The 209,525-nt window shown below is 41.7% G+C and carries 202 protein-coding genes, 4 pseudogenes and 2 riboswitches (1 of these 208 only partly in view); of the genes and pseudogenes, 16 read left to right on the top strand and 190 right to left on the bottom strand.

Annotated elements, in window-relative coordinates:
- Together WMO37_RS06900 and WMO37_RS06895 are read right to left on the bottom strand one after the other, a co-directional pair.
- The coding region (locus tag WMO37_RS06900; RefSeq protein ID WP_346992437.1) for a recombinase family protein at positions 1-389 on the bottom strand (389 nt) is incomplete at its 3' end.
- Positions 390-587, bottom strand: coding sequence for a hypothetical protein (locus WMO37_RS06895; RefSeq protein ID WP_003020324.1), 198 nt, complete (start codon positions 585-587; stop codon positions 390-392).
- Here WMO37_RS06895 and WMO37_RS06890 point away from each other — a divergent pair.
- Complete coding sequence (locus WMO37_RS06890) at positions 561-800, top strand: hypothetical protein (RefSeq protein ID WP_004612762.1); 240 nt, start codon at positions 561-563, stop codon at positions 798-800. The two genes, WMO37_RS06895 and WMO37_RS06890, sit on opposite strands and share 27 nt — an antisense overlap.
- Positions 801-828: 28 nt before the next feature.
- On the opposite strand, the gene WMO37_RS06885 is transcribed toward WMO37_RS06890, so the two are convergent.
- The 9 genes from WMO37_RS06885 to WMO37_RS06845 form a co-directional block, all read right to left on the bottom strand.
- A complete protein-coding gene (locus WMO37_RS06885) occupies positions 829-2,166 on the bottom strand; it encodes a virulence-associated E family protein (protein WP_227621877.1) in 1,338 nt (445 codons plus the stop codon).
- Positions 2,135-2,779 carry a CHC2 zinc finger domain-containing protein gene (locus WMO37_RS06880; RefSeq protein ID WP_227621879.1) on the bottom strand — a complete coding sequence of 215 codons (645 nt, stop codon included), beginning with the start codon at positions 2,777-2,779 and terminating at the stop codon, positions 2,135-2,137. Before WMO37_RS06880 ends, WMO37_RS06885 begins: the two co-directional genes overlap by 32 nt.
- Positions 2,780-2,843: 64 nt before the next feature.
- Positions 2,844-4,424, bottom strand: coding sequence for a MobQ family relaxase (mobQ, locus tag WMO37_RS06875; RefSeq protein ID WP_173900606.1), 1,581 nt, complete (start codon positions 4,422-4,424; stop codon positions 2,844-2,846).
- A gap of 182 nt (positions 4,425-4,606) precedes the next feature.
- A complete protein-coding gene (locus tag WMO37_RS06870) occupies positions 4,607-5,515 on the bottom strand; it encodes a radical SAM mobile pair protein B (protein WP_118285038.1) in 909 nt (302 codons plus the stop codon).
- Positions 5,503-6,192: a radical SAM mobile pair protein A gene (locus WMO37_RS06865; protein WP_118285037.1), complete on the bottom strand. Its 690-nt coding sequence runs from the start codon at positions 6,190-6,192 to the stop codon at positions 5,503-5,505. Before WMO37_RS06865 ends, WMO37_RS06870 begins: the two co-directional genes overlap by 13 nt.
- Positions 6,189-6,626 carry a radical SAM mobile pair system MarR family transcriptional regulator gene (locus tag WMO37_RS06860; protein ID WP_118285036.1) on the bottom strand — a complete coding sequence of 146 codons (438 nt, stop codon included), beginning with the start codon at positions 6,624-6,626 and terminating at the stop codon, positions 6,189-6,191. The genes WMO37_RS06865 and WMO37_RS06860 overlap by 4 nt, the downstream gene beginning before the upstream one ends.
- A 364-nt stretch (positions 6,627-6,990) precedes the next feature.
- Complete coding sequence (locus WMO37_RS06855; RefSeq protein ID WP_002594808.1) at positions 6,991-7,287, bottom strand: DUF3847 domain-containing protein; 297 nt, start codon at positions 7,285-7,287, stop codon at positions 6,991-6,993.
- A complete protein-coding gene (locus WMO37_RS06850; protein ID WP_118728686.1) occupies positions 7,280-7,621 on the bottom strand; it encodes a replication initiator protein A in 342 nt (113 codons plus the stop codon). The genes WMO37_RS06855 and WMO37_RS06850 overlap by 8 nt, the downstream gene beginning before the upstream one ends.
- Positions 7,618-7,806 (bottom strand): hypothetical protein, encoded by a 189-nt coding sequence (locus WMO37_RS06845; protein WP_002304353.1) that lies wholly within the window; start codon positions 7,804-7,806, stop codon positions 7,618-7,620. Before WMO37_RS06845 ends, WMO37_RS06850 begins: the two co-directional genes overlap by 4 nt.
- 483 nt (positions 7,807-8,289) lie before the next feature.
- Between WMO37_RS06845 and WMO37_RS06840 the strand changes: the two genes are divergently transcribed.
- The gene (locus tag WMO37_RS06840; protein WP_006873172.1) at positions 8,290-9,096 is read left to right on the top strand and encodes a helix-turn-helix domain-containing protein; all 807 of its coding nucleotides are present in this window, start codon (positions 8,290-8,292) and stop codon (positions 9,094-9,096) included.
- 61 nt (positions 9,097-9,157) lie between these two features.
- Here WMO37_RS06840 and WMO37_RS06835 read toward each other — a convergent pair whose 3' ends face one another.
- From WMO37_RS06835 to WMO37_RS06780, 12 genes are all read right to left on the bottom strand, one after another.
- On the bottom strand, positions 9,158-10,120 hold the full coding sequence (locus tag WMO37_RS06835; RefSeq protein ID WP_014078537.1) for a DUF3658 domain-containing protein: 963 nt from the start codon (positions 10,118-10,120) through the stop codon (positions 9,158-9,160).
- Positions 10,121-10,136: 16 nt separating this feature from the next.
- Complete coding sequence (locus WMO37_RS06830; RefSeq protein WP_009296082.1) at positions 10,137-10,526, bottom strand: TnpV protein; 390 nt, start codon at positions 10,524-10,526, stop codon at positions 10,137-10,139.
- Positions 10,486-10,758 (bottom strand): helix-turn-helix domain-containing protein, encoded by a 273-nt coding sequence (locus WMO37_RS06825; RefSeq protein WP_002593556.1) that lies wholly within the window; start codon positions 10,756-10,758, stop codon positions 10,486-10,488. The genes WMO37_RS06830 and WMO37_RS06825 overlap by 41 nt, the downstream gene beginning before the upstream one ends.
- Before the next feature lie 154 nt (positions 10,759-10,912).
- Positions 10,913-11,071 carry a Maff2 family mobile element protein gene (locus WMO37_RS06820; protein WP_369426208.1) on the bottom strand — a complete coding sequence of 53 codons (159 nt, stop codon included), beginning with the start codon at positions 11,069-11,071 and terminating at the stop codon, positions 10,913-10,915.
- Between the two features lie 241 nt (positions 11,072-11,312).
- Positions 11,313-11,480, bottom strand: a complete 168-nt coding sequence (locus WMO37_RS06815) for a hypothetical protein (RefSeq protein WP_162858247.1) — start codon at positions 11,478-11,480, stop codon at positions 11,313-11,315.
- A 19-nt stretch (positions 11,481-11,499) separates the two neighbouring features.
- Positions 11,500-11,667, bottom strand: coding sequence for a hypothetical protein (locus WMO37_RS06810; RefSeq protein WP_018112834.1), 168 nt, complete (start codon positions 11,665-11,667; stop codon positions 11,500-11,502).
- A complete protein-coding gene (locus tag WMO37_RS06805; RefSeq protein ID WP_072848542.1) occupies positions 11,660-13,447 on the bottom strand; it encodes a VirD4-like conjugal transfer protein, CD1115 family in 1,788 nt (595 codons plus the stop codon). Before WMO37_RS06805 ends, WMO37_RS06810 begins: the two co-directional genes overlap by 8 nt.
- Complete coding sequence (locus WMO37_RS06800) at positions 13,444-13,926, bottom strand: PcfB family protein (RefSeq protein WP_069432335.1); 483 nt, start codon at positions 13,924-13,926, stop codon at positions 13,444-13,446. Before WMO37_RS06800 ends, WMO37_RS06805 begins: the two co-directional genes overlap by 4 nt.
- A 93-nt stretch (positions 13,927-14,019) precedes the next feature.
- Positions 14,020-14,238 (bottom strand): DUF5348 domain-containing protein, encoded by a 219-nt coding sequence (locus WMO37_RS06795; protein WP_004611927.1) that lies wholly within the window; start codon positions 14,236-14,238, stop codon positions 14,020-14,022.
- 24 nt (positions 14,239-14,262) lie between these two features.
- Entirely contained in the window at positions 14,263-15,237 is a 975-nt protein-coding gene (locus WMO37_RS06790) for a DUF6017 domain-containing protein (protein WP_018112837.1), read from the bottom strand.
- Between the two features lie 388 nt (positions 15,238-15,625).
- On the bottom strand, positions 15,626-16,207 hold the full coding sequence (locus WMO37_RS06785) for a LytR/AlgR family response regulator transcription factor (RefSeq protein ID WP_349154636.1): 582 nt from the start codon (positions 16,205-16,207) through the stop codon (positions 15,626-15,628).
- A 158-nt stretch (positions 16,208-16,365) separates the two neighbouring features.
- Entirely contained in the window at positions 16,366-17,220 is an 855-nt protein-coding gene (locus WMO37_RS06780) for a carbon-nitrogen hydrolase family protein (RefSeq protein WP_349154635.1), read from the bottom strand.
- A gap of 1,196 nt (positions 17,221-18,416) precedes the next feature.
- Between WMO37_RS06780 and WMO37_RS06775 the strand changes: the two genes are divergently transcribed.
- Both WMO37_RS06775 and WMO37_RS06770 read left to right on the top strand, forming a co-directional pair.
- A complete protein-coding gene (locus WMO37_RS06775; protein ID WP_349154634.1) occupies positions 18,417-19,253 on the top strand; it encodes a ParA family protein in 837 nt (278 codons plus the stop codon).
- A gap of 2 nt (positions 19,254-19,255) precedes the next feature.
- Positions 19,256-20,458, top strand: a complete 1,203-nt coding sequence (locus WMO37_RS06770) for a ParB/RepB/Spo0J family partition protein (RefSeq protein ID WP_349154633.1) — start codon at positions 19,256-19,258, stop codon at positions 20,456-20,458.
- Between the two features lie 499 nt (positions 20,459-20,957).
- Here WMO37_RS06770 and WMO37_RS06765 read toward each other — a convergent pair whose 3' ends face one another.
- On the bottom strand, positions 20,958-22,145 hold the full coding sequence (locus WMO37_RS06765) for a hypothetical protein (protein ID WP_436970266.1): 1,188 nt from the start codon (positions 22,143-22,145) through the stop codon (positions 20,958-20,960).
- A 736-nt stretch (positions 22,146-22,881) separates the two neighbouring features.
- Positions 22,882-24,276, bottom strand: coding sequence for a hypothetical protein (locus WMO37_RS06760; RefSeq protein ID WP_227090337.1), 1,395 nt, complete (start codon positions 24,274-24,276; stop codon positions 22,882-22,884).
- Between the two features lie 284 nt (positions 24,277-24,560).
- Here WMO37_RS06760 and WMO37_RS06755 point away from each other — a divergent pair, with 284 nt between their 5' ends.
- A complete protein-coding gene (locus WMO37_RS06755) occupies positions 24,561-25,586 on the top strand; it encodes a VanZ family protein (RefSeq protein ID WP_349154631.1) in 1,026 nt (341 codons plus the stop codon).
- A 138-nt stretch (positions 25,587-25,724) separates the two neighbouring features.
- Here the strand turns inward: WMO37_RS06755 and WMO37_RS06750 are convergent, their stop codons facing one another.
- The 10 genes from WMO37_RS06750 to WMO37_RS06705 form a co-directional block, all read right to left on the bottom strand.
- Positions 25,725-27,320: an amidohydrolase gene (locus WMO37_RS06750; RefSeq protein ID WP_349154630.1), complete on the bottom strand. Its 1,596-nt coding sequence runs from the start codon at positions 27,318-27,320 to the stop codon at positions 25,725-25,727.
- Between the two features lie 40 nt (positions 27,321-27,360).
- Positions 27,361-27,582: a P-II family nitrogen regulator gene (locus tag WMO37_RS06745; protein ID WP_349154629.1), complete on the bottom strand. Its 222-nt coding sequence runs from the start codon at positions 27,580-27,582 to the stop codon at positions 27,361-27,363.
- 28 nt (positions 27,583-27,610) lie between these two features.
- Positions 27,611-29,119 carry a sodium/glutamate symporter gene (locus WMO37_RS06740; protein WP_022431323.1) on the bottom strand — a complete coding sequence of 503 codons (1,509 nt, stop codon included), beginning with the start codon at positions 29,117-29,119 and terminating at the stop codon, positions 27,611-27,613.
- 30 nt (positions 29,120-29,149) lie between these two features.
- Positions 29,150-30,271 (bottom strand): iron-containing alcohol dehydrogenase family protein, encoded by a 1,122-nt coding sequence (locus WMO37_RS06735; RefSeq protein ID WP_022431324.1) that lies wholly within the window; start codon positions 30,269-30,271, stop codon positions 29,150-29,152.
- 38 nt (positions 30,272-30,309) lie between these two features.
- Positions 30,310-31,650: an aminotransferase class III-fold pyridoxal phosphate-dependent enzyme gene (locus WMO37_RS06730; RefSeq protein WP_349154628.1), complete on the bottom strand. Its 1,341-nt coding sequence runs from the start codon at positions 31,648-31,650 to the stop codon at positions 30,310-30,312.
- Positions 31,651-31,850: 200 nt separating this feature from the next.
- Positions 31,851-33,056: a PucR family transcriptional regulator gene (locus tag WMO37_RS06725; RefSeq protein WP_349154627.1), complete on the bottom strand. Its 1,206-nt coding sequence runs from the start codon at positions 33,054-33,056 to the stop codon at positions 31,851-31,853.
- Positions 33,057-33,073: 17 nt separating this feature from the next.
- The gene (locus WMO37_RS06720; protein ID WP_349154626.1) at positions 33,074-33,787 is read right to left on the bottom strand and encodes a sulfite exporter TauE/SafE family protein; all 714 of its coding nucleotides are present in this window, start codon (positions 33,785-33,787) and stop codon (positions 33,074-33,076) included.
- 133 nt (positions 33,788-33,920) lie between these two features.
- Positions 33,921-35,318: an NCS2 family permease gene (locus tag WMO37_RS06715; RefSeq protein ID WP_349154625.1), complete on the bottom strand. Its 1,398-nt coding sequence runs from the start codon at positions 35,316-35,318 to the stop codon at positions 33,921-33,923.
- Between the two features lie 107 nt (positions 35,319-35,425).
- Positions 35,426-36,421, bottom strand: coding sequence for a calcium/sodium antiporter (locus WMO37_RS06710; protein WP_349154624.1), 996 nt, complete (start codon positions 36,419-36,421; stop codon positions 35,426-35,428).
- Positions 36,418-37,566, bottom strand: coding sequence for an AI-2E family transporter (locus tag WMO37_RS06705; RefSeq protein ID WP_022431330.1), 1,149 nt, complete (start codon positions 37,564-37,566; stop codon positions 36,418-36,420). The genes WMO37_RS06710 and WMO37_RS06705 overlap by 4 nt, the downstream gene beginning before the upstream one ends.
- Before the next feature lie 324 nt (positions 37,567-37,890).
- On the opposite strand from WMO37_RS06705, the gene WMO37_RS06700 reads away from it, so the two are divergent.
- Positions 37,891-39,186 carry an MATE family efflux transporter gene (locus tag WMO37_RS06700; protein ID WP_349154640.1) on the top strand — a complete coding sequence of 432 codons (1,296 nt, stop codon included), beginning with the start codon at positions 37,891-37,893 and terminating at the stop codon, positions 39,184-39,186.
- A gap of 15 nt (positions 39,187-39,201) precedes the next feature.
- Here the strand turns inward: WMO37_RS06700 and WMO37_RS06695 are convergent, their stop codons facing one another.
- The 23 genes from WMO37_RS06695 to add form a co-directional block, all read right to left on the bottom strand.
- Positions 39,202-42,114 carry an AAA family ATPase gene (locus tag WMO37_RS06695; protein WP_349154623.1) on the bottom strand — a complete coding sequence of 971 codons (2,913 nt, stop codon included), beginning with the start codon at positions 42,112-42,114 and terminating at the stop codon, positions 39,202-39,204.
- Positions 42,115-42,267: 153 nt separating this feature from the next.
- Positions 42,268-43,395 (bottom strand): exonuclease SbcCD subunit D, encoded by a 1,128-nt coding sequence (locus WMO37_RS06690; RefSeq protein ID WP_349154622.1) that lies wholly within the window; start codon positions 43,393-43,395, stop codon positions 42,268-42,270.
- A gap of 199 nt (positions 43,396-43,594) precedes the next feature.
- Positions 43,595-44,038, bottom strand: a complete 444-nt coding sequence (gene nifU, locus WMO37_RS06685; RefSeq protein WP_022431334.1) for a Fe-S cluster assembly scaffold protein NifU — start codon at positions 44,036-44,038, stop codon at positions 43,595-43,597.
- Between the two features lie 28 nt (positions 44,039-44,066).
- On the bottom strand, positions 44,067-45,257 hold the full coding sequence (gene nifS, locus WMO37_RS06680) for a cysteine desulfurase NifS (protein WP_022431335.1): 1,191 nt from the start codon (positions 45,255-45,257) through the stop codon (positions 44,067-44,069).
- A gap of 148 nt (positions 45,258-45,405) precedes the next feature.
- Positions 45,406-45,840 carry an RrF2 family transcriptional regulator gene (locus WMO37_RS06675; protein ID WP_022431336.1) on the bottom strand — a complete coding sequence of 145 codons (435 nt, stop codon included), beginning with the start codon at positions 45,838-45,840 and terminating at the stop codon, positions 45,406-45,408.
- Positions 45,841-45,856: 16 nt separating this feature from the next.
- A complete protein-coding gene (gene mnmA / locus WMO37_RS06670; protein ID WP_349154621.1) occupies positions 45,857-46,945 on the bottom strand; it encodes a tRNA 2-thiouridine(34) synthase MnmA in 1,089 nt (362 codons plus the stop codon).
- 162 nt (positions 46,946-47,107) lie between these two features.
- A complete protein-coding gene (thiE, locus tag WMO37_RS06665; RefSeq protein WP_320055237.1) occupies positions 47,108-48,364 on the bottom strand; it encodes a thiamine phosphate synthase in 1,257 nt (418 codons plus the stop codon).
- Positions 48,365-48,567: 203 nt separating this feature from the next.
- Complete coding sequence (locus WMO37_RS06660) at positions 48,568-49,134, bottom strand: cytidylate kinase-like family protein (protein ID WP_349154620.1); 567 nt, start codon at positions 49,132-49,134, stop codon at positions 48,568-48,570.
- Positions 49,135-49,190: 56 nt separating this feature from the next.
- Complete coding sequence (locus WMO37_RS06655; protein WP_349154619.1) at positions 49,191-49,883, bottom strand: LrgB family protein; 693 nt, start codon at positions 49,881-49,883, stop codon at positions 49,191-49,193.
- 35 nt (positions 49,884-49,918) lie between these two features.
- Positions 49,919-50,353, bottom strand: a complete 435-nt coding sequence (locus WMO37_RS06650; RefSeq protein WP_022431341.1) for a CidA/LrgA family protein — start codon at positions 50,351-50,353, stop codon at positions 49,919-49,921.
- Positions 50,354-50,539: 186 nt separating this feature from the next.
- Complete coding sequence (locus WMO37_RS06645; RefSeq protein ID WP_349154618.1) at positions 50,540-51,214, bottom strand: hypothetical protein; 675 nt, start codon at positions 51,212-51,214, stop codon at positions 50,540-50,542.
- A 59-nt stretch (positions 51,215-51,273) separates the two neighbouring features.
- Positions 51,274-52,146, bottom strand: a complete 873-nt coding sequence (locus WMO37_RS06640) for an NUDIX domain-containing protein (RefSeq protein ID WP_022431343.1) — start codon at positions 52,144-52,146, stop codon at positions 51,274-51,276.
- 13 nt (positions 52,147-52,159) lie between these two features.
- Complete coding sequence (locus WMO37_RS06635; RefSeq protein WP_022431344.1) at positions 52,160-53,536, bottom strand: NAD(P)/FAD-dependent oxidoreductase; 1,377 nt, start codon at positions 53,534-53,536, stop codon at positions 52,160-52,162.
- Positions 53,537-53,677: 141 nt separating this feature from the next.
- Complete coding sequence (locus tag WMO37_RS06630; RefSeq protein WP_022431345.1) at positions 53,678-54,310, bottom strand: hypothetical protein; 633 nt, start codon at positions 54,308-54,310, stop codon at positions 53,678-53,680.
- A gap of 30 nt (positions 54,311-54,340) precedes the next feature.
- The gene (locus tag WMO37_RS06625; RefSeq protein ID WP_349154617.1) at positions 54,341-57,052 is read right to left on the bottom strand and encodes a PAS domain-containing protein; all 2,712 of its coding nucleotides are present in this window, start codon (positions 57,050-57,052) and stop codon (positions 54,341-54,343) included.
- A 25-nt stretch (positions 57,053-57,077) separates the two neighbouring features.
- Positions 57,078-57,758, bottom strand: a complete 681-nt coding sequence (tsaA, locus tag WMO37_RS06620) for a tRNA (N6-threonylcarbamoyladenosine(37)-N6)-methyltransferase TrmO (protein ID WP_349154616.1) — start codon at positions 57,756-57,758, stop codon at positions 57,078-57,080.
- On the bottom strand, positions 57,758-58,519 hold the full coding sequence (locus tag WMO37_RS06615) for a formate/nitrite transporter family protein (protein ID WP_022431349.1): 762 nt from the start codon (positions 58,517-58,519) through the stop codon (positions 57,758-57,760). The genes tsaA and WMO37_RS06615 overlap by 1 nt, the downstream gene beginning before the upstream one ends.
- Before the next feature lie 27 nt (positions 58,520-58,546).
- Positions 58,547-60,202 carry a glutamate--tRNA ligase gene (gltX, locus tag WMO37_RS06610; RefSeq protein WP_349154615.1) on the bottom strand — a complete coding sequence of 552 codons (1,656 nt, stop codon included), beginning with the start codon at positions 60,200-60,202 and terminating at the stop codon, positions 58,547-58,549.
- A gap of 76 nt (positions 60,203-60,278) precedes the next feature.
- Positions 60,279-61,064, bottom strand: coding sequence for a GTP pyrophosphokinase (locus WMO37_RS06605; protein WP_227090282.1), 786 nt, complete (start codon positions 61,062-61,064; stop codon positions 60,279-60,281).
- A 333-nt stretch (positions 61,065-61,397) separates the two neighbouring features.
- On the bottom strand, positions 61,398-62,615 hold the full coding sequence (locus WMO37_RS06600; RefSeq protein ID WP_349154614.1) for an NlpC/P60 family protein: 1,218 nt from the start codon (positions 62,613-62,615) through the stop codon (positions 61,398-61,400).
- 76 nt (positions 62,616-62,691) lie between these two features.
- Entirely contained in the window at positions 62,692-64,545 is a 1,854-nt protein-coding gene (locus WMO37_RS06595; protein WP_022431353.1) for a RelA/SpoT-related domain-containing protein, read from the bottom strand.
- Positions 64,546-64,691: 146 nt separating this feature from the next.
- The gene (locus tag WMO37_RS06590; RefSeq protein WP_022431354.1) at positions 64,692-65,714 is read right to left on the bottom strand and encodes an HD-GYP domain-containing protein; all 1,023 of its coding nucleotides are present in this window, start codon (positions 65,712-65,714) and stop codon (positions 64,692-64,694) included.
- Between the two features lie 27 nt (positions 65,715-65,741).
- Positions 65,742-66,752 (bottom strand): adenosine deaminase, encoded by a 1,011-nt coding sequence (gene add / locus WMO37_RS06585; RefSeq protein WP_349154613.1) that lies wholly within the window; start codon positions 66,750-66,752, stop codon positions 65,742-65,744.
- A 143-nt stretch (positions 66,753-66,895) separates the two neighbouring features.
- Between add and WMO37_RS06580 the strand changes: the two genes are divergently transcribed.
- A complete protein-coding gene (locus WMO37_RS06580) occupies positions 66,896-67,261 on the top strand; it encodes a metal-dependent transcriptional regulator (protein ID WP_349154612.1) in 366 nt (121 codons plus the stop codon).
- 133 nt (positions 67,262-67,394) lie between these two features.
- Here WMO37_RS06580 and pflA read toward each other — a convergent pair whose 3' ends face one another.
- From pflA to pstB, 38 genes and pseudogenes are all read right to left on the bottom strand, one after another.
- Entirely contained in the window at positions 67,395-68,159 is a 765-nt protein-coding gene (gene pflA / locus WMO37_RS06575) for a pyruvate formate-lyase-activating protein (protein WP_022431357.1), read from the bottom strand.
- Between the two features lie 111 nt (positions 68,160-68,270).
- Entirely contained in the window at positions 68,271-69,638 is a 1,368-nt protein-coding gene (locus WMO37_RS06570) for an MATE family efflux transporter (RefSeq protein ID WP_022431358.1), read from the bottom strand.
- Complete coding sequence (locus WMO37_RS06565) at positions 69,631-70,704, bottom strand: GGDEF domain-containing protein (protein ID WP_022431359.1); 1,074 nt, start codon at positions 70,702-70,704, stop codon at positions 69,631-69,633. The genes WMO37_RS06570 and WMO37_RS06565 overlap by 8 nt, the downstream gene beginning before the upstream one ends.
- Before the next feature lie 294 nt (positions 70,705-70,998).
- Positions 70,999-72,105 (bottom strand): iron-containing alcohol dehydrogenase family protein, encoded by a 1,107-nt coding sequence (locus WMO37_RS06560; RefSeq protein WP_022431360.1) that lies wholly within the window; start codon positions 72,103-72,105, stop codon positions 70,999-71,001.
- 262 nt (positions 72,106-72,367) lie between these two features.
- Positions 72,368-73,489 (bottom strand): iron-containing alcohol dehydrogenase, encoded by a 1,122-nt coding sequence (locus WMO37_RS06555; RefSeq protein ID WP_227090279.1) that lies wholly within the window; start codon positions 73,487-73,489, stop codon positions 72,368-72,370.
- A 182-nt stretch (positions 73,490-73,671) separates the two neighbouring features.
- Positions 73,672-74,259, bottom strand: coding sequence for a hypothetical protein (locus WMO37_RS06550; protein WP_227090278.1), 588 nt, complete (start codon positions 74,257-74,259; stop codon positions 73,672-73,674).
- Positions 74,260-74,308: 49 nt separating this feature from the next.
- Positions 74,309-74,482: a hypothetical protein gene (locus WMO37_RS06545; RefSeq protein WP_227090277.1), complete on the bottom strand. Its 174-nt coding sequence runs from the start codon at positions 74,480-74,482 to the stop codon at positions 74,309-74,311.
- Positions 74,479-74,664 (bottom strand): hypothetical protein, encoded by a 186-nt coding sequence (locus tag WMO37_RS06540; RefSeq protein ID WP_227090276.1) that lies wholly within the window; start codon positions 74,662-74,664, stop codon positions 74,479-74,481. Before WMO37_RS06540 ends, WMO37_RS06545 begins: the two co-directional genes overlap by 4 nt.
- Positions 74,665-74,678: 14 nt before the next feature.
- Entirely contained in the window at positions 74,679-74,807 is a 129-nt protein-coding gene (locus WMO37_RS14930) for a DUF4879 domain-containing protein (protein WP_496111646.1), read from the bottom strand.
- On the bottom strand, positions 74,804-75,472 hold the full coding sequence (locus tag WMO37_RS06535) for a DUF3879 family protein (RefSeq protein WP_227090275.1): 669 nt from the start codon (positions 75,470-75,472) through the stop codon (positions 74,804-74,806). Before WMO37_RS06535 ends, WMO37_RS14930 begins: the two co-directional genes overlap by 4 nt.
- Positions 75,473-75,741: 269 nt before the next feature.
- Positions 75,742-75,951, bottom strand: a complete 210-nt coding sequence (locus tag WMO37_RS06530) for a relaxase family protein (RefSeq protein ID WP_227090274.1) — start codon at positions 75,949-75,951, stop codon at positions 75,742-75,744.
- Positions 75,952-76,116: 165 nt separating this feature from the next.
- Complete coding sequence (locus WMO37_RS06520) at positions 76,117-76,365, bottom strand: hypothetical protein (RefSeq protein WP_227090273.1); 249 nt, start codon at positions 76,363-76,365, stop codon at positions 76,117-76,119.
- Between the two features lie 62 nt (positions 76,366-76,427).
- Positions 76,428-76,610 carry a hypothetical protein gene (locus WMO37_RS06515; RefSeq protein ID WP_349154611.1) on the bottom strand — a complete coding sequence of 61 codons (183 nt, stop codon included), beginning with the start codon at positions 76,608-76,610 and terminating at the stop codon, positions 76,428-76,430.
- Between the two features lie 129 nt (positions 76,611-76,739).
- Positions 76,740-77,162: a hypothetical protein gene (locus WMO37_RS06510; RefSeq protein WP_349154610.1), complete on the bottom strand. Its 423-nt coding sequence runs from the start codon at positions 77,160-77,162 to the stop codon at positions 76,740-76,742.
- Positions 77,155-77,742, bottom strand: coding sequence for a hydrolase (locus tag WMO37_RS06505; protein WP_227090270.1), 588 nt, complete (start codon positions 77,740-77,742; stop codon positions 77,155-77,157). Before WMO37_RS06505 ends, WMO37_RS06510 begins: the two co-directional genes overlap by 8 nt.
- An 81-nt stretch (positions 77,743-77,823) precedes the next feature.
- Entirely contained in the window at positions 77,824-78,420 is a 597-nt protein-coding gene (locus WMO37_RS06500) for a class I SAM-dependent methyltransferase (RefSeq protein WP_227090269.1), read from the bottom strand.
- A gap of 267 nt (positions 78,421-78,687) precedes the next feature.
- Positions 78,688-78,975, bottom strand: a complete 288-nt coding sequence (locus WMO37_RS06495; RefSeq protein WP_349154609.1) for a pseudouridine synthase — start codon at positions 78,973-78,975, stop codon at positions 78,688-78,690.
- Positions 78,959-79,912 (bottom strand): alpha/beta hydrolase, encoded by a 954-nt coding sequence (locus WMO37_RS06490; protein ID WP_349154608.1) that lies wholly within the window; start codon positions 79,910-79,912, stop codon positions 78,959-78,961. The genes WMO37_RS06495 and WMO37_RS06490 overlap by 17 nt, the downstream gene beginning before the upstream one ends.
- A 2-nt stretch (positions 79,913-79,914) precedes the next feature.
- A complete protein-coding gene (locus WMO37_RS06485) occupies positions 79,915-80,310 on the bottom strand; it encodes a hypothetical protein (RefSeq protein ID WP_022432600.1) in 396 nt (131 codons plus the stop codon).
- A 346-nt stretch (positions 80,311-80,656) separates the two neighbouring features.
- Positions 80,657-80,776: pseudogene (locus tag WMO37_RS14890) on the bottom strand (DUF5688 family protein); the annotation flags it as partial.
- Between the two features lie 59 nt (positions 80,777-80,835).
- Positions 80,836-81,168, bottom strand: coding sequence for a hypothetical protein (locus WMO37_RS06480; RefSeq protein WP_349154607.1), 333 nt, complete (start codon positions 81,166-81,168; stop codon positions 80,836-80,838).
- 389 nt (positions 81,169-81,557) lie between these two features.
- Entirely contained in the window at positions 81,558-83,813 is a 2,256-nt protein-coding gene (pflB, locus tag WMO37_RS06475; RefSeq protein WP_022432487.1) for a formate C-acetyltransferase, read from the bottom strand.
- A 235-nt stretch (positions 83,814-84,048) separates the two neighbouring features.
- The gene (locus WMO37_RS06470) at positions 84,049-85,350 is read right to left on the bottom strand and encodes a response regulator (protein ID WP_227090266.1); all 1,302 of its coding nucleotides are present in this window, start codon (positions 85,348-85,350) and stop codon (positions 84,049-84,051) included.
- A 17-nt stretch (positions 85,351-85,367) separates the two neighbouring features.
- On the bottom strand, positions 85,368-87,446 hold the full coding sequence (locus WMO37_RS06465; protein ID WP_349154606.1) for a DUF8509 domain-containing protein: 2,079 nt from the start codon (positions 87,444-87,446) through the stop codon (positions 85,368-85,370).
- Between the two features lie 228 nt (positions 87,447-87,674).
- Complete coding sequence (locus WMO37_RS06460) at positions 87,675-89,411, bottom strand: carbon starvation CstA family protein (protein ID WP_022432484.1); 1,737 nt, start codon at positions 89,409-89,411, stop codon at positions 87,675-87,677.
- Positions 89,412-89,882: 471 nt separating this feature from the next.
- Positions 89,883-90,200, bottom strand: a complete 318-nt coding sequence (gene trxA / locus WMO37_RS06455) for a thioredoxin (protein ID WP_022432483.1) — start codon at positions 90,198-90,200, stop codon at positions 89,883-89,885.
- 14 nt (positions 90,201-90,214) lie between these two features.
- Positions 90,215-90,829, bottom strand: a complete 615-nt coding sequence (locus WMO37_RS06450) for a hypothetical protein (protein ID WP_022432482.1) — start codon at positions 90,827-90,829, stop codon at positions 90,215-90,217.
- A gap of 57 nt (positions 90,830-90,886) precedes the next feature.
- Positions 90,887-91,975, bottom strand: a complete 1,089-nt coding sequence (locus WMO37_RS06445; RefSeq protein ID WP_022432481.1) for an NAD(P)H-dependent flavin oxidoreductase — start codon at positions 91,973-91,975, stop codon at positions 90,887-90,889.
- A 339-nt stretch (positions 91,976-92,314) separates the two neighbouring features.
- Positions 92,315-93,490 (bottom strand): hypothetical protein, encoded by a 1,176-nt coding sequence (locus WMO37_RS06440; RefSeq protein ID WP_349154605.1) that lies wholly within the window; start codon positions 93,488-93,490, stop codon positions 92,315-92,317.
- Positions 93,491-93,518: 28 nt separating this feature from the next.
- Positions 93,519-95,246 carry a sensor domain-containing diguanylate cyclase gene (locus WMO37_RS06435; RefSeq protein WP_349154604.1) on the bottom strand — a complete coding sequence of 576 codons (1,728 nt, stop codon included), beginning with the start codon at positions 95,244-95,246 and terminating at the stop codon, positions 93,519-93,521.
- A gap of 196 nt (positions 95,247-95,442) precedes the next feature.
- Positions 95,443-97,302 (bottom strand): ABC transporter ATP-binding protein, encoded by a 1,860-nt coding sequence (locus tag WMO37_RS06430; protein ID WP_022432478.1) that lies wholly within the window; start codon positions 97,300-97,302, stop codon positions 95,443-95,445.
- A 3-nt stretch (positions 97,303-97,305) separates the two neighbouring features.
- Positions 97,306-99,627 (bottom strand): ABC transporter ATP-binding protein, encoded by a 2,322-nt coding sequence (locus tag WMO37_RS06425; RefSeq protein ID WP_022432477.1) that lies wholly within the window; start codon positions 99,625-99,627, stop codon positions 97,306-97,308.
- Positions 99,624-100,091, bottom strand: a complete 468-nt coding sequence (locus WMO37_RS06420; RefSeq protein WP_022432476.1) for a MarR family winged helix-turn-helix transcriptional regulator — start codon at positions 100,089-100,091, stop codon at positions 99,624-99,626. The genes WMO37_RS06425 and WMO37_RS06420 overlap by 4 nt, the downstream gene beginning before the upstream one ends.
- Positions 100,092-100,377: 286 nt before the next feature.
- Positions 100,378-101,751 (bottom strand): sensor histidine kinase, encoded by a 1,374-nt coding sequence (locus WMO37_RS06415; RefSeq protein ID WP_349154603.1) that lies wholly within the window; start codon positions 101,749-101,751, stop codon positions 100,378-100,380.
- A gap of 39 nt (positions 101,752-101,790) precedes the next feature.
- Positions 101,791-102,477 (bottom strand): response regulator transcription factor, encoded by a 687-nt coding sequence (locus tag WMO37_RS06410; RefSeq protein ID WP_227090258.1) that lies wholly within the window; start codon positions 102,475-102,477, stop codon positions 101,791-101,793.
- 83 nt (positions 102,478-102,560) lie between these two features.
- Positions 102,561-104,327, bottom strand: a complete 1,767-nt coding sequence (locus WMO37_RS06405) for a Na/Pi cotransporter family protein (protein WP_349154602.1) — start codon at positions 104,325-104,327, stop codon at positions 102,561-102,563.
- A 147-nt stretch (positions 104,328-104,474) separates the two neighbouring features.
- A complete protein-coding gene (gene phoU / locus WMO37_RS06400; RefSeq protein ID WP_022432472.1) occupies positions 104,475-105,125 on the bottom strand; it encodes a phosphate signaling complex protein PhoU in 651 nt (216 codons plus the stop codon).
- A gap of 73 nt (positions 105,126-105,198) precedes the next feature.
- Positions 105,199-105,966: a phosphate ABC transporter ATP-binding protein PstB gene (pstB, locus tag WMO37_RS06395; RefSeq protein WP_227090256.1), complete on the bottom strand. Its 768-nt coding sequence runs from the start codon at positions 105,964-105,966 to the stop codon at positions 105,199-105,201.
- 433 nt (positions 105,967-106,399) lie between these two features.
- On the opposite strand from pstB, the gene WMO37_RS06390 reads away from it, so the two are divergent.
- Entirely contained in the window at positions 106,400-106,975 is a 576-nt protein-coding gene (locus WMO37_RS06390) for an accessory gene regulator B family protein (protein WP_349154601.1), read from the top strand.
- Positions 106,972-107,124, top strand: coding sequence for a hypothetical protein (locus WMO37_RS06385; RefSeq protein WP_349154600.1), 153 nt, complete (start codon positions 106,972-106,974; stop codon positions 107,122-107,124). The genes WMO37_RS06390 and WMO37_RS06385 overlap by 4 nt, the downstream gene beginning before the upstream one ends.
- Before the next feature lie 138 nt (positions 107,125-107,262).
- On the opposite strand, the gene WMO37_RS06380 is transcribed toward WMO37_RS06385, so the two are convergent.
- The 39 genes and pseudogenes from WMO37_RS06380 to WMO37_RS06190 form a co-directional block, all read right to left on the bottom strand.
- Positions 107,263-107,595 carry a type II toxin-antitoxin system RelE/ParE family toxin gene (locus WMO37_RS06380; protein WP_022432490.1) on the bottom strand — a complete coding sequence of 111 codons (333 nt, stop codon included), beginning with the start codon at positions 107,593-107,595 and terminating at the stop codon, positions 107,263-107,265.
- Complete coding sequence (locus WMO37_RS06375; protein WP_022432489.1) at positions 107,585-107,842, bottom strand: type II toxin-antitoxin system prevent-host-death family antitoxin; 258 nt, start codon at positions 107,840-107,842, stop codon at positions 107,585-107,587. The genes WMO37_RS06380 and WMO37_RS06375 overlap by 11 nt, the downstream gene beginning before the upstream one ends.
- A gap of 79 nt (positions 107,843-107,921) precedes the next feature.
- Complete coding sequence (locus WMO37_RS06370) at positions 107,922-108,647, bottom strand: sensor histidine kinase (RefSeq protein WP_349154599.1); 726 nt, start codon at positions 108,645-108,647, stop codon at positions 107,922-107,924.
- Positions 108,648-109,231: 584 nt separating this feature from the next.
- A complete protein-coding gene (locus tag WMO37_RS06365) occupies positions 109,232-109,954 on the bottom strand; it encodes a LytR/AlgR family response regulator transcription factor (RefSeq protein ID WP_349154598.1) in 723 nt (240 codons plus the stop codon).
- Positions 109,951-110,661 carry a helix-turn-helix domain-containing protein gene (locus WMO37_RS06360; RefSeq protein ID WP_349154597.1) on the bottom strand — a complete coding sequence of 237 codons (711 nt, stop codon included), beginning with the start codon at positions 110,659-110,661 and terminating at the stop codon, positions 109,951-109,953. Before WMO37_RS06360 ends, WMO37_RS06365 begins: the two co-directional genes overlap by 4 nt.
- Before the next feature lie 228 nt (positions 110,662-110,889).
- Entirely contained in the window at positions 110,890-111,357 is a 468-nt protein-coding gene (ribH, locus tag WMO37_RS06355) for a 6,7-dimethyl-8-ribityllumazine synthase (RefSeq protein WP_349154596.1), read from the bottom strand.
- Between the two features lie 143 nt (positions 111,358-111,500).
- Positions 111,501-112,700, bottom strand: a complete 1,200-nt coding sequence (locus WMO37_RS06350) for a bifunctional 3,4-dihydroxy-2-butanone-4-phosphate synthase/GTP cyclohydrolase II (protein ID WP_022431490.1) — start codon at positions 112,698-112,700, stop codon at positions 111,501-111,503.
- Positions 112,701-112,715: 15 nt separating this feature from the next.
- Entirely contained in the window at positions 112,716-113,351 is a 636-nt protein-coding gene (locus tag WMO37_RS06345) for a riboflavin synthase (RefSeq protein WP_349154595.1), read from the bottom strand.
- A gap of 5 nt (positions 113,352-113,356) precedes the next feature.
- A complete protein-coding gene (gene ribD / locus WMO37_RS06340) occupies positions 113,357-114,493 on the bottom strand; it encodes a bifunctional diaminohydroxyphosphoribosylaminopyrimidine deaminase/5-amino-6-(5-phosphoribosylamino)uracil reductase RibD (protein ID WP_436970263.1) in 1,137 nt (378 codons plus the stop codon).
- Between the two features lie 227 nt (positions 114,494-114,720).
- Positions 114,721-114,835, bottom strand: a riboswitch (FMN riboswitch).
- Positions 114,836-114,966: 131 nt separating this feature from the next.
- A complete protein-coding gene (locus WMO37_RS06335) occupies positions 114,967-115,407 on the bottom strand; it encodes a DUF3783 domain-containing protein (protein ID WP_227090245.1) in 441 nt (146 codons plus the stop codon).
- A 4-nt stretch (positions 115,408-115,411) separates the two neighbouring features.
- Positions 115,412-115,849, bottom strand: coding sequence for an ImmA/IrrE family metallo-endopeptidase (locus tag WMO37_RS06330; protein ID WP_227090244.1), 438 nt, complete (start codon positions 115,847-115,849; stop codon positions 115,412-115,414).
- Positions 115,850-115,866: 17 nt separating this feature from the next.
- A complete protein-coding gene (locus tag WMO37_RS06325) occupies positions 115,867-116,268 on the bottom strand; it encodes a helix-turn-helix domain-containing protein (protein ID WP_349154593.1) in 402 nt (133 codons plus the stop codon).
- A 63-nt stretch (positions 116,269-116,331) separates the two neighbouring features.
- Positions 116,332-117,252 carry a phosphate ABC transporter permease PstA gene (pstA, locus tag WMO37_RS06320; protein WP_022431495.1) on the bottom strand — a complete coding sequence of 307 codons (921 nt, stop codon included), beginning with the start codon at positions 117,250-117,252 and terminating at the stop codon, positions 116,332-116,334.
- 2 nt (positions 117,253-117,254) lie between these two features.
- Positions 117,255-118,115: a phosphate ABC transporter permease subunit PstC gene (gene pstC, locus WMO37_RS06315; RefSeq protein WP_022431496.1), complete on the bottom strand. Its 861-nt coding sequence runs from the start codon at positions 118,113-118,115 to the stop codon at positions 117,255-117,257.
- Between the two features lie 122 nt (positions 118,116-118,237).
- Positions 118,238-119,146: a substrate-binding domain-containing protein gene (locus WMO37_RS06310; protein ID WP_349154639.1), complete on the bottom strand. Its 909-nt coding sequence runs from the start codon at positions 119,144-119,146 to the stop codon at positions 118,238-118,240.
- 220 nt (positions 119,147-119,366) lie between these two features.
- Positions 119,367-120,515: a YibE/F family protein gene (locus WMO37_RS06305; protein WP_227090242.1), complete on the bottom strand. Its 1,149-nt coding sequence runs from the start codon at positions 120,513-120,515 to the stop codon at positions 119,367-119,369.
- Positions 120,516-120,557: 42 nt separating this feature from the next.
- Positions 120,558-122,678: a purple acid phosphatase family protein gene (locus WMO37_RS06300; RefSeq protein WP_349154592.1), complete on the bottom strand. Its 2,121-nt coding sequence runs from the start codon at positions 122,676-122,678 to the stop codon at positions 120,558-120,560.
- 264 nt (positions 122,679-122,942) lie between these two features.
- Positions 122,943-123,824, bottom strand: a complete 882-nt coding sequence (locus WMO37_RS06295; protein ID WP_227090241.1) for an undecaprenyl-diphosphate phosphatase — start codon at positions 123,822-123,824, stop codon at positions 122,943-122,945.
- A gap of 149 nt (positions 123,825-123,973) precedes the next feature.
- Positions 123,974-126,064 (bottom strand): polyphosphate kinase 1, encoded by a 2,091-nt coding sequence (ppk1, locus tag WMO37_RS06290; protein ID WP_349154591.1) that lies wholly within the window; start codon positions 126,062-126,064, stop codon positions 123,974-123,976.
- 41 nt (positions 126,065-126,105) lie between these two features.
- Positions 126,106-127,194, bottom strand: a complete 1,089-nt coding sequence (locus WMO37_RS06285; RefSeq protein ID WP_349154590.1) for a 6-phosphofructokinase — start codon at positions 127,192-127,194, stop codon at positions 126,106-126,108.
- A 420-nt stretch (positions 127,195-127,614) separates the two neighbouring features.
- Positions 127,615-127,832: pseudogene (locus tag WMO37_RS06280) on the bottom strand (arsenate reductase family protein); the annotation flags it as partial.
- A gap of 56 nt (positions 127,833-127,888) precedes the next feature.
- Positions 127,889-128,371, bottom strand: coding sequence for a GNAT family N-acetyltransferase (locus WMO37_RS06275; protein ID WP_022431504.1), 483 nt, complete (start codon positions 128,369-128,371; stop codon positions 127,889-127,891).
- A 366-nt stretch (positions 128,372-128,737) separates the two neighbouring features.
- Positions 128,738-129,481: an AI-2E family transporter gene (locus tag WMO37_RS06270; protein WP_496111645.1), complete on the bottom strand. Its 744-nt coding sequence runs from the start codon at positions 129,479-129,481 to the stop codon at positions 128,738-128,740.
- 29 nt (positions 129,482-129,510) lie between these two features.
- The gene (locus tag WMO37_RS06265; protein ID WP_227090237.1) at positions 129,511-129,729 is read right to left on the bottom strand and encodes a hypothetical protein; all 219 of its coding nucleotides are present in this window, start codon (positions 129,727-129,729) and stop codon (positions 129,511-129,513) included.
- 219 nt (positions 129,730-129,948) lie between these two features.
- Positions 129,949-131,310, bottom strand: a complete 1,362-nt coding sequence (locus WMO37_RS06260) for an MATE family efflux transporter (RefSeq protein WP_022431509.1) — start codon at positions 131,308-131,310, stop codon at positions 129,949-129,951.
- A 12-nt stretch (positions 131,311-131,322) separates the two neighbouring features.
- On the bottom strand, positions 131,323-131,769 hold the full coding sequence (locus WMO37_RS06255) for a MarR family winged helix-turn-helix transcriptional regulator (RefSeq protein WP_227090236.1): 447 nt from the start codon (positions 131,767-131,769) through the stop codon (positions 131,323-131,325).
- A 587-nt stretch (positions 131,770-132,356) separates the two neighbouring features.
- On the bottom strand, positions 132,357-132,737 hold the full coding sequence (locus WMO37_RS06250) for an arsenate reductase ArsC (protein WP_022431511.1): 381 nt from the start codon (positions 132,735-132,737) through the stop codon (positions 132,357-132,359).
- Positions 132,737-133,090, bottom strand: coding sequence for a thioredoxin family protein (locus WMO37_RS06245; protein WP_022431512.1), 354 nt, complete (start codon positions 133,088-133,090; stop codon positions 132,737-132,739). Before WMO37_RS06245 ends, WMO37_RS06250 begins: the two co-directional genes overlap by 1 nt.
- A 13-nt stretch (positions 133,091-133,103) precedes the next feature.
- Entirely contained in the window at positions 133,104-134,102 is a 999-nt protein-coding gene (locus WMO37_RS06240) for a permease (RefSeq protein WP_022431513.1), read from the bottom strand.
- Positions 134,099-134,398, bottom strand: coding sequence for an ArsR/SmtB family transcription factor (locus WMO37_RS06235; protein WP_022431514.1), 300 nt, complete (start codon positions 134,396-134,398; stop codon positions 134,099-134,101). Before WMO37_RS06235 ends, WMO37_RS06240 begins: the two co-directional genes overlap by 4 nt.
- Before the next feature lie 144 nt (positions 134,399-134,542).
- Positions 134,543-134,692, bottom strand: coding sequence for a hypothetical protein (locus WMO37_RS06230; protein WP_227090235.1), 150 nt, complete (start codon positions 134,690-134,692; stop codon positions 134,543-134,545).
- Positions 134,693-134,892: 200 nt separating this feature from the next.
- Positions 134,893-135,732: a metal ABC transporter permease gene (locus WMO37_RS06225; RefSeq protein WP_436970269.1), complete on the bottom strand. Its 840-nt coding sequence runs from the start codon at positions 135,730-135,732 to the stop codon at positions 134,893-134,895.
- Between the two features lies 1 nt (position 135,733).
- Positions 135,734-136,447 carry a metal ABC transporter ATP-binding protein gene (locus WMO37_RS06220; RefSeq protein WP_022431516.1) on the bottom strand — a complete coding sequence of 238 codons (714 nt, stop codon included), beginning with the start codon at positions 136,445-136,447 and terminating at the stop codon, positions 135,734-135,736.
- A 61-nt stretch (positions 136,448-136,508) separates the two neighbouring features.
- The gene (locus WMO37_RS06215) at positions 136,509-137,591 is read right to left on the bottom strand and encodes a metal ABC transporter substrate-binding protein (RefSeq protein WP_349154588.1); all 1,083 of its coding nucleotides are present in this window, start codon (positions 137,589-137,591) and stop codon (positions 136,509-136,511) included.
- Complete coding sequence (locus WMO37_RS06210; RefSeq protein ID WP_227090231.1) at positions 137,572-138,009, bottom strand: Fur family transcriptional regulator; 438 nt, start codon at positions 138,007-138,009, stop codon at positions 137,572-137,574. The genes WMO37_RS06215 and WMO37_RS06210 overlap by 20 nt, the downstream gene beginning before the upstream one ends.
- 275 nt (positions 138,010-138,284) lie before the next feature.
- Positions 138,285-139,160 carry a carbohydrate ABC transporter permease gene (locus WMO37_RS06205; protein WP_227090230.1) on the bottom strand — a complete coding sequence of 292 codons (876 nt, stop codon included), beginning with the start codon at positions 139,158-139,160 and terminating at the stop codon, positions 138,285-138,287.
- A gap of 3 nt (positions 139,161-139,163) precedes the next feature.
- On the bottom strand, positions 139,164-140,108 hold the full coding sequence (locus WMO37_RS06200) for a carbohydrate ABC transporter permease (RefSeq protein WP_227090229.1): 945 nt from the start codon (positions 140,106-140,108) through the stop codon (positions 139,164-139,166).
- Positions 140,109-140,228: 120 nt separating this feature from the next.
- Positions 140,229-141,599 (bottom strand): ABC transporter substrate-binding protein, encoded by a 1,371-nt coding sequence (locus WMO37_RS06195; protein WP_227090228.1) that lies wholly within the window; start codon positions 141,597-141,599, stop codon positions 140,229-140,231.
- Between the two features lie 24 nt (positions 141,600-141,623).
- Positions 141,624-142,631, bottom strand: a complete 1,008-nt coding sequence (locus WMO37_RS06190) for a LacI family DNA-binding transcriptional regulator (RefSeq protein ID WP_022431522.1) — start codon at positions 142,629-142,631, stop codon at positions 141,624-141,626.
- Positions 142,632-143,001: 370 nt separating this feature from the next.
- On the opposite strand from WMO37_RS06190, the gene WMO37_RS06185 reads away from it, so the two are divergent.
- The gene (locus WMO37_RS06185; protein WP_349154587.1) at positions 143,002-145,446 is read left to right on the top strand and encodes a glycoside hydrolase family 94 protein; all 2,445 of its coding nucleotides are present in this window, start codon (positions 143,002-143,004) and stop codon (positions 145,444-145,446) included.
- 14 nt (positions 145,447-145,460) lie between these two features.
- On the top strand, positions 145,461-146,849 hold the full coding sequence (locus WMO37_RS06180) for a glycoside hydrolase family 1 protein (protein ID WP_349154586.1): 1,389 nt from the start codon (positions 145,461-145,463) through the stop codon (positions 146,847-146,849).
- 9 nt (positions 146,850-146,858) lie between these two features.
- On the opposite strand, the gene WMO37_RS06175 is transcribed toward WMO37_RS06180, so the two are convergent.
- The 6 genes and pseudogenes from WMO37_RS06175 to WMO37_RS06150 form a co-directional block, all read right to left on the bottom strand.
- Positions 146,859-147,290: a hypothetical protein gene (locus tag WMO37_RS06175; protein WP_349154585.1), complete on the bottom strand. Its 432-nt coding sequence runs from the start codon at positions 147,288-147,290 to the stop codon at positions 146,859-146,861.
- The gene (locus tag WMO37_RS06170) at positions 147,280-148,026 is read right to left on the bottom strand and encodes a zinc-ribbon domain-containing protein (protein WP_022431526.1); all 747 of its coding nucleotides are present in this window, start codon (positions 148,024-148,026) and stop codon (positions 147,280-147,282) included. Before WMO37_RS06170 ends, WMO37_RS06175 begins: the two co-directional genes overlap by 11 nt.
- 15 nt (positions 148,027-148,041) lie before the next feature.
- Positions 148,042-148,824, bottom strand: coding sequence for a zinc ribbon domain-containing protein (locus tag WMO37_RS06165; protein ID WP_349154584.1), 783 nt, complete (start codon positions 148,822-148,824; stop codon positions 148,042-148,044).
- Positions 148,825-148,961: 137 nt separating this feature from the next.
- Positions 148,962-150,614: an ABC transporter ATP-binding protein gene (locus WMO37_RS06160; RefSeq protein WP_349154583.1), complete on the bottom strand. Its 1,653-nt coding sequence runs from the start codon at positions 150,612-150,614 to the stop codon at positions 148,962-148,964.
- The gene (locus WMO37_RS06155) at positions 150,604-152,340 is read right to left on the bottom strand and encodes an ABC transporter ATP-binding protein (RefSeq protein ID WP_349154582.1); all 1,737 of its coding nucleotides are present in this window, start codon (positions 152,338-152,340) and stop codon (positions 150,604-150,606) included. Before WMO37_RS06155 ends, WMO37_RS06160 begins: the two co-directional genes overlap by 11 nt.
- Before the next feature lie 50 nt (positions 152,341-152,390).
- Positions 152,391-152,507: pseudogene (locus WMO37_RS06150) on the bottom strand (winged helix-turn-helix transcriptional regulator); the annotation flags it as partial.
- Positions 152,508-152,631: 124 nt separating this feature from the next.
- On the opposite strand from WMO37_RS06150, the gene WMO37_RS06145 reads away from it, so the two are divergent.
- Complete coding sequence (locus WMO37_RS06145; RefSeq protein WP_349154581.1) at positions 152,632-153,279, top strand: cupin domain-containing protein; 648 nt, start codon at positions 152,632-152,634, stop codon at positions 153,277-153,279.
- Positions 153,280-153,347: 68 nt separating this feature from the next.
- Here WMO37_RS06145 and WMO37_RS06140 read toward each other — a convergent pair whose 3' ends face one another.
- Positions 153,348-154,868 (bottom strand): cobyric acid synthase, encoded by a 1,521-nt coding sequence (locus WMO37_RS06140; RefSeq protein WP_022431531.1) that lies wholly within the window; start codon positions 154,866-154,868, stop codon positions 153,348-153,350.
- Positions 154,869-154,904: 36 nt separating this feature from the next.
- Complete coding sequence (locus WMO37_RS06135; RefSeq protein ID WP_022431532.1) at positions 154,905-155,963, bottom strand: pyridoxal phosphate-dependent aminotransferase; 1,059 nt, start codon at positions 155,961-155,963, stop codon at positions 154,905-154,907.
- 247 nt (positions 155,964-156,210) lie between these two features.
- On the opposite strand from WMO37_RS06135, the gene WMO37_RS06130 reads away from it, so the two are divergent.
- Entirely contained in the window at positions 156,211-157,290 is a 1,080-nt protein-coding gene (locus WMO37_RS06130) for an alpha/beta hydrolase (RefSeq protein WP_349154580.1), read from the top strand.
- A 56-nt stretch (positions 157,291-157,346) separates the two neighbouring features.
- Here the strand turns inward: WMO37_RS06130 and WMO37_RS06125 are convergent, their stop codons facing one another.
- The 40 genes and pseudogenes from WMO37_RS06125 to WMO37_RS05930 form a co-directional block, all read right to left on the bottom strand.
- Positions 157,347-157,778, bottom strand: a complete 432-nt coding sequence (locus tag WMO37_RS06125; RefSeq protein WP_022431534.1) for a PIN domain-containing protein — start codon at positions 157,776-157,778, stop codon at positions 157,347-157,349.
- Positions 157,775-157,990, bottom strand: coding sequence for a type II toxin-antitoxin system Phd/YefM family antitoxin (locus tag WMO37_RS06120; RefSeq protein WP_022431535.1), 216 nt, complete (start codon positions 157,988-157,990; stop codon positions 157,775-157,777). The genes WMO37_RS06125 and WMO37_RS06120 overlap by 4 nt, the downstream gene beginning before the upstream one ends.
- A gap of 179 nt (positions 157,991-158,169) precedes the next feature.
- On the bottom strand, positions 158,170-159,168 hold the full coding sequence (gene cbiB, locus WMO37_RS06115) for an adenosylcobinamide-phosphate synthase CbiB (RefSeq protein WP_349154579.1): 999 nt from the start codon (positions 159,166-159,168) through the stop codon (positions 158,170-158,172).
- 11 nt (positions 159,169-159,179) lie between these two features.
- On the bottom strand, positions 159,180-159,482 hold the full coding sequence (locus tag WMO37_RS06110) for a Dabb family protein (protein ID WP_022431537.1): 303 nt from the start codon (positions 159,480-159,482) through the stop codon (positions 159,180-159,182).
- Between the two features lie 94 nt (positions 159,483-159,576).
- The gene (locus tag WMO37_RS06105) at positions 159,577-160,224 is read right to left on the bottom strand and encodes a histidine phosphatase family protein (RefSeq protein ID WP_227090215.1); all 648 of its coding nucleotides are present in this window, start codon (positions 160,222-160,224) and stop codon (positions 159,577-159,579) included.
- 33 nt (positions 160,225-160,257) lie between these two features.
- Positions 160,258-160,656 carry a bifunctional adenosylcobinamide kinase/adenosylcobinamide-phosphate guanylyltransferase gene (locus tag WMO37_RS06100; protein WP_227090214.1) on the bottom strand — a complete coding sequence of 133 codons (399 nt, stop codon included), beginning with the start codon at positions 160,654-160,656 and terminating at the stop codon, positions 160,258-160,260.
- 186 nt (positions 160,657-160,842) lie between these two features.
- Positions 160,843-161,613, bottom strand: coding sequence for an adenosylcobinamide-GDP ribazoletransferase (locus WMO37_RS06095; protein WP_349154578.1), 771 nt, complete (start codon positions 161,611-161,613; stop codon positions 160,843-160,845).
- Between the two features lie 83 nt (positions 161,614-161,696).
- Positions 161,697-162,272: a bifunctional adenosylcobinamide kinase/adenosylcobinamide-phosphate guanylyltransferase gene (locus tag WMO37_RS06090; RefSeq protein ID WP_349154577.1), complete on the bottom strand. Its 576-nt coding sequence runs from the start codon at positions 162,270-162,272 to the stop codon at positions 161,697-161,699.
- Positions 162,266-164,821, bottom strand: a complete 2,556-nt coding sequence (locus WMO37_RS06085; protein WP_349154576.1) for a cobyrinic acid a,c-diamide synthase CobB — start codon at positions 164,819-164,821, stop codon at positions 162,266-162,268. The genes WMO37_RS06090 and WMO37_RS06085 overlap by 7 nt, the downstream gene beginning before the upstream one ends.
- Positions 164,818-166,008: a precorrin-6y C5,15-methyltransferase (decarboxylating) subunit CbiE gene (gene cbiE / locus WMO37_RS06080; protein WP_349154575.1), complete on the bottom strand. Its 1,191-nt coding sequence runs from the start codon at positions 166,006-166,008 to the stop codon at positions 164,818-164,820. Before cbiE ends, WMO37_RS06085 begins: the two co-directional genes overlap by 4 nt.
- 48 nt (positions 166,009-166,056) lie before the next feature.
- Complete coding sequence (gene cobK / locus WMO37_RS06075) at positions 166,057-166,851, bottom strand: precorrin-6A reductase (RefSeq protein ID WP_349154574.1); 795 nt, start codon at positions 166,849-166,851, stop codon at positions 166,057-166,059.
- A complete protein-coding gene (cobJ, locus tag WMO37_RS06070; RefSeq protein ID WP_022431544.1) occupies positions 166,848-167,567 on the bottom strand; it encodes a precorrin-3B C(17)-methyltransferase in 720 nt (239 codons plus the stop codon). Before cobJ ends, cobK begins: the two co-directional genes overlap by 4 nt.
- 1 nt (position 167,568) lies before the next feature.
- On the bottom strand, positions 167,569-168,687 hold the full coding sequence (locus WMO37_RS06065) for a cobalt-precorrin 5A hydrolase (protein WP_349154573.1): 1,119 nt from the start codon (positions 168,685-168,687) through the stop codon (positions 167,569-167,571).
- Positions 168,684-169,430: a precorrin-4 C(11)-methyltransferase gene (gene cobM / locus WMO37_RS06060; protein WP_349154572.1), complete on the bottom strand. Its 747-nt coding sequence runs from the start codon at positions 169,428-169,430 to the stop codon at positions 168,684-168,686. Before cobM ends, WMO37_RS06065 begins: the two co-directional genes overlap by 4 nt.
- A 38-nt stretch (positions 169,431-169,468) precedes the next feature.
- Positions 169,469-170,701, bottom strand: a complete 1,233-nt coding sequence (cbiD, locus tag WMO37_RS06055; RefSeq protein ID WP_436970268.1) for a cobalt-precorrin-5B (C(1))-methyltransferase CbiD — start codon at positions 170,699-170,701, stop codon at positions 169,469-169,471.
- Positions 170,695-171,327 (bottom strand): precorrin-8X methylmutase, encoded by a 633-nt coding sequence (locus WMO37_RS06050; RefSeq protein ID WP_349154570.1) that lies wholly within the window; start codon positions 171,325-171,327, stop codon positions 170,695-170,697. Before WMO37_RS06050 ends, cbiD begins: the two co-directional genes overlap by 7 nt.
- A gap of 30 nt (positions 171,328-171,357) precedes the next feature.
- On the bottom strand, positions 171,358-172,497 hold the full coding sequence (locus tag WMO37_RS06045; RefSeq protein WP_349154569.1) for an ABC transporter ATP-binding protein: 1,140 nt from the start codon (positions 172,495-172,497) through the stop codon (positions 171,358-171,360).
- 12 nt (positions 172,498-172,509) lie between these two features.
- Positions 172,510-173,523 (bottom strand): FecCD family ABC transporter permease, encoded by a 1,014-nt coding sequence (locus tag WMO37_RS06040; RefSeq protein WP_349154568.1) that lies wholly within the window; start codon positions 173,521-173,523, stop codon positions 172,510-172,512.
- An 87-nt stretch (positions 173,524-173,610) separates the two neighbouring features.
- Positions 173,611-174,798: an ABC transporter substrate-binding protein gene (locus WMO37_RS06035; protein WP_227090202.1), complete on the bottom strand. Its 1,188-nt coding sequence runs from the start codon at positions 174,796-174,798 to the stop codon at positions 173,611-173,613.
- A gap of 118 nt (positions 174,799-174,916) precedes the next feature.
- Positions 174,917-175,115, bottom strand: a riboswitch (cobalamin riboswitch).
- A gap of 238 nt (positions 175,116-175,353) precedes the next feature.
- Positions 175,354-175,485, bottom strand: a complete 132-nt coding sequence (locus tag WMO37_RS06030; RefSeq protein WP_349154567.1) for a hypothetical protein — start codon at positions 175,483-175,485, stop codon at positions 175,354-175,356.
- A 17-nt stretch (positions 175,486-175,502) separates the two neighbouring features.
- Positions 175,503-175,757: a cysteine-rich small domain-containing protein gene (locus tag WMO37_RS06025; RefSeq protein WP_349154566.1), complete on the bottom strand. Its 255-nt coding sequence runs from the start codon at positions 175,755-175,757 to the stop codon at positions 175,503-175,505.
- Between the two features lie 189 nt (positions 175,758-175,946).
- Positions 175,947-177,281 (bottom strand): ATP-binding protein, encoded by a 1,335-nt coding sequence (locus WMO37_RS06020; RefSeq protein ID WP_349154565.1) that lies wholly within the window; start codon positions 177,279-177,281, stop codon positions 175,947-175,949.
- A gap of 230 nt (positions 177,282-177,511) precedes the next feature.
- Positions 177,512-178,675, bottom strand: coding sequence for a MalY/PatB family protein (locus tag WMO37_RS06015; RefSeq protein WP_349154564.1), 1,164 nt, complete (start codon positions 178,673-178,675; stop codon positions 177,512-177,514).
- Complete coding sequence (locus WMO37_RS06010; protein WP_349154563.1) at positions 178,676-179,548, bottom strand: DUF3737 family protein; 873 nt, start codon at positions 179,546-179,548, stop codon at positions 178,676-178,678.
- A gap of 174 nt (positions 179,549-179,722) precedes the next feature.
- Entirely contained in the window at positions 179,723-181,474 is a 1,752-nt protein-coding gene (gene ilvD, locus WMO37_RS06005; protein ID WP_022431443.1) for a dihydroxy-acid dehydratase, read from the bottom strand.
- 305 nt (positions 181,475-181,779) lie between these two features.
- Positions 181,780-183,120, bottom strand: coding sequence for a GntP family permease (locus tag WMO37_RS06000; RefSeq protein WP_227090183.1), 1,341 nt, complete (start codon positions 183,118-183,120; stop codon positions 181,780-181,782).
- 383 nt (positions 183,121-183,503) lie between these two features.
- On the bottom strand, positions 183,504-184,235 hold the full coding sequence (locus WMO37_RS05995; RefSeq protein ID WP_022431441.1) for a FadR/GntR family transcriptional regulator: 732 nt from the start codon (positions 184,233-184,235) through the stop codon (positions 183,504-183,506).
- Between the two features lie 140 nt (positions 184,236-184,375).
- Positions 184,376-185,665: an HD-GYP domain-containing protein gene (locus tag WMO37_RS05990; RefSeq protein WP_349154562.1), complete on the bottom strand. Its 1,290-nt coding sequence runs from the start codon at positions 185,663-185,665 to the stop codon at positions 184,376-184,378.
- 5 nt (positions 185,666-185,670) lie between these two features.
- Complete coding sequence (gene mcrC / locus WMO37_RS05985; RefSeq protein ID WP_349154561.1) at positions 185,671-186,756, bottom strand: 5-methylcytosine-specific restriction endonuclease system specificity protein McrC; 1,086 nt, start codon at positions 186,754-186,756, stop codon at positions 185,671-185,673.
- Entirely contained in the window at positions 186,746-189,151 is a 2,406-nt protein-coding gene (locus tag WMO37_RS05980; protein ID WP_349154560.1) for an AAA family ATPase, read from the bottom strand. The genes mcrC and WMO37_RS05980 overlap by 11 nt, the downstream gene beginning before the upstream one ends.
- Before the next feature lie 212 nt (positions 189,152-189,363).
- Complete coding sequence (locus WMO37_RS05975; protein WP_022431434.1) at positions 189,364-190,674, bottom strand: TRAP transporter large permease; 1,311 nt, start codon at positions 190,672-190,674, stop codon at positions 189,364-189,366.
- Positions 190,671-191,156 (bottom strand): TRAP transporter small permease, encoded by a 486-nt coding sequence (locus tag WMO37_RS05970; protein ID WP_022431433.1) that lies wholly within the window; start codon positions 191,154-191,156, stop codon positions 190,671-190,673. Before WMO37_RS05970 ends, WMO37_RS05975 begins: the two co-directional genes overlap by 4 nt.
- On the bottom strand, positions 191,156-192,184 hold the full coding sequence (locus WMO37_RS05965) for a TRAP transporter substrate-binding protein (RefSeq protein ID WP_349154559.1): 1,029 nt from the start codon (positions 192,182-192,184) through the stop codon (positions 191,156-191,158). Before WMO37_RS05965 ends, WMO37_RS05970 begins: the two co-directional genes overlap by 1 nt.
- A 273-nt stretch (positions 192,185-192,457) precedes the next feature.
- A complete protein-coding gene (locus WMO37_RS05960) occupies positions 192,458-193,291 on the bottom strand; it encodes a response regulator transcription factor (RefSeq protein ID WP_349154558.1) in 834 nt (277 codons plus the stop codon).
- A gap of 20 nt (positions 193,292-193,311) precedes the next feature.
- Positions 193,312-194,793 (bottom strand): sensor histidine kinase, encoded by a 1,482-nt coding sequence (locus WMO37_RS05955; RefSeq protein WP_349154557.1) that lies wholly within the window; start codon positions 194,791-194,793, stop codon positions 193,312-193,314.
- A gap of 2 nt (positions 194,794-194,795) precedes the next feature.
- Positions 194,796-195,812, bottom strand: coding sequence for a TRAP transporter substrate-binding protein (locus WMO37_RS05950; protein WP_349154556.1), 1,017 nt, complete (start codon positions 195,810-195,812; stop codon positions 194,796-194,798).
- A gap of 278 nt (positions 195,813-196,090) precedes the next feature.
- Positions 196,091-196,783: an ABC transporter permease gene (locus WMO37_RS05945; protein ID WP_022431428.1), complete on the bottom strand. Its 693-nt coding sequence runs from the start codon at positions 196,781-196,783 to the stop codon at positions 196,091-196,093.
- A complete protein-coding gene (locus WMO37_RS05940) occupies positions 196,784-197,620 on the bottom strand; it encodes an ABC transporter ATP-binding protein (RefSeq protein ID WP_349154555.1) in 837 nt (278 codons plus the stop codon).
- 404 nt (positions 197,621-198,024) lie between these two features.
- A pseudogene (locus tag WMO37_RS05935) lies at positions 198,025-198,528 on the bottom strand (PhoH family protein); the annotation flags it as partial.
- 27 nt (positions 198,529-198,555) lie between these two features.
- Positions 198,556-199,239: an HD domain-containing protein gene (locus WMO37_RS05930; protein WP_334301375.1), complete on the bottom strand. Its 684-nt coding sequence runs from the start codon at positions 199,237-199,239 to the stop codon at positions 198,556-198,558.
- Positions 199,240-199,564: 325 nt separating this feature from the next.
- Between WMO37_RS05930 and WMO37_RS05925 the strand changes: the two genes are divergently transcribed.
- Positions 199,565-200,014, top strand: coding sequence for a MerR family transcriptional regulator (locus tag WMO37_RS05925; RefSeq protein WP_022431424.1), 450 nt, complete (start codon positions 199,565-199,567; stop codon positions 200,012-200,014).
- A 43-nt stretch (positions 200,015-200,057) separates the two neighbouring features.
- Here the strand turns inward: WMO37_RS05925 and WMO37_RS05920 are convergent, their stop codons facing one another.
- Together WMO37_RS05920 and WMO37_RS05915 are read right to left on the bottom strand one after the other, a co-directional pair.
- On the bottom strand, positions 200,058-201,125 hold the full coding sequence (locus WMO37_RS05920) for a Fic family protein (RefSeq protein ID WP_022431423.1): 1,068 nt from the start codon (positions 201,123-201,125) through the stop codon (positions 200,058-200,060).
- A gap of 167 nt (positions 201,126-201,292) precedes the next feature.
- Complete coding sequence (locus WMO37_RS05915) at positions 201,293-201,838, bottom strand: hypothetical protein (protein ID WP_349154554.1); 546 nt, start codon at positions 201,836-201,838, stop codon at positions 201,293-201,295.
- 5 nt (positions 201,839-201,843) lie between these two features.
- On the opposite strand from WMO37_RS05915, the gene WMO37_RS05910 reads away from it, so the two are divergent.
- On the top strand, positions 201,844-202,278 hold the full coding sequence (locus tag WMO37_RS05910; RefSeq protein WP_349154553.1) for a response regulator transcription factor: 435 nt from the start codon (positions 201,844-201,846) through the stop codon (positions 202,276-202,278).
- Positions 202,279-202,287: 9 nt separating this feature from the next.
- Here WMO37_RS05910 and WMO37_RS05905 read toward each other — a convergent pair whose 3' ends face one another.
- From WMO37_RS05905 to glgB, 5 genes are all read right to left on the bottom strand, one after another.
- The gene (locus WMO37_RS05905; RefSeq protein WP_022431420.1) at positions 202,288-203,106 is read right to left on the bottom strand and encodes a PhoU domain-containing protein; all 819 of its coding nucleotides are present in this window, start codon (positions 203,104-203,106) and stop codon (positions 202,288-202,290) included.
- 80 nt (positions 203,107-203,186) lie between these two features.
- Positions 203,187-203,513 (bottom strand): hypothetical protein, encoded by a 327-nt coding sequence (locus WMO37_RS05900; protein ID WP_349154552.1) that lies wholly within the window; start codon positions 203,511-203,513, stop codon positions 203,187-203,189.
- Positions 203,506-204,345, bottom strand: a complete 840-nt coding sequence (locus tag WMO37_RS05895; RefSeq protein ID WP_022431418.1) for a DegV family protein — start codon at positions 204,343-204,345, stop codon at positions 203,506-203,508. The genes WMO37_RS05900 and WMO37_RS05895 overlap by 8 nt, the downstream gene beginning before the upstream one ends.
- 92 nt (positions 204,346-204,437) lie before the next feature.
- Positions 204,438-204,839 (bottom strand): response regulator, encoded by a 402-nt coding sequence (locus WMO37_RS05890; RefSeq protein ID WP_022431417.1) that lies wholly within the window; start codon positions 204,837-204,839, stop codon positions 204,438-204,440.
- A 12-nt stretch (positions 204,840-204,851) separates the two neighbouring features.
- Positions 204,852-208,058, bottom strand: coding sequence for a 1,4-alpha-glucan branching protein GlgB (glgB, locus tag WMO37_RS05885; RefSeq protein ID WP_022431416.1), 3,207 nt, complete (start codon positions 208,056-208,058; stop codon positions 204,852-204,854).
- Between the two features lie 170 nt (positions 208,059-208,228).
- Here glgB and adhE point away from each other — a divergent pair, with 170 nt between their 5' ends.
- Positions 208,229-209,525: the 5' portion of a bifunctional acetaldehyde-CoA/alcohol dehydrogenase gene (gene adhE, locus WMO37_RS05880; RefSeq protein ID WP_436970267.1), read on the top strand. Its footprint extends 1,292 nt past the window's final position; 1,297 of the gene's 2,589 nt are visible here — the first part of the coding sequence; its start codon is at positions 208,229-208,231; the stop codon falls past the right edge of the window.

Genomic DNA, 209,525 nt, shown 5'->3' with positions numbered 1-209,525 from the left:
ATACCGTCATTCATGGCGATATAGCGGACACCGTTTCTTGGGAAAAAGTCCTCAATCAAATGCCCGGTTTGCAGATAATTACGCCCCAGACGGCTAAGGTCTTTCGTGATAACAAGGTTGATTTGCCTGCGCTCAATGGCTCTCAACATTCTCTGTAAATCAGGACGCTCCATATTAAGACCTGTGAAGCCATCGTCCTGATAGACTGCCACAACCTCCCATCCCTGCTTTTCGCAGTATTTTTCCAGCATATCACGCTGGTTTGCGATACTGGCACTTTCGCCTTGCAGGTCATCGTCCTTTGACAGCCTGCAATAGACCGCTGCACGATAGCCCCCGGCAAGTGCCTTTCCGATTGTTCTGTATTCCATTTCGTTCATCATAGCCATTTACCCACACAATCCAGACGGTATCTGGCTCTTTTGAACCTCATCTTCATTATAGCTCATATCTTTCCTTTTAGCAAGATATTCTTTCGTATTTGTCTTACCGTATTTCTGGGAAATCAGGCTGACGAACACATCGGTTGCGTCCAGTTCCCCGTCAAATACCGTTGTAACATGAATCTCTGTTTTGTTTTTTGCCATAGGCAGTTATCCTCCATACATGAAAATAGCCAGACAGAAGGTGTCGGCAACGAAGTCCGGCAACGGGCTTCAAAAGACCTTGCAAACAATCTCAATCTGGCGATGATTACTATTTATACTTTTCTTTTATTTTTCTGTTGTTTTGGTTGTTATAAGGGAGAAAAGCCCGGAAATAAGGGGTTTTCCCCGGCAACCGGCTCGGCAACGGGATAGCAACAGGGGGGGCAACGGGCTGTCATTTTCAGAATGGAAGCTCCATCTGTTCTGTGACCTCCACAAAACCGTCCATCGTTTTTTCAGACGGGTTGCCGGAGTCCGTTGCCGGGTTTTCACGCTCCCAGCCCTTTTGTCTGCCATATTCGGAAAACATTCTTGGGTTCGGGAAGTACCGCCAGCCGGAAATGCACTGGTTCATAATCTCGTTGATTTCCCGGATTTCCCATTGCTTCGGCTCGTCAAAGGCATGGTTCAAGGCTTCCTTGTAGAGTTGCTTGGAACAGACCATACTCCCGGTGTACTTATCAAGATACGCCTGTATCATCCCGGCTTTGGTGTCCTCCGGCATAAAATCCCGCTGGTGTTCTTTGAGATACCGCTGCATGGCGGGGCTGAAAGCCAGCTTGAACCTGCCGCTTCGGTAAATCTCCATCGCTTCCGCCCACATCTGCTCGATATAGGCTCTGGAAGCAGCTTCGTCCTCCAAAATGTGAACCTCGGCTTGCTCCGGGTACACCATGACGGGGATAAAGCGGCGGTTGCCGGAACGGTCAAGGGGCAGGAAGTCAAGGGCATTGGAAGTGCCGCCAAACACGCACTGACGGGGGCGGTCTGCCGGGTGGGTTTCATAGGGTATCTTGTAAACTTCTTTCTGCCGGCTTAAAAATGACTTGATTTCCTCAATGCTCTTGGCGTTGGCGGTTGCCATCATTTCCGACATTTCGATAATCCAGTGACCTTGCAGCTTGCGGTACACATTGTCATCGTCCAGCTTCCGCAAATCATCGGAGAACCACTCGTCTCGGACTGCCAGCAGACGGAAGAAGGTGGACTTGCCAGCCCCCTGACCGCCTACCAGACAGAGCATGATTTCAAACTTACACCCCGGCTGAAAGGCTCGTGAGATTGCACCCAGCAGGAACAGCTTCAACGCTTCATAGGTGTAATCGTCTGCGTCAGCGCCCAGAAAGTGCCGCAGACAGAAACGGATTCGTTCTGTCCCGTCCCACACAAGGTCACTTAGGTAGTCCCGGATGGGATGGTACTTGTTTTCATTCGCCACAATCCCGATGGCGTTATCAATCTTTTTCTCATTGGTAAGCCCGTAGGTTTCTTCCAGATAGAGAAGCAGATACTTCATGTCCGTATCGTTCAGGGCGGTGCTTTCTCTGTGGAAGCCGATGGGCTTTATGATGTCCTTGCGGTCAGTTAGGATGTTGTATGCGATAGCCCCGGAAAGCAGCGGGTCACGCTGGAATACGGTCAGGCAGTTCCGTATGCTCTGACGGACACCGCCTTTCTCGGTAGTTTCCAGCCCCGCCTTGATTTCCTCAATGCTCTGGGGCGGCTGCATGGCGTTCATGGTGTTTTTTAGTTCTTGCTGCGTTTGCGGCGGCAAGCTCTGCCATTCGCTGTTCAAGCTGTATCACATCCTTTCCGTAGTCCGTAATCAAAGCCGCTTTTTCCTCCGTTTCCCCAAAGAGCAGCACATCCAGCAGATATTCCACTTGGTCTTGCTTCTGTAAGGCTTCCACAAACCGGGGATGAAAGGCTTCCTCCGGGGAGTGCGGGGCATATTCCTTTCTCCATGCCCGGAGCAGGTGGAGATAATCGGCAAGGATACGGAAGCAACGGTTTTTTGCTTCCTGAAACTGTTCCTCCGGGGATTTCTGCCGGGGCTTGGGCTTTTTTGCCTTTCCCGGCGGTTTCCAGTCCTCATAGGAAAGCCCGAAGTCCTGTGCCAGTTGTACGGCGGCTTCTTTCTTTCCCAGACCATACAGGGCGGCGGTAAAATCAATCACATCCCCATCAGCACCGCAGCCGAAGCAGTGGTAACGCCGATCCAGCTTCATGCTTGGGGTTTTATCGTTATGGAACGGGCAGCAAGCCATCCCGTTCCGACCTACATGGATTCCATAATGCTCCGCAGCCTGTCTTGTTGTGACGGACTGCTTCACAGCTTCAAATACATTCAAATCTATCCCTCCTTGAAAACAAAAAAGCACCTGACATTCTCTGATTGAAAATGGCAAGTGCCTGTTAAAGTTCCATATCCTGTTGTTTGTGTTTCGTCTGTGCCGGGACAGTTCTTTGTGCTTTTTTCTCGTCAGCCTTATCCTGCAAGACTTCCTTGATAGGCTGCTTCTTGGGCGGCTCTTTGCTTTCTTCTGTGCCGGGTGTAGCTTTCCGTACCCAGTAGCGGATGTCCCGCAACTTCTTCAAATCAGCCTGTACCTCGGTCAAAGGTTCTTTCAGCTCTGCGATTTCGCTGAGAAGTTTTTCCTGCTCCTCTTGCAGCTCATTTTGGGTACTGTCCTTATCGTCCGGGTGCTTGGCAAGGTAGGCGGCGGCTTTCTCATACCGGGCAACCTCCGGGTGTTCCTGTTTGAATTTCTCCTTTGTTTTCTTAAAAAACATCTTCTGGTACTTCTCATAGACAGGCTTACATTCCTTGCAGTCTGTCCGGCTGGCAAGAATCCCGTCAATCACTTTGCTGCGGGCTTCCTTTGGCTTCATCTGATTGCGGTAATCTGCGGCTGATTTCCCGGAAGATTCCAGAAATGCTTCTAAGTCCTCCACAGTGGAAAGCCCCTTTTGCCGGAGATAGGATAGGGCTTCGCTGACTGCCTTTAAGTCCTGTGAAGTCCCCCGGTTCTGTCCAGCCCTTGTCCAGTCCTTCCGTTCTTCCTTTCGTATCTCCATATACTTCATCAGCAGATTGGGAAGAAGTGTCGCTTCCTCCGCCGCTTTTTGTGCAAGCAGCTCCTTCCGTTTTTCTCCCAGCTCGGTAATCCAGCCTTTGAGGTTTTGGATAAGCTGCCGGATGGACTTCATTAGGCGGTTGGCAGCTTTGATTTCCCGGTTCAGGTTGCCGATATTTGTCTGGATACCACGCTTTTCCATCTGCTGGACAGCAGCCCCCTCATGGACAGTAGGGATAATATCAAGCCCCTGTCTGGCATAGGAACGCAAGTCCACACGCTCCGGGCGGTCATTGGCTTCCAGATAGCGGTTCTGGATTACTTCCCATTCATGCCGCCAGATTTCACAATATTTCTGGTCGTTCCAGTCAACCGTATCCTCCTTGTGGCTTTTCCACCTGCCGGACGGAAGTTTTATCCGTTCTCCGCTTTCATCAAGGTCATAAACCTTGCGGCTCTTGGGAAGCCATTTCCCATGTTCGTCTATTGCCCTCATAGTGAGCAAGACATGGGCGTGGGGATTGTGTCCCGGCGGATGGGGGTCGTGGATGGCAAAGTCAACGATCATGCCTTTGGAAACAAACTGCTGCTGGCAAAACTCTCGGACAAGGACAGCGTACTGGTCAGGCGGTATCTCTCTGGGGATGGTAAGCACCCACCGCCTTGCAAGCTGGGAGTTCCATTGCTTCTCCACCGCTTCGGCGGCGTTCCATAAGGTATTACGGTCTGCATACTCCGGCGGGGCATTTGCTGGGAGCAGAATCTCATTGTGGACGATACCACGCTTTTCCGGGTAGTGCTTCACTTGCTGGTCGTATTCACAGAACAGCTTTTCGCCACTCTGGTAAGCAGCGGCGGCAACCGCAGACTGCCGCTGGCTGCGCTGAACAATCGTGATTTCGTTGTGTGGACAGGGCATTTCGTGTCCCTCCTTTCGCTAATTGGTGGACGGGGTGGCGTTTTACCACCTCATTTTGGGCAGAAAAAAAGCAGGAGACCTTTTTCAGATTTCCTGCTCGGTGTGCCGCTATGTGGGCGGCGGGTATTTAATTGTAAAAGTTCGGGGCAAGTTGACCCGATGTGAAGCTGACAAACTGGAAGTTAGCGATTTCTTTTTCCGGTATTTTCTGTCCCTCGGATTTCCTCATGATAGAAATAATCTACGATCACCGGATGCCCCTGCGGGACTCTGCCATAAGGCATTTCATTATCCACAAATGGGCAATCATACTTCTTAGCCATTTCCTCAGCTTTTACTTCAAGTGCTTCAAAGTAGCTGCGGTTATGCTTGTTATAGATCTCGTCGTAAAGTGGTACAAGATCAGGATATTTTCCGGCGATATAATCCATAATTGTCTTTTTGAAACCGCCTCGAAGATTGAGATTTTCGAGCCAGAACAGATCGCACTGATCCTTTACCCGCTCAAAGATTGCTTCAAAATTCGTGATACCGGGGAATACCGGAGATACGAAACAGACTGTACGGATACCTGCATCATATATCTGCTTCATAGCAGCGATACGGCGCTCAATGCTAGAAGCAGAGTCCATATCGTTCTTGAAATTTTCATCTAGTGTGTTGATTGACCATGAAACGGTTACTCGTCCAAGCTTCTTCAGCAGATCAATATCCCGTACCACAAGATCCGACTTTGTGCAGATCAGAATATCTGCGTCACTGCCGATCAACTGCTCCAGAAGTTTTCTGGTATTCCCGAATTGCTCCTCCTGTGGATTGTAGCCATCCGTCACAGAACCGACGACCACCCGCTGTCCGGCATATTTCTTCGGATTTTTAATTTCTGGCCAATGCTTCACATCAAGGAAAGTGCCCCATTCCTCCGTGTGTCCGGTAAAGCGCTTCATAAAAGAAGCATAGCAATACTTGCAGGCATGTGTACAGCCCACATAGGGATTGACCGAGTAACCGCCTACCGGCAGACTGGACTTGGTCATGATGTTCTTTGTTTCCACCTCACGAATGAGGATTCCATCGATTACTTCTGCCATGATCTCTGTACCTCTAATACTTTATTGAATTCCTCCGGCATTTCCTGAATCATATTTTCATCCCCTATGATAGGGACAAGGTCTTCCTTCATAAACACCGGAATGCCGAGCTTATGTGCCTGGTCCGCCAGAGACCATGCCCATTCCGGCTCCGTATGAATCTTCCTGCTCTGAGCCCCAGTCATAGTGCCGACAACGATCCAGTTGATTCCGGAAAGGTCAACTGTACTGGGATCGTCGAATAACGGCTCAAAGGTAACATGGTAATGCTTTGCTTTGACGTTTTTTCGAAGGGCGTCGATACGCCACAGTTCTGCTTTCCTCGTCACCGTAACGCCAAACCATGCGTTTTCCAGATCGGTATCAAAATCCAGCAGATCGGGGCGCTTGGTAAGAAACAGGAACTGATGCTGTGGATTTTCACGGATCTTTGCAAATACCTCGTCTCTCCATTCCGGCTTCCATCCGGAGAGATCGCTCATGCCGGTAAGAAGAAAGTTCTGCGGACGTTTCTTTTCCATCATCTTGAGCTTGCCCGGAAAGAACTCAGGATCAGCAAAGTCATCAATCATATGCCAGCGCTTTACATTGTTGCGGGCATAGCAATATGTACACCCCACTGTGCAGCCGATGACGAGATTCATGTTCTGGATCTGATCTTTGATACAAATACTCATGACTTCTGCCACTCCTCAAGATTCTTTCTGATGCGGTCGAGGCATTCCTCAAACCGGGTAATTTCTTCCTCTGAAAAACCCTTGTAGTAAATGCTGCCCATCTCATCAGATACAGAATCGTACTCGTCCTTTAAGGCATGTGCTTTCTCAGTCAGAAACAGGAGTGTTTTCCTTTTGTCCGTTTCAGACTGAACACGGCTTATCAGCCCTTGATGTTCCATTCTTTCCAGCATCGTCGTAAGAGATGTTATCGCTAATCCGCATTTGACCGAGAGTGACCTGATCGAGATTCCATCCTCCTGCCACAGCACATAAAGAATGCGCCCTTGGGCTCCATTGAACGCATCAATATTCTTTTCGCTGAGAATTTTCTCAAAAATCCGGTCACCAAGCTGTTTTATTTTGGTGACAAGAAATCCTCCATTTGTTTTCATGCAAAAGCTCCTATATAGTAGTTTATAAAATCATACTATATAGGAGCTTTATTGTCAACAGTTTGTATGTCTGAATAGAGGTAAATTCCGATTTGTTGTCATCTTCATTATACTTCATTGGCTATCGAAAAGATAGCATATTTTATGAAACTTGTCGGCTGGGAACAGCTTGCAACGCAAGGTGTCCCCAGATGGCAAGTACACAAAAGGGTAGCTGGCGGCAGCCAGCGCAGGGGAAGCGTAGCGTCCCCTGTTTGATTTGAAGCAGACCATGACTGCGGAAAATCACAGCCCTCCGGCGAGGAGCCTTCGGAGAACGCAATGCACCAACCTCTGGGTGGTGTATAATTGCGCCCTTAGTAAACTAAGGGGTTTCCGGCTTCTCCCGTTCCAGCAGTTTTTTCAATAGTTCCTGCGTGTCCTGCCTGTGAAAAATGAGTTTCAACAACAGCATGACATCATCATCTGTCAGGCGTTCCGGCTCTTGCAGAAAACTTTCCAGCATACCGCCACGAGTACAGAGCCGGTGCGTCCGTTCCTTTCGGGTAAGCTGCTTTAACTGGTGCTGCAATGCCTTTTCATCATTGATGGCTTTCCGCAGTTTCTTTTCGCTTTTCTCCAACTCCCGATTGAGTTTTTCCAGCTTTGAGGTATCAGGCAAGGGCAGCGTCCTCCTTTCCCGGTATCAGCACATAAATCCTGTTTGGTTCTCCAACGCCCTGACGCACCCGCATGATAAGTCCGGCGTTTTCCAGTTCATTCAAAGAACGCTTGACCGTCATAGAGCTGCGGGACAGGACTGCGGCAATGGCTGTGACAGGGAAGCAGACAAACAGGATTCCGTTCTCGTCCTCCTGCCCATTGGAGAGCATAGCGTCCAACATCCGGCAGTACATGACCTTTGCGGTGCTGCTGATTGGAAACCCTGTCAACGCTCTTGGAAAAGCCATACAGGGCGGCAATGGTGTGTCTATCGTCATAAATTCAAAATTCATTCGGTGTGTTCCTCCTTCTTCTTTGCTCGTTTGGATAAATAACGGGGGCAGTCAATCACAACCGCCCGGAAGCTCTGCTTGCACCCATGCTGGCATTTCCGGCATAATTCGTTGTAAGTGACACGCCCCCGGTCATTGAGGTAAAAGGAAAGCTCATGCTTCCTCTTTTTGCTCATTCTCGGCATATTGTATTTCCTCCCGTTTTAGTGTATGGTTTCGGGGCGATTTTCGGCAAAATTACGGTCATAGAGCCGATTAAAATCTCCCGAAGTATCAGCGATAGGGTAGACTATCCCCCTATCAGATTGTCGTGTTTCGGTATCATTTCGGTGTCAGTTCGCCAGTTCTCCCCGGTGTCGTTCCTCCCCTGAATCTCACAGCGGCGTATCGCTCCCTTTGGTACGCTCGTTTCGGTCAGGGTTCCTCCACATCCCTGCCAAAAGTCATGGCGCTACATCGCCGGGGAAGCATATCCCACACAGGCTGGTCATTCGATTGGAATAATCCATCGATGAACTACCTGTATCATAGAACATTTTTGTGCCCTGTGCCGTATGTCCACAAAGTAGGAATTAGGGGTAAAAATCAGAAATTTCCACGATTGCGGAAAGTGTGATATAATCCAGATAAGCGGCAGCAATGAAACCATTGGAAAGGAGCGTGCGCCCATGAAAGGAGCAACAAGCATACAGGAACGCCTTTGGGAACTCCGCAAGGACAAAGGCTTAAATCTGGAAGAACTATCAAAGCTGACAGGCATTTCCAAATCAGCTCTTGGAAGTTATGAAAAAGAGGATTTTAAGGAAATCAATCATGGCAACCTTATCACGCTGGCAGACTTCTATGGGGTCTCTGTTGATTATCTACTGTGCCGGATAGAGAACAGGGAGCAGATCAACACACCATTGACGGAGTTGCATTTGAATGATGAGATGGTGGCACTGCTGAAAAGCGGTCGGATTAACAACCGTCTGCTCTGTGAGCTTGCTACACATAAAGATTTTATCAAGTTTCTTGCAGACATTGAGATTTATGTGGACGGGATTGCTACCATGCAGATTCAAAACCTCAATGCACTTGTCGATACCGTCCGGCATGAAATCATTGAACGGTATCGCCCAGGCGAAGATGACCCGCATTTGAAAGTGCTGCAAGCCGCCCATATCAGTGATGATGAGTATTTCAGTCACATGGTTCTGGATGACCTCAACCTGATTATCCGGGATATTCGGGAAGCCCACAAAAAGGACAGTGAGAGTGCGCCCCAGACCACCGTTGCCGATGAATTGAAAGAAAATCTCGAAGCAGTCGAAAATTTCAAGGGCAGCCGGGATGAAAAGCTGGTTGTCCTTTACTGCAAGCAGCTCGGTATCAACTATAAAAATCTGTCAGACGAAGAATTTCGCTGGCTGATTCGGATTCTCAAAAAATCAAAGAAAATGGGAACGCCTATCAGCCAGAGGAAAAAACGGTAAAAAAAACCGCTGTTGCATGGTTGGGGTGCCTTCCATGTAGCAGCGGTTCTTGCTGTGGTTATTATTTCATTCGTTTTCTTAATATCCGGCGATAATTTGTTTCTCCCTTTGGTGCGTCCTGTATAATTTCCAACACACCATCTTCAAGCATTTTATCAATGCGATTAGAAATCCATACATCACTAATTCCAAGTTGATATTTTCCTAAAACATTACCTATAACAATAGCCATTTTGAATTGCTCTGGCTGTTCCGCAATTTCACGAAGAATGAAACTATCATATATATCTTCTGAAACACTTTGCAATTTACCATTTAGCATTGCACGCAAAGGTGCATTTTCATTTTGAAGTTGATTCCATTTCATAGCACAAGCTGAAAGAAATACAGGCTTAGCTTTTTCTTGTAGAGTTATATATTTTCCCCATTCGCCAGGAGAAACCTCACCCCATGCTATTTTGGATGTCATAGTATTTTCTTTTCCATATTCCCAGGCAGGTAACTTAACCAAATAAATTGTTGTCTGACAGTTTAATGGTCGAAGTTGTTTCATAAGCCAGTACATACCGCAAAGTTCATCCGGATTATAGCTATACCAAATACGAACTTCTTCCCCAGCTACATATCGTTCAATAACCGAAGACAATGTAGTTTTAATTTTCTGTATTTTTTCTTCAACCTGATAGTCTAAATCCTCTACAAACCAGACAGACAGCATTTTCTTGAGAACATTTTTCCGCTGTTCGCCAATTCCATTATCAGAAATATCTCCCACACTAAGAGCCATATCAAAACAATAAACATCACTGCTCTTGCCTCCCAATGGAATAGCATTCTCCCAAGCAATATGTTCTTGTTCCTGTGCTTGAATTTGTGCTTCTTTCATTTCATCTGAAGATGGAACACTCCCATCTTCGTGCCTCATAAAGACCGAAACTGCACTTCCTCTATACTTTCCCTTACCGTAAGTTTGGGCAATTTTCAAACTTCCACAGGCACTTTCACCAAATACAATTTCAATCATCTTATATACCTCCGATTTAATTACTCCCGTATGAATAAATTATATCATGCAAAACAATTTCTTCTGCCCGGTTGTGAATGTTATTACAACGCTGCACCCATTCCATTTGTTGAGTTCGCTTCAATTCCTCTGTCACGCCCTCGGTGGCTTTCATCTGCTCCATGATAGTGTCTAACCGTTCCTGTGCCTGTTCGTTCAGGTCTGCAAGATATGTCCACAATTCTCCGGTCAGTATCAATGTATTCAATCTGGCTGGGTGGACTTCCCTTAAATATTCCCGGTGCATCCGTCCGTACTTTCCGATAGGGCGGTGTTCCTCCGGCAGTTTCAAGTCCGGGATGTAGTAATCTCCGACAAGGATATAATCAATTCCGTTTTCCGTTATTCTTGGTTTCAATTCTCTCATGTTCCTTACCTCCTGTGGAAGCAGGCTCGTCTGGTACTAACTCAATCACATCGGTAATCTCACAATTCAGCGTTTCGCAGATACGGGCTAATGTATCCATGCTGATGTGCTTTCCCTCTTTGCTCATGTTGGCAATCATATTTGTTGTCATACCAGCAGCAAGCCTTAAATCCTCTTTCCTCATATCACGCTCTAACAGTGTGTGCCAGAGTGGTTTATAGCTGATGTGCATATTGTTTTCCTGCCTTTCTATCCATACCACCGGGGCGGCTGCCCCGGCAGGAACTTTTCTCTTATTATAGCACCAATCTTGTGAAATCACAATTTATTCTTGTATCCTGCCGCTGATACCGTCTGGATTGGTTTTCCTTTCTTTTTTGTTCCCTTTAATTAGCCATGAACTGCTTAATGCCTTGTGATTTTGCACCCGGATTGTCGTTTCCATATCCCTCCAAGAGATTGATAACGCCCCAAATGCCTAAGCCTGCGCCCAGTGCGATAACAAGGGTCTGTAATATGTCGATAGCAGAGTTAAAAAATTCCATAAAGCTCCTTTCTGCCGCAAATGCGGCTTGCCCTATAAAAGGGCATAAAAAACGGCGGTCAGTTTTCAAACTGCCGCGGTCATAAGTCCCCGCGCTGCCTAAAGTTCTGCCGCGCGGCGGTATTCAGTTGTCAGTGTGGGCGATAGGAATTTTTGTAGGGGCGCGTATCATGCAAGTTGTCTTTTTCTTTGTTACTGCGTCAATTCCTCCTTTCTTTTCAGCCGGGAACACACATTTTTCGTCATTCCAAAAGATAGCTCCTACGCTGCATATACTCGGTAACGTAAAGGGTCTGTTCCCCTCCGCGTTCCTGCAAATACTCCCGCAGAGCGTTTTCTGCATTTTCTATCATCTTTGTAAAATAATGTTCACGACGTATATCATCAGTTTTTGTTTTCTGTCTGCTCATAGTATAACCTCCCGTAAAATCAAAGTTCCCGCCGCACCCGTTTCTGCTCATACAGGGCTTCACACCGTTTCACAAACTGCTGGATAGCTGCCTGCCGTTGCTGTTCCCGTCGCTCGGCAATGAAAACAAGCCCGTTTATGGCTTCTGTGATTTTCTTATCTTTTTTCTTCTGCATACGTCTATTCATGGTCGGTGTCCTCCTGCAAATCTGCTTCGCTGATTTCGTAATAGTCAAAGGGTTCGTCCGGCTTTACAAGGGCGGGTCTGCGCCTTAAATGCTTTTCCATATCAAAGGTATTTTTCTTGTCATAGTCGGAAAGATATTTATAGTTGGGGTGCTTTGTAATGTCATACTTATCAGAGAAGAACGGGCGTACCCCTCGTAGTTGTAAGATACATTTCCCGCCGTCCATGACTGCAATTTCATCTTCGGTCATAAGCTGCTTGCCTAACTTCTGATAGTTCAGCCCATGTGATACCTCACGCCCCCGGTTCTCGGAAGTGTTGAAGCTGTCAATGGTTTCTTTCCCCAAGATTTCCGACATTTCTTTGAGGGTGGTTTTCTCCTTGCCGCCCAAGAAAAGGGTGGTGTCGCAGTTGCCGGCTATGGTATCGGCGTTATCTTTGTATATCGCCTTTAGCTGCGACTGGCTTTGCAGAATGATTGAAGCAGAGATTTCCCGGCTTCGGATAGTGGCTATGAGCTTTTCAAACTTCGGTATCTGCCCGATATTTGCAAACTCGTCTAACAGACAGCGTACATGGACGGGCAGCCTGCCGCCGTATTCATCATCTGCCTTGTCGCAAAGAAGATTGAAAAGCTGCGTGTAAAGAATACTCACAACAAAGTTAAAAGTGTCGTCGGTGTCGCTGATAATGACAAACAGGGCGGTCTTACGGTCGCCTATGGTATCAAGTTCCATTTCGTCGGTTTCCATAAGGTCGCGCAGCTCTTTAATGTCAAAAGGGGCAAGCCGCGCCCCGCAGGAAATGAGGATAGAGCTTCTTGTCTTTCCCGCAGATAACAGGAATTTCTTATACTGCCGGACAGCAAAGTGTTCCGGGTCTTTTTCCTCCAACCGTTCAAACATAAGGTCAACGGGGGACTGAAATTCCGGGTCGTCCTCGCGGGCTTCACTGGCATTTATCATTTCAAGCAGCGTCGTAAAATTCTTTTCTTCCTCCGGGGCTTCGTACCAAATGTAGCCGATAAGGGCGCAGTAAAAGAGCCGTTCCGATTTTATCCAAAAATCTTCCCCTGCTTTTTCCCCGTCCCCTTTGGTGTTGGCAATCAAAGTATTTACCAGTTTCAAAATGTCTTTTTCGCTGCGGAGATAGGCAAAGGGATTGTATTTCATGCTTTTTTTGAAGTTTATCGTGTTCAGCACCTTTATCCGATACCCGCCCCGCTGTAAGAGCTTCCCGCACTCGACTAAAACCGTTCCTTTCGGGTCGGTTACAACGTAGCTTGAGTGCATTTGCATAAGGTTGGGCTTTACGAAAAATCTCGTCTTGCCGCTGCCGCTTCCCCCGATAACAAGGATATTTTTATTCCTTGCATACTTTGGCTGCTTTGGGCGGCTGTTCATGGTAAGCCGTTCCGTCTGTGTGAGCAGCACGTTATTTTGAAATACCGGGTCGGTGTAGGGCTTTATATCTTCGGCGTTGCCCCAACGGGCAGAGCCGTATTCGATACCTTTCCGGTATTTCTTCGCATTCTTGCCTTTTACATAGACAATCAGCCGGATAAGGACAGCCCCTACAATACCGATAAGCAAATCCATAGGTGCAAGGCTCGGAAGCGGGTTTGCAAAGGCAGCGGAAAAGCCGTCTGCAAGGGAAAGCACCTTGCCGGACAGGTCAGCCCCCGGAGAGAGCCGCACCGCCTGTCCGATTTTGTCAAAGAGATAGACAAAGAGCAGATAGGGGGCATTTAGGATAAGCAGCTTTTTAAGTTCCGGCTTCATAGCGATACCTCCCTGTCCTTTTTCTTCACTTTTTCCCTCTGTGCGTTCAGAGCCGCCGCCTTTTCTTTGAGGGAAACAATCAGCTTGCGGATAGAGGGCTTTTGTTCCTGCGTCAGCTTCTTTGCGGAAAACTCCTTGAAAGCTGCGGTCAGTGCGTCCGCGTCCCGTCCCTTAAAAAACACAAGATAGCGGGGCGGGGTTTCGGTGCTGTCTTTCTTTAAGGCAAAGTCAATCCCGTATTTTTTCGCCGTACTCTCAAAGGCTTTGATATTGTCCTTTGTGATTTCAATGTTGGAAACGCCCGCGTTCTGCTTCATAAGCTGCTTTAGGGTCTGCTTGCCATGCGGGATTTTCTGTTTGTCATGCTGCTTTTTCATCTGTGCAAGCAGGGCTTTCATAGCCTTTTGGAGCTGCTGCGCGGTCAGCTTTCCGGTCTTGATGTAAAGGGCTATGGTCTTTTCGTTGGTTTCCTCCTGCAATGGGTGTCCTCCTTTCGTGTTCTATGGTGGTATGCCCGCCGCCGGGAAACGGGACGGGCATGAAAAAAGAGCATCCGCTTTCACGCCGCCCTGTTAAATCCGTACCCGCAGCCCGGAAAGGTCTGCCGCCCGAATACCCACAAGATACCAGTTGTCCCCGTACTCCATACGGGTCGGCTTCCATTTGCCCCGCACAAAGACCTCCATGCAGTCGCCGCAATGCAATCCCCCGTAATAGTCGTTTACGTCAAAGCGAATGTCGTAGCGGTCAGCGGTTTCATCAAAAATCAAAGCTCCTGTTTTCTGTGTCATCATAAAATCCTCCTTTGGGTTGGTTTACAGGCTTTCGCCCTCGTTGCAGGTGTAATCGGGTATGCCCTTGCTTCTTGCCGACTGGATAGTGCGCCCGCCGTACATATCGTGAGATACAAGGGACGTGTAATAGCTGCCAATCGTAGACGGAGCATTGAAAAGGGCAGCTTTCATGTACTGCTTGATGTTGCGGATTTTGGTGGTGTTTTCCTGCATACAGTCCAGTACAAAGCGGATATGTTCGCTGTTCAGTTTCATAAATTTTGCTTTTACAAGCTCTGCCGGGTGGTCGTCCCCGGCGATACGGATTGTTCTTCGTTTGGTGCAGACGGTTTCAAGAATAAGGGCAAGGATTTCCTCTATCCTGTCCCGGTCAAGGTATCTGTCCTGTATCAGATAGTCGTACTCGATATTGTCCTTGATGATTTCCTCATACACGCTGTATGCGTCTGTCGCTTCCTTTCGCTTCCGTTCCGGCAGCTGTGCCGCGTCCTCTAAGGGAGAGGGATTTAGGGAATGGAAAGGAATGGAATGGGTACTTGATATATCTGTATTTAATTTTTCTTTTTTTGGTAAGTTAGTTTTTTGTATCTCTTTATTTAATTGCGTTGGATTTTCCGACGTCGGGTTATCCGGTGTCGGATTTTCCAATATCGGCTTATCCGCTGTTGGATTTTCCAATACCGGACAATCCAATGCCGGGGGCTGTGGCTGTTCGTAAATGGTGTACTCAATAGCGGTCATTTTGCCTTTCTCGTCGCGTCCCTGCCGCCTTGTGATATATCCGGCTTTTTCAAGCTCCCATACAGCGGTGCGGATAGCGTCGATACTTTCCCGGTTGATAAGGGACAGCCCTGCAAGGGTGTAGTCCCAATCTTCGGGAAGTGAGAGCATTTGCGACAACAAGCCCTTTGCCTTTAGGGAAAGTTCCTTGTTGCGTAAATGGTGGTTGCTCATAACCGTATAACCTTTGTTCTTTTCCACGCGGAAAACTGCCATAGCTTCATCACTCCTTTGGTTGGATTTGTTACGCAGTAGAAACGCGGTTTTGAGGGAAAAGGTATCAACCCTTGCCTTTCTCATTTCCGCGCTCTAAGAGCCGCATAAATCAAGGCTTTATTTGCCCTTACTGCGTAACATGAGGGCATAAAAAAAGCAGCGTTCCTGTTCTCCTGTGTGGGAGTGAGAAACGCCGCCTTATAGGTGGTGCTTATTTTATTTTTTCTTTTCGACGTGCCGCGTAAGGTGGTGTAGTGGTTTATCCGGCAGCTTCGCAGGTGCTTTTGCATATCAAGGCTCAATTCGTTAAAAGTAGTAAATGAGTAGTAAAATCAATCTGCAAACCTGCGAATATGCCCGTAAATCAAGCATTTTTCAAGACAATCAACTAATTTATAATAAAATTATTTCTTAATTCTGCAAAGTTCTGCCGGGGCAGTTTGTCCATAATATCTGAAAATTTTCCGTAATACTCAAATTCACCGCTTTCTGCAATCACAATATTCTTGCGTTTTTCCGATGTAAAGCAGATAATATCCCTGCAATCCAGCGAAATCATTTCTCCATAAGTCTGGAATGAAAATATTTGATTTTGTTCCGAAAAATAGTCTGCCAGCTGATTTAAAACATTTTCTACCGCCTGTGCATTCTTCTTTTCATTTAGGTACTGGTATGCGTGTACATGAAATGCCTCCGGCATAAATTCTTCATGACTTGTTATAAATACAATCGGTATCTTGGAATTTCTTGTCCTGATTTTTCCTGCCAGCTTTAATCCGTTGCCGTCCTGTAATTCAATATCTAAAAAATAGACATCCGGGGAAAATTTCTTTTCATTTAAAAGACTTTGAACACTCTGATAAAAGTTTGCTTCAATCTTTTCTTTATGCTTTTCATTGTATTCCATAAAACACTGTTTGAAAAAGGTAAGCTGTCCCTCATCGTCATCACATACTGAAATCTTAATCATCTTAACCTCATCACATTACATTTTGCTATTATTTTATCATTAAATTCTTCTAAACAAAAGCATTTTCGCCAAAATCCCCCATAATCCCTATTTCTTTCCAACTTTTTGCAAAGATGCGTTCAGAAATTCGCGCTGTGATGAAATACACTTTTTATTTCTTATTCGTTATACCATGTTTTATATAAATCCATACGTCTATTTTCCATCTCTGGATTTTCTTTCCGGCATTTTTGTGTATACTCTTTATCAATTTCTCCGACAAAATATCCCTCTTTATCTGACATTCCTGCAACAATCAGCCCCTTTGCATCTACTATTCTGCTTCTGCCAAACAATGAACGCTCATTGGGCAGTGTTCCATACTGATTCACCGCTACTACCGGCGTAACATTACAGATTGCTGATGCCTTTACAATAATATCCCACTGGTCGGCATTGGGGCTGTAAAAAGCCGCCGGAACACACAGTATTTCAGCACCATTCGCCCTTAAAGTACGTGCGATTTCCGGAAATCTCGTATCATAACAAATCCATACACCTACTTTACCAATATCCAGCTGAAACAGTCCTAATTGGCTGCCGGATAAGAAAGTGTCGGATTCTTTGACCCCAAATGCATCAAAAAGGTGTATTTTATCGTAGAAACCAACCCTTTCTCCATTCCGGTTCATCACTAAACAGCGGTTATGCACTTTTTCATGGATATTTTCATTTTCCGCCCTTTTTTTCGCCGGTCTGACTGCATAACTACCACCAATAATATTTGTATGATACTTTTTCGCACATTGGCTCAGCCATTCTTCAAACATACCATGCTCATATTCCCCATATGTTTCGTTTTCATATTCATAGCAGTCCATCTGGTAAAACTGTTCCGGTAAGACGAATAAGTCAATATCCGGATAGTTTTGAATCGCCTGTTCTATATATTTCTCAGCTTTTTCTAACATTCCCTGTTTAGATGTATTACAAAAAATTTGAATTCCGGCAGCTTTAATAACATTATTCTTCATTTTACTCCTCATTTCTTTTTGCAATCTATATTATTTGTTTTATTATATTCACAATATAAAATGTTTCATGTGAAACATATGAACACATGTTCTTTATTTTCCAATCGTTTTAATTTTACTATTAATTTCATTTAGTATTTTAATAATTATATCTATAATTATATAATATATCATTTTTTTCTTATATTTCAATATAATCCTTAATTATAAGCAGTTTTATCACTATTTATCTTATCAACGTTAAAATACTGTAATAATTTGTTATATATTTCTTTTTTTATTCCATTGTATATATATGAACTGAGTTCAATTTTTTTAGTATTTTTTCTTTTGAACTGAGTTCCAGATTTTCTTTACTTTGTCCTATTTATATATTAAAACATAGCGTTTCCTACTATGGTATCTATTTATTATACATCATTATATACTATGCCGCGACACATCATATTTTCACTTCACTTCGTCCCTTGTTAAATAATCTGCCAATACAATCTCTGTGTAAAGATCAGTACATAGTTGTGATTTTTTACATTAATTTCTAAATATTCTGAACTCAGTTCACTTTTTATTTTATAATTTTATAGATTGAACTGAATTCATTTTGTATTTTATATATTAATACTCAAATGACTGAACTGAGTTCAGTTTTTATTATACATATTTATACTTAAAAGACTGAACTGAGTTCAGTTTTTATTTATCTTATTTACACGTCAAAAGAATTAAACTTGATTCGTTTTATATTTCACTGATTTACATTTTAAAATTGAACTGAGTTCATTTTATTCGTATCTTACTCATTTATATTTTAAAAATTGAACTGAGTTCACTCTACACTACACATTTTTTATAAAAATTTATAAAATATACTTTATTTTATATTACACACTAATATATTAATATCCTGCATTTTCATGTAAATAAATATCCGTTGATACCCAAATTTTGATTATAGCAATCAAAATATCTCATACTTTTGCCTTAGAGAGCATATAATGATAATAAACAGCATGTTTCTATCTCATTTTTATCTATTTTTAGGTAAATAATCTTGATTTTATAGGTGAGTCATGTATAATAAGAAAAGTAAAGATAATTTGAACTCAGTTCACTCTTTTACAAGTAACACGATACCCTTTTTGAACTCAGTTCACACAAACAGATATAATAAAAATACAAAAAAAGAAAGGCAAACTATGTCAGAAGTAATCAGTTTTATTAATGAAAAGGGAGGTGTCGGCAAATCAACCTCCGCCATTACAATTGCGCAGATTCTTGCAATTTCAGGATATAACGTTCTGTTGATTGATTTAGACCCACAGATGAACACAACTAAAATGTTCGGACAAACCGACGAAGTTCTTGATATTAATTATGAACATTTGTTTTGCACTAAACAGCTGCGTAAATCATCCGTGCTTGAATTTATCAGTTCAACAGACTATAAAAATATTTCCATATTATCAGCATCCAGAGAACTGTCAACGCTCGTATACACCATTTATGACCGGAGCAAAGAAGCAGGGGGCACCAATATAGAATTGTATTTACGTCATAATCTTAGTCTTATAAAAGATGATTTTGACTATATCATAATTGATAATTCACCATTTAAGTCATATCTTACAACCTGCGCCATCTGTGCAAGTGATAAAATCGTTACTCCGATTTGTGTTGATAACTTCTCGTATGACGGTCTGATGTCACTGTTTGATACAATTGAAGATTTGAACAGTAAGTATTCCTTAGCTATTGAATTTGCAGGAATCTTTATGACAAGAGTTGCCGGACGTACAACATTATACAAACAAATGTTTGAAAGTTATGAAAATATGTTTGGTGAAAAATTCCTTCCTGTTTCAATCAGGAACTGCATTGCAGTCAGCGAATCCAATACAACATTTGAACCGCTTTTAACGTACGATAAACGCTGTACAGCCGCACAGGATTATATTGAACTGGTAAATTACCTCGGTCTGATGGACAATAAGCACTATCGTGAACTCGCAAAATATCTGAAAGGAGAGAGATAAACATGGCTAAAAAATCTTTCAGTGCCGGTGTTACCAAAACCGGTGTTCTTGACAATGCCGGCGGTGCAAAAATTAAAGAAATACAGGCAAAGGCACAATATAATTTCCAATATATTGCAAAGGAAAAAATACAATCCAATCCAAAAAATGAAAAATACACGCAGGATGGAATTGAATCCCTTATGGAAAGCATTCTGATAAACGGTTTACGCCATAATCTTTCCGTTTTATACGATGCCGATCAGGATAAATACCGGTTAATCTCAGGTGAACGCCGTTACCGCGCAATCTGCATGATGAATGACAAAGACTACAACACCTTATTCCCGATGGGAATTCCATGTAAGATTGAAAAAGCCAACATTGACGATATTGACGAAGAAATTATGCTGATTTCTGCCAACCATGATGTCCGCGAAACTTCCATGGAAGTAAAACGTTGGGAGGTATCACGGTTAAAAGAACTTTATGAAGCCAAAAAACTGACTGGGGAAATCAAAAATATTAATGCAGAAATTGCCAAACAGTTAAACATTTCCGAACGTCAGGCAAGAAAATACACAACTGCTGAAAAGCTGATTCCTGAATTAAGTGATTTATTAAACAAAAATAATATTGACTTAAATCAGGCTGATAAATTCGGACGTCTGGATGAGGACGCACAATATCAGATTCTGGAACTGGTTCAAAAAAACGGCAGCATTGATAATGCGGAATATCAATCCATCAAAAAGATATCTGAAGAACGTGCCGCAGAAGCCAAAAAATATAAAACAGAACTGGAACAGGCAATGCAGCAGATTCAGGAAAAAGACTCCACATTAAAAGTACTGGAAGAAAAGATTACAAAACTTGAAACAGCACCATCTACGGGAGCCAAATCAAGGGAGGACTTAGAAGAAGAACTCCGATATATTACGGAAGCCAAAAATAAAGCCGAAAAAGAACGGGCAAAATTAGAAACAAACATTGAAAAAATTCGTCAGCAGCAAAAAGAAAAAGAAGAACGCAAGATATCTATTACAGATAACGAACTTAAAAAAATTACTTCACTTGCAAAAGCTGAGCAGGCACTTAATTTATTTGAAAATAATTTTGATACCTTAAAAGCAAATAAAGCTGTTATTAAAGGAGATGCAAATTTAAAAGTCCGTGTAGAAATCTTACGAAACCGTTTTAACGATTTTATTGACAGTCTGGATTAAAATGAATAACTATTAAGCAGGTTATACTTTAAATATTACATGGGTATAATCTGCTTAATAATATATCTATATCTAATATCCGTATGAAGTTCCCTGTGTTTTAATATATATAATAATATATAACAGATTAAAAAAACAGATATTGATAAATATAAAACAGGAGAGAGCAGTAATAGAGCTGTCTTCACGTATTTTAAAGAGTTTATTTTTTTCAAAATCAATGGTGAAATCTGCAAATATAAGACGAAAAAAGAATAGAAAAAGTCTAATCTTTTCACATAAAAGGTGAATTCTTGTGTATAACAAGAGAAAAATTTCACATAAAAGGTGAAAACTTTCCGAATGTGGATAAACAAAACAATATAAAAAATGTAGAATATGAAGAATACATATAATAAAAGGGATATTTCATTCAGAAAAGAAAAATTGTAAAAGAGAAAAAGTATATTATCAGAAAATTATCGGAAAAATGAGTACAACAAAAAGGCTGTTTATATATTTAAGCAGCCTGATAAGATGTTTTTAATTGAGCCATAATTGCAGTGCGGACAAGACCACCGAGGTTTTTTATTTCATGATCTTTTAAAATATAAGTTTTATAAATAGAGGAAAGAGCATATATTACAGTATCAAAGGAATATTGTAATGACAGCATTGCTAAATCCTCAACTTCATAATCTTTAAAATGAATGAGGCGGTAATAATCAACAGTCTGCCGGTCATTAAAGTATTCTGCGTAACGGGCAGGTATTGAATTATTTACATTAACAGAAGTTACAGTTTTATTAAAATCCATTACAAACTGATGGAGCTGATGAATGTAATATTGATAGCAGCTTTCTTTTTGCTTTTTCGCATTATATTCATCTTTAATTTCAAAACGGATACCGTTCGTATTGAGCGTGATTGTAAAAATATCATTCGAGGTCTGTACAGCCTTACGGATGATATTCGGTTTACAGTACTCCGGCAGAAAGCGTTTCAAATCCTTATACGTATTGGAAATGGCAGTAAAAGGGCCGCCCTTTGCATTCAGATTATCAATGGATATTAACTGGCGCAGATAAATCCGTAATGTAACCAGTGTATCAATCTCAAGAATCTGTGATAATAGTTTTTTAGACAGCACAATAAAGCCACGGCCTCCCTGGCGGGCAGGAAGATAGTAGCTGGTGTAGTCATTTAAACAAAGTGTTATAATATAGGAATCCGTTCTGGCATATGTAACATAGGCATAACGGTTTAAAATTTCCAGATTATTCTTAACCGTTTTGATATCACAATGCAGATGTTCTGCCAATTCCCGGATATCAATATTTTTGATGATGCCAAAACGATCCGGATGATAAAAATGCAGTAAAAGCAGAAGCTTAATAGCATTGGTTTTTAAGCGCGGTTTATATCCGAAACGGTTGGTTTCATTATGATAAATCTTTTTATACTCGGTCTTCTGGGTGAAAATTTTATGTGGACAATTCCTGCAGGTTTCACAAGCAGATAAATATGCTTCGGAATCCGGCGCAAAAGCCTGAATAAAAGCCTTGTATTTACAATCTGTGCAGGCCGCATTATTATAGTCGATAACAGATGTCTCTGATTCTTTGACTTCAATATAATTTTTTTGCAGACCAATAGACTGAATCAGAACTGCTTTACCGATATTTGCAAAGTTATCCAAAATTTTCACCACCTTTCCACATGATATTTAACAGGAAAACCCAGATAAAATCAAATGAAGTGTTTTACTAGTTTTTTATCCACATTTTACATGAAATCAAATTTTTTTTGATTTTTTTGTCTACATTTTTTGAAAAAGTAAGTTAGATTACTCTAAATTTGTCTACATAATTTCTTGAGATTTTTTTTGTAGAAGAGAAATTTAAAATTTTTGAGATTTTACTCTAAATTTATCTACATTCCCAATTTTGTAATAAATTTTTTATGTGCAAAATGCACAAAAGGCTTGTTTAAGCCAAAAATGTAGACAACCAAAGTAAAAACACCCCAATAAAAATGTAGAAAAACAATATCAATAAGTTATTTTTTATTCTATTAATGCTAAAAAAAGGGGATTTTCTGTGGGCTTGTATTATGATTTACTCTAAAAATGACTACATTTTTAAATTTTACTCTAAAAATCACTACATTTTGAAAATGCCGGAAAAAATTCTTTTTGAGTTTTACTCTAAAATTATCTACATTTTTGATGACGATTGAAAAAATAATGGAAATAAGCGAAGTAAAGGAATAGTAAATACTCAGTTTTTGTGAGGGTTTATGCATATTAAAAGGTGTTATTTAATGAAAAAAACGACAAAAATAATAAAAATGCGTAAAACAGCATGAAAAATATAAAAGCATTTCCGGAATATAAAAAGAAGCAGCCTCACGGTAGGAGGCTGCTAAAATAAAAAATGTAGACATTATAATTCACGATTGGATTGAATGAGCTTTGTCCGGTCAAAATTCAAGTCTTCAATTTCGGCGTCGGAGAGTGGCAGAAACTGAATAATGAAGATACCGTTTCTTAATTCAAAGTGTTTGATAGCAATCTGATTTTCTACAAATTCCTGAAGACTTTCCTGAATCAGCTGCATATTTTTCTTTTTGTTTTTTAATTTAAAACGGACAATTTTTTGGAAATAAGTATAGCTGTATTCATTCATTTTTGTTTCCTGGTTTGCAATCTGTTCGCGTTTCATGGCATAGCAGATAATCCGGGACAGGTTATTTGTTAAAATATCATAAGAAGCGGAAGTAATGGAAATCAGTTTTTTCTGAATAATGGCATTACTTAAAATTTCACCGAACTGGGCAATTGCATAAGGACGTTCGGCATCTTCCTTGATTGTAATATTATCAAATAAGTTGAAATACATTTTACTGCCTTCTTCTTCATAAGAGAAGTTGTACTCAACCAGTTTGCGGCAGGAATTGGAAATTTTATTCAGTACATTTTTTCCGACATGATAATCAACTACTTCCTTGCCAAGTGTATTCAAATCGACAACCACGGATTTCTCTTTTGAAAATTCCTGCATATTAATATTGGAAATAAAGGCATTTACCAGTTTTAAATCGTTACTGTCCATTGATTTTGGCGGAGTGAGTTTTCCGTTATTTACAGTTACTTCAAGTAATTCCTCACCGTTGTCATCCGTGATAATTTCTTTTAAGAGATTATTGGATGCAGTTTCCATCATCAGGGTAAATGAGGAAGGACTAAAAAGCGGTTTTTCCAATAGCTCCTCCGGAAACATTCTGAGGTAAGAATCAATATTTCCGGCTAAATCGGTTTCGATATATTTCCATGCATTAATCATTAAATCATTTTTTAATGAGTTGTAGATAGAATTGTTCGTAAAAGAAGCAATTCCAGGAAACGAAATCAGCAGGCTGTTGGCATCATTTTTCCAGACAGTCGCACGTTCTTTGTATTCTTCAATAATTTCATCCAGTTCTTTGTCCCCGAAAATATTAACATACTGGTCAATTGGGAGAGAGCGTGCCATATTGATGACGGAAGCGACCGGGTGCTTCGGATCGTCAAGTGTCATGGTTTCAATGTCCGTAATATAGGATTTGTACCAGCGGGCTCTTTTTTGCAAACGCGATTTTTTAATTTTGTTGATAACAGGAATTAAATCTTCACGACTGGTTTTACCTTCCAGATAGTTCATTAAGGTTTCATCTATTAATTCCGTCATGCTGTTACATGGAAATTTTAATAAATTTCTTTTCTTTTCAAAAAATTCGATGATAGTAGGATCGATATGTTTTTCCAATTCTTCGATAAAACGTCTTGAGTATTGTTCCATAAAAATAAAATCTCCATTCTGTTGAAGTTCAATATGTGTCCATAATTAATAAACATTATAAATAAAATGAGGAAAAAATGCAAATGGGAGAGTGCCGTTTTGGAAGCCTTTCTTAATTATAGGTATGTGGATTTTATGATATGTGGAGAGGGGAGTTGTTTTGTAAACATATAGACATATGTGGTCAATTATAGTAAAATGATTTATGTTGCAAAATAAATAAAGAAAGGACGTTTTGAAAATGGCTGAAACCACCCCTGCAAATATAGCAGATGAATTAAGTGATGAATTCAATAGTTCCATCTGGACTTTTTATCAGACGAGACTCGGTTACTCCGGAAAGTGCCACGATGCTTCTGACACCGTTTGATGCCGTGCGGCGATGGCTGGACGGGTGTTCTTTTGTCCTTACTGACTTCTCAACCTATAAGGATACGTTTACGAACCCCGACTTTTTACAGATTGTCTTTAATATCCTGTTACTACTGCCGTTTGGCGTATATCTGCGGTATTACTTTAACCGCAGATGGTATCAGGTTTTACTGCTTTCTTTTTTATACAGCCTGTTTTTTGAATGTACACAGTTAAGCGGTCTTTACGGCATTTATCCCTATCCGTACCGCTTCTTTGAAGTAGACGACTTAATCTGCAATACCTTAGGCGGCATGATTGGCTTCTGGATAACACCCGCACTTTTGTTTTTCCTGCCAAGCCGCAAAAGGCTTGACGAAACGGCGTACAGACGCGGCAGTGAGGTTTCGTCCTTCCGCCGCCTGTTTGGTCTGCTTGCCGATTACACAATCATTTTAGGCGTATATTTTTGTGTGTGGAAATTTACTGATGTTTTACAGTCTTTTTCCCATTCCATACAGCTGTTTTTAATTCCGCTTTTTGCGTTCTGCTACTTTACGGTCTGTGCCATTTTATTTCACGGAACAACCTTTGGTAAATTTTTAGTCAGTATCCGTCTTGAACGCACCGGAAAGAAAAACACGAAAAAGCACGCTGCGGCACATGTACCGGTTTTACTGCTGTTACTGCGGGAAGGAATTTTACATCTTCTGCTGATTCCGTCCCCGTACTACATTTTGCTGATGTATTCCGCACTGTCCGCCGGACCTTCCAAAAGAACAGAAATGCTTTTAGTGTGTGGTGCTTCATCGCTGATTGCATTCGTCATCTTTTTTATTTTTAATTTTTGTTACTGCTTTATCGGCAAAAACCGGGATTTATTTTACGACAGACTGTGCCGGATTCACGTTACCAGCTCCACGTCCGGTACAACACAAACGTCCCAAAGCAGCTTATAAAAAACTAACTGCCCCGGGACGAAAAATCATCTGCAATGCAGATATCCTATTGTCCATATCGGATAAAGCAAAAACCGGAAGGGCTTTCTGCCCTCACATTTATATATACGAGAGAAGTGCCTTTCCGGTTTCTATTTTTTAATTTTTATATACGGTTTTTCCTTCTTTTATCGTTTCAAGTACCACAATGTCTTTAATACATTTTTTATCGACCTTGAGCGGATTGGCATCTAAAATCACCATATCTGCCATTTTTCCTGCTTCTAATGTGCCTTTTTGATCTTCCTCCTTATACGCATAAGCAGCATTGATTGTCACTGCCTGTAAGGCTTCATAGACATTAATGCACTGTTCCTGACCGATTGGCTGTCCTTTTCTTGTCACACGATTGACAGCGCACCACACTGAATGAAGCATATCCGGCTTTGTAACCGGTGTATCCTGATGAAAGTTATAAATCAGTCCGCGCTCTAAGGCGGATTTTACCGGGCTGATTCTTGCACCGCGCACCGCGCCTAAGTTCTTTAAATGAATATCGCCCCAGTAATACGTATGTCCTATAAATATAGAAGGAATCATTTTTAGCTGCGCCATGCGGTCAAGCTGGTCATCCCTTACGGTCTGGCAGTGTATCATGACCGGACGGTAATCGCCGTCTGCCGTACCCATTTCTTTTAGTGCCGCCTGATAACTCTGTATAAACTGTTCCGATGCCGCATCGCCGTTACAGTGTGCAAGAATCTGGTACCCACCGCGTACTGCATCCTTTGCCGCTTTTGTAACATAGGCATCGTTATGGGTCGGATAACCACAGTAGTTTTCCTCCCCTTCATACGGTTTACTAAGCCATGCAGATTTGCCCTGTGGCGAACCGTCTAAAATCACTTTAACACCGCCGATTTTAACACGGTTTTTATATTTTCCGTTGTAATCCGCATATTCTTTGACCGTCTTTTCATAATCTTCCTTTAAAATGTATGCCACAACGTCCAGTTCCAAACCGCCCGATGCTGCAAATGCCGTCAACCCCTGCATGGTCTGTGCCATTGCCGCACCTTCCTGAACGGTTGTAATACCATATTTTAAATAAAGCTGCTGGGCTTCTTTCATCTGCTCTGCCATATCAATTTTCATGCGCGGCATGGCTGCGGCAAGCACCTGCATCAGTGCAGGTGTTTCCTCTACATAGCCATCCGGTTCTCCGCTTTTATTCCTGCCGAATCTTCCGCCCTCCGGGTCTTTGGTTTCTATCGTAATTCCCGCAAGCTTTAGCAGCGCCGAATTGGCAGCTCCCATATGACCGGAGGCGTGGGAAATGTAGATTGGCACGGTTTTGGATACTTTGTCCAAAACCGTCTTATCCGGGTGTTTCTGCTCCGCAAGAAAATTATGGTCGTAACCGGTTGCAAAAATCATACCGTTTTCGTCAATCTGATTTTTTTCCAGATAGTTTTTCAATGCCGTGACAATATCCTCAAAGCTTTCCGTATCCGACAAATCACACATCTTTATGCTCTGTGCCGTCTGTACAAAGTGACTGTGTGCATCAATAAAGGCAGGCATAAGCGTATGACCCTTTAAATCCCGCTCCTGTGCCTCATTTCCGTAAAGCGCCCGCGCCTGTTTTAATGTACCGGTATACAGAATTTTTTTATCTTCCGTGACAAGTGCTTCACAGGAATCCTTTGCCCCCGTCATCGTAATAATATCACCGTCATAATAAATCGTTTTCATGCCTGCCTCCTTTATCAGCACATCAGTGTAATTTTTTACACTAATCGTCTTTACTCTGTGATGAAATCGTATAGGACTCCTCTACCGGCAGGACAAAGATTCGTCCATCGCCGGAGTTGCCGGATTCACCGGTCTGTGCCGTATCCATGATAATATCAATAATTTCATTTTTATCGTCATCATCACATACAATCATCAGCATATTTTTAGACATTTCATCATAAACCTTTTCTGGTCTTACAATCGCATATATCATCTTCATATCATTTTCCTCCAGTTCCCTGTAAACTTTAATTCCAACTGTTATGAATCATTGATTCAACTGCCGCCGTATCAGTTACATCTACCGTATCATGCAGATACCCGCGTAAGAACGGAATCTCTTCGCCACTTTCCGCACCATCTGAAATTCTGCCTTTTGCTACGGTAAAGGTCGGCTTTCTTAATACACCAAACACCTTTAACAAAATGATATAAATAAATATTGTCAGGAACATACCGCCGCACGCTATCGGAAGCGAAATCATTTTAAGCCCCGCAAATGTGATAAACAGCATGGTTGGTGTTGAAAAAATCATTGCCATATTCATCATACCCAGTTCCGCACCGGTTGATGTCTGTAACTTCGGGTCAACCATACGGAGCAGTGATACACCGCTTGGTGTTGTACCGGTGCTTGTACCGAATACACCCAGCACCCGCTCGAAATCGTGGTCACTGCCAAGACGTTCTCCAAAGAACAGGCAGATGAAAAACGTAACAATACCGCTTGCAACACTGGCAAGTAAAATCGGAACAATCCAGTTTCCGATGATGCCTACCTGAATTGCCATAAAAGCACATACAACCAAATAATCAGAAAGAAATCCTGTAATTCTGCTCTGGAATGCATTGTTAATCAGATATTCAATGTTTAACTTTCTCATCACAGCTTTTACAATATAGGCTGCAAACATGCCCCACATAAACAGCATGGCACTAAACGTTGAACCAAGCGCCGGAATGAAGTTTACCAACTTCGCAAGAACGAGTGCAAGCAGGTAGCAGACACCCATAATGGCAAAATGGGCTGCCGCTGTTTCAATATTGGCACTGTGGAAAGTCGATTTACCAAGTGGCTCTCTTTGTTCCTCCGGTACAAAATATCCCCGTTCAACAGCTTCATTAATCTTACTTTTATTTCTTGCAAGCCCTTTCTTTAATCCGTATCTTGCAAACGGTACTCCGATTAAAAATGCAGAGAGGAAACCAAAGATTGCATAAGTTAATGCTACCATTTCTGCCTTGTCAAATCCATAGGTATATTCAAAAAGTCTGCCGTAGGTAGATGCCTGTCCCGGTCCCTGACAGAATGCAAACGGAACTAAAATGCCATACATCGAATCCATATGAAATGCTTTTCCTGTAATGGATACGATTAAAATACCGACAAGCGGCTGGAGTGCATACAAAATACACCAAATGAGTGCCATACCGATTGCACCTCGTACCGGACCGCTGCTTTTCTTCTTTTTGCCGTCTTCTGTTTTTTTATTCTTTTTCTTTTTACTGCCTGTCAGTCCGATAGAAATAAAGGACATCACAAAAAATACATCTACAATATTACTAAAATCCGTTACACTTACACCGCCGACCGGATATTTTGACAGTACCAGATTCATCAGGATAAATCCTAAGATACCGCCGATAACACTGACCGGCATCAGCATATGCTGAAAGAATTTCACTTTTGCGCGGATTGCCATGCCGATACACAGCATCACGCTTGCCAGTCCAAACGCAACAACAACACTATACATAGGTGTCACCTCTTTTCTCTTGCACTGTCCTTATGCCAGTTTATGATACATTTCGCTTAACATTTCATCGGTAATTTCAACCGGATTGTTGTAAAGGTTTGGATGTCTGCTGATTCGTACCAGCTCTGAAATCTGTTCCTCTGTTAAATGCAAATCCTTTAAATCATTGCGCAGTCCCATCTTTGCCTTTAATTCATGGATGGCATCTGCCATTTCCTCTGTATCCTTAAATCCCAATTTTCTTGCAAATTCATCAATTCTTGCACCGTCTGCACCCTTTGCATTGATTCTTGCAAAGTAATCCAGTGTCATGCCGCAGGCTTCTCCGTGCGGAATGTGGTGGATATTCGTCAGCGGAAATGAGCAGGCATGGGAAGAGGTTGTCTTTGGCAGGGTAAATGCAAGTCCTGCAATTAATGAGGCTTCACACATTTTCTCTCTTGCTTCCTCGTCTGCCGGGTCTAAATATGCCTTATACAGATACTGGAATACCAGTTCTGCCGCATGAAGGGCACACGCATCACAGATTGGCTGGTGTCCCTTGCTCCAAAAGCCCTCTAATGCATGGGATAACACATCAATTCCTGTTCCTGCCGTAACCTTCGGCGGCATGGTGTATGTTAATTCCGGGTCGATAATCGCATAGCTTGGGAAAAATCCGTCCGATACAATCGGGGATTTCTTTCCATTTGCGTGATCTGTCAGTACAGATACGCACGTTACTTCACTGCCCGTTCCTGCTGTTGTCGGCACTGCAATTAACGGCAGATGTTCCTGTGGCATGGCAACACCTGTTCCATGGTATTTTCTAATAGAATCGTCCGTTAATGCAATACTTGCTGCTGCCTTTGCACAGTCCATGGAACTGCCGCCGCCAAGTGCTACAACAAAGCCGATTTCCTTTTCACGGATAATTGCCGCACAGGCATCAACCTCTGTAACATCCGGGTTTGGGGATAAATCCCCGAAGGAAGCGATAATCGCTCCTTCGCTTTCCTTTACAATGCGCTCTGCCAGACCGTTTGTAAAGAAGAATGGGTCTGCAACCAGTAAGCCGTTTTTAATTCCCATTTCCTTTGCTAAATCTTTTACTTCGGACACTCTGCCCTTGCCGAACCGGATTTTAACCGGCTGTAAATAATCCCAATTCATATTAACCTCGATTCCGCCGTATAATTTACGGCTTTTTATTAATCACAAAACTTTTCATCTGCCATTGTTAATACTTCATCCAGAATTGGAAGGTATTCTTCTAATTCTTCCTTTGTAATAATCAGCGGCGGGCATACTTCGATGAAATTCTCACGTCCGAAGGTTGCAAATCCTCTTTTCTTTAACTCTGCGAAAATCCAAGGCATTGCTGTTCCCGGAACACCATACTCCTGTAACGGTTCTCTTGTTTCCTTATTTTTAACCATTTCGAGCGCGCCGAATAATCCGATACATCTTGCTTCACCGACACACTTATGCTTTTCTACCATCTTCTGCATAAACGGTGCAACGATTTCATGCATTTCGGCTACATGCTGTTCAATGTTGTGTTCCTTGTAATAAGTCAGTGCTGCAACACCGGCGGCACAGGCAAGTGTATGTCCTGAATAAGTAAGACCACACTGTAATACATTTTCTTCAAAATAATCTGCAACCTTTTTATTTACAATAACGCCGCCGAGCTGTACATAGCCGCAGGTAACACCTTTTGCAAATGTAATCATATCCGGTACGAAATCGAAGTTCTGCCATGCAAACCACTTACCGGTTCTAAAGAAGCCTGCCATAACCTCATCGCAAATCATTAAAATACCATACTTGTCACAAAGCTTTCTGACACCTTCCATATAACCCTTTGGTGGTAAAATCACACCGTTTGCACCGACAATAGATTCCATCAGGATTGCGGCTACATTCTGCGGGCCTTCATATCTTAACTGCAAATCCAGATCTGCAAGTGCTTTCTTTGTAACGACTTCATCATCAACACCGTATGTATAACCGTCTCTGTACATCTGCGGATTCATGAATTTTACAAATCCGTTTGCACCGCCGATTTCTGCGGCAAATCTTCTCCAGTCACCGGAAGCATTGGAAGCACCGAGTGTTGCGCCATGATAGCTTCTATAGCATGAGAATACTTTTGTTCTTCCTGTTACCATACGTGCCATTTTAATTGCATTTTCATTTGATTCGGCACCGCCGTTTGTAAAGAATACTCTCTTAAAATGATCTGCTCCGGCAGCTTCAACTAACATCTTTGCAAGCTTGCTCTTTGGCTCTGAAGCATACGCCGGTGCCATAAAGCACATCTTATCTGCCTGTTCCTTAATTGCTTCAACAATTTCCGGAAGTTCATGTCCAAGATTTGAGCAGACTAAAAGGGAAGCCATATCTGCATATTTCTTTCCATCATAATCCCAGAAATAAATTCCCTTTGCCTTTTCAACCGGTAATGCATCTACACCTGATTTTGACCATGACTGCATTACATAATCCTTGTGCATCTGTGCTACTTCTTTTCCTGTTAAATTTCCCATTTGTTTGTCCTCCTGAAAAAATAATTTCTGTTATGCAGAAAAAAACAACAAGGCGCCAGATTCTCCATTTGGAGTTTCTGACGCCTTTGTCATTTCTGTTATCTAACTGATGATTTTATTTTACATTTTTTACCGCCAAATACAATAGTTTAAAGCCTAAACCTTTTTGTGCTTTAGCACAAAGTCCGGATTTACTTTATTTATTTTGAAAACTTCCTTAATTTAGCGACCAACAGCCCCAGTGCCAGTTCATTGCGGACTGAAAACTTTGTAATATCCACATTTAAAAGGGCTTCAATTTTCTTGATTTTGTAATTGACTGTGTTCCGATGCACAAACAGCTCCTCTGCCGTATCCTGTACACTACCGTTGTGCTTCATATAACAGTCCAGTACTTCCACCAGATTACTGTTATTTAACGCATCATATTCATCCAGCGGCCGGATGGTATCCTGATAATATTCTTCAAAGCAGTCTGTATTTTCTATATTAAACAGCAGGCGGTTCACACCCATGGATGCATACGTTCTTGTCGTATCTTCCTCGTTTTCCATTTTTGACAAATCCACAATTTTTCTTGCAATCTGATAGCTTTTTGACAGACGACGGAAACCCGCTGCGGTACTTCCAACACCAACAAATATAGATTCCGTGTTTTTCAATAACGGTACAATCTGTTCTTTGACAGTCTCTGCAAATTCAGCTGCTTTTTCTTCCTTCATGTCACTAAATACCATTAAAATTCTGTCATTTTCCGTAAATACAACAACATCATGTTTTTCCTGCACCATCACGCGCGCCGCTTTCTGTGTAAAACGCTCCAGACGGTCTTTTAAAATCGACACATAAAATATTTCTTCCTTTTCATTTTCAAGCCGGTCGCAGATGTCCATCATCACAACCACATAATTCCACTCAGCGAAGTAGCCTTTCTGCATGAGTGCCGATACGTATAGTTCTTCCTGCTTCGGCGTAAATATAGCATAACGGAATGCTGCCGACAACTGCATTGCGCGCTGCTGGGACTGCGTAATTGTAAAACAGATCATCCGCATCATATCTGCCATATGCACACTCCACGGCACTTCAAAAACCGGAAAATCGTGTGCATTGCCAAAATCAATAACCTCCTGCGGAATTTCAGCCACATAAGGTCCGATGTTTACTACCATTGCACTGGCATGATTTTTATAGACCCGATCAACCAGCGCAAGCAAAGACATTTTTTCACTGACACCGATTCCTGTTGTAAATGCAATTTCCCCACCGGACAAAAAATCGGCAATTTCTGTTGTATCTACCATATGCACCCATTCGACCGCATTGGTCAGACCGTTTTTTCCGGCGACCAGCTTAATATCTGCACAGCCCGCCTGCCGGATGGCTTCTTTTAAAACTACACTCATATCCTGCCCTCCTTTATTTATACAATCGCCATGACTCCTGACAGCAGTAATAAAATGTATGTCATTTTCATAAAAATTTCCTGTGGCAGCTTCTTTACCAGCTTTGTGCCAATCCATGTACCTGCAAAAACAGGAATAATTCCTGCTATTAACAAAAACCACACATGGCTGTTAAAATGTCCCGCCTGAAACTGGATTCCTGTAATGTAACAGCCAATCGTCAACCAGATTAACGCAATAGTTGCCCTGAATTCCTCCTTATCTTTTAACACCCCTGCCGCATAAATGACAAGCAATGCCCCGCCGGATACAAACATTCCGTGAATAATACCCGCGGCAAAGATGACAAACAACATAAGTACAGCCGGAAGTCTGAGCTGTTTTTTCACAAACAGCTTATCCAGCGCAATCACAATAATCATAATGCCGTAAAATGTCAGAAGCTGCTGCATCGGAAATACTTCAAATATTTTCATTCCCACAACCATACCGGCTGCCATCAGCACAAACATCTTAAAAAATTCCTTCCAGTTAATATGCCGGAATCCGGTAATTACAATCATCAGACTGGAAATCTGTGCAATTGCATTTAGCAGTGCCTTTGCTTCGTCCACACCGATTAATTTCATAGTCGGCGGCATGGAAATCAATGTCCCCGCAAAGCCTGTAATTGCCTGTAAAAGATTGGCACCAAATAAAATCAAAAGCACTAAAATTTCTTTTACGCCCATCGCTTTTCCTCCTTACAATGCAAAAAGGAGACAGCTGCTGCAATCTGCAACACGGCTGCCTCCTTTGGCATTTTTTTATATTTTTATCATCTTCTGCAGGCTTGTGTTTCTGCCCAGCAGGACGACACATCAATTAATGTGTCATAAAGAACATAATCGCAAATAACGCACCGACAACCCATGTGAACGGCTTAATTTCCTTTACTCTGCCTGTAAAAATACAGATAAATACATACGTAATCAGACCGAATGCAATACCGTAGCTGATATTATAGGCAAATGGCATCATCGCGATTGTCATAAATGACGGTACGGCTACTTCCGGCTTATGCCATTCAATATCTGCAACGCCACCCATCATCAATACGCCGACATAAATCAGTGCTGCTGATGTCGCACAAGTCGGAATCAGTACTGCAACCGGGCTTAAAAACATTGCAACGAAGAATAACACCCCTGTTGTAAATGCCGCAAGACCTGTTCTTGCACCTTCTGCAACACCGGCAGAGGATTCTACGAAGGTTGTAACCGTAGAAGTACCGCAGATAGCACCTGTTACTGTTGCAATCGCATCGGATAACATCGCCTTTTCAAAGTTCGGTACTTCGCCTTCTTCTGTGAGCATATTTCCTCTTGAACATGCACCGTAGAGTGTACCAAGTGTATCAAACATATCTACCATGCAGAATGCAAGTGCTGTTGTAATCATCAGAATCACTAAATCCGCTGTAGAATGGGTTGCAAGATAAGCGGAAAAATCAAAACCTTCCGTAAATACCTTTAAAAATGCCTGTGAACCCCAGTCACCGAATGCAGTAAACGGATTGAAGTTCATATTTGCCGCAAATCCTTTGTAAAATCCCGGAATGGTGCAGCCAAGGATATAATAAAGACCTGTTCCGCCGAGGATTCCCCATAAAACAGAACCCTTTACTTTTTTGTAAGATAATACGGCAATAATAATCAGCGCCGCAATTGTAACAAGCTTTGGCATAATTTCTGCCCAGGTTGCATTCCCGTTAAACAGGTTAAAGCTTGTCAGGTTGACACAGGTAGAGCTTGAAGGAACAATAATTCCCGCATCCTGTAATCCCAAAAATGCAATAAACAGACCGATACCGGCTGAAATTGCCATTCTGACACACTGTGGGATAGCATCAAATAACATCTTACGGACACCGGTCAGTGTCAGGATGATAAATACTACACCATCTAACAATACAAGAATCAGTGCATTTGCATAAGATAATCCGAATGTAAAGCAGACTGTGTACACAAAAAATGCATTCAGTCCCATACCGGATGCCAATCCTAAAGGAAGATTTGCGAGGAATGCAATTAAAAATGTACCGACAACGGCTGAAATTGCTGTTGCGATATAAATGGCATTATATGATACAACGCCAAGTTCTGAAAACATATTTGCATTAACCATGAGAATATACGCCATCGCCATGAAAGTTGTAATTCCGGCAAGCACTTCTGTTTTCACTGTCGAGCCATGCTCTTTGACCTTAAAAAATTTTTCCATGAGTCTTTCTCCTATTTTTTTCATTTATCCAAACACAGTCTGATTCTGTGCTGAATTCTTTGTATTCCCCAACTCCCTCAGACAGGCATTATAACACACTTTTTTCTTTATATCCACCCCATACCGCGCGAAACTGCATAAATCATATACAAAATATACGCACCAATCATGGCAATGCCCTCTTTCCGCTCTATTTTGTCACCTGTTGCGGCAAAAATATAAATAATAATACTCAGGCCGATTAAAATAACCGTGTCATACAACGACTCCGTTATCACCGGAATCGGATGAATAAAAGCTGACACACCTAAAATCAGCAGAATATTAAAGATATTGGAACCGATAATATTACCTGCCGCCATACCGTTTTGTCCTTTTTTTGCCGCAACCACAGATGTGACCAGTTCAGGAAGTGATGTTCCCATGGCTACAATCGTAAGCCCCACCAGCGTTTCTGTCATATGACAGGCAAGTGCAATGGTTTTTGCACTGTTTACAACAAGCTGTCCGCCGATAATAATCGCAGCTGCACCACCAAGAATGTACACTGCGCACTTCCACGCCGGAAGTTCCGCAATTTCTTCATCCTCCACTTTATTTCTAAGCGCCATCAGAACCGTAAAGGCAAGATACGCAATAAACAGCAGAATCAAAATCACCGCATCCAATCTGCCAATTGTTCCTGAAAGCAGTATACCATCCGCAGTAAAAACCTTCTGCCCTGTAAATACATAATCTGCAATCATGACTGCCAGTATCACGGAAACAATAATTGAAAACGGAAAATCCCGCTTCATAATGCCCCTATCCACTGTCACCGGTGTAATCACGGCGCAGATTGCAAATATCAGCACCAGGTTAAAAATATCTGACCCGATAATGTTACTGATTGCGATTTCATTAGAACCCGCTATTGCTGCCGATACACTGACTGCCAGCTCCGGCGCACTCGTCCCCATTGCTACAATTGTAAGACCGATGACCACACCCGGAACTTTCAACTTCCCCGCAACGGCCGAACTGCCTTCCACAAAAAAGTCTGCCCCTTTTACAAGTGCGGCAAACCCGATTACCAGTAACACCAACTGTATAATAATTGTCATATTTCCCTCTTTTCTTTCAGCCTTTCGTTGACAAATAACCGGAACAGTGCATAACACACCGAACAGATCGGAATAAAGGTCAGTATTCCCACGATACCAAACAAACTTCCGCCGACTGTTACTGCCATTAATACCCACATTCCCGGCAGTCCCACTGAGCTGCCGACTACATGCGGATATATGAGATTTCCTTCAATCTGCTGTAAAACGAAAAACATAATCACAAATATCACTGCCTTGACCGGATTTACCAGCCCTATCAGTATAATTCCCACAACACAACCGATAAAAGCACCTACAATCGGTATCAGCGCTGTAATGGCAATAACAATGCCGATTAACAGCGCATACGGGAGACGGATAACCAGCATGGTTACACAGAACATCGTTCCAAGAATACACGCTTCCAGACACTGTCCTGACAAAAAGCTTGCAAATGTCGTATTGGCAAGCCGTACCACACGAAGTACTTTTTGGGCTGTTTTTTCTTTTGTAAATGCATACAGAATTTTCTTCGTCTGCCTTGCAAGTGTTTCTTTCTGAAACAAAACATAAATAGAAAAAATAAATCCAATAAAGAAATTCGTCACACCCGATACAATACTTGTCACTGCACCGATTCCGCCGCTGATAATTCCCTTTGTACCGGCAGTTACAAAATCCATTGCTGATTTTAACAGCGATTCCCAGTCAATCTGCACCGAAGCCAGCTGCTGTTCAATCTGCGGATAGGCTTTGGCCTGCTCCATCAAAAACTGCTGCACATTTTGAAACTGTCCCGGAATCAGCTTTACAATATCTGCAATTGTAGATACCAGCTGCGGAATCACAATAACCATAGCTGCTGCCAGAATTACAATAATTGCCAGTAATGTCAGGACATATGCACATGTTCTTCTAAGTGCCGCAAATTTTTCAGTCTGATACTGTTCTTTCTGAAAAAGATGCCGTTCAATCTGCTTCATTGGCACATTCATAATAAATGCAATGACCCCGCCGATTAAAAAAGGCATAAACAGTGTCAGAATCTTTGACATCACTGAAAAAATCAGCTGTAAATTCTGCAATGCCCAATACAGTATAATCAGCACTGCCCCGATTGTAATATACTTTTTAACTTCCTCGTTTTTTAAATTCCGATTCATTCTTTCCTCCTTTTTCTGCCTGCAATAAAGAAAAACGAGACTTTATTGCAACACAATCGTTACAATAAAAGTCTCGCTTCCTACAACGTGCTCCGGAGAAATCTCTTTTCCCGTACTGACGAAATCACGTTACATATACTCCCCGTATATGCAAGCTACTCCCTTTTATCTGTAACCATCATAACATAAAGAAAATCTGACAGTCAACCTTAAATTTTTTAAGCCGGTGTGCTATACTGTGTATACATATATTATTACAGAAGGAGTGATTTTGTGAATCCAACAGCTGAAAACGATTTTTCAACCGGAAGCATTCCGGCACACATGCTGCGTCTTGCACTTCCTATGACACTGGCACAGTTAATCAATGTCTTATACAATATTATTGACCGTATTTTTATCGGAAGAATCCCCTTTGATTCTACCAATGCGCTGACTGGTCTTGGTGTTGCCTTTCCAATCTGTACGATTACCATTGCTTTTGCCAACCTTGTCGGCATGGGCGGCGCACCGCTTTTTTCCATTGAACGCGGGAAACGAAATGATGCCGAAGCCGAAAAAATCCTCGGTAACAGCTTTGTCCTTTTACTGTTGTTCGGCCTGTTTATTACAATAACTGGGCTGCTTTTGAAACGTCCGCTTTTATATCTGCTCGGCGCAAGCGAAGCCACCTTCCGTTATGCCGATTCATACATTACCATCTACCTGTGCGGTTCTGTTTTTGTAATGTTAAGCCTTGGCTTAAATTCATTTATCAATGCGCAGGGCTTTGCAAAAACCGGCATGCTGACCGTTTCCATTGGTGCGGTCTGCAACCTGCTGCTAGACCCTGTTTTTATCTTTTTACTGGGCATGGGAGTGCGGGGTGCGGCTCTTGCAACTGTTATCTCACAGTTTATTGCCGCCTTATGGACATTCACTTTTCTGACCGGCAAAAAAACAATAATACGGCTATCTCCGAAACAGTTTGTATTGGGCAGAAAACGTGTCGGCAAAATCCTCGCACTGGGACTTTCCGGTTTTACCATGTCCATAACCAACAGTGCCGTCCAGATGGCGGGCAACGCCAGCCTGTCCATACACGGCGGGGACTTATACATCGCCGCCATGACCGTTATTAACTCCGTGCGCGAAGTGATTCATATGCCGGTCAGCGGTATTTCCAACAGTGCCCAGCCGATTCTCAGCTTTAACTACGGTGCGGATAAAAACAGCCGGGTAAAGCAGACCATCCGCTATATGTCTGTGGCTTTGCTTATCTATACCGTAGCGGCATGGATTTTAACCATGATTTTTGCCAGACAATTTATCCTGCTTTTTGATTCGACACCGGAACTGCTCTCACTGGGTGCCGCCTGTATGCACATTTACTTTTTCGGATTTTTTATGATGTCCTTTCAATTTGCGGGGCAATCCGTTTTTACGGCACTTGGCAAATCCAAAAATGCCATTTTCTTTTCGCTTTTAAGAAAGGTAATTATTGTGATTCCGTTAATCTATCTGCTTCCGCTCACGCCACTTGGTGTAAACGGCGTATTCTGGGCAGAACCGGTTTCCAATTTTATCGGCGGAGCCGCCTGCTTTATCACTATGTATTTTACGGTTTATAAGAAGCTGTAAAATACACAGCTGTTCTTAGTTATCCGCAACAATCCTGGCATGGCTTCCGCCGTCCGGTGTCTTGGTAACAACAATCTGCCGCCCGATACGCTCCTTTAATTCGCCGACGTGGGAGATAATTCCCACAAGGCGGTTGCTCTCCGATAACCGCAGTAAAACATCAATCGCCTGTTCCAGTGAATTTTCATCCAATGAGCCAAACCCTTCATCAATAAACATTGTATCAATCTGGATACCACCCGTCTGCGACTGGATTTCATCGGATAATCCCAGTGCCATTGCAAGAGATGCCTTAAAGGACTCTCCACCCGATAAGGACTTGACACTACGGATACTGCCGTTATAGTGGTCAATCACGTTTAATTCCAGTCCGCTCTGCGCTCTTAGATTATCTGCCGTCTTTGCGCGCACCAGTTCAAACTGTCCCGATGTCATCTGCATAAAGCGGGTATTGGCCCGGATAATAATACGGTCAAAAAATGCTGTCTGAACATATGTTTCAAGCATAATTCTGTCCTGACCGCTCAATGCACCGTTTGCCGTATTGCTGAGTGCCCGTACCCACTGATACTGCTTTTCTTTTTCGCTGCTCTTTGCCGCAATCTTTTTTACTGCACCTGCCGCCCGCTCATTGACTGCAATCCGCAAATCCAGTTCCTTCTTTTCGTTCTGATACTGCTTCTGACAGACTTCCTTTTCCTGCCGCAGGGTCAGTAATTCCCCGTACTTTTTCCCACTCTCATTACTTTCATTGTTTTCTTTATCTTCTTCACCGCTTTTTAGCTGTGTGGTTAAATCAAGCACCCTTCTCTGCTCTGCTTCGAGCTTGATTTTACAATCCTGATACTGCTGCCCTGCCTGCTTTGCCCGCTGTTGTATTTCCTCTTTCTGCCGGACTTTCTGCGCAATGCTTTGTCTTGCCGCTTCTGCATTTTCAAACTTTAAAGTCTGTTTTAATTCATCCGCCTGCTTTTTTAAAGCTTCACCTTCTGTCTTTAATACAGAAATACGGCTGGTACGCTCTGCCACCTCTTCTTCCAGTTCTTTCTGGCGCTTTTCGCACTCCGGTAACTGCCCGGAAATCTTCTGCTCTAATGCGACATCGGCTTCCAGTCTGGCTTTCTGCACCATCAGCTGCTGCTTCTCATCTGCCAGTGCTTCTGCTGCCTGCTGTGTCCGGTAACTCACCTGCTTTATCACGTCAATCATCTGTTCCTGTGATGCTTCTTCCGAATCTGATAAATGCGATAAATCTGATACATTTGACATATCTTGTACCCCGGCAACGATCGTTGGATGTGTATCACTTATCAATGCCGCATACTGCGCAAGCATTTCTTTATATGCGCTCTGTACCCGTCCTTTTGCAAGTCCTGCCTCTGAACTGAGTTCAGAACGTATTTTCGTCTTTTTGTCATAATCTTCTTTTTGACTTTTTAACTGCTGTTGTGTCGGCGCATTTTCATGAAGCACTGCTTTCTTTGGGTGGTGCAGTGAACCGCATACCGGGCAGGCTTCGTCTTCACGCAGGTTCTGTGCCAGTATGCCCGCCTGCTCGTCAAAATAACGTTTTTCCATTTCCTCATAAATGCTTCCCGCCTGTGCCAATTGCTCTGCCGCCATAATATACCGCTTCTGTATGCGGTACATTTCATTTATGAGATTTTTATTCTGGGTGACCTTTTCCTGTAAGACTTCTGTTTTCCGACACTGCTGTTCATTTACGGAAATCTGCGCCGCTGTCCGCTCCAGTGCCGCACCGCTGTCCTTTAATCCGGCAAGCTGCTGTTGATACTTCTCTCTTTGCAGTTTCATTTTCTGCGCTTCCTGCCTGCTTTTTTCCAGTAAATGTTCTTCCTTTTCAAGCTGCTGTTTTTTCTGTCCAGTTTCGTTCAAAATAAATTCCAGCTTTTCATAGCCCGGAAGTGCGAGCTGCTCCGCTTCAATTTGTGCAGTCAGGATGTTGTTGTTTTCCTGCAGTTTTTCTGCCTGTTCGTATTCTATCTTTAACCGGCTCGCAAGCGTACCCAGTTCTGCCGTCTTCTGCTTTGCCTCTTCAAGTGCTTTTTCTACTACTTCCCGCTGCTGCTGTTTTCCAAGTGTTCTGTCAAGCTGTGCCATTTCCGCCGACAGGTCATCTGATTTTTGGGCAACGGATTCCTGTATCTTTATATCTTCTGCCATAATATTTGCAATCAGTTCCAGACAGTAATCCGTATCCAGTATAACCTCTTCTTTTTGCAGATTTTCCAAAGAATCGGCATAAGCACTTTCTTTTTTACAGCGCACTTCTGCCAGATACTGCCGGATACTTTTTTCATCGTCTTTAATCGCGTTATAAAGTGTTCCGGCTTCCTTTTTTAACTGTTCCTGCAGCTGCAGATACGGTCTGGTATTAAATATTTCACGGAAAATCGCAGCGCGCTCCTTCGTTCCCGACAATAACAGCTTTAAAAAATCCCCCTGTGGAATCATCGCAATCTGCGTAAACTGCTCTTTGCGGATACCGAGCAGTTCTGTCATTTTCTCATTTACCGCACTGATCCCGCTGATAACACCGCCGTCCGGCATTGTAAGCTCTGCTTTGGCGGTTTCCTTCGTTTCTTTTCCCGCACCGCGTTTTGACGGACGCATATATTCAGGATTTCTGCAAATCACATACGTCTTTCCTTTTAATAAAAATGTCAGTTCGACGAATGTCGGTGTCGCGGCATCGGCATATTTACTGCGAAGCATTTCCGTCGTTCTGCTGCCGCCGCTTGCTTCTCCGTAAAGAGCATACGTAATGGCATCAAACAGTGTCGTCTTTCCTGCGCCGGTATCCCCGGTAATCAGATAAATGCCGCCGGTTCCAAGCTGTGTCATATCCAGTTGTGTTTTTTCGCTGTACGGTCCAAATGCGGACAGAATTAATTTTAACGGTCTCATACTACTCCTTATTCCTAAGCAACTTGTTGCGAAGATGCGATGAGAAATTCGCGCAGGCGATTTCTCATCTGCCATTATAGATGTTTGCTTTCGTCCGGAAGCAAACATCCGTGTGAAAAATCAGCACATCCGTGTGATTTTTCGCACTGCTCCTTATTCCCAAATAGACTCTATCAGCCCGCAGATAAACTGTTTTTGTTCTTCACTCATCGGTTTGTGGTTCTGCTGTTCATAAAAATCTTCAAACAGTTCCAGCGGTGTGCGTTCCACCACCGCTTCACCAATCTCTAAGCTGCCACTGTTACGTGTTCTTATATTGTCATAATCAAGACGCATAATATTCGGATAGATACTGCGCAGTCTGCTGATGGCATCCGGAATATCTTCCTCATCCGTCAGTGTAATATGCAGATAATCATTGACTGCCGTATTCATATAATTTTTTCTAAACGTCAGTTCTTCATAACTTCCCTTAATTTCCCTCATATCATGAAGCGGTGTCACCGGCACGGTGTGAATCTGTGGATTTTTTCCTTTTTCTTTTAATTCAACAACTGTAATGCTCTTAATATGATTCACCTCAGAAAATGAATATTTAAGCAGTGTCCCGCAGTAGCGCACACTTTCCCTGCTACAGTGCTGTGCATTGTGAATATGTCCCAGTGCCACATAATCAAACGGTTCAAACACCGATGCATCCACATTATCCAGCCCTCCGACAGATACTTCTTCCGAATCACATCTGCCAGCCCCTGTTACAAACTGGTGTGCCACCAGTACATTTCTTTTAGACGTATCAACCGGCGTATGCTCAATTACCGTCTGTACAGTCTTTGTATAGTCCGTTAAATCTTCTTCATAAAATCGTCGCACCGTAGACGGCTTGATAAATGGAAGCAGATAGACACACACTTCTCCCGCATCGTCCCAAAGTGATACTTTCTCCATGTTTCCCTCAAATACCGGCGCAATATGAATCCCCTCCGCCGTAAACAGACTGCTTCCAAATGAGAGCCGCTCGGCGCTGTCGTGATTGCCGCTGATGATAAAAACTTCCTTTTTCATCTGCGAAAGACGCGTAAGAAATGTATCAAACAGCACAACTGCTTCTGCGGGCGGCACCGGCTTATCGTAAATATCTCCCGCAATCAGCACCGCATCTACCGCCTCATTCTGTACGGTGTACAACACCTGCTGTAAAATATATTTTTGTTCTTCCATCATTGAAAATTCGTTGACACGCTTTCCCAGATGCAGATCCGAAATATGTATAAACTTCATGTCACTCCCCATTTTTATAAAACTTCATTGCAAATATAAATTTAATTAATTTAGTATCAGTATAACACAAACATATGTTTTGTCAAGTATCTTCATCTCATTCTTACGACGCAGTTTTCTTCTTATGCAAAAAAGAGTGCCCGTTTTCACAGACACCCTTTCCTATTCCTTTACATTGTCAAATCCCAATGTGACAATCTTATTCTTCGTCCTCGTCTTCTTCACCTTCATGAATATCTGCCTTTGGCTTGTCCAGACCTTCAATAACGATGTGGTTCTTTTCGGCATAATCCCAAAGTGCCGCATGAACTGCTTCTTCTGCAAGTAAAGAGCAGTGTACCTTTACCGGCGGCAGTCCGTCTAATGCATCCATAACTGCTTTGTTCGTTACTTGTAAAGCTTCATAAATGGTCTTGCCCTTTACCATTTCCGTTGCCATACTGCTGGTTGCAACCGCAGCACCGCAGCCAAAAGTCTTAAACTTACAGTCCTTGATAATCTTTGTATCTTCGTCAATATCCAGATAAATACGCATGATGTCGCCGCACTTTGCATTACCGACTGTACCGACACCGCTTGCATTTTCGATTTCTCCGACATTTCTTGGGTTATTAAAATGGTCCATTACCTTTTCGCTATACATACTTCACTTCTTTCCTTTCCGTATTTTACTATGCGTTTTTCTTTTCTTCTTTTACAAAATCTTCATATAACGGTGACATGCTTCTTAAACGCTCTACAATCTTTTCAAGCTCGGATACAACAAATTCCGCATCGTCCTTTGTCGTTGCTTCTGAAAGTGTCAGTCTTAATGAACCGTGTGCAATTTCATGCGGCAGACCGATTGCAAGAAGCACATGGGACGGGTCGAGCGAACCGGATGTGCAGGCTGAACCGCTTGAACCGCAGATGCCCTTCTGATCTAATAAAATCAGTAAGGATTCACCTTCGATAAAACGGAAGCAGAAATTAACGTTATTCGGAAGACGGTTTGTTCTGTGTCCGTTTAACTTTGCATATGGTACTCTTTTTTCAATCTGTTCAATAAAATAATCTCTGACAGCAGTTTCTTTTTCAATGCGCTTGTCCATTTCTTCCTGTGCCAGTCTGGCTGCTTCTGCCATACCGACAACGCCCGGTACATTCGTTGTTCCGGCACGTCTTCCACGCTCCTGTGCACCGCCGTGTACAAACGGTCCGATTTTAATGCCGCTTCTGATATAAAGGAAGCCTACACCCTTTGGCCCGTTAAACTTGTGTCCGCTGGCGCTTAATAAATCAATATTCATTTCATCGACATTCATCGGAATATGTGCAAATGCCTGGACGGCATCGGTGTGGAATAAAATACCGTGCTTCTTTGCAACAGCACCGATTTGGGCAATCGGTTCAATTGTTCCAATTTCATTGTTGGCTGTCATAATGCTGATTAAAATGGTATCCGGGCGGATTGCCTTTTCCACTGCTTCCGGTGATACAACACCGTCTGCATCTACGTCTAAGTAAGTCACTTCATAGCCGTGCTTTTCCAGATACTCACAGGTATGCAGCACTGCGTGATGTTCAATCTTCGAAGTGATAATGTGCTTACCCTTTTCCTGTAATGCTTCTGCAATACCTTTAATTGCCCAGTTGTCGGATTCACTTCCGCCTGCTGTAAAGTAAATTTCCTTTGCCTTTGCACCAAGAACGGCAGCAATCTGTTCTCTTGCCTTTTCTACGGCTTCCTTGGTATCTCCCGCAAAACTGTATACTGCGGATGGGTTACTATAATTCTCTATAAAAAAAGGTTTCATTTTTTCAAAAACCTCAGGTCTTACTGCTGTTGTTGCTGCATTATCAAGATAAATCAACTGACTCATTTTCATTCTCCTTTATATTTCATACGGCAGCAGCCGCTTTGCAGTTTCACCGGAAGTCCGGTACCTGCACAACCGGGATTTATATTTTATTTCATAGTAATCCCGTATGTTATATGTATTATACAGGATTTCCCTGCAAAGTCAAGCACTAAATAACATAATCATCACTTTTGCTGTGATACCATTCCACCAAGTCTTCCAGTGTAATATTGTCAACAACCTCATTAATGGCATCATTAATCTTTTTCCACACGATAAAGGTTACGCATGAAGCTTCACGCTCACATTCCACGGCATCATCCTCTACACAGCTGACCGGTGCAAGTGTTCCTTCGGTCAGTCTTAAAATCATGCCCACCGTGTACTCCTTTGGAGGACGGCGCAGCATATAACCGCCCTGTGCCCCGCGGATACTTCTTACATACCCCGCTTTATTTAGTATGGATATAATCTGTTCCAAATATTTATCTGAAATATCCTGACGTCTGGCAATATCCTTTAAGCTGACTGCCTCACCTGTATTATTCAGTGCCAGATCCAGCATCAGACGCAGGGCATATCTTCCCTTTGTTGAAATTTTCATATTCGTTTTTCCTCCTTTATTCCACCGCTTTTCCGATAATCGTGCCGCCGCCCAGAACATATTCACCGTCATATAAAACAAGAGCCTGTCCCGGTGTCACCGCACGCTGCGGTTCATCAAATACACATTCGAGTGTATCCTCATTTATCATTCTTACCGTACAGTCCGCACCGGCATGGCTGTAGCGGATTTTGGCTTTTGCACGTACATCACCTGTAAATGCTTCTGCCGCCATGAAATTTAACTTATTTGCATACAATTTTGATGCAAATACATCTGCATTTTCACCAATAACAACTTCATTCGTATCCGGCCGGATTTCCGTCACAAATACCGGATGTCCCATTGCCAGTCCAAGTCCTTTACGCTGACCGACCGTATAGTGGATAATGCCCTTGTGCTTTCCGATGACATTGCCATGAATATCAACAAAATTGCCTTCTTTCGGGATATAATCCGTTTCCCGCTGGATAAATCCGGCATAATCGTTATCCGGCACAAAACAGATTTCCATGCTGTCAGGCTTATTGGCAACCTGAATACCGATTTCTGAGGCAATTTTACGAATCTCATCCTTTGTATAATCTCCGACCGGCATAAGTGTCCTTGAGAGCTGTTCCTGTGTCAGATTGTACAGCGCATATGTCTGGTCTTTTTTTGCCGTTACGGAATTGCGGATTGCATATCTGCCGTTTACAAGCTGCTCAATCCTCGCATAATGTCCCGTTGCAATATAATCCGCACCGATCTGCAGACTTCTTTGCAGCAGGGATTCCCATTTTACATAGCGGTTGCAGGCGATACACGGATTCGGTGTCCGTCCGCATAAATATTCATCTACAAAATAATTAATTACATTTTCCTGAAATTCTTTTTTAAAATTCATAACATAATACGGAATGCCAAGCCGGGCGGCAACCCTTCTTGCATCTTCAACTGCAGAAAGCCCACAGCAGCCGCCGTTTTCCTCAATGGCGCACTGCGGCTCGTCCTGCCATATCTGCATGGTAACACCGATTACATCATAGCCCTGTTGTTTTAACAGATATGCCGCAACCGAAGAATCCACGCCCCCTGACATTCCCACTACTACTTTTTTGTTCATTTTCCTCTCCATTCCGCAGGCATTTTAATGCCGGAGGAATCGCGGACTGAATGTATTCAGTCCTGCGATAAGTGCAGCTTTGTGGCGCCTGCGGCACAAAGTGCTGTATGAGCATGCTTTCGTTTATGGCCTGCTCATACTTTTCTCCATTCCGCAGGCATTTTAAAAGCAAATTGTTTCATCTGCCTGCTGCTTGATCTTTTCCCATAAATGTGCTGAATCCGCATCATACACCGCTGTCACGCGGCAGCCTGCCTTTTTGGCAGATTCCACGGCATGAAGCACATCTTCATATACTATTGTATCCTCCGGTACAAAATTCATCTGTTCACAGATTTTTAAATAACTCTCCGGATTTCTTTTATTCACACCAATGTCATATACCGTATAAATCTTTTCAAAACAGGATAAAACACCAAGGCGCTCCAGTGCTGCTTTGGCACAGGCTTTTTCAGATGTTGTAAAAATACACATCCTGCTTCCGTTTTGATATTCCCGCTCTATGAGTTCTTTCATGCCCGGCTTCATCCGTATGTCCTTCTTATAATGCTCACGGATCATTTCAAGCACCTCTTTCTGCATATTCTCGCGGTTTCCTGCAATACCGAGTTCTTTGATAAAATAATCCGAACATTCATTCAAATCCATGGTATAGGTCTTTTCATCAAAATCCGGCGGGAGAACTGCGCCTTTTTTCGTGGCATATTCTCTTGCCAGCCTGCGCCAGTATGGCATGGAATCTAGCAGTGTGCCGTCCATGTCAAAAATAAGGCTGCGTGCCGCACCAAACAGTGTATCCGCCTTTTTGCGCAGTGCCGCAGCCGCCGCACCCTCGTCTTCCTTTGCAAAAATCGCAGATATCACGGACACACCAGCAACACCTGTATCCTTCAGACTATCCATATTATCATATGTAATCCCGCCGATTGCAACAATCGGAATCGACACGCTTTTTGTAATCGCGGCAAGCGTTTCACGGCTCATATCCTTGGCATCCTGTTTGGTGGTCGTATGAAAAACCGCACCGACACCAATATAATCTGCGCCCAGCTTTTCAGCCTGAACCGCCTGCTCTACCGTCTTTGCCGTCATGCCGATAATCTTATCCGGTCCCAATATCTTACGTGCCTGCTCATAATCCATATCACTCTGTCCGATATGCACACCGTCCGCACCGGCTTCCTTTGCCGCCCAGATATCGTCATTGACAACAAACGGCACATGATATTTTGCCGCAATCTGTTTGATTTTTTTTGCTTCCTCTACACGCTGTTCATGGGTTGCATTTTTTTCGCGTAGCTGTAAAAAAGTGGCACCGTTTTTTAAAACCTGTTCCACCACCATATAAAAGTCTTTTCCGCCAAGCCACTGCCTGTCTGTAATGGCATATAATCTTAAATCCGCTTTCGTTACTTTCATCCCTGACCTCACTTTGCATTTCTGTTTTTATTATAACAAGCAATTCATATTATTTCAATATGAATTGGTGAATTTTACACTTTTTTCATAGAAGCAAAAGAACTGCCGCATCAAAACATCACTGTTTCTGACACGCCAGTTTTTTCATTTATTTTTTATTTGCACTGATATCCTGTCTATCTGCATTTGATTTCCTGTATTTCTTATCTATGCTTCTTATCAATAAAGGCAATAATCTGTTCTGCTGTCTGTTCTACACCAAGAACACTGCTGTTTACTGTCAGCTGGTAGTTTCTTGCATCGCCCCATGTTTCATCTGTATATCGCTTGTGGAAAGCTTCGCGCTTGGAATCCACATATTCAATCAGCTCTTTTGCCTTGATTCTGTCCATATTCTGTTTATGCATCGTCCGCTCAATTTTGCTGTCCATGTCAGAATGAATAAACAAGGTTGTCACATCTTCATCATTTTTGTAAATATAGTTTCCACACCGTCCAATCAGAACAAATGAATTTTCTGTAATCAGCTCATGAAACTGCTTTAAAACCGTTGCATTTCTTTTTTCCATATTATTGATGGCGATAGAATACAGCAGACTGTCCATCGGTTTCTCCGAGAAGAAGTTTTCCAGTTCATCATACATGCCTCTGGCTTTTGCCTCTGACACCAAAATATGTCTGTCATAACAACGGATTCCATAATGTGCCGCAAGTGCCTCTCCGATTGCATGTCCGCCGCTTCCACATTCTCTGCCAACTGTAATTATCATTGCACCTTCTCCTTTTCCTGCTTCATTTTTATTTTTCTAATTTTCTTTTTCAAATTTTAAAGTATTCCCGCAAACAGCGGTGCTGCCACAACCGTCATCAATCCTGCAACTGCAATGGACAGACTGCTCATCGCGCCTTCAATATCACCCATTTCCATTGCTTTTGCCGTACCCACCGCATGTGCCGCAGAACCGATTGCGATTCCCTTTGCCACCGGCTCCTGAATACGGAACACCTTACAGACAAATTCTGCCATCATATTGCCAAATACACCGGTAATAATAATGACGGCAACCGTAATCGTTACAATACCGCCGAGTTCTTCCGATACACCCATGCCGATTGCCGTGGTAATAGACTTCGGAAGCAATGTTACATACTGTTCATGGCTCAGACCGAAAATCGCACAGCCCGCCAGCACACAAAGAATACTGGTCAACACACCGGATAAAATGCCTGCAAAAATCGCTTTTGCATTTTTCTTTAACAGCTCAACCTGTTCGTAAAGCGGCACCGCCAGACAAACCGTTGCTGGTGTTAAAAGATAGCTGATATATTTCGCACCTGCATTGTAGCTGTCATAGTCAATGTTAAATGCCAGCAGGCAGACAATGACTGCCGCAATTGAAATTAACAGCGGATTAAAGATTGCCAGTTTCAATTTTCTTTTTAAAAACATTCCAAGCTCATAGGTCAGAATACTGACCATCACTCCGAAAAATACTGAATTTGTAAGTAACTCTTTCACTTTTTATCTCCATTTCCATTTATTCAGATTGCTATCTAGATAGAATTTTCACTGATATACTGCCTTTCGCCTTCGGAATCTTTAACATAAATATGGTCTGCACCGTTTTTCTTTTTCGGATGTTTTTTCTCCATACGGATAACACCCTGGGTTACTTTTCCTGATACTGCCATAACAATAATGGTTGATATCAGTACAATGACCATAATCGGAACACAGACCGGCTTTAAAACGCCCCAGCTTGACAACAGTCCGACACCTGCCGGAACAAACATCAGCGGCATAATTTCTATTAAAAAGCGGCTTGTTTCACGAATGGATACCAATTTGATAATGCGCAGCTCCAGTGCGGCAAATAATAATACCAGACCATAGATGCTTGCCGGAATCTTTAACGGGATATAATATCTTAACAATTCACCGATAAATGAAATGACAAGTATGATTAAAAACTGTCTTACGTACTTCATAATTCCTCTTATTCTCCATTTTCTTTCCTTTTTTCGGTACAAGTATATACCAACGTTTTCTAAATAGCAACCCAAAATACATGAGAAATACAATCACAAAAATGCCACACAGAACCAGCTCTCCATAGCTGTTCCCATGTGGCATTCTTTTGATTTTAAAATATGTCATGCACTAAATACAGAATACTAAATACTCTTTAAAAAGCTGCTCAGTGCGGAATTGCTGTATGTACCGCTGTCCGTATAGTTAGAAACAGTCGCGGCATATTTTCCGGAAATCGCATTCGCCTGTACGCGGATACTTTTCTGGGCAATTTCTTCCAAATCATTGTCCTTGTAAAATGCATTCTTTAAATCTTGTACGGATGCACCGTCAAGTACCTTTTCATCCAGTGTCAGTGTACCGTCTTCTGCAAATGTAATACCGATTTTTTCATAAGCATCGCTGTCTTTAGACAGCAATTCGTTCATTTGTTCCAAATAGGTGGTATTCTCTGAACCGCCCATTTCCTTGACTGCACTTGCAAATGCATTATAATTTTCCACAAATGACTTCACTTCTGTTACAATCTTTGCCGTACTGCCCGAGCTTTCGGCTGTCGTAAAAAGACTTTCGGCGTCTGAACCGGTAAACGCAATCACACTGTCACGTACACTTTCTGCTGTTTCCTGAACCGTTTCATAAACAGAAGCATCCTTTGTGGTACTGCCGTTTAAGCTGATTCCCTTTTCCCGAAGTGTCTTTTTGGCGCCTTCCGATAATAAAGACTCATCCGCACCCTGTGAAAGTACCTCTTTTAAATTCTTGTCACTGTTGATGTAATCAAACAGGGACGTGCTGTAATTCGCTACTACTCTCATTTTTATCTACCTTTCAATAATTATATTGCAGGTGACCTCCATGTACTTTAACTGCTGTTTTATATATCGGACATTTCTTTAAACTCTTTAATTGACATCAGCTTCTTTTCAATGATTGCCCGGTTCGTGCAGAAGCGCTCCTGTTCTGACGGCACAAAACGGTCGGATTCCACCAGTTCAACAAATTCTTTATAAGAAAGCCACCTATAATTCATTGTTTCGCCTTCCTGTAAAGTCACTTTTGTATCCGGCTGTGTAACATACACATAGCTGTGATAAATCGAATGTCTTCTGTAATCTGCATATTCATACAACTGCACCAAATCTGATGTCTGAGCCGTAATTCCGGTTTCCTCTGAAAGTTCACGCACTGCCCCCTCCTGTGGCGTTTCTCCCGCAAGAATCGAGCCGCCGGTCACTTCCCATTTTAACGGATTAGTCTTATTCTGGGAACGCTGTGTAACAAGCACCCTGCCGTCTGTTGTCACGGTATAAATCATGACAACCACATGAAATACACCGTCTGCAAGAGATTTTGCCATGCTGCGCGGCACTTTATAGCCTAATTTGTTTTCCCATGCATCGCAGGCATCCCACATTTCTTCATTGAGCATTTGAACAAAGCTGTCATAATACTGCTCCTGAAAATACACCATTTCCTCAATCTGCTGCTTGGTATACGGCATATTTTCCGGTGCAACCACCCATTTATCCCCAACATCATCTTTTCTGTGTATAATGGCAATTTTTCTGCCTGTAAATTTATCAACAGGTATATCCACACCTATGATATAGGCATCCTGTTCTTCCCCGCCCGGGGTCAGAACACCTTCGATATACCCATAATTTACCGGATAAACCAGCGAGGGATAGTCCGGATGGGAACTTCCTATCGGTCTGTCTACCGTTACCGTTATCAATTCATCGTCCACAGTATTTTTCCTTTCAGTTTAGCTGATTTAAAATATGTCTGGCTACATAAACCCCGCTTGCAGAAGCATGTGAAAGCGAATGGGTTACACCGCTGCAATCCCCGATAATGTAAAGCCCTTTATTTCTTGTTTCCAGATTATTGTCAATCTCAACCTGCATATTGTAGAATTTGACTTCCACACCATAGAGCAGGGTATCATCGTTTGCCGTACCCGGCGCAATCTTATCCAATGCGTAAATCATTTCAATAATGCCGTCTAAGATACGTTTTGGCATAACAAGGCTTAAATCGCCCGGTGTCGCTGACAATGTCGGTGTTACAAAGTTTTCTTCGATTCGTGCTTTATTGCTTCGTCTGCCGCGGATTAAATCCCCGAAACGCTGAACGATAACGCCGCCGCCAAGCATATTTGACAGTCTGGCAATGCTTTCGCCGTATCCGTTGCTGTCTTTAAACGGTTCTGAAAAATGCTTTGCAACCAGCAGGGCAAAATTCGTATTTTCCGTATGCTTATTTTCATCTTCATAGCTGTGTCCGTTGACTGTTACAATGCCGTTGGTGTTTTCATTTACAACCACACCCTTCGGATTCATGCAGAAAGTACGGACTAAATCTTCAAAGCCCTTGGTACGGTATACAATCTTGCTCTCGTAAAGTTCATCTGTCAGATGTGCAAAAACCTCTGCCGGAAGTTCCACGCGCACACCGATGTCCACGCGGTTAGATTTTGTCGGAATTTCAAGCTGTGCACAGACCCCTTCCATCCACTTACTGCCGCTTCGTCCTGCCGAAATGATACATTTGTCGCAGTAAAAGCTTTCATCTTTTACATGGACAATATAGCCGTTATCGCTTTTTTCCACGGTCTGTACCGGTGATTCAAAGTAAAAGTCTACCTTTTCTTTTAATTCCTGATACAGATTTTCCAGTACCACATAATTAATATCTGTTCCCAGATGCCGCACGGAAGCATCCAGCAAATGCAGTCCGTTGGTGAGGCACAGCTTTTTAATCTCGGTATTTGCCGTAGAATACAATGCCGTACCCTCTCCGCCGTGTGAAAGATTGATTTCATCGACATAATGCATTAAATCCAGTGCTTCCTGCTTGCCGATATATTCATACAGATTGCCGCCGAACTGGTTGGTAATATTGTACTTTCCGTCTGAAAATGCGCCTGCACCGCCGAAACCGTTCATAATCGCACACGTTTTACAGCCCACACAGCTTTTTACCTTTTTACCGTCAATCGGACATTTTCTCTTTTCAAGGGACGTTCCCGTTTCAAATACGGCGATTTTTAGGTCACTGTCTTTTTTTGTCAGTTCATATGCGGAAAATATACCGCCCGGTCCCGCACCTACTATAATCACATCATATCTTTTCATAATAATCCTCATTTCTGAGCAACTTGTTGCGAAGCGGCAATGAGAAATTCGCACAGGCGATTTCTCATCTGCCATCATAGCGATTTGTTTTTGCTCAGAAACAAATCGCTGTTTGAAAAATCAGCACATCAGTGTGATTTTTCACACTACCTGTCCGCTCCTTTTTTCAAATTTCCTGCACTGTGATGCATAGTAACGCACGCCTGCACTTCCAAGCACCGCTTTCATCCTACAGGAATTGTCCTGTATGACTGCATATAATAATACCCGGAACCCTTCATATGTTCCGTCGGGTTTATGCACCTGTTCTGTCGGGCTTACAGTTTCGTCAAACGCATACATATCAAACGCAATCCGCTTGTGATTGACCATCACCTGTACATTTCCGCCACCGCCGTAGGCAATGGCATCTGTCACATAAACGCTGCTCTTTATCCGTAACAGCTCTCTGCGGCTTTGAATCTGGCGCATACATGCAAAAAACAGATACAGCAGTCCCCCTGCAATGACACCGATTGTCATCGGCACCGGATTGTAAGACGGATCATTTTTGCAAAGCCGTTCAAACCCCAGTTCACCGGAAGATATTAAAAATACAAACAATGCCGCCCAGGCTGCAATCTGCCAGCTGCGTGCGGGTTTCTTTTTTAAGTAAAATCCCAGAAATGCCTCTAAATCCTCACCCTGTGCTTTTCTCCAGCAGTCTTCTTTTAATTCTTTTACAGTATTTAAATCCGTCTTTTGAAACTGAATATCTTCAAAAATTCCTGCCATAGCCTCACTCTCCTGCACTTTAATCTTATATTAGTCCGAAAAAATTTCAGAAAGCACACCAAACAGCCTCTCCGGTTCTACCGGCTTGGCAACGTGGCGGTTCATGCCCGCCCGCCGGCTCTTCTCCATATCCTCTGCAAAAGCATTGGCAGACATCGCAATAATCGGTATGGTCTTAGCATCTGCTTTTGCACCGGCACGGATTGCCGCCGCCGCTTCCAGTCCGTTCATCACCGGCATACGGATATCCATAATCACTGCATCAAACGTATACTCCGGCATTTTTTCAAACAATGCCACAGCTTCTGCACCATTATATGCACATGTTACCTTCATCTGTTTCTTTTCCAGAATCTTCTTTGCAATTTCCATGTTCAGTTTATGATCTTCAACGAGTAAAATTTTCTTTCCCGCAAGGTCTGTCTGCAGCTTTGATGCTGTATAATGCATATGATAATCTTCCCCGCTCATATACGGTGCTTTTAAATGAATTGTAAATGCCGTACCTTTCCCCGGCTCACTCTCTACTGCAATTGTACCGCCAAAGGCTTCTGTATTCATCTTAACAATGGCAAGACCCAGCCCGACACCTGCAAGACTGTCTGTCACAAGCTGGTTCTCCTGTTCAAACGGCTGATACATTTTTCGCTGGAATTCTTTACTCATGCCGCTTCCGGTATCGGTAATCACTGTATCCCATTCAAGAAAACCGTCTTTACGCACAATATTTTTATGCAGAAACGAAACCTTTCCGCCCGCCGGCGTGAACTTGACCGCATTACCGAGCAGATTGAAAAATATACGGTTTAGCTTTGTCTTATCCGTAAAAATAATGTCATTCTGCGGATTTAGATTCGTATAGAAAGTAATATTTTTTTCCCGGCACAGAGGTTCCATCATGGCGCAGACTGCATCGTGCAGTTCAATACACGAATATGGTTCTTTCCTTAATTGCAGTTTTCCGCTTTCCATTTTGGACACATCCAGAATATCACTGATAACCCCCATTAAAAACGTACTCATTGAGCAGATTTTATTCATATAATCTAGTACCTGCGTTTTATTTTCCGGTTCTTCCAGTACCATTTTTGCCATATTGGTAATGACATTCATCGGGGTACGGATATCATGGCTCATATTCGATAAAAATGCTTTTTTGGCATCATTCGCCTTTTTCGCCTGCAATAATGCTGCCTCTAATTCCAGTCTTTTTTCATCTTCAAGGCGGGTTGTATTTGTTACGTCTTTCACAAGCACCAGCAATTTTTCCGTATTCTCGTGAAAATATGAAATATAATACTTATACCAGCACTTCCGTCCCTTTTCATTCCGCAGTTCAAACGTATATTCAAGTTTGTGATCCTTTGTCAATGCGATATTTTTTTTAATCTGTGCAATACTTAATTTCTTTACCGCATCTTCTTTATCACGTACATATCTGCAAAGTTTCTGATTTAAAATTTTATCATATCCCTGTATTTCTTTCATATTCATATATCCGCCCTGTGCCAGCACAAGCCGTATGCTGTCGGTTGGAATATCCACAAGAAAAACATCCAGAAATACTCTTTGAATTGCATAAATACTGACATCACGGAATAATTCAAAATCTTTTAAATACTTCTGTTCTTTTTCTCTTTGCTTAGATACATCTCCACCTACGCCAATTGCACGCACCGGCTCACCCTGTTCATTAAAAAAAACACGGTAAGCAATGTCCATCCATCCCCATTCTCCATTCTGATGAATGGCACGAAATGTCAGGCGCTGATTCTTCCCCTGCTGTACATTGTGATAAAATTCCAGATACGCTTCACAGTCATCCGGATGAATCAATCCAAGCTCTACAAATCCTTCCGGTACATTTTCCTCATATTCGCCAAAACCAACCTGCTGTGTTACCGCCCAGGAGCGGTATAAACGATGCGTTTTAATGTCATAGTCCCAAAACCGGAAATCTGACTGCTGCAATGCCAATTCCAACATCTTTTTCTGCATTCTGGCATCTTCTTCTGCTTTTTTTATCTGATCAATATCGGTCATAATCGTATACAGCAGGATCGAATTTTTCTGCTGTACAAAACGGGCGCGTACACTGACCCACTGATACATACCATTTTTATTCTTAATCCGGTACTCATACGACATGACACGAACCTGTTGTCTTCTTGTTTTAAAATAATTCTGCGTTGTTTTAATATCATCGGGATGGCATAATGCCAACGCATTTTCCCCGATAATCTCCATCAATTCCTTTTTCGTATAACCGGCAAGCGCCGCCGTTTCTTCCGTAATATAAACAGTCCGTATTTTGTCTGTAATTTCATAAATGGCGATTCCGCCTGAAATGGTCAGAATCAGATTGTCCCGCTCACGGATAACTTCTGCGTATTCCGCTTCGGACTGTTTTTCTTTTTCTTCATCGGTAAAAGTAACAACGACTTTTTTGTCCGTGCCGTTGTCCGGCATCATAATTTCATACCCGACACGTGTCCAGCGGCAGGATTCATCTGTCATCTTCATCCGTATCGATATTTCTGCCGATACAATTCCCCTCTCCGGCTTTTCTAAAAACTCCATGGCGGCAAAGGTTTCCTGAACGGAAACCACTTCTTTTACACGTTCTTTTCTCAGCCAGACGGTTTCCATGCCCACCCGGCTGATCCAGTACTTTTCATAACCTGCCGTATGAAAAATTTCTTTTCCATTCTGATCAAGTTCTACAACGACCGTTTTATTCAATGATACCTTCCTTTTCTATAGCATTCTATAATTTTGCTATGGCGCAGACTGTAAGTACATTGTTGTTTACCGTAAATTTTATATTCATTCCCGCAAAAGACACCCCGAATACCCTGTCCGGCGCATGAAGATATCCCGGACGGATATCCTGCTTTAAAAGACCGATAAGCCCTGCCCACTTTTCCGGCGGCACTTCTGCTTTAAGTTCCTCTGGAATCACAACCTGTAACTCGTGATCCATTACCGTATCCGCAAATCCACACACCGCATCTGCATGGCTGTCCGTATATGCCAGATACGGTTTGATATCATACACAGGAGTATGATCCATCATATCCACACCGGATACCATTAAGTACGGTGCATCTTTTCCATCCAGACAGACCTGCTCCAGCCGGACACAGGAAAGTCCGATGGGGTTTGGGCGAAACGGCGAGCGTGTTGCAAACACACCCATGCGCCGGTTGCCGCCCAGCCGCGGCGGTTTGACCGTCGGACTCCAGTCATCCCGGATGCTTTCCGAAAACTGCCACAAAATCCAGAGATGGGAATATTCATCCAGCCCGCGGAATGCCTCTTTATTGCGGTATTCCGGTGCAAATTCAATTCTTCCTGTCAATTCACGGACAAGTCCGCTTTGTCTGGGTACACCGAATTTTTCCGGGAAATCCGTTCGGACCCAGCCTATTATTTTCATCTGTTCCATTACTTCTCCGCACTCATCAGCTTTAACGGTGCCGCAAGCAGCAGCGCACCACCGACAATGTTGCCCAGTGTTACGCAAATCATGCTCTTTGCAAGTAACACCGGGTTGATGCTGCCAAACAACAGATACGCAATTGAAAATGTGCCCATATTGGCAACACAGTGTTCAAAACCGGATACAACAAATGCCATAATCACACAGAACATGACAATGAGCTTGCCGCTTTCCGACTTCATACGCGTTCCGGTAAGGACTGCAAGACACACGCAGAAATTACACAGGACACCGCGTAAAAACAGCTGCATCGGCGGCGCTGAAAGCTTTGCCGCTAAAAAGCTGTTGTAATAATCTACTAAAATCTGATGGGATGCACCGCTTTTCACAAATAAAAAGCTTAAAAAAAACGCACCCACAAAATTGCCGATGTAGCTGACCAGCCACACCTTTAAAACCTGTTTCCATGTACAGGTTCCGGCATATGCGCCCATTGCCATTGTCATGTTATTGCCGGTAAAAAGTTCACCACCGATAAAAACAATCAGCACAATCGCAATTGAGAACAAAAATGCTCCTAAAAGCTTGCCAAACTGCGGATAGGTTGAATACAGCACCGCAGCGGATACGTTGGATAAAATCGTTGCAACGACAATAAAAAAGCCTGCCATAATTGCACGGATAAAAAACTTTACAGGATAGTGTTCACAGATGTCTGCCTTTCCTTGTGCGGCACCTGCCATTGTTTCCACATCTTTTGTCAACATTTCTTCTTCCTCTTTTTCTATCCGTATTTACGCTAAAACTTTCTGAATTTTATCACGCATCTGTGCTTCGCCCATCACATGAACGATAGACCATAAATCCGGTGTATTGGCTTTTCCGGTTACTGCAATACGGATAACTTCCGCAATATCGGATACATTGCCCTTGAAAGCTTCAGGATTTGCCTTGTATGCCTTCATATCGGAAGCGTAGCCGTGCTTGTCCGCAATCGCCTTTAACTTGTTAAACCATTCGGAATTGTCGTCTTCATGGTTATACATGGAAAGATACTCGTTCAGAATCGTCTTGACATCTTCCGTATCCATGCGGAATTCATCCTTTTCCTGTGTATCTTCCATATCAAAGAAATAGCCGATCATTTCAAAAATCTGCTTTGCATACATGAAATCTTTTCTTCTGCGCTTCATGCCGATACCCATGTACAGGCGCAGGATTCCAAGCATTTTTTCCTTATCGGCAAACCAGATGTTCTTCTTTTCCGGTTCATTTTCCTCTGCCCAGTCATATAAGAAGTCATAAAGCTCATCCTCTGAAAGCTTTGATAACTCATTTTTACAGATATTATGTAACTTATCCTTATCAAATAATGCGCCGGATGTACTCATCTTATCCAGTGAGAACGGGAATTCGTTGATATCCTTGTCCGGGAACTTTTCATGCCATTCTTCAAAGTTGGAATTGAGCAGTGTCATCAGATAAACCTTCATCGTATACGGATGATAACCGTCTTTTCTGTAGTAATCAAGTGACAGTTCAGGGTCTTTTCTCTTGGATAACTTTCTCTTTCCGCCTGTTTCTTCATCAAACTTCATTAAATGTGCCGTATGGGCATACTTTGGCATCTTAAAGCCCAATACATGGAACAGTTCATAGTGAATCGGTGCTGATGCAAGCCATTCGCCGCCACGGACAACAACCGTTGTACGCATTAAATGGTCATCAATCGCATGGGCAAAATGATAGGTTGGAATCCCGTCTTTCTTTAATAAGACAATATCGTGAATATTTTCAGGAAGTTTTACTTCGCCCTTGATTTCATCGACAAATACGATTTCCTTATCCGGGCTTCCCTGTGAACGAAGTCTTAATACATACGGCTTTCCGGCTTTGATATTGGCTTCGATTTCTTCATCGCTTAAATTGCGGCAGGTTGCATACTTTCCGTAATAACCGGTCAGTTCTTTCGCTTCTTCCTGCTGCTTTCTGACTTCTTCCAGTTCCTCTTCCGTACAGAAGCAAGGATACGCCAGTCCTCGTTCTACAAGGCTTTTTGCATAGACATGATAAATATCTACACGCTGTGTCTGATAATACGGACCGTAGGCATTGCGCTCGTCATCGTCCGGGTAGCCTGCACCCTCATCAAATTCAATATTAAAATAACGCAGTACATTGATAACGGTATCAACCGCACCTTCTACCGTTCTTTTGGCATCTGTATCTTCAATTCTTAAATAAAACTTACCACCGTTTCTATGTGCAAGACGTTCATCCGTCAATGCACTATAGAGATTTCCCAGATGAATAAATCCCGTCGGACTCGGTGCGAGTCTTGTTACCTCCGCTTTATTTGGCAGTTTTCTATAAGGGTACTTCTCCTCATAGTATTCCGGTGTTTTGGTTACATCGGGAAATAATAATTCAGCAAGTTTTTGATTATCCATTTTTTCCTCCATTATGCTAAAATACATCTTTTTTCACACTTATATAGTTTATTGCATTTAATGTAAAAAATCAAGTTTATTCCAGCATACTGTTCATTCTCTCCATCTTTTCTTCTGCTTCGTAAATCAGACGGCTGCATTCGGTTAATTCCTCTCTGAATTCCGAATAATCCCCCTGATATTCGCCTTTGCTGTTAATCGCTTTATAGCTGATATCATGTTCTAAGCTTGCCCACAAATCCATAGCCATTGTCCGAATCTGAATCTCAACCGGAACCATCTGCTTTTTATTCATAAAAAAGACCGGCACACGGATAATGAGATGATAACTGCGGTAGCCGTTTTCCTTCGGATGTTCGATATAATCTTTGACTTTCATAACTTCAATGTCGTCCTGCGCCAGAATTCTGTCACGTATAAAATATACATCTTTAATATACGGACAGACAATTCTTACACCCGCGATGTCGTAAATGTTATTGCACGCCGCACCAATCGTCAAATCCAGATTTTTCTTCTGTAATTTTCCCAGAATACTGCCCGCAGATTTCAAACGGGTATCAATATGATGCACCGGACAGCGCACATTTTTATAGCGCGACTCATCTTTGATAATTTCAATCCGCGCCGTTGTCACATTCATTGCCGCATTGTACATTCTTAAAATCGGCTCGATGACTTTCCGGAATTCTTCCGAAATATCTGCCACGCGCACCATACTACCGTTATAGACCAGACCGGTTTCGATTTCTTCTATAGTCAGTGCATCGTTTTGCACCACCTCAAGCTGGGTCGGCTCTATCCGCTGTGTTTCTATATTTTCTATGTTTTTTGTAACATCTGTCTGTACTTCTTTTTCCATATCCTTCACCGCTTTGTATGTAGTTTATATGGTAAGTATAACACCGGGGGGTATAAAATACTATTAAAAGGGGGTTAATATTGATAAAACTTTTAAACAAATAATTGACAAATACACTTTATATACCTGATACATGCTTTGCGCAGTTATAACGCTCGTTATCAACATTAAACAACGCAAAAAGAAGCGCCCTCGTCCTGTCAGATGATGCGCTATTTTCTGTAGAATATTATCCCGCCGTCGGCTAGGTTTCATCTAGTCGATAGCTCTCTTGTTAAATATGTTATACCGTCCGGTTAAAAATGTGTCAATACTCATTAAAATATTTTCATGCTAAAAATCATATAACAGGCAATATGTCAGCGAATTCAGCCATGTTTTTTCATTTTTCCGATACACTGATAAAGAATTGACAACACAGGAATTAACAGTCACTTTTTCAAATTCGGTATCCGTCTTTTGATAAAAATGCCCGGTCTGGCTGATAACATAATAATCCTGTCCTGTCTTTCCCAGATAAATCATGACATGTCCAGGAAAGCCCAGTACCGCACCCGGACGCAGACGGGTCAGAATCTGCTCTTTTTCTTCTTTGGAATACGATGTCAAATCCATAAAAATATCCAGTCCCTTAAGACTTTGCAGCCCCGTTGTGTCTTTGGGCAGGCAGATACCAAAGCACGCAAAAATATCGTGTACCATCATGGAGCAATCCCTCGAGTCCAGACTGCCGCCCCAGCCATAGACTTCACCCAGCATTGAAAAAGTCAGTTTCAGAATATTTTCTGCCGTGCACGGTAAAAAGCCGCAAACCGCTCCCGCCGCCTGTGTCAGCTGTATCGCTCTTTCTTCATACTGACCGTTTTGATTTTTTACCGGAAATAATGCGGCAATATTTCCATTATAGGGAATTCCCGCAAATTCTTTTTCATTACATTTTTTCAATATTGTTCCCATATAAAGCGGTATCTGTGATACACACTTATCTTTTGGATTACACTCTGTCCTCCAGCGGCTTGCCGTAATCACATAAAAATCCGGTTGTCGTCCATTTCTTTGCTGTATGTCACAGTCACTGCCACCGCAATCCGCAATACAGTCTTTGCGTACCCAGCCTGCGGCATTACGTGCATACAAATAGTACCATTCTTTACACAAGCTTTCGCGCACAATCACTACCGGCTCATTGGGCAATAACACCGTAATTTGATTGTCCCCATCTTTTTCTGTCCAATCACACGGACTTTCCTGCCATGCACCCAGCTTCTTTTTTACATCTGCACGGCTGATACAGATTCCCGGCCAAACCGCGGGTGAATATTCTTTTACTATTTCTTTAATATCAAACATATCTCCCGTTTCAAGACACCTGCAATAAATCTGCCGATTTAACCGCTCTATTTCTTCCTTCGTGTAAATCAGCCGGTCTTTTTCCTGCATTTTGTCAAGCCAGTACATCACATCTGTTATTGACATGTTTATTCGTTCATCTGTACCCTGTTTATCTGCAATCTGCACTATACCCATCTGCTCATTTTTACAATCTGCCATAAAAAAATCCTCCCATGCGTCTGACAGCGTTTCATCTGTTTTAACGTATGGGAGGATTTTTATTTTTATGTCTGTTTTACTGTTTTGTTTCCTTCCCAGCCCCATAAGCCACATTCTTTTCACGAATCTGGGATACGAGCTGGCGTCTGTACGCGCGACACCCGAATTCGTTCCAGTATTTTTTCTGTTCCAACTTGATAACTTCAAAGCGCGTTTCCAGAATATCGGATTTGTAGCTGGTCTGCGGTGCTTCGCCCGGATAAAATACCGTAATTGAATCTTCATATCCCGCATGAAGTCCGTATTTATGAGCAAAAGCTTCTGATTCCGCTTTCTCTACAAACATAATGTGCGCATAATAGCCAACCAGATAAGAAAAATAATCCACGTCAAATTTTTCCGTCCATTCCTTGTCTGCTGCCATAAAGACAATCACCGGAAACTTTCTGTCCGGATTGGCAATCAGGCTGTCCATTTCCGCCGCATTTTCCGTATCAACATGATGAACACTCTCGCGGAGCCGTACCACATCACAGATTCCGATATTGTCCGCAATTTCACCATAAAAATTCGGTCTGGAAAATAAAATATTTTCATTATCCCGGTACCGTTCCTTTGGCTCTGCATATTCATTCAGCACCGTAAAAAGCAGTCCTTTTTCGTCTTTTTTGACAACCGCCTCTGAAATCCAGATACGGGAAGATATTCTAGTATCAAAATGCGTGGTATATTCTTTAAAATAGCATTTTTCCTCATCATAGTCAACCAGCACACTGTATCCCGGCGTACTGCCGCTGTAACCGGCAACCTGCTCCGGTATATCAGAAAAGACCTCATTAAAGCGGGACTTTACCCATGAATAAATGTATCCTGCCGCCTTGCGGAACGCGTCTTCTGTCTTTAAATTAGCCGTTTCTATGTATGTCTGTGCCTGAAAAACTTTATATCTTCCCAGTGTCTTAAACGGTTCAAAACGCTTGCGCCTGCCGCTGTTTTCCGTTTCCTGATGAGCTGCCCTGTCGCGCTTTGCAAAAACTTCCTTCAACCGCTCATCATTCGGGCCGATCTGATTGACAATACGGATAATATTATTAACATTTAACTGCACACCCTTATCCGATGTATTATTCCAAAGCTGTGCAATTGTTTTTCCGCGGTCAAAACGGTAAAACTGCTTTGCAAGCTCCGTATCTCTGTTTAAAATTTCTTCAATTTCAGGATACATCGGCGTATTGTCCAGTTTCAGCCTGTAATGGCATCGTATCATGTCGCACCACAGCTTATCCTTATAGTGCTGGTGTCCCAGATCCTCTAGCAGCTGTACAATAGAATCATCGCACAGCTCCAGTGTTGCCAGAATACTGTTCATCTTGCGTGCCAGCGCTTCATTACCGATACCGAATGCCGAACCTTTATAGCGCAGATCATGTTCAATCTCGTGCCACCCTTCAAAGGAGTTGGTTCTGACCTGTACTTCAAAAGTACTGTCAACATAATCTGCCAGTGACGGATTGACAATCGTCTTGCTTAAATATGCCGGCAGCTTAAAAATTCCGTTGACCTTCATTGCCTTAAACTCATATTCATTGTTTTCCGTGGTTTCCCACTTGCCGGGCTCGACAAACAGCGTATCCAGCAGCCTCATACAGATTTCCAGATCATCACTGAAATACAGCATAATCCGGATTCCGATTAAATCCTGCATTTTCTTATCTTCGTTTTCCGTGCCTTTCCGCCGGTAATCCTTAAATATCAGCTTGTTGACCATCGAATCTACCGCTTTAACACGATATGCCACTCTGTAATAAAACCCCGCCTTTTGTAACTTTTCTTCCAGAATACTCAGCAAATCTACTTTCACAATATCAGGTACAACAATTTTTTCAACATTTTCTTTGGTAAACAGCGGGTTTATTTTCTTATTATCCATACTAATCCCCATTCCACAGGCATTTTAATACCGGAGGAGTCGCAAACCGAATTTATTCAGTTCTGCGATAAAAAGCGGCTTTATGGTGCCTGCGACACAAAGCACAACGTCAAGTTACACGCCCCCGTTTATTTATAACGAATATTTTACACCAAAATCGCATCGGTTTCCGGAACAATTGTCAGATCACGATAATTACACGAATCATTTAGGTCTATTTCTTCCCCATCCCACAGCCTGATTAACGGTCGCAGCGGATTCCATTTATTTGCCGCCACAATGCCTTCTCTGCCGTCTGAGAGCATCACTTCCGTCCCGGACGGATAGATTGCCACAGACTGAATAAACGCCTCTACCACATCTCTGTCAAAAAATCTGCCGCATCCGCCCATCAGATACTCAACTGCTTCCGAACGTGCATAAGGTACTTTATACGGTCTTTTGGATGTCAGTGCATCAAACACATCCGCTACGTGAATGATTTTTGCATAAATGTAAATATCATCACCTACGAATCCATTCGGATACCCGCTGCCGTCTTCATTTTCATGATGGGACAGAATCCCGGCACGGATTGTTGAACTAATATCCATGCGCTGCCGCAGAAAATCAAAAGCTATCTGCGGATGCTGCCTGATATGTTCGTACTCACTCTCCGTTAACGGTCCGGGCTTATTTAAAATTTCCGGATTTAACATCAGTTTACCAATATCATGCAGCATGGCGGAAATACTGACCTCTTTTAATTTTTTCTTATTAAACCCTAAATTGAGCGCAATGACTGTACTCATGACCGCCACATTGACAGAATGACGGTACGTATAATCATCAAACATTCTTAAATCAATCATATCCAGACGGATTGGCGGCCGTGACAGAATCTGTTCCACAATCCGTTCCGCAACTTTCATGCAGGCATCCAGATCACCACGCTGCAAGGCTTCTACCCCTTCATTGCGCAGTTCCTGTGTAACGATATCCTGTACTTCAATGTCTTTTGCCAGTTCATCTTCCACATAAAAACCCGGCAGTCCCCGCGCTTTTAATTTTCTGATATAATCCCTGGTCATAATGGTACCTGTTGCCAGCAGTACTCTGTTAATACTGTCATATATGGGCATTGCCAGTACCATGTTATCCTTTGCCTTTTCTATCGCAACATAACGCATAAACTATAAACTTCCCCCTTGTATCTTTTAAAACGTATATGTAATCCGCGCCTTTAGCAGCTGTTTTATATCCTCTGTTGTAAATGATGCTTCTGCCGCATGGTACAGAAATTCTTTTATCTGCGTATCCCCAAATGCAAATGTATCTGCAAGCAGCTGATATTCGTGCTGTATGCAGGTATCCGATACCGTCATATTATCGGTGTTAATTGTCACTGCCACTCCAGCATCCATTAACTGACGGATGGGATACTGTCCAATGAAATCGACAACTTTCGTATTTAAGTTACTGGTCGGACATAATTCCAGTGTAATGTGATGTTCTTTTAACAGTTCCATCGTTTCCGCATCATATGCGGCACGAATTCCGTGTCCGATACGCGCAGCACCCATTGCCACTGCTGCACGGATACTCTCTGTACCTGCTGCCTCACCTGCATGAATCGTAACCGGTATGCGTAACTGCTTTGCATAGGCAAATAAATCCGCATACTGCTCTGTCGGATACAATGCCTCCGCTCCGGCAAGGTCTACTGCACACACACCGCTTCCCAGATGTCTTGCAGCTTCTTCAACCGTAATTTTATTTTGCTGTCCATTGTCACTGCCACGCATACAGCATAAAATAATACCCGCGTGAATACTCTCCGGCTTCACACCTGCCACACTGTAAAGCCCCGCTTTCACTGCTTCAATCACTTCATTCTGACTCATCCCTTTCTGTGTATGAAGCTGTGGTGCGAAACGGACCTCACAATACTGCACACCCTGCCCTTCTAATTCAGTCAGCAGATCGTGCATACATTTTTCAAGTGCCTCCGGTGTCTGCATCAGCGTCAGCGGAAATTCAAACTTTGTCAGATACTCATTCAAATCCCGGCAGCCTGCAGGCACGGAGAGTTTTTTCTTTAATTCCCCGTCTGTCATCTGCAGTGTGATTCCTTGCTGCTCTGCCAGTTCCTTTACCGTATGCAATGGCAGAGAGCCGTCTAAATGCAGATGCAAATCTATTAAACAGTTTAAATTTTGTATATTCATCTTTATAATTTACCATTTTTTTATCATAAAAACAATTCCTTCCGCCCATAAAATTGTAAATATCATTATAAATTTGCCTATTTGTTGTTTTTATGATATACTAATAACATCAAATTAATCGGTTTTTAAATGGAGAAATTATTATGGCAATACATGAATCTGCGGAAAATTATCTTGAAACTATTTTAATGCTCAGCAAGGAACGTCCTGTTGTACGTGCTGTTGATATTGCAAATGAACTGGACTTTAAAAAATCCAGCGTCAGCATTGCAATGAAAAATTTAAGAGAGGCGAATCACATCACGGTCACAAAAGAAGGCTACATTTACCTGACAGAATCCGGTCAGAAAATCGCCGAAACCATTTATGAACGCCATCAGTTATTATCTTCGTGGCTGACAACACTGGGTGTTGACCCAAAGGTTGCGGAAGATGATGCCTGCAGGATTGAACACGTTATCAGTCCGGAAAGCTTTGAAGCGATTAAAAAGCATGTCAACCGGCATTAGACTTTTAATTTTTTATTACAAATAACAAAACAGGCATACATGTCAGAAACCGAAATGCTCTTGACATATATGCCTGTCTTTTTTATGCTTTTTATTCTATCTATTTTTATCCAGCCTGCATTTATCCTGCATTTTATTTTGCGTAATCCTTGTAATCGGCAGTATGCAGGATTTCTTCGGCATGTGCAATCTCCTCTTTTGTCGGCGGCATTACATCGCCAAGTTCGTATGGAATTCCTAAGTTTTCCCACTTAAATACACCCAGTGTATGATATGGCAGGATTTCAAAACGTTCTACCGTCTTTAACGAGCCGACAAAATCTCTTAACTTTTCTAAATCTGCATCATCTGTTGTAATTCCCGGTACTAATACATGACGAATCCACATTGCCTTTCCGTTGTCTGATAAATACTGTGCCAGATCTAAGATATTGCTGTTTGTCCAACCCGTCAGTTTCTTGTGTTTTTCATCATCAATCTGCTTAATATCGAGCATAAAAAGGTCTGTCACCTTCATGAGTTCATTAAATTTGCTAAAGAACGGTTCTTCTCTTGTAAAAGGATTGCCGGACGTATCCAGTGTCGTATGCACGCCCTTTTCCTTTGCCAGCTTAAACAGCGCAATCACAAAATCAATCTGTAACAGTGCTTCTCCGCCACTGACTGTAATACCGCCGTTCTTTTTCCAGTAGTTGCGGTAACGGTATGCTTTGTCAAAAACTTCCTTTGCCGTCAGTTCTTCTCCGCCTTCCATTGCCCATGTTTCCGGGTTGTGGCAGTATTTACAGCGCATGTGGCAACCCTGTAAAAATACAATATAGCGCACACCCGGTCCGTCTACCGAGCCGAAGCTCTCTACAGAATGTATTTTCCCTTTAATTTCCTGTGTATATTCCATTTTTTAATTTCCTTTCTTGTTTTCTATCTCTTATCCATTAGTCTCTCTTATTTTTTCTGTGATATTCTACTTTTGACACTCTTATCATTATATAAAGCTATCCCGCTAAATTCAAGCCGCTTTTTGCACATTTTGCGCAAATGCACGTTTTCTTACAATATAATAAGCGGATGTCATGACAATGCCTGTCACGACCCATGAAATCGGATAAATAATCACCAGTACCCAGAATTCATGCACGGCACGGCAAACCGTTGAAACCCAGATTAACCGCAGGACACAGGAACCTAAAAATGTGATGACTGCCGGTGTCAGTGAATGTCCAAAGCCGCGCATTGCGCCTGCGCTGATTTCATAAACAGACGTCAGAAGTTCAAGTGTCGTCGCTATTAAAATTCGTGTCATGGCATATTCAAGCACCGCCGGATCTGTGGTGTAAAAGCGAAGAAACATGCCGCGCCCAAGAACAAACACCATAGAGAGCAGTCCGCAGGATACCAGTGAAAATACCATGGATATATGAAAAATTTTCTTACAGCGTCCATAGTCGCCCGCACCGTAATTCTGACTGGTAAATGTCACCGTTGCCTGCGCAAAAGCATTGACAAGAAAGTATGTAAAATATTCATAATTCAGTGCTGCCGCAGAACCCGCAATCGCATCCGAGCCGAAGCTGTTAATTGCACTTTGTATACACACATTGGCAATTGAAAACATCATGCCCTGTATTCCTGCCGGAACACCAATGACCAATATCTTTTTTAACTCTGCCGGTGCTACTGCCAGTTTACGAAATTCCAGCCGTATCGGTGCGGATTCATGTGTCAGTATGTATACGATAATGCCTGAACTGACCATATTGGATATAACAGTGGCTATGGCAACCCCTGAAACGCCCATTTTAAATCCGATAACCAGCACAAGATTTAACACCGTATTTATCACACCCGCAACAATCAGGCTGTAGAGCGGACGTCTGCTGTCACCTGTACTTCTAAGGATGGATGAACCGAAATCATACAGCATGATAAACGGCATACCGAGCAGATAAATTCTCAAATAAACTACCGCTAAATCTATAACGTCATCCGGTGTCCCCATAAGGCTTAATACCGGCTTTGCAATAAACTGTCCGAATATCATAACAAAAATGCCGCTCACCAAGGCGACCACAATAGCCGTATGAATTGCCGCCTGAATATTCTTTTCTGAGCGCTGTCCGATATAATGTGCAATAACAACATTTGAACCGAGTGAAATGCCGATAAATAGGTTAATCATCAGTGCAATCAGCGAACTGTTGCTGCCGACTGCCGCCAGTGCCTGACTGCTGGCAAACCGTCCGACAACTGCCGTATCAATGGAATTAAAAAGCTGCTGTAAAATACTGCTTGCCGCAAGTGGCAGTGCAAAAATCAGGATTTTATTCCACAGCGTGCCATGTGTCATATCCATTGTATTTTTATTAGTTTTACTCATTTTTTGAAGCCTCCTTTTTGTCTCGCTTATTTTCATACATATAGTGGTCAGCCTTATCAAACAGCACCCGGAGCGTGCAGTCCGTATAATCCTTTGAAAATGCCCAGCCATATGCATAACTGATTGTCTCGTTTCTGCCGTACCGGTTAAACTGGTCTACTTCCTCCTGTAACTGATTTAAAATATTTTCAACTTCCTCTTTGGATGTATCACAAATAACCACTACAAATTCATCGCCTCCGTACCGTCCGACAAAATTCTTCATTGGAACAACATTTCTTAAAAGGCGTGCAAAATTCATAATCAACTGGTCGCCAACTGAATGCCCCAGCGTATCATTGGTAATTTTTAAATTATTCAAATCAAAAATAATACAAGCAACCTCACCTTTAATTGCTCTCATATCATGAAAAATTTCCTCACAGCGGCTCTTATTAGGCAGTCCCGTATGTAAATCAATATAGGCTTTCTGCTCTAAAATCTTGTTCTTTCTGGTTATCCGGACTGCCGAAACCATCTGCATTATCATTAAGATCACTAAAATCAGCATATCCACCGCAGATGCTGTCTCCAGTGCGCGAATTTTTCCGGCCGTCTGCACGGAATAATTCTCGGCTGCAAAAACCGTTTCATCTGCCATATCAAAATAAGTTTCACTCACTTCTACAATATCGGTATCTTCATATCCAAGCTCACGCACCTTGCGAATCTGTCTTTTTAAATTTCCCCAATACTCTATCTGTGCATCCAGCTTCTTATTATAATCTGTATCATCCAGTGTTATCAGATTGTAATTGCCGTCCCCATACTTTAATCCATTTAAAATATCGTCTAAATACTGAATCAGTTCATCGTTCTGATAACCGGTAATTTCAAGCTTTACCTCCCGCTGTGTCGCACCTCGCACCAGCCCCGCATAATTAATAACCCTTGCTGTTCCCTGTAATCTGCCGATTTCGCTCATAAGCAGAATTACAAGTATCATTAAAATCAGAATCAATACACTCTGTACTACCGTTTCCATTGTCCGTATTTTTTTGTTTTTATTTAATTCTGCACTACTCATGTCGTTTCTCGACTCCCTTCATTTTCTTCTTTATCAAACTCAAAAGCTGATGGCACAAGTAGCATATAAATCAGCTCTGCACCGGAAAGAATCGTATCTGCGCCATATTTATTTGCAATTCCTGTCATCCTATTGTAGTACAAAGTACTTCTGTATTTCAATATAAATTTTTACAGAGTCACCCAAAAGCAACTGTCACTTTTCCATAAAAAATTCTCCCCTATTCTTTTGATAAATCCGGAATAAGGGAGAATTATAAAAATTTGATAAAAATTTAAGCACAAAACAACAAAATTATAACCGCTTTCCTGCTTCGTCCGTGTCAATCATTGCCTGAATGAAGCGTTCTTTTGTCGGTATGCCCGGAACATATGTCCATTCAACCACACTGGCGGCCTTGTCTGCAATTTTCACTAAATCTTCTCGTGAAATTTCAAGTTCGTCTAATGTAACCGGCAGTCCGACAGATTTATTAAACTGCATAATGCGGTCACGCTCTTCTAACTGTCCGTCATAGGTCAGCAGGCAAAGCACACCGAACGATACAATTTCACCATGCAGATGTCTTTCGCACTGCGGCAGTGTCGAAGCCCCGTAGTAAACACAGTGCGCCAGTGAACTGTTGTAATAGTAATTGTCCTTCGGATCCGGCTGGTTTTCGTGTGTTGCAAAATTTGAAACAATCCCCGTTGAAATGATAATATCGAGTGCGACCTGCTCTAACGCAAAATCCGGCTTGTTATTTCTGCACGCTTCCAGTGCCTTTGCACCGTACTCAACAAGCGGTGTTGTACAAACCTTGGAAATGCACTGTCCCATAAGCGGTGTATGGTAAATAAATTTATCCCTGCTGGCAAATAAAACCTCGCACTCTTTGGATAAAGCATCGCCGATTCCCGCCCATAAAAGCTTTTCCGGTGAATCTGCAATAATCTTTGTATTCACAAATGTATGATAAGACGGCGCATGCATATAGTAATATTCCTTAAAAGAACCATCCGGATTGTACATAACGGTAATTGCCGTACATGCCGCACAGTTTGATGCCAGTGTCGGGAAAGTAAAAAACGGTTTGTCTAACATATCGGCAAGTGTCTTTACCGTATCACAGGCACGTCCGCCACCCACGCCAAACAGCATATCAGCCTCCTGCACACGGCTGTCTGCCTTTAACATTTCCACATTTTCATAGTTAGAATCACCGCCGTACCATATGTAATCCAGGATTTGAACGTCCGAACCTTGAACAGCCGCATCTAACTCCTGTCTTGCCTTTTCCATGGCAGTCTTTCCGCCGATAACGACTGCGGTCTTTCCGTATTTTCTTGTAACATACGGTATCTGTTGATAGCAGTCCTCACCTACACTATAGCTTGGTAAAAATACACTGTAACTTAACATTTTTCTTCCTCTTTTCTTCCAGTCGTACATATTTTCACACCACTCCCGTTTCCTAAACGACTTTGCAGTAAAACGGTAATACACCGCTCACAAACCTGATAAATTCGGTTCTGTAACAAGTGGCATGAATATTTATTCATACTATACGACTTTCAATTCGGAAATTCAATGGTCTGTATACAATTCCCTGTATATTTTTACGGACAAAAACTGGACACCCGCCCTAATGCAGATGTCCTGTAACGCTTTTTCTTTATAACTTTTAAAATGCCGCACGGTAGATTTCCAGAATCTGTTCTTCCGTCAGTTCAACATAATTGTTTCTTAACAGTCTTTGCTGTGTCTGAATGACGTCTTTTGCAAACTGCGCAAGGTCACTTTCCCTGACACCGAATTCCTTTAACGGTGCTTTCTTTAAAACCTTATCCATTAAAGCATACAGTGTCTCAAGCGACGTATCCGGTGTAACATGAAGGCTTTCCGCAATCAGTGCTTCCAGTTCGTTGATTCTGCCGTCCGGACATAACTTTTTATACATTTTCATAACGTCCTGAAACATTAACTGATTGGACTGTCCGTGCGGAATGTGATATACCGAACCGAGTGGATAGGCACACGCATGAACGGCGGCACAGCCCGCATAACCAAACCCCAGTCCTGCCCAGTTGGAAGCCTCTAAAAATTCTGCAGCATACCTTTTCCACGCCTCTTCTCCGCCTTCCTTTACCACCTTATCCCAGCAGGTAAGAATCAATTTTAATGCTTCTGACGAGAAAAGTCTTGAAATACTGCAACCGTTCGGGCTTAAAAAGGATTCTGCACTGTGAACCATTGCATCAATCGATGATGTCGCAAATACCTGATACGGCATGGAATCCAAAAGATTTGTAATCAGAACCGCCTTATCTGCGAGCATGGCATCGGATGCCAGTCCCATTTTTACACCCTTGCTGACACGGTTCATGACGGAAATGTTTGTCACTTCACTGCCCGTTCCGCAGGTGGTCGGTACGATAATCAACGGATGTCTTTTTTCAAGTTCACTGACATGGTCGTATAAATCATCGACTTTATCCTCAGGGGCTGCAACGGCAACCGCCTTTGCAATATCAATAACTGTACCGCCGCCGATTGCAACAATCCGGTCAAAGTTCTTATCCCGCAGCGCATCAAGAATTGCATCGACCGCACCGTCTGTCGGTTCGCCTTTTCCGTACTTTTCACGGAAAAGTGTCTGTACACCGAGTGAGAGCGGCTCTACATACTGCTTATAAGTATGCTCACCACAAAGGACTAAATCCTTTTCCCCAAGCTGTGCTTCTTTTGCAAATTGTTCAAATGTATCGTATTCTTCAATTTCTGTTTTTATTGAAAACCCTTTCATGCTTCTTTATGCCCCTTTCTTTGCCTATTGTTCGTCTGCTGTAAATCTTGATTTCTGTTCTATAGTCTGCTTATCTGCTATGCGTTTAACGCTTCTTTTAATGCTTCTTCAAAAATTTCAAGTCCCTTTTCCATCTGTTCATCCGTCATGGTAAGCGGTGCAAGGAAAAAGGAGCAAATACTTCATGCCTTCATATCAAAATTATCTTGCAATATTATGTTTTCACCTACACTACCAGTCTTTTCTTCACTATTTAATGCTTTTCTCGCCTCACTAAATGCCTCATAATATGTCATTTTCAATGCTGAATGAACCTGCGACTCTGCTTTTGTTTCTTTTTCCTGCCAGCCTACTCCCCCTGTATAGGTCAAAACTTCTTCGCCAGCTTCATTGTATACATGAATTGCCGAGCCTGTCCCTGTTCCCTGATATTTTGCCTCATAAGGTATTCCAAACAGCATACAGAGCCATTTTTTGTCTGCTTCCTCAACTTCTTTCATTGCTGACATATTACCTGAATTCATTGATTGACTAAACTTTCCAATTAAAGCAGCTCTATTCGGGGCTACTTTGCTTACTTCCGTCTTTCTCAAATTCATAAATGCATTTCCCATATATACATTGTCCTGTGCATCTTTTTTTGCCAGATCAACAATCTTCTCTTTTAAAGAATCTGTTAATTTCCATTTGTTTTGTTCAGAAGGTTTAGAAACATTTTTATTCGATGTGTTCCACACTTTTGCTGTGCTATAATTATTTGATATTTCCATTTAATTGAATTACCTCTCTGTTCTGTCATTTATGTAATCATACAATTCCTTATATGACAGATATCGCATAAATATTTTTCCCATATCCAGCTACCTGCACTGTAACATACACATATCCATCACTTTTTATTTGCGCTGCAACTACCTTTACGCTTGACACTGCTGGTGCAGGAGCTTGAACTGAAATTCCAGGTGTCACATTTTCATCAACTGTATTTATCATTCCTTCATCCGTAAAAGAATCATACCAAATGCTTTTTCATCAAAATCTGCTTCTGCCATATATGGATTTATATTTTCATTTTCCTGAGTAACACATTCTGTACTAAATTGAGGGATATTATCCTGCTTACGTCTAGTTTCACACGGCACACCATTCATAGAATAATTAGAATTAATCTGCATATTGCAAATCCTCCTTAGTACACATTAAATCTCAAACTCATTGTATTCCACGGAGAATTTGCCGAAGTGGAATTTGCTGTAAATGTTCCAGCTTCATATTCACTTCCTTCATATGTCCAAAGGCAATAGTATCCATATGTCAAATTTTAGTATCTACCGTTGACTGAGCAAGAGATTTCTTAGCTTCTATTGATTCTCTTGTAACATTATCTAATGCTCCCTCTTTGATTGGCTTACCAATTTCCCAGTTAGGATCAGCCGTTTTTGCTGCATCATAAAATGCCTGTCTGTAAATTCTCTCATATTTTTCAAGAGTGTACCCGGCAGCCAGTCTGTCTTTCTTCTGCATTTTACGATACAAATTGTTATATACATCTGAGCGTCTTGTTGTATCACCATTGCATACACCATTTTCACGCAGAAATTCTTTTTTTGTCAGTTCATACATTTCTTCTTTGCTGCTATCCGGAATTGATATAATCTTTTTTCTCGAACTTTCATTTTCATCTGTCACTAAAAGTCCTGACAATCCATTTACAGGATTAATATAATCTCCGTCCTTATCATAATGACTCATCAGATTTTTTATTCCCTGAATATTGCCATACATTGCACCATTTCCAGCAGACATCATTTGTTTTACAGCAGACTTATATTGTTTACTATTCGTGTTAATTCCGGCAGCTTTTAATTGTGCTTGAACAGAACTGCTATTCAACTGGGACAACTGAAAACTACCTATTGAATTCACTCCTGATGTTCCAAATGATTTTTGAAATAAAAAAGCATAATCCGTTATCCTTGACATAAACCAACCTCCTTGTCTGTCTACATTTTATGTATTGTAAATTAACAATGTCTACTCATGTATATGCTGCTCACAGCTTTTCTCAATGAAATTAATATTATCTGAAATATATATTATGTCTTTTAATCTTTACTTAATTTTAACATTAGAAAAAAAGGTTTTCAATACTCATTGCAGAAAATCACGATATAAGCAAAAATCAACAGAACAGAAAGTAAAAAAACTTTGTCTATTCTTATTCCCTCAATTTGAATACCGAAACCATACCGCTATCCCTGCCTTTTATCAACTTTTCCAAACTTCCGTTTTGTAGCTTTCATCTGTTCAAAAGCAGAATCGACCTGACAGTTGATTGCACCTATAAGCCTTCCATCCTGTGTTTTCTCCGGATTCATCACATAATCAAGAGATCTCTTTAGATGTTTTCCGTGAAAATGCCCACCACAATCCTTCATATTAAGGATTTTACTGATTGCCAATCTTTACCACCGCCTCATCTACCTTCTGATTCAGTTTCCGCATATAAGCTATCAGCTGTGTCTTATCTTCCTTGGAATACAGCCCGGCATTATTGTTAAATACTATCTGGTTGATATTTATTCCAATTCTGTTGACTTCATTAATGAGTTCCTTCAGAATCTTCCTTATTTCCGGATAATCATTTGGTTTCTGACTGATAAGAAGACGGATATACTCAGAATCATTTTTAAATCTTCTTCTTTTATCCGTTCTGACGATACCAGTGCCAGCACAGACCCTGTCTGGGAAAGCATTAAAATATCCGATGCCGTATAAAAGGAAAATTCCATACTGATAATATGGCGCAGTTCCCGCCCCAGTGCCAGCGAATCCCCGTTCTGATTCTGTGCTGCCTTTAACGCAAATTCAACCACACAGAACCCGCCTGAAAGGTCCACATTTAAGTATCGTGCCTGTGCTAAAATGCTTTCTCTGTTTAAATGTTCTGAATCCAGAATTGAAATAAAAGCTGTTCCTCCAGATTTTTATTGTTTTCCTCCAGCACAAGTTTGTTGCAGAGTATCTGGAAGAGGTCTATCAGCGGATATTTCTCCGGCAGTTCAAACAGCGGCAGGTCATTTTCATCGGCATACTGTATCAGTTCATCGGAAATCTGCAAAATAAATCCACCGGACAATATTTTTCATACCGCCTGCTCCTGCTCTTAAAAGCAGTACATTTTCCAATTCCGGTATCTTTACCATATCTTCACAGTTCATGTTTTACCAGTCCTTATTATAAAGAAATTTTATTCATTCCCGATATATATTTTTAATTTCTTCTCACTGTCCAGTCTGCATGCCATAATGACCGACATTATTATGTATCTTACGACCTCTTTTGTGATCTCTTCTTCAAAACGCGCTTTCATTTCAGCCGGGTATCCCGACACTAAAAAATGCACCCGGTAGTTATCGTCTTTTCTTGATAAAAATGCGCTGACATACAATCCGTTTAAAACCGCAGTCACAATCTCGTCATCTGTCACTTCGATATTAATTTTGTATCCTGCGGAAGTAAAGGAAATTTTCCCTTCCCTGTTGTGAAATCTCGCGTCTGCAATTTCCGCAATTGAATAATTGTCCGTCTGCTGCATCATCGCCCCGATAACCGCCGTTTCCAGTTCATTTTTCACAATATAATCATAACATTCCTTCGGTGTTTTAAACATTTTCTTTTTCCATTTCTTCGTTAATGTAGTCTTCCGATGCAGCCATTGCCGCCAATGTCATAGTCAGCAGCTTTTCCAGTTCCCATCCGAGCTGTTCTGCGCCGCGCTCAATGACTTCTCTGGAACAGCCTGCCGCAAATCCTTTGCTTTTATATTTCTTTTTTAAGGACTTTAATTCCATATCCTTTGTGCTTTTAGAAGGGCGCATTAATGCCGCCGCCCAGATCAGTCCTGTCAGTTCATCTGCTGCAAACAGCACCTTTTCCATTTCATGTTCCGGCGCTACGTCCACCGTAATGCCATAGCCGTGTGAAACAACACCGTGAATGATATCTTCCGATACACCGCCTTCCCTTAACAGCTCCGGTGCTTTGATACAGTGCTGTTCCGGGTACAGTTCAAAATCAATATCGTGTAAAAGTCCTACGATTCCCCAGTATTGTGCATCATCGCCGTATCCCAGTTCATTCGCATACCACTTCATCACGGCTTCCACGGTCAGTGCATGCTGAATGTGAAATGGGTCTTTGTTGTATTTTTTGAGTAATTCAAATGCTTCCTTTCTTGAAATGTGTTCCATTGTTGTGATCCTCCTGCAATGTTATTATCTGCATTGTATCACTTTTTACTGTTTTTGTGATATATCTTTTTTATAAAAAAACTATTTCTCCCCCACTCTATACACGACTACCTTCTCCCGTCTGCTTTCACCATCGGATATGTCACTGCAATCAATTTCTTCAACAAATGTTACATTATATTCCTGTGACAGACACATAAGATACTCATCTGACGGATAATAACACATAACAAGCATTTCTCTTTGATTTTCATAATAACTGTCTATAATATTCGCCAGAACACTCTTAAATATTTCAACTGAAAATGGATTGAAAAAGAAAAATCTGTCTACGTTATCCGGAATTTTAAAGCCTACTGCATCAACACATAAAAACTTCACTTTATTCCCCGAAACTGCGTCAGTTTTATTTGCTAACGCCCGGTTGTAAATCCGTTCATCATATTCTATCCCAATAGAATGACATTTTGTCTGATATGCCATAAAAATACTTACTCTGCCTTTTCCACAGCCATAATCTAACAGGGTATTATTTTTACCTATTATCCCGGTATTCGCTAGTCTTTCTAACACTTCATAGGATGTCGGCTCATATGGATACCTGAACGTATCCGACCTGGTGTCGTCACGTCCGGTTGTTTTTATTCTTAAAAGTTTTTCCCATTCTTTTTCTTTCATTATTAATATTCTCCAAAAAATCTTTTCCGAGTTGTGTTTAGCCTGCTAACACTAATAGTATATCCATTGATTTCATAACAAAAGTAACTCAAAAGCCGCAACCCCGTCGATAGCGGGAATGCGGCTTTTCTAAAGCTTCTCAGCCTGTATATTTTATTCTTTTCAAAATCCCAGATTACATTCTATCATGGAATGTTCTGCTTTCAACGGCAATCTCAAAATAATATCCATTTTAAGCACATCCAAGCTTCCAAAACATTCGCTGGTTCAGTTTTGGCTCAGTTTACATAGTGTTTCTTTTTGCATAAGTAAAGACAATCTTGCTGATTCCTTTTTATTCTTAGCCATAAACACAAGCCCTGATACAGGACGGTCAAGTCTGTTTATTATAGCTGCGTAAGCTTCTTCACCCTTGCTTTTTCTATATGTAAGAACTTCACTTACAAGATCCATCTCAAACGACTTTCCGCTCTGCCACAGTTGTCCCGCCGGCTTGTTTAATATAATCTTATCTTTATCCTCGTATACCATATCCATCTTAACTAATAATTCCAATACTCTTAATCCACTTTGTAAAAAGTACTTTCCACTCACCAGTCTGTGCAAAATCATCACCACAGCCATAACCATGGCCACCTGTTCTGAATATATGAAGTTCAGCACTTACCCCGGCTTTTCTTGCTGCCATATAAAAGCCCACACTGTTCTCAGACAATGTTGTTCTGTCATCATCCGTTTCACATATAAATACTGGCGGCATATCCGGTCTTACAAGCTTATCCGGATTATACTTATGCAGTATCTTTGCCTTACTGTCACTGATTCTCTCAAGCACCTGTTCCTCAGACATATATCTTTTGCCTGCTTCAATACAATCGTCAATACTTATAACCGGATATGAACAAACAGCAAAATCTGGTCTTGCTGATAGTTTATCATATTCATCCTTATACTTATAATCCGCATACACATCACTTTCATACGCTGTTGATAATAACGCTGCCATAAAGCCTCCTGCTGAAAAGCCCATAACGCCTATCTTAGCTTCATCTATACCGAATTCCTGCGCCCTTCCTCTTATAACTCTCATTGCACGCATAGTATCTATAAGTGGGACATCCTCTGCATTATCATGTTCATCTGATGGAAGTCTGCATTCAAGAACAAATGCAGCTATTCCCATACTATTAAGCCACTTTGCAACATCTTCACCTTCAAAGTTGTATACAAGGCGTCTGAACGCACCTCCTGGAATAATCAATACTGCCGGAATCCTTTGTCTGTCTGTACCGTTACCAATACCATCAGGTATATAAGGAACAATATCCGGATCTGTAATGTTCTGCACTATATGCTTTACTCTTCCATCAGGCATATCTTCAGTGTAATATTTTCTTGTAAGCTTAAGGTTCTGCGAACCCGGAGCCCCATGCTCAAACAGCCTTATCTTGTTTACTGGTGTCTTAAACACCTCATTCTGCGTATCTGTCATATCTACTTCTCCCGTCTCTCAAGAAACAAAAGCTTATTAGCCTGTATGCTCAGCTCATCATAATGCATAAGCATATCACTCTCATCATATTCTTCCGGAATCACTTTATAGCCTTCAAACCTTATAAGATTCTTGAAATATTCTTCCACATCTGCTGTCTGCTTAACAACAACCTCACTGAATGCCACTCCCTCTTCTGACTCCTGAAAATCTGGTCTGTAAAGAAGCTCACCGGTAATTATATTTTCTTTATCGGCTACAAATACAGCTTTGGCATAATATTTGTTACTGTCCGTTGTCGTAAGACGTATTCTTCTTGGTGGTGCCATCGTCTTATCATTCATGGCATTCGCTTTCCTGACTTCTTCTGAATCAAAATATTCCTTTTCAATTATCATATTTAACCTTCTTTCTGTCATATAAATCACTCATAGTTTTACAATATCCAAAACAGGACGATATATTTAAGGTTCTTATGGATATATGTTCTAAACAGGCTTTTGTATCAGGGGAAACTATTTTTCCATTTTTTAGCCCCCAAAATGGAATTTATTTTTTCACTTTCTTTTCCCCAGTTTTGCATTAAATAAATTCATTTTCTTCTTTTCACCTTACTTCTTTTTGAAAAATTATATTTCCTTTTTTATGAAGAATTTCGGAAAATTAGATTTGCGTGATACAAAGAAGTAGTTGTCTACCACTATGCTAACTCACATAGTGCTAAACGTCAATTATTTCTTACCATTATATTTCATCTGGTCTGACTTCTGTTGAATTAACTTCACGCACCATCTGCATCATATAATTTTTATTCATATCACCATTATCAGGAACTAATATAAGTTCGTGTATGCTGCTTGGTAAAACATATAGCCCTTTACAATTATTACCAGTTTAATCCTTCGCCTTATTTAAACAATCCTTTAAAATGTCTGTGTTATCGTAAAGCAATACAGATACCCCGAATGTTCTGTCTTTATTAGATAGCACATAAAGGCTTGTAAGAATGATTTATGTGCTTCATAAAATTCTTCCTTTATAAGAGTAAATGGAATTGATAATGTGAGTAATTTTGGATATATGTTCATATATCCTTTCAATACAACCGAATCACCTTCAGACAAAATATCTGCTACAGTGTCTAAGAAGGCTGTCAAACATATATCAACTGTTTCCTTTGGTATGTTTATTCCTTCATCTGCAATCTTCTCAGCAATTCTTCTTACAACTCCTGGTTTTATAATCTTCTGTTTCATTTGTCCTCCTTTAATTAATACCATGAAATCACCATTTCAAATTAGCCTTCTATATACGGCTTTAAAATGTGTATATGGCTCAAATTTAACTTTTTATGCTTTATATAATTTTAGGGAACATTCCTGGTTATATTAATCAGAAGTGTTCCCTATTTTTTACGATTTTTGAATATCAAAAAAGAGAGATATACATTACTGTACATCTCTCTTCTCTGAAATTTATTTTATCTTTGTACTTAAATCCTATTTAGAATTACTACACCATTTAGTACACCATTTACTACACCAATTAATTAAGATTTTACACCAAATTATGATAAGTTACGATAACTTGATATTATCTCAAAGTCGCATAAACACTGTATTTACGGCGTTTTCAAGCACTCTGATTACATTCTGTCGTGGAATGTTCTAGAAATTACATCCATCTGCTGTTCCTTTGTAAGGTCGATGAACTTAACAGCGTAACCAGATACACGGATTGTGAAGTTCGCATATTCTGGCTTTTCTGGGTGTTCCATAGCATCCAGTAACTTATCCTTACCGAATACATTTACGTTAAGGTGATGAGCACCCTGATCGAAGTATCCATCCATAACGTTTACAAGGTTAGCAACTCTTTCTTCTTCATTATGACCTAAAGCATCCGGATTCATTGTCTGTGTATTAGAAATACCATCTAATGCCCACTCATATGGAAGCTTTGTAAGTGAGTTAAGTGAAGCTAAAAGACCATTCTGTTCAGCACCATAGCTTGGGTTAGCTCCTGGTGATAATGGTGTACCAGCCTTACGTCCGTCAGGCATTGTACCTGTATACTTACCATAAACTACGTTAGAAGTAATTGTAAGGATAGATGTTGTAGGCTCTGAATTTCTGTAAGTATGTCTCTTCTTAATCTTCTCAAGGAATGTTCTAAGAAGCCATACAGCTATATCATCTGCCTTATCATCATCGTTACCATACTTAGGGAAGTCGCCTTCAATCTGGTAATCAACAACAATACCCTTTTCTTCATCACGTACTGTCTTAACCTTAGCATACTTAATAGCTGAAAGTGAATCTACTACATGAGAGAAACCAGCAATACCTGTAGCAAATGTTCTCTTAACATCTGTATCAATAAGAGCCATCTCTGCTGCTTCATAGTAGTACTTATCATGCATATACTGGATAAGGTTAAGTGTATTAACATAAAGGTCTGCTAACCAATCCATCATAACATCGAACTTTTCAATAACTTCATCATAATCAAGATATTCTGATGTAATAGGCTTGAAAGCTGGTCCAACCTGCTTACCATCTTTTTCATCCACACCACCATTGATAGCGTAAAGTAAACACTTAGCAAGGTTAGCTCTAGCTCCGAAGAACTGCATTTCCTTACCTGTCTGTGTAGCAGATACACAGCAGCAGATTGAATAATCATCACCCCATGTAACCTTCATAACATCATCGTTCTCATACTGGATTGAAGATGTATCAACAGAAATCTTAGCAGCATACTTCTTGAAGTTTTCAGGAAGTCTTGATGAGTAAAGTACTGTTAAGTTTGGTTCCGGTGAAGGTCCCATGTTTTCAAGTGTGTGAAGGAATCTGTAGTCGTTCTTTGTAACCATTGAACGTCCGTCAATACCTGTACCACCTACTTCAAGAGTAGCCCATGTAGGGTCACCTGAGAATAATTCGTTGTATGATGTAATTCTTGCGAACTTAACCATTCTACACTTCATAACGAAATGATCGATTAATTCCTGAGCTTCTTTTTCTGTAATCTTTCCAGCTTCAAGATCTCTTTCGATATAAATATCAAGGAATGTAGATACACGACCTACTGACATAGCAGCACCGTTCTGAGTCTTGATAGCAGCAAGGTAACCAAAGTATAACCACTGAACAGCTTCCTTAGCATCCTTAGCTGGCTGTGAAATATCATAACCATAGCTTTCAGCCATCTTCTTCATGCCTGCTAAAGCCTTGTACTGATCAGAGATTTCTTCTCTTAAACGGATAACATCGTCTGTCATTGTTCCGCATCCGCAGTTTGCATGATCTTTCTTCTTTTCTTCCATAAGGTAGTCAATACCGTAAAGAGCAACTCTTCTGTAGTCACCTACGATACGTCCACGGCCATAAGTATCCGGAAGACCTGTGATGATGTGGCTGTGACGAGCCTTTCTCATCTCTGGTGTGTAAGCATCGAAAACACCCTGATTGTGAGTCTTATGATATTCTGTGAAAATCTTGTGTAATTCCGGATTTGGTTCATAACCGTAGTTCTTGCAAGATTCTTCTGCCATCTTGATACCGCCGTAAGGCATGAATGCTCTCTTTAATGGCTTATCTGTCTGAAGACCTACAACTTTTTCAAGGTCTTTCATTGATTCATCTATATATCCAGGACCATATGCTGTAAGACCGGCAACAACTTCTGTTTCCATGTCAAGTACGCCGCCCTTTGCTCTTTCTTCTTTCTGTAATTCCTGAAGTCTTCCCCAAAGCTTGTTTGTTGCTTCTGTAGGACCTTCAAGGAAACTTTCATCACCATCATATGGCTTGTAGTTGTTCTGAACGAAATCTCTTACATTGATTTCTTCTTTCCAAAGTCTACCTTCGAAACCATTCCACTGTTCCTTCTGTAACATTTTTGAATTCCTCCTTGCATAATCTCTGCACATTGTATACACTGATTGCTAAATAAAAAAATTGCTCATCGCAACTTTGACAATATTGTAACAATCCTTACGTGCATTATAATATCATTCATGTATCAGAAAATCAATACTCTTTTGCATAGTTCTTAATTTAGTACAATTTTAAAATACAGGCACTACAAAATATACTTTTGCAATACCTGTATTATTCCCGTTTTTATGTATTTTATGCATTCAGTTCTTTAAATACTTTTAACAATTCATCCTTATCCAGCGGCTTCATGCAGAATTCATATGCCCCCAGCTTTAATGCTTGAATCACTTTCTTCTGCTGTCCGGCTGACGTCACCATAATGACATCTGCTGTATTATCGTATGCTTTAATCTTTTCCAATGCCGTAACACCGTCCATAACCGGCATCGTAATATCCATTGTAACAATATCCGGTTTATACTCTTTATATAACTGAACGGCTTCTTCTCCGTTTACAGCCTCACAGACAATACCATAGCCTGCTTCTTCAAGAATATTTCTTAATGTCTTACGGATAAAAGCAGAATCATCTACAATCATGACCTTTTTAACACCGTCTGCTACCTCACTGTCGGCACATTTTTGAATATCAATAGATGTCGGCTTTACACCGATTTGAACATCACTGTCTACAGCAATAAAAATTTCTGTCTCTTTACCATGGACATAAAGCGGAACAATATATCCGTCCCCGGTCAGTGTCTGGTTTTCATAGACAAACGGCGGTTCGATATCTACAAATAACTCACCCTTGCTGATTGCCGTTACAAACAGACCAAGGCACATATTAACCAGTTCGCTTAATGTGTCATATGTATAGCTGTCTGCCTGTATCAGTTCTTCCTTTGAAAAATCGGATGCAAGCGCAAGCAGTCCATCTTCATTTTCCCCTGCCACAAATGCTGTATAAATAACATGAGAACCGTATGTTTTTTGTCCGATAATACTCTGATACCGGATTTCTGTCACACGTTTAATTGAACCGATATAGTAATCCTGTGTAACAAATCTTGTCAGATTTCTCAAAATCAATGCCACAATATCAGTTACATACGGTTTTGCAGAAAATGCAAACAACGGTACAATCCCGTCAATATCATCTTCCTTTAACGCTTCCATTTCGGACTTTGAAAAGCCCTTGGATGTCTGAAAGCTGTCAAGATATTCATCCAGTTCGCTGGCAGTAATATATTTTTTCTCAAACATAATCTGCAAAAACTTCATAAATGCGCAACCCTGCTGCTCCAGAAGTTCATCCACTTCCCGTTCTGATAAATAGCCTCTTTCTACCGCAATATCACCGAAACGTCTGTCATACTGTGTCTGTAAATGATTGACTTCTTCCGTTTCGTTCTGTGTCATATATCCGTTTGCAATCGCAATCGTTCCCAGACGGACCTTTGCTGTTGCCTGTTCATCCAATACTTCTCTTAACTGCTCCGGTGTAAGTACTTCTTCACTTACCAGATATTCACCAAATAACTGACTAAACATTTGTCTTCTCCTTCTTCTTATCCTAATTCATAAAAATCCAGATTCTTCTGTAACACTTCAGTAACCTGTCCGCCTCTTTTTAATACGTTGGAATTAAATGTCTTTAACTCACGTACTTTCTTTGTATTTTCTCTGTTAAACCGTGCTGATGCCGCATTAAAGATTGGCTGCGATTCAAGCTTTTTCCGATATTCTGCCGCAAACGGACAGTACATATAAAGAATTCCTCTCACAACCTTATTTAATCGGATAGAGTTCTGGGATTCGTATTTAACCCATACGTCATAATCCTTTGCAAACATTTCACGGTAACTGTTACGACAGCTTTTAAACTGTGCCCTGATTTTTTCTTTGGCTTCTTCCGTCAGATCTTTATTCTTTCGGTAAAACTGTACATAATCGCAGTACTCGGATGTAAGAGAATGTTCCCGGACATCATTCCAGTAATTGCCCTGTACAGTACGGCAGATTTCCCAGCGGTAAACTGCTGCCATGTTAATCAGACTGTTTTCAAGATTGCCGTTGAAAAATGCAGAAAGCACAAATCTTGCCGGTGTATCTCTTTTCTTTTCCGAAATATCCTGCCACATGACACCTCTGCTGCCGACATTCGGCATCAGGATAAAGTCCGGAAGAACCTGTTTCATGACTACAATATTATCGATTTTATTTTCCGGGTCATAATACATCTGCTCTCTGTGGAACAGTGAATAATCCACCTTCATAATCGCACGCATCGCCTCGGAAAGCTTCTTTGCTGACAGAAACGACTTCTGAATGCTCTTACTGAACTTCCTCTGTGTCAGAATCGGGCTGAAAATTGTAATTTCATTCGTTGTCAGACGATTGATAACCTTAAACATATTACGGATTTCAAACTGCACTTTGGCTGTCTGGTCAGACAGCATCTTTGTTTCTTCTGCTGCCGACAGATGGTGCATTGCCTTTTCTTTTCTTACGTTTTCTTTATAATCCTGGTCAAATTCATCTTTGGACGGTTCTCTTTTTCCCTCGTATATTGCTTTCAGCCAGCCATATACGGTATAAATAGAAAATTCCGTACCCGATAAGTCCGGCTTGAAATAATACAGTTCCGCCAATCCCTTTTTATCAAATTCCTTCTCATCCATAAAGCCAAAATTCAGGAATAATTCGACTGCCCTGCTAAGAGAAGTATCCTTTAATGAATGTAAGAAAACATTTTCATAAATCTGATAGAACTGCTCTGCAATATCTTTTCTTAATTTTCTGACATCGTTGTCCGAAGTATTTCTGTCCGGCAGATTCATATACTGTGAAACCATGAGGGTAAATCTGGAAGCTTCCTTTTCATCTATCTGGGAATAATCCAGAATCTGCTTCATGGAATTTGCCAGTTCACTCTCAACCAGTGCATAGTCATAAGCACTTTCATCCATGCCTTCTTCTGCCGTATCTTCACCATCCGAAAGGTCGTCTGCTGCTTTATTTTGGGCTTCATCGTCCTGAATACCAAGTGCTGCCTTTCCTAAAACATCCACCAGTTTTAACGCGGTACTGTTGATATCCGCTACCAGCTTTGAACCGGTAATCAGATGTTCATATGCTATCATTTCCCCGGCTGTAAAAAGTTCATGAAAAACTTTTTTATCCAATGCGTATATCTGATTCATATAGGTGCAGATTTCCATATCCACCTTTGCAGAATCTTCTTCTTTATTAATGACATTAAAATCATCCATTTCTGATGCATAAGACAAAAAGCTTTTTTCATATAACCGGTACACTTCATGAAACTGCGCAAATAAAGAATTCACAGCAATTTCCTGATAGTTTTTACCCAGTTTTAAAAGCTTCTGAATACCGTCTGCATGTGCAATGTCAAAGCACAATACAATCAAATCCGTAACGGCCTCATAATCAAAAAGATATTCTTCTGAATAAATATCAAGAATTCCTAACAGTGCTCCGTTATCAAGATTCATCTTCATATATTCGCTTTTTGCACGTACCTGTCCATTCACTAACAGATATACATGTTCAACGTTTTCGCCTGTCTTAAAAAATGTTGTCCCCTTTGGGATATTCATTCTTCCACCAAAAACAACCTGTTCCATATTATTTATTCCCCTGTCTTTTACGATATTGTGTCTTCTTATTTTAAATTTAAGGTTTTTTCACACTATTTATATATTACTATGAACACGACAGAATTTCAATATTTTTATCGCTGGGATTGCCGTTCCTATGCAAAAAGCTCCCGAATCCTCTCTATATATGATATAGAAAAAATCCGGGAGTTTTTATGTAAAGCTTCTTATTTTATTATACAGCTGCTATACGAATTAAGCTGCCTTTTCTGAGTTTTTCTCACTCTTTGCATAACTCTTAGCTGAATTTACAACAATGATAAGACCAAGTACAATCAGCAGAATTGCAATAATAAGCTGAAGCCCGTTGGCAATAAATACGCTTCCCCATGTAGCAGTACCTGCCGGAATTGTAACAGATGCTGCTGTCTGGATTGCCTTAACCATAGCGATTGTACGCTGTACCAGTGCTGTAAATGTTACACAAAGCATAATGATAAGTGGCGGGAACAGCATCTTGTTGCTGCGTCCTGTTACCTTTAAGAATACACAAAGTGTAAGAATTACAAGTGCACTTAATAACTGGTTTGCTGAACCAAATAACGGCCAGATGTTTGCATAACCAATCTTTGTGAGTACGAAACCACAAAGAAGCGTTATTACTGTTGAGAAATATGTATTGCAGAGTAACTTTCTCCATCCTTCTGCATGTTCCATATCATCTACGCTGAAAAGTTCCTGAAAACTCATACGTCCGATACGTGCAACGGCATCAAGTGATGTAAGAGCAAGTGCAGATACACACATTGTCATAAATACGGTTGCAAAATGTACCGGAACACCAAACATTTCAAAGAAACCTGCAACACCACGGCTGAAAATCTGGAACGGTGTACCAGTAGCGGCTGTTCCGTCTGCTGCTGCGGCTGCGCCTGCAACACAAAGAGCGATAACAGCAAGTAAGCTTTCAAGTATCATAGCGCCGTAACCAACTTTAAGCATATCCTTTTCATTTGCTACAGTCTTAGAAGATGTACCGGAAGATACAAGGCTGTGGAAGCCTGAAACAGCACCGCAGGCAACCGTTACGAAAAGGATTGGGAACATTGTTCCAAGCTTTGCATTGTTAAATCCTGTATAAACCGGAAGGTTCATAGACGGATGAGCTACAACCAGACCAAGTGCTGCACCGACAATCATGGCAATGAACATAAATGTTGTCATGTAGTCACGAGGCTGCTTCATCAGCCACATTGGAAGAACTGCTGCAAAAAAGATATATACAAATGTGATATAGCTCCATGCGTTCTTGCCTAATTCAATTGGGAAGTAGTTACCAATTACAAATGAAGCAATGATAAATACGATACCAACAACTGCTTCTTTCCAGCCTGAAAGATTCCATTTCTTCTGAATCAGACCAAATACAACGGCAAATACCATAAACATGATAGATACCATACCGGCAGAACCGTTTGTTGAAGCAGCTGCAGATAACTGTGACTGTCCGTCAACAACTGTATACGCATTGAATGTTCCGGCTACCATATCGGCAAATGCTGCAATAACAATTAATGTAAATAACCAGCAGAACAGTAAGAAAATCTTACGTCCGAATTTACCGATGTACTTTTCAATAATCATACCCATGGACTTTCCTTCGTTCTTAACGGAAGCATATAAGGCACCGAAGTCTGTAACAGCACCGAAGAATACACCACCAATGAGAATCCAGAGGAGTACAGGTAACCAGCCAAATGCCGCTGCCTGAATTGCACCGGTTACAGGCCCTGCACCTGCAATAGATGAAAACTGATGACTAAATACTGTCCATCCGTTTGTCGGGACAAAATCTTTACCATCATTGTACTTTACTGCCGGTGTTTCTGCCTTAGGGTCAATTCCCCATTTGTTGGCTAACCAACGGCCATAGACAACATATGCGCCGAATAAAATAACAGCTGCAATTAAAACAATTACTAAAGTGTTCATAGATGTCACTCTCCTATTATGATATATTTCATCAGTCAAACACTCTGTACGCATTGTCCATAGTATCAAAAAAGCCTTCGTCTCCACACAAATCTAAATGATTTGGTGCAAAGACGAAGGCTGATTTAACATTACTTCCGCGTTACCACTTTGCTTGCCGGATATCCCGACCTCTCTACTGCCACTGCTGTCAGAATCAATAGGATACCGACTCTATGGCATGCCCTGTTAACGATGGGTACCGATTCCAATTACTAGGCTGTATACAATTACACTGCCTTTCACCAGAACTGCTCGCAGGTGAGGGCTTTTTCATTCCTTGCTGCCGCTTCTCATCATCTTACGGCTCTCTGTGAGCGGTGATTTGAAAAAGTCATTTCCTGTTCTCTGCATTTGACTGTTGAATTAAGTAATAAGATAATCTTTCAAACTTCATTTGTCAACAAAAATTTTAATTTTTTTTTAATTTTTTTAATTTTTTGTATTCAGAAGTTCTAAAATCTGTTCCTTCTGTAAAAAGCCTGTGGATTTATTTACAACCGTTCCATTTTCCATGAGTACCAGTGTCGGAATGTACATAATAGAAAATTTTTCTGCCAGTTCCGGTGCTTCTTCGGTACTTACTTTTACAAACTTTACATCCGTCACTTCTTCTGAAACTTCTTCAATGACCGGTCCTAACATCTGGCACGGTCCACACCATGATGCCCAGAAATCAATTAATACCGGCTTATCAGACTGTAATACTTCCTTTTCGTAATTTTCACTTGTTACATGTACAATTGCCATAAGCTTACTCCTTATCAATCCTTATTTTTTAAAATATCAACTCTTGTTACTTTACCTTCTCTGATACTTGCAATGCATAATGCAAAATTATCGTAATCCACGCAGGTTCCGATTTCTTTTGAAAGGCTTTCCTCACAAATCCGCTTCTCAATCACATCACGGAGCAGTTTTCCATCTGTTTCCGGTATTTTGATTTTAGCAACACGGTTTGCCATTGCCACGGTCATACTGCCGCGTACGGTAATCTTTTCTACCTCATCGTGTGGAATAAACAGATATTTTCTTGTAGCAAACAGCACAACAATTGCAAATACCCCGGTCAGTGTCTGTGTCACGGAAGAATGGGATACAACAACCTGTCTTGCAATTGCAAATAAAAGGACTTCAATGACAGTCCCCGGTGAGTGCATGCAAAGCATTTTAATAAGCTCCACACCAATCGCAAGATTCATTGCAGTTTCCAGATAATATGCAAAGACGTCTTCTCCTGCAAAAATATATTGCGGATTAAATACGTCCATCAGCAGTTTCCCTGCAAGAATTACAATAACCAGTCCTAAAATCAGCGAAAGCAGCATTTCCAGATACTGTGAAAGTGCAAAAATCTTAGCACGCAAAAATTCTTTCATTGGTTTCTCCATTCGTTCTTTTTCACTTACTATAGTACTAAATACCGGGGTGGTGTGTCAACCTTGTGTTAATTCCCGCATCAGTTCCGGTACGGTTGTCATTTCATGGATTCTGGAAACATTTTCGCCGCAGAAAATTAACCCCTGCTCTAGTTCGCCTTTCACGGCGTGAATCAGCGCCTGTGTAATGCAGTACGGCACTTCCTTCGGATTACATTTTTCAAGGCACTGATAACAGCCGGTAATTTCTTGTTTGTGCTGCTCAACCTGTCTGATAAATGCATTGCGCACGGCACGTCCCGGCATGCCGACAGGACTTTTTACAATCTGTATATTACCCTTTCCCGCCTCAATATATGCACGTTTGTATGCATCAGATGCATCACATTCTTTAGTGACAACAAAACGGCTTGCAATCTGTACGGCATCTGCACCTAATGAAAGCACATGGTCAATATCCTGTCTGTCAAAAATACCGCCTGCCGCCGCAACCGGAATCTTTTTTGTGTATTTCTCCTCATATGGCTTTTTGCTGTCAATGACCCCGCAAAGAATCGCGTCAAAATCAATATTTTCAATATTTTCCAATACACTTTCCTGAAATCCAAGATGTCCGCCTGCCATCGGTCCTTCCACAATAATACAATCCGGCACCGTATGGTAATGATGGTCCCACATTTTTAAAATAATTCCCGCCGCTCTCGCGGAAGACACAATCGGCATCAGCTTTGGTATCTTTTTCCCATGCTCACGCGCATAGTTTTGGGCAATTCCCGGTAAATCTGCCGGCAGTCCCGCACCACAGATAATGACATCTGCACCCGCTTCTACCGCCGTTTCAATGTGCTGTCTGTAATGCTTTAATGCCACCATGATATTCACACCGACCAGTCCGTTTCCGCCTGCAATCTCTTTTGCCTGCGCAATGTGTTTTATTATTGCCCTGCGGTTACACTCCGCCGGATTTTTTTCAAAATTTTCCTCGTCATAACCGATCTGTGCTGTTGATATCACACCGATACCGCCTTCTTTTGCAACTGCTCCCGCAAGACGGCTTCGACTCACTCCAACACCCATGCCGCCCTGAATCACCGGCACCGGCACAATAACATCTCCTAATATAAGTTGTGGTAACTGATTATTCATATTAATCTCCATTCCGCAGGTAATTTCTCATCTGCCATAACAGTATTTTGTTTTCGTTCAGAAACACAATGTTTTGATTATCAAACTATATATGTTATACCGCTTCTTTGTTTTTTTGTCAAGATGATATTATATTTATTTCAACGTGATGTAGTTTTAAAAACCGTAATTATCAGAATCCTTTATATCGATATACCAGCTGCATATCAGCCAACATCCTTTAAGCTTTCAGAACTTTATAAAATAAGCTGCACAGCCGTTTTTGTTCCGGCTGCGCAGCTTTCTTCTTTTAATTCTTTTATTTTTTATGTTTTAACCAAAAAAAATGTTTTATCTATTTTACAGCGTTACGAGTACTTTGATTTTGCTCTTGTTTTTCCAATTTTTCACTGTGGACTTCTTAAATGCCATTTCAACAATATCCTGACCTGTATGGATACGGGATACCGGATGCATGGCAACATTGTCGATACATCCCTTTGCATCGTAAAAAATCACCTTAATCATCGGACAGCGCACCAATACATAGGTTTCTTTGGAATAGCTGACCTCACAGTAAAGAACCGGACAAACGGTGTCACCCTGTTCTTCTGCACGGATTCTCATATTAGAAACGGCAAGGCCGATGGTTTCCGATGATTTTTCATCAAATTCAATCAGACTGTTTAAATAGTCTTCTATGGACTGCTCCTGCTCTTCTTCCTCCGGCTGGGATACCGGCGCCGGCTGACTGATTATTTCTGCCGGTTCTTCTTCCTGCGCCACATTGACATTTAACTGCTTTAAAACATCTTCTACTGTCTGTGTACCTAATGCAAAACGATTGACAAATTCCTTCATGGACAGCCCTAAGACAGACTCTGTGCCTTCTCTTTCCAGATATTCTTCAAGTGATTCTGCTGCAGCTTTTTCATCCTGTGCTGCCGGGATGTCTTCTGCCGGAGAATCCTGTACTACCACTGCTGCCTGTTCTTCACCGTCTTCTTTCACTGCCGAAGCTCCAGTCTGTGTCAGTGCTTCCGTCTGCGCCTGTACCTGTTTTTCTGCTTTGTCAGTCAGTTCTTCAACCGGTTCTAAAGTTCCTTCTGTTTCCACCGGTTCTTCTTCTGCTGCCGGAAGACCTTCATACTCCATAAATTCCACACCGACACAATCCCAGCGGTTTGTTCCTTTTCTCTGGAAACAGAATTTCATCTGCTGTTTATCTTCAATGCAGGCAACCGTTAAGACTGCCATACAGCCGATTCTTGCTTTAAACTGCGAACTGATTTTTACATTAATCTTTTTGGTTTCGGCAAAAAATTTGCTGTGTCCTAAAATCACATCTGTTGTACTGATTTTATCCGCTCCCGCGCTGTACTTGTTTCCGTCAATATCAAATGCGTCAAAATCTATAATTCTGATACGACAATTGTCCTCCGAAGTAAGACGTAATTCAAAAATAAACGCATTGCTGTCTTTCCCTTTTACTTCGCTTAGTAATACTACCTGAAATTTGTCGTAAGTCCTATTCATAAATTCCTTTGTTCCTTCCACTTTCTAACTATTTTCTTGCATCATGGCATGTCTTTTTATTCTCATACATGCGGTTATCCGCCAGTCTGTAAACCATGTTGACATCGCGTATTTCACCGTCTGACACAATTTCAGAACTGTCTGCATAGCCGTATGCCGTACTGTAAACATACCCACTTTGTGCTTTATTTGCCTCACTCATAATTTTTTGAAAATGTCGGATTTCTTCCTGACAATTAAGTTCTTCGATGTTTTCTACAATTACAATAAATTCATCGCCGCCCATTCTGCCAACGATGCCTTTGTCCCCAAACGTCTTTGTTAAAATATCAGCAAACCCCTTAATCAGCTTATCCCCACTGCTATGCCCATGGGTATCATTCGTGGCTTTCAGCCCATTCATATCAAAATTAAAAATTGTAAATGGAATGTTATTATAACAATATGATTTTAACCGTTCTTCACAAAAACGGCGGTTATAAAGCCCCGTCAGATTATCCGTATATGCCATTTTATAAAGAACTGCCTGTTCTTTTTCGTCGACCATTTTTCCCGCAATATCCCAGCTTAATGAGAGCAGTAAAATACTAATCAGAATCACAGTTCCCAAAGATGAAAATCCTGTTGTCCATGACATTTCATGACCCCAGTATTTTCCTGCCATATAACCTGACCATTCCGCTCCGATACACAGCAAAAACAAAATCACACCGCAGATAACCAGTCTGCTCTGCCGGTTTCCCTTTCTGACACAGGCAATCATTAATATAATCAGATAAACACAGACAATTGCTACAAATGCCTGTTCCAGCCGAAGCATATGCGGAAGATGCCAGACACCTGAAAAATGAAGCACAAATAAAAGTGCCGTCACACCGCTATCTACCCAGAAAATTATGTAATACATCCACGTTATCCATCTGCTGTCTGCTTTTTTCGGATAATCCCTGAAAAAAAGCAGCAGAGACGGCGGACCGATATACATGCTGGCATACTCAATAAAGGTACACAGCCATATCGGTACCCGGTAAATCTGTAGGATATTATATTTCCCCATCGTCCATAAACCTACCATCAGCGAGAAAATTCCCAGTGATATCAAATGTGTAAACCAGGTCCGCGTCAGCATCATAACCATCCCAAGCAAAAGCAGGACAAATCCGATAAACAAAAGGCAGACACTAAGTGCATAAGTAACTCTGTTGGTCACTAAAAAATCAGTGTAAATTGTTGCATAATCGGTAATATAAATATCGTTCATCCGGGTAACATAAGAATCACCGTTTGCCTTAAATTCCAGCATCAGTTCATGCTGTTCTCCATCTTTAGGCATAGCAATGCTGTGCATGCCGCTTCCAACCATTTTCCCGCAGTCATACCGCTCCAGCCCGTAACTGTAAATACATTCTCCGTCCACAAAGACACGTAACGCTGCATTATGCGTCTGAACCACAAGTACCGGTGATTGAAACTGCCCTTTATCCACAAAAGTACGGGATAAATATACTGTCTTTTTGTCTGTTAAAATATTATCAAAGCGGAATGTATTCAAATCCACATCCGTATCCGTCTGATTTTCACTGACAACAGTCCAGTTTAAAAGCAATGGCTCCTTTTTTGTATATTCATTTTTTCTTAAACCTGTAATATGATATAACAACATGGCACCCAGTAAAACGATTACAATTCCCACAATACTCATACATCTTTTTATATATTTGTTTTGGATAACTTTTACCCACGCAATCTGTTTCATCAAATTCCTCCGGCTCTGCCATGAAAACACCTAACATTTCAAGTATACAGAAATTCTAAAGTTTTGCAAGGACTATCCGTGAAAAAAGGAGAAAAAACCTCTGCCAGGCTGTTTCTCCTTTTTACTCTTTGTTTTGAATTAATATTTTAAATATTCATCTTTAATAACTTCCATTTTTTATCAAAATTCCCGTATCTTACGCGCTTTCTGCCTCATCAAACTGTGAATTGTAAAGGTCTGCATAGAAGCCGCCCTTTGCAAGAAGTTCTTCATGATTTCCCTGTTCTACAATATCGCCGTCCTTCATGACAAGAATCACGTCTGCATCTTTAATCGTAGACAGACGGTGGGCAATGACAAAGCTCGTTCTGCCCTTCATCAGGTTATCCATTGCATTCTGAATCTGAATCTCTGTACGGGTATCCACAGAAGAGGTCGCTTCATCCAGAATCAGAATCGGATTGTCTGCAAGAATTGCTCTCGCAATTGTAAGCAGCTGCTTCTGTCCCTGTGAAACGTTGCTTGCATCTTCATTTAATTCCATCTGATAGCCCCCCGGCAGGGTTTCAATAAAGTGGTGTGCATGCGCTGCTTTTGCCGCCGCAATAACTTCTTCATCGGTTGCATCCAGTCTTCCGTAACGGATATTTTCCATAATGGTATCCTTATACAGCCATGTATCCTGAAGCACCATGCCAAACGCATCTCTTAATTCCCGTCTGTTAAAGTCCTTGATATTGTGTCCGTCTACTAAAATAGCACCGCTGCCGACATCGTAAAAACGCATGAGCAGCTTCACAATCGTTGTCTTACCGGCACCTGTAGGACCGACAATGGCAACCTTCTGACCCGGTTTTACATGTACGGTAAAATCATTGATAATTGTCTGATCTTCTTTATAACCAAAGTGTACATTTTCAAAATCCACACAGCCTTCGATTTTATCTAAGCGTACCGGATTTTGCGCAAACTGGTCTTCTTCTTCCTCCTCTAAGAACTCGAATACTCTCTCGGAGGCTGCTGCCATAGACTGTACCTGATTGATAACCTGTGCAATCTGTGTAATCGGCTGTGTGAAATTCTTAACATACTGGATAAATGCCTGAATATCACCAATTGTAATCGCGCCCTGAATTGCAAGAAGACCTCCGCTTAATGCCACACAGGCATAGCCTAAGTTTCCGACAAAATTCATAATCGGCTGCATCATTCCGGATAGGAACTGCGATTTCCATGCGGATTTATACAATACCGTATTGGTTTCGTCAAACTGCTTAACCATAGAAGCCTCTTTGTTAAAAGACTTTACAACGGTATGTCCGCCGTAGGTTTCTTCAATCTGTCCGTTGATATGGCCTAAATATTCCTGTTGTGTCTTAAAATATTTCTGTGATTTCTTTACAACAAATGAAATCAGTCCGGCTGACACCGGCAGAATAATGACTGCAATCAGTGTCATCAGCGGTGAAATGCTTAACATCATCACCAATACACCAAGCATGGTTGCAACAGCGGTAATAATCGTAGTAATGCTCTGGTTTAAACCCATGCCGAGGGTATCTACATCATTGGTAATACGCGATAATACTTCACCGTAAGTTCTGCTTTCAAAATATTTCATCGGCATACGGTTAATTTTTTCGGAAATTTCTTTCCTTAACCGGTAACACAGCTTCTGTGTAATCCCCGTCATAATCCAGCCCTGTATAAAGCTGAAAACGGCGCTGATGCTGTATAATCCCAGCACAAATAAAAGGACTTTTCCGATATAGTTAAAATCCATGCCGCCGGTGCCGTTGATTTTATTCATCAGCCCTTCGGAAAGTGCTGTCGTGGCTTTACCTAAAACCTTTGGACCGACAACGTTAAACACGGTCGCACACGCCGCAAAAATCATCACTACGATAATGCCGATTTTGTAATTTCCAAGATACGCAAGTAATTTGCCGATAGACCATTTAAAGTCTTTGGCTTTTTCTCCTGGCATCATACCTCTGCCTGGTCCTCTCATCGGTCCTCTTGTCTTCGGAGGCATTTTTACATCTTTATTTTCCATAAATTACTGTTCCTCCCTTTCTGTATCACCCGCAAGTCCGAGTTCCTTTTCTGACATCTGCGATTTTGCAATCTGGCGGTATACTTCGCAGTTTGCAAGCAGTTCTTCATGTGTTCCCCTGCCGACGATTCTGCCTTCATCCATGACAAGAATCTGCTCTGCATGAAGCACCGTACTGATTCGCTGTGCAACGATAATAACCGTGCTGTCGGATACCTTTTCTGCCAGTGCCTTACGGAGTGCCGCATCGGTCTTTAAATCGAGTGCGGAAAAACTGTCATCAAAAATAAAGACCTTCGGATTCTTTGCAATGGCTCTTGCAATCGACAGACGCTGTTTCTGTCCACCGGATACGTTAGAACCGCCCTGTGCAATCGGACTGTCATATTTTGCACTTTTTTCTTCAATAAAATCAGATGCCTGTGCAATTTCAGCCGCTTCACGGATTTCTTCATCGGTTGCATCTTCTCTGCCATAACGGAGATTGCTTGCAATCGTACCGGAAAACAGCACACCTTTCTGCGGCACAAAGCCGAGTTCATCACGCAGTTCATTCATGGTAATGTTACGGATATCGTGTCCGTCGATTGTCACCGAACCTTCCGTAACATCGTAAAGTCTTGGTATTAAGTTTACAAGCGTTGATTTACCACAGCCCGTACTGCCGATAATCGCCGTTGTCTTACCCGGTTCAGCCACAAAATCAATATCTTCAAGGGCATTGTGTTCTGCACCCGGGTATTTAAAGCTTACATGGTTAAAGCGTACAACACCTTCCTTCTTTTCAAGTGTTTCCGGCTTTTCAGGGTCTACAATTTCAGATTTTACAGTTAATACTTCATCAATTCTGTCTGCCGCAACTGCCGCTCTCGGAAGCATAACAGACATCATCGTCAGCATTAAGAAGGACATAACAATCTGCATTGCATACGTAATAAATGCTGTCATTGCACCCACCTGCATACTGCCGTTGTCAATCTTATGTGCCGCAACCCATACAATCAGAACCGTCAGTCCGTACATGATAAAGGTCATGCAAGGCATCATAAATGTCATGACACGGTTGGTAAATAACATCGTCTTTGTCAGCTTTTTATTGGCTTTATCAAAACGTTCTTCTTCCTTCTTTTCCCTTCCGAATGCACGGATAACAGAAAGTCCGGTAAGAATTTCCCTTGAAACTAAGTTGACACCGTCAACCAGCTTCTGCATTAATTTAAACTTCGGCATGGCAACAACCATTAAAAACAGCACGAGTGCCATAATAGCCGCAACAGCAAGACCGATTACCCAGCCCATTCCGGCACCTGTCTGCCATACCTTGATAACACCGCCGATACCAAGCACCGGCGCATATAATACCATACGCAGTAATAATACAATCACCATCTGAATCTGCTGTACATCATTGGTGGTCCGTGTAATCAGGGATGCCGTTGAGAAACGATCCATTTCCGCACTGGAAAAGCCCATGACTTTTTTGTATACGCTGCCACGCAGATCACGTCCTGCACCGGCTGCCACACGCGACGCAAGCATACCGACACATACGGTAATCACTGCAACTAACAGTGCCATCAGCACCATTTTAATGCCTGATGCCCACAGATAATCAGTCTGTAACTTATCCATATCTACACCGGCGGCACTGTCCATGTTCTTTGCATAAGAGATACCCATGGAAAGAATCAGTGAACTGCCCATGCTCTCCATTTTTTCCTGCAACGTGTCACGCATGGAAACAATATCATCCGTTGTCATTCTGCCCTGTGCAAGCATCATCTGAAAGACCGGACGCATATCCACACAGTCTGCAAGTACTACATTGCCGTCAACATCTTCAATCTCTTTTTTAAAGGTTGAAAGTTCAATGCCCATCTGCTGTCCGAGCATTTCCACCGGAACATTTTCAAGCTGTGAAGGGTCCTGACCGGACTGTGCGGCAATCTGCTGTTTAAAAGCAGATTCCTCTACTGCCGATGTCTGATTGTTTAAAATAAATGCTGTCACAAATTCATCATCATATTCATCCAGCTTCTTTTCATCGGTCACATCCAAGCGGTACACATCACCGTCTTCCCGGTAACTGTCTTCCCATATTGCGACCTCATCTTCTGTCATAAAAACCTTTGCCAGTTCAAATTCTTCCTTTGTGACTGCCTGCGGCATACAGTGTGAAACACCACCATTCTGGATACCTGTATCAATAATATCCGATGTATACTGCGGCAGCGATAAATCTGCATATGCCTGTAATACAAGCAGTGCGATAATCAGCAGTACAGATTTCCAATAAGGCTTTAACGTCTTAAAAAATCTACTCATTCTGTCACATCACCTTTCTTTTTTCTTTTCTCTATTTCTGCTTCTGATGCCTCATAAAGCTGGTTCATCAGCGCAGTCAGACGGATTACGTCTTCTTTTTTCAGGCTGCTTAGCACCTTTGCCGTAAATGTATTCATTGTTTCCTCCGCTTCCGCCAGTACCTCTGCCCCCTCCGGGGTCAGTTCCACATATGTAATTCTGCGGTCCTGCGCGCTGACTGTCCGCTGGATGTAATTCTTCTTTTCCAGTACTTTTAATGTCCGGGACACGGCAGTAATATTAATACGCATCCTCTCTGACAGTGTAGAAACCTTGACTTTTTCTTCGTTTAGACACTTATTTGCCCCGCCAATATGCATCAGGGTGGCAAATTCCGAATGGTTCATATTCGGAAATAAATCCGACATATGCAGCTTTCTAAACTGTGTAAATGCGGAAAACAGCTCCGCATACTCTTTTTGCACAAAAATTCCTCCTTTTCGGCTGTGATCTTCACCGTCCTATGCTGTTTCGCGGTGATTTTTTACTGCAAAAAAATAAATAGTTAACAGTGTTATATATTATCGTTGTGAAATAATAACACATGTTAACTATTTTGTAAATAAAAACTCTATAAACTATTTATGAACAGTTTTTTGTTTTATATAAACGCTGTATTTTCCGGACATTGTCTACATATTGGACTTTTTTTTCATCCCTTATGCGCTCAATCCCGCTTGTTTGCGGGCTTTGCGCCAAAAATACATTTTTTTACTCCAAATTTGTCTTCATTTTAAAGGCCACACGGATACAGGTTCCTTTTCCCGGTTCGCTTGTAAGCGACAGGGATGCGTTCTTGTGGGCAGCCACAATATGCTTTACAATAGCAAGCCCCAGTCCTGTTCCTCCCGTTGATTTAGAACGGCTTTTATCCACACGGTAAAAGCGCTCAAATATACGCTCCTGATGTTCTTTTGAAATGCCGATACCGGTATCCTTGACCTCAATAATCGTTGCTCCGGTTTCTGCCGTTTTATCAAATGCAACGGCTGCATCAACCGTAATATCGACCCTGCCGCCCGGATTGTTGTATCGGATGGCATTGTCACACAGGTTATAGACCAGTTCATCCATCATCTGGCGGTTGGCACAGATAATGCGGTGTACACCGTGTAATTCCATGGTAACATCGTGCTTCTTGGCACTCAGGCGAAGCATCTCCACACAATTTTGTGCAATATCATAAATATCCAGTTCTTCAAAGCAGTTCTGTTCCTCTACCTGATCTAATTCCGACAGACGGATAATATCGTTAATCAAAGTCAGCAGACGATTGGAATTTTTATGAATTTCCGCCGCAAAACGCACAATATCTTCATCTGCTGCCATTCCACTCTCAATCAGTTCGGAATATCCGGAAATAGACGTCAACGGTGTCTTTAATTCATGGGACACATTTGCCGTAAATTCCTGCCGCATGGTGGCATTGCGCATAATATCCTCATGCTGTTTTTTGATTGTCTGTACAAACGGTACCAGTTCTTTATACACCTTTACGGAATCCGAAGCATCAAGATTATCTGCCAGATTTTCAATCGGCTCAATAATGCTCCCCGTCAGGAAATGTGAGAGGATCATACACAATGCAAACAACAGTACGCATAAAATTACGATTACCGGCAGAATGCTCTCGAAAACACTTGTGATACTGCCTGCTTCCTTTGCCGTGCGCAGGACACTTCCGTTCTCCAGCCGTATGGCATAATAAAACGCATTTTTACCGATTGTGCTGGACTGGCGGATTGCCTGCCCTTCTCCGGTCTGCAGTGCCTGTGAAATCTCCGGTCTTGCACTGTGATTGTCCATACTGCCGACTTCTGCATTGGTATCCAAAATAACTTCTCCGGTACCGTCTACCAGTGTCAGACGGAGCTGCTTCACACCATCGTCTAAAGCCCCGGCATCCTTCTTTTCCACAATCTGCTCCCACGCATCCGTTTCAACCAGAAGCTGTGTGTTCGTTTTTAAATCTGCCATCACTTCCTGCTTGAATAATTCGTAAAATACAAAGATAGAAAGCGATACCGTTGTCAGTATCGCCAGTAATGTAATAATTAAAAATTGAATGTTGATTTTCTTTTTCATATGCACTCCTGCCCGTAATAATTCCACATATAAGGATTATTACACATCTGTATCCAAATCAAGGAAATAGCCAACATTTCTCACAGTCTTAATATAAGACCCGGCTTTCCCAAGCTTCTGCCGCAGTGTTTTGATATGGACATCCAACGTTCTTGATTCGCCTTCGTAATCCGAACTCCAGATTTTCTCCATAAGATTGTCGCGGGACAGTACAATTCCCTGATTAATCGTCAGGTACTTGAGCAGCTCATATTCCTTATAGGTCAGTTCAATATGTTTATCATCTACATAAGCAACGTGCTTTTCATCATCAATAAACAAAATGCCAACCCGTAAGAATTTTTCATCTTCCATGCCGCCAACCCTGCGCAGCAGCGCCTTTACGCGGGAAATGAGTTCCATGACGCCAAACGGCTTAGTCAGATAATCATCAGCACCCGAATCCAGTCCCTTGACCTTATCAATTTCTGTGGTCTTTGCCGTTACCAGAATTACAGGAATTCTCCTTGTTTCCGGTGTTGCACGCAGTTTTTTCAAAATAGAAAGCCCATCTTCATCCGGCAGCATAATATCAAGCAGCACCATATCCGGTATCCGCTCCTGTACCTGCTTGTGAAACTCCTTTGCACACGCACATTCTACAATCTGATGTCCTGCATTTTTTAATGCAAAGCTTTCGATTTCACTGATATTTTTATCATCTTCCACAACATATATAAGTGCCATCATTTCCTCCATTCCCTGCCTCGTGTCCGGCTTAAACGGCTTTTAACTGCATTGTTGCTTTAAACCGGCACGGAGTATATTTTTTACGGCAGACGGTATTTTTCTTCAAATACTGCATACTGCTTTTTAAATTGTTCGTTATCTTCTCTTTTTATTGTACCAAGATATTCATGGGTGTCAAATCCTTCCTGCTTTACCTGTATCAGACACACCGCAATGTTGGAACAGTGGTCTGCAATACGCTCGTAATTTGTTGTAATATCAGAATGGACAAATCCCAGGTCAATCGTACATTTTCCTTCTCTTAATCTGCGGATATGGCGTGTCTTTAACTCCATATTCAGATCATCAATAACCTCCTCCAGCGGTTCAACCGTTCCCGCAAGTTCTACATCTTCTTTCTTAAATGCCGAAAATGAAGTATTTACAATCTCTTTTACGGCTTCTGTGAAAATGTGCAGCTCCTGTGTGGCTTTTTCTGAAAATGCCATATTTTTTTCTGCCATTTCCTTTGCCGCATCACACAGGTTGCATGCATGGTCTGAAATTCTTTCAAAATTACCGATTGTATGTAACATCAGTGATAAATTTTCCGAATCCTTTGCCGATAAATCTTTTCCACTTAATTTCATTAAATATGTCCCCAGCATATCCTCATACCGGTCTACGCGTTCTTCCATTGTGCTGACGGCCTCTGACTGGGTATCACTATAATCCCTGAAAAGTCCTATTGCCGTAAACAGACATCTTTTAGACAGTTCTGCCATATTATTAGTCACCTGCATACAGTGTTCCATGGCAAGACTCGGTTTATCCAAGAAACGCTCATCAAGCAGTGAAAATTCATCTGCCGGATTATCCAGTGCATCATTTGAATTATCACGGATTGTCAGACATGCCAGTTTCACAAGGCCATTACCAAACGGCAGTAATAACAGCGTTGCAAAAATATTAAATGTACTATGTACAACCGCAATACCGACCTGTGTTGCAGACTCTTCCATAAATGAGAACGGAAACAATGCATTGATTGAATAAAACAGTATCATAAATACAATTGTTCCAATGATATTAAAATACAGATGTACCAGTGCCGCACGCTTCGCATTTTTATTCGCACCGACTGCTGAAATCAGTGCTGTTACACAGGTACCGATATTCTGTCCCATAATAATCGGAATAACCGTTGCAAATCCAAGTGAACCGGTTGAACACAGCGCCTGTAAAATACCGACCGAAGCCGAAGAACTCTGAATAATCGCTGTCAATACAAGACCGGCAAGCATACCGAGTACCGGATTGGAAAACATTGTCAGAATCTGTGTAAACTGCGGTACATCTGCCAACGGCTCTACTGCACTGCTCATGGCATCCATACCTGTCATTAAAATGGCAAAGCCGACTAAAATTTTACCAATGTCCTGTACCTTCTGTTTTTTGACAAACATAATACAGACAACACCAATAATCGCTAAGACCGGTGAAAAGGATGACGGCTTTAATAAATTGACAAATAAATTGTCGCCCTCAATTCCTGTAAGACTTAAAATCCACGAGGTTGCAGTTGTACCGATATTCGCACCCATAATAATGCCGACCGCCTGTGACAGCCGCATAATGCCGGAATTGACAAAGCCGACAACCATAACCGTCGTTGCCGAAGACGACTGGATGACCGCCGTAACACCTGCACCAAGCAGCACTGCCTTCACCGGATTTGATGTTAATTTTTCAAGAATACTTTCCAGTTTACCACCGGATGCTTTGGAAAGACCTTCTCCCATCAGGTGCATACCATAAAGAAAAAGCGCCAGTCCGCCAATCATTGATAATACATTAAAAATACTCATTTTGCACTCCATTCAACTTTGTAATATTTATCGTTTGCAAAATGAAGTATAAAATACATTTATGAAATCTCTGTCAAACCTATGTAAAATCCATGTAAATTTTACATTTCCGGAGATTTTGCAAAAACTATTCTCTGATTATGTGGATTAATTCATGGATTTGTGTTCTCCTGTAATGGAAAAAATAACCCACTCCGAAATATTGGTTGCGTGGTCGCCAATCCGCTCCATATATTTAGCAACCATCAAAAGATCAGCTGCCTGCTCACCCTTATCTGCATTTTCATGAATCATCTGAATTAATTCTTTTTTAACTTTATCAAATAAATCATCGACTACGTCATCCCGCTTAATGACTTCATTCGCCTTTTCCAAATCCTTATCTACAAAGGCCTCAATGCTTCCCACCAGCATAATCATTGTTTCTTTTGCCATCTGCTGGATATGCTCCAGTTTCTTAATATACGGCTGGTCTGCCAGTGCAATTGTGATTTCTGAAATATCCGAAGCGTGGTCGCCGATTCGCTCCATATCCGTAATCATTTTTAATGCGGATGAAATCAGTCTTAAATCTTTTGCAACCGGCTGCTGCTGTAACAGCAGTTTCAGACATAGGTCTTCAATAATACGTTCCTGACGGTCAATCTCCTCATCTGCCTCAATTGCATGTCTTGCTAAATCCACATCCTGATTGACCAGTGCCTTGATTGCCGTTTCAATGGATTTTTCAATCATACTGCCCATTTCAATCAGCTCATCATTTAAAGTACTAAGCTGTCTGTCAAATCGATTTCTCATGTTTTCCTCCATTTCTGCCTTCTTATTTTCTTCTCATTTTCTTTGCTGTTTTTTATCCGGCGTATCGGGATTATCAGCCGAAACGTCCGGTGATATAGTCTTCCGTCTTTTTCTGCTTTGGCATAGAAAACAGCTGCTCGGTATCTCCGTATTCAATGAGTTCTCCCAGCAGGAAGAATGCGGTTTTATCCGAAATACGGGTTGCCTGCTGCATATTGTGCGTTACCATAACAATCGTATACTCTTTCTTTAACTCAATTGCCAGGTCCTCAATTCTTGAAGTTGATATCGGGTCAAGTGCCGATGTCGGCTCATCCATTAAAATCACTTCCGGTTCAACAGCCAGCGCACGCGCAATACAAAGTCGCTGCTGCTGTCCGCCTGAAAGTCCCAATGCTGACTTATTTAAACGGTCTTTTACTTCTTCCCAGATTGCTGCCTGTTTTAACGCTTTTTCAACGATTGCATCCAGTTTATGACGATTTTTAATACCATGCGTTCTCGGACCATAAGCAATGTTGTCATAAATACTCATCGGAAACGGATTGGGCTGCTGGAATACCATACCAACGCGTTTTCTTAAATGATTTACATCCATATCTCCGTAAATATCTTCAAATCCGTTTTCTCCTCGAAGCTGCATTTGTCCATCAATTTTACAGCCTTCAACTAAATCATTCATGCGGTTGATTGACTTTAAAAATGTACTTTTTCCGCAGCCTGAAGGTCCAATCATTGCACAAATCTGATTTTCAGGAATATCAATATTAATATTTTTTAACGCGTGAAAATCACCATAATGCAAATTCATATTTGTTACATGAATTTTTGTTGTTTCCATTTTTCCAGCTCCTTTTTATCGCGCACAATTTAATCTGATGCGGCAATTTCATAATTTTTTTCACAATGACATCTTATCAAAGCCGATGTAAAATGCACTATCACATTCCTGTAAATTTCATGTAAAGATATTGTTAATTTTTTTATTCAATGTAAACTGAACCAAACTTATGTAAATTAAGTAAATTCCGTGTGAAATTTATGGTGTTTTTTAACATTTGCGTAATCTTTTATTATATCCAATCAAACTCAACTTCATCTGCTTTTTCTTCTGACTTATGTAATTTTTTTATGCTTCTTTCCCTGTCGTTTTTTATTTTTCAAATTTTTCTCATTACATTACAATTTTGTGCAATTAACGACACGTTTTTATTTTTATGATTTTGTGGATATAGAATATGTGCAGGAACAGCGATTGAATAAAGGAGATTATCATGTGGAAAAAATTGAAAATACGCTATGGACTGACTGATTATCAGATTGCCCTGCTGCGTTATCTGCTTTTTACATTTCTTTCAGAAAGCAGCAAATTGTTTTTGATTTTATTCTTATACCGCAAGCATCTGGCACTCTGCATTGCAACGCTTCTGCTGCTTTGCTGTATCCGGCGTACCGCCGGCGGATTTCACTGCAATACATATGCAGGCTGTCTGTTTGTAAGCATCGGTTATGCTTTTTTGTGTCTGACGCTTTTGCCTTTGGTTTCTCTGACAAAACCGGAACGGCTTTTATTATGCATGGGCTGTATTTTGATAAATTATGCGCTTGCACCTGTTTCCTCATCAAAAAGACCTGTGCTTTCTGCCACGAAAAAGAAACAGTTTAAGTGGATTTCGACCGGCATTTTAATCGTGTTCTTTTTTATATTGCTGATTGCCCCGGAAAATGAATATATGATATCAGGATTCTGGGTAATTATACTGCATGCTGTACAGTTATCCTGTGCAGCCGTACAGAAAAAATTATGCACCGTATTTCATCATACCGTGCAGGAAAGGAGTATCCAATGAATACACAGACAGAAACAATTTCACCTGTAAAGGTGCTGTTAGAGCAGCTGGCAAGGGTAAGTAAATGGGGTGGAACATCGGGTCCAAGTATCTTTCTTTTTGGTGAAATCCAATTTCCGCAAGAAAGTGATTACCACGAAAAGCAGTAATATTCCATAAAATCAGAATGTAATGATTAAACGCTTTTATTCTGGATTTTTTACCTTCAAACTGATGCAATATTTGTCAGTTTGAAGGTTCTTGTATATAAAATAAACTTCGTATTTTCAGAAGATTACGAGTCTGTTTTACAAATCCAGCTCACGCAGGATTTCTTCCATGTTCCGCTTTCCATATACAATTCGTACAACATAAATCATCTTTTCTTCTTTAACAGGAAGATAATACATGATATAGCTGCCAATCAGCTTCTTTCGTATCTCCGTATTGGAAAGAAAATCATTGTTGACATAAGAACCGCTCTCCGGAAAAGAACGTATTTCGTCAATCACTTTCCCCAGCTTGTCGACAAAGTCCGATGCCGCCTGTGGATTTGACAACTCCACTGCAATGTATGAAACAATACCATCTAAGTCAGCTTCTGCCTTTTGTGACAGCCGATATTGGTACTTAGATTCCATATTTGCTCCTTATATTACTGATTGCAGCATCTCCATCTACCGTTCTTCCTGCCTTAATATCCTCAAGCCCCTCTATAACTGCTTTCGCTTCGTACATCTTCTGCATGGTCCGCTCATAATAATCAATGTCCATAACGACCAGACGTCCATATCCATTTTTTGTCACATAAACAGGACCATTTTCTTCGGCACATCGACGTTCCACTTCCACCGTATTTTTCAAATCACGCATAGGAATAATCTGCATAACTCCATCTCCTTTCTTGTGGCTATATTGTATCTTAAATTTAGCCACAAGTCAATGAAACGTCATCTGGATAAATATGTTATTTACTTACCTTTTCACTTTTATTTCGTAAATTCGTTTCATCGGACTTTTTTATATGTAATTCAATGAAAAACCAGTTTTTATCGTCAACTTCTGTATTGTCACATACAATATCAACACCATATTTTTCACAAATTTCTTTTACGTTATACAGTCCCAGTCCTCGTCCACTGCCTTTACTGCTATAACCCTTCTCAAAAAATCTGCCCATTTCGTCTAATGGAATCTTTTCACTTCTATTTCGCACTCCTAAACAGAATTCATTCTCATTTTCTGTGCAGGAAAGATGTATCTGTTTTTCAACCTGCTGTGTCTTTACTGCTTCCACTGCATTTTTTAATAAATTTCCAATCAGTTCTACCACCAGATATACAGGAATTTTACTGGTAAATTCTGATATATGGAAAGTATAAGTCACCTCTATTCCCTGTTCCTGAATGGAACTTAATTTTCCATATAAAAATCCTGCAATCACAGGATTGCCCGAAACAAGCAGTCTGTGAAAACGATTATTGCTGATGACATCTTTCGCATACTTTGACTGTTCCGAAACCAGTTCATCATAATCTTTACAAATGTAATGCAGGTTGCATAATGCACTAATATGATTGTCAAACTCATGCTGTCTGGCACGAATCTGCGTAATTAAATCCGAAAAAGCGGCACTGTACGTCTTATATGCTTCTAATTCTGCCTGCTTTTCCTGATATTTAATTCTATACAATAATCCATGTATACAAAGGATTATTATTAAGACCATTATTCCGCTTATTACTGTATATTTTATTGGTACTTTGCCATACGCATTTTTATACTGAAAAATAACAAAAATCACCAATGTACTTTCAAGTAGAAGTAATAAATCCATCATCTTTCCCTTACTTTGAAGTGATAATGAAATTGTATGTATCTTATATTTTTGGCAACTTACATAAACAACTATGAAAATAATCAAATTAGTAATTGCTACCAACAAGTCTTCATACCCATGTATTACATATTGTAAACCCTCTAGTATTAATAATGCAGGCAACTGTATTCCCATCATTATAATAGCAAGCAACACCATATTTACAATCATTTCACTAATTTTGGTTTTAAACTCCATAATGCAATATACTAGCAATGCAAAATAAATAATAAAAGAGCTATTTTGATTTAGTCCACAAAAACGAATCAAAGACATCAATACACAGTCACATACAATAAAAAGAACTGAAATCGAATCCAAATGCATTTTCTGTCCATATAATGCATTTAGTAAAATTAAAACAGTCACTGCCTCTAAAAAGACAAATATTATTAACATCATAATCCCAGCACCCCAACAACCTTCTTAATAAATGTTCCGCCCATTTCCACTGCTGTTTTGGTCCCCTCCAGCGTTATAAATCGATTGGTTTTGTCAATATTTTTGATATAATCTATATTAATCACACAATTTCTGCTGCACTGTACAAACTTCTCGTAATTCGCTTCCTCCATGATTTCCCTGAAAGATTTATACGGAATACTCAGCACATCACCGTTTTTCATATGAATACAGATTTTTCTTTTGATTAGTTCCATATAAATCACACGGTTACATTTGACAGGATACAAAATGCCGTCCTTTCTGAAAAACATCATTGCATCTTTTTCCTTTTGTGTCTTAAAATGCAGTGCATCGCGCAGAAGATTTTCAACCTGTGAAGGTGCAAACGGCTTTTCAATATATCCAAAAGCGTGCAAATCCCGCAAAGCATACATTTCCGGGTCTTCTAATGAAGTAATAAAAATAATAGGTGTAAAACGGTAACGCTCCAGCTTCCGCATAGATTGTGCATACTGCATACCTGATGTATCGCCTTTTTTATCACCATATAGAATAATATCCAGCATAAATACATCAATAGAAATTTCCATCGCTATTTTATAGGCTTCCCCGACATTATCCGTAACATAAACTTTTTCATCTTCTGCTACAGACAACACCAGTTTCTCTAAAACATTTAATATCTGCCTGTTGTCTTCCAATATTAATACACTCATACTTCCGTATCTCCGGTCTGACTGTTCATAAATTGCAGACCATGTTTCATAAATTCATATAGTTCCTTCTGCAATTGCGGCTGCATCTTTCTCCAGACAGCATTGATTTCTCCCAAATCATTCTCCCCATAAACCGTTTCAAACGGCATGCACTCAAAATTGTTGTATAGCAGCATCAACAGCTCCGCATCCGGCTTCTTTTCATTTTTCTCCATTGCCCTGTATTTCTTGATATCTACGTGCAGCATTTTTGCCATCTGCACCTGCGATAATTTATTGACCGTTCTGATGCCGTAAAATGCATTATCTTCGGCTGCGATTCCCGATGTATACATTTTCAGATATTCAAATTTTTCAATATACCGCATCACCTGTTTTACCTGTTTTTCGTAGCTTTTTATTCCCTGCATCACGGTCCATATCATATACTGCAAAAAGTCTGCCCTGCAATCTTCCTTACAACTCTCGTACAAATCATTTAATACGGTGCGGCGGTTCTCCTGTCCCGTAATGATATAGTCAATATCCCAGCCCTGTTGATACAATGCCGTTAAAATATCAAATGAGATTCTTGCCTTTCCCACTTCCATTTTACTGACATAACTTTGTGAAATGCAAAGCATCTGTGCAAGTTCATTCTGTGATATATTACGCTGCTCTCTGTATTTTACAAAACGCTCAAGCACATCCCTATACACTACACTCATAAGTACTAATCTCCGAACTTCATTCATACTGATTCTTATTTTAGTGTATTTATATTTCCCTAATTTATACCTATTATGGAATATTAATAAATGGAACTGCTGTAAAATAACCCTATTCAGAATGTTGACATTAAGAAATCGAAAAAAATAAAGCTGTACTTTAACGATTTTAAATCATTAAAGCTACAGCTTTATCCTTACCCATTTTAAACTTTATTTTATTCTGTTTTACTTTTCAATAGAACGTATTAAATTGACCATTTCAATTGCACCTTCTGCACATTCAAAGCCTTTATTGCCTGCCTTTGTACCGGCACGTTCAATTGCCTGTTCAATCGTATCCGTTGTCAGCACGCCGAACATTACCGGTATATCACTGTTTAAGGATACATTTGCAACTCCTTTGGACACCTCACTGCATACATAGTCATAATGGCTTGTTGCCCCGCGGATCACTGCCCCCAGACAGATGACGGCATCATATTTTCCGTTCTTTGCCATTTTAGAAGCAATCAGTGGAATTTCAAATGCGCCAGGCACCCAGGCCACTTCAATGTCTTCCTCCGCTACCTCGTGGCGCTTCAGACCATCTATGGCACCTGCTAACAGCTTTGACGTAATAAATTCGTTAAAACGTGCTACAACAATTCCTACCTTTACACCTTCTGAAACTAACTTTCCTTCATAAATCTTCATCTTTTTTCTTCCTTTCTTATATATTAATTTTAATAAAATGTTGTTTTAAATATCTTTTGTCATAGAAGTTCATACTCTGAAAAATCTCCGGTATCAGCCTTCTTATTCCGTGTGCGGTACATTGGATACATTACATTACATCATTACAGCAGATGTCCCATTCTCATTTTCTTTGTCTTTAAATAAAAACTGTCATACTTTGTTGCTTCCATCTGAATCGGCACACGCTCCGTAATTTCCATGCCGTAATCCGAAAGCTGATAAACCTTATCCGGATTATTGGTTAAAAGCCGCAGCGTCTTTGCGCCTAAATCCTTTAAAATCTGCGCACCGATATAATATTCACGCAAATCCCCGGCAAATCCCAGCGCCAGATTGGCTTCCAGTGTATCCATTCCGTTATCCTGCAATTCATAGGCACGCAGCTTATTAATCAATCCGATACCTCTTCCTTCCTGCCGCATATATAGCAGAATTCCCCTGCCTTCTTTTTCAATCTGTGTCATTGCAGCAGCAAATTGCTGTCCGCAGTCACAACGCAGGGAACCGAACGCATCGCCTGTCAGGCACTCCGAATGGACACGGCATAAAAGGTCTTTTCCGTCACCGATTTCACCTTTTACCAGTGCAACATGATGTTCTCCGTTTAAAAGATTGATATAACCGTATGCCTTGAATTCACCGTACTTTGTCGGCATTTTTGTCACTGCTACACGCTCTATGAGCTTATCATGCTTTTTTCTGTAATCCTGCAGCGCGGCAATCGTGATAAATTTTAACTGGTATTTTTGTGCCAGTTCCTTTAATTCATCCATGCGCATCATGGTACCGTCATCCTTCATGATTTCACAGCACAGACCGCACTGCTTTAATCCCGCCAGCTTCATCAAATCCACTGTCGCTTCGGTGTGTCCGTTGCGCTCTAACACGCCGTTTTTCTTTGCCATCAGCGGAAACATATGTCCCGGTCTTCTGAAATCCTGCGGTTTTACACCGTCTTCCACACATTTTCGTGCCGTCAGTCCGCGTTCCTTTGCGGAAATGCCTGTCGTTGTTTCCACATAATCGACAGATACGGTAAATGCTGTTTCATGATTGTCCGTATTGTCTGTCACCATCTGCGGAAACTGTAAGCGGCGGCAGATTTCTTCACTCATCGGCATACAGATTAAGCCCTTAGCGTGTGTCGCCATAAAATTAACATTTTCTGTCGTCGCAAATTCTGCCGCACAAATCATATCGCCTTCATTTTCGCGGTCTTCATCATCCGCTACGAGAATAATTTTTCCGTTTTTTAAATCTTCCAGTGCTTCATCCACCGTACTAAACTGAAATTCACTCATTTTTGTTCACCTTTCCTAAATAAATCCGTTCCTTAACAGCACTTCGCGGCTCACACCGCCGCCGTGTCCCGGTATCAGTTTTTCAATATATTTACCGATACAGTCCGTTTCAATATTAATAATATCACCAATTTTTTTATGTGTGAGTGTCGTGTTCGCCCTTGTGTGTGGAATCACCGATACGCTGAAGCTGTCACTTCGCACCTCTGCCACGGTCAGGCTGATACCGTCTAACGCCACCGAACCCTTTTCCACAATATATTTTAGTATTTTATAATCTGCACCAATCCTGTACCACACTGCATTGTCATCTTCACGGATACCAAGAATTTTCCCGGTTGCATCAATATGCCCCGATACAATATGTCCGCCAAATCTTCCGCCTAACTGCATTGCGCGTTCCAGATTCACCGGACTGCCTGTGCGGACACTGCCAAGCGAAGACCGCCGCAGGGTTTCATGCATGACATCTGCCGTAAAACTGCCGGCTTTTAAATCCGTTACCGTGAGGCACACGCCATTGACCGCAATGCTGTCACCGATTTTAGTCTGCTCAAGCACCGTGTCTGCCGCAATCGTGATAACCGCCGATGCCGGATTTTTCTGAATCTGCTTTATCGTTCCGACTTCTTCGATAATTCCTGTAAACATCTGCTCTACACTCCTTCCTGTATTTTCTTTGGCACACTCCTGATTAAAATGTCTTCACCAATCCGGCGGATTTCTTTGATTTCAAATTCATATGCCTCACATGCCAGCTTGACACCGCTTCCGCCGACCGGTGATTTTGCTTCCTGCCCGCCAAAAATCTTTGGTGCAATATACGTCTGCACGCAGCTTACAATTCCCGCCTGTAAGGCAGACCCGTTTAATGCTGCACCGCCCTCTAAAAGCACGCTGTCGATTTTTTGTTCACCGAGCTGTTTGCATAAATCCTGTAAATCCAGCTGCTTTTTGCCGTTTTTGTCATACGTTTCCGATACTTCAAGAATTTTACAGCCTTTATCGGTAAATACTTTTTGTTTTTCTTTATCCGTACAGCACGTTGCAAGTATTGTCGGTATTTCCTTTGCCGTTGTTACAACAAGCGAATCAGCCGGGGTACGCAGTGACGTGTCACAGATAATTCTTACCGGCGAATGTCCCTCCGGCAGACGGCAGTTTAACATCGGATTATCGGCAATCACCGTTCCGACACCTGCCATAATCGCCGCACAGCGGTTCCTGTCTTCATGCACCTGCCTGCGTGCCGCCTCTCCCGTAATCCACTTGGAATCGCCTGTCACCGTTGCAATTTTGCCGTCCATTGTCATTGCGTATTTCATCAGTACAAATGGGCGTTTCGTGCGGATATAATGGAAAAAGATTTCATTGAGTGCATCGCACTCCTGTTTTAAAATACCGGTTTCCACTTCAATTCCATGCGCCCGCAATACCGCAATCCCGCCGCCGTCTACAAGCGGATTCGGGTCATTTGAACCGACATATACCTTTACAATCTTATTTTCAATAATTGCCTCCGTACAGGGCGGTGTTTTTCCGTAGTGACAGCATGGCTCTAACGTCACGTAAAGTTCTGCTCCCGCCGGATTTTCACCGCGTCTGTAACAGTCCGCTATCGCATTGCGTTCTGCGTGCAGCTGTCCGTATTTTTCATGATACCCTTCTCCGATAATCCGGTTGTCCTTTACCAGCACCGCACCAACCAGCGGATTTGGATTAACCGCGCCTGTTCCCTTTTTTGCCAGCTCCAGCGCCCGGTACATATATTGTTTTGTCTGACTGCTGTTCAATTTTACGCACCTTCTTTTTATTATCATTTTTTTGTTTACAACTGTTTTTCCATAAAATGCACAAAACCCCTGAAAAGTCCGTATAACACGGTTCCTTTTCAGGGGTTCTTTTTATTGAAAACATAAGATGCCTTGCGGCACCCCGCATATTGTGTAATACAAAAAATGAAACTCTGAAATGCTTTCACATTCCAGAGTCTTCAATCAGTGTATACATAACTGCTCAATGACCTTTTCTTTCATCCAGACTGTACTGTCGGCTTCGGAGTTACACCGAATCATGCCTTGCGGCTCGTGGGCTATACCACCGGTTAGGAATTTCACCTGACCCTGAAAAGTATTTTGCTGTTGTGTATTATTATATACAGTGTTACCTGCACATGCAAGAATATTTTTACAATTATTTTTATATTTTAAATTCAAAACATGAGTTTTTCAGTTTACAACTTCCATAAAACAATCTGTATAAATCCCTACTTCCCGCGCTCATGGCTCATGCGTTCCATTGCCATATGCGCAGACAGCCGCCGCACATTCCACGTTCTGTTGGTCGGTGTAAGCACCGCCTTATAGTCAATCGACGACTGCTTATTTCTTAATTCAAACAAAAATTTATCCAGATGCTTTTCCGTCACATCACAAAACAACAGCATACCCGGCTCTGACTTTAATTCTGCCTGTACTGCGCCGACTGCGAAATTTTGCACTTCATTCTGCGTTCCGCCTGTAAAATCCTGTGCTTTACTCTGTGTACCGCCTATAATGCCCGCACCTTTTACGGCTAAAAGCTGCTCTATCGTACAGTCATAGAGCGATACCGGCACTTCCTGTACCGCAATGCGCATATTGTCTGCCAGCTTTTTTACAAGCAGGGTATCTGCCGGTTTCGTCCCGAATAATAAAATTTTTTCCATGTGCCTACTTTTCTCCCTGTCCGTAGCTGACGTTGCAGTCTAAAATGCTTTTTAATACCGCATTGCTCATCTTGGCAAGCGGCATATTAAATTCATCTTCATTACAAAGCAGTGCCACGGCAAACAGATTGGCTTCATATTCCACATTCGTATGGACATTTTTTGTCGTAACATCAAAATGGTTAATCGGTTCTGTATGCAACAGGGCGTGTCCCAGTTCGTGTGCACACAGAACTTTTTGTGACAGCGTGCTGTATAAGCCATTAATAGATATAATCGTCGGATACCCTTCCATTTTCAATGTCTGCGCCTTAAAGTCCCCAATATTCACATTCCGGATTAAAACCTTAATGCCGTACTTTTCCGCAATTTCAAATGGATTGTTTGTCTTCCAGACGGATTTGATATCACAGGCAAGCCTGATAATCTGCTGTGCTCTCATTCTTCTCTCCCCCGTCATCATCTCTTATATTTATAGCTTACCAGCTTGAGCTGCTGCAAAATTTCATTGGCAAATTCCACAATTGTTTCTTCGCTCATCTCATCGGGATTATAACCTCCAAATGCCGCCAGTGTCGGCATCTTGAGCATAAATTCCATTGCATCCTGCGCATTTTCAAATTCTCTTGGCAGTTCACTGTCTGCTGTTTTTTGTACCATACTGTCATTGCCCATCAGCTCCGAAGCGGATGTTTCAAAAATCTGACACAGCTTATCAAAAACTTTGATGGGTATTTTCTCAATCGTAGAATCTTCATATCTGTATACCGTAGAAACCGAAACACCAAGTGCTTTTGCTACATACTCTACAGAAATATTTTTTTCTTTTCTTTTGGCTTTAATGCGTTCACCAATTGTCATTCTGAAAATCCTCCCATGAATCATCTTTTATAAGCATACAACAGCACTGCCAAAGAATCAAGTTTATTTCTGCTTTGCAGACAGTTTTCGTGCCGCAAAATTCGACAGCATATTGATAAGAATTACTACAATTAACAGTACAACTGCCGTGGCGTATGCCTGATTGGTGTTTAAACCTTCTTTAGACAGGTTATACATATGGACAGCAAGTGTTCTTGTGGAATCAAAAACGCTTTCCGGCACTTTGGCAACCGTTCCTGCCGTATAAATCAGCGCCGCCGTTTCACCGACAATTCGTCCCGTTGCCAGAATAATACCGGATAAAATGCCCGGCACGGCAGACGGAAGCACAACTTTAAATACAGTCCGCAGTTTTCCGGCGCCCAGTCCGAAGCTGCCCTCACGGTAACTGTTCGGTACGGAAAGCAGGGCTTCTTCTGTCGTTCTCATAACCGTCGGCAATACCATAATCGCAACCGTCAATGCACCGGCAAGCAGGGAATTTCCGAAGTTGCAGACACCTACAAAGAAAATCATGCCAAATAACCCGTATACAATTGAGGGAATACCTGATAAGGTTTCTGCTGTCACGCGGACAATACTGACAATTTTATTTCCTTTTTTTGCGTATTCCACCATATAAATAGCTGAAAATATACCAATCGGTACAACTATCACAAGTGCCAGTGCCGTCAATAACAGCGTGTTAATAATGGACGGAAGCATGGATACATTTTCCGAATTATACTCCCATGCAAACAGATCCGGTGTCAGATGCGGAACACCTTTTACAAGAATGTATACAATAATAAATCCTAAAACCAGTACCGTAATCAGTGCTGCCAGCGAAGTCAGAATATACACCGCAAAGGAACCCGGATGTTTTAAATAGCTTTGAAATTTCTGCTTCACACTCTGATAATTAATTGCCTCTGCCTTACCGGCGCTGCCGGCATTTTCCATAGCTGCTTTTACATTTTCCATGATTAGTGTACCTCCTTCCGTTTCAGGATAGAAAAGAGCGTGTTAATAATTAAAATAAAGACGAATAATACAACGCCCGTTGCAATTAACGCTTCTCTGTGTAAATCTGTTGCATAACCCATTTCCATAACAATATTGGCCGTTAATGTACGGATACCCTGAAAAATGCCCTTTGGCATTCTTGCCTGATTACCGGCAACCATGATGACCGCCATTGTTTCACCGATTGCACGGCCAATTCCTAAAACAATTCCTGCCATGATACCGGATTTTGCAGCCGGTACAACGGTTAAAAATACGGCTCTTTCATGCGTTGCCCCAAGTGCCAGCGCCCCCTGGTAATACCGTTCTGGCACGGCGCGGATTGCGGATTCTGCAATGCCGATAATCGTCGGTAAAATCATGATGCCAAGTAAGACGGATGCCGTAAAAATGCTCTGACCGTTCCCGCCAAACGTGTCTTTAAACAGCGTTCTGACCGCCGGTACAATCACACATAAACCAAAAAATCCATATACGACCGAAGGGATTCCTGCCAGCAGGTCAATTCCCGGTTTGATAATTTTATAAAGTCCTGCCGGACAGAATTTTGCAAGATAAACTGCTGTTAAAAGTCCAATCGGAACACCGACAATAATCGCTCCGGCTGTTACATAAATACTGCCGAGAATCATCGGAAAGATTCCGTAAATATCATTTCCCGGTTTCCATCGTTTTCCAAGCAGGAAATCAAACACACCGATTTCTTTCATTGCCGGCAGTCCGTTTGCAAACAGGAATATGCAGATCAATGCAACTGCCAGAATCGACACGCATGCACATAGTAAAAATACATATTCCATTACTTTCTCTTTTACTTTCATTTTACAAATGCTCCCTTCTTACGCACAAACACGCCGCCACACTAAGATTTCCGTCCATTCTTTCACATTTTCTTAGTGCGGCAGCTTTTAAAAAGGATTGGTTATAGGTCGTTAAGTTTTAATTACTTTACATTGTTCCAGTCTGTTGTTTCACCTGTAAAGATTGCCTTTACCTGTTCAGATGTGATGTTTGAAGCGCTGTTTTTGTTGTTTACAATAACTGCAATACCATCCAGTGCGATTACCTGATTGGTAAGACCGGCACTCTTTTCGCTGTCCTTTAATTCTCTTGAAGCCATACCGATGTCACATGTACCGTCAATTGCTGCTGTCATACCGGTTGTTGAATCGCTTTCCTGAAGTTCAATCTTAGCGCCTGTGTTGACCTTCTGATATGCTTCTAACAGTTTTTCCATAACTGGTGTTACAGAAGAAGAACCTGCAACAACAATCTTTCCTGATGCGCCGTTGCTTGTAAACGCGCCGCTGTTGCCCTGTGAAATGTAACCGTTTGATTCTACAATCTTCTGTCCGTCTTCACTTAAAATGTAGTTGATGAAATCCTGTGTTACTTCTGATACTGTTCCCTTTGTTGCGATGTTAAACGGTCTTGAAATCTTGTATGTACCGCTCTTTACATTGGCTGCTGTTGCTTCTGCACCGTCAACCTTTAATGCCTTAATGCTTGAATTTAATGCACCAAGTGATGTATAACCGATTGCTGCTTCATCACCTGCAACAGTTGTCATCATGACTTCTGTGCTGTTTGTGATTGTTGCATCATCTGTTGTGTTATCTACTTTCTTACCGCTTGCATCTTTTTCTTCGATACCAAACAGTTCGATAAATGCACCTCTTGTACCGGAACCGTCTTCTCTTGATACAACTGTGATTGTCTGGCTCTTTGATGAAGAACCGGCACTGCCTGTTTTCGAATCATTTGATGCTGAGCCTGAACTTCCGCATGCAACCATTGTACCCATGCACATTACGCTCATTGCTACTGCCGCAAATCTTTTCCAATTTTTCATTCTCATGTTTTTTCCTCTTTCTTTATTAAAAAATAATGTTTTGGAAGGATTTCTCTTTCCTTTCGACATTGTTATCATACCTTAACCGATGTAAAATTCACTATCACGTTTTCCTTAAATCTATGTAAAGTCTTCGTAAATTTTAAGCGTATATGTAAAGGAAAAGCACTTTGCGTAAACTATGTAAAATCTACGTAAAGTGCTTTGTTAAATTCCTGTTTTACTGTGTAATTTTTACTTTCCGACGCTCTGCTAAAAGCACGGCTGTCACCAGTGCCACAAACGGAACTGTAAGGATAACACCTAAGCTTCCTGCAATTCCCTGCATAATTTCGATGCCGATATTATAAGAATTTATCAGCTGGATCAGCGGCAGGTTGTAGGCATAATCTATAACCAGTGTGCTTAACGAACCGCCGACAAATGCCAGTATCAACGTATTGGACATTGTTCCCATCATATCACGCCCCACGTGTAGTCCGCTTTTAAACAACTCTGTCCATGTCAGGTTTCCTGTTTTGGCATCAATTTCACAGATTGCCGATGAAACCGACATTGCCACGTCCATAACTGCACCAAGTGAAGCGATTAAAATACCTGCAAATAACAGACCGCCAATCTGGATTTTTGTATTCTGACCGACATAAACAAGCGTTTCAATATTGCTCACATTATAGCCGTCAATATCTGCTGATAATCCAAAAAGGCTTGCTGCAATGCCTGCCGTTACTACGCCTGCCGTTGTACCAATAACCGAAGCTGCACTTTTTACCGATACACCTCCTATCAGATACATTGTTACAATCGTTGTAATCACACACACAAACACCGCTGACCAGAACGGAGAACAGCCACGGTAAATCATCGGCATGAACAGATAGACAATGGATAAAAAAGTAAACACCAGCCCGATAACTGATTTCACACCGTTTTTTCCACCAATCACACAGATGGCAAGTAAAAATATTCCGATAAAAACCGCCGTCTGCAGGATTCTGTCTTTAGAATAAACGGATACGCTTGTTGTATCACCGGACACACTGATATTGACAATCACCTGATCCCCCGCTGCACAGACTGCACCGAAAAGATTGCCCTCAGAACTGGTTGCATCATAGATGTTTCCTTTTTGCTGTCCGGTCAGAAGTTTTACTTTTAAATACTGATACCCTGCACGCTGTCCGTCCTCTGTCAAGTTATCCCTGACAACCTCCGTCACCACTGCTTTCTGATAGGAATACCCTTTCATGGAAACCATTTCTGTCTTTTCCACGCTGTTTAAAACCCTTACCAGCATAATATACCCTGCCAGACACACTACTATGATTACCGCACGCAAGAGAATGCGTTTCTGTTTACTTTGATTCATCTTATTTTCCATCCTGTTCCTTTATAACGTCAGTTTTTCGCACTAATTCTCATTCTTTCTTTTTTTCTCAGTTACGGCAATATAGCCAAGACCTGCCAGTGAAGCCGCACCCAGTGAGAACCACAGCACTGTTGGAAAAGCGTTATCTCCGGTCTGTACATTGGACTTTGCTGTTGTTGCAGTGCCGGTCTGAGTTGTGCTGTTTCCTGAAGTTTGTCCGTTACCGGAAGTTCCGGCATTATCGTCTGCTGTACCGGCATTTCCGGCATTATTACCATCAGATGTACTGTCACCGGAAGATATATTGTTATCAGTATCGTTTCCGTTTTCACCGTTATCCACGGCTTTTAATGCACTTACAGCTTCCTGAAGGGATGTCACCGCACTTGCCACGTCTGTTGTTGTACTTTCTGCATTCTCATAAATTGCCTTTGCTGCATCAATTGTATCAGAAAGCTTCTGTACAGATTCTTCTGTATAAGTGCCTGCTGCCTTTACTTCTCCCAGCTTTACCTCTGCTGATTCAATTTCTTTCTTCAAATCTTCTTTTTCAACTGATTTTACAATTGTATATGATGTCTTTATATTTCCGTCCGCCACTAATTCTGTATTGGTTGCTGCATCATAGGTCTTAACGGTCAGTGTTGTTTCTGTAAAATCAATCACTGAATAGGTTGGGCGCCAGCTCTGGCTTCTTGCAGCAATGTAATTTTGCTGTGTGCCGATTAACTGATAATACTTACTGCCTGTTGCTGAATTAGCTTCAAAATATACCGTTCCTTCCGGATTAACGACATTATTTTTATTTTCAATATTTGTTAAAATGTTGTAGCAGGCATTATCACCTAAATATGCACTGAAATCATCTGTATTCGTCTTAGGAGCAGACTGATAAGAAGAATGTGTCTGTCCGTCTGATGACAACTGATACGTTCTTGAATAAGTATGGTCATGACCCTGTAAAACTGCATCGAAATCGTATTTGTCAATAATCGGTGTCAGCTGTGTACGAAGTACAATGCCGTCAGAATCTGAATGGTCATATCCGGAACCATAAATATCCTGGTGGAACATTAATACTCTCCATGTTGCATCCGGATTGGCTTCTACCGCCTCTTTAATTACATTTTCATGGGTTGCGCAGTTATAGTTGTTTGTATCAATGGAAACAAATAATGTATTACCATAAGTAAAATAATAATCTGTACCGGCATCTGTCTTTCCTTCTGTTGTTGCTACCGATGTTGCCGTATTCGGATTATTAAAATGATTACTGTAATTGACTGATTTTGAGTCGTGGTTTCCGATTGTTGTTGCTACCGGCATACTACGAAGCAGCGGACTTGATAAAAATCCTGCGTATTCAATCTGCTGTTCTAACTTATCTGCATCTTTTGATACCGACGTCTGGTTAATCTGGTCACCGGCTGAAAGAATGATGCTGACATTACTGTGTGCAGATAATGCACTACTTAATGTATGATTCCAGTTATATGCATCATTCATTGCATGATATTCCTTAGAATTATCATCTTGTCCTACAGAAGCTCCAATCTGCGGATCTCCGACATACATGACTGAGAAATTTTCTGTAGATTTTGTTTCAAATGTATAAGTATCTGACCATGCTCCGTCAAGATAATACTGATACTGATATGATGTGTTTTCTGCAAGTCCGGATACTGTAACTTTATTCGGAATCAATGTAATAACATTATCATTTTCCGTTATGGTTTCCTTATTGGCCAAATTCTGCTGTCCCTGTACTTCCTGAATCACCCTGCCCTGTGAATCCATCAATTTAATCTTTGGTATTTCTTCTGTCACACAATACCATGCAAAATTCATCTTTGTAGCATTTTCACCCGGTGTCAATGCAATCTGCTCATAGTTATTGCGGATTGTTTTCCACTTTTCCTGCCATGCAGCCCATTCGGCGCTATCTGCATAAACATTAGAATAAGCCGTCTTTTCTGCTGTTTCACTTCCATCTTCTACATAACAGGCATCTTTTACTGCTGTACCTGTCGTCTTACTGCTTGAAGCATCGTTCCATGCGGCTCTCATTGAACTTCTCGCATAGGTTTCTACAGAACCCATTCCAATTCCTGCAACCATTGATGCTGCAAGTACTGCTGATACCAGTTTTCTTGTTTTTCTCATCTTTTCTTTTCCTCCAATTATGCGTTGCTGTAATAATGAATTACATTCTTTACTTTACTATTGGAAAGTAAAAAACAAATAATTGTCCTGTAAATGCCTTGTAAATCTTTCTGAAATGTTGGAAAAATAAAAAGACATAATCTCTATGAAATACAACGATGTATCTATACTTTCAGATACATTTTCATTTCTCACAAAGATTATGTCTTTTAAAATATTTTTAATATAATTGTTTTACAACATCAAACATTTCATTTTCTGATGTTATCTTAAAATCAGAATGACAAGAATACCCAGTATAATGCGGTACCAGCCAAATATCTTAAAGTCATGCTTTTTAATATAGCCCATCAGGAATTTGATAACAAATACCGATACGATAAACGCTACTACTGTTCCCACAAGAAGAATCAGTGCTTCACCGCCAGTCATTGCAATACCTGCAAGTATATACTTGGCTGCCTTTAAAAGACTTGCACCAAACATAACCGGCACAGCAAGGAAAAATGTAAATTCTGCCGCTGTCGCTCTGGATACGCCAATCATTAACGCACCGACAATCGTTGCACCGGAACGGGATGTACCCGGAAAAACAGCCGCTGCCAGCTGGAATAATCCGATAATAACAGCTTCTTTATATGTAATGGCATCAATACTTGTCGTTGTCGGTCTTTTCTTTCCCCTGACCGTTTCTACAATGATAAAAATAACACCTACTACAATCAGTGCAACTGCAACCGGAATCGGATGATAAAACAGTTCATCAATCAAATCATCAAATAAGATGCCGACAATCGCTGCCGGAATACAGGCTACGATAATTTTAAGCCACATATCCAGTGCGCCACGTTTCCAGCACACTTTTTTCTTTGTCTGGAAACGGGAACCCGTTTCATTCTTACTGCGGTGTACCTTCACCGTTTTTGTAGTAAACGGCCAAAGCTTATTCCAGAACAGCAGCACAACTGCCAGAATCGCACCAAACTGGATTACAACCTCAAACAGTTTCCAAAAATCCTCTGATACATTCAGCTTGACAAACTGATTGAACAAAATCATATGCCCGGTACTGCTGATTGGAAGCCACTCTGTAATACCTTCGACAATACCAAAAAGTACTGCCTTTAATAACTCTAATATTTCCATAAAATTCTCCGTATCTTTACCTTTCTTCTTTATTTTATGCCCGCTTACGCACCTGTAGCACAAACAAACATATTATATAATACTTTACGGCAAAAATACAGCAAAATTTGTCCGCATCTGTTTAAATTCAAACCATTTCTAAACAGTTCTTAAACATTTTTTGATGCTGCTAAGTACGCCTCATTGGAAAAATATGCCTGTGATGAAATCACTTCACTTTCCTCCTGCGGTTTTTCCCTGCGGTAATAATTGCCGTCACGGCAGAGTTCCCTGCCCTTTACCGTATCGTGCAACATAATGCCGAACATCGTACGCACACGGTCTTTAATTGCCGTATCATAAATTGGTGTGGCAACTTCAACACGCTTTACCGTATTTCTCGTCATAAAATCAGCGGAAGAAATAAACATCTTATCCCGCTCCGGCGTACCGAAAATATAGATTCTGGAATGTTCCAGATACCGTCCCACAATACTGATAACCCTGATATTTTCTGTGTATCCTTCAATACCCGGAATCAGACAGCAGATACCTCTTACAACCAGATCAATTTTTACTCCATGCTGAGAGGCTTCAACCATCTTATCAATAATCGTCTTATCCGTAAGCGAATTCATTTTCACACCAATATATGCCGGTTCATTGTTATCTGCGTGGCATATTTCTTCTTCAATAAAATCAAGTACCTTATTCTGAAGACACTTCGGCGCAACTAAAAGATGATGGGTTTCTTCCATAACCTGTGCCATACACAGTCTGTTAAATACCTGTGCTGCTTCCTCTGCAATATCCTGATTGGCTGTCATCAGGGATAAATCCGTATACAGCTTGGCAGTCTGTTCATTATAATTGCCCGTTCCAATCTGTGTAATGTGCTTGACTTCTGTTCCGTCACAATACGTAATCAGGCACAGCTTGGAATGAACCTTAATGTGGTCAATACCGTAAATAATCCGACAGCCTGCGTCCTCTAACCGACGCGACCACTCAATGTTATTCTCCTCATCAAACCGCGCTCTTAATTCCACCAGTACAACAACTTCTTTTCCGTTTTCCGCAGCATTAATCAGTGCTTCTACAATCTGTGAGTTTTTCGCAACACGGTAGAGCGTCATCTTAATAGACACGACCTTTTCATTTTCCCCTGCTTCATTTAACAGGCGGATAAACGGCTGCATACTCTCAAACGGATAACTAAGCAGAATATCCCCCGCTTCAATCTGCTCCATCATCGAAAGTGAACTGCGTACATAGCGGGAATTCTGCGGCACTCTGCGCACGTAAAACAAATCCTTTTTGCCATGCAGCTTATCGCGTATCTGTGAAATAAAGGACATGGAAAGCGGTGCTTCCGAATAATAAATCTGGTCTTTATTCAGCTTTAACTCCTTGCAGAGTGTCACGATGACCTTTTCATCTAACAGGCGTGAATACTCCATTTTAACCGGACACAGCTTTCGTCTTTCCCTGATCATTTTTTCCATGGTGTTGCGGTAATCCAAATCTTCATCATAAAACGCATCATCAACATCAATATCTGCATTCCGGATAATACGGATTAAAGATTTACTTTTTATCGTATATTTTGAAAAAATCTGTGGCATAAAATGCAGAATTAATTCTTCTACGAGCATATATTTATTTTTATCTGAAGGTATCGGTATCAAGCGCTTAAAAACCTCGCTGCTGCATGGTACAATTCCGAGTTTTTCATTATTTTTAGACTTTAACAATGCAACCGCGTAGATTTCCTTATTCCGCAGGAATGGAAACGGCTGCTTTTTTCCGACAATCTGCGGAGAAAGTAACGGCATAATCGAATGTTTAAAATAATTTTCAAGATAAACAGCATCTGCAAATTCAATGTCATTAAAACTGATTAACTCTATACCGTATTCACCGATTTCTGACATCAGATTCAGATACGCCCGGTCTTTTTTACGAAGCAGTTCGCCTACCGATGTGAAAATCTCCGACAGCTGTTCCTTTGCTGTCATCTGTGTCTTATTATCTCTTGCATCTGCCGAAAAAATCATCTGGTCAGTCAGTGTTCCCACTCGCACCATGAAGAATTCGTCCAGATTACTCTGAAAAATCGATACAAATGATAACCGCTCACAAAGCGGCACTTCTTTATCAATCGCCTCATCTAACACCCGTTCATTAAATTTCAGCCACGAAAGCTCCCTGTTATAATAATATGGTTTATGGGTATGCAACCCTTTTGCTTTATCCATCATCTTCTTCTCCCATCCGTAATCATATTTACACTTCTAACCCCTTATATACCACACGGTTCATCTCCGAAACTGAGTCCTGCAAACTTTGCCTGTCTGATAATATCTGAATCCATGTCAACCAGCTTTGTCTTTCCTGCCACTTCGCTGATCGGAATAATATCTATCTTATTCTCTTTTACACACGTCATATAACCATATTTTTTCTGCAAAATGAGTTCTGCGGTCTTCGCTCCCAGCCTTGTCGCAAGAACCCTGTCATAGGCACACGGCTGTCCGCCCCGCTGCACATGCCCCGGAACGGTCACACGAACCTCCAAACCTGTCTTTTGAAGGATCTCTGCTCCGATTCGATATGCAGCCGAAGGATAATTCTCCTTCTTTCTTTTTGCTTTTAATTCAGATTTTGAAAGTGCTGCTTCCTCTTTGGAAATCGCACCTTCCGCCGCTGCAATAATCGTAAAATGTTTTCCTGCCTTTGTTCTTTTACGAATAGCCTCTGCAACAACCTCTAAATCATATGGTATTTCCGGAATCAGTAAAATATCGGCTCCTCCTGCCATACCTGCATAAAGGGTCAGCCAGCCTGTTTTATGTCCCATCAGTTCTACAATAAATACTCTGCTGTGGGATGCCGCAGTAGAATGTATGCAGTCGATTGTATTTGCCGCAATATCTACCGCAGACTGAAATCCGAAGCTGACGTCTGTCCCATACAAATCATTATCAATAGTTTTAGGCATTGTCAGTATATTTAATCCCTTTTTTGACAATAAATCTGCTGTCTTATGAGAACCGTTTCCACCCAGCACTACAAGGCAGTCCAGTGAAAGCTTTTTGTAGGTTTCAATCATACATGCTACTTTATCCCTTCCGTCTTCATCCGGCTCATGAATCCGCTTAAACGGCATACGGGACGTTCCAAGAATCGTACCGCCTTTATTTAATATTCCGGAAAACTCTCCCGGCTTCATTACATGATACTGTTCGCGTACCAGTCCTCGGTATCCGTCTTCAAAGCCATAAATTTCGACCTCGCTGCACTGTTCGTAAAGACTTTTTGCCACACCCCGCATTGCTGCATTTAACGCCTGACAATCTCCGCCACTGGTTAACATTCCTACTCTAAGCATATGGAAACCTCCTCTTTTTCTGATTCTGTTCTATGATATAAAATGTATGTAAAATCCACTATCTTATTAGTGTGAAATCTGTGTAAAATATTATTTTTTGCTTTTTGCAATCACACCGCTCTTCCCGTTACTCTTACCATCATTGTGGTAGATTCCATGGAAAATGTCAAGCGGTATGAACACATATTTTTGCAATAATTCCAGTTCTAATCCTGTGTCTGACTGCTGTTTAAATTTGTGAATGTAGTTTTGTGGATATTCATGAAATTCTTTGATACTTGTTTCAAAAAATACTATCGTATAGACGGATTTTATATTCTTGTAATTGAAGGCTTTTTTCTTTTCGCCTTTGACCAGCTTTCTGTATTATCAGGATTATGATGCGTTGGAGGAAGCAGAACGGAATGTATACCGAAAAGGAATATACTTTATCAGTGCAAGTGTATCTTTATCCTTGCCATCCCAGTTAATCATATTTTCAATGCCACCATTAACCTGAGCCACCGAATTGAATTCACCTTTAGACATTCCTTTTTCCTTCATGTCAATGAACTGATACTTAATACCTCGTTCTTTGAAAAATCGTTCCGCTTTTTTGTATCATTACATTTCTTGGTTCCAAATATCTGTATGTTCATTAAAATCACCTTTTACCATAAATTGTAACATAATATTCCTTTGCAATTTTTCCGATTTACAAAGGTAATTCTATATGGCATTCAAGAACATCGCTATCTTTTGAATCCCATTTAACATCTAGTTTTCTAAACAGCCTTATACTTGGCTCATTTTCTGCATCTATTAAAATATCAAGTCTGCTATATCCATACACTTCATGCACCCAACTACACCATTCTTTCAGTAGTTTAAAACCATACCCCTGATTCTGATACTTCTTTACTACTACAATGGCAATCTCCGGATATTTGCATCTTCCATATTGCAAACTGACTCTTCCTAAAAACTCCCCATCTTGAAGGAAAATCGAATAATGAATATCCTCGCCCTCGAATAAAGTCTCCCAGAAGCATTTCATCGCAATCTTTGGCTGATGTTTATATATTCGACCAATAAGATATTCAGCTTCGCACACTTTCCTAAAATTATCATAATCTCTATCGTCGGTTTTCCTTATATAGAAATTTTCAGAACGATACTCTATATTCTTCTCATTCAATCAAAAAACCTCTCTTTCCACAGAGCATTAATGTTTATCTCATGCTGCTTACATAAAACACCGGAATGCCAATTCCATAAACGATATTGAATGGTCCCCATTCATAAACAGCCAAAATATGTCCTGATATGTAATTTTGTTCATAATATATGTCCTTACATTTCGATTATCCTTCCGCAAGTTTCATATAATGTTTGTATAGTACCGAAAAACGATTGGCTTTTTGACTTCCACGGTTTTTGCTTTCCACAAAAATGGAGAAATACAGTATTTTGCATAACCCAGCATTACCTTAAAAGGCTCTATATAGTTTTTATCAAAAGTTACGAGCAAATCTAATTTTTCATTCCTCATAAGTACCTTCTATTATGCAATATGTTTTTTATTATAATGTAGACGCTTTGCTGCATCCTCTTTTACAAGTTCGACGGCAACAGCAGCCAACGGAATGAAGAAAATAATACCAATAATTCCAAATAATTTGCCACCAATCATAGCAGCGATTAACGTATACAATGGTGGTAAACCTACAGAACTTCCTACCACTCTCGGATAAATAAACTGGTTCTCCACAAATTGCGTCATACTATAAACAATAAGGCACCTTATTACTAACGATGGGGTCACCAGCAACGTAAGGAAAATACTTACCGCACTGGAAATAAATGCACCAACATAAGGAATAATGGCACATACTGCTGTCAGCAATCCAACTAAACTTCCATACGGCAATTTAAAAATTGAAAATGTTATACACATAAGGAAACCTAGTATGACTGTCTCTGTGCACTGTCCAGTCAGAAAATTGCCAAAGATTCTGCGAAATGTCCTGCAAACATGTAATATCCATTCAGCCCATGACGGTTTCAAATATGCTGTAATTAACTTCGTTGCATGCCGTCCCACTCTTTTGCCATCCAGTGAAATATAGACAGCTATAATAAATGCAAAACTGGCAGTTATAAGTCCTTTCACAGTAGAGGATAAAACACTCGCAACATTCGTTAACATGGAATCAATCTGTGTTGAAAAGTTTTGTAATATCTGTTCCATATTGATATCTGCTGTTAATTCCTCCAGCCATGCCGCATTGATATTATGACTATTCATATATGTAATCCACTGCGGAATACTTGCTTCTATCTGATCATACAAGCTCTTAATTTAAGCAGTCTGTTTTCAATTCCTTTCATAGGTACATGAATAAATAGCGCCAAAATCCCGCCTACAATCACAGGCATTACAATACTGACCACTTTACCCATGTAGGACAGCACCGTTCCCAGATTCATCAATGCCACCAGATATGTACAAATAAAGTTACATATATCATACAGGTTGTAAGTTTTCCATGCCAATTCGCACCATGTACCACACCCGTCTTCTTAATAGAATACAATTCCATAATTCCAAGTAAAAATTCCTTAATAAGAAGACCAAACAGCAAAATTGCAAGTCTTGGAAAATCTATCAAAAGACAAATCAAGGTAACCCCCTGTGTCAGCTTATCAATATTTATTACGTTTTTATAAAAAATAGCCGCCAAGAAGAAAATTTCCCCTTAACGACTATATAAACTACGATTCAATCTTGTTCATCGCTTTCCTAAACTGGAAATAAAACAAAATTGCAGTAAAGGTTACTGCTATGAAATCTGCTACCGGCTCTGCAAGGTAAACACCCATGGTTTTGTCTGAAACCATATGTGGCATAATATAAATCAATGGTAACAGCAGAATAAATTTTCTTGTAACTGCCACAATGATAGAACTTGTCGCATTGCCAAGAGCTGTAAAGGTCATCTGGCATGCAATCTGAATACCAAATAAAAACATGACTGCCATATAGATACGCAGAGCTTTTGATGCGAACTCGATCATCGCTGTCTCCGGAGTAAAAATGCTCACAAAGAATTGTGGCATAAGCATTACAGCCAGCCAAAGTGTGACAGAATAAATCAGGCTTACTGTTAATAAAACACGAAAAGTCTTTTTTACACGTTCCGTATTGTTTGCTCCATAATTATAACTTGTAATTGGCTGCGCTCCCTGTGCAATTCCCTGTAAAGGAAGCATTGCAAACTGCATGACACTGGTAAGAATCGTCATTGCACCTACCGCAATATCTCCGCCATATTTCAGCAGGGAAGAATTAAAGCATACGGATATAACGCTTTCACTCGCCTGCATAATAAATGCTGCAGTTCCAAGCGCAATGCACGGGAACACAACTTTGGGCTTTATATTCAAATTCTTACGTTTCAGTCTAAGTATTGATTTCTTACTGCACAAAAATGCCACAACGACGATACATGAAACTGCCTGCGAAATAACAGTTGCCAAAGCAGCACCACGAACACCCATATTTAATCCAAAAATCATAATCGGATCAAGCACAATGTTTAGAATTGCTCCGATAGCAACGGATACCATGGATATCTTTGTAAACCCTTCAGCAGTTACAAATGCATTCATGCCCAAGGTCAACTGCACAAATAACGTTCCAAAAGCATAAATATTCAAATATGAAGCAGCATACGAAATGGTGTTCTCACTGGCTCCAAAAGCTAACAGCAAATTTTCTCCAAACAGTAAAAGTACCACTGTCAGAACGATTGAAACAATTACCTGTAAAAGAAAACATCCACCAAGCGTTTGCTCTGCACTGTCCATATCTCCTTTTCCCATCGAAATAGAAGCACGTGGCGCACCTCCTGAACTTACAAGTCCTGCAAATGCCGACACAATCATAATAATAGGCATGGTCACACCGACACCCGTCAGAGCAAGACTGCCTGCATCCGATATATGCCCGATAAAGATCCTATCAACAATGTTATACAACATATTGATCAACTGTGCTATCACCGTAGGAATTGCCAACTTAAAAAGCAGTTTTCCAACGGGCTGCGTACCTAAAAAATCCTTGTTATTTTCCACGATAAACCTCTCCTAACTGTTCGTATATTCCTTGATATTTCTGTTTACCTGCTCTGTAAACTGTTGCAGCTTTTCCATTTCTTTCTTTGAAAATCCTGCAAATACTATTTCACAAAATTTGTTCTGTGCCGCACGCCCGGCTGCAATAATATCTGTTGCTTTGCCAGCAACACTTAAGTGAATGGTTCTGTGATTCCCTCCCTTATGTTCCCCTAAAATCAATCCTCTTTCCTGTAAAGAGCGAATTGAAACAGATACATGGGATTTAGCAAGATGACGATATCTAACAATTTGAGTAGCTGTATCATACTGGGGATTATTTGCTAAAAACATAAGAACTGTAAACTCCATATAAGTCAATTCGTATTTTTCACAAACAGGAGATACCATATTTTCATACAATTCTTCTACATCAACACAATGTGCAAAATAATTTTTCACAAATGCACCTTCTTTCATTTTGAACTGTTCGTTTTTGAACTTTAATAATATACACCGCTTTTTTTATCCTGTCAAGATGCTATTAATCTTCTAATAAATCTAGCTCAATATAGATATTCTTTTAATCACTTACACATCTATCAAAAAATAATTGCTCCAATACATTAAAATTTTGAGGGTTCTTGTAACTGTAATGAAGCCCAAAAACAAAATCAGCAAAAGAGTAGGGCATAAAATCATATAATAACTTTGAACCCCGTTTGAAATGTTCCATAACAACAACGGGTTAGCGAGGTGCTTTATGAACAAATACGCTCCTAATCCTATTATTAAGAGAAACCCACCATATTGAATGACAAATAATAGAAACTACCTATCATGGAGGTGCATTTGCAAAATAAAACTGCTTGTGAAAGCAGCCTAGTAATGGTATTATTTTCATAGGCAGTGATTCTTTCTTTTGTGTTATGTTTTGTGTGGTAACTTAACAATAACTATTTTTAAGAAAAGAAGCAACTGCCTTTTTTAGAAAAAGTAGAAAAACTGCGCCACAGCCTTGGCAGGCCATCGCGCAGCGATTTTGTTCAACTGGAAGTTTTCTCTTTTTATAATAACATGATTTTTTCTTCAATTTGCTTAATTACTTCTTTAAAGACTTCATCACTCTGTCCTGTTGGATCTGGTAATCCCCAGTTATCATCAAAATATCTGCCAATATACGGACATCCCACATCACATCCCATTGAAATAGCAATATCAGGTGTCGGAATTTTATCATAAGTTTTACTAAACTGTTTTTCTTCCATATCAATCCCGTATAACTTTTTCATCAGTCTGACCGCATCCTGGTTTATCTGTGGTTTAGTCTCTGTTCCACAGGAATAGCATTCAAAATCATTGCCTCTCAAATGATTGCCTAATGCCTCAGCTATCTGGCTTCTACATGAATTATGAACACAAACAAAAGCAATTTTCTTCTTTTCCATTATCCTCTGACCTCTTTGAGAATCTTAATAACCTCTTCTTTCTTTAATACTTTGCCAAAGGAAACAATCTTTCCGTCAATAACCAAAGCTGGTGTTGTCATTACTCCATAAGAGGCAATTTCTCCCCATTCTTTAATATGTTCAATGGTTGTATCCATACCTAATTCAGTTAGCGCTTCTACCGTTGCAGCTTCAAGCTGATTACATTTTGCACAACCACCACCAAGAATCTTTACCCCCATACTGTTTTTCTTTTCTTCTGCCTTTTCCATTGTCTCAGGCGTGCAGGTTCCACCACAGCAGCATGATGATTTTGTTTCGTCTTTCTTCTTACCTAATCCAAATAATGCCATAATCATTCTCCTTTTATATCATAAAATATTGTAATGTGTTAAATACATAACCAACAACTATAATTCCGATTGCACAGATAGCAATAAAAATTCCAAGAAGTTTTGGTTTAACTGCTTTTCTTAGCATAATCAGAGATGGAAGGCTCAATGTGGTTACCGCCATCATAAAAGATAAAATAGTTCCAAGCTGGGCACCTTTTGCAAGCAAAGCCTCTGCAATCGGTATTGTCCCAAAAATGTCAGCATACATGGGAATTCCGATTAAGGTTGCTAATATTACGCCAAAAGGATTATTACTTCCAAGAATACTTTCTACCCAAACTTCCGGAATCCAGTTATGAATCAATGCACCAATACCTACACCTACCACAATATAAGGAAATACTTTTCTGAATGTAGATACTACCTGGTCTTTCGCATATTCCAATCTTTCCTTTTGTGTTAATGTTGGAGAATCAATATCCACTGCACTTGCATTTCTTACAAATGCCTCCACATAATTTTCTAAGTGCATTTTTTCAATAAGGGTACCACCAGCTACTGCAATCACAAGTCCGAATATAACATATACCACTGCAACCTTTGTTCCAAAAATACTCATCAAAAGAATCAAACTGCCAAGATCAACCATAGGAGATGAAATCAAAAAGGAAAAGGTTACTCCTAACGGAAGTCCTGCACTTGTAAATCCTATAAACAAAGGAATAGATGAGCAGGAACAAAACGGTGTGACCGTTCCAAGCAAAGCTGCTATGCAGTGTGCAGAGATACCTTTAAATCTTCCCATGATCTTCTTACTTCTTTCCGGAGGAAAGTAGCTTTGGATATAGGAAATCATGTAGATTAAGAAGCAGAGCAGCACTGTAATTTTCAGAACATCATAAATAAAAAATTGAATGCTGCCACCCACTCTGGTATTTATATCTAATCCCATCATGGTAAGTGCATTTCCTATCAGTTCATTAAGCCACTTCATTCCCAATATCTGATTCTGAATAAACTCCCAAATCATGAATTACAACAGCCCCCTTTACCATCAGTGCAGGATAACCCTTCAATAAACTGTTTATATTCCTTCAATGTTTCACAGTTTAAAGAATAATGACTCCATTTTCCTTCCTTACGTGCATTTACCAAACCACACTCTGTTAATATTCTCATATGATGAGAAAGAGTTGGCTGGGTAATTTTAAAAGCTTCTAAAAGTTTACAGCCGCATTTTTCGCCCTCCGATAACATTTGTACAATTTGAAGTCTATTGCTATCTCCAAGAGCTTTACAAATAAGTGCAACATCCATAGTATTCATTTCAGTCACCTCGCATAGATATTTATCTATATGTCATTATATACAATACATAGATGATTGTCAATGTGATTTGAAAAAGAATATGAATCACCTGACTCATATTCTTTTTCATCTTATTTATATACTCTTATTTATCGTGAAAATTTAAATTTGTTGAATTAAGAAAATCGGAATTGACCGAGTTCTTTGAGCGAGGGATACTTCTTGTCCGAAGGGTAAGAAGGTGGGCGTGAAAAGAATTAGAACCTTTTTTTCTTCTTCTTTTTCATCTTTATTTAATGTTGTGTAACCCATTGTTCTTTCCTCTTGTTTAATCGTATTTTGAATGTATACACAGTATCAGTATGCATTCCAATTTTTACCTTTTTGCCCATTATATATGAAAAAAACAATATCATTCTCTGCTGTCAAAACAGCAAAAAAGAACCGGTACAGGATTTCACTCCCATACCGGTTCTTTCATAAAATATATCATCGTAAATCACTTTTTAAAATCACCTTCCGGCAACGCATTTTCCGATAACTGCCATTACAACAAACACAACAATATCCGCCGCCACAATCGTTGAGCCGACCGGCGTTGAAAACAGTATGGATGCCAGAATACCGAATAACGCACACAGCACCGAAATCACAGCAGAACAGATGACTACACCTTTGAAATTTTTAATCACCTGCATGGCAGACAGCGCCGGAAATATCACCAGTGCCGAAATCAGCAGGGAACCGACAAGGTTCATTGCAAGCACGATAATCACTGCCGTTACCACGGCAATCAGCAGGTTGTAGCGTTCTGCCTTCATGCCGGTTGCCGTTGCAAAATTTTCATCAAATGTAACGGCAAATATCTTATTATAAAAGAAAACATATATAAATATCACCACGACCGAAGCCGCTACACACAGCCATACCTCGGCTGTCGTCAGTGTCAGAATGGACGTTGAACCAAACAGCGTTCCGCACACATCCCCGTTAATATTCGTTGATGTCGAAAACAGATTCAGCAAAAGGTAGCCGACAGCCAGCGAACCGACGGAAAGCATGGCGATTGCCGCATCTCCGTGGATTTTGGTATTCTGACCGGTGCGCAGTAATAGAATCGCCGCCACAACCGTCACCGGCATGACAAGCAGGGTGTCATTGGTCAGGTTCAAAACCGCCGCCACCGCCATTGCGCCGAATGCGACATGCGAAAGTCCGTCACCGATATACGAAAATCTTTTTAAAACCAGCGTTACGCCGAGCAGTGAGGAGCACAGCGCAATCAGCACACCTACAATCAACGCATAACGCACAAACGGAAAACGCATATAAAATGCCAGTGTTGTTATCATATCACTCATTGTCTTTCTCCTCCGTTCCTTCCAATAATTTCCACGCGTCACTTTCCAGATAGTCTTTGCTTGAGCCGAAATAGAGCTGTTTTTTACCTATCTGTAAAATGTGGCTCGCATATTTTAACGCCGCCTGAATATCATGCGATACCATAATAATCGTAACACCGCTCTTGTTAAGCTGTTCAATGAGCTGATACATTTCAGCTGTTACTTTCGGGTCCAGTCCTGCCACCGGTTCGTCTAAAAGAAGCAGCTTGGTTGTGGCACACAGCGCCCTTGCAAGCAGGACTCTCTGCTGCTGCCCGCCGGAAAGCTCCCGGTAACAGCGGTTTCTTAAATTCCAGATACCCATTTTTTCCATATTCTGCCGCGCTTCATTTTTCTGCTGTCTGCTGTAAAACGGCTTCCAGCCGCTTTTATTTAACGTTCCCGTCAGCACAATCTCCATAACCGATGCTGGAAAATCCTTCTGCACTGCCGTCTGCTGTGGCAAATAGCCGACTTCATAGGCTGACAGTCCGTCCCCCGTTTCGATTGTTCCCGAAATGGGCTGTATCAGACGTAACAGTGTCTTCATCAGCGTACTTTTTCCAGCACCGTTTTCACCGATAATGCAAAGGTAGTCCCCTTTGTTTACCGTAAAATGTATATGCTCTGTCACTGCTTTTCCTTCATAGCCCAGTGCCAGATCTTCACATGTTATATAAGCCATAACTGCTCCTTTCCAGTGTGTATCTGCCGTCATAAATTCTCAATACACAGATTTTTTATCATCAATTTAATGCCGCCTTTAAGACCTCAAGATTTTTCTCCATTGCTGAAAGATACGTGTATCCGTCCGCTATCTGCTTTTTCGTGACAGACTGCATGGAATCCAGTGTCAGGATTTCGGCATTTTTATTTTTTGTATTTTCAATAACAGTCTTTGCCACCTGTTCTCCCGAATTTTCAATCACCAGCACTTTGGACAGTCCCAGTTCGTCGATTTTTCCGGATAAAAAAACGACCGTTTTAAAGCTTGCGGAGGTTTCCGAACTGCACCCCGCAAATGCCGCATAGTAATTGATTCCGTAATCGTCAACCAGATAGCGGAACGGGAAGCGGTCACCAAACAGTACGGTGTCATGCTTTGCGCTCTGTACAGCCTGCGCATACTGTGTATCCAGTTCATTTAACCGGCTCTGATAAGCGCTTGCGTTTTCCCGGATTGCCTGTGCGTGTTTGGTATCTTTCCCGGCAAGAACATTTGTTAATTCTTCCACAATCTTTTCTGCATTTTTTACGGAAAGCCAGATGTGTTCATCATATTCGATTTCATCTTCGTGATGATGTTCTTCACCGTGGTCATGACTGCCGTCATGTGCCTCGTCATGGTCATCGTCTTCCTGTGCATGGCTGTGGGTGTGTCCGTGGCTGTCCCCCTGCATACCCTCTGCCAGTTCTTCCTCTTTTACGGAATCGCCTAAATAGTCCATGAGATTTACAACGGTCATATCGGGATTTACCGCTTCTTTTAATGCCGATGTCACCCAGTTTTCAGATGTTCCTCCAGTGTACACCAGCACGTCACAGGAAGCCACTGCCGCAATATCCGCCGTGGACGGCTGGTAGCTGTGCATATCCACACCGTTGTCCGTCAGCAGTTTAATCTCGAATTCGTCACCGTTCTCTCCTAAAATCTGCCGCACCCAGTCGTACTGCGGAAATGTCGTGCATACCACTTTGATTTTATCCGAAGTCACAAAAGACGAAGGCAGTTTCCCACAGCCCGCCATTGCCGCGATAGACGTTATGCACAGCAGAAACGCACATATAACAGCGCTTTTTTCTTTTATTTTATTCATGATTCTTTTCATGACTGCCGCTCTCCATTTCCTTACATTCCCTGCACATTCCGTACAGCACAGAACTGCTGCACTCCAGGGCAAATCCGTGATGTTCCTCAAGATGTGCCCGGATATCTTTCATAAATCCACATTCCAGATGAATCACCCGTCCACAGCGCACGCACTGTAAATGCAGATGTTCGTGACATTCCGGGTGTCCGTCCGTATACTGGTAAACCGCATGTTCATCTTTTGCGGTCTTATATTTTAACAAAATGCCTTCGTCCGTCATCTTGTCGAGATTCCGGTAAATCGTTGCCAGATTGACCTGCTTGCCGTTCTCCTCTAAATAATGGTGAATATCCGCCGCACTGACAATCTGCTCTTTGTGTGCCGTAAAAAACTCCATAATATAGCTTCTGCTTTTGGTTTTATAACCGTTCTGCATGATTTTTCCTCGATTCTTTTTTGTGCTATCCTCCATTCCACAGGCATTTTAATGCCTGCGGCACAATACTGCCAACAACAAGTGAAGCTTGCTGTTACCAATTTGCAAATCATTTGCATTTTGGAATTGTAGCACATTCATTTCGTACTGTCAACAGATTTGCAAAACATTTGCAAATTCATTTTCCGGCAATAAAATATCCGGGATTTACAAAAACACGGACGCTTTCCTCGTCATTTTTTGTAAATCCCGGATTTTAAATTGTATTTTTACTCTTAACCTTTCACACCGCCAAGTGTAACGCCCCGTACAATAAATTTTGACAGGCACAGATAAACGATGATAACCGGTAAGATGGCACAGCCAAGCATCATATAGACCTTGCCCATATCAAACTTTAAGAAGTCGGCACTTCTTAACTGCGCAATCAAAATCGGAAGTGTCTTTTTACTGTCTTTGTTTAACAGCAGGGATGGAATAAAGTAATTATTCCATGATGACACGAATGTAAATATCGCCTGCACGGCAATTGCCGGTTTCATCAGCGGCAGTACAATCTGGTTAAAGATTCTGAATTCATGCGCTCCGTCAATCCGGGCTGCTTCAACCAGCTCCATCGGAAGCACGCTGTCCATATACTGCTTAATAAAGAAGAATACAACCGGTGATGCAATGGACGGTATAATCAGCGGAATAAATGAATTCATCAACCGCATGTTGCTCATCTGGTTAATAAAACCAAGTGCAGATACCTGTGTCGGCACCATCATGATGACCATAATAAAGGTAAATGCTGCTTTCTTAAACCTGAAATCATATGCGTGGATTGCATATGCCGTCAGTGCCGAAAAATATACGGAAAGCACTGCCGAACCGGAAGCTACCAGAAGGCTGTTGCACATTCCCTTTAAGACCGGAAGCTGTTTATCCTTCAACAGATTCGTCAGATTGACAAAAAATGACTTTCCCGGAATTAAAGAGAATCCTTTTTGTATATCCGGGTGGGACCTTGTCGTATTAATCAGCAGTACGTAAAAAGAAAACAGGCACAGTATAGAAATGATAATTAATACGATATAGCACAAAGTTCTCTGTATATTCAAGATGATTTTATCCTTTTTATCGGATTTCTTTTTGCTGACAGCGCTCATAATCTATACCCCCTTTGCCTTTTTAACTTTCTTTTCCCCTACGTTTACCATATCTTTGGTAACATACTTAAATACCGCAACACTCAGTATCGCCGTAATGATAAACAAAATCACGGATAACGCACCTGCCATGCCATAGTTCTTACTATATAAATGCTTATTCAGATACATAATAACCGTCATGCTCGTTCTGTCCGGATTACCGTTACCGTTTGTTAAAATCTGCGGAACATCAAACATCTGAATACCACCAATCAGCGACGTTACAAGGGTGTATGCCATAATCGGACGGATAATCGGAAGTGTAATGCGTCTGAAGATCTGAATAGAATTCGCCCCGTCAATTCTTGCAGCTTCAAGAATACTGGTATCAATTCCCATAATACCTGCCATTAAAACAATGGTCGTATTACCAAACCACATGAGGAAATTCATCAGTGCAATCAGACCTCTCGCGCCTGCAACTTCCGAAAGAAACCGGTATGTAGGAAGTCCCATGGAATTCAGCAGGTTATTAATCGGGCCTACATCTGAAAATATGGTGTAAAACAGCATTGAAAATGCAGATGCCATAATCAGGTTCGGCATATAAATAACGGTCTTAAAGAATCCCGTACATTTCAATCTCAATCGCAAATCCGTAAACCAGGATGCAAGCAGCAGTGAGAAAAACATCTGCGGAATAAAGCCCATCATCCAGATAATAAACGTATTTTTCAAATAAATCGGCAATTCGCTGTTAAATAGTATTTCTTTATAATTCTGTAATCCTACAAACTTTGGTCCTATCTGCATAAGACCCACTCTGTAATTTTCAAAAAAGCTGTTATAGAAAGTGGAAATCAGCGGAAGCAGCTGAAAAATAAAATATACCAGAAAGAACGGTATCAAAAATATATATCCCCACTTTGCATAACTTACACATTTTGATCTTCTTTTTCTTTTCATGCCGCCCTCCATTTCCGGTAAACAAATGCACGCCCTGAAACCCGTTTCTTGAAACCAGCTTTATTCTGATAACAATTCAATGATTTCAAGGCGTGCCTGTCACCTTATACTGTCATGTTATTAATGTGTCAGATTCGGGTATTTCTCTGTTGCGGCCTTGTAGAAATTATCAAGTGCCTTGTCTTTTGTAACATTTCCGTCGAAGTAATCCTTCATTGCCTTCTGGAATTCTTCATTTAATCCCTGGTCATATGCTGAAATATTCTTCATATTAATCTTCGGTGCAGCTTCTGCAAAGAGTTTAATATGGTTCTGTCCGCCAAGGAAGTCTGACTTGAAATTGCTGTTTGCAAGTTCATTCATGCCAGAAATGGTATTGGTGTAATCCTGTGTATCTTTTGTAATCTGGACTTCTGTATCCTTATCGCAGGTCATTGTCTGCATAATTTCTTTAATCAGGTTCGGATTATCGGTTCCGGCTGCTGCACAAATCCATGTACCGCCCCAGTAGTAACTCTGTGGTCCCTGGCATACGGCATAATCCCCGTAAATACCATTGCCGACTTCTTCCTTACCGCCTTCTTTTACAGGTGTTTCCAATGCATTGCCAAGAAGTGTAAAGTTAATACCCCATGTTGAATAAAAGAATCCAAATACATTTCCTTTCGGACCCTGGTCAGCCTGCCATACATTGTCCCACAGTGAAGACTTGTTGTTGTAGCCTTTTTCTGTAAAGGTCTTTGTCTGGTCAACCCATTTCATAATGTTGTCATCAATGACAATCTTATTATTGGAATCAACCCACGGTGCAGATACGTTGTTTGAGAATACTCTGTAGGCATCGTCATATCCGGAAAGCATCTTATAACCTTTTTCAGATGCCTTTTCAGCTACGGCATTAAACTTATCCCATGAAGAAAGCTGTGCCTGTACTGCATCCGGATCATCCGTGCCGAGAACATCTTTTGCAATGGAACGTCTGTATGCGAACAATCCCGGTGTTGCCTGCCATGTTGTACCTTTCTGTACGCCCTTTGAATCTGTTACGATATCTTTGGTGTACTGATACTGGTCAGCCAGTGCATCCTTTGAAAGTCCGATGTCATTGACAACGTCCAGTGTGTAATCACTGTCAACATATTTCAACGCATAATCGGCTTCAATCAGGAAAATATCAATCTTTTCATCTGCCGGTACGTCATTCTGTTTTAAAAGTGCTGCATCCAGTGCATTCTGGTATGCGTTGTTTTCATTCGGTGTAACCACGAAATTTACTTTTACATCTGACGGAAGCTTTCCGGACTTTTTAAAATATTCAAATCTGTCCTGAAATTCTGTATTCCAGCAGTAGATATTCAATACTTTTCCCTGTGCTGCCTCACTTGTATCAACCTTTGAAGCGGCCTGTTTTCCTCCCGAACCGCATCCTGCAAGTGTTGTCACTGCCATCATTCCCGCAAGCATTAAACTTGTAAATTTACCCTTCTTCATAATAATACCTCCTCAAAAACCCCTTTAGCTGATATCTCTGACAGTTTCACCCTCTATCAGAGTTCCTTCAACTATAACTCTTTTTACCAGTGTCGTCTTCGGACGTTCAATCGCCGCTATCAGTTCTTTGGCTGCCTTCTTTCCGATCTCCATCGTATCCTGCCGCAGTGTGGTAAGTTTCGGGCTTAACATCTGCGATAATTTAATACCGTCATATCCTACCGTCGAAATATCCCTCGGCACTTTTAAACCCCTTTTGCGGACTGCATTGAGTCCTCCGGTATTCGACAGGTCATCCGGATAAAATATGCAGGTCGGTGCATCTTTCATATCCAGCAGTTCATCTGTGAACTGTTCTGCTTTGACTGAATTCAGATACTCTGATGATTTCACGTATTCATCCGGTACCTCAATCCCCAATTCCTCAAGTGTCCTGTAAAATGATGTTAATCTCTGCTTTGTTACCTCCGAATCATCCTCTCCATGTATATAAGCAATCCTGCGATGTCCCATCTCATATACATACCGGACTAAATCTCTCATCCCCTTTACATTATCCGAGCTTACCGAAGTGCAGCTGTTAAATACGTAGTCAATCGTTACCGTGGGAATCGTTCCGTTGACAACTTCCTTCACTTCCTCACACTCAAAATCCGTACATGCAATAACAACTCCATCGAGATTACGATATTTACAATGTTCATAATAAGTCATTGTCTTGCTGTGCGTATTAATAAATGTAATATCGTATCCGCAGCTTTCTGCCTCGACTTTGACACCTTGAAGCACCGCTGAAAAATATTCATGCGTCAGACCGCTGTTTGCTTTGTCATTTAAAAGAACGCCAATATTATAGGAACGGTGTGTCTTTAATGCCCTCGCCGCCGAGTTCGGATAATATCCCATCTCATCTGCCGCTTTCTGAATCCGCTTTCTGGTTTCCTCGCTGATGTCACTATGATGGTTCAGCGCTTTACTGACCGTTGCAACAGATACTTTACATCTGTCTGCAATATCTCTCATAGATACCATAGTCACTTACCTCGTTTGTCTGAGCCGTTAATAGTTACTTAATCGTTTTCGTAAATTCAATATAGCATGTTATTATTTTAAATGCAACTCTTTTTTGACATTTTATAAAATTAGTGCATTTTGTATATACACTTTTGTGCATTTTGACTATTTTTCTGTTTTTCTCATTTCAACATTGCATTTTTCTTTTTATTAAAATATACTCAGCTTAGAGATAAATATGATTATTTTCTATCTGTTTTTCTGCATATACTAGTGTATAAGCCCGGCAGACTTTTTATTTTCCGGCATTTCTTAATCGTTTTCGTTAAATGGCACGTATTTTTTCCGCCATAAAGTACCTGTAAACTTAACAAAAGGGAGGTTTTCTATGAATTTTGGATATTTTGATGATACAAATAAAGAATATGTGATTACTACACCACAGACGCCGCTGCCATGGATTAATTATCTGGGCTGCGAAAGCTTCTTCCGCCTGATCAGCAACACCGGCGGCGGCTATGCTTTTTATAAAGATGCCAAACTGATGCGTCTTACCCGATACCGCTATAACAATGCACCGTTAGACAGCAACGGCCACTACTACTATATCAAAGACGGCAGCACCGTATGGAATCCTGGCTGGCAGCCGTCACAGACCGCACTGGATGCTTATGAATGCCGCCACGGTCTTGGATATACGATTTACAAAGGTATTAAAAATGAACTGGAAGCCTGTGTAACCGCACTCGTTCCAATCGGTGCCGACTGTGAATTAAACAAAATCAGCCTGAAAAATCTTTCTGACAGCAAAAAAAACATCAGTCTTTATTCTTATGTTGAATTCTGTCTGTGGAATGCCGTTGAAGATATGAATAATTTTCAGAAAAATTACAGCACCGGTGAAGTCGAAGTCGTAAAGGGCGACAGCCGCTCCTGCATTTATCACAAAACCGAATACCGTGAACGCCGCAATCACTATGCCGTCTATGCTGTAAATGCTGCGTGTGACGGATTTGATACCGCACGCGAGAGCTTTCTTGGTACATACGGCTCCCCTGCCGCACCACAGTCCGTTGGAAACGGCACTTCCTGCAATTCTATTGCCGACGGCTGGCAGCCATGCGGTTCTTTCCGGCTGGATATTACGCTTGAACCGCACGAAAGCCGTGATTTCATCTTTATGCTCGGCTACATTGAAAATCCGGCAGATGATAAATGGGAAGCGCCACAGATTATCAACAAGAAAAAAGCAAATGAATTGATGGAACATTTTCTTTCTATCAAAGATTTTGACAATGCGCTGTTACGTTTAAAAGACTACTGGAGTCATCTGCTCTCCGGCTATACGCTCGAAGCCGACGATGAGAAACTCTGCCGCATGGTCAATATCTGGAACCAGTATCAGTGCATGGTTACTTTTAATATGTCCCGCTCCGCATCTTATTTTGAATCGGGTATCGGCAGAGGCATGGGATTTAGGGATTCCTGCCAGGATCTGCTTGGCTTTGTCCACTTAATCCCGGATAAAGCGCGCCAGCGTATTTTAGATATTGCTTCTACCCAGTTTGAAAACGGAAGTGCTTACCACCAGTACCAGCCGCTGACCAAAAAGGGAAATGCAGACATCGGAAGCGGTTTTAATGACGACCCGTTATGGCTGATTGCCGGAGCTGCCGCTTATTTAAAAGAAACCGGCGATTATTCGATTTTGGATGAAATGACACCGTTTGACAGCAATCCGGACAATCAGGCACCGCTGATGGAACATCTGCGCCGCTCTTTTCATTTTACATCCACGCATCTCGGACCGCACAACCTGCCGCTGATTGGCCGTGCAGACTGGAACGACTGCCTGAATCTGAACTGTTTTTCAACCGTTCCCGATGAATCCTTCCAGACTGCCGGCGCTTCCGAAGGTCCTGTTGCCGAATCTGTTTTTATTGCCGGAATGTATGTAAAGTACGGCAGGGACTATGCACAAATCTGCCGCCATGCCGGTCTTACCAAAGAAGCTGATGATGCTGATGCGCAGGTTGAGCAAATGATACAGGCGGTTTTAAAATCCGGCTGGGACGGCGAATGGTTCTTACGTGCCTACGATGCCGCCGGAAAAAAGGTCGGTTCGCATGAATGTGAAGAAGGTCAGATTTTTATTGAGCCGCAGGGCTTCTGTGTCATGGCTGGAATCGGGGTAAAGGAAGGTCTTGCCGAAAAAGCACTGGAGTCCGTAAAAAACAGGTTGGATACAAAATATGGCATTGTTCTTTTACAGCCGGCTTACACATACTATCACCTTGAACTGGGTGAAATTTCATCTTACCCGGAAGGCTACAAAGAAAATGCCGGTATCTTCTGCCACAACAATCCTTGGGTTTCCATTGCTGAAACTGTTTTGGGACACGGCAGCCGCGCCTTTGAAATTTATAAAAAAATCTGTCCGGCATATCTTCAGGATATCAGCGACCTGCACCGGACGGAAGCTTACGTTTATTCGCAGATGATTGCCGGAAAAGATGCATGCCGTTTCGGTGAAGCAAAAAACAGCTGGCTTACGGGAACTGCCGCATGGACATTTACAAATGTTTCACAGTATATTCTCGGTATCCGCCCTGAATTTGACGGACTCTGCATTGATCCGTGTATTCCGGAAACCCTGTCCGGATTTACCGTAACACGGCATTTCCGCGGTGCCGTTTATCATATTCACGTTGATAATTCTGCCAAATCGCAGAAAGGCATCAAAACCCTTCTTGTAAACGGCACTCCGGTTGAAGGAAATATGATTCCTTATCAGAAAGATGTGACGGAATATCATGTCTCTGCAATTATGTAATGGAGGAACTTTGTATGAAACATATTAATTTTCCAAAAGATTTTATATGGGGAACAGCTTCCAGCTCCTATCAGACCGAAGGGGCTTATAACCGGGACGGCAAAGGCGCTTCTATCTGGGATACGTTCTGTCAGAAAAGCGGTGTCATTGCTGACAGCTCTGACGGAACGCTTGCCTGCTGTTATTATGATAACTATGAAGAAGATATCCGGTTCATGGCAGATGCCGGTATCCGCGCGTACCGTTTTTCTGTTTCATGGCCGCGGATTTTTCCAAACGGCGATGATCCTGCTGTCAATCCTTTGGGGCTTGCCTTTTATGACCGTGTTATAGACTGCTGTATCCGGTATGGCATCCAGCCGCACATTACGCTTTTTCACTGGGACCTTCCACAGTCCCTTTCGGACCGCGGCGGCTGGCTGTCTGCGCATACGATTGAAGCATTTGTGCGTTATGCTGCTGTTATCTGTGAACATTTTTCGGACCGTGTAACTTATTTTTCCACAATCAATGAACCGCAGATTATTACAAAAATGGGGTATTATGACGGTCTTCACGCGCCCGGATACCGGCTTTCCATGCTGGAAACACTGGATATTCTCCACGCACTTGCCAAAGCTCATGCACTTGCCGTTCCCGCAATGCGCAGGGCTGCAAAGAAACCGGTCAAAATCGGTTTTTCAAGTACCGGAAATCTGTGCTATCCATGCAGTGAAAATGAAGCGGATATCTGTGCCGCAAGAACTATGACATTTGCCAATACCAAAGAAAATATTTTATTCTGTCATCACATTTTCTGCGATGCGGTTATCAACGGACTTGCACCGGATTTTGAAGCACTTGCGCCGGAGATTACTGCTGATTTAAAATCAGATGATACGCTGAATTTTGTAACACAGCACCTTAAAAATGTGTGGAACGACTGCAGCGAATTAAATCCGCCTTTGGATTTTCTGGGGCTGAACATTTATAACGGACGCAAAGCCGGTGCAGACGGTTTTACGAAACGATATGCAGGTTTTCCAAAGACAGCACTGAAATGGCCTGTCACTCCCGAAGTTATGAACTGGGGTACACGCTTTCTGTATGAACGCTATCATCTGCCGATTTTTATTACTGAAAACGGGCTTTCCTGCAATGACCACATTTTCCTTGACGGAAAAGTCCATGATGCTGAACGCATTGATTTTCTGACGCGCTATCTGTTACAGCTGAGTGAATCCATAAAAGAGGGTACACCCGTCATGGGGTATTTTCACTGGTCTTTTACGGACAATTTTGAATGGCACAGCGGTTACGATGAACGTTTCGGACTGGTATATATTGATTATCCGACACAAAAACGGATTCCGAAAGATTCCTATTACTGGTACCGGAATCTGATTGCAGACTCTGCAGAATAAGCCGCAGATTTATGGAATTTCATATACCTCTTTTACCGCGGTTAATGCGTCCTTAAAAATCAAATGATTGAGTTCTGATTCATTCTGATAAAATATCTCAAGTGTATCGGAAGCTTTGTCTGTTTTTCCGGCTGTCCGGTACATATGATAATCAACTGCGCTGTTGTAGCAGGCACTGAAAGCATAGTAGTCCCTGTCATCTTCTGTGACTGTTCTTCCAACAGCGCGGTTATATGCCACCTTTTCTGATAATCTGCCGTAATCACCATCGCAGAAATCCTCATACAGCTTCTCTGACGTATATCCTTTTCTGGACTGCTTTTCCCGGAAATAATCATACGCATTTTCCGCCGCTGACGGAATAATCATCAAAACCAGTACGGCAACAACCAGATACAACAGCTTTCCTATTATATTAACACGATTTTTTTTATTCTTCATCAAACATTCTCCTCGTCAGTAATGCAATTACCGATGTTCTGTCACGGTTTTCGAGCGAATCTATATCAGCCTGTGTAAAATTACAGTAATCCTTTAAAAACAGCCCTGCTTTTTCTTTTATATCTTCCATATAAGGAATACTCTCTGCCGCCCGTTCCCTGTAACTTTTCCCCTGCGCGCTTCCGGTTATCATACAGATTGCTTCTGCCGCATTGTTTAATGCCGTTTCTTTGGAATAATGCTCTGACAGTTCCGGATTATAGTAAAACATAATGGCATTGCGCAGACGCAGATACCCTTCTGTCATGTTGTAAAAATCATACCAGCCGCTGTTTCCCGTTCCGCTCATCCGCTGGTTCAGACGGGTGTAGAGCTGATATACTTCTTCATACTGCCCGTTATCCAGCAGTGTCTGTAAATGTTCTTTGATTTCCTGCTCATGTGTCTGATTATATTTTTTCTGCTTTTGTTCTGCCAGGTTATATCCCCAAAGGTGATTTGCCTGAATGGTTACTATGACTGCTGCAATTCCCGCAATCACCAGCGATGTAACCGGTGCAATGTATTTTATGAACCATTTACTGTTACGGACAACTTCTTTTTGTGTATCCGAAAATTCATGTTCATAATGCTCCATATCTTTGATGTGCTGCTGACTCTGTTCATTAGGTGTCCCGCAGTTTGGACAGAATTTTTCAAGCATTGTCAGTTCTGCACCGCAATTTTTACATTTCATAAATATTCCCCACTGTCATTTTTCATATTTTTGTGCTTTTTCACGGAACATGTTGTAATTACTGACATCACCGTTCCCGTACAAAGCCTGATAGTCTGCGGCATAGTCGGCTTCCGACTGTCCGATGGTATCGGTAAGAACTGCCTTTACATGCTGTGTCCACGTACTGATAATTTCTTTTTCCTGTGCATCACAGCTTTTATAATACCGGTACATATATCCGTCCGTATCTTCCAGCATATTCATATATTCCATGCAGCTGCGGTACAGATTTTCAAATTCATAGCTTTCAAGCGGCGTTCCCTGTGCGATTTTATCATCATAGCGCAGTGTATCCGAATACGCATATTTATAAATATATAAAATATTATAATGTTTCCACTGCTGTAATATTTTATTTTTATAAGAATCCGCCGTCACTTCACTGATGTCTGCAAAGTTTCCCTGCTCGTAGGCTTCATTTATCTGCGGCACATTTTCATCATACCATGCCATGCCCTCTGCAATCTCTCTGCGTTCCGAAGCCGAATTATAATAAGAACGATATTTTGTATATCCCCACGCAGTCCCGACAAGCAGTGCTGCTGCAACCGCCGCCAGCGTAATGACAGCATGACAAATGATTCTGTTCCGGATATAACGGTTTGCATTTTCATCAAGTCCGTCCATGGTATCATTCATTTTGTACAGGTGATTCATGTACTCTTTTTCCGATGCTTCATACTGCATGGCATGGCAGTATGGGCATTGTGTCTGTGTTTCCTCAATATCCGCTCCGCAGTTATTACACCGTATCATCTGATTTCCCTCTCTTTTACCCGCACTGTTTTGCCGCACATGTACAGGCTTCTTCTCTCCTGCCTGTAACGTGCGCCTTGCGTATGTTGTATTTTAGTATAACATACTTCCGCCGGTTATAAAATCCGCTTTTATTCCTATAGTTTCTGCTCAATCGGAATGATTCTTCCCATTTTTGCGGATACTCTGTGTGAAATGGAGATAACCGTTCTGTTTTCGGATACTCTCTTTAGCGCTTCAAGCACTTCTTTTTCCGTTTCGGCATCGAGATTTGCCGTGATTTCATCCAATAACAAAAGCTTCGGTCTTGCCGCCGCCGCACGCGCTATGGATAAAAGCTGCCACTGTCCCTGTGAAAACAGTTCCGGTGTACAGATGGTGTCATATCCGTCCGGGAGGTGCATAATTGTATCATGCAGTCCCGTCAGTTCTGCCGCTTCTTTTACATTTTCCATGGAAATCTTTTCATCATACAGCGTAATCTGGTCTTTGACCGTTCCCGCTACTCTGTGAAATGACTGCTCTACATAGCCAAACAAAAAACGTCTGTCCTTCCGATCAATCGCTGCTGCCTCTCTGCCGTCAATCCACACACTGCCCTCACCCGGTTCGTAAAGTCCCAGAAGCAGCTTAAATACCGTACTTTTTCCGGCACCGGTTCTGCCTGAAAGTGTAATCTGTTCGCCTTCCTCTACCTGAAAGCTTAAATGCTTTAACACCGTATGTTCGTCATAACCAAAGGTGACGTCCCGAAATTCCACAAAGGATTTACCGTTATTTTGTACCGGTTTTGAATCTGCTGTATTTTCATGCTGTTTTGGTGCAGGCTCCGGCAGTGCAAAAAATTCATTGATTCTCTGCACACCCGCAATGGCAGACTGAATGGTCTGAATCTCCATGCCAAGACTTTCAAGCGGTGTAAATATCTGCGAAATGTAATTCATAACTGCAACCGCCGTACCGGCTGACATACCAAACAGTGTCAGAACCTTAGGACTGCCGGAAGCGGACAAAAGCATGACTACCGCAACAACAACCGCATTTAAAATTAAAATGACCGGTGAATAGACCGCATCGTAAAAGTTGGTCTTTTCCATGGCATGATAGCTTTGCTGGATATATTCGTCATATCGTTTTTCCATATAATTTTCTTTGGAAAGGTTATGAATCGTACGGATATTATGCAGGGTTTCCGGCACATGACCGGAAGCACGGCTGACCGCGCGGCGGTTTTCAACCTGCGCAGCTAACATATTTTTCTGGACATATCGTGTAAACCAGAACAGAAACGGCAGTAAAATAAACAGTACAAGCGCAAGTCCCTTATTCTGAAACCATATGACTGCCAGAATACTGATGATGCGGCAGGCATCCGCAAACATACTGATAATGCCCGATGTAAACAGATTTTCTACCGTATCTACATCACCGACAAACCGTGATACCAGTGCGCCCGGTTCCTGTTTGTTTAAACTGTCTGCCGTCAGTCTTGTAAACTTTTCCATAAGACTGCTTCTTAATGCATGTGTGATTTTCTGTCCGAATACCGTCAGAAATCCTTCTCTTGACGCTTCCATAACACCTGTCAGCGCCGTCAGCCCGAAATAAAGCGCCACAAAGGTAAAGCCGACATTCTGTTTTTGTGTCATAGCATCAATCATTTTTGCCAGTACAAGCGGCGGAAGCAGGGATATGACAACGGCTCCGCACACTGCGATAACAATTCCCACTGCCAGAAGAACATTTTTCTTTACAGTCTGTCTGATAATGTTTCCACAATCACTGTTCATAAATACTTCCTCCTTCCTGCGCATGGTAAAGCTGTGCATATTCCGGTATCTCCTGCATCAGTTTTTCATGCGTACCGGTTACTGCCTGTCCATTTTCCAGCCAGATTACCTGATTCATCTGAGGGAACAGATACAGTCTGTGTGATATTATTATCACAATGCCGTCTGCCATATATTTTTTCAGATTTGCAAAAATCTGTTTTTCGGTGTCTTTATCGAGTGCCGAAAACGGGTCGTCTAAAATGAGTACCGGACGTTTATGACAGAGCGTTCTTGCCAGCGCAAGGCGCTGTGCCTGACCGCCGGAGAGCCGCACGCCGCCGTTTCCGACCATTGTATTTTCTTTGTCCGGCATTGCCTGTACTTCTTCATTAAAACAGACCAGTTTCAGGTAATCAGATACATTTTTATTTTCTCCCATTAAAATATTGTTTTCAATAGTATCATTAAATAACTCCGGGGCATGTCCCAGATAACCGATAATGCCCGCGTGCTGTCTTCTGTCCAGACTGCCCAGCTCTTTACCGTCAACCGTGATGCTGCCCTGATACGGATATTCTCCGAGAAATGCCTTGCCGAAAGTAGATTTTCCGCACGCAACCGCTCCGGTCACACCGATAATATCTCCAGGCTTTGCCGCAAGGGAAATGTTTTCAAATATATTTTCACCATCAGGATACGCAAATGTAAGCTCCCGTACCGATAACTGTGAAACCGTCCGGATTTCAGGCTTTTCATTTTCTATCACCGGATTCATCAGCGGCTTAATACGCTTCCATGAAACCTGTGCCTTATGCACGGCATTGAATAATTTTGCCGCATTGGAGGATTTGACGGACAGCTTTGTAAAACAGGATAAAAATGTTGTAAAAATTGCAGCCGTCCAGACTTTCCAGCCTGTTCCAAGCACATTTGCCGCACCGAAATATAAAATAAACAGCACACCTGTCATTGAAATGACCTTATAAAGCGGCGGCATCATCGTATTCCAGATATTTGCGCTGACTGCGGCTTTTTCGTATGCCGTTAAATTTTCCTCATAAGCCTGTTTACGCTGCTGTTCACAGCCAAACACCCTGTAAGTAATGGCATTTTCTGCCCTGTCTAAGGTTGCCGAACTTAACGCACCGGACTGTTCCTTGTATACCACACCGGTCCGCTGTACAATGGCCTTCATTTTTTCGGCAAGCAGATAAGATACCGGCGGAAACAGCATGGAAAGCAGGGCAAGACGCCAGTCGTAATACAACAACATGCCCGCATACGCGGCAAGTGCAATGCCGGTATCAAAGATTTCTGTCGTAAATTTCCGCATACCCTCTACACAGTCATCAACGTCCAATATCGCCTTTGTCATAATATCGCCCGTTCCCTGCTCCTTTAACTCCGGTCTGCTTTTTTCGACCAGACTGGCGTAAAGAATACCTTTCATGCGGCGGTTGACGTTGTTGGCAAAACGTCTGACATAAAAACGCTTGATATAGCGGGACACCTGCACAACCGCAATGGAAAGCACGTAACATCCCACCAGAATGAGCATATTATAAAATGTCTTTCTTCCATTTAAAATGTCAATCAGACAGCCGGTCATCCGTCCTTCAAACCACGGTCCCGCAAGCAGACCTAAGTTATAAATCAGCCCGGACACCGTTACAATCAGTAAAACAACCCACTCTGTCTTAAAATAAGAAATAATTTTGTTGGGTGTAAACGTTTGTTTACTCATTTTTTTCGCACTCCTTTTGCTCATTTTTATTCTCTATATGCACTGTCAATTTAATCTATCAAATCATTTTTATGTTTTCCGCCCCACTCACACATGGAAACAAGTATCGGTATCAGGGATTTGCCGCGTTCTGACAGGCTGTACTCTACTTTCGGTGGAATCTGCGGCTATACTTACCTTTAGGTAAGTATATAACTTAAATGTGCGTACTTCCTTTTTGCTCCATTGTAGTGTATATTTAAAAAAACGGCAATAATAGATTTGCACAATAAAATAAAGGAGGACAGCCTATTGAATCCGGTATTTACGATTGAAAATATACGTCCCATACGGGACGGCATGACCGTTTCAAGAGATTCCAGACTTGGCACGGTCAATAAAATCACCTATTTTTCAATGGGTGCAGGAACCTCTATCAGTCAGGAAAGCTATGACAGAATGACCATGTATATCACAGACGCCGGAAGTGGAACATTTCTTCTGGGTGAAGAACCGAAAAATGTTTTTGCCACCCCCGGCACGGCACTCATTGTCCCTGAAAAGACTTTGTGCGGTATGCAGACAGAAAACGGACTGGTATACACTGGAATTATTTTTGAAAAGGAGAACATTATGAACGCAAATGTAAAAACAAATGAAGTATTCGCACTGAAAGATTTAATTTCTTATGAAGAAGGCAGTATCGCCAACATGGACGTAGCCAGCAACCCATCAATGAAATATGTGTTAATGGCATTTGATGAAGGCACAGGTCTTACACCGCACCGCGCACCGGGAAATGCGATTGTTTTCGCACTGGAAGGCAAAGCGACAATCGGCTATGAAGGAATAGACTATGAAATCAGCGCCGGTGAATGTTTCCGTTTTGAAAAGAACGGTCTTCACAGCGTAACCGCAAACGGCAGATTTAAAATGGCACTTCTGCTTGTGTTGGAATAATCCGTTAAAGATGTGTTGGATAAAAAATCCGGAAACTGCATGATGAAAAGCAGTTTCCGGATTTTATTTTATGCCAGCCCCATTACACGGTACAGATATTCCATATCCATATTTTCACGAATCACATCGGCTAACTTATCATATTCTCTTTGTTTGTATTCCCAAAAACTCATCTGCCCGGACACAGCCGAATTCCTGCCTTTCTGCCGGCACAGTGTTTCTATGAGCCGCCCGCAAAATCCCACCTCGTCAAAAATCCCATGCAAATATGTCCCTGCTACATTTTCACGGACACAGCCGTCTGCGCGTGTTGATAAATCCGATTGATTGGTAAGCTGTATAAATCCCTGCGCATTTTCTTCGCAAATACGGCTCTCGCCCATATGGATTTCATAACCGGTACATTCACAGCCCGAAACGCTGCCCCAGATGCCGGATTGCGCACAAATCCGACCTTTTACGCGGGTTCTGTGCTTTTCTAATGAAAAAACGGTTTTTACCGGAAGCAATCCAAGCCCCGGAACTACCTCTCCCGTTTCTGCCCCACAGCTGTCGTCAATTTCATTGCCTAACATCTGATAGCCGCCACAAATTCCCAATACCGGAATTCCTTTTCTGGCACAGTTTAAAATCGGGCTTTCCAGTCCGGTGCGGCGAAGCCATTTCAAATCGTCAATCGTATTTTTTGTGCCCGGAAGAATCAGTAAATCCGGTGTCTGAATCTGTTCCGCACGGTCTGCATACCGTACGCGCACACCGTCAAGCCGTGCCAGCGCGTCCAAGTCCGTAAAATTAGAAATGTGCGGCAGACGAATCACCGCAATATCAAGCCGCATATCCGTTTCGTCCGGCAGTGCCGTCTGTAAAAGGCTTTCTGCCAGACTGTCTTCTTCCTCAATATCCAGTCTGGTATACGGAATCACGCCGATTGTCGGCACATGGCAGATATCATAAAGCTGGTCTAATCCCGGTTCCAGTATTTTTTTATCGCCGCGAAACTTATTCATCACCAGTCCCTTTACGCGCCTGCGTTCTTCTTCCTCTAACAGCATCAGTGTTCCTGCCAGCTGTGCAAACACGCCGCCCCTGTCAATATCCCCCACTAAAAGCACTGGTGCATCTACCAGTGCCGCCATGCCCATATTGACGATATCGTCCTGTTTTAAATTAATTTCCGCCGGACTTCCCGCACCTTCCAGTACAATCACATCATACTGCCTGTCTAATGTTTCATAGGCACTTAAAATATCGGGTATCAGCTTTTTTTTATATTTAAAATATTCCTTTGCAGGCATGTTTTTCAGTGGAACACCGTTTACAATAACCTGCGAGCCTACATCACTGGTGGGTTTTAATAAAATGGGATTCATCTGCACACACGGCTCTATTCCTGCCGCCTCTGCCTGCATAACCTGTGCCCTGCCCATTTCCAGTCCGTCCTTTGTGATATAAGAATTTAATGCCATATTCTGCGATTTAAACGGTGCTACACGGTATCCGTCCTGCTTTAACACTCTTAAAATTCCCGCGGTGACAATACTTTTCCCCGCATTGGACATCGTCCCCTGCACCATAAGATTTTTTGCCATGGTTCTTTAAAATCCTTTCCCTGCGCTGTCAGATATTCATTGTATCAGAATCCGCCAAACCTGTCTGACCAGCTCCTCATTATCTGCATGCTGTTTTACCGCAATGCGGTAACAGTCCGGCGGCATATTCCTGTAATTTGCACAGGAGCGAATCAGTATTTTCCCCTCTAACAGCCGCTCCTTTAATAAAAATCCTGTCTTTTCCTGCGGCAGTCGGAATGTAATATAATCCGCTTCGGACGGAAATACGGTACAACCCATTTTTAAAAATTCCTGTATCAGATATCGGCGTTCCTTTTCAATCAACTGCCTTGTCCGCTTTTCATATTCTGTATCCTGTAATGCCGAAATTCCTGCACGCTGTGCGATTGACGACACATTCCACTCAGGAAGCTGCTGTGCCACCGCATGAAGCAATGACAAATCCCCGGTCATCAGATACCCCAGCCGCAGTCCCGCCATTGCATAAAACTTTGTAAATGCGTTGACGATGAGCAGATTCGGGTACTGTTTTAAAAAGCGCTTACAGCTCATTTTTTCATAATGCGGGTGAAACCGCAGAAAACATTCATCTGCGACAACACGGATTTTTTTTGATGCACAAAACTGTAAAATTTCCGTCAAAATCTGCTCCGGGATTGTATTTCCCGTGGGATTATTCGGATTGCACAAAAAAAGCATCTGAACCGTCATTTTTGACAAGCGGTCACAGACTGTTTCATAACCAAAACCCGTGTCATGTGAAAGCTCATAAAATACCGGCTCTGCCCCTGCGGCACGCACCGCACGCTCATATCCTGAAAATGACGGTGCCGCTATGGCACATTTTTCCGGTGCGGCGGCACGCACAACTGCCATCAGCAGTTCCGATGCTCCGTTTCCACAAAGAATCTGCTCCGGCGCAATCCCTTCTTTTTGTGCTATCGCCCTGCGCAAATCCGTACATTCAATATCCGGATACGTTTCGTCCCATGCCGTGTATTCCGTAATTGCCTGCCTTACTCCCTGTGGCATGCCCAGTGGATTGATATTGACGGAAAAATCCAGCCGTACCTCTCTGCCATATACATTTCCGCCGTGTATTTCTCTCTGCATGCCTGCCTCCTGTCTGTATGCTTTGCTTTCTCTCTTACCCCGCCGTGCAGGAACAGGATTGCTCCGCTTTCGTCCAGCACGGCTCATTGCTTACGCATATTATACCATGCGGAAGGTGATTTCACAATAAATCTCCTGTAAGGGCTTGACTTAAACTTAACTTTAAGTATTACACTATTTTTATCATAGAAATTCTTATACGATGTAAATTTTAATAGTATAAATATTGTTTAGGAAGGGATTTACAATGTTGAAAAAATATTTTTATAAAACTGCTCTTACCACCGCCGCGCTTTCTACAGCTGTTTCTGTCCTGCTTGCCGGGTGCGGACAATCCGCAGGTACAGGCACGGCAAAGACTAACACGGTTACTTCTGCCGTTTCGGGTCAGACTGATATACGGTCAAGTTCAAACTCTGATTCAGGCAGTACCGCAGATTCAGCCGAAACTTCCGGCGCGGATTCCTCATCTGCCGCAACTTCATACACTATTACTGATGAAGAAATTGCCGCCGCTTATGCCAATACCGACAACTCCTATGATGCCATGTACCTTTCCCGCCAGCCGGGCAATCCTGCCGGTACTTACGAAACCGTGCATTACTATTCTACGACGGCAGGCACAACCAGACAGGCGTGTGTAATGCTCCCGACTGAATATGACCCGTCAAAAGATTATCCGGTGGTTTATCTTTTGCACGGACTGGGCGGCAATGATGAAGCATGGAAAGACATGGGCGCAGACTGCATTGCAGAAAATCTGCACATTTATCAGAACATACCGCAGATGATTCTTGTCGGTGTGGATTCTGTGATTTTATCCGAAGGCAGTGCTTCTGACCTTGATATGTGGGGTCAGCTTGCCGCTTATGATGCTTCAGTTGACGATATTGTTAATGATTTAATGCCTTATATTAACACGCATTATCCGGTGCGTACCGGTCGTGAAAATACTGCGATTGCCGGATATTCCATGGGCGGCAGAAATGCTTTATATGCCGGATTTTCACACCCTGAACTGTTCGGTTATGTCGGCGCATTTTCTCCGGCTTCCGGTGTTGTGCGTGCCGTGGAAAGTCCGCTGGGTACCTTAATGGAAGATTTTACATTAAATGAAGCTTACGGACAGTTCCCGATGCTTTTGCTGACAGTCGGATATGATGACGGTATCTGTAAAAATTCTACCGAAGAATATGACCGCATTTTAACCGAAAAGTCTATCGACCACATTTTCTATGAAACAGAGGGCGGTCATGACGGTGATGTATGGCAGAAGGGCATGTATAATTTTATGAAACGACTGTTTTACGGAAGTGCATTTCACTAGGTTTAAATTCAGTAAATCAATAGCCTCATCCGATTTGTCCGAATGAGGCTATTGGTTTATTCAGCTTTATTTTCTTCCTCTAATAGCTTCAAAAATGCAGAAGGTTCATACACCTTAACAGAAGATTTTGCATAATCTTTCACATTTCTGGTTACGATACAGTCCATTTCTGAACGAATTGCAGTTTCCACCATAATAGCATCTTCATAATCACCAATTTCAGAAGATATGGCTTTTCGACAGTCTAAACAAGCAGTATCCAACAAATCGAACAAAGTAAAAAGTTTACTCAAAATCTTTCGTGTTTCTGTATCGCTATGTGTTAAACGATGTGTCAAATAATATATATCTGTAACTGACTTTGCAGTGATATAACCCTCAAATTGCCTATTTGCAGAATATATAAAAAGCTTTTGTGCAGCTTCTGCAAACGGAACACGCGACTGTAACGCATCGATGATAACACAGGTATCAACTAAAACTCTCATATCCTATTCAGCCTTTCTTCCCGCGCTTCTTCCAGTGTCATATCATCAGAAAGAACACCAAACAATGACTTTGCGACATCTACTCTGTCCTGATATGGGTTCGATAATTTTGCAACAACTTTTCCGTTACGGGTAATATAAATATCTTCTGTTTCTGCAAGCGCAAGATATTTGCCAAGATTGACTTTTAATTCAGTTGCGGTAATAGACATATCATCCTCCCCTTTCCTGACGAATAAATCATTAATATCTCTTTTAATTATATTATAACAAATCGAACGATTTTATCAACAAAACCGTTCGATTTCTTCTCGTTTTTCTCTATTAAAAGTCCTTAAATCTAAGATTTTGGCAAGTATAACTTGACGTTGGCAGTATTGTGCCACAGATATCACAATGCTCCCACTGCCACCCTAAGCCCCAGTACCGCAGCCACCATTAAAAACGCAGAAATATACAGCAGTACGTGGCTTCTTTTAATATCTTCTGCTTCCAGCGGACGGACGGCATCGCCTATCTGCGGCTTTTTTACAAGCTTTCCGAAATAATAATTATCGCCTGATAAAGCGACCATTAATGCACCGGCGCACGCGGCTTCCGTCTGGGCGGAATTCGGACTGCTGTGCTTTTTTCTGTCGCGCAGAAAAATTTTCCACGCATTTTTCATGCTGTAGTGCTTTTCGCTGTTTCTTTCTGCCAGTGAAGCAATTCCCGCCGATAAAACCATTAATACACCGCCGATTCTTGACGGAATAAAATTTAAGACATCATCAAGCTTTGCCGCAAATCGCCCGAAGTACAGATATTTATCATTTTTATAACCAATCATGGAATCCATGGTGTTGACTGCTTTATAGATAAAACCGCCTGCCGCACCGAAAAAAAACATATAAAATAACGGTGCAATCACACCGTCTGACGTATTTTCCGCAACCGTTTCCACTGCTGCACGCACAATGCCGTGTTCGTCAAGCTGTGCGGTATCCCGTCCGACAATCATGGAAACTGCCGTTCTTGCCGCAGGCAGACCGTCCTGTTTTAATGCCGTATAGACTTTCATGCTTTCTACCCTTAATGATTTGACTGCAAGAATCTGATAACACATGACGGATTCCACGATAAAACCCGCCGTCATGGAAATGCGGTAACAGATAAATAAAATCAATATTGTCACAGCGCCTGTCAATACGGTTACAAGCACCGCAAGCAACGCACCGTTTCTAAACTTCTTTTTATCGGAATCTGTATCCTTTAATAAAACTTTTTCAAGTTTTGAAATAAGACTGCCGATTAGCTGTACCGGGTGGTACAGCCAATGCGGGTCCCCAAAAATTAAATCCAGTAAAAATCCCAGTGCAACCGCACCGGTCTGACACCAAAAATACTGCATCTTATCCTGCCTTAGATTTCATAATCCATGCAGGAACGGACTGCTGTATACGGTCTTACTTTGTTGTCAGCCACTGCTACATGCTTTGGGTGGGTGCTGTAATTTTTCAATGCTTCCGCTGTTTCAAATGTCGAATCCAGCATCACGTCTACTGTAGAACTTGGCAGACCGTCAATATTGACTTTGATTTCTGTCATGCCCGGAATCTGTCCGGCTAAGCCTTCCAGTCCTTCTTTGATTCCGGCTTTAATCTGCTGTTTTTCCTCTGCCGAAAATTCTTCTTTTAATTTCCACAAAATAACATGCTTAACCATTTTGTCCTCCTGATTTGTTATTTCAACTTATTACCGTCTGAAAATACGAAGCCACTCCTGTGGGCGGCTGTATTCCATTGATTTATTAACATTTTTATTCTAGCACTGTACCGTGGATTTCACAACCATTTCGGGCGCTTATTTTTCCTATCACCGACAGCCTTTTATCTTTTGTCAGACTGCACAAATATCCTTCCCCGTTGCCGCAGTGATAATCATAATAGTCCCCGCCGTACAATTCCGACAATACCGCCATGATTGTACCGCCGTGAACGACATATGCCACTGTAGTGTCGTCCTGTTTTCCCGATGTTACCTGTCCTTTTAAAATGCTTTCTGATTTTGAAACCGTTTCCAAAAATGCACGGACACTTCTTTTCTTAAAATCCGTCAAAGTTTCCCCACCCGGAAACGGCAGTGTGCCGTTGCTGTCAATCCACTGCTGATACTGCGGATTTCCTGTCAGTTCTTTATAATTCTTTCCTTCAAAAAGCCCGAAATCACACTCTCTGAAATCCCATACAATCTGCGGTGTCTGTACCGGATAAATACATTCTGCCGTAGACAGACACCGCTTCATCGGACTGGAAAAGACCGCCTGCGCCGGCGGATAAATGCCTGCGCACGTATCTTCTTTCAGTTTCTTTATGCCCTCACCGCACAAATCCTCGTCTGTTCTTCCGATATATCGTTTTTCAAGATTTCCCTTTGTTGCTCCGTGCCGAATCAGCACAATCTTCATATACGACCTCACCTCCCGCAGGCTTTCCCCGCGCTATTTTGTAATTCCTACTGATTCCTGCTTCAGGCACTGTCCGATTCCGCATAAAATCCGCTCCACCCTGTCGGATTTTGCCACTGCCGCACACAGCACACGTCCGACAGATTCCCTGTAAATCCTGTCTTTTCGTTCCAACGGCACAATTCCGCTTCCGACCTCATCACAAATCAGAATCATCTGCGGATTGACGGCATATAGCTCTTCAATAAGCGTATCCGTAGATTCTCCCACCGCTATCCGCCTTTGAATCAATAAATGCAGGTGATTGACAATATCTGCCGACTGTAACTGCTTTTCGTCACAGTCCTTTCCGTCCGCCACCCTTAAATTTCCTTTTTTCTTTAATACATAATCAAGCTTTCCCTGAAAAGCCCCGCCAAAATATACTTCCATATTTCTCCGTTCCTACTACAATCCATTTACGGTTAATCTCATCAGCCCTGTTGCAAAACAGCACTTAAAATTTCACGCAGTCGATTTCTCATCTGCCGATATAACTCTATTGCATTTTTACATAAATGCAATTCTACATAAATGCGGTTTTGTGCCGCATGCGATACAAAACTGTTACGCCCGCAATTACAAAATATTCACACACGCCAGTACCACCGTCATGCACAATTCACTCACGCACAAAAAATAGCCCGCTAAGTCGCCCGTTACACCGCCAAATTCTTTATATGCCATATGTCTGTAATAACACAGCACAAGCCCTGCGGCAAGGAATACCGCACCGGTCTTGTAAATATCAACCAGCCCCATTCCAACCAGGCAGATGACAAACTGTATGCCTAACAGCGCATTGACACGGTAACGGTCCGTCACACTGGTAAATGTATACAGCATCCCGTTTTTTCTTGCACCACGGAAATTGACCGCCGCAAATCCGCTGAGTATCCGTGACAAATAAAATATGCCCGCAAAAAGCAGAAATGCCTGTTCTTTTCCCTGCTCTGCCATCCAGAAAAGTGCCGCAAAATAAACCGCACTGTATACCAGCAGGCGGATAACCGCAAATGCCCCGATATGGGAATCCTTTAATATAGAAAGTTTTTTCTCCCTGTCACCGTATGAATGAATCGCATCACTGGTATCCATATAACCGTCCACATGAATCCCGCCTGTAACAATCACCGGCAGTACCAGAAAAATCAATGCCCGGCTGACGTTTGGCACGCCTAAAAATGCTGACAGCTTATACCATATAAACTGACATGCACCAAGCACCAATCCGACCAGCGGAAAAAATCCCATAACATACCGCATATCTTTTTCTTCCAGATTCAGATGCGGCATTGGAATTTTAGAATACATCGAAAATGCGATGATAAGTGATTTTACCCAATTCATTTTTTCTGCCCGTTCCTCCTTCTTTTATACTGTTTACGCTTTTTCTGCCCCTTTAAATATTTTGCCTGACAGCAGTGCTATTTTTACAGCGGCAAATTCTCCTGAATCAGCTCATACGCCCCTTTCCAATATACAGGAATCGAATAGACCACCTCTGCCACACAGTCGGCTTCCTGCACAAGCTGTGTATTTAACCGTCCCAGCCGTGTGATATAATCCGTTGTCGTATTGTCGTACAGACAGCCGTCTGAAAAAATTTCATTCGTTACAATCACAAGATGACGGCACTGTCTGTAAAGCTGTATACAGTCTGAAAATACAGCATCGGGTGTTCCGCCCTCTTCAAAACATTCATTTGCCATAAGATTTGAAAGACATTCTAACAGTACCACCGGCTTCTCATTTTGCGCTGCGTGTGACACAGCTTCTGTCTGCACTTTATCAAATGCCTTGCTGACATTTTGGTACTGTTCTATCGTTTCAAAGCCTTTTCCCTGCCGCAGTGCATGATGACGGCGGATTCTTTGTGCGCCCTCTGCACCGTAGGGCTGCATGGTTGCAATATAATATTTTTTTGCACTGCCCGCAAGTTCACAGCAGATTTTTTCCGCATATTCGGATTTGCCGCTCCCACTGGTACCTGTAATTAAAATTAACATTTTTTATAATCCTCATAAGCTTCAATCTGTATATCTTCAAATGTCGTGTTTTCCCGGTATACGCGCATTGCCATATCTAACAGCGGAAACAGCATGACCGCGCCTGTTCCCTCGCCCAATGCAAGCTCCGCAAAGAGAACGGCTTCTTTTTCAAGGGCTTTTAACAATGCTTTCATCGCCGGTTCTTTTCCCTGATGAGATGCAATGATAAAATCCCGTGCCGCCGGAAAAACAGACACGGCAATCAGCGCGGCAACCGCCGATATAACACCGTCAACAATCACCGGTATCCGGTAAACCGCACCGCCCAGAAAGACACCGACAAGACCTGCAATGTCCAGCCCGCCGATTTGCTGTAACAGACAGAGCGGATTTTCTTTGTATTTTGTATACAAGTGTTGTGCCTCTGCAATGACTTCTGTCTTTCTTTTCAATCCCGCATTGTCCAGCCCCGCACCGCGTCCCGTGACTTCCTGCGGGTTTAAATCCAGTAAAATACAGGCAAGTGCTGTGCTTGTGGTCGTATTTCCGATACCCATTTCGCCGGTTGCAAGTAATTGGTATCCCTGCTCTTTGCACGATTTTACCACGTTCATTCCTGTGTAAACTGCCTGTGTGAGCTGCTCCTCTGACATCGCAGGCTCTTTTAAGAAATTTTTTGTTCCCGCCATAATCCGGCGGTTTAAAAGTCCCGGATAGGAATTGACATCTGTTCCGTCCGGCAGGCAGTCTGCGGCAATGCCGATATTTACCGGAATCACTTCTGCATAGGCATAATCCGCCATTTTACAGACGCTTGAAATGCCGTCTGCCATGTTACAGCTTACCACTGCCGTCACTTCCTGCCCGGTCTGTGTGACCCCTTCTTCCACAATGCCGTTATCCGCGCACATGACAATCACCGCACGCTTGTCAATCGCTACATTGGGTGTGTTTTGTATCCCTGCAATCTGTGTAATGAGCTGCTCCATTTTTCCAAGTCCGTACAGCGGCTTGGCAATGCTGTTCCAATGCTTCTGCGCCTGTTTAACGGCATTTTTATCCAGTCCGCCTGCCTCTGCCAGTTCCGGGAAAATTCTATAAATATCGTTTTTTTCTTCCATGCCATAAGATATGGCATGAACATCTTTTATGTTATTTTCATGATACATCTCGCAGGCTTTTAAAAAACGCTTTGCCGCCGCTTCATTTCCGTAAAAATAAATGTGCGGGAATCCCGCATAAAGCGTATCCGTTCCATAACCGCCGGATTCCGCAGTGTTATCCGAAGCCTTTGTAATCTCATAATCCGCACCGATATTATCACTGTTCCAGTAGTGAAATTCATGCGCGCGAATCGTTTCGCCCTTTGCCGCAAGCATTGTGTCCTTTTGCGCCGTGAGTGTCATATAGCCAAAGCGGCAGAGCTTTCCTGTCCCAAATCCGTTTCCCGCAATCACGCCGCACATCGGAAAACGTTCTTTTTCCGGTGTTTCCAGTGTTTCATGCAGATATAAAAATCCGCCACATTCCGCAATACACGGCAGTCCGCCCAGTATCTGCTCTTTAATTTCACTTTTCAGTGTTTCATTTTCGGACAAAGCTTTTGTATGTAATTCAGGATATCCGCCATAAAGCAGTAATCCGTCTATTTTCTCCGGTAGTTTTTTATCGGACAGCGGACTAAAAAACACCAATTCACACCCGTTTGCCCGCAGATACTCTAAATTATCTTCATATAAAAAGCAGAAAGCGGCGTCTTTTGCCACAGCTATGCGGAGTTTATTTCCTGCCGTATCCTGTAAACCCGTGCTTTCCGGCTTGTCCAATGCCGTTACCGGCTCTTTTTCCTTTTCCTCTGCTTCTCTGATATCTTCGTTTTCTTTCAGCGGCACTGCGGTTTCTGCCAGCGCAAGGATTCCCTCTAAATCAAGGCTTTTTTCCATCTGCGCGGCTATCGTGTCGATTTTTTCTTTAAAATGCACGACTTCATCTGCTGTAACCAGCCCCAGATGACGGCTTTCCAATGCTCCACCCTTTTTATACGGCAGAAAGCCCAGCGGAATCAGTCCCAGTTCCTGTGCCGCTTTTTTTGCCTGCGGATAGAGTTTTTCCGACATCTGATTAAAGATAACTCCGCGTATCTGCGAATTTTCCTGAAATGTCGTAAATCCCTTTAACACTGCCCCGACAGAATTGCTGATACCACGGCAGTTTACAATTAAAATCACCGGTGTATCCGTTATCTGCGCAATTTCAAAAGAACTCCCCTTTGTACTGAAACCCGCGCCGTCATAATAGCCCATAACACCTTCAATCACTGCGATGTCACTGCTTTTTTCTTTCTTTGCAAGCAGTGTGCGAATCGTTGTTTTATCACAAAACCAGCTGTCTAAATTGCCGGTACGCATTTTTAACACACGCGAATGAAACATCGCATCTATATAATCCGGACCGCATTTTAAGGCAGACGGTGTCCGTCCTAAATCTTTTATGCACCGGCATAATCCGCAGACAATCGTTGTCTTTCCACTCCCGCTTCCGGTTCCCGCAATCATTATCCGGCTCATCTGACACTGCTCCCTTCTATTATAAATACAGGATTATTGGCAGACAGCATATGATACTGTCCCCTTTTTTTAACTTCCGTCACAGCAATCTGTACAATCTGTGGCGTATCAAATCCGTTCTGCTCCAACAGCCGTACCGCTTCCTGTACCGTTTCTAATGTAACTGCCGTTATTACAATGCGTACATGCGGATTCTTCTTTAAAATGATTTTAAAAATGTCTTCAAGTTCTCCGCCGCTTCCGCCGACAAATACCGCGTCCGGCGCAGGCAGTTCTTCCAGTACACCGGCGGCACTGCCATGCACCACCTGTATGTTATCCAGTCCGAATTTATGCGCATTCTGCGCAATCAGACTGCACCCTTCTTCTGTCCTTTCAACTGCATAAACGCACCCGTATAAAGCCTGCATTGCAAGTTCCACGGTGACAGAGCCGGTTCCTGCACCGATATCATAAATACAGGCGTTCTTTGCAGGTGCTATGCGGCTCACCACGCTTGCGCGGATTTCCCGCTTTGTCATCGGCACACTGCCGCGGATAAAGCAGTCGTCCGGCAGTCCGGTTCCTGTAAATGCTCCCGGCTTCGGGTTATGTACTGCCATAACCGACAGCCCTGCCGCCTGATATGCCGTTAATTCTTTTGCACTTCCGTGCATAATTTTTTCATTCTGATAAGAAAGATTTTCACCAATCCAGACATGGACATTTCCCAAGCCTGTCTCTGCAATGCGGGTGCAGATTTCCGCGGTATTTCCCTGTGTCAGAAAAAAAGTGTACTCATTTTGCATAATCACCGGAAGATACGGCTGTTTCTTTCCATGCAGGCTGACAAACTGCGCCTGCTCCCATGCCACACCGATTTTTGCCGCAAAATATATTACAGAGGAAATGCCCGGCAGAATCCGGTACGCATATTTTCCGTTTAACTGCTCAACCAGTTTTTTCGTCCCACTGTAAAATCCGGTATCTCCCGACATCAGCACCGTAAAATGCTCCCCGTCTTCATTTTCAACTGCCCGCAGAATCTCTGCCGCCGTCACCGCTTTAACCGTTCTTTGATCTGTATACGGCGCAATCAGGCGTTCTGAACCGATTAAAACGTCTGCCTGTTTTACTGCCCGGCAGACCTCCTGTGTCATGCAGCCTGCACTGCCCGGCCCCATTCCGGCTATTGTTACCTGTTTCATGTTCTTCTCCATTATCACATCTATAAGCGGCAAAATTCATTTACACACTTATGTCATTAATTTTTTTAGTTCCGCTTCTGCCTCGGACAGATTTTTCCCGTCTTCCTGCTTTGGTCTTTTAATCACGATAACATCCGTTCCTGTCTGTTCTGCGGCAGATATTTTTTCTTCAAACCCGCCGCTTTTGCCGGATTGCTTTGTGACAAGTACGCCGATACCTGACTGTTTTATCAATGCAACATTTAATTCCTGTGAAAACGGTCCCTGCATTGCAATTAAATGTGCCGGCAGAAATCCCGTATCAACCGCCTTCTGAAGCATTTCAGGACTGGGAAGCAGTCTTAAATAGGCACGGTTCTGATAATCCTGTATCTTTGTGTAATCCGGTAAATGCTTGCTTCCTGTTGTCAGCAGAATATTCTTTTCAAGATACGGCTTGTCATTTAACAAATCCACCGCTTCACGCATACTGTCTGCCACGCGGATATGCGCCTTTGCACTGCCGGTTACATTTTCCGTCATATCCGTATTTTCCCGCAGTATCCGCATATAGGGAACTCCTGCTGTCTGACAGGCTTCTTTGATATTTTTTGTCACCTCATCTGCATATGGATGTGTTGCATCAAGCACACACACCGGGCGAATCTGCGTAAGCTGACTGTAAATCTGCTTCATGTCCAGCCGTCCGGCATGAATATGAAGATTCGGTGCCTGCGGAAGAATTTCCCTGCCGTATTCTGTTGCCACAAAAACCTCTGCCTGCCATTTATTCTGCACAAAACATTCACAGAGCCGGTGTCCCTCGGTCGTTCCGGCAAACAGGACAATTTTTTTCATGCTCATCGTACCTGATACCCTCTCGGTGTTACCATTTTCCCGCCAATCACCTTTGTCCGGCTGTTTCCGATATAGACAGTCGTAAACATATCTGCTTCAAATTCTGCCAATTCTTTTAAAGAAAGAACGCCCGTTTCCTGTCCGTCCCGTCCGATATTTTTTACATAACCGCAGACCGTATCCGGTGACTGTGCTTTTTCTACAATTTCACAGGCCTTCTTTAAATAGCCTGCCCTGCGGCGGCTTGACGGATTGTACAGGCAGATAACCAAGTCTGCTTCTGCCGCCGCCAGAAGGCGCTTTTCAATGAGTTCCCACGGTGTCATGCAGTCACTTAAACTAATCACCGCAAAGTCGTGGGATAACGGCGCGCCAAGACATGCCGCACCGCTGTTTGCCGCCGTCACACCGGATATTACCTGAATCTGCACGGATTCTTCTGCCAGTTCATAAACCAGACTCGCCATGCCGTATACACCGCTGTCCCCACTGCACACCAGCACCGTTTCTTTTCCCTCTTTTGCCCTGTCGATGGCATACTGACAGCGTTCCCGCTCCTGCATCATATTGGTTGAATAATACTGTTTATCCGGAAAATACTGTTTTAATAATTCCACATAAGTCCGAAATCCCACCACCAGTTCCGAATCCTGTATTGCCCTGACTGCTTCCAGTGTCATATTTTCCTTTGAACCGCTTCCAAATCCTACTATTTTAAGCATCTTACTCCTCATTTCTTTTTATTTTATAAACCGCGACCGTGATGCCGTCACAGGCGGTTTTTGCCACTATTTTTTCTCCGCCCCCGGAAGCCGCACAGGCACTCCGCTCGCAGACATTATCCACACCCATCTGCCCCTTTACAAAAGACGATGCCGTAAATGTACCCGCCTGCTGTTCTAATTCCTGTGCCGCATACGTCCGGTACGGCACTTTCATCTGTTTTGCAAAATCGATAATTCCTTGTTCCTGCGCCTTTCTGTCGATAGATGCAATCACACCGATTCGCTCTGTCAGCAGGTGATTCTGCGCAAATGTCGTATAAACCGCCTGCGCAATCTCTTTTAAACTTTTTCCTTTTTTACAGCCGATTCCGACTGCCAGATTCATCGGCACCAGTTTTATAGTCCGTAAAAATACTTCTTTTTCATGCACCTCTGTTATAATCTGGATTCCGCTTTCAAATTCTCCGTTTTCATTTTTAGTAACCTGTATCTGCCCCGGATACTGCTTTTCCGCCTGTTCTAACAGGTCTATATATTCATCATTTCCTGTCATTCCAACCGGTTCATGATTTAAAATGCGCCCCGAAATGTCCTGAATCATTACAGGATTTACAATGCGCAGCCTGTGTTTTCCTGCAAATAAATCCACCGCAAACATACCGCGTGTATCGGTTGCCGTTGTAATGACCGGTGCCGCGCCAAGCCGTTCTGCCAATGTACTGCACCACTCATTTGCCCCGCCGATATGCCCTGAAAGCAGTGAAATCAGAAATTTTCCGTCCTCATCTGCCACCAGCACCGCCGGGTCTGTCGTCTTGCTTTTCAAATAAGGTGCTATCACACGCACGGCAATCGCCGCCGCCCCGATAAATAAAATCCTGTCACACTGATAAAACTGCTCCTTTATCACTTCGCCGACCGAATAAAAGGAATGAATTGTGCCGTCTGAACTGTCCGCTCTATCTGCGCTGTCAGTACTGCCCGCCCTGTCAACACTATCCCCGGTATCCATACATCGCTCATGTCCGTAGATTTCTACCGTTCCTTCTGTGTTTTGTGCCGCTTTTTTTGCAAGCTGTAAGCCCGGCTGTGTAAATGCAATGATGATTGTTCTCATTTGCGGTACTCCGTCTGGAATTCCGGGTCATACAGCTTGGAAAAAGCATATTGTTCCCCTAAAAAGTCACCGACTAGCACCAGTGCAGTCTTTGTAATCCCCGCTTCCCGTGCTTTTTGTTCAAGTTCCTTTATCGTTGTTTTTATACATTGCTGTTCTGCCCAGCTTGCCTTGTATACAATCGCACACGGCGTATCCGGTGTATACGCTCCCTCACACAACTGTTCCTGCAATTCTTTTAAATGTCCCGCACTTAAAAAAACAGCCATGGAAGCGCCGTGCTGTGCCAAAAGCGAAAGCTTTTCTTTTTCCGGCACCGGTGTTCTTCCTTCCATTCTCGTAAGAATGACCGTCTGGGATACTTCCGGTACGGTATATTCACAATTTAGCGCCGCCGCCGCCGCTAAAAAGCTGCTGACGCCCGGACAGATTTCACACCGGATTCCGTGTGTGGCAAGCACTTCAATCTGTTCGCGGATTGCACCGTAAATTGACGGATCGCCCGTGTGCAGACGGACAACCTTTTTCCCTTCCTGCTCTGCCTTTACAATCACATCAATGACTTCGTCCAGATTCATATAAGCACTGTTATAAATTTCACATTCTTTTTTTGCATATTCCAATAATTCTTCATTGACCAGTGAGCCTGCATAGATAATGACATCGGCTTCCTGTAATGCACGCATGCCGCGCACCGTAATCAGGTCTTTTGCCCCCGGTCCCGCTCCGATAATTTTAACCATATATTTATTCCTCGTTTCCTATCTGCCATGCAGAATCCTTATTTTTCACTGCTTACATCTGCCGTGATTTTTAAAAGCAGTTCGTCTGCCTGTTCTGTTTTTCCAAGCAGTCCGTATTCATTAGAAAAAACAACTGCACCTATCTGCATATTGTCACCGCCTCTTTTTTGCAGGCAGGCATCAATCCGTAACATAAGCTGTTCCATTGTCTTTCCGAGTATCTTTTCATTTTTTAAAAGCTCCAGTGCAGCATCGGTCGTCACACAGTCTAAAATATTGCGCACTGTTTCAATACCCGCGCCTGCCCGAACGGCACACGCTGCCAGTATTTCCATGCGGCCGTCCGCCATTTTGGAATGGGTATTCATAATGCCCGCGCCCAGCTTGACCAGTTTTCCGATATGACCGACAAAAAGCATTCCTTTTGCCCCAAGTTCACAGCCCATATCAATCGTATCCCCGATAAAATTACTGCATTTAATACTTCTTTTTAATTCAATTTTTAATGTTTCATGTAAAAAATCCTGTCCATAATTACCCGGTGTTATCAAAAGAGTCTGTTCCCCGTCTGCCAGGTGCATTTTCATCTCTGTACGGATTGTGTCAATCAGCGCCTGCTCACTCATCGGCTCTACAATGCCGCTTGTTCCAAGAATAGATATGCCGCCTGTAATACCAAGCTGCGGGTTAAATGTTTTTTTTGCGATTTCCACCCCCTGCGGCGCAGAAATCACCGCCTGCAATCCGCCCTCATAGCCAAATGCTTCTGCCGTTTCCTTTAATGCCGCCTCAATCATCTTTAGCGGCACCGGATTAATCGCCGCCGCCCCGACCGGACGTGCAAGCCCCTTTTTTGTAATCCGCCCGATACCCACACCGCCGTCAACGATTATCTGCGGTTTTACTGCGGCTGTATCAGACCGCTCTGATTCTGTATCGCATTTTTTTACAGTCATGTCCATGCTTTTATTCATATTACTATTATTATGAATATAGGAAACCTCGGCAAATATCAGGATTTTGTTGGTAATATCCGGGTCATCGCCGCTGTCTTTCTGCACGGCACAGGATACGGCATGTGCCTTCATCTGAATCTCACAGACCGGCAGTGTCAGCGTAATGTCTGACGGCGTTCTTACGGAAACTTCCGTCACTTTCCTGCCGGATAAAAGCATCTGTGCCGCCGCTTTTGCCGCGGCAGCCGCACATGTGCCTGTTGTATAACCGCACCGCATTTTTTTCTGATTTTTATACACATACCGTTCTAACATCTGCGCCATTCTTTATCGTCCTCTGCCGCCATGTAAAACAGGGCATTTACAATCGCCGCCGCCACATTACTGCCGCCTTTTCTTCCTCTTGCCACAATATAGGGCAACGTGCTGTCTATGATTTCTTCCTTTGCTTCAACGACATTTACAAAACCCACCGGCACGCCGATAACCAGTGACGGTGTAAATATGCCCTTATCTGAAAGTTCCCGTATTTTCATCAGTGCCGTCGGCGCATTGCCGACTACCATAATACAGCCCGGATTCTGCTTTGCCGCTTTTTCCACGCTGACTGCCGCGCGGGTAATTTCACGCGCCGCCGCTTCCTTTGCCACCGCTTCATCTGCCATATAGCAGTGCAGTGAAATGCCAAACCGCTCCGCCATTTTATGGCTGATACCCGCGCCTGCCATATTGGTGTCCGTCACAATGTCCGTTCCTTTTTGAATGGCTTCCAGCGCCTTGTCTACAACGCCCTCGGAAAATACCATATTCGTTTCATACGAAAAATCCGCAGTTGTATGAATCACTCTTTTGACAATCGGCTTATACTGCGGCGGTATCTGTGTCGTCAGTTCCTTTTCGATGATTGCAAAGGATTGTTTCTCAATTTCCATTGGTTTCATGCCTGCACCTCTCCTTATCCAGCATTGATTTTACTGCAAAAGACAATTTCTTAACGTTTCACTGTCAGGACAGAAAAGCACCTGTTTTTTGTGTGCCTTTGCATACTCCGGCAGTTCTTTTACTCTTTCATTCATCTGTCCTGTCGGACACCCTGTATCAATCACAATATCTGCTTCATCAATCGCACGGCACGCCGCCGTAAATGCTTCTTCCCCGACCGGCTCAAACATTTTTTCCGTAATCACCTGTGCCGCCAGTGCCTGTGCGACCGGGTAGTCGCAGTCATTTTCATATAAAATGCCGGCAGTAAACGCCAATCCCATACGCTGTAATTCGCGGTATGTAAAAATGCCTGTTCCCGCGCCGCCCGCAACAAAAATACGCGGTGTGCCTTCGGGCTTTTTTAATTCCGTACTGCCATACAAACAATTATACGTCCCCTGCTGTAATCCGTAAAGAGTGCTGATACGGCTGTCCGTAAAAATCTGCTCCGGTCTTCCGAATTCAATCGTTCCGTTTCCGCCAACACACATCACATAATCTGCGATTTTTGCCGCCAGTTCAATTTCATGCAGTGACACAATGACCGTCACCTTATCCTTGACTGCCATTTCCAGCAAAATGTCGAGCAATTCTATTTTGTGACGGATATCCAGAAATGATGTCGGCTCGTCCAGTACAATAATTTCCGGCTTCTGACAGACCGCCCTCGCAAGCATAATCCGCTGGCGCTGTCCATCACTAATCTGTGAAAAATCTTTTTCCGCAATGTCCATGGCGGACACCTTTTCCAGCGATTCTGTCACGATTTGTTCGTCTTCTTTCGTCAGCTTTCCGAAATAATTCGTATACGGATACCGTCCCATTGCAACGACATCACGGCATGTCATCATTTCCGTCTTGATTTTCTCCGTCAGTACAACAGACATCGTTTTTGCGTATTGTTTGCTTGTGAAATCCTTCACATTCTTTCCTTTAATATAAATACCGCCGGATATCGGCTGCATTTCCCGGATAATATTTTTTAAAATCGTGGACTTTCCCGCACCGTTTGGTCCAATCAGTACAAGAATTTCTCCTTTTTTGACCTTGAGTGCAATGTCTTTTAACAGTGCCTTCCCATGATAGCCCACACTTAAATCCTGTGTTTCTATATATACCTGTTCCATGCTTTTCTCCTTTTACTTCTGCCGCTTCACCATCAGCCAGATAACGACCGGTGCGCCAAACACTGCCGTAACCGTTCCGATTGCCAGTTCTGACGGCGAAAAGATTGTTCTTGCAATCAAATCACAGAACATACAGAATACGGCGCCGCACAAAAAGATTGCAGGAATCGTAACCACCGGCTTTGTCGTTTTTAAAGACAGTCTTGTAATATGCGGAACGGCAATGCCGACAAAGGAAATCGGTCCCGCAAGTGCCGTTACGCAGGCTGACAAAAGACTGGACAGCAAAATGATACAGACCCTGAAAAAACGGATACGAATCCCCATGCTCTGTGCATAGCCCTCTCCCAGCAGATACGCGCTAATCGGCTTTGAAAATAAAAAGGTGACAACTGCCGTCGGAAATACCACTGCCGCCGCAAGCTTTACGGTGCTCCATGAACTGCCCGAAAAACTGCCCATTGCCCAATGTGTCAGATTGGCGATATCCGAATCATTTGCAAATGTAATACACAAATCCGTAATTGCCGAACAAATATAGCTAATCATAATTCCCACGACTAAAAGCATAGACATACTTTTCACGCGGTTTGCAAAAAGCAGGACATAAAGCATGGCAAGAAGCGAACCGACAAATGCGGCCGCAACCTGCGCCCACAACGGCATACCGGACATATATTTCAGCAGAAAAATCATCGTGATTGCAACAAACATCTTTGCACCGGACGAAATACCAAGCACAAACGGTCCTGCAATCGGATTTCTGAAAAATGTCTGCAATAAAAATCCGGACAACGACAATGCCCCGCCTAAAATTGCCGCCATACACAGACGCGGCAGACGGATTTTCCAGATAATATTGTATTCCGGTGTTCCCATATCACCATGCAGAAAAATAATGCGAAAAATTCGTGCCGGAGATATATGAACATTTCCTGTATTGATATTAAAAATCACTGCCAGTACAAATAAAACCACAAGTAAAATGTATACAACCTGACAGCGGATTATTTTTTTTATCTGCATTTTTTCTCCATTCCAGTTGCTCTATCCGCAAAAGTGCCACACCAAATTAAAATGATGTGGCACTTTTTTACAGACAGATTTTCTGTTTTACTGTAACTTCTTTAAATATGTAAGTTCTGTTGTATTCGCATCAGCATTCAGCATTAAGTTGATGTCGTTAATCATGCTTCCGATTGTATCTGCAATCTGGAAGAAATCCGGTGTTGTACACCATACATTTCCGTCCTTAACAGCCTTCATATCTGAAAGCACACTGTTATAACCTGTAAAATCACTGAGTGTAGACGGCTTTCCGCCTAAACTCCAGATATAAATCACATAGTCTGCATCTTTCGCTTTTTCATAAAAGCTTTCGATATTCATTTCCTGTGTACCGGTCTTATCTGTATTTAAGTCAGAGAAAATGTACTCTCCACCTGCCATATTGACCATCTGTGTAAGGTAATCTCCTGCATTTCTGACATAGAGCTTGCCCTTTGAAGTAATATAGAATACCGCAACGGATTTTCCGGTCTTTTCAGCCTTTGAAAGTGTATCTACATAAGCCGCCTGTGTATTATACATGGTTGTGGCAGCATCTTCTTCATTGCAGAGTGCCGCATAGAATTTTGCCCATTCTACACGTCCGAGCGGATTTTCTTCATAGGTAGACTGGTCTAAAATGTAATTAATCCCCAGTTCCTTTAATTTTTCTGCTACATCCGGTTTGCCGGTTAGCATGGTTGAATATATAGCAAGTGTAGGTGCGCCTGCAATAATTGTTTCATAATCCGGTGCTTTGTAGTCGCCTACGTAAGTAAGCTTTCCGTCATCAAATGCTTTCTTTACGCCGTCAATGTACCATGAATCCTTATCATAAGTTACCTGGCTGATATTAGAAAGACAGTTGCTTGCATTCATCAGGGATGTTACCGGTGTTGAAGATACGAGCAGATTTGTAACCGGTGTCTTTAATACCAGTGTATCCGCATCTAATCCTGATGGCGTGGACATTCCTTCCGGAACGAGCAAAATCTTAGACTGCTTTGCCACAATCGCAGTATCTTCATCTCTGTTGGTAATAGTCAGCAGCTTATAACCGCCCTTGTAATACTCTACAGAAAACAGCTTTGCATACTGTAATTCCATTGCATGGTCAAATACAAGCTGTCCGTCATAGCTGCTTTCGCTATTCGTCTGGCTTGTCGTGTTACCGGTTCCGCAGCCGCCCATTGTAAACGTTGCCGCAAGCAGCGTAAACACAAGCATGAGTGCAAGAAATCTTTTTTTCTTCATTTTGTTTTCTCCTTTTCTTTTTCATGAAGTGTTTTGATGATTCCGATATGATCGCAGAAAAGGAGCAGACCTGTCTGTCTGCATAAAAATCAATAGTCTGTTGTTCTCGCAACGACTATTTTAACTCTGCCTGTAAACCGGTCTTCTGACTCACAGATTAACAGCAATACCCGCCTTCCCGGATTCGGTCAGCTAAAAGTAGCCTCCTCCAGTGGCATTATGGATACCGCCTCCCTGTACACAGCAGCGGAACTGTTCAAGAATTTCACTTGATTCCCTGAAATGTAAGCCTGCGCGTTTTCACAAATCTGTTTTCTGCACAGTTTCATTTCGTTTACAGTGATTATTTCGTTATCATCTGGATTTTATCCAGAGTTTATTATTCCATAGAATTGATAGAATTGCAAGAAATTTCATTTGTAATTTCATTTGCAATTCAAAATGTTCCATACAGGGTCTGCCGGATTTTTTCCATATCATATTCCGGCGCCGCCGCTGCTACTGCATCGTAAAGCGGCTGTATTACAGAGACTTCTTCTTCAAGTCCGGAGGCTATTAGCTCTGCTGACTTGCCCTTTTTGACTTTTTTATTATCATTGGTAACAGCACCGATGCCTGTCCCTCCTGAAAGCCTTCCTCACGGACGACTTTCATATGTCCTTCTTCATCGTATTCATATATACTCACGTCTATCACCTCTTCCCTTACTTCATCTTCTCCGACAAAAACCGCACAACCTTTTCATAGTTTTCCGGCTGGTGCGGGAAAGTACAATACGTGCAGTCTTTAATTTTCTTTCCGCTTTCACGTACGATAAAGTGCGGATTGCCCGGACAGTCTTCGTACTGATTTAACGGACAGTAACAAAAGAGGCAGTTAAAATCTGTCTCTTTTTCCACTTTATGACACGGAAAGTATTTACATTTTTCATTTTTAAAATAACGGTAACTGTTTTCCATGCGCTCTCCTCTATAATAATCCTCATTCCTGAGCAAAAACAAATTGCTGTGTATCGTCATAATCATTTCTGCGGTCATCAATCCCTTTTACGGGATTCATGTAAAACAGCCCGCTCCCTACATTTTATAATAAGAACGGATTGGTTCACAACCTACGGAGAGTAGATATGCGGTAACACAGAGCAACTATTAATTTTGCTTTTTAAGATACCTTTTTAGTAGGAACGCACAAAAATAAGGAAATGTATAAATATTGTTTTCAAAACCAATATTGCTGTCCCCCAGCTTGATTCCATAGTGAATATCACTGTAATTTTTATTTGAAATGAGCTGATTCAAAGACTTCGAACTGTTTTTATTGGCTTTTACTTCCACCGGAATCAGCACATCCTTTGTCCGCACGAAGAAATCTTCTTCCAGCGTTGCATTTTCTTTCTTATAATAATATAAGCCAAGACCTTGTTTTAAAAATGCTTCTGCCACAAAATTTTCATACAATGCCCCTTTATAAATTCCAAGATTTTTGTTTGCCCTCAAATCATCCTGTGCTTCTTCATCTAACGTTGAGATTAACAAACCTGTATCCGGATAATACAGCTTAAATTTATTTTCATCGTAATTTCCTTTGAGTGGAAGTTCCGGAAAATGAAGGCAGTAACAAATGGATATTACCCCGGCATCTTTAAGCCAGTCGATACAGCCTGTATATTCTCTGCTTCTTGCATTTTTTCCCAATTTATTGTACTGGAACTTTTTATTTTCCTTTGCAAGCTGAACCGGAATATTCCGGTAAACACTTGCTATTTTCGTCTGTTCTAAACCCTGTGCATATTTTCGTATATCTTCTTCATAATCCAGCCGTATCTGATTCTGGATTTCCAGCGTATTTGAAAAACTGTTCGTTTCTATATATTGTCTGACTACCGCCGGCATTCCGCCGAGGATACAATAATCTAAAAACAGCTTTTTGTACACCTCAAACTGTGTCTGACCAAACGGCTTTTGCAAAATCATATGTTTCAGCAAATCCGCAATCTGTGTATCATCATAGCCCTTTGCCCATAAAAATTCTTCAAAATCCATGGAATACATTTCATAATCCGTTTTGTATCCTACACTGTTACTGTGGATTTTCTGATAATGAATTCCAAGCAGTGATCCACTGCATATGACATCATACTTTCCGTCCACCTTAAATGATTTTAAAGAAGTGGCAATATCCGGATACTCCTGAATTTCATCAAAAATCAATAAGGTATCATCCTTTATAAATTTTTTTTTGGTATCCAGCAGTGTAATATTCTTCACAATGCTGTCTGCATCATATCCGTCACTTAATATCGTTTTATATTTCGGTTCAAGCACAAAATTAATATAAACAATATTGCTGTAATATTTTTTTGCAAAATGATTAATAGATTCGGTCTTTCCAATCTGCCTTGCCCCTTTTACAATCAGCGGCAGGCGGTCTTTATTATTTTTCCACTGTACAAGAAATTCATCAATCTTTCTTTTTAAATACATGGCAATCCCTCCTGCCTTATACTATATCACATTTTAAGCGCATTGCCTATGATTTTTTCACGTTTCATGTGCCTGTATTCTGCATTTCTCCACATTTTATAAGCCTATTTCTTATGATTTACCACATTTTATGAGAGCGCTTTTTATATTTCATCACATTTCATGAGTATACATTTTACTTTTCTCCACATTTTCACTTTGTAACGCTATTTCCTATTCTATAATATACCCTATTTCCCCAAATACGCCTCCACGCTCTCCTTCAACCGGCGCAGTCCGTCTTCCACCTGCGTTTTCGGGCAGGCAAGATTCATTCTTAAAAAGCCATCGCCGTTGCGGTATTCCGCGCCGTCACACAGATACAGCCCGCTGTGGCTGCGGATAAATGCGCAGAGGTTGTCTTCTTTTTTTGCAATGCGTGTGCAGTCTATCCATAACAGATACGTTGCTTCCGCCGCTACAACTGAAATCTGCGGAATTTCTTCCTTTATAAATGCTTCCGCTGTCTTTCTGTTTTCCCATAAATATGCACGCAGTTCGTCCAGCCATGCCCCGCCCTTTGTAAATGCCGCTATCGGTGCGGTCAATGCAAATACATTGGGCTCTGCCACTTCATCGGTATTTAATCCGCGGCTGACACGGTGACGAATCGTTTTATCCGGCACAATCACTGCCGCCGTCTGGATTCCCGCAATATTAAATGCTTTTGTCGCCGCAACACATGTAATACTGTTATTTTTACACGTTTCAGATACCGAAGCAAACGGACTATAGTCCTTGCCCGGCTCTGTAATATCGCAGTGGATTTCGTCAGAAAGCACCAGTACATGATGTTTCCAGCATAATTCCCCGATTCTTTTAAGTTCCTCCCTGTCCCAGATTTTTCCGACAGGATTATGCGGATTACACAGCAGCAACAGGGACGTCTGCGGATTTGCAAGTTTTTCCTCTAAATCATCAAAGTCAATCTGATATGCGCCGTTTTCATATTTTAAACGGCTTTCCAGCACATTTCTGCCGTTATTTAATATTGAATTAAAGAAAATGTTGTAAACCGGTGTCATCACCACCACATTTTCCGCAACCGTTGTCATTTTTCTTACAATACTTGAAATTGCCGGAACGACACCCGTTGTAAAAATGAGCCACTCCTTTTCCATTTCAAATCCGTGACGGTCTTTCCACCAGCTCTGATAGGCACTATACCACTCCGGTGTAATGTCCGTGTAGCCAAACACGCCGTGCTCCGCCCGCTTTAAAATAGCTTCTTTTACCGGCGGCGCTGTTTCAAAATCCATGTCGGCAACCCACATCGGCAGTTCATTTTCGGCAACGTCCCACTTTAAACTGCCTGTTCCTCTGCGTTTTACCGGTTTATCAAATAAATTTTCCATTTAAAATTTTTCCCACCTTTCCATTACATTTTCACAAATAATCTGCGTATCCTCCGGCTTTATCTTATCCGGCTCTAAAATCAGTGTTCCGATTGCATCTGCGCGGATTGTACCGCCCTTCGGATTTAAAATGCTGTCCGCTTTTCCCGTAATCTCTGCGTTTACCGTGGAATATTCAAATGCAAGCGTTGTGTGTAACAGTCTGCAATTTTTCAGCACCAGATTTTCAACGTAGCACATTCCCTGAAGGCTCTCAATCGTACAGTTGACAAGTGTCAGATTCTTTGAATTCCAGCCCAGATATTCCCCGGAAATGTAAGAGTCGTACACCGTCACATTTTCACTGTTCCAGAAAGCGTCCTTAGACAGCATTTTGGCATGGTGGATTTCTACATTTTTTGCACCGTCAAAGCAGTAATTTCCCGCCAGTTCAAAATTGTCAATCTGCATATCGGTGCAGTTCATTGCAAAATAATCGCCCTTTGCGCACACCTGATTTAATGTCACGTTACTACAATTCCAAAGCGTTTCCGCGGCATTCGGTAAAAATACGTTGTCTAACTTCAGTTGGTTACACCTGCGGAAATTCTTCGGTGCTTCAATCAGCGCATTTTCGATATGAATGTTGTTGGTATACCACACGCCCGCGCGCGCCATTTCCGCCCATGTACTGTCTTTGACTTCAATATCACTGCTGTACCATAAAGGATATTTCCACTGAAACATACTGTTTTCCATTTCAATCTGATGACATTCCTTTAACGGAGATTCGCCTTCCCCAAATAGAGTATGGTTAATTTGAAGCCCCGATTCCCCAAATAAAGGGCGTTCCCCTGTTAAATATTCCTGATTTATCTGTCTTTGCGGTTTCATACGTTTATCACCTATCCTTTTATTGCATTTTATCCTGTAATATTTCTATGATACCAATGTCCGCCGTAAATATCAAATACCTATTCGCTATATCATGCAATACAACGGCAAATCCGCAAGACCGGATACCCAGCCTTGCGGATTGCATCATTTATATTAGGAAAAGATAGGATTTTACTTATCGTATTCCAGATAAGCCCCTTTCATCGGACTGGCTGCCAGTTCACTAAACAGCCTCAGTACACCTTTCTTGTACTTGCGTTCTTTCGGTTTCCATGCAAGGCGGCGCTGTTTTAATACTTCCTGCACTTCTTCTTCGGTCATTTTCACGCCGTGGATACCGATAATATTTAACTTTCTTGCTTCTACGTCAATTTCAATCAAATCGCCTTCTTCAACGAGGGCAATCGGACCGCCGTCTACAGCTTCCGGACTGCAGTGTCCAATAACAGGACCGGTTGAGGCGCCTGAGAAACGTCCATCTGTAATCAGCGCAATACTCTTTCCAAGTTCTTTATCACTGCTGATTGCCTCGGAGGTATAAAACATTTCCGGCATACCGCTTCCCTTCGGGCCTTCGTAACGGATAAAGACCGCATCGCCTTTCTGTACCTTGTGATGAAGCACTGCGTCCAGACATTCTTCTTCGCTGTCAAATGGTCTGGCTCTTAAAACTGCCTTAAACATTTCCTTCGGACACGCTGTATGCTTAATGACTGCGCCCTCTGGTGCAAGATTTCCTTTTAAGACTGCAATACTGCCCTCCGTGCCGATTGCTTCATCGTACGGACGTATGATATCTTTGCGGGTGATGTTGGTGTTGTACCGTTCGTTAAACTGTGCAAGCCACTTTTCACAGCGCTCATAAAATCCGTTTTTCTTTAAATCTTCCAGATTCTCGCCGAGTGTCTTTCCTGTTACTGTCATAACATCCAAATGCAGATGTTCCTTGATTTCTTCCATAATCGCCGGAACGCCGCCTGCATAGTAAAATGTTTCAGCAGGCCATCTTCCTGCCGGACGGACATCAAGCAGGTAATGCGCGCCGCGGTGCAGTCTGTCAAATGTATCGCCTGTAATTTCTATTCCAAATTCATGTGCCAGTGCCGGAATATGAAGCAGACAGTTTGTACTGCCTGAAATTGCAGCATGCACAAGGATTGCATTTTCAAAGCTTTCCATCGTTACAATATCGGACGGTTTCATATTTTCCATGTAAGCGAGTTTGACTGCCTGTTTTCCGGCTTCTCTTGCATATGCCAGTAAATCCGGACTTGTAGCAGGCATGAGTGCGCTTCCCGGAAGGGCAAGCCCAAGTGCTTCTGCCATAATCTGCATTGTAGAAGCCGTTCCGATAAAGGAACATGCACCGCAGCTTGGACAAGCATTGCATTTTGCCCAGTCTAATTTTTCTTCGTCAATCTCACCGCGCTGATATTTTGCGCTGTACATACCGAGCTGCTCTAAAGTCAGCATTTCCGGTCCTGCATTCATCGTACCGCCCGGAACAACTACGGATGGAATGTTGACACGCGCAAGTCCCATAAGGTTGCCCGGCATACCCTTGTCACAGCTTGCCAGATAAACACCGGCATCAGATACGGTTGCGTTGCCCTGAATTTCAATCATGTTGGCAATCATTTCACGGCTTGCAAGACTGAAATTAATGCCGTCTGTACCCTGGCTTTCGCCGTCACAGATATCTGTTACATAATATCTTGCACCGAATCCGCCGGCTTGTGCAACACCTTTTCGTACTTCTTCTACTAAAATGTTTAAATGACCGCTTCCCGGATGACTGTCACCATACGTACTTTCTATAAATATCTGTGGTTTTGATAAATCTTCACGCTTCCAGCCCGTTCCGATTCTTAACGGATCCAGCTCCGGTGCAAGTTTTCTCATTTCCTGACTTTTTAATTCCATAATAATCCTCTTTTCTGAGCAACTTGTTGCAAAGATGCGATGAGAAATTCGCGCAGGCGATTTCTCATCTGCAATCAGGGATATTTGTTTTTGCTCAGAAACAAATATCCCTGTGAAAAATCAGCACCTCAGTGTGATTTTTCACAATAATCCTCTTTTCTGCAGGCATTTTAATGTCAAAGTAATCGCAAACTGAATTTATTCAATTCTGCGATACAAACAGATTTGTAATGCCTGCGGCACAAATCTGTCGTGCATGGCGTTTTTCCGCTTAAAGCCAAACCGCCATCGCTAGTTTTTACACATTATACAAAGAATGAAATCAACAGTGCTACTAAAAATCCTGTTCCGCCAACGAGTGTTTCCATAATGGTCCATGTCTTTAATGTCGTTTTTTCATCAAGTCCGACTAATGAACGTACCAGCCAGAAACCGGAATCGTTAAAGTGGGAGCAGACCGTTGCGCCACCGGCTACTGCTGCGGTAATGCAGGCAAGATAAAGCGGTGAAAGTGTCGCAATTTCCGGCATTGCAGCAATAATGCCTGCTGCCATAGTCATAGCTACGGTAGAAGAACCTACGCAGATTCTTACGAGTGCGGCAACAATAAATGCTACCACAACTAACGGAAGTGCGGCTGATGAAACGGCATTTCCGATAACATCGCCCAGTCCTGAATACTGAAGCATATATCTTAATACACCGCCGCAGGCTGTTACTAAAAGAATCAGACCTGTCGGCTCTAAAGATTTTGTGAGTATCTTTTCAAGTTCTGCCAGTGTGTAACCGTGTCTTGTTCCAAGGAAATACATCGCAACCAGTGTTGCAATCAGCAGTGCCACAAACGGCTCGCCTAAAAATCCCAGAATGCCTGCCACGGGTGTCAAAAATCCCACTACACCTGCAAGAGAATCTAAAATAATCAGTACCAGTGGAATCAGAATAATGGTTACAACCAGTCCAAAGCTCGGAAGCTTTGATTCATCAATATCTTCCTGCTGCTGAATGTGCTCCGGTACTTCAACCATGTATTTCTTTCCACAGATAGACCCCCATACCGGTCCGGCTACAATCATTGCTACCGTACCACAGGCAATACCAATAAGGATAACCCAGCCAAGGTCAACGCCCAACATCGTTGCAACCAGTACAGGTCCCGGTGTCGGTGGAATAAATGCATGTCCTACGGCAAGTCCTGCCAATAACGGAATAACATAATAAAGTGTGGAACGTTTTGTTCTTTTTGCCAGCGAAAATGCCAGTGGAATCAGAATAATCAGTCCTGCATCAAAGAATACCGGCATTGCAATAACCAGTCCTGTAATACCCAGCGCCCATGCCGCTTTTTTATCGCCAAACCTGTTGACCATTGTAACGGCAAGTGTCTGTGCGCCGCCCGATGTTTCAAGAATTGCACCGAACATGCTTCCTAAACCTACTAACAGGGCTATCCCCTTTAATGTGTTACCGATACCGTCATTGACTGCCGTAACAATCTGTGAAAACGGCATTCCTGCAATCAGACCGATTGTAATTGCGCCAATCAGAATTGACAGCATTGCATGAATCTTAAATTTGATAATGAGAACGAGCAATAAAATCATTCCCACTACCGCCGCGAGAATCAATCTTGTTGTTTGGTCCATAATACCCTCCATTTCCGCGGAAGCCGTATTCCGTAAAACATCATACCTTTTCCGCCTGTTTGAAACTTTCATTTTAATTAGTAATGCATTGCGTTGTGTAAAACAACGAATAACATTCATAAGACGTCTGATGTATTTGTTGATTTTATTCTATATTTTGTTTGTACAAATGTCAATACCTCCGATGTATTTATTTTATTTTCGTTTTTTGTACTAAAAAAAGACGGATTAACCGTTGTAATCCGTCTTTTTTTTGTGATTTTTGCACAACTATTCATTTTATAATTCCATATTTTAACATTGCCTGCATAAATTGTCTGATGTTTTTTACAAATTTTTCCTCTCGTTTTCCCTGCTGTTTACCAACCGATTTATTGTTTTTATTATTCTTTATTATCGTCTGTTTTATTGCCTGCTTTGCGCTCCTGCATCATTTTCACCAACATCTGCCGGTTATAGGTCAGGTGCATAATCATGGCACATTTTGCGCCGACTGAATCGCCCTGCACAATTGCTTCCGTAACCGCCCTGTGTGTCTGGATTGTCTCTTCCATCAGCTTGTGATAGGTCAGATTGACGAATGTAATAATCGCCGTGTGAATTGTCGGCATCAGTGACTCTACCACACTGTTACCACTTGCCTTTGCAATCGCCGCATGAAATGCCTGATCTTTTTTTGTATGATTTTTTCCGGCACGATAGAAATTCTCCACCTCATCACACAGCCGCACAATTTCTTCTTTATCCTGCTCTGTCGCTTTCTGGGCGGCGAGCGCAGCAATCTCCGGTTCCAGCATTAAGCGGACTTCAAACAGCTCCAGTGCCAGCTTATACTTATCTTCATATTTAGAAAAACCCAGTGGATCATTTTCCAGTGTATCTGTTCCGATAACATACGTTCCCGAACCCTGCCGCACCTCTAAAATGCCCTTGGATACCAGACTTTTTACTGTTTCACGGATTGTGCTTCTCCCTACACCGTACATTTCTGCCAGTTCATATTCATTCGGGATTTTTTCCCCAATCGGAACCGGCTTATTTAAAATATCGTCCATTAATGCATCTTCTACCTGTGAAGCCAGCAGTTTTTTATTCATTTTATCAAATCCGTTCATCGTATAACCTGTCCTTTTATTTCTGTTTGCAAATATCTATGTCTGTTTTCTGATATTTATAAGCATACAACCGGCTGCCAATCCATGTCAATATTAGAACTCCAAAAAAGCAGTACAGTTATTATCCATGCGTGAATCCATCAGATTGCCCCCACTACCTGCCCAATCCGTTCTCTCATATCCAGAAATACTTCCGCAATGTCAGGGTCAAAATCCTGTCCGCTGCCCTTTTCAATAATCTCAAAGCACTGTTCTAACGGCATCGCATCCCTGTAACATCTTTTGGCGGAAACCGCATCAAATACATCTGCTACCGACATAATCCTTGCACATAACGGAATATCCTCTCCGGCCATCCCCTGCGGATACCCTTTTCCATTCCATTTTTCATGATGATACCTTGCAACCTCATATGCCATTTTTTCATATTCACCGTCACCGATATGTCCAAACGTTTCTTTTATGATTTCTCCGCCTTTTTCCGTATGCGTTCTCATAATGGCAAATTCTTCATCTGTGAGCCTGCCCGGTTTTTGTAAAATAGCATCCGGTATGGCAATCTTTCCAACATCGTGCATTGGCGCGGCTATGGTAAGATTTTCTATGTAATCCTGTGTCAGCTGTTCTTTATACATTCCCCTTTTCTGCAGTTCTTCTGCCAGAAGCTTTACATATGTCGTTGTTCTGCGGATATGCCCTCCTGTACTGCCATCCCTGTTTTCCACCAATGTTGCAAAGCCCATGACCATTTCACGGTTGTGCGCCTGCAGCTTTGTGAACAGCGGATTTTCAACATTCAGATAAGAACCGATAATGACAAATGTCGGCACCAGACAGGATATGAGCGATTCAGGATAAATCATCTGATAAATCGTCACCACATTTGCCGCCGCAATACAGGTCGTCAGCGTAATCAGCTTATGATGTCCCATATTTCTCCAGCCTTTTACCAGAAGAATGACCGTTCCCAGCATATAAACAGCGACCATAATAAAACAGGTATACGCAGAAATTCCCATGGAATAATTGGTAATTCTGCCGGAACGGTACTCCAGCTGTGGCATAAACAGAATCACTACTGCAATGCATATTGCCAGCGGCAGTATGATTAATGTCTTTATTTTTCTGCTTTTTGGCACTCCTCTTGTTATATCGTACATATATAAAAATATTACAAATGACAGTGTATCCAGTCCGCACAAAAAGCAGGCATGAAGCACAGCATTGACAAGCCCAGGCACTTTATCAAGATAATTTACGGTATATGCCGTTGCCCCGTCAAATACAATGCTTAGGATTCCCGTAATCAAAAGCAGTTCAAATACCGGCTCTTTCTGCTTTACTTTATATTCATACTTCTCACGGATATAAATAAATGCCACGTAAAGCACGATCAGCATACATCCGATTTGTAACTTAAAATACTGCATCTGTTCTACCTCCTTATTATGGAATCTGCATTCTGTTCCATTACATTTTCCCCAAAATAATCCTCTGCGATTTTTTCAAGCTGTCCCGCAATCTGTGTAAACGGCTGATTCAAATCCAGTGTCCGCACCCAGATAATATTACCGCCCATTACGTACCGATTCCCCGGTATTATTTCCTCCTGTGTCTTTGCATATAAAATCATCCCCGCCACCGTTCCTGTATTTTTTTTGTCGAGATTTTTTACATATGCAAACATCTGATACAGATGATCCGAGCGGATTTTTTCTATATCATACACCGTCTGCATCGTATGGGCATAATATTTTGCATCGATAATCAAGGTCTTTTCCCCTGATTTTAATGTAATATCCGTGTTCATATTTGGAAGATGTGCTGTCACACCGTCATCGACATTCCACGGAATCACATCAGGATTCGCCCGGTATTCCGGGTGATGGTACCGGTAATATTCCAAAATGAATTTTTCATACAAACGGTACATCGCCTGTTCATCCAAAAATTCCGCCAGCTTTACCTCTCCTTTTTCCGTTGAAAGGAGCAGTCCGTCTGCTACCAGATAACAGATATTTATTAACATTCTGTAATTCTGGTTATTCCGCTGATACCGCAGTTTTTCCCAACGGACCTGCTTTATAGAAATGGTATCCACATTTTCAAATAACAGCAGATTCTTTTTTAATAGTGCCTTTCTCTGCGGCTTTACATTTCCATGGTGAAGCAGTATGAGCATGGTTGTTTTTAAAATCTGATTGAGCAGGTTATTTTCCGAGAGTTCATCATACTCACAGAACAGCTTCTGCCGCTGGCGTATCCGGTTTTTCATCGTTTCCTGTAGCTTTAACTTTCCCCGGAGTGCTGTCCGTTCCTCTGTTTGCAAAATATACTCTTTGTATAATCCCTGCTTTAGCTGATATGCCACGCCCTTTCCCAGAATTGCGGCAAACAGGTCGTGGATATTTTCAAATTTCTCCGCCGCTACCGTGTCAAAATCAGACCGCCGAAGAGTCTGGAACGCATAAGTCAGCATATAATAAATATTTTTGATTAAAATGCCCTTATCATTCGTCATTGAATACCCCTCTTAACACATTCTGCCATTTCTGAATTTTAGACGGCTCATCAAACCAGTATTCCTCAAGCATTGGTAAAATGTCATACTCCACCACCAACTGCATCCATACCTGACTGCACTCCTCCTGTCCGCAGAAATAGCTGTGTCCGATACAAAAGCCTGCCCCCAGTGACGCATCTTTTGTAATCTCGCGGTTTAACTCCTGTATCTTTTCAATCAATGCCGTAAAAGTGTCGTTGTCAAGCTTTTTCATATATGCCTGAAAGCCCTCCGTCTGAAAACCCGGCTCCATCGCAAAAAAGCTGAATCTTCTCCTGAGTGCATAATCAATCAGTGCCAGGCTACGGTCCGCCGTATTCATCATACCTATAATATAAATGTTTTTCGGCACAGAAAACGGCTTGCCGCTGTATGCCAGTATCAGCTTTTTCCCTCTGTAATCCTTTTCAATCAGCATGAGCAGTTCCCCGAAAATCTTACTCATATTTCCGCGGTTAATTTCATCAATAATGAAAAAGTACGGTTTTTCCGGATTATTTGCCGCCTTCTGACAGAATTTATAAAAAATGCCTGTCTGCAGTTCATACCCCTGTCCTGACGGCTTATAGCCCATAATAAAATCTTCATAGGAATAATTCTGATGAAACTGTATCAGTTCCACTCTTGAATCGTCTTTTTCACCCATGACCGAATATGCCAGTCTTTTCGCCGCAAATGTTTTTCCGACCCCCGGCGCACCCTGCAGAATAATATTCTTTTTGTTATACAGCAGTCCTTTTAAGGCATCATATTTTTCCGATGTCATATAAACCTCTGACAAAAAATCGTCCTTGGTATACGGTGTGAATTTTTCACCGGCGGCAATCGGATTTTTCTGATTCTCCTCACGGATTATATCCATAATAAAATGGTATTGTCCCTTTGTCAGCTTAAATAAGCTTCCCTGCGGATTCATAAAATATTCCATTTTTTCAAGCTGCGGTGCTTCTTTCAACACTGCATAATCAATCGGTGCTGTCAGTTCTTGTGTTTTTTCAAAATACAGATTTTCGCCATCATTGCATTTTGTAATCCTGCACAGTGCAACGATTTTTTTGACCGGATACGACTCATATCCGATAATAACATCGCCCTCCTTTGCCGCCAGAAAATTTTGAAAAATTCTTCTCTTATTGCCGTTCTCGTTGTACATGGTGTAATTTTGTTCTTCACCCACATCAATGTCCGCAAAGCTCCAGATTTTCGGATTGGCATTGAGCCACCAGTAGTTGGTACCGTTTGTATCCATATCGGAGCGTTCCGCATATAACTGCGTGTCTGAAAAATCCACATTTCTAAGTGCTGCCTTTAATTCGTCACGCAGTTTCCAGACAAAGACACCGTCCTCGCTGTTTTCCGCATTTCTTCCGACAAAAAGGATTGTCCAGTACCGCTTTGTCCCGTCTTTTTCCTTTTGTTCTGTATCCAGATTCAGATACTCTGACACTCTTTTTGCCAGTGCCGTTGCCCCGCTGTTATAAAAATTGGCTGTTCCCCCGTATTGAACCGCAAGCTGCTTACACGTTGCCATGCCGCCGTAATCCAAAAAACGGTATAAAATTTCCCAGCTCGTCTGATTAAAAATTTTCTCATTTTCAAACAATTCTTCCCATTTTTCTGCTGATATCCCCGGATTATAATCTGTACCAATCCATTTTTCCTGTGCCTGCTTTTCCTTTCTAGAAAGCCTGCCTGCTATATAGTATAAAACATCTGCGGCAATCATTCTGTAACTTTTGTCCGGGCAGCACTCTGTATCAAGCTTCGCTTCATACATCGCCGTCAGTTCCGTATCCTGTATTACAGCCCTTTGAATCTCATCAATCATTTTAGTATTTTCTTTGATGTTTTCCTCGGTATGTCCTTTTACCGGCTTATACGGATTTTCAAGATATTCTGCCGCCGCCTTACTGACACTGTATTTATACATTTCATATTTTTGCGGGTATTTAAGCCACAGATATGCCGTAATTGCCATAGGACGCTGATAGTGCACATATCCCGGCGATAAACGTTCACAAAGTTCCTGAGCATCGGACTGGAACCGCAAAATGCGTCCTGTCACTTCCTTGGATTCATCATAAAGGCGCAGAAACATCGCCCTGACCGTTTCCGCTTCTTCCCCTGCGTACTGTAGTATCATTTTTTTCGGAAAATTATTCATTGATGCCAGCAGATTCGCCGTTTTTTCCAGTGATTTTGCTAGCATTGATGCAAAATCCCCTGCATCGATATCCCAGTTATCCTGAAAACATTTTACTGCCTGCCACTTGTATTTTTCGTCCTGCCACTCACTGTCAAAATCTTTTTTATATTCCTCAAGTGCCGCGGACAGCTTCTGTCTGTTTATCATATGAACCCCCAATTCTAAGCCGGCTTATTGCCAAATTACAATATTTTCTATACTTATCATATCACAATTTCCACACTTTGTCTCTTGTGGAAAACATTTATCCGCATATTTATATAAAGAATTTATTTTAAATTATTGAAAATCCCCATATAAAAAACATCCCCATTCACAGATTATATAAACTCTGTGAATGGGGATATTTTACATAAGCACTACTTTACATAACCCAATAATCCCGGAAGCCATAATGAAATAGCCGGTATATAAGTTACAAGTAAAAGGACAATAAATATTGCCGCAAAATAATAAAGCAAAGGCTTTATAACATCTTCTATCTTTGTCTTACCGACCTTAACACCTACGAAAAGCGTTGTTCCAACCGGAGGTGTGATTGTTCCGATACATAAGTTGAATATCATCATAATACCGAAATGAATGGTATTCATACCGACTGCCTGACATATCGGAAGGAAGATTGGGGTGAATATAAGGCAGGCAGGTGTCATATCCATAAATGTTCCGACAATAAGAAGAATAACATTTATTATGAGCAGAATAACATACTTGTTACTGCTGATACCAAGCATTACTCCCGATATCGCTGCCGGTATGCCTGTAAATGCCATAACCCATGACATTATGCTTGATACACCAATAAGGAATATGATGATTCCTGTCATTTCTGCGCTGTCCATAAGAAGCTTAGGAAGTTCACTTACTTTAATAGACTTATAAAATACAAGTGAAAGTATAAGACTATATACAACTGCAACGACTGCACCCTCGGTTGCCGTGAAAATACCACCAATAATACCGCCGATAACGATAATAATCATAAGAAGACACGGCAATGCTTCAAGTATTATTTTAGTTTTTTCCTTGAGTGCATATCGTTTACTGCTTGTATATCCTCTTTTCTTTGCATATATATAGATTACTACCATACATGCAAGTCCCCAGAGAATCCCCGGAATATAACCTGCCATAAAAAGCGCGGCTATTGAAGTTCCACCGCTGACCATCGCAAATGTAATCATTACATTGCTAGGTGGTATCAGCAAGCCTGTCGGTGCTGTGGCGATATTTACGGCTGCTGAAAAATTCTTATCATACCCTTCTTCTTCTTCAACCGGTCCTATAATAGCACCCATTGCCGAAGCTGCTGCCGTACCCGAACCTGATATCGCACCAAAAAGCATATTTGCCACAACATTTGTATGTGCAAGCGAACCCGGTATTCTTCCTGTAAATATCTTTGCAAAGTTAATAAGTTTTATGGCAATTCCACCTTTATTCATGATGTTACCGGCAAGAATAAAAAATGGAATCGCTATCAGATTAAATACTGATATTCCCGAAAATATTCTCTGCGCACCGGTTACAAGTGCCGGTTCGGTTGACAATACCGGAAGGATTGCACATATTGATGAAACTGCAAGTGATATTGCAATCGGCGCTCCTGCTATAAGCATTATAACAAGAATCACTAATATAATAAGACCTGATAACCATGCTATATTCATACATTTTCTCCTTTCCTGATAAGATCTGTCACATTTAATATGCCATACACTGCAATAACAATTCCTGTTATGGGAATAACAATATATATATATCCCATTGGAATACCAAGAGATGCTGTCTTCTGAGTCATCGACAGACTTGTAATGGATATACCTCCATAGACCATTACTATCAATGCAAATGCAATTGTTATAATTTCAATTACAACATTAAGTATTGTTAAATTCTTTCCACTTAACTTATCTGCAAGGAACCCCATTCTCATATGTTCTCTTTTTCCAGACACATAGGCGGCTGCAAATAAAGACATCCACGTAAATGAATACGTCAGAAGTTCTTCCGATACAGTACTTGGACTATTGAAAATGTATCTTACAAGTATCTGGTACGTTCCAATAATAACCATAAATGCAAAAAGTACTATACATATAATTCTGATTACTTTATTCATGACATTTCTTATATTATCTAATATAGCCATTACTTTTCCTCCCCTATGCGTTTATTTACTTTCTGAATATGATTGTATATATCAACAATCGAAGGATTTTTCTGAATCATATCCTGCTGCATATTTTTAACTTTATCTTTAAAAAGTGTAATGTCCGGATATATGAATTCCACACCCATCTCGTTATGGGCTGTATTTTTAGCTTCCTCAACGCACTTGTCCCACTCTGTAAGTTCAACCTCTGTAGACTTTAAGGCTGCTTCCTTAAACACCTTTAATTCATCCTCATCAAGTCCCTGAATAAATTTCAGATTTCCAACAAGCATATCCGGTATAATCTGGTGCATATTATACGTGTAATACTTGGCAACCTCACCGTGTTTATTATTCGTTAATGCAAGCTCATTATTTTCAGCCCCATCTATTACGCCCTGCTGGATTGCTGTATATACTTCACCGAAACTCATCGGAGAAGCCGCCGCTCCAAATGCCTGCATCATGGCTACACTGGCGGGACTTTGCTGTACTCTGATCTTCATTCCCGAAAGGTCTGCCGGTGTATTTATCGCTTTTTTACCATAAAAATTTCTTGTTCCGGCATTGTACCATGTAAGGACTCTGAAACCGGAAGAATCTGTTGATTCATATACATTTTCCATATAATCCGTATCCTGCATTACTGCCTTATAGCTTTCAACTGAATCGAAAAGATATGGCATACTAAACACTTCATATACATCTGCAAATGTTTCAAGATTCGCTGTACCCGCAACTGCGAAATCAATCGCTCCTGTCTGTGTAAGCTCTATTGTTTTCTGTATCGAACCCAATAATTCGTTTGGAAAAATCTGGACTTCATATTTGTCCCCCAGTCTTTCCTCAACATATTCTTTAAATGCAACAAGTCCCAGGTATTCCGGATGTGTTTCCGACTGTGCTATCGCTATTCTTACGATACGTTTTCCATTATTTACTGACAGATTACAGCCAAATAATCCAACGGTCATAACCATACATAACATCAGTACAGCACATCGTTTCATTATTGTTTTAATCATCTGTTTCCTCCTTTTGTTTTTGACACCTATTAAAGCCAAATTACTGAATAACCTCTGCTTTATAACCGGTTTTATTCTATATTTATATAATAAAAGCATCGTTTTGGTTTTAATACCGTAAATGTTTGTCATTGAAGGAGATTTTTTTGTCATAACATGATATATTTCACAGTTTATACGCAATTATATTGTGCAGTTTTACTATATACAAAATAAAAACAGCCCCACCGGAAGTCCTATTTATCTAATGACATCCGGAAGGAGCTGTACTTTTCATTCATTTTCTGTTAAATTTTCACGATACTTTGAAGGAATTTCGCCGACTAACCGTTTAAATATTTTGGCAAAATAATTGGAATCCGTGTATCCTACTATTCTGCTTATGTCTTTAATGCTATGATTGGTATTGCTAAGCAGTTCCTTTGCTTTTTTTATTCTATACTCTGTAAGATATGCCGTAAAATTCTGATTAAAATATTGTTTAAACAATTTGCTGAAATATGCATCTGAATATCCCATTTCTTCTGCGGCTTCCTGCATGGATATATCATATATATAATTATTTTCCACATACTCTTTTAAGTATTTTATTGTTGTCTGCTCATCAGAATTCCTTACATTATCTGTTCTTTTGGGTCTGTTTTCTCTGACATTATTAGCGTTGCTTCCGCATATTTCTGTTTCTTTATTCTGTTCTTTCCCAGAGATACTATTTCCATTAACAGCATTTTCTTTATCAAGCTTTTGCAGTGCCGTATCCATCACCGCCAGCAAATCATTCATATCGCAGGGTTTTAACAGATAATCCAAAGCCCTGACTTTAATTGCATTTCTTGCATATTCAAAGTCATCATACGCACTCAGGAATATGATTGAACACTCATCATCCATTTTTCTTATATATTTCGCCGCCATTACACCATTCATTTCAGGCATGGATATATCCATAATAACAATATCATTCTTTTGTTCGCCGCACATGGCAACCGCTTCTCTTCCATTTACAGCGTGGTATATCTCCACTTTATCTCCGTAATATCTGTCTATTTTTTTAGCCAGCGCCATACGTTCAATCTGTTCATCATCAACTAATAATACCCTATACATCCATCTTTCCCCACCGAATATCATTTACTATAGTTACCAAAAAATATCTGTATCACTGTTCCGCGTTCTTTTACACTATAAATTTTGATACCGCTGTTATTGTACATGCCTTTTATTCTGTACGCAATATTTCCTATGCCAACTCCTACGGTTTTTCTCTTTATTCCGTTATCCGCATCACTTTTATTGTCATTTTCAGTAGCTGCAGCCGGTTTGGTATTCGGAGATAAAAATATATTATCAATATATCTTCTGATATTTTCCAATTTATCTCTTTCTATTCCAATCCCCGTATCTGCAACGGACAGCCACATTTTATCCTCTTTCTTAAAACATCTTACATAGATAAGACCACCTTTAGATGAGGAGGACAAGCCATGTATGATTGCATTTTCAATAAGCGGCTGTAAGACAAATGCCGGTACAAGCTCATCCATACATTCTTTATCAACATCACACATATATTTTATTCTTTGCCCGAATCTCATCTGCTGTAAATACATATAATCATCCATTATTTTTACTTCCTGCTCCAACGGCATAATGGAAGTCTGCGTTTTAAGATTATATCTGAAAAGACGGCTCAACGTATTTATCATCTTTTCCGTTGTTACGGCATCTTCAATTTCTGCCGTTCCTGCAATCAGATTTAATGTATTAAAAAGAAAATGTGGATTAATCTGGTTTTTGAGCATTTCAAAACGCATATGCTCAAGCTGCTGTTCAACTTTATGTTTTTCTTTAAGCGTAACGATATAATTCTTTGTTGAATGTTTCATCTCTGTGAATTCCTTAATCAGAAGTGATATTTCATCATCACCTTTTATTATGATATCATCACCGGAATAATCATTCATGCTTATTCTTCTTGCTTCATCCGACAGCATTAAAATTGGTTTTACAATGCTCCGGCTCATAAAAAGCCTTATCCATATAAACAATACAATTACTACAAATGCAATAATAATACAGATCACCGGTATTATATAAAATAGCTTTTTCTGCCCGTTATACTGCTCATTTCCTAACGATACGGTTATGCTTTCATATTTTTTCACATAATCTTCCAAGTAATTCTGTGCTTTATAACAGTTATCTATCGCATTTCTATACTCTTTTTCACTAAGATTCGACTCTGTAATACTGCGGTATATCGTATCATAGCTGTCATATGTATTATGTATAGACTGGATAACAATATACTGTTCCTCATTCATACCATTATAATCTGCCGGGATTTTTTTCAGAATCCTTTTTGTATCATTCCTGACTTCATCAATCTGTTCAGGCAATATCGTCTGTGCATCCTCGAAATATAATTTTAATGTATTATGTTCCTTCGTTACAGCTCTATACAGTTCTATTGCTTTTTCATTATTATCCAGGGTATTGGTCAGCATGTCCATTCCTTTTACAGAAAGCAATATTCCCAGTACAAGTGCTGCTGCAATCACCGCACTGCTTATTGTATATACATATTGGAATTTTCTTTTTAAAGACATAGTCACTCCTGATTTTTTTCAATTTCTTTAATTATATCAATATAGTTTGAACAATATTTATCATATATAGGCTGCAGCTTTTCTCTTAGATTCTGCTTTTCTTCATCACTCACTTTCGTTACCGTTATATCTTTATCTTCAATCATCTTTACCGCAGCTTCCTCTGTATTCTTCCAGATATCTCTTTCATAAACAGCCGATTCTTTCGCACATTCTGATATAATTGCCCTGTCTTCATCTGATAATTTATCCCATGTATACCGGGATATTAGCTGCACTTCCGGAATTCTTGTATGCTCATCAATCAGACAGTACTTAGCCTGTTCATAATGTTTAGAATAGGTATATGTCACAAGACTGTTTTCTGCACCATCTATTTTTCCGGTCTGAAGCCCCTTATAAACTTCTGAATAGGTCATTTTCACCGGATTCGCGCCAAGCATTTCTATCGTTTCTGACATAAGCTCTGATTCCTGTACTCTTATATTTAAACCCTGCAAATCCTGTATTGCCGTAACCGGCTTTACAGAATAAAAACTTCGTGCGCCTGCATCATACCATGATAATGCTCTTACACCAAGATTACTTTCCCGGACTGCATCTACGAACTGCATTCCCGCCTCTCCATTCAATACATCCAGCATTTCCTGTGCATCTGAATATAAAAACGGCATCTGGATTACTTTTAATGCCGGAATATCATCGGATATAGATGATATGGATACTCTCGAAAAATCAATTCCTCCAAACTTTAGCTGTTCAATAACTGACTTTTCATCCCCCAGTTCTCCATTGCATTTTACAACAATCTTAATTCTTCCGTTTGTTCTTTCATTAACAAGGCGTGCAAATTCGTAAGCGCCCTTTGTCGTCGGATAATCCTCGACCTGATTTTCCGCATAAACGAGTGTAATTTCAGGTGCTGCGACCGAATCGTGTTCTTTATAATGATTTATTAGTAATAATATAATTGATAAGATTAAAATTATTACAGCCGATGTAATTACCTTTTTTCTCATTATGACTCCATAAAGTTAATATTCTTTAAATTCAGGTATTTCGATTTATTGATTTTCAATAATCATTTTTCTACTGTCGTACGGCAGTTTTTATGATGAATGTGTTTATTTTAGTTTCTTGTGATATAGTTTGCATAGTATTCTCCTAAAAATGATATACATAGTATATACAAAAGTCAATACATATATATAATATTTCTAGTATGAATTTTTATAATTTAAGATGTATCTTATATAAACAATAAATTTAAAGATTATTGTTATCGGTTTTAATTCATCTATTCCTTTATTATCTTTACTGGATTCGCAATTGCAAATCCTATCACAATTAACACAATTGTATTTATTGACAAAATTATAATATTCTCCAAATTACAATGTGTACCATTTAAAATTTTAAAAAGTACACCACTATACAAATATTTTCCGAGGAATTCATATTTCTCATTAAACATTCCCACAATAGGCATAAAAAATATAATTAAAGTTACCGGTAAACTCACCGCTCCTACACTTACCTGATTGTCTGATATAACTCCAATAATAAAACCAATCATCATAGACAATATAAAAGCAATCATATTGACTATAACAGCTTCAAAAGTATCACTGTTTTTTGTTGCTCCGGTCTGATCAAATATAACCATTCCAAATACCAGAAACATCATTACAATAACCATTATGCCTATAATATATTCAAATGCTCTGACGCCTGACATCATCAACATCTTAAAAGTTCCTTTTTCCTTTTCCTCTGCCACGATTGATGCTATTATCTGTATTGGAACCATGATAGAATGCATTAATACAAAAGCCGAACCGTCTCCCTTAAATTCTTGTATGCCTGCAAAAGTAATGAATAAATAAATTACAGGAAAAATAAACATAATAATAAGCATTTTTTTATTTCTTAAAATATCCGTCTTTTCCTTATTAATCATTGCTCTTATGACTCTTAAACTATTTATCATTTATCTTTCCCCCGTCAAATTAATAAATATATCCTCTAAACACGGTTCCTGCGAATGAATCGTTTCGATATCTCCGCTATGAATAAGATTTATTAACTCTGATTTTTGTTTTTCTAAATCCAGATAAATATCTTTTTCATTTTTTGTATGAATACACACGCTTCCACTTTTAAAGTACTTTCTTTTTATTGCTTCAGGTTCATTGCACTCTATAATCCCGCCTTTATTTAACAACGCAATTCTATTACACAGCTTATCCGCCTCATTCATATTATGTGTTGTGAGCAATACCGTTGTTCCCATGTGTCTTATTTCTTTTATTATCTTGTGAATCTCATCAGCAGTTACCGGATCAAGTCCACTTGTAGGTTCATCTAATACTAAAATAGCTGGCGAATGTATAATTGCCCTGGCAAGCAAAACTCTCTGCTTCATACCTGTAGAAAGCTTATTAACCGTCTTGTTAAGATGTTCCCCAAGTCCAACCTGTTTCAACACATCAACAACATATGAATCGATAACATTATATATTCTGGCAAAAAGCAAAACATTTTCATAACACGTCAACCGTTCATATAATCCCAGACCATCCATCATAATTCCAAACTTCCGGTTAAATTCCCTGTTATGAACATCCGGCTTACACCCATCAACTAATATTTCTCCATTTTGAGAATCCAGTTGTCCCGTTATCAGCTTTATTAATGTTGTCTTTCCTGCCCCAGACGGTCCTAATATGCCAAATATTTCTTTGTCTTTAATTTCCAGATTAATATTATTAAGAATACTTTTACTATTCTTTCTATAATTAAATGTCACCCTATTAATACTTATCATTTTCCCTCACTATACATGACTTATTATCCCAAAATCCAATTCCAAATGTTAATTAGCTTTTTTCCCTTTTCGTAATGTGTTTAAATACTATCATATTTTTTCACCGTCCTGCCGGATTCAACAAAAACACAGCATTCAACAATCTGGTTAAAATTACAATTAAAAAAGTTGTATTTATAGCTTATTTCCTTAAATACAACCAAACTGCAACAGTATTCATATTAGACTTCAAATCTTGTATCCTTATATTTTTACAAATTTATTTCTAATAATATTTTATCATAAAACAAATTATAACACAAATATTTTCGATTACGACCGCTTATATTTTTATGCCAATATTCCTATATTTTTTTATTTCCAACTGTTTTTCTTTAATACAGAATACTGCCCTCAGCAGACTTCTAATCCAATCTGCTGAGTGCCTCTGTTGCAAGTGCACTACGAACATATTCTTTCTCTGTAAATGTTATCTGTGCACATTTAGTACTTCCCTTCATATTATGCGCAAGATATGTAAGTCCTGAATTTGTTTTATCCAGAAACGGAACATCAATCTGATTCGTATCACCAAGAACTACTAATTTTGAACCTTGACCACACCGTGTAACAATATCCCTTATAAGGGACCTGCCTATATTCTGTGCTTCATCACATATTATAAAACTGTTTTTTATGCTCATTCCACTTATATAAGCTAATGGGAATCCCCTCAATAATCCCGTTTCCATCATATCATCTATCTGCATCTGTATCTGTGCATCCTCTTCATGATTTCCCTTCCTAAGTAAATCCTCAAGATTTGAATAAAAACAGCCCAGCAATGGTCTTGTCTTATCTTCAAGTTCTCCAGGAAGAAAGCCAAATGCTTCATCACTTGATACATTTGCACGTCCTATATATATTTTGTCATATGATGTACTACCAAATAATTATTACAACACCTTTGAACCATTTGCCATAAGCTTAAACGTTGCCCCAAGCATATCCGCTGCACCTCTGCACATCATCATTCTTCCAAGAAATATTTCAAAATACTCATACATTGAACATATCTTTGTATCAATCTGCAGATTAAGTGAAATTGTTTTCTTATCTACATTAACTTTCAATTTATGCTGAGTGACCGCATAATTAACCCTGTCATGTATATCAAATGCAGCCTTTCCCTTTTCGCTCCTTACCCTGTCACGCCTAACATCTGTCTTATCAGCAATAATAAGTGCCGCTGAAACTAAATCAACCGCACCTCCTGTCGATTCATCATGATTAGAAATTGCTGAAACAATCGTTATTCTGTCCTTAATGTTCATGTCCGTTTTTTTCAATATTCCATCAGCAAGTAACCCTCCATATTCTGCATGATGTGTCCTGTTAATTGCATTTCCGATATCATGCATATACCCTGCAATCTTTGCCAGTTCTATGTCATGCTCAGAATATCCAAATTTTTTTAGAATCATCGCCGCTGTATCAGCTACAATGGAACAGTGAATCTGTGAATGGTCAGTATATCCCAAAAGTCCCAGATTATAATTTCCCTTATTTATAAATTCATTGATTTCTTCATTATTTTTTATTTCTTCAAATGTCAAAAAACCGCCTCCCTTTACATTCATTGTAAATGGGAAACGGTCTGACCCGCTATCCTTTTTGTATGAAAAGTATGTAAAATCAACATAAAATTTTTTATGTTCCTTCTTGACGTTATCTTTTCTGCACGATATACTGTCTTTAAAGTTAAAGTAATCTTTAAGTTATTTAGACAACATTAAAATGCCTGCGGAATGGAGGTTAGTGTGAAAAATGTGCTTGATAGCATATTTTTCACACGGTGATTTGTTTCTGAGCGAAAACAAATCTCCCTGATTGCAGATGAGAAATCGCCTGCGCGAATTTCTCATCGCAACTTCACGACAAAGTCGCTCAGAAATGAGGATTATTATGATTTATACTGTTGGTGAAATGGCAAAAATGCTTGATGTTCCGGCTTCAACACTGCGCTACTACGATAAAGAGGGGCTGCTTCCCTTTGTCGAGCGCTCTCCGGGCGGAATCCGTATGTTTCAGGAATCCGACTACGGCTGGTTAAAAATCATCAGCTGTTTAAAAAAAGCCGGTATGCCTTTAAAAGATATCCGCGAGTACATCAATCTTGCCCTACAGGGCGATGAAACGATTGAACAGCGCCTTGAATTATTTTATAAGCAGCGTGAAATCCTGCGTGCGCAGATGGCAGAGCTTCAGGAAACTCTTGATACACTTGATTACAAGTGCTGGTATTATGAAACCGCCAAAGAAGCAGGTTCAACCCATGCACCCGAAACCATACCGCTTAAAAAGATTCCTGCCAAATACCGCAAAACTCGCAGACGACTTCACAATGAGGACTGAATATATTCTATAAACTTTTGAACTTAATTTTATCTGTTTGGACTTACCACGGGGATTTTGATGTCTTTACATAAAATGTATGCCTTCTTTCTCCGTGTTTTTGTATATATCCTTCTTCTGTTAATTTCTTTAGCGCATTAAATACAGAAGTTCTTCCTACTGTCGGACAGTTTGCAAGCACATCGGCTGACGTGAATTTTCCCAGTTTATTGTCTGCATATGCCTTTACAATATCATATGCAGAACTCTTTAATCCCGAATTATCCATTACACCGACTCTTTCTTCAAATTCAATATACGAAGCAAGAATCATTTTCAGATTATACTTGATAAACGGTGTTACATCATTTTCTTCTTCATGCCAACCGTAATCTATTTTCTGAAGCACATCATAATACACATCTTTTGTCTTCTCAATCTGCTTTTCAATACTAATATACTTTCCCACTTCATACCCGCATTTGTATAAAAGAAGGAGTGTCAACAGACGGCTCATTCTGCCGTTTCCGTCATTAAATGGATGAATGCACAAAAAATCACAAATAAACGCCGGAATTAAGATAAGCGGGTCGACAATTTCAAGTGCCGCTGTTTCTACAAAACTCCTGCAAATTGCCTCAACCGCACCCGGTGTTTCATAGGGTGCAAGCGGCATAAATCTTACAATCTCCGTTCCGTCCGGTCTTGTTTCCTTAATGTAATTCTGTACATTTTTAAAAGAACCTCCGTATGAAAAGCCTGCATGTTTAAGCAAATCCCTATGGAGCTGTAATATGTTATTCGGTGTAATATCAATATACTCATGACTTTCATGAATGGTATTTAAAACATCTCTGTATCCAAGAATTTCTTTCTCATCTCTGTTTTTGGGGGCAGTCTTTTCTGCCACAAGCTGTTTTATGCGCGTGCTTGTCGTTACAATGCCCTCAATTCTGTTTGATGCCTCTGTACTCTGAATTCTGGCAATCTCAATCAGTCTGCCTAACTGGGCAGGTTTTTGTCTTATAAAAAGCTCCTGTCTGCCTTTATATTCATGAATTTTAGAACAAAGAAGCAATATTTCATTATCCCAGTTTTTTTCAGCCAGTTTTTTATAATCAAAATTTCTCATTTTACCACCCATCAAGTTCAGCCTTTACTATTTAAGTTCAATTTTATCTGTTTTTGAACTTAATTTCAACATTAAAATTACCATTTATAATATTTTTTCACTGATTCATCCTGAATTATTCCAAACTTTTTCTATTTGTCCACTGATTTTTTTGTAAAATAATTGTGTTACTTCGCAATCCGAAAAAATGCCATTGTAGTAACACCTCTCGGATAACCATTTTTCAGCGGATTATCTACCTGCTTCCAGACTTTATCTGTCTTATAATTATATACTACTCCATTATCATGTCTTTCGTATACATAGTATTGGTTTGCATCTATCTTTTCATTGATTGCTTTTAACCATTTAAGGTCCTGACAGTTCTGTCCTGCCGCATCACCGGCATTAAAAACCGGTGTTTCCTGCTTTGCATACTGTGCAAGTGCGTTCAAAGGCTGAAGCTCATATGTATTATAAGCAGTCTGCACATAATTAATGCTGTGACACCAGTCACGATGATAAATATTATACACACTTAATTCATAGCGGTACCATGCCGATGTACACGTTCTTGCCACACAATATCTTCTGTGCGTCCGTGACAGAGAACACACATCATGACCGCCGACATAAACCGTCGGATACTGATTCGACTCCCTCCAGTACTGATCTCCAAGAATATGTGACTGACCGACGCTATATTCATGCCACTGATTATAATATGTATCCATCTTCCATGCAAGTTGAGCAAAACACCCGTGCTTATCAGCTTCTGGATGTGACACTTCCAATCATAAAACGCCGCCGCTTTGACAGACTGGCTGCAGATGAAGGTGAACAAATGTATCTGCTTCTTCGCAGTTACCGGAAAACACACGGACTTGAGGATGCCTATCTTGATCGGATTATTACGTTATCGAAGGAAATGGGGCTTCTTTATCCGGATTATCTGCGCAAACGCTGTGAAAAATTCACGCCGCTTACTCAGACAGAACTTCATGTTCTGACACTGATTGCAGACGGGCGAAGTAATGTCCAGATTGCTGACTATCTGGACATCTCTGTCAATACCGTAAAGTTTCACTGCAAAAATATTTTTCAGAAATTAGATGCAACGAACAGGCAACAGGCAATAAAAACTGCGCAGGAGTTAAAACTCCTGCGCAAATAATCAAATAATCTAATCCTCTGCCAGATACCGTTCTCTGCAGCCTTCATATAACTCCCGGTAATCCTTTGCAGGAAACCAGTATTCATGTCCGTGGATTTTCAGTGCCTCATTGCCCTCCTGCATCAGATACCCTGCAATCCGCTGACAGCGCACGGCAATTCTTTCGTAATAGTTGATAAGGTCTGTCAGTACCAGCCCGCTCTCCACCATACACCGGCTGCTTTTCAGCCGTTCAATGTGTTTTTCACGAAGCCGGTCTAACAGCTCACTGACGACCTGATGATACGCATAGACTTCCTGAATCTGCCGGATATCGTCAAACATCGCCCGGGTCTTTTCAAGCATTTCCCGCACTGCCTGCTGCGCCAGTTCAAGCTGCTGCGCGGCTTCCTGCGAAAATTCCGCATTTCTCTCATACATATTCCGGTACGCCAGACCGATACTGCAGGTACAGTCACTGATTGTTTCAAGGTCATTTACCGTATGTAACAGAACCGATACACGCTGGCTCTCAGCGGTCGTCAGCTTCCTTTTTGAAATCTCAAGCAGATAATTACAAATCTGGTCTTCATATAAATCTACTTTTTCTTCACTTTTTTTAATCTGCATATAGGCATTTTCTTCGTAGTCCTTTAGAAGCCCTGCAGCCAGTATTGACGCATCTTTTGTTTCATCAAACATCAGCTTTGCCGCCAGTCTTGCCTGCGCAATGGCACTTTCCGGCTTTTCCAGCAGTCCTGCCTTTAAAATATTCATTTCCCCGGATGCTTCTTCCTGCTCTGCCAGTGCCTTTCGTCCGTTAAACAGGTTTGATAAATGAAATTTCATTATATACACTCCTATGTCTGTATTTTATAATACGATTTTGTGATTTTTACATAGAAGCGTTTTTCTTTTTTCCATCCGTCTTATGAATATAGCAGATAATCTCCCGGCTGTCCCCGGTATGTATCTGCCGCAGTTTCGGAAAATACCGGGCTGACTGCCTGCCTGCCGCCAAAATCACTGCCACGGCAGCTAAAAATATCCGCAGTGTAGCATTTATCCTTATCTGTAATGCCGTCTGCTCTAAACTCACGGTCTGCACTGCCAGTTGTGGTGCTGCGGTCATTGTGTCCGCCTGTACGCTCTCCCCGTACCAAAACGGTTCTGCCGCCACGGATACAAAGAAACTGCATAAAATTATAAGCAGAAATACTGCCCATACCTTTTTTCGTTTTACTTTCATTATACAACCATAATAATGCCGCCGTCATTGGCATACAGACTGCTGATACCGCGGGTATCCACAATAAAACAATCCTTAAATGTGCCTTTGGAAAGTGCCAGTTCTTTCACCCATTCTGCCCGCTCCAGACAGTTGCAGTGTGAAATTGCAAGTACCTTTTCCTCCGTATTGCCGACATTCTTAAACATCTGTGTTACCATTTTATCGAGTGCCTTTTTCATGCCTCTTGCCTTATCCAGCTGGACAATATTGCCGTCGGGATCAGCCCCCATAACAGGCTTAATATTAAGTACATCTGCCGCCAGTGCCTTTAAATTACTTAATCTGCCGTTCTTACGCAGTGTTTCAAGTGATTCCAGTACAAAATAGGTGTGTTCTTCTTCACGGAACTGCTCTGCCTTTGCAATAACTTCTTCAAAGGACAGTCCGGCCTCCTCTGCTTCTACAATCTTCATGGCAATCAGGGTCTGACCGACTGATGCCGATTTAGAATCAAGTACAACAATCTGTTTGTCGCTGTATTCTTCTTCATAGAGATTTTTGCCAAGCACTGCGCTGTTGTAAGAACCACTTAATTTTGATGAAAGCGTAACAACATAGATTCTGTCCGCTTCACACTCAAATGCCTTCATATAGCCTTCCGGTGACGGACATGCCGACTTCGGGCAGTTTTTGCTCTTTGCTACCTTTTCCAGAAAACTTTTCTGATCAAATGTTTCATCATCTATAATTGTTTCATCTTCCACCATAATACTCAGCGGAATATTTTCAACAACTCCTGTACTCATCAGTGACTGCGGAATCTCTCCACAGCTGTCAATTAAAATCTTATAACCCATTACTGTCCTCCTGCATGTGTGAACCAACTCATCTAGTTTTAAATACTATATCACACATTTACCATGATGACAATACGTTTAATTAAATATCACTACATTTTAACAAGCCACTGCTCCAGCTTTTCATATAAAACGTCCATATCCAGCGGCTTCGCAATATATCCGCTCATTCCCGACTGTTCTGCCCGCTTCAAGTCTTCCGGAAATGTGTATGCCGTCATGGCAAGAATCGGTACGGCACTGGTATCGCACCTTCCAAGACCTCTTATCTGCTCTGCTGCCTGATAGCCGTTTAACCCCGGCATCTGGACATCCATTAAAATCAAATCAAAATAATGCTCCGGTGCTTCCCTGACCTTTTTTACCGCTTCCAGACCGTCGATGGCACATTCCGTTAAAATGCCCTCATCTTCAATCACCTGTGCGGCAATTTTCCGGTTCAGTTCATTATCCTCTACAACCAGGACGCGTTTCTGACATTTTTCTGCCCCCATAATTCCCCCCTCTTATTCTTTTACAATCACACGACTGTCATGCGGTGCAAGTTCAACCGCATATTTTTCACCCTGCCATTCAAAATCCAGTGACACCGCTGTATCCGCAATATTAAATGCCGCAATCACCGCTTCCTTATTATACTGTCTGACAAACACAAGCTGTTCATTGCGAACCAGAATATCGGCATATTCACCGTAAACCAGTGCATTGGTCGTCTGTCTGAGTCTGGCAAGTGCCGCAATATGCTTTTCCAGCTTCGTATCCCGCTTGGCCACTTCCGCTTCTTCAATCGGCGGACGAACCGGCAGGTCTGCTTCTTTTCCGCTTGTTTTCACTCCGGCAATGCCCCATTCACTGCCGTAATATACGGATGGGATGCCCGGCATACAAAACAGCATGGTATACGCATTTTCCAAATCCGCCGGATTTTTAAGCAGACTTGCAATGCGGTTGACATCGTGGTTATCTAAAAAATTGTACAGGCGCAGATTTTCGTAAATACCGCCCTTTGCAAACTGCCGTCTTAAGGAATGGGCGATTTCAAAATAATTTTTATCATTGTGACTTGAATAAATGCCCTTCCAGCACTCATAATTCGTCACGGAATGCATCATATCGGGATTCGCCCACATCTTATAATCACCATGGATAATCTCGCCCATCAGCCAGAAATCTTTCTTTAATCCCTGTGTATACACCTTTAACTGCTTGAAAAATTCTTTATCAATGCAGTCTGCCGCATCAAGACGCAGTCCGTCGATATCAAAGGTTTCCACCCACATTTTTACTGCACCGAGCAGGTGGTCTACTACTGCCTTATTTTTCAGGTTCAGCTTGACTAACTCCCAGTTACCCTGCCATGTATCATAGGAAAATGCATCACCCAGCGGTGTACTGCTGCCAAAATGCACATTGCAGAACCAGTCTTTATATATAGAAGCTTCTCCTTTTTCCTGCAAGTCCCGAAACGGTTCAAAACCTCTGCCGACATGGTTAAACACACCGTCCAGCACGATTTTAAAGCCATTTTCCTTTAATGCCCTGAAAACTTTTTGAAAATCTTTCATACTGCCTAGCCGCGAATCGGTTCTGTAATAATCCGAGGTATCATACCCGTGCCACAGTGATTCAAATACCGGTCCGAAATAAATCGTATTGACCCCCAGTGCCTTTAAATGCCCAATTCTATCCAGAACCTTTAAAATGCGGCTTCCCTGTGTCTTTTCACCCTCGTTATACTGCGGTGCACCGCAATATCCCAGCGGATAAATGTGATACACCACCGCACGGTCAAACCATGCACCGTCTACAAGTTTTACGGATGAATTTTCCGACAATTTTTCTATTGGTTCTGCGGTTATCGGCTCACCGGCTTCTGTAGTGTCTGCTCCCATGTTATCTGTTTCTTCCTCGTCACGCTTCCCAACCACAAAAAACTTTGCCGAAAATGCCGCCATTTTCGTTACCGCTCTGCCGTTTTGAGCCGTCAGAACCTCATCCTGCTTTGGTGTTGCCCCACCAAATTCCATCCAGTCCGTATCGAATACCAATTCCGGTTTTTCATCTTCTGCCAACGGCAGTGTCACGCCGTCTGCGCGGTCTGCAAACTGGAATACACACAACAGCTGTCTGCCGTTTTCTGCCTTGCGCTTCCATGCAAACACACAGGAATGTTCCGTATCCGGGTAGTTTTGGGATACCGCATGGACCCATTCAAAGCCGTCACCGCCGTAATCGTTCCACAGCGTTTCCTCTGAAAGGTACAGGTGATTCAATGCCTGCATATACGCTGCAAATTCGCGGTGCTTCGGAAAATCCAAAAGATTCCAGTCCTGCTCCCGTTTTTCGTCCCATTCCCTGAAATGTGCAATCTCATTGCCCATAAAATTGAGTTTCTTGCCCGGATGAGCCACCATATACGCATACAGTGCACGCGCCTGCGGAAACTTTCTGTCATAATCGCCGTTCATTTTCTGAATAATTGTCGCCTTGCCATGCACGACCTCATCATGCGAAAATGCCAGCAGATACCGCTCATCTTTAAAATAATGCATGGAAAATGTCAGCTTATTACGGTTGTTTAAACGTTCTCCCGTATTTTTCTGGAAATATTCAAGCGTATCGTGCATAAAACCCATATCCCACTTGTAAGTAAATCCAAGCCCGCCTTCCGCCACGCGCTTTGTCACACCCGGATACACCGTGGAATCCTCCGCCGCCAGCAAAATGCCACTGTGTCTGTTTACCAGTCCTTCATTCATGTTCTGTAAAAATGCAACGGCATCCTTATTCACACCGCGCGCCGGATTGCCCTGCCAGTAAATCATATTGCTGATGGCATCCATGCGCAGACCATCTACATGGTATTCCTTCAGCCAGTAATTCGCACAGGACTGTAAAAAGGAGCGCACCTCGCCACGGGAGTGCATAAAATTACAGCTTCCCCACTCACTGTTTCCGACGTCCTTATGCGGATACTCATACAGCGCCGTTCCGTCAAACTTTGCCAGTGCATACGCATCCAGCGCAAAATGTACCGGCACAAAATCCATGACCACACCGATGTCATTGTGGTGCAGGATATCAATCATTTTTTTATAATCGTCCAGCGTGCCATACCGTGAAGTCGGACTGTAAAAGCCACTGCACTGGTATCCCCACGACTCATCACACGGATGCTCTCCAATCGGAAGCAGCTCGATATAATTGTATCCGTACTCCTTTAAATAAGGAACTAACTGCATGGCAAGCTCATCATACCGGTACCACCCATTCTGCGGTTTTTTCCACGAACCCGCATGGATTTCATAAATATTTAATGCCGAAGCCACCCCGTTACTGCGCTTTTTCATCCATGCATCGTCCTGAAATTCATAGCCGTACAGATTTCTTACAATCGAAGCCGAAGCAGGGCGCAGTTCCATACCATATCCGTATGGGTCACAGTGGTCCATACAGCTGCCGTCCGACTTATAAATTTTATATTTGTACATCTGCCCTGGCTTGACCCCTTCAATATAGACCGCCCAGAAATTGCCGTCACCGATTTTATTCATCGGTGTATCCTGCCAGCCGTTAAACTCCCCGATAACACTAATCCGGACTGCCGCCGGTGCAAACACCCTGAACACCGCACCATTTTCATCTGTATGACACCCGAAAAACTCATATGCATCAAAGCTTTTTCCTGTGTAAAAACCATAATTATCCATCATAAAAACCCCCTTATTGTCTTATATATAAATATTATCACAGCAATTTTTTTCTTTCAATATTGTTAAATTGTTGACAAAGTTCATAAAGTACGGTATACTATCATTGTTAATAAATTATCAATCTTAATCTACACAAAATTGGAGGTCATCAAATGTCAGAAAAGAATATTATGATTGTTGATACTGTTGAAGCACTGGAAAAGCGCATTGAAGAAGTCCGTGAAGCACAGCGGATTTTTTCAACCTATTCACAGGAGCAGGTCGATAAAATCTTTGCAGCTGCGGCACTCGCTGCCAACAAAGCAAGAATCCCTCTTGCAAAACAGGCAGTTGCCGAAACCGGCATGGGCATTGTGGAAGATAAAGTCATCAAGAACCACTATGCTTCCGAATACATTTACAATGCATACAAAGATACAAAGACCTGCGGCGTTATTGAGGAGGACAGTGCTTACGGAATCAAGCGCATTGCTGAACCGATTGGTGTCGTTGCCGCTGTTATTCCAACAACAAATCCTACCTCAACAGCGATCTTTAAGACTTTGATTTGTTTAAAAACACGTAACGGAATTATTATCAGCCCACACCCTCGTGCAAAGGAAAGCACCATTGCTGCCGCCAAGGTTGTACTGGAAGCTGCTGTTGCCGCAGGCGCACCAAAGGGCATTATCAGCTGGGTGGATGTTCCTTCTCTGGAGCTTACCAATACCCTGATGAAGGAAGCCGACATTATCCTTGCAACCGGCGGTCCGGGCATGGTAAAAGCCGCTTATTCTTCCGGCAAACCGGCTCTCGGTGTTGGCGCAGGCAATACCCCGGCAATCATTGATGCTTCGGCTGATATTATTCTTGCGGTCAACTCCATTATTCATTCAAAAACTTTTGATAACGGCATGATTTGTGCTTCCGAGCAGTCTGTCATTGTCGATACCGCCGTTTACAAACCGGTCAAAGAGGAATTTACAAAGCGTGGCTGTCATTTCCTTGCAAAAGATGAAATTGACAAAGTCCGTAAGACCATTATCATCAACGGCTCATTGAATGCCAAGATTGTCGGTCAGAGTGCTTATACGATTGCCAAACTCGCCGGTGTCACCGTTCCTGAAGACACAAAGATTTTAATCGGCGAAGTCACTTCTGTGGATATTTCAGAAGAATTTGCCCATGAAAAGCTCTCTCCTGTACTGGCTATGTACAAGGCAAAGGATTTTAATGATGCAGTTGATAAGGCAAGCCACTTAATCGCAGACGGCGGCTATGGTCATACTTCTTCTCTTTATATTAATACCGCAACGGAAAGCGAAAAGGTTGCCGTATTCTCAGAAGCGATGAAGACCTGCCGTGTATTAATCAACACCCCTTCTTCCCACGGCGGAATCGGTGATCTTTACAACTTTAAAATGACACCTTCCCTCACACTGGGCTGCGGATCATGGGGCGGCAACTCTGTTTCTGAAAATGTCGGTG

Origin of the sequence: Lachnospira intestinalis (assembly GCF_040095895.1) — a bacterium.
Taxonomy (GTDB): Bacteria; Bacillota; Clostridia; order Lachnospirales; family Lachnospiraceae; genus Lachnospira; species Lachnospira intestinalis.
Note: the sequence above shows the minus strand (reverse complement) of the source record. Positions and strands in the feature narration are given on the sequence as shown.

Bases quoted from the DNA above. Each gene is read 5' to 3' on its own strand.
- WMO37_RS06890 (WP_004612762.1), top strand. From the start codon at position 561: ATGAATCTCTGTTTTGTTTTTTGCCATAGGCAGTTATCCTCCATACAT.
- WMO37_RS06435 (WP_349154604.1), bottom strand. From the start codon at position 95,246: ATGAAACAGATTGCGTGGGTAAAAGTTATCCAAAACAAATATATAAAA.
- WMO37_RS06775 (WP_349154634.1), top strand. From the start codon at position 18,417: ATGTCAGAAGTAATCAGTTTTATTAATGAAAAGGGAGGTGTCGGCAAA.
- WMO37_RS06845 (WP_002304353.1), bottom strand. From the start codon at position 7,806: ATGCCGAGAATGAGCAAAAAGAGGAAGCATGAGCTTTCCTTTTACCTC.
- pstB (WP_227090256.1), bottom strand. From the start codon at position 105,966: ATGGAAACAACAAAAATTCATGTAACAAATATGAATTTGCATTATGGT.
- WMO37_RS05895 (WP_022431418.1), bottom strand. From the start codon at position 204,345: ATGGGTTATAAGATTTTAATTGACAGCTGTGGAGAGATTCCGCAGTCA.
- WMO37_RS06835 (WP_014078537.1), bottom strand. From the start codon at position 10,120: ATGATTGAAATTGTATTTGGTGAAAGTGCCTGTGGAAGTTTGAAAATT.
- cobM (WP_349154572.1), bottom strand. From the start codon at position 169,430: ATGGTTAAAATTATCGGAGCGGGACCGGGGGCAAAAGACCTGATTACG.
- WMO37_RS06730 (WP_349154628.1), bottom strand. From the start codon at position 31,650: ATGGGAAATTTAACAGGAAAAGAAGTAGCACAGATGCACAAGGATTAT.
- WMO37_RS06700 (WP_349154640.1), top strand. From the start codon at position 37,891: ATGCTGCGTCTTGCACTTCCTATGACACTGGCACAGTTAATCAATGTC.
- thiE (WP_320055237.1), bottom strand. From the start codon at position 48,364: ATGAAAGTAACGAAAGCGGATTTAAGATTATATGCCATTACAGACAGG.
- WMO37_RS06690 (WP_349154622.1), bottom strand. From the start codon at position 43,395: ATGAAGTTTATACATATTTCGGATCTGCATCTGGGAAAGCGTGTCAAC.
- WMO37_RS06470 (WP_227090266.1), bottom strand. From the start codon at position 85,350: ATGTTTAGTCAGTTATTTGGTGAATATCTGGTAAGTGAAGAAGTACTT.
- WMO37_RS06415 (WP_349154603.1), bottom strand. From the start codon at position 101,751: ATGAAAAAGAAAATCAACATTCAATTTTTAATTATTACATTACTGGCG.
- WMO37_RS06555 (WP_227090279.1), bottom strand. From the start codon at position 73,489: ATGAAAGGGTTTTCAATAAAAACAGAAATTGAAGAATACGATACATTT.
- WMO37_RS06335 (WP_227090245.1), bottom strand. From the start codon at position 115,407: ATGGAAAAAATTTTATTATTCGGGACGAAACCGGCAGATACCCTGCTT.
- WMO37_RS05945 (WP_022431428.1), bottom strand. From the start codon at position 196,783: ATGATAAATAGTTTAAGAGTCATAAGAGCAATGATTAATAAGGAAAAG.
- WMO37_RS06365 (WP_349154598.1), bottom strand. From the start codon at position 109,954: ATGAGTGTATTAATATTGGAAGACAACAGGCAGATATTAAATGTTTTA.
- WMO37_RS06705 (WP_022431330.1), bottom strand. From the start codon at position 37,566: ATGAATCGGAATTTAAAAAACGAGGAAGTTAAAAAGTATATTACAATC.
- WMO37_RS06250 (WP_022431511.1), bottom strand. From the start codon at position 132,737: ATGGAAAAGAAGAAAATTGCTTTTGTTTGTGTTCATAATTCATGTAGA.
- pflA (WP_022431357.1), bottom strand. From the start codon at position 68,159: ATGGAATATACACAGGAAATTAAAGGGAAAATACATTCTGTAGAGAGC.
- cbiD (WP_436970268.1), bottom strand. From the start codon at position 170,701: ATGTTAGAACGGTATGTGTATAAAAATCAGAAAAAAATGCGGTGCGGT.
- WMO37_RS06760 (WP_227090337.1), bottom strand. From the start codon at position 24,276: ATGGAACAATACTCAAGACGTTTTATCGAAGAATTGGAAAAACATATC.
- WMO37_RS06460 (WP_022432484.1), bottom strand. From the start codon at position 89,411: ATGAACACTTTAGTAATTGTTTTAATTGCAGCTGTTATTTTATTCGGC.
- WMO37_RS06550 (WP_227090278.1), bottom strand. From the start codon at position 74,259: ATGGAAATATCAAATAATTATAGCACAGCAAAAGTGTGGAACACATCG.
- WMO37_RS06755 (WP_349154631.1), top strand. From the start codon at position 24,561: ATGAATTCAATAGTTCCATCTGGACTTTTTATCAGACGAGACTCGGTT.
- WMO37_RS06830 (WP_009296082.1), bottom strand. From the start codon at position 10,526: ATGAGAGAATTGAAACCAAGAATAACGGAAAACGGAATTGATTATATC.
- WMO37_RS06305 (WP_227090242.1), bottom strand. From the start codon at position 120,515: ATGAATCAAAGTAAACAGAAACGCATTCTCTTGCGTGCGGTAATCATA.
- WMO37_RS05955 (WP_349154557.1), bottom strand. From the start codon at position 194,793: ATGTCTTTAAAAAGAAAATTCCAATATGTATATACAATAAGCAGTGCG.
- WMO37_RS06135 (WP_022431532.1), bottom strand. From the start codon at position 155,963: ATGCAGAGAGAAATACACGGCGGAAATGTATATGGCAGAGAGGTACGG.
- WMO37_RS06210 (WP_227090231.1), bottom strand. From the start codon at position 138,009: ATGCAGAACGGTTATAAAACCAAAAGCAGAAGCTATATTATGGAGTTT.
- WMO37_RS06745 (WP_349154629.1), bottom strand. From the start codon at position 27,582: ATGAAGATGATATATGCGATTGTAAGACCAGAAAAGGTTTATGATGAA.
- WMO37_RS06390 (WP_349154601.1), top strand. From the start codon at position 106,400: ATGTGGAAAAAATTGAAAATACGCTATGGACTGACTGATTATCAGATT.
- WMO37_RS06865 (WP_118285037.1), bottom strand. From the start codon at position 6,192: ATGAGTATTTGTATCAAAGATCAGATCCAGAACATGAATCTCGTCATC.
- WMO37_RS06595 (WP_022431353.1), bottom strand. From the start codon at position 64,545: ATGGATAATAAGAAAATAAACCCGCTGTTTACCAAAGAAAATGTTGAA.
- gltX (WP_349154615.1), bottom strand. From the start codon at position 60,202: ATGGATAATCAAAAACTTGCTGAATTATTATTTCCCGATGTAACCAAA.
- cbiB (WP_349154579.1), bottom strand. From the start codon at position 159,168: ATGCAGTATTTTTGGTGTCAGACCGGTGCGGTTGCACTGGGATTTTTA.
- WMO37_RS05890 (WP_022431417.1), bottom strand. From the start codon at position 204,839: ATGGGGGCAGAAAAATGTCAGAAACGCGTCCTGGTTGTAGAGGATAAT.
- ribH (WP_349154596.1), bottom strand. From the start codon at position 111,357: ATGAAGATTTATGAAGGAAAGTTAGTTTCAGAAGGTGTAAAGGTAGGA.
- WMO37_RS06810 (WP_018112834.1), bottom strand. From the start codon at position 11,667: ATGAATAGACGTATGCAGAAGAAAAAAGATAAGAAAATCACAGAAGCC.
- pstC (WP_022431496.1), bottom strand. From the start codon at position 118,115: ATGAAAGTAAAAGAGAAAGTAATGGAATATGTATTTTTACTATGTGCA.
- WMO37_RS06505 (WP_227090270.1), bottom strand. From the start codon at position 77,742: ATGGAACACATTTCAAGAAAGGAAGCATTTGAATTACTCAAAAAATAC.
- WMO37_RS06805 (WP_072848542.1), bottom strand. From the start codon at position 13,447: ATGAAGCCGGAACTTAAAAAGCTGCTTATCCTAAATGCCCCCTATCTG.
- WMO37_RS06015 (WP_349154564.1), bottom strand. From the start codon at position 178,675: ATGGAAAATTTATTTGATAAACCGGTAAAACGCAGAGGAACAGGCAGT.
- WMO37_RS06720 (WP_349154626.1), bottom strand. From the start codon at position 33,787: ATGGGCGTAAAAGAAATTTTAGTGCTTTTGATTTTATTTGGTGCCAAT.
- WMO37_RS06895 (WP_003020324.1), bottom strand. From the start codon at position 587: ATGGCAAAAAACAAAACAGAGATTCATGTTACAACGGTATTTGACGGG.
- WMO37_RS06120 (WP_022431535.1), bottom strand. From the start codon at position 157,990: ATGTCTATTACCGCAACTGAATTAAAAGTCAATCTTGGCAAATATCTT.
- WMO37_RS05920 (WP_022431423.1), bottom strand. From the start codon at position 201,125: ATGAGAAATTTTGATTATAAAAAACTGGCTGAAAAAAACTGGGATAAT.
- WMO37_RS06215 (WP_349154588.1), bottom strand. From the start codon at position 137,591: ATGAAAAGAATCATGAATAAAATAAAAGAAAAAAGCGCTGTTATATGT.
- tsaA (WP_349154616.1), bottom strand. From the start codon at position 57,758: ATGGAACAGATGAAAATAATAGGCTGGGTCCGAACGGATTTCCCGGAA.
- WMO37_RS06255 (WP_227090236.1), bottom strand. From the start codon at position 131,769: ATGAAAGAAGGTGCATTTGTGAAAAATTATTTTGCACATTGTGTTGAT.
- WMO37_RS06710 (WP_349154624.1), bottom strand. From the start codon at position 36,421: ATGACAATTATTATACAGTTGGTGTTACTGGTAATCGGGTTTGCCGCA.
- WMO37_RS06380 (WP_022432490.1), bottom strand. From the start codon at position 107,595: ATGGAATCTAAGTACCAATATCGGCTGTCACAAAAGGCAGAAGCTGAC.
- WMO37_RS06425 (WP_022432477.1), bottom strand. From the start codon at position 99,627: ATGAGTAGATTTTTTAAGACGTTAAAGCCTTATTGGAAATCTGTACTG.
- cobK (WP_349154574.1), bottom strand. From the start codon at position 166,851: ATGAGCATGAAAAAAATTGTCCTGTTTGCCGGAACGACCGAGGGACAC.
- phoU (WP_022432472.1), bottom strand. From the start codon at position 105,125: ATGAGAAATCGATTTGACAGACAGCTTAGTACTTTAAATGATGAGCTG.
- WMO37_RS06430 (WP_022432478.1), bottom strand. From the start codon at position 97,302: ATGGAAAATAAAGATGTAAAAATGCCTCCGAAGACAAGAGGACCGATG.
- WMO37_RS06085 (WP_349154576.1), bottom strand. From the start codon at position 164,821: ATGAGCCGGATAATGATTGCGGGAACCGGAAGCGGGAGTGGAAAGACA.
- mnmA (WP_349154621.1), bottom strand. From the start codon at position 46,945: ATGAACAAAAAAGTAGTAGTGGGAATGTCAGGGGGCGTGGATTCTTCG.
- WMO37_RS06310 (WP_349154639.1), bottom strand. From the start codon at position 119,146: ATGAAAAATTGGAAAAGATTTGCGGCAGTAGCAATGAGCGTAATGTGC.
- WMO37_RS05905 (WP_022431420.1), bottom strand. From the start codon at position 203,106: ATGAAATTTCATTTATCAAACCTGTTTAACGGACGAAAGGCACTGGCA.
- glgB (WP_022431416.1), bottom strand. From the start codon at position 208,058: ATGATGGATAATTATGGTTTTTACACAGGAAAAAGCTTTGATGCATAT.
- WMO37_RS06635 (WP_022431344.1), bottom strand. From the start codon at position 53,536: ATGAAAAGATATGATGTGATTATAGTAGGTGCGGGACCGGGCGGTATA.
- WMO37_RS06820 (WP_369426208.1), bottom strand. From the start codon at position 11,071: ATGGAATTTTTTAACTCTGCTATCGACATATTACAGACCCTTGTTATC.
- mobQ (WP_173900606.1), bottom strand. From the start codon at position 4,424: ATGCCCTGTCCACACAACGAAATCACGATTGTTCAGCGCAGCCAGCGG.
- WMO37_RS06825 (WP_002593556.1), bottom strand. From the start codon at position 10,758: ATGCACATCAGCTATAAACCACTCTGGCACACACTGTTAGAGCGTGAT.
- WMO37_RS06100 (WP_227090214.1), bottom strand. From the start codon at position 160,656: ATGGAAGTATATTTTGGCGGGGCTTTTCAGGGAAAGCTTGATTATGTA.
- WMO37_RS06410 (WP_227090258.1), bottom strand. From the start codon at position 102,477: ATGGCACTTATATATGTTGTGGAAGATGATAAAAATATCAGTGAAATC.
- WMO37_RS06220 (WP_022431516.1), bottom strand. From the start codon at position 136,447: ATGGCTTATATAACATGTGAAGATCTGGCACTGGGCTATGAAGGAAAA.
- WMO37_RS06485 (WP_022432600.1), bottom strand. From the start codon at position 80,310: ATGATAATTGAAAAGGAATATTTTGATTCAGAAGAAGTCAGGAAAGCG.
- WMO37_RS06500 (WP_227090269.1), bottom strand. From the start codon at position 78,420: ATGAAAGAAAAAGAATGGGAAAAACTTTTAAGAATAAAAACAACCGGA.
- pstA (WP_022431495.1), bottom strand. From the start codon at position 117,252: ATGGAAAATGTAAAAGCAGCTATGGAAAATGCCGGCAGCGCCGGTAAG.
- pflB (WP_022432487.1), bottom strand. From the start codon at position 83,813: ATGTTACAGAAGGAACAGTGGAATGGTTTCGAAGGTAGACTTTGGAAA.
- WMO37_RS06175 (WP_349154585.1), bottom strand. From the start codon at position 147,290: ATGAAGAATAAAAAAAATCGTGTTAATATAATAGGAAAGCTGTTGTAT.
- WMO37_RS06285 (WP_349154590.1), bottom strand. From the start codon at position 127,194: ATGCTTAGAGTAGGAATGTTAACCAGTGGCGGAGATTGTCAGGCGTTA.
- WMO37_RS05960 (WP_349154558.1), bottom strand. From the start codon at position 193,291: ATGTATAGGGTATTATTAGTTGATGATGAACAGATTGAACGTATGGCG.
- WMO37_RS06170 (WP_022431526.1), bottom strand. From the start codon at position 148,026: ATGAAATGTAAAAATTGCGGTGCAGAACTGACAATGCTTGAAAAATTC.
- WMO37_RS06295 (WP_227090241.1), bottom strand. From the start codon at position 123,824: ATGGAAATATTAGAGTTATTAAAGGCAGTACTTTTTGGTATTGTCGAA.
- WMO37_RS06330 (WP_227090244.1), bottom strand. From the start codon at position 115,849: ATGAGAGCACAGCAGATTATCAGGCTTGCCTGTGATATCAAATCCGTC.
- WMO37_RS05950 (WP_349154556.1), bottom strand. From the start codon at position 195,812: ATGAGAAAAAAGGTAATTACATCGGCTGTAATAATTTTAATCTTATCA.
- WMO37_RS06600 (WP_349154614.1), bottom strand. From the start codon at position 62,615: ATGGCAGATTGTAAAAATGAGCAGATGGGTATAGTGCAGATTGCAGAT.
- WMO37_RS06090 (WP_349154577.1), bottom strand. From the start codon at position 162,272: ATGTTAATTTTAATTACAGGTACCAGTGGGAGCGGCAAATCCGAATAT.
- WMO37_RS06545 (WP_227090277.1), bottom strand. From the start codon at position 74,482: ATGATAAATACAGTTGATGAAAATGTGACACCTGGAATTTCAGTTCAA.
- WMO37_RS06360 (WP_349154597.1), bottom strand. From the start codon at position 110,661: ATGAGTGTAGTGTATAGGGATGTGCTTGAGCGTTTTGTAAAATACAGA.
- ilvD (WP_022431443.1), bottom strand. From the start codon at position 181,474: ATGGAATTAAAAAGTCAGGAAATGAGAAAACTTGCACCGGAGCTGGAT.
- WMO37_RS05970 (WP_022431433.1), bottom strand. From the start codon at position 191,156: ATGGCTATATTAGATAATATAAGAAATGTCATGAATAAAGTAATCAGA.
- WMO37_RS06695 (WP_349154623.1), bottom strand. From the start codon at position 42,114: ATGAGACCGTTAAAATTAATTCTGTCCGCATTTGGACCGTACAGCGAA.
- WMO37_RS06095 (WP_349154578.1), bottom strand. From the start codon at position 161,613: ATGAATTGGGTAAAATCACTTATCATCGCATTTTCGATGTATTCTAAA.
- WMO37_RS06570 (WP_022431358.1), bottom strand. From the start codon at position 69,638: ATGAGTAAAACTAATAAAAATACAATGGATATGACACATGGCACGCTG.
- WMO37_RS06615 (WP_022431349.1), bottom strand. From the start codon at position 58,519: ATGTTGACAAAAGATGTGGAAACAATGGCAGGTGCCGCACAAGGAAAG.
- WMO37_RS06205 (WP_227090230.1), bottom strand. From the start codon at position 139,160: ATGAGCGCTGTCAGCAAAAAGAAATCCGATAAAAAGGATAAAATCATC.
- WMO37_RS06605 (WP_227090282.1), bottom strand. From the start codon at position 61,064: ATGGAAAAAGAAGTACAGACAGATGTTACAAAAAACATAGAAAATATA.
- WMO37_RS06450 (WP_022432482.1), bottom strand. From the start codon at position 90,829: ATGAAAGAATTTTTGCGTGCTAAGATTTTTGCACTTTCACAGTATCTG.
- WMO37_RS06785 (WP_349154636.1), bottom strand. From the start codon at position 16,207: ATGATTAAGATTTCAGTATGTGATGACGATGAGGGACAGCTTACCTTT.
- WMO37_RS06645 (WP_349154618.1), bottom strand. From the start codon at position 51,214: ATGAGAGTAGTAGCGAATTACAGCACGTCCCTGTTTGATTACATCAAC.
- WMO37_RS06580 (WP_349154612.1), top strand. From the start codon at position 66,896: ATGGCAATACATGAATCTGCGGAAAATTATCTTGAAACTATTTTAATG.
- WMO37_RS06345 (WP_349154595.1), bottom strand. From the start codon at position 113,351: ATGTTTACAGGAATTATCGAAGAAGTCGGAACGATAAAGCAGATTCAG.
- WMO37_RS06350 (WP_022431490.1), bottom strand. From the start codon at position 112,700: ATGAGTGAATTTCAGTTTAGTACGGTGGATGAAGCACTGGAAGATTTA.
- WMO37_RS06300 (WP_349154592.1), bottom strand. From the start codon at position 122,678: ATGAGAAAAACAAGAAAACTGGTATCAGCAGTACTTGCAGCATCAATG.
- trxA (WP_022432483.1), bottom strand. From the start codon at position 90,200: ATGGCAATTGTACATGTAACAAGTGAAAATTACGAAAAGGAAGTATTA.
- WMO37_RS06440 (WP_349154605.1), bottom strand. From the start codon at position 93,490: ATGAATAGGACTTACGACAAATTTCAGGTAGTATTACTAAGCGAAGTA.
- WMO37_RS06155 (WP_349154582.1), bottom strand. From the start codon at position 152,340: ATGAGTAAACAAACGTTTACACCCAACAAAATTATTTCTTATTTTAAG.
- WMO37_RS06405 (WP_349154602.1), bottom strand. From the start codon at position 104,327: ATGAGTATTTTTAATGTATTATCAATGATTGGCGGACTGGCGCTTTTT.
- WMO37_RS05980 (WP_349154560.1), bottom strand. From the start codon at position 189,151: ATGATAAACAGACAGAAGCTGTCCGCGGCACTTGAGGAATATAAAAAA.
- WMO37_RS05910 (WP_349154553.1), top strand. From the start codon at position 201,844: ATGCAAGTTGAGCAAAACACCCGTGCTTATCAGCTTCTGGATGTGACA.
- WMO37_RS05915 (WP_349154554.1), bottom strand. From the start codon at position 201,838: ATGGATACATATTATAATCAGTGGCATGAATATAGCGTCGGTCAGTCA.
- WMO37_RS06660 (WP_349154620.1), bottom strand. From the start codon at position 49,134: ATGATAATTACAGTTGGCAGAGAATGTGGAAGCGGCGGACATGCAATC.
- WMO37_RS06140 (WP_022431531.1), bottom strand. From the start codon at position 154,868: ATGGCAAAAAATCTTATGGTGCAGGGGACGATGTCCAATGCGGGGAAA.
- WMO37_RS05940 (WP_349154555.1), bottom strand. From the start codon at position 197,620: ATGATAAGTATTAATAGGGTGACATTTAATTATAGAAAGAATAGTAAA.
- WMO37_RS06535 (WP_227090275.1), bottom strand. From the start codon at position 75,472: ATGTCAAGGATAACGGATTATGCTTTTTTATTTCAAAAATCATTTGGA.
- WMO37_RS06180 (WP_349154586.1), top strand. From the start codon at position 145,461: ATGAAACATATTAATTTTCCAAAAGATTTTATATGGGGAACAGCTTCC.
- WMO37_RS06565 (WP_022431359.1), bottom strand. From the start codon at position 70,704: ATGAGTAGTGCAGAATTAAATAAAAACAAAAAAATACGGACAATGGAA.
- WMO37_RS06735 (WP_022431324.1), bottom strand. From the start codon at position 30,271: ATGAATTGGGATTATTTACAGCCGGTTAAAATCCGGTTCGGCAAGGGC.
- WMO37_RS06130 (WP_349154580.1), top strand. From the start codon at position 156,211: ATGTTGAAAAAATATTTTTATAAAACTGCTCTTACCACCGCCGCGCTT.
- WMO37_RS06540 (WP_227090276.1), bottom strand. From the start codon at position 74,664: ATGCAGATTAATTCTAATTATTCTATGAATGGTGTGCCGTGTGAAACT.
- WMO37_RS06235 (WP_022431514.1), bottom strand. From the start codon at position 134,398: ATGAATACTATGGATGTTGCACTTATTTGTAAAGCTCTTGGAGATAGC.
- WMO37_RS05990 (WP_349154562.1), bottom strand. From the start codon at position 185,665: ATGCAGTATTTTAAGTTACAAATCGGATGTATGCTGATCGTGCTTTAC.
- WMO37_RS06240 (WP_022431513.1), bottom strand. From the start codon at position 134,102: ATGATTTGGGAGTTTATTCAGAATCAGATATTGGGAATGAAGTGGCTT.
- WMO37_RS05925 (WP_022431424.1), top strand. From the start codon at position 199,565: ATGATTTATACTGTTGGTGAAATGGCAAAAATGCTTGATGTTCCGGCT.
- add (WP_349154613.1), bottom strand. From the start codon at position 66,752: ATGAATATACAAAATTTAAACTGTTTAATAGATTTGCATCTGCATTTA.
- WMO37_RS06160 (WP_349154583.1), bottom strand. From the start codon at position 150,614: ATGAACAGTGATTGTGGAAACATTATCAGACAGACTGTAAAGAAAAAT.
- WMO37_RS06860 (WP_118285036.1), bottom strand. From the start codon at position 6,626: ATGAAAACAAATGGAGGATTTCTTGTCACCAAAATAAAACAGCTTGGT.
- WMO37_RS06125 (WP_022431534.1), bottom strand. From the start codon at position 157,778: ATGAGAGTTTTAGTTGATACCTGTGTTATCATCGATGCGTTACAGTCG.
- WMO37_RS06185 (WP_349154587.1), top strand. From the start codon at position 143,002: ATGAATTTTGGATATTTTGATGATACAAATAAAGAATATGTGATTACT.
- WMO37_RS06840 (WP_006873172.1), top strand. From the start codon at position 8,290: ATGAAAGGAGCAACAAGCATACAGGAACGCCTTTGGGAACTCCGCAAG.
- WMO37_RS06630 (WP_022431345.1), bottom strand. From the start codon at position 54,310: ATGGCAGGAATTTTTGAAGATATTCAGTTTCAAAAGACGGATTTAAAT.
- WMO37_RS06790 (WP_018112837.1), bottom strand. From the start codon at position 15,237: ATGGCAGTTTTCCGCGTGGAAAAGAACAAAGGTTATACGGTTATGAGC.
- WMO37_RS05965 (WP_349154559.1), bottom strand. From the start codon at position 192,184: ATGATTAAAACAATAATGAAACGATGTGCTGTACTGATGTTATGTATG.
- WMO37_RS06650 (WP_022431341.1), bottom strand. From the start codon at position 50,353: ATGAAGTACGTAAGACAGTTTTTAATCATACTTGTCATTTCATTTATC.
- WMO37_RS06375 (WP_022432489.1), bottom strand. From the start codon at position 107,842: ATGCAGATTATTCCTATGCGTGATTTGAAAAATACGGTGGAAGTGGAA.
- WMO37_RS06110 (WP_022431537.1), bottom strand. From the start codon at position 159,482: ATGGTTAAGCATGTTATTTTGTGGAAATTAAAAGAAGAATTTTCGGCA.
- WMO37_RS06725 (WP_349154627.1), bottom strand. From the start codon at position 33,056: ATGAGTGTAGTTTTAAAAGAAGCCATCCGGCAGGCGGGCTGTGCAGAT.
- WMO37_RS06795 (WP_004611927.1), bottom strand. From the start codon at position 14,238: ATGACACAGAAAACAGGAGCTTTGATTTTTGATGAAACCGCTGACCGC.
- WMO37_RS06750 (WP_349154630.1), bottom strand. From the start codon at position 27,320: ATGAAAACGATTTATTATGACGGTGATATTATTACGATGACGGGGGCA.
- WMO37_RS06490 (WP_349154608.1), bottom strand. From the start codon at position 79,912: ATGACAGATACGCAGAATGAGGTGTTTAAGACACCAGTAAACAAGATA.
- WMO37_RS06465 (WP_349154606.1), bottom strand. From the start codon at position 87,446: ATGGAACAGGTTGTTTTTGGTGGAAGAATGAATATCCCAAAGGGGACA.
- WMO37_RS06050 (WP_349154570.1), bottom strand. From the start codon at position 171,327: ATGAAACCAATGGAAATTGAGAAACAATCCTTTGCAATCATCGAAAAG.
- WMO37_RS06105 (WP_227090215.1), bottom strand. From the start codon at position 160,224: ATGAAGATTGTGCTGATTCGGCACGGAGCAACAAAGGGAAATCTTGAA.
- WMO37_RS06190 (WP_022431522.1), bottom strand. From the start codon at position 142,631: ATGGTATCTATGAGAGATATTGCAGACAGATGTAAAGTATCTGTTGCA.
- WMO37_RS06165 (WP_349154584.1), bottom strand. From the start codon at position 148,824: ATGATACGGTGTAATAACTGCGGAGCGGATATTGAGGAAACACAGACA.
- WMO37_RS06815 (WP_162858247.1), bottom strand. From the start codon at position 11,480: ATGAGCAGACAGAAAACAAAAACTGATGATATACGTCGTGAACATTAT.
- WMO37_RS06195 (WP_227090228.1), bottom strand. From the start codon at position 141,599: ATGAAGAAGGGTAAATTTACAAGTTTAATGCTTGCGGGAATGATGGCA.
- WMO37_RS06560 (WP_022431360.1), bottom strand. From the start codon at position 72,105: ATGTTAAGTTACAGTGTATTTTTACCAAGCTATAGTGTAGGTGAGGAC.
- WMO37_RS06035 (WP_227090202.1), bottom strand. From the start codon at position 174,798: ATGAAGAAAAAAAGATTTCTTGCACTCATGCTTGTGTTTACGCTGCTT.
- WMO37_RS06270 (WP_496111645.1), bottom strand. From the start codon at position 129,481: ATGAATAGTCATAATATCAATGCGGCATGGCTGGAGGAATTAACAGCA.
- WMO37_RS05995 (WP_022431441.1), bottom strand. From the start codon at position 184,235: ATGAACGGATTTGATAAAATGAATAAAAAACTGCTGGCTTCACAGGTA.
- WMO37_RS06885 (WP_227621877.1), bottom strand. From the start codon at position 2,166: ATGAACGCCATGCAGCCGCCCCAGAGCATTGAGGAAATCAAGGCGGGG.
- WMO37_RS06040 (WP_349154568.1), bottom strand. From the start codon at position 173,523: ATGCAGATAAAAAAAATAATCCGCTGTCAGGTTGTATACATTTTACTT.
- WMO37_RS06590 (WP_022431354.1), bottom strand. From the start codon at position 65,714: ATGCGTTATGTTGCGATAGAAAAGGCAAAGGATAACATGGTACTGGCA.
- WMO37_RS06325 (WP_349154593.1), bottom strand. From the start codon at position 116,268: ATGACAATTGGTGAACGCATTAAAGCCAAAAGAAAAGAAAAAAATATT.
- WMO37_RS05930 (WP_334301375.1), bottom strand. From the start codon at position 199,239: ATGAATGTAAAGGGAGGCGGTTTTTTGACATTTGAAGAAATAAAAAAT.
- nifU (WP_022431334.1), bottom strand. From the start codon at position 44,038: ATGTATAGCGAAAAGGTAATGGACCATTTTAATAACCCAAGAAATGTC.
- WMO37_RS06675 (WP_022431336.1), bottom strand. From the start codon at position 45,840: ATGAAAATTTCAACAAAGGGAAGATATGCCCTGCGTCTGATGCTGGAT.
- WMO37_RS06770 (WP_349154633.1), top strand. From the start codon at position 19,256: ATGGCTAAAAAATCTTTCAGTGCCGGTGTTACCAAAACCGGTGTTCTT.
- WMO37_RS06245 (WP_022431512.1), bottom strand. From the start codon at position 133,090: ATGGCATTATTTGGATTAGGTAAGAAGAAAGACGAAACAAAATCATCA.
- WMO37_RS05975 (WP_022431434.1), bottom strand. From the start codon at position 190,674: ATGAATATAGCATGGTTATCAGGTCTTATTATATTAGTGATTCTTGTT.
- mcrC (WP_349154561.1), bottom strand. From the start codon at position 186,756: ATGACGAATGATAAGGGCATTTTAATCAAAAATATTTATTATATGCTG.
- WMO37_RS06510 (WP_349154610.1), bottom strand. From the start codon at position 77,162: ATGTTTAAAACACCGAAGGAATGTTATGATTATATTGTGAAAAATGAA.
- WMO37_RS06010 (WP_349154563.1), bottom strand. From the start codon at position 179,548: ATGAAACCGCAAAGACAGATAAATCAGGAATATTTAACAGGGGAACGC.
- WMO37_RS06850 (WP_118728686.1), bottom strand. From the start codon at position 7,621: ATGAATTTTGAATTTATGACGATAGACACACCATTGCCGCCCTGTATG.
- WMO37_RS06740 (WP_022431323.1), bottom strand. From the start codon at position 29,119: ATGTATAGTGTTGTTGTTGCGTTTGGACTGGCAAGCGTGATGCTGTGT.
- WMO37_RS06225 (WP_436970269.1), bottom strand. From the start codon at position 135,732: ATGATAACAACACTGGCATTTTATATGCGTTTTCCGTTTGTGCGTTAT.
- WMO37_RS06020 (WP_349154565.1), bottom strand. From the start codon at position 177,281: ATGTATTTAAAAAGAAAGATTGATGAATTTCTTGTACAGTGGAAAAAT.
- WMO37_RS06780 (WP_349154635.1), bottom strand. From the start codon at position 17,220: ATGAAGAATAATGTTATTAAAGCTGCCGGAATTCAAATTTTTTGTAAT.
- WMO37_RS06025 (WP_349154566.1), bottom strand. From the start codon at position 175,757: ATGGAAAACAGTTACCGTTATTTTAAAAATGAAAAATGTAAATACTTT.
- WMO37_RS06230 (WP_227090235.1), bottom strand. From the start codon at position 134,692: ATGGGTTACACAACATTAAATAAAGATGAAAAAGAAGAAGAAAAAAAG.
- WMO37_RS06200 (WP_227090229.1), bottom strand. From the start codon at position 140,108: ATGAAAAGAAAAAGAAGATCAAAATGTGTAAGTTATGCAAAGTGGGGA.
- WMO37_RS06065 (WP_349154573.1), bottom strand. From the start codon at position 168,687: ATGAGAACAATCATCATTGCATTTACACAGCCGGGCTTACAGCTTGCA.
- WMO37_RS06045 (WP_349154569.1), bottom strand. From the start codon at position 172,497: ATGGAACAGGTATATATAGAAACACAGGATTTAAGTGTGGGCTATCAT.
- nifS (WP_022431335.1), bottom strand. From the start codon at position 45,257: ATGAGTCAGTTGATTTATCTTGATAATGCAGCAACAACAGCAGTAAGA.
- WMO37_RS06385 (WP_349154600.1), top strand. From the start codon at position 106,972: ATGAATACACAGACAGAAACAATTTCACCTGTAAAGGTGCTGTTAGAG.
- ppk1 (WP_349154591.1), bottom strand. From the start codon at position 126,064: ATGATGGATAAAGCAAAAGGGTTGCATACCCATAAACCATATTATTAT.
- cobJ (WP_022431544.1), bottom strand. From the start codon at position 167,567: ATGCTTAAAATAGTAGGATTTGGAAGCGGTTCAAAGGAAAATATGACA.
- WMO37_RS06715 (WP_349154625.1), bottom strand. From the start codon at position 35,318: ATGGAAAAATTTTTTAAGGTCAAAGAGCATGGCTCGACAGTGAAAACA.
- WMO37_RS06480 (WP_349154607.1), bottom strand. From the start codon at position 81,168: ATGAAACAGAAGATTATAAAACCAGGAGTTGTAAGAAGAATTGCTGAG.
- WMO37_RS06870 (WP_118285038.1), bottom strand. From the start codon at position 5,515: ATGGCAGAAGTAATCGATGGAATCCTCATTCGTGAGGTGGAAACAAAG.
- cbiE (WP_349154575.1), bottom strand. From the start codon at position 166,008: ATGAAACAGGTAACAATAGCCGGAATGGGGCCGGGCAGTGCAGGCTGC.
- WMO37_RS06000 (WP_227090183.1), bottom strand. From the start codon at position 183,120: ATGGACCAAACAACAAGATTGATTCTCGCGGCGGTAGTGGGAATGATT.
- WMO37_RS06445 (WP_022432481.1), bottom strand. From the start codon at position 91,975: ATGAATAATCAGTTACCACAACTTATATTAGGAGATGTTATTGTGCCG.